General features: G+C 41.7%; 189 protein-coding genes, 3 tRNA genes and 2 pseudogenes. 81 read left to right on the forward strand and 113 right to left on the reverse strand.

All coding sequences use genetic code 11. The annotated features are described in order from the left end of the window. Positions 1-22 precede the first annotated feature (22 nt). Complete coding sequence (gene trmFO / locus AACX33_RS07080) at positions 23-1,336, reverse strand: FADH(2)-oxidizing methylenetetrahydrofolate--tRNA-(uracil(54)-C(5))-methyltransferase TrmFO (RefSeq protein ID WP_193997815.1); 1,314 nt, start codon at positions 1,334-1,336, stop codon at positions 23-25. Between the two features lie 127 nt (positions 1,337-1,463). On the opposite strand from trmFO, the gene AACX33_RS07085 reads away from it, so the two are divergent. Beyond that, positions 1,464-1,655 (forward strand): hypothetical protein, encoded by a 192-nt coding sequence (locus tag AACX33_RS07085; RefSeq protein WP_193997814.1) that lies wholly within the window; start codon positions 1,464-1,466, stop codon positions 1,653-1,655. Positions 1,656-1,692: 37 nt separating this feature from the next. Here the strand turns inward: AACX33_RS07085 and AACX33_RS07090 are convergent, their stop codons facing one another. Both AACX33_RS07090 and AACX33_RS07095 read right to left on the reverse strand, forming a co-directional pair. After that, positions 1,693-2,676, reverse strand: coding sequence for a HAMP domain-containing protein (locus tag AACX33_RS07090; RefSeq protein ID WP_227788671.1), 984 nt, complete (start codon positions 2,674-2,676; stop codon positions 1,693-1,695). Positions 2,677-2,923: 247 nt separating this feature from the next. After that, complete coding sequence (locus tag AACX33_RS07095; protein WP_193997812.1) at positions 2,924-4,573, reverse strand: GMC oxidoreductase; 1,650 nt, start codon at positions 4,571-4,573, stop codon at positions 2,924-2,926. Between the two features lie 1,072 nt (positions 4,574-5,645). Here AACX33_RS07095 and AACX33_RS07100 point away from each other — a divergent pair. Then, complete coding sequence (locus AACX33_RS07100) at positions 5,646-6,761, forward strand: glycosyltransferase family 47 protein (protein WP_228048712.1); 1,116 nt, start codon at positions 5,646-5,648, stop codon at positions 6,759-6,761. Positions 6,762-6,904: 143 nt separating this feature from the next. On the opposite strand, the gene AACX33_RS07105 is transcribed toward AACX33_RS07100, so the two are convergent. Both AACX33_RS07105 and AACX33_RS07110 read right to left on the reverse strand, forming a co-directional pair. Beyond that, on the reverse strand, positions 6,905-7,573 hold the full coding sequence (locus AACX33_RS07105) for a response regulator transcription factor (RefSeq protein ID WP_193997810.1): 669 nt from the start codon (positions 7,571-7,573) through the stop codon (positions 6,905-6,907). Next, positions 7,551-9,179, reverse strand: a complete 1,629-nt coding sequence (locus AACX33_RS07110; protein WP_193997809.1) for a sensor histidine kinase — start codon at positions 9,177-9,179, stop codon at positions 7,551-7,553. Before AACX33_RS07110 ends, AACX33_RS07105 begins: the two co-directional genes overlap by 23 nt. A gap of 800 nt (positions 9,180-9,979) precedes the next feature. Here AACX33_RS07110 and AACX33_RS07115 point away from each other — a divergent pair. From AACX33_RS07115 to AACX33_RS07145, 7 genes are all read left to right on the forward strand, one after another. Beyond that, on the forward strand, positions 9,980-11,266 hold the full coding sequence (locus tag AACX33_RS07115; RefSeq protein ID WP_193997808.1) for a glycosyltransferase family protein: 1,287 nt from the start codon (positions 9,980-9,982) through the stop codon (positions 11,264-11,266). A gap of 73 nt (positions 11,267-11,339) precedes the next feature. Continuing rightward, the gene (locus AACX33_RS07120; RefSeq protein ID WP_416209810.1) at positions 11,340-12,593 is read left to right on the forward strand and encodes a glycosyltransferase; all 1,254 of its coding nucleotides are present in this window, start codon (positions 11,340-11,342) and stop codon (positions 12,591-12,593) included. 3 nt (positions 12,594-12,596) lie between these two features. Continuing rightward, the gene (locus tag AACX33_RS07125) at positions 12,597-13,754 is read left to right on the forward strand and encodes a glycosyltransferase (protein WP_193997806.1); all 1,158 of its coding nucleotides are present in this window, start codon (positions 12,597-12,599) and stop codon (positions 13,752-13,754) included. After that, on the forward strand, positions 13,755-15,578 hold the full coding sequence (locus AACX33_RS07130) for an ABC transporter ATP-binding protein (RefSeq protein WP_193997805.1): 1,824 nt from the start codon (positions 13,755-13,757) through the stop codon (positions 15,576-15,578). It begins immediately after the preceding gene. 17 nt (positions 15,579-15,595) lie between these two features. Beyond that, positions 15,596-16,576 (forward strand): phosphotransferase family protein, encoded by a 981-nt coding sequence (locus AACX33_RS07135; protein ID WP_227788661.1) that lies wholly within the window; start codon positions 15,596-15,598, stop codon positions 16,574-16,576. Positions 16,577-16,678: 102 nt separating this feature from the next. Next, positions 16,679-18,199 (forward strand): iron uptake porin, encoded by a 1,521-nt coding sequence (locus AACX33_RS07140; protein WP_193997804.1) that lies wholly within the window; start codon positions 16,679-16,681, stop codon positions 18,197-18,199. Positions 18,200-18,384: 185 nt separating this feature from the next. After that, on the forward strand, positions 18,385-18,597 hold the full coding sequence (locus AACX33_RS07145) for a hypothetical protein (RefSeq protein ID WP_193997803.1): 213 nt from the start codon (positions 18,385-18,387) through the stop codon (positions 18,595-18,597). A 149-nt stretch (positions 18,598-18,746) separates the two neighbouring features. On the opposite strand, the gene AACX33_RS07150 is transcribed toward AACX33_RS07145, so the two are convergent. The 3 genes from AACX33_RS07150 to AACX33_RS07160 all read right to left on the reverse strand — a co-directional run bounded on the left by AACX33_RS07150 (position 18,747) and on the right by AACX33_RS07160 (position 22,673). Further along, positions 18,747-20,450 (reverse strand): tetratricopeptide repeat protein, encoded by a 1,704-nt coding sequence (locus AACX33_RS07150; protein WP_193997802.1) that lies wholly within the window; start codon positions 20,448-20,450, stop codon positions 18,747-18,749. 130 nt (positions 20,451-20,580) lie between these two features. Beyond that, positions 20,581-21,993, reverse strand: a complete 1,413-nt coding sequence (locus AACX33_RS07155; RefSeq protein ID WP_193997801.1) for an LCP family glycopolymer transferase — start codon at positions 21,991-21,993, stop codon at positions 20,581-20,583. A gap of 287 nt (positions 21,994-22,280) precedes the next feature. Continuing rightward, positions 22,281-22,673, reverse strand: coding sequence for a hypothetical protein (locus AACX33_RS07160; RefSeq protein WP_193997800.1), 393 nt, complete (start codon positions 22,671-22,673; stop codon positions 22,281-22,283). A 108-nt stretch (positions 22,674-22,781) separates the two neighbouring features. On the opposite strand from AACX33_RS07160, the gene AACX33_RS07165 reads away from it, so the two are divergent. Next, positions 22,782-23,942 (forward strand): AI-2E family transporter, encoded by a 1,161-nt coding sequence (locus AACX33_RS07165; RefSeq protein WP_193997799.1) that lies wholly within the window; start codon positions 22,782-22,784, stop codon positions 23,940-23,942. Positions 23,943-23,988: 46 nt separating this feature from the next. Here AACX33_RS07165 and AACX33_RS07170 read toward each other — a convergent pair whose 3' ends face one another. From AACX33_RS07170 to AACX33_RS07185, 4 genes are all read right to left on the reverse strand, one after another. Further along, positions 23,989-25,317: a serpin family protein gene (locus AACX33_RS07170; RefSeq protein WP_193997798.1), complete on the reverse strand. Its 1,329-nt coding sequence runs from the start codon at positions 25,315-25,317 to the stop codon at positions 23,989-23,991. A gap of 433 nt (positions 25,318-25,750) precedes the next feature. Continuing rightward, on the reverse strand, positions 25,751-26,743 hold the full coding sequence (locus AACX33_RS07175; protein WP_193997797.1) for a glycosyltransferase: 993 nt from the start codon (positions 26,741-26,743) through the stop codon (positions 25,751-25,753). Positions 26,744-27,022: 279 nt separating this feature from the next. Continuing rightward, on the reverse strand, positions 27,023-27,676 hold the full coding sequence (locus AACX33_RS07180) for a DUF6391 domain-containing protein (RefSeq protein WP_193997796.1): 654 nt from the start codon (positions 27,674-27,676) through the stop codon (positions 27,023-27,025). A gap of 183 nt (positions 27,677-27,859) precedes the next feature. Continuing rightward, positions 27,860-28,123 (reverse strand): helix-turn-helix domain-containing protein, encoded by a 264-nt coding sequence (locus AACX33_RS07185; RefSeq protein WP_193997795.1) that lies wholly within the window; start codon positions 28,121-28,123, stop codon positions 27,860-27,862. Between the two features lie 356 nt (positions 28,124-28,479). On the opposite strand from AACX33_RS07185, the gene AACX33_RS07190 reads away from it, so the two are divergent. Then, complete coding sequence (locus tag AACX33_RS07190) at positions 28,480-29,457, forward strand: carbohydrate kinase family protein (RefSeq protein WP_193997794.1); 978 nt, start codon at positions 28,480-28,482, stop codon at positions 29,455-29,457. Here the strand turns inward: AACX33_RS07190 and AACX33_RS07195 are convergent. Genes AACX33_RS07195 through sfsA form a run of 4 tightly spaced genes read right to left on the reverse strand, consistent with a single transcriptional unit; the run spans position 29,454 to position 32,416 of the window. After that, on the reverse strand, positions 29,454-30,218 hold the full coding sequence (locus AACX33_RS07195; RefSeq protein ID WP_193997793.1) for an HIRAN domain-containing protein: 765 nt from the start codon (positions 30,216-30,218) through the stop codon (positions 29,454-29,456). The genes AACX33_RS07190 and AACX33_RS07195 overlap by 4 nt on opposite strands. 2 nt (positions 30,219-30,220) lie before the next feature. Then, positions 30,221-31,114 (reverse strand): HipA-like protein, encoded by an 894-nt coding sequence (locus AACX33_RS07200; RefSeq protein WP_193997792.1) that lies wholly within the window; start codon positions 31,112-31,114, stop codon positions 30,221-30,223. A gap of 16 nt (positions 31,115-31,130) precedes the next feature. Further along, complete coding sequence (locus AACX33_RS07205) at positions 31,131-31,640, reverse strand: gluconokinase (protein WP_193997791.1); 510 nt, start codon at positions 31,638-31,640, stop codon at positions 31,131-31,133. 50 nt (positions 31,641-31,690) lie between these two features. Then, entirely contained in the window at positions 31,691-32,416 is a 726-nt protein-coding gene (gene sfsA, locus AACX33_RS07210) for a DNA/RNA nuclease SfsA (RefSeq protein ID WP_193998033.1), read from the reverse strand. 220 nt (positions 32,417-32,636) lie between these two features. Between sfsA and AACX33_RS07215 the strand changes: the two genes are divergently transcribed. Continuing rightward, on the forward strand, positions 32,637-33,308 hold the full coding sequence (locus AACX33_RS07215) for a 2OG-Fe dioxygenase family protein (RefSeq protein WP_193997790.1): 672 nt from the start codon (positions 32,637-32,639) through the stop codon (positions 33,306-33,308). 100 nt (positions 33,309-33,408) lie between these two features. Here the strand turns inward: AACX33_RS07215 and AACX33_RS07220 are convergent, their stop codons facing one another. Continuing rightward, on the reverse strand, positions 33,409-34,557 hold the full coding sequence (locus AACX33_RS07220; protein WP_193997789.1) for a DUF711 family protein: 1,149 nt from the start codon (positions 34,555-34,557) through the stop codon (positions 33,409-33,411). A gap of 187 nt (positions 34,558-34,744) precedes the next feature. Here AACX33_RS07220 and AACX33_RS07225 point away from each other — a divergent pair, with 187 nt between their 5' ends. Beyond that, on the forward strand, positions 34,745-36,010 hold the full coding sequence (locus tag AACX33_RS07225) for a tetratricopeptide repeat protein (protein ID WP_193997788.1): 1,266 nt from the start codon (positions 34,745-34,747) through the stop codon (positions 36,008-36,010). Between the two features lie 14 nt (positions 36,011-36,024). On the opposite strand, the pseudogene AACX33_RS07230 reads toward AACX33_RS07225, so the two are convergent. Next, positions 36,025-36,261: pseudogene (locus AACX33_RS07230) on the reverse strand (hypothetical protein); the annotation flags it as partial. Positions 36,262-36,511: 250 nt separating this feature from the next. Between AACX33_RS07230 and AACX33_RS07235 the strand changes: the two are divergent. From AACX33_RS07235 to AACX33_RS07250, 4 genes are all read left to right on the forward strand, one after another. Beyond that, positions 36,512-37,618 (forward strand): hypothetical protein, encoded by a 1,107-nt coding sequence (locus tag AACX33_RS07235; RefSeq protein WP_193997787.1) that lies wholly within the window; start codon positions 36,512-36,514, stop codon positions 37,616-37,618. Beyond that, a complete protein-coding gene (locus AACX33_RS07240; RefSeq protein ID WP_193997786.1) occupies positions 37,615-40,461 on the forward strand; it encodes an FG-GAP-like repeat-containing protein in 2,847 nt (948 codons plus the stop codon). Before AACX33_RS07235 ends, AACX33_RS07240 begins: the two co-directional genes overlap by 4 nt. Positions 40,462-40,555: 94 nt before the next feature. Further along, positions 40,556-41,587: an aromatic ring-hydroxylating oxygenase subunit alpha gene (locus AACX33_RS07245; protein ID WP_193997785.1), complete on the forward strand. Its 1,032-nt coding sequence runs from the start codon at positions 40,556-40,558 to the stop codon at positions 41,585-41,587. A gap of 51 nt (positions 41,588-41,638) precedes the next feature. Next, entirely contained in the window at positions 41,639-42,265 is a 627-nt protein-coding gene (locus AACX33_RS07250) for a hypothetical protein (RefSeq protein WP_193997784.1), read from the forward strand. Positions 42,266-42,342: 77 nt separating this feature from the next. On the opposite strand, the gene AACX33_RS07255 is transcribed toward AACX33_RS07250, so the two are convergent. Beyond that, positions 42,343-43,704: an NAD(P)/FAD-dependent oxidoreductase gene (locus tag AACX33_RS07255; RefSeq protein WP_193997783.1), complete on the reverse strand. Its 1,362-nt coding sequence runs from the start codon at positions 43,702-43,704 to the stop codon at positions 42,343-42,345. Positions 43,705-43,994: 290 nt separating this feature from the next. Here AACX33_RS07255 and AACX33_RS07260 point away from each other — a divergent pair, with 290 nt between their 5' ends. From AACX33_RS07260 to AACX33_RS07270, 3 genes are all read left to right on the forward strand, one after another. Continuing rightward, the gene (locus AACX33_RS07260) at positions 43,995-44,972 is read left to right on the forward strand and encodes a fatty acid desaturase family protein (RefSeq protein ID WP_193997782.1); all 978 of its coding nucleotides are present in this window, start codon (positions 43,995-43,997) and stop codon (positions 44,970-44,972) included. A gap of 161 nt (positions 44,973-45,133) precedes the next feature. Beyond that, positions 45,134-46,696 carry a GH3 auxin-responsive promoter family protein gene (locus AACX33_RS07265; protein ID WP_193997781.1) on the forward strand — a complete coding sequence of 521 codons (1,563 nt, stop codon included), beginning with the start codon at positions 45,134-45,136 and terminating at the stop codon, positions 46,694-46,696. Between the two features lie 26 nt (positions 46,697-46,722). After that, positions 46,723-47,454: a hypothetical protein gene (locus tag AACX33_RS07270; RefSeq protein WP_193997780.1), complete on the forward strand. Its 732-nt coding sequence runs from the start codon at positions 46,723-46,725 to the stop codon at positions 47,452-47,454. Positions 47,455-47,500: 46 nt separating this feature from the next. On the opposite strand, the gene mutS is transcribed toward AACX33_RS07270, so the two are convergent. From mutS to AACX33_RS07305, 7 genes are all read right to left on the reverse strand, one after another. Continuing rightward, on the reverse strand, positions 47,501-50,074 hold the full coding sequence (gene mutS / locus AACX33_RS07275) for a DNA mismatch repair protein MutS (protein WP_193998032.1): 2,574 nt from the start codon (positions 50,072-50,074) through the stop codon (positions 47,501-47,503). A 74-nt stretch (positions 50,075-50,148) separates the two neighbouring features. After that, positions 50,149-50,844, reverse strand: a complete 696-nt coding sequence (locus tag AACX33_RS07280) for a DUF4276 family protein (protein ID WP_193997779.1) — start codon at positions 50,842-50,844, stop codon at positions 50,149-50,151. Next, complete coding sequence (locus AACX33_RS07285; protein ID WP_193997778.1) at positions 50,844-52,040, reverse strand: AAA family ATPase; 1,197 nt, start codon at positions 52,038-52,040, stop codon at positions 50,844-50,846. Before AACX33_RS07285 ends, AACX33_RS07280 begins: the two co-directional genes overlap by 1 nt. 159 nt (positions 52,041-52,199) lie before the next feature. Further along, positions 52,200-52,724, reverse strand: a complete 525-nt coding sequence (locus AACX33_RS07290) for a hypothetical protein (RefSeq protein ID WP_193997777.1) — start codon at positions 52,722-52,724, stop codon at positions 52,200-52,202. Positions 52,725-52,732: 8 nt separating this feature from the next. Then, the gene (locus AACX33_RS07295; protein ID WP_193997776.1) at positions 52,733-53,974 is read right to left on the reverse strand and encodes an AAA family ATPase; all 1,242 of its coding nucleotides are present in this window, start codon (positions 53,972-53,974) and stop codon (positions 52,733-52,735) included. A gap of 108 nt (positions 53,975-54,082) precedes the next feature. After that, on the reverse strand, positions 54,083-55,687 hold the full coding sequence (locus AACX33_RS07300; protein WP_193998031.1) for an alkaline phosphatase D family protein: 1,605 nt from the start codon (positions 55,685-55,687) through the stop codon (positions 54,083-54,085). A gap of 272 nt (positions 55,688-55,959) precedes the next feature. Next, positions 55,960-56,949 carry a DUF1517 domain-containing protein gene (locus AACX33_RS07305; RefSeq protein WP_193997775.1) on the reverse strand — a complete coding sequence of 330 codons (990 nt, stop codon included), beginning with the start codon at positions 56,947-56,949 and terminating at the stop codon, positions 55,960-55,962. Between the two features lie 1,442 nt (positions 56,950-58,391). Between AACX33_RS07305 and AACX33_RS07310 the strand changes: the two genes are divergently transcribed. After that, the gene (locus tag AACX33_RS07310) at positions 58,392-59,624 is read left to right on the forward strand and encodes a glycosyltransferase family 4 protein (protein WP_193997774.1); all 1,233 of its coding nucleotides are present in this window, start codon (positions 58,392-58,394) and stop codon (positions 59,622-59,624) included. On the opposite strand, the gene thiS is transcribed toward AACX33_RS07310, so the two are convergent. The 3 genes from thiS to AACX33_RS07325 form a co-directional block, all read right to left on the reverse strand. Beyond that, positions 59,621-59,833 carry a sulfur carrier protein ThiS gene (thiS, locus tag AACX33_RS07315; protein ID WP_193997773.1) on the reverse strand — a complete coding sequence of 71 codons (213 nt, stop codon included), beginning with the start codon at positions 59,831-59,833 and terminating at the stop codon, positions 59,621-59,623. The genes AACX33_RS07310 and thiS overlap by 4 nt on opposite strands. Positions 59,834-59,853: 20 nt before the next feature. Next, positions 59,854-60,960 carry a thiamine phosphate synthase gene (locus AACX33_RS07320; RefSeq protein ID WP_193997772.1) on the reverse strand — a complete coding sequence of 369 codons (1,107 nt, stop codon included), beginning with the start codon at positions 60,958-60,960 and terminating at the stop codon, positions 59,854-59,856. Positions 60,961-61,330: 370 nt separating this feature from the next. Further along, the gene (locus AACX33_RS07325) at positions 61,331-62,056 is read right to left on the reverse strand and encodes a hypothetical protein (RefSeq protein ID WP_193997771.1); all 726 of its coding nucleotides are present in this window, start codon (positions 62,054-62,056) and stop codon (positions 61,331-61,333) included. Between the two features lie 155 nt (positions 62,057-62,211). Between AACX33_RS07325 and AACX33_RS07330 the strand changes: the two genes are divergently transcribed. Then, positions 62,212-63,750 (forward strand): DUF1565 domain-containing protein, encoded by a 1,539-nt coding sequence (locus AACX33_RS07330; protein ID WP_193997770.1) that lies wholly within the window; start codon positions 62,212-62,214, stop codon positions 63,748-63,750. 263 nt (positions 63,751-64,013) lie between these two features. On the opposite strand, the gene AACX33_RS07335 is transcribed toward AACX33_RS07330, so the two are convergent. The 3 genes from AACX33_RS07335 to AACX33_RS07345 all read right to left on the reverse strand — a co-directional run bounded on the left by AACX33_RS07335 (position 64,014) and on the right by AACX33_RS07345 (position 68,458). Further along, positions 64,014-65,111 (reverse strand): fatty acid desaturase family protein, encoded by a 1,098-nt coding sequence (locus AACX33_RS07335; protein WP_193997769.1) that lies wholly within the window; start codon positions 65,109-65,111, stop codon positions 64,014-64,016. 429 nt (positions 65,112-65,540) lie between these two features. Next, a complete protein-coding gene (locus tag AACX33_RS07340; protein ID WP_193997768.1) occupies positions 65,541-66,236 on the reverse strand; it encodes a hypothetical protein in 696 nt (231 codons plus the stop codon). 143 nt (positions 66,237-66,379) lie between these two features. Further along, a complete protein-coding gene (locus tag AACX33_RS07345) occupies positions 66,380-68,458 on the reverse strand; it encodes a DUF1565 domain-containing protein (RefSeq protein ID WP_193997767.1) in 2,079 nt (692 codons plus the stop codon). Between the two features lie 157 nt (positions 68,459-68,615). On the opposite strand from AACX33_RS07345, the gene AACX33_RS07350 reads away from it, so the two are divergent. Beyond that, positions 68,616-69,890, forward strand: coding sequence for an RNA-guided endonuclease InsQ/TnpB family protein (locus AACX33_RS07350; protein WP_227788663.1), 1,275 nt, complete (start codon positions 68,616-68,618; stop codon positions 69,888-69,890). A gap of 384 nt (positions 69,891-70,274) precedes the next feature. Here AACX33_RS07350 and gatB read toward each other — a convergent pair whose 3' ends face one another. After that, complete coding sequence (gene gatB, locus AACX33_RS07355; protein ID WP_193997765.1) at positions 70,275-71,750, reverse strand: Asp-tRNA(Asn)/Glu-tRNA(Gln) amidotransferase subunit GatB; 1,476 nt, start codon at positions 71,748-71,750, stop codon at positions 70,275-70,277. A gap of 630 nt (positions 71,751-72,380) precedes the next feature. Between gatB and lpdA the strand changes: the two genes are divergently transcribed. From lpdA to AACX33_RS07370, 3 genes are all read left to right on the forward strand, one after another. Next, the gene (gene lpdA / locus AACX33_RS07360) at positions 72,381-73,808 is read left to right on the forward strand and encodes a dihydrolipoyl dehydrogenase (protein ID WP_193997764.1); all 1,428 of its coding nucleotides are present in this window, start codon (positions 72,381-72,383) and stop codon (positions 73,806-73,808) included. A 64-nt stretch (positions 73,809-73,872) separates the two neighbouring features. After that, positions 73,873-74,781, forward strand: coding sequence for an indole-3-glycerol phosphate synthase TrpC (gene trpC / locus AACX33_RS07365; RefSeq protein WP_193997763.1), 909 nt, complete (start codon positions 73,873-73,875; stop codon positions 74,779-74,781). Between the two features lie 341 nt (positions 74,782-75,122). Continuing rightward, entirely contained in the window at positions 75,123-76,277 is a 1,155-nt protein-coding gene (locus AACX33_RS07370; protein WP_193997762.1) for a pyridoxal-phosphate-dependent aminotransferase family protein, read from the forward strand. Positions 76,278-76,840: 563 nt separating this feature from the next. Here AACX33_RS07370 and AACX33_RS07375 read toward each other — a convergent pair. Both AACX33_RS07375 and AACX33_RS07380 read right to left on the reverse strand, forming a co-directional pair. Then, positions 76,841-77,068 (reverse strand): DUF2949 domain-containing protein, encoded by a 228-nt coding sequence (locus AACX33_RS07375; RefSeq protein WP_193997761.1) that lies wholly within the window; start codon positions 77,066-77,068, stop codon positions 76,841-76,843. A 487-nt stretch (positions 77,069-77,555) separates the two neighbouring features. Next, positions 77,556-78,077 (reverse strand): DUF192 domain-containing protein, encoded by a 522-nt coding sequence (locus AACX33_RS07380; protein ID WP_193997760.1) that lies wholly within the window; start codon positions 78,075-78,077, stop codon positions 77,556-77,558. A gap of 459 nt (positions 78,078-78,536) precedes the next feature. Between AACX33_RS07380 and AACX33_RS07385 the strand changes: the two genes are divergently transcribed. Further along, positions 78,537-79,082, forward strand: a complete 546-nt coding sequence (locus AACX33_RS07385) for a CAP domain-containing protein (protein WP_193997759.1) — start codon at positions 78,537-78,539, stop codon at positions 79,080-79,082. A gap of 4 nt (positions 79,083-79,086) precedes the next feature. Continuing rightward, positions 79,087-79,929, forward strand: coding sequence for an alpha/beta fold hydrolase (locus tag AACX33_RS07390; RefSeq protein ID WP_193997758.1), 843 nt, complete (start codon positions 79,087-79,089; stop codon positions 79,927-79,929). A gap of 61 nt (positions 79,930-79,990) precedes the next feature. Here AACX33_RS07390 and AACX33_RS07395 read toward each other — a convergent pair whose 3' ends face one another. The 4 genes from AACX33_RS07395 to AACX33_RS07410 form a co-directional block, all read right to left on the reverse strand. Continuing rightward, the gene (locus AACX33_RS07395; RefSeq protein WP_193997757.1) at positions 79,991-81,034 is read right to left on the reverse strand and encodes a DUF1350 family protein; all 1,044 of its coding nucleotides are present in this window, start codon (positions 81,032-81,034) and stop codon (positions 79,991-79,993) included. Between the two features lie 277 nt (positions 81,035-81,311). Next, the gene (locus AACX33_RS07400; RefSeq protein ID WP_193997756.1) at positions 81,312-81,998 is read right to left on the reverse strand and encodes a hypothetical protein; all 687 of its coding nucleotides are present in this window, start codon (positions 81,996-81,998) and stop codon (positions 81,312-81,314) included. Between the two features lie 267 nt (positions 81,999-82,265). Further along, positions 82,266-85,763, reverse strand: a complete 3,498-nt coding sequence (locus tag AACX33_RS07405) for an AAA-like domain-containing protein (protein WP_193997755.1) — start codon at positions 85,761-85,763, stop codon at positions 82,266-82,268. 31 nt (positions 85,764-85,794) lie between these two features. After that, positions 85,795-87,183, reverse strand: coding sequence for an AAA-like domain-containing protein (locus AACX33_RS07410; RefSeq protein ID WP_228048708.1), 1,389 nt, complete (start codon positions 87,181-87,183; stop codon positions 85,795-85,797). Between the two features lie 465 nt (positions 87,184-87,648). Between AACX33_RS07410 and AACX33_RS07415 the strand changes: the two genes are divergently transcribed. Both AACX33_RS07415 and AACX33_RS07420 read left to right on the forward strand, forming a co-directional pair. Further along, on the forward strand, positions 87,649-90,783 hold the full coding sequence (locus AACX33_RS07415; RefSeq protein WP_193997754.1) for a GAF domain-containing hybrid sensor histidine kinase/response regulator: 3,135 nt from the start codon (positions 87,649-87,651) through the stop codon (positions 90,781-90,783). A 19-nt stretch (positions 90,784-90,802) separates the two neighbouring features. Next, complete coding sequence (locus AACX33_RS07420; protein WP_193997753.1) at positions 90,803-92,083, forward strand: hybrid sensor histidine kinase/response regulator; 1,281 nt, start codon at positions 90,803-90,805, stop codon at positions 92,081-92,083. 13 nt (positions 92,084-92,096) lie between these two features. Here the strand turns inward: AACX33_RS07420 and AACX33_RS07425 are convergent, their stop codons facing one another. From AACX33_RS07425 to AACX33_RS07490, 14 genes are all read right to left on the reverse strand, one after another. Beyond that, positions 92,097-93,518 (reverse strand): ATP-binding protein, encoded by a 1,422-nt coding sequence (locus tag AACX33_RS07425; protein WP_193997752.1) that lies wholly within the window; start codon positions 93,516-93,518, stop codon positions 92,097-92,099. Continuing rightward, the gene (locus AACX33_RS07430; RefSeq protein ID WP_193997751.1) at positions 93,515-94,234 is read right to left on the reverse strand and encodes a DUF4079 domain-containing protein; all 720 of its coding nucleotides are present in this window, start codon (positions 94,232-94,234) and stop codon (positions 93,515-93,517) included. Before AACX33_RS07430 ends, AACX33_RS07425 begins: the two co-directional genes overlap by 4 nt. Positions 94,235-94,393: 159 nt before the next feature. Further along, positions 94,394-94,843 carry a DM13 domain-containing protein gene (locus AACX33_RS07435; RefSeq protein WP_193997750.1) on the reverse strand — a complete coding sequence of 150 codons (450 nt, stop codon included), beginning with the start codon at positions 94,841-94,843 and terminating at the stop codon, positions 94,394-94,396. A 366-nt stretch (positions 94,844-95,209) separates the two neighbouring features. Further along, the gene (locus AACX33_RS07440; protein WP_193997749.1) at positions 95,210-96,829 is read right to left on the reverse strand and encodes a glycosyltransferase family 39 protein; all 1,620 of its coding nucleotides are present in this window, start codon (positions 96,827-96,829) and stop codon (positions 95,210-95,212) included. A 170-nt stretch (positions 96,830-96,999) separates the two neighbouring features. Further along, complete coding sequence (locus tag AACX33_RS07445; protein WP_193997748.1) at positions 97,000-97,920, reverse strand: NAD(+) kinase; 921 nt, start codon at positions 97,918-97,920, stop codon at positions 97,000-97,002. Positions 97,921-97,927: 7 nt separating this feature from the next. Further along, positions 97,928-98,233, reverse strand: a complete 306-nt coding sequence (nuoK, locus tag AACX33_RS07450; RefSeq protein ID WP_006199065.1) for an NADH-quinone oxidoreductase subunit NuoK — start codon at positions 98,231-98,233, stop codon at positions 97,928-97,930. A 103-nt stretch (positions 98,234-98,336) separates the two neighbouring features. After that, positions 98,337-98,951: an NADH-quinone oxidoreductase subunit J gene (locus AACX33_RS07455; RefSeq protein WP_193997747.1), complete on the reverse strand. Its 615-nt coding sequence runs from the start codon at positions 98,949-98,951 to the stop codon at positions 98,337-98,339. A gap of 156 nt (positions 98,952-99,107) precedes the next feature. Then, on the reverse strand, positions 99,108-99,701 hold the full coding sequence (gene ndhI / locus AACX33_RS07460; RefSeq protein WP_193998029.1) for an NAD(P)H-quinone oxidoreductase subunit I: 594 nt from the start codon (positions 99,699-99,701) through the stop codon (positions 99,108-99,110). Positions 99,702-99,780: 79 nt separating this feature from the next. After that, a complete protein-coding gene (gene nuoH, locus AACX33_RS07465) occupies positions 99,781-100,899 on the reverse strand; it encodes an NADH-quinone oxidoreductase subunit NuoH (RefSeq protein WP_193997746.1) in 1,119 nt (372 codons plus the stop codon). A 566-nt stretch (positions 100,900-101,465) separates the two neighbouring features. Next, on the reverse strand, positions 101,466-102,602 hold the full coding sequence (locus tag AACX33_RS07470) for a citrate synthase (protein WP_193998028.1): 1,137 nt from the start codon (positions 102,600-102,602) through the stop codon (positions 101,466-101,468). 136 nt (positions 102,603-102,738) lie between these two features. Beyond that, on the reverse strand, positions 102,739-103,236 hold the full coding sequence (gene sixA / locus AACX33_RS07475; protein ID WP_193997745.1) for a phosphohistidine phosphatase SixA: 498 nt from the start codon (positions 103,234-103,236) through the stop codon (positions 102,739-102,741). Positions 103,237-103,314: 78 nt separating this feature from the next. Then, positions 103,315-103,575: a hypothetical protein gene (locus AACX33_RS07480; RefSeq protein ID WP_227788665.1), complete on the reverse strand. Its 261-nt coding sequence runs from the start codon at positions 103,573-103,575 to the stop codon at positions 103,315-103,317. A 189-nt stretch (positions 103,576-103,764) separates the two neighbouring features. Continuing rightward, complete coding sequence (locus AACX33_RS07485; protein ID WP_193997744.1) at positions 103,765-105,051, reverse strand: DHH family phosphoesterase; 1,287 nt, start codon at positions 105,049-105,051, stop codon at positions 103,765-103,767. Positions 105,052-105,612: 561 nt separating this feature from the next. Beyond that, on the reverse strand, positions 105,613-106,110 hold the full coding sequence (locus tag AACX33_RS07490) for an HNH endonuclease (RefSeq protein WP_193997743.1): 498 nt from the start codon (positions 106,108-106,110) through the stop codon (positions 105,613-105,615). A gap of 480 nt (positions 106,111-106,590) precedes the next feature. On the opposite strand from AACX33_RS07490, the gene alr reads away from it, so the two are divergent. Further along, on the forward strand, positions 106,591-107,778 hold the full coding sequence (gene alr / locus AACX33_RS07495; RefSeq protein WP_193997742.1) for an alanine racemase: 1,188 nt from the start codon (positions 106,591-106,593) through the stop codon (positions 107,776-107,778). Positions 107,779-107,857: 79 nt separating this feature from the next. Continuing rightward, positions 107,858-107,939, forward strand: a tRNA-Leu gene (locus AACX33_RS07500). 264 nt (positions 107,940-108,203) lie between these two features. On the opposite strand, the gene AACX33_RS07505 is transcribed toward AACX33_RS07500, so the two are convergent. Genes AACX33_RS07505 through AACX33_RS07515 form a run of 3 tightly spaced genes read right to left on the reverse strand, consistent with a single transcriptional unit; the run spans position 108,204 to position 110,104 of the window. Then, entirely contained in the window at positions 108,204-108,833 is a 630-nt protein-coding gene (locus AACX33_RS07505; RefSeq protein ID WP_193997741.1) for a PIN domain-containing protein, read from the reverse strand. 2 nt (positions 108,834-108,835) lie between these two features. Then, positions 108,836-109,180, reverse strand: a complete 345-nt coding sequence (locus AACX33_RS07510; protein ID WP_193997740.1) for an STAS-like domain-containing protein — start codon at positions 109,178-109,180, stop codon at positions 108,836-108,838. A gap of 30 nt (positions 109,181-109,210) precedes the next feature. Beyond that, complete coding sequence (locus AACX33_RS07515) at positions 109,211-110,104, reverse strand: hypothetical protein (RefSeq protein ID WP_227788666.1); 894 nt, start codon at positions 110,102-110,104, stop codon at positions 109,211-109,213. Positions 110,105-110,795: 691 nt separating this feature from the next. On the opposite strand from AACX33_RS07515, the gene AACX33_RS07520 reads away from it, so the two are divergent. The 5 genes from AACX33_RS07520 (at position 110,796) to AACX33_RS07540 (ending at position 118,329) form a co-directional block, all read left to right on the forward strand. After that, positions 110,796-111,863, forward strand: a complete 1,068-nt coding sequence (locus tag AACX33_RS07520) for a response regulator (protein WP_193997739.1) — start codon at positions 110,796-110,798, stop codon at positions 111,861-111,863. A gap of 68 nt (positions 111,864-111,931) precedes the next feature. Further along, the gene (locus tag AACX33_RS07525; RefSeq protein ID WP_193997738.1) at positions 111,932-112,309 is read left to right on the forward strand and encodes a response regulator transcription factor; all 378 of its coding nucleotides are present in this window, start codon (positions 111,932-111,934) and stop codon (positions 112,307-112,309) included. 4 nt (positions 112,310-112,313) lie between these two features. Continuing rightward, entirely contained in the window at positions 112,314-112,811 is a 498-nt protein-coding gene (locus tag AACX33_RS07530) for a chemotaxis protein CheW (RefSeq protein ID WP_193997737.1), read from the forward strand. A 59-nt stretch (positions 112,812-112,870) separates the two neighbouring features. Next, on the forward strand, positions 112,871-115,123 hold the full coding sequence (locus tag AACX33_RS07535) for a methyl-accepting chemotaxis protein (RefSeq protein WP_193997736.1): 2,253 nt from the start codon (positions 112,871-112,873) through the stop codon (positions 115,121-115,123). Positions 115,124-115,425: 302 nt separating this feature from the next. Then, the gene (locus AACX33_RS07540) at positions 115,426-118,329 is read left to right on the forward strand and encodes a hybrid sensor histidine kinase/response regulator (protein ID WP_193997735.1); all 2,904 of its coding nucleotides are present in this window, start codon (positions 115,426-115,428) and stop codon (positions 118,327-118,329) included. 197 nt (positions 118,330-118,526) lie between these two features. Here the strand turns inward: AACX33_RS07540 and AACX33_RS07545 are convergent, their stop codons facing one another. The 3 genes from AACX33_RS07545 to AACX33_RS07555 form a co-directional block, all read right to left on the reverse strand. Then, positions 118,527-118,898 carry a hypothetical protein gene (locus AACX33_RS07545; protein ID WP_193997734.1) on the reverse strand — a complete coding sequence of 124 codons (372 nt, stop codon included), beginning with the start codon at positions 118,896-118,898 and terminating at the stop codon, positions 118,527-118,529. Between the two features lie 3 nt (positions 118,899-118,901). Next, on the reverse strand, positions 118,902-119,033 hold the full coding sequence (locus tag AACX33_RS07550; protein WP_265338608.1) for a hypothetical protein: 132 nt from the start codon (positions 119,031-119,033) through the stop codon (positions 118,902-118,904). A gap of 132 nt (positions 119,034-119,165) precedes the next feature. Beyond that, positions 119,166-119,450, reverse strand: a complete 285-nt coding sequence (locus AACX33_RS07555; protein WP_193997733.1) for a DUF427 domain-containing protein — start codon at positions 119,448-119,450, stop codon at positions 119,166-119,168. 138 nt (positions 119,451-119,588) lie between these two features. On the opposite strand from AACX33_RS07555, the gene AACX33_RS07560 reads away from it, so the two are divergent. Then, positions 119,589-120,017, forward strand: coding sequence for a COG3650 family protein (locus AACX33_RS07560; protein WP_193997732.1), 429 nt, complete (start codon positions 119,589-119,591; stop codon positions 120,015-120,017). A 344-nt stretch (positions 120,018-120,361) separates the two neighbouring features. On the opposite strand, the gene AACX33_RS07565 is transcribed toward AACX33_RS07560, so the two are convergent. The 3 genes from AACX33_RS07565 to AACX33_RS07575 all read right to left on the reverse strand — a co-directional run bounded on the left by AACX33_RS07565 (position 120,362) and on the right by AACX33_RS07575 (position 122,741). Continuing rightward, the gene (locus AACX33_RS07565) at positions 120,362-121,087 is read right to left on the reverse strand and encodes a metallophosphatase (protein ID WP_193997731.1); all 726 of its coding nucleotides are present in this window, start codon (positions 121,085-121,087) and stop codon (positions 120,362-120,364) included. A gap of 68 nt (positions 121,088-121,155) precedes the next feature. Continuing rightward, positions 121,156-121,968: a metallophosphoesterase family protein gene (locus AACX33_RS07570; RefSeq protein ID WP_193997730.1), complete on the reverse strand. Its 813-nt coding sequence runs from the start codon at positions 121,966-121,968 to the stop codon at positions 121,156-121,158. Beyond that, a complete protein-coding gene (locus tag AACX33_RS07575) occupies positions 121,965-122,741 on the reverse strand; it encodes a CobW C-terminal domain-containing protein (RefSeq protein ID WP_193998025.1) in 777 nt (258 codons plus the stop codon). The genes AACX33_RS07570 and AACX33_RS07575 overlap by 4 nt, the downstream gene beginning before the upstream one ends. A 189-nt stretch (positions 122,742-122,930) precedes the next feature. Here AACX33_RS07575 and AACX33_RS07580 point away from each other — a divergent pair, with 189 nt between their 5' ends. The 3 genes from AACX33_RS07580 to AACX33_RS07590 all read left to right on the forward strand — a co-directional run bounded on the left by AACX33_RS07580 (position 122,931) and on the right by AACX33_RS07590 (position 125,077). Further along, positions 122,931-123,470, forward strand: a complete 540-nt coding sequence (locus AACX33_RS07580; RefSeq protein WP_193997729.1) for a Uma2 family endonuclease — start codon at positions 122,931-122,933, stop codon at positions 123,468-123,470. A gap of 62 nt (positions 123,471-123,532) precedes the next feature. Then, positions 123,533-124,369 carry a 4-hydroxy-tetrahydrodipicolinate reductase gene (dapB, locus tag AACX33_RS07585; protein WP_193998024.1) on the forward strand — a complete coding sequence of 279 codons (837 nt, stop codon included), beginning with the start codon at positions 123,533-123,535 and terminating at the stop codon, positions 124,367-124,369. An 18-nt stretch (positions 124,370-124,387) separates the two neighbouring features. After that, positions 124,388-125,077, forward strand: coding sequence for a phosphate ABC transporter permease (locus AACX33_RS07590; RefSeq protein ID WP_193997728.1), 690 nt, complete (start codon positions 124,388-124,390; stop codon positions 125,075-125,077). Positions 125,078-125,189: 112 nt separating this feature from the next. On the opposite strand, the gene AACX33_RS07595 is transcribed toward AACX33_RS07590, so the two are convergent. The 5 genes from AACX33_RS07595 to AACX33_RS07615 form a co-directional block, all read right to left on the reverse strand. Next, on the reverse strand, positions 125,190-125,816 hold the full coding sequence (locus AACX33_RS07595; protein ID WP_193997727.1) for a precorrin-8X methylmutase: 627 nt from the start codon (positions 125,814-125,816) through the stop codon (positions 125,190-125,192). 92 nt (positions 125,817-125,908) lie between these two features. Continuing rightward, positions 125,909-126,718, reverse strand: coding sequence for a TPM domain-containing protein (locus tag AACX33_RS07600; protein ID WP_193997726.1), 810 nt, complete (start codon positions 126,716-126,718; stop codon positions 125,909-125,911). 257 nt (positions 126,719-126,975) lie between these two features. Continuing rightward, complete coding sequence (locus AACX33_RS07605) at positions 126,976-127,437, reverse strand: hypothetical protein (protein ID WP_193997725.1); 462 nt, start codon at positions 127,435-127,437, stop codon at positions 126,976-126,978. Positions 127,438-127,457: 20 nt separating this feature from the next. Then, positions 127,458-127,799, reverse strand: a complete 342-nt coding sequence (locus AACX33_RS07610; RefSeq protein ID WP_193997724.1) for a YtxH domain-containing protein — start codon at positions 127,797-127,799, stop codon at positions 127,458-127,460. Positions 127,800-127,913: 114 nt separating this feature from the next. Next, positions 127,914-128,249: a hypothetical protein gene (locus AACX33_RS07615; RefSeq protein WP_193997723.1), complete on the reverse strand. Its 336-nt coding sequence runs from the start codon at positions 128,247-128,249 to the stop codon at positions 127,914-127,916. Between the two features lie 259 nt (positions 128,250-128,508). Here AACX33_RS07615 and dpdE point away from each other — a divergent pair, with 259 nt between their 5' ends. Both dpdE and AACX33_RS07625 read left to right on the forward strand, forming a co-directional pair. After that, positions 128,509-131,811 (forward strand): protein DpdE, encoded by a 3,303-nt coding sequence (dpdE, locus tag AACX33_RS07620; protein WP_193997722.1) that lies wholly within the window; start codon positions 128,509-128,511, stop codon positions 131,809-131,811. Positions 131,812-132,390: 579 nt separating this feature from the next. Beyond that, positions 132,391-132,606, forward strand: coding sequence for a hypothetical protein (locus tag AACX33_RS07625; protein ID WP_193997721.1), 216 nt, complete (start codon positions 132,391-132,393; stop codon positions 132,604-132,606). Between the two features lie 61 nt (positions 132,607-132,667). On the opposite strand, the gene ribD is transcribed toward AACX33_RS07625, so the two are convergent. The 4 genes from ribD to AACX33_RS07645 form a co-directional block, all read right to left on the reverse strand. Beyond that, positions 132,668-133,945: a bifunctional diaminohydroxyphosphoribosylaminopyrimidine deaminase/5-amino-6-(5-phosphoribosylamino)uracil reductase RibD gene (ribD, locus tag AACX33_RS07630; RefSeq protein ID WP_193997720.1), complete on the reverse strand. Its 1,278-nt coding sequence runs from the start codon at positions 133,943-133,945 to the stop codon at positions 132,668-132,670. 170 nt (positions 133,946-134,115) lie between these two features. Next, on the reverse strand, positions 134,116-134,754 hold the full coding sequence (gene mreD / locus AACX33_RS07635) for a rod shape-determining protein MreD (RefSeq protein WP_193997719.1): 639 nt from the start codon (positions 134,752-134,754) through the stop codon (positions 134,116-134,118). Positions 134,755-134,822: 68 nt separating this feature from the next. After that, positions 134,823-135,587 carry a rod shape-determining protein MreC gene (mreC, locus tag AACX33_RS07640; protein ID WP_193997718.1) on the reverse strand — a complete coding sequence of 255 codons (765 nt, stop codon included), beginning with the start codon at positions 135,585-135,587 and terminating at the stop codon, positions 134,823-134,825. Between the two features lie 95 nt (positions 135,588-135,682). Continuing rightward, positions 135,683-136,690 carry a rod shape-determining protein gene (locus tag AACX33_RS07645; RefSeq protein ID WP_193997717.1) on the reverse strand — a complete coding sequence of 336 codons (1,008 nt, stop codon included), beginning with the start codon at positions 136,688-136,690 and terminating at the stop codon, positions 135,683-135,685. Positions 136,691-137,059: 369 nt separating this feature from the next. On the opposite strand from AACX33_RS07645, the gene AACX33_RS07650 reads away from it, so the two are divergent. Next, complete coding sequence (locus tag AACX33_RS07650; protein WP_193997716.1) at positions 137,060-137,422, forward strand: single-stranded DNA-binding protein; 363 nt, start codon at positions 137,060-137,062, stop codon at positions 137,420-137,422. A gap of 52 nt (positions 137,423-137,474) precedes the next feature. Here AACX33_RS07650 and AACX33_RS07655 read toward each other — a convergent pair whose 3' ends face one another. Further along, complete coding sequence (locus AACX33_RS07655; RefSeq protein ID WP_193997715.1) at positions 137,475-138,221, reverse strand: SIMPL domain-containing protein; 747 nt, start codon at positions 138,219-138,221, stop codon at positions 137,475-137,477. A 229-nt stretch (positions 138,222-138,450) separates the two neighbouring features. Between AACX33_RS07655 and AACX33_RS07660 the strand changes: the two genes are divergently transcribed. From AACX33_RS07660 to AACX33_RS07670, 3 genes are all read left to right on the forward strand, one after another. Beyond that, entirely contained in the window at positions 138,451-138,864 is a 414-nt protein-coding gene (locus AACX33_RS07660) for an EVE domain-containing protein (protein ID WP_193997714.1), read from the forward strand. Between the two features lie 96 nt (positions 138,865-138,960). Further along, complete coding sequence (locus tag AACX33_RS07665) at positions 138,961-140,451, forward strand: cation:proton antiporter (protein WP_193997713.1); 1,491 nt, start codon at positions 138,961-138,963, stop codon at positions 140,449-140,451. An 814-nt stretch (positions 140,452-141,265) separates the two neighbouring features. Beyond that, entirely contained in the window at positions 141,266-143,152 is a 1,887-nt protein-coding gene (locus tag AACX33_RS07670) for an N-acetylmuramoyl-L-alanine amidase (protein WP_193997712.1), read from the forward strand. A gap of 120 nt (positions 143,153-143,272) precedes the next feature. Here the strand turns inward: AACX33_RS07670 and AACX33_RS26470 are convergent, their stop codons facing one another. Beyond that, a complete protein-coding gene (locus tag AACX33_RS26470) occupies positions 143,273-143,488 on the reverse strand; it encodes a zinc ribbon domain-containing protein (protein WP_193998023.1) in 216 nt (71 codons plus the stop codon). A 78-nt stretch (positions 143,489-143,566) separates the two neighbouring features. Between AACX33_RS26470 and murI the strand changes: the two genes are divergently transcribed. After that, positions 143,567-144,430 (forward strand): glutamate racemase, encoded by an 864-nt coding sequence (gene murI, locus AACX33_RS07675; RefSeq protein WP_193997711.1) that lies wholly within the window; start codon positions 143,567-143,569, stop codon positions 144,428-144,430. Between the two features lie 36 nt (positions 144,431-144,466). Here murI and AACX33_RS07680 read toward each other — a convergent pair whose 3' ends face one another. Further along, positions 144,467-144,643 carry a hypothetical protein gene (locus AACX33_RS07680; RefSeq protein WP_193997710.1) on the reverse strand — a complete coding sequence of 59 codons (177 nt, stop codon included), beginning with the start codon at positions 144,641-144,643 and terminating at the stop codon, positions 144,467-144,469. A gap of 1,103 nt (positions 144,644-145,746) precedes the next feature. Here AACX33_RS07680 and sds point away from each other — a divergent pair. Then, positions 145,747-146,718, forward strand: a complete 972-nt coding sequence (gene sds, locus AACX33_RS07685; protein ID WP_193997709.1) for a solanesyl diphosphate synthase — start codon at positions 145,747-145,749, stop codon at positions 146,716-146,718. Positions 146,719-146,804: 86 nt separating this feature from the next. On the opposite strand, the gene AACX33_RS07690 is transcribed toward sds, so the two are convergent. Beyond that, positions 146,805-147,278 (reverse strand): hypothetical protein, encoded by a 474-nt coding sequence (locus AACX33_RS07690; RefSeq protein WP_193997708.1) that lies wholly within the window; start codon positions 147,276-147,278, stop codon positions 146,805-146,807. 207 nt (positions 147,279-147,485) lie between these two features. On the opposite strand from AACX33_RS07690, the gene hetZ reads away from it, so the two are divergent. The 3 genes and pseudogenes from hetZ to AACX33_RS07705 all read left to right on the forward strand — a co-directional run bounded on the left by hetZ (position 147,486) and on the right by AACX33_RS07705 (position 152,412). Continuing rightward, entirely contained in the window at positions 147,486-148,706 is a 1,221-nt protein-coding gene (gene hetZ, locus AACX33_RS07695; RefSeq protein WP_193997707.1) for a heterocyst differentiation protein HetZ, read from the forward strand. After that, a pseudogene (locus AACX33_RS07700) lies at positions 148,699-149,679 on the forward strand (PatU). Before hetZ ends, AACX33_RS07700 begins: the two are co-directional and overlap by 8 nt. 420 nt (positions 149,680-150,099) lie before the next feature. Beyond that, positions 150,100-152,412, forward strand: coding sequence for a transglutaminase TgpA family protein (locus AACX33_RS07705; RefSeq protein ID WP_193997706.1), 2,313 nt, complete (start codon positions 150,100-150,102; stop codon positions 152,410-152,412). A gap of 64 nt (positions 152,413-152,476) precedes the next feature. Here AACX33_RS07705 and rnc read toward each other — a convergent pair whose 3' ends face one another. Continuing rightward, a complete protein-coding gene (gene rnc / locus AACX33_RS07710) occupies positions 152,477-153,157 on the reverse strand; it encodes a ribonuclease III (protein WP_193997705.1) in 681 nt (226 codons plus the stop codon). Between the two features lie 746 nt (positions 153,158-153,903). On the opposite strand from rnc, the gene remA reads away from it, so the two are divergent. Next, a complete protein-coding gene (gene remA / locus AACX33_RS07715; RefSeq protein ID WP_193997704.1) occupies positions 153,904-154,170 on the forward strand; it encodes an extracellular matrix/biofilm regulator RemA in 267 nt (88 codons plus the stop codon). Between the two features lie 176 nt (positions 154,171-154,346). Next, the gene (gene gmk / locus AACX33_RS07720) at positions 154,347-154,946 is read left to right on the forward strand and encodes a guanylate kinase (protein WP_193997703.1); all 600 of its coding nucleotides are present in this window, start codon (positions 154,347-154,349) and stop codon (positions 154,944-154,946) included. Positions 154,947-155,125: 179 nt separating this feature from the next. On the opposite strand, the gene AACX33_RS07725 is transcribed toward gmk, so the two are convergent. The 3 genes from AACX33_RS07725 to AACX33_RS07735 all read right to left on the reverse strand — a co-directional run bounded on the left by AACX33_RS07725 (position 155,126) and on the right by AACX33_RS07735 (position 156,586). Next, positions 155,126-155,647: a photosystem I reaction center protein subunit XI gene (locus AACX33_RS07725; RefSeq protein WP_193997702.1), complete on the reverse strand. Its 522-nt coding sequence runs from the start codon at positions 155,645-155,647 to the stop codon at positions 155,126-155,128. Between the two features lie 254 nt (positions 155,648-155,901). Continuing rightward, complete coding sequence (gene psaJ / locus AACX33_RS07730; protein WP_089092352.1) at positions 155,902-156,051, reverse strand: photosystem I reaction center subunit IX; 150 nt, start codon at positions 156,049-156,051, stop codon at positions 155,902-155,904. A 40-nt stretch (positions 156,052-156,091) separates the two neighbouring features. After that, positions 156,092-156,586 carry a Photosystem I reaction center subunit III gene (locus AACX33_RS07735; protein WP_193997701.1) on the reverse strand — a complete coding sequence of 165 codons (495 nt, stop codon included), beginning with the start codon at positions 156,584-156,586 and terminating at the stop codon, positions 156,092-156,094. Between the two features lie 177 nt (positions 156,587-156,763). Between AACX33_RS07735 and tsaD the strand changes: the two genes are divergently transcribed. Further along, the gene (gene tsaD, locus AACX33_RS07740; RefSeq protein WP_193997700.1) at positions 156,764-157,801 is read left to right on the forward strand and encodes a tRNA (adenosine(37)-N6)-threonylcarbamoyltransferase complex transferase subunit TsaD; all 1,038 of its coding nucleotides are present in this window, start codon (positions 156,764-156,766) and stop codon (positions 157,799-157,801) included. 112 nt (positions 157,802-157,913) lie between these two features. Here tsaD and AACX33_RS07745 read toward each other — a convergent pair whose 3' ends face one another. Together AACX33_RS07745 and AACX33_RS07750 are read right to left on the reverse strand one after the other, a co-directional pair. Beyond that, positions 157,914-158,822: an alpha/beta fold hydrolase gene (locus tag AACX33_RS07745; RefSeq protein WP_193997699.1), complete on the reverse strand. Its 909-nt coding sequence runs from the start codon at positions 158,820-158,822 to the stop codon at positions 157,914-157,916. A gap of 76 nt (positions 158,823-158,898) precedes the next feature. Beyond that, a complete protein-coding gene (locus tag AACX33_RS07750; protein WP_193998022.1) occupies positions 158,899-159,618 on the reverse strand; it encodes a hypothetical protein in 720 nt (239 codons plus the stop codon). Positions 159,619-160,068: 450 nt separating this feature from the next. On the opposite strand from AACX33_RS07750, the gene AACX33_RS07755 reads away from it, so the two are divergent. After that, positions 160,069-160,620 carry a GNAT family N-acetyltransferase gene (locus tag AACX33_RS07755; protein WP_193997698.1) on the forward strand — a complete coding sequence of 184 codons (552 nt, stop codon included), beginning with the start codon at positions 160,069-160,071 and terminating at the stop codon, positions 160,618-160,620. A gap of 346 nt (positions 160,621-160,966) precedes the next feature. Continuing rightward, a tRNA-Pro gene (locus AACX33_RS07760) sits at positions 160,967-161,040 on the forward strand. A gap of 717 nt (positions 161,041-161,757) precedes the next feature. Here AACX33_RS07760 and AACX33_RS07765 read toward each other — a convergent pair. After that, positions 161,758-161,886 (reverse strand): hypothetical protein, encoded by a 129-nt coding sequence (locus AACX33_RS07765; protein WP_265338609.1) that lies wholly within the window; start codon positions 161,884-161,886, stop codon positions 161,758-161,760. Positions 161,887-162,007: 121 nt separating this feature from the next. Between AACX33_RS07765 and AACX33_RS07770 the strand changes: the two genes are divergently transcribed. The 4 genes from AACX33_RS07770 (at position 162,008) to AACX33_RS07785 (ending at position 165,400) form a co-directional block, all read left to right on the forward strand. Further along, positions 162,008-162,805 carry a Tic22 family protein gene (locus AACX33_RS07770; protein WP_193998021.1) on the forward strand — a complete coding sequence of 266 codons (798 nt, stop codon included), beginning with the start codon at positions 162,008-162,010 and terminating at the stop codon, positions 162,803-162,805. 3 nt (positions 162,806-162,808) lie between these two features. Further along, positions 162,809-163,723 carry a peptide chain release factor N(5)-glutamine methyltransferase gene (gene prmC / locus AACX33_RS07775; RefSeq protein ID WP_193997697.1) on the forward strand — a complete coding sequence of 305 codons (915 nt, stop codon included), beginning with the start codon at positions 162,809-162,811 and terminating at the stop codon, positions 163,721-163,723. Between the two features lie 9 nt (positions 163,724-163,732). Further along, positions 163,733-164,323 (forward strand): L-threonylcarbamoyladenylate synthase, encoded by a 591-nt coding sequence (locus tag AACX33_RS07780; RefSeq protein ID WP_193997696.1) that lies wholly within the window; start codon positions 163,733-163,735, stop codon positions 164,321-164,323. A gap of 147 nt (positions 164,324-164,470) precedes the next feature. Then, positions 164,471-165,400, forward strand: a complete 930-nt coding sequence (locus AACX33_RS07785; protein WP_193997695.1) for a sensor histidine kinase — start codon at positions 164,471-164,473, stop codon at positions 165,398-165,400. Here the strand turns inward: AACX33_RS07785 and AACX33_RS07790 are convergent. The 8 genes from AACX33_RS07790 to AACX33_RS07825 form a co-directional block, all read right to left on the reverse strand. Further along, complete coding sequence (locus tag AACX33_RS07790; protein WP_193997694.1) at positions 165,363-165,836, reverse strand: GNAT family N-acetyltransferase; 474 nt, start codon at positions 165,834-165,836, stop codon at positions 165,363-165,365. The two genes, AACX33_RS07785 and AACX33_RS07790, sit on opposite strands and share 38 nt — an antisense overlap. 102 nt (positions 165,837-165,938) lie before the next feature. Next, positions 165,939-166,352, reverse strand: a complete 414-nt coding sequence (locus tag AACX33_RS07795) for a hypothetical protein (RefSeq protein ID WP_193997693.1) — start codon at positions 166,350-166,352, stop codon at positions 165,939-165,941. 110 nt (positions 166,353-166,462) lie between these two features. After that, the gene (gene secF / locus AACX33_RS07800; protein WP_193997692.1) at positions 166,463-167,440 is read right to left on the reverse strand and encodes a protein translocase subunit SecF; all 978 of its coding nucleotides are present in this window, start codon (positions 167,438-167,440) and stop codon (positions 166,463-166,465) included. Next, positions 167,437-168,855: a protein translocase subunit SecD gene (gene secD / locus AACX33_RS07805; protein WP_193998020.1), complete on the reverse strand. Its 1,419-nt coding sequence runs from the start codon at positions 168,853-168,855 to the stop codon at positions 167,437-167,439. Before secD ends, secF begins: the two co-directional genes overlap by 4 nt. 178 nt (positions 168,856-169,033) lie before the next feature. Then, positions 169,034-170,017 carry an alpha-ketoacid dehydrogenase subunit beta gene (locus AACX33_RS07810; RefSeq protein ID WP_089092366.1) on the reverse strand — a complete coding sequence of 328 codons (984 nt, stop codon included), beginning with the start codon at positions 170,015-170,017 and terminating at the stop codon, positions 169,034-169,036. Positions 170,018-170,467: 450 nt separating this feature from the next. Then, positions 170,468-171,601: a CO2 hydration protein gene (locus tag AACX33_RS07815; RefSeq protein WP_193997691.1), complete on the reverse strand. Its 1,134-nt coding sequence runs from the start codon at positions 171,599-171,601 to the stop codon at positions 170,468-170,470. A 200-nt stretch (positions 171,602-171,801) separates the two neighbouring features. Then, positions 171,802-173,301: an NADH-quinone oxidoreductase subunit M gene (locus AACX33_RS07820; RefSeq protein ID WP_193997690.1), complete on the reverse strand. Its 1,500-nt coding sequence runs from the start codon at positions 173,299-173,301 to the stop codon at positions 171,802-171,804. A 44-nt stretch (positions 173,302-173,345) separates the two neighbouring features. After that, on the reverse strand, positions 173,346-175,202 hold the full coding sequence (locus tag AACX33_RS07825; RefSeq protein ID WP_193997689.1) for an NAD(P)H-quinone oxidoreductase subunit F: 1,857 nt from the start codon (positions 175,200-175,202) through the stop codon (positions 173,346-173,348). A 662-nt stretch (positions 175,203-175,864) separates the two neighbouring features. Here AACX33_RS07825 and AACX33_RS07830 point away from each other — a divergent pair. The 7 genes from AACX33_RS07830 (at position 175,865) to AACX33_RS07860 (ending at position 181,594) form a co-directional block, all read left to right on the forward strand. Beyond that, a complete protein-coding gene (locus tag AACX33_RS07830; RefSeq protein WP_006194885.1) occupies positions 175,865-176,173 on the forward strand; it encodes a carbon dioxide-concentrating mechanism protein CcmK in 309 nt (102 codons plus the stop codon). 93 nt (positions 176,174-176,266) lie between these two features. After that, entirely contained in the window at positions 176,267-176,611 is a 345-nt protein-coding gene (locus AACX33_RS07835; protein WP_006194886.1) for a carbon dioxide-concentrating mechanism protein CcmK, read from the forward strand. Between the two features lie 6 nt (positions 176,612-176,617). Continuing rightward, positions 176,618-176,920 (forward strand): EutN/CcmL family microcompartment protein, encoded by a 303-nt coding sequence (locus tag AACX33_RS07840; protein WP_089092369.1) that lies wholly within the window; start codon positions 176,618-176,620, stop codon positions 176,918-176,920. Positions 176,921-177,020: 100 nt separating this feature from the next. Continuing rightward, complete coding sequence (locus AACX33_RS07845; protein WP_193997688.1) at positions 177,021-178,691, forward strand: ribulose bisphosphate carboxylase small subunit; 1,671 nt, start codon at positions 177,021-177,023, stop codon at positions 178,689-178,691. 74 nt (positions 178,692-178,765) lie between these two features. After that, the gene (locus AACX33_RS07850) at positions 178,766-179,518 is read left to right on the forward strand and encodes a transferase (protein ID WP_193997687.1); all 753 of its coding nucleotides are present in this window, start codon (positions 178,766-178,768) and stop codon (positions 179,516-179,518) included. Between the two features lie 47 nt (positions 179,519-179,565). Beyond that, a complete protein-coding gene (locus tag AACX33_RS07855; protein WP_193997686.1) occupies positions 179,566-180,366 on the forward strand; it encodes a BMC domain-containing protein in 801 nt (266 codons plus the stop codon). Between the two features lie 274 nt (positions 180,367-180,640). Next, entirely contained in the window at positions 180,641-181,594 is a 954-nt protein-coding gene (locus AACX33_RS07860; RefSeq protein WP_193997685.1) for a LysR family transcriptional regulator, read from the forward strand. Between the two features lie 159 nt (positions 181,595-181,753). Here the strand turns inward: AACX33_RS07860 and AACX33_RS07865 are convergent, their stop codons facing one another. Continuing rightward, positions 181,754-182,977, reverse strand: a complete 1,224-nt coding sequence (locus AACX33_RS07865) for a nucleotidyltransferase domain-containing protein (protein ID WP_193997684.1) — start codon at positions 182,975-182,977, stop codon at positions 181,754-181,756. Between the two features lie 12 nt (positions 182,978-182,989). Beyond that, entirely contained in the window at positions 182,990-184,786 is a 1,797-nt protein-coding gene (locus AACX33_RS07870) for an ABC transporter ATP-binding protein (protein WP_193997683.1), read from the reverse strand. Positions 184,787-185,120: 334 nt separating this feature from the next. On the opposite strand from AACX33_RS07870, the gene AACX33_RS07875 reads away from it, so the two are divergent. The 5 genes from AACX33_RS07875 to AACX33_RS07895 all read left to right on the forward strand — a co-directional run bounded on the left by AACX33_RS07875 (position 185,121) and on the right by AACX33_RS07895 (position 191,368). Beyond that, complete coding sequence (locus AACX33_RS07875) at positions 185,121-186,962, forward strand: asparagine synthetase B family protein (RefSeq protein WP_193997682.1); 1,842 nt, start codon at positions 185,121-185,123, stop codon at positions 186,960-186,962. Positions 186,963-186,990: 28 nt separating this feature from the next. Continuing rightward, positions 186,991-187,161, forward strand: coding sequence for a hypothetical protein (locus AACX33_RS07880; protein WP_193997681.1), 171 nt, complete (start codon positions 186,991-186,993; stop codon positions 187,159-187,161). Between the two features lie 500 nt (positions 187,162-187,661). After that, positions 187,662-188,651 (forward strand): serine/threonine protein kinase, encoded by a 990-nt coding sequence (locus AACX33_RS07885; protein ID WP_227788667.1) that lies wholly within the window; start codon positions 187,662-187,664, stop codon positions 188,649-188,651. Continuing rightward, the gene (locus tag AACX33_RS07890) at positions 188,636-189,883 is read left to right on the forward strand and encodes a hypothetical protein (protein ID WP_193997680.1); all 1,248 of its coding nucleotides are present in this window, start codon (positions 188,636-188,638) and stop codon (positions 189,881-189,883) included. The genes AACX33_RS07885 and AACX33_RS07890 overlap by 16 nt, the downstream gene beginning before the upstream one ends. 228 nt (positions 189,884-190,111) lie before the next feature. Further along, on the forward strand, positions 190,112-191,368 hold the full coding sequence (locus tag AACX33_RS07895; RefSeq protein WP_193997679.1) for a cytochrome P450: 1,257 nt from the start codon (positions 190,112-190,114) through the stop codon (positions 191,366-191,368). Here the strand turns inward: AACX33_RS07895 and AACX33_RS07900 are convergent. The 6 genes from AACX33_RS07900 to AACX33_RS07925 all read right to left on the reverse strand — a co-directional run bounded on the left by AACX33_RS07900 (position 191,348) and on the right by AACX33_RS07925 (position 195,062). Next, positions 191,348-191,575, reverse strand: a complete 228-nt coding sequence (locus AACX33_RS07900; protein WP_193997678.1) for a Nif11-like leader peptide family natural product precursor — start codon at positions 191,573-191,575, stop codon at positions 191,348-191,350. The genes AACX33_RS07895 and AACX33_RS07900 overlap by 21 nt on opposite strands. Continuing rightward, complete coding sequence (locus tag AACX33_RS07905; protein ID WP_193997677.1) at positions 191,575-192,084, reverse strand: lasso peptide biosynthesis B2 protein; 510 nt, start codon at positions 192,082-192,084, stop codon at positions 191,575-191,577. Before AACX33_RS07905 ends, AACX33_RS07900 begins: the two co-directional genes overlap by 1 nt. Beyond that, a complete protein-coding gene (locus tag AACX33_RS07910; protein WP_193997676.1) occupies positions 192,056-192,343 on the reverse strand; it encodes a PqqD family protein in 288 nt (95 codons plus the stop codon). Before AACX33_RS07910 ends, AACX33_RS07905 begins: the two co-directional genes overlap by 29 nt. A gap of 47 nt (positions 192,344-192,390) precedes the next feature. After that, positions 192,391-193,815: a sodium/glutamate symporter gene (locus AACX33_RS07915; RefSeq protein ID WP_193997675.1), complete on the reverse strand. Its 1,425-nt coding sequence runs from the start codon at positions 193,813-193,815 to the stop codon at positions 192,391-192,393. A gap of 271 nt (positions 193,816-194,086) precedes the next feature. Then, positions 194,087-194,159, reverse strand: a tRNA-Phe gene (locus AACX33_RS07920). A gap of 78 nt (positions 194,160-194,237) precedes the next feature. Then, positions 194,238-195,062 (reverse strand): metal ABC transporter permease, encoded by an 825-nt coding sequence (locus AACX33_RS07925; protein WP_193997674.1) that lies wholly within the window; start codon positions 195,060-195,062, stop codon positions 194,238-194,240. Positions 195,063-195,311: 249 nt separating this feature from the next. On the opposite strand from AACX33_RS07925, the gene AACX33_RS07930 reads away from it, so the two are divergent. After that, on the forward strand, positions 195,312-195,578 hold the full coding sequence (locus tag AACX33_RS07930; protein WP_227788673.1) for an ArsR/SmtB family transcription factor: 267 nt from the start codon (positions 195,312-195,314) through the stop codon (positions 195,576-195,578). A gap of 219 nt (positions 195,579-195,797) precedes the next feature. Here the strand turns inward: AACX33_RS07930 and AACX33_RS07935 are convergent, their stop codons facing one another. Both AACX33_RS07935 and AACX33_RS07940 read right to left on the reverse strand, forming a co-directional pair. Beyond that, positions 195,798-196,568, reverse strand: a complete 771-nt coding sequence (locus tag AACX33_RS07935; RefSeq protein WP_193997672.1) for a metal ABC transporter ATP-binding protein — start codon at positions 196,566-196,568, stop codon at positions 195,798-195,800. Positions 196,569-196,650: 82 nt separating this feature from the next. After that, entirely contained in the window at positions 196,651-197,664 is a 1,014-nt protein-coding gene (locus tag AACX33_RS07940; protein ID WP_227788669.1) for a metal ABC transporter substrate-binding protein, read from the reverse strand. 326 nt (positions 197,665-197,990) lie between these two features. Here AACX33_RS07940 and AACX33_RS07945 point away from each other — a divergent pair, with 326 nt between their 5' ends. Further along, complete coding sequence (locus AACX33_RS07945; RefSeq protein ID WP_193997671.1) at positions 197,991-199,577, forward strand: iron uptake porin; 1,587 nt, start codon at positions 197,991-197,993, stop codon at positions 199,575-199,577. A gap of 296 nt (positions 199,578-199,873) precedes the next feature. Here the strand turns inward: AACX33_RS07945 and AACX33_RS07950 are convergent, their stop codons facing one another. From AACX33_RS07950 to AACX33_RS07995, 10 genes are all read right to left on the reverse strand, one after another. Next, a complete protein-coding gene (locus AACX33_RS07950; RefSeq protein WP_193998017.1) occupies positions 199,874-200,767 on the reverse strand; it encodes an RNA-guided endonuclease InsQ/TnpB family protein in 894 nt (297 codons plus the stop codon). A 74-nt stretch (positions 200,768-200,841) separates the two neighbouring features. Then, positions 200,842-202,569: an NFACT RNA binding domain-containing protein gene (locus tag AACX33_RS07955; RefSeq protein WP_193997670.1), complete on the reverse strand. Its 1,728-nt coding sequence runs from the start codon at positions 202,567-202,569 to the stop codon at positions 200,842-200,844. Between the two features lie 147 nt (positions 202,570-202,716). Beyond that, positions 202,717-203,988, reverse strand: coding sequence for a glycosyltransferase family 4 protein (locus AACX33_RS07960; protein WP_193997669.1), 1,272 nt, complete (start codon positions 203,986-203,988; stop codon positions 202,717-202,719). Between the two features lie 1,259 nt (positions 203,989-205,247). Then, a complete protein-coding gene (locus tag AACX33_RS07965) occupies positions 205,248-205,748 on the reverse strand; it encodes an RNA recognition motif domain-containing protein (RefSeq protein ID WP_193997668.1) in 501 nt (166 codons plus the stop codon). A 626-nt stretch (positions 205,749-206,374) separates the two neighbouring features. Next, positions 206,375-208,654, reverse strand: coding sequence for a M48 family metallopeptidase (locus AACX33_RS07970; protein WP_193997667.1), 2,280 nt, complete (start codon positions 208,652-208,654; stop codon positions 206,375-206,377). 114 nt (positions 208,655-208,768) lie between these two features. Next, positions 208,769-210,397: a peptide chain release factor 3 gene (gene prfC / locus AACX33_RS07975; protein WP_193997666.1), complete on the reverse strand. Its 1,629-nt coding sequence runs from the start codon at positions 210,395-210,397 to the stop codon at positions 208,769-208,771. A gap of 329 nt (positions 210,398-210,726) precedes the next feature. After that, complete coding sequence (locus tag AACX33_RS07980; protein ID WP_193997665.1) at positions 210,727-211,650, reverse strand: methylenetetrahydrofolate reductase; 924 nt, start codon at positions 211,648-211,650, stop codon at positions 210,727-210,729. Between the two features lie 59 nt (positions 211,651-211,709). Continuing rightward, complete coding sequence (gene trpS, locus AACX33_RS07985) at positions 211,710-212,720, reverse strand: tryptophan--tRNA ligase (RefSeq protein WP_193997664.1); 1,011 nt, start codon at positions 212,718-212,720, stop codon at positions 211,710-211,712. Positions 212,721-212,780: 60 nt separating this feature from the next. Then, a complete protein-coding gene (locus tag AACX33_RS07990) occupies positions 212,781-213,209 on the reverse strand; it encodes a helix-turn-helix domain-containing protein (protein ID WP_193997663.1) in 429 nt (142 codons plus the stop codon). Next, positions 213,184-213,492, reverse strand: coding sequence for a type II toxin-antitoxin system HigB family toxin (locus tag AACX33_RS07995; protein WP_193997662.1), 309 nt, complete (start codon positions 213,490-213,492; stop codon positions 213,184-213,186). The genes AACX33_RS07990 and AACX33_RS07995 overlap by 26 nt, the downstream gene beginning before the upstream one ends. Positions 213,493-213,583: 91 nt before the next feature. Here AACX33_RS07995 and AACX33_RS08000 point away from each other — a divergent pair, with 91 nt between their 5' ends. Further along, the gene (locus AACX33_RS08000) at positions 213,584-214,327 is read left to right on the forward strand and encodes a DUF429 domain-containing protein (RefSeq protein ID WP_193997661.1); all 744 of its coding nucleotides are present in this window, start codon (positions 213,584-213,586) and stop codon (positions 214,325-214,327) included. A gap of 55 nt (positions 214,328-214,382) precedes the next feature. Here AACX33_RS08000 and glgP read toward each other — a convergent pair whose 3' ends face one another. After that, a complete protein-coding gene (gene glgP / locus AACX33_RS08005; RefSeq protein WP_193997660.1) occupies positions 214,383-216,947 on the reverse strand; it encodes an alpha-glucan family phosphorylase in 2,565 nt (854 codons plus the stop codon). 1,912 nt (positions 216,948-218,859) lie between these two features. Here glgP and AACX33_RS08010 point away from each other — a divergent pair. From AACX33_RS08010 to AACX33_RS08025, 4 genes are all read left to right on the forward strand, one after another. Continuing rightward, positions 218,860-218,988, forward strand: a complete 129-nt coding sequence (locus tag AACX33_RS08010) for a hypothetical protein (RefSeq protein ID WP_265338611.1) — start codon at positions 218,860-218,862, stop codon at positions 218,986-218,988. A 639-nt stretch (positions 218,989-219,627) separates the two neighbouring features. Then, positions 219,628-220,317: an acyltransferase gene (locus AACX33_RS08015; protein WP_193997659.1), complete on the forward strand. Its 690-nt coding sequence runs from the start codon at positions 219,628-219,630 to the stop codon at positions 220,315-220,317. 300 nt (positions 220,318-220,617) lie between these two features. Then, on the forward strand, positions 220,618-220,734 hold the full coding sequence (locus AACX33_RS08020; protein ID WP_193997658.1) for a photosystem II reaction center protein I: 117 nt from the start codon (positions 220,618-220,620) through the stop codon (positions 220,732-220,734). A 163-nt stretch (positions 220,735-220,897) separates the two neighbouring features. Then, a complete protein-coding gene (locus AACX33_RS08025) occupies positions 220,898-223,387 on the forward strand; it encodes a DUF3769 domain-containing protein (protein ID WP_193997657.1) in 2,490 nt (829 codons plus the stop codon). Here AACX33_RS08025 and AACX33_RS08030 read toward each other — a convergent pair. Next, positions 223,350-224,870, reverse strand: a complete 1,521-nt coding sequence (locus tag AACX33_RS08030) for a hybrid sensor histidine kinase/response regulator (protein ID WP_193997656.1) — start codon at positions 224,868-224,870, stop codon at positions 223,350-223,352. The genes AACX33_RS08025 and AACX33_RS08030 overlap by 38 nt on opposite strands. 7 nt (positions 224,871-224,877) lie before the next feature. Continuing rightward, a complete protein-coding gene (locus tag AACX33_RS08035) occupies positions 224,878-226,818 on the reverse strand; it encodes a PAS domain S-box protein (RefSeq protein WP_193997655.1) in 1,941 nt (646 codons plus the stop codon). A 1,168-nt stretch (positions 226,819-227,986) separates the two neighbouring features. Between AACX33_RS08035 and AACX33_RS08040 the strand changes: the two genes are divergently transcribed. After that, the gene (locus AACX33_RS08040; protein WP_227788670.1) at positions 227,987-230,485 is read left to right on the forward strand and encodes an LAGLIDADG family homing endonuclease; all 2,499 of its coding nucleotides are present in this window, start codon (positions 227,987-227,989) and stop codon (positions 230,483-230,485) included. The last annotated feature ends 201 nt before the right edge of the window (positions 230,486-230,686 follow it).

Here is a 230,686-nt window from a genome sequence, read left to right on the forward strand (position 1 = left end):
ACTCCCCACTCCCCACTCCCACTTAAAACTGATTTTTCCAACTGGCTAAATCAGCCAAAGAGCGATCGCGATAACGTCCATAACGCTCTGGCTTACTTTTAATTTTTACCCCTAAATCCGGCATAATGCCAAAATTCGGCGGCATTGGTTGAAAATGCTTCGGAGAAGCCGAACTAATAAAGTCCAATAACGCCCCCATCATCGTAGTGGGTGGTGCTATCAATGGTTCCTTACCCAAAGCTATGCGCGCTGCATTGGTTCCCGCTAACCAACCATCTGCGGCGGCGGCGCTGTAACCTTCAGTACCAATCAATTGTCCAGCCGCTAACAAAGTGGGACGCTGCTTAAATTGCAAAGTCGAGTGCATTAATTGGGGCGCATTAATAAAAGTGTTGCGGTGCATGACTCCCAAACGCACAAATTCCGCATTTTCTAAACCCGGAATCAGCCGGAAAACTCGCTTTTGTTCACCCCAGCGCAGATTAGTTTGGAATCCTACCATGTTCCAAAGTTGACCGGCTTTATCTTCTTGGCGTAGCTGTACCACGGCATAGGAACGTTCTCCGGTGCGAGTATCAGACAATCCTACTGGCTTCAGGGGGCCGTAACGCATCGTGTCTTCTCCCCGGTGCGCTTGTTCTTCAATGGGTAAACAAGCCTCAAAAAATTTCGCTGTTTCCCGTTCAAAGTCCTTGATTTCAGTTTGTTCAGCTTGCCGAAGTTCTGACCAAAAGTGCAAATATTGCTCTTTATTCATCGGACAGTTCAGGTAAGCGGCTTCACCTTTGTCATAGCGTGATGCCATAAAAGCAACATCATGGTTAATCGATTCTCCCACAACAATGGGACTAGCCGCATCAAAAAAGCTGAGGTATTCCATCCCCGTTACGCGATGCAAATCTGCGGCTAAATCTGGACTGGTTAACGGCCCCGTTGCTAAAACTACGATTCCTTCCGGAATAGCTGGGACTTCACCCCGGCGAAATTCAATTAAAGGATGATTACATAAGGTTTGTGTCAAGTCTTGGCCAAATTGTCCTCTGTCTACAGCTAGCGCCCCACCAGCTGGAACGGCGTGTTCATCGGCTTTGGAAATTACAATGGAATTGAGTTGACGTAGCTCTTCGTGTAATAATCCTGTAGCGCGATCGCTAGCCATAGCCCCAAAGGAATTACTACAGACTAATTCCGCCAGATGTTCGGTATGATGGGCAGGGCTAAAGCGTTTTGGGCGCATTTCATGGAGAATCACCGGCACTCCAGCCTGGGCTATTTGCCAAGCTGCTTCTGTCCCAGCTAGTCCACCTCCAATTACTTGTATCGGTTGTTTATCCATATTTATCGCTCAATTACCCAATTTAAATTTGCTGGAAGTGCATATCATTCATCTTAAATGATCAGGTTCGTGGGATATTTGTGTAAACTTTTATAATACTTAGGAAAATGACTGAAAGGAAATACTGATGAATCGCTCAAAAATTGTTGCAGTTATTACAGGTGCGATTTCGATTCTTTTAGCGATCGCCTACCTAATTTTAGTGCAATTGCTAGACTACCGGGATATGAAACCAGCCCCCATTAGTCAATTGACATCACAGCAAGTTGTAGTCGCCACATACACTCAAAATGGCTTTTTCCCACTCCCCACTCCCTAGCTACAGAAGTAATGGTTGAGCCACGCCAGCTATCAACTCAGTTTTTTTCACCATTTTGCTCAGTTTCTATGAGTTGAGCTTGAGTCCGACGCAATTCATTTAATGCCAACTCCAAGCTCAGATTTTTCTCCTTTAACTCCCGCGTTCGTTCACGCACTTTTTCTTCTAGTACCTGACTGTAGACTTCTAGCTGTTCGTTAGCATTATTTTGAGCTTTGATCAGTTGCTGAACTTCCTGGATGAGACGATTCAGGGAAGCCGCCAAAATCCCCACTTCATCATTAGTTGTGACTGGTGCTTGCAAATCAAAATTAGATTGCTCTGTTACCTGTTGGGCAATATGGGTAACTGCTTGAATGGGACGAGCTATAGTACCACTAGTGTAAATTGCTAGTAATGTGGCGATCGCAATTGATAGTGACAGGCTACCGACAATAATGTACAGGCGTAATTTTTCAGCCCTTTGCAATTCCCAATTGGCTTGCTGATACTCCTCAGATATGACTTCCACAATATTCGTGATGTCATCGAGAAAAGCATCAATCATAAACACTGATGAACCATGCATGAAATTGAACAGTTCGGTTTGTACTGTCTTAATCTCCCTTGGTGATAATTTACTGGGATTGTTATCGCGAAACAAAGCCTCTGTACGCTGTAAATAAATATCAAAGTCTTTGTAGTTCTGCAACAAGCGATGAACTGCTTCTTGTTCAATTACAGAATCATAGATGATACTGTTCTCAGTGCTGTAACTAGCTTTGAACTCAAACCAAACTTGTCTAGCTTCTTCAACATACTTCAGTAACAAAGTATATTGTTCTCGCCATCTCCTTGGTTGCTCCATGTATAAAATCAGCTTGTGTTGGTTTGTCCGCACACGAAACACAATGGTTTTGAGTTGATACATCTGATATAACTCTTCAATGGCGGCTTCTTCGCGCTTTTGCGCTTGTTGCTGATAATAATCGGCAATCAGGAACCCAATACTCGTTCCCAATACAGCGATACTCAAAAGCACTCCATATCCCAGGCCAATCTTTTGAGCAACCTTCAAATGGCTGAACCAATATCGAAAATTGCTGGTGTTTGAACTGGAGTTACTTGATTCCAAGGATCTATTTGACCGACCAAAAGCCAGTTCATCGAAGTTGTCATGCTGTTTCATAGTCAACCACGACTAAGATGAACTGGAAAGCGTTCCGGTAGGGGGGACTAGAACAGGAAAAGGCGGCGTGCAAAGATCAAGAAGCTCAACTTTGTGTCAGCTATGCCATGACTGTTTTCAGATGGTCAGCTAACCTAATAGCTAAAGCCACAATGGTGAGTGTAGGATTAGCATAGCCCCCTGTGGGAAATACGGAGCTACTGGCGATAAATAGGTTAGAAATGCCGTGGACTTGGCAATTACGGTCTACAACACCCTGCTGGGGATGATCATGCATCCGTGTTGTTCCCATGTGATGATGTAGACCAGGATGGATTAATTCTGGGAGATTATTACCATCTCGTTCTATTTGTAACTCACCGATGCCAGCGCGAGCAATTTCTTGTTGTAAAATTTCTTGGCTTCTCTTGATCTGTTCAATATCAATCTCATTCCAACGCCAGTGTAACTTGACTCGCTGACGACCCAGGCGATCGCGATCGGCAGTTAGTGTTATACGATTGTCTGGATCGGGTACTTGTTCAGCTAGCTGGAGTAGTCTAAACTCAGCAAATCGTTTTTCCTTGTCTGGAATATACGACCAACCACCCCAAGCCAGACTAGGAATAAAAGGTTGCTGGTTGACAATTGTTCCGTAAGCAGCAGGCAAAAGATAATCAAGACCGAGAACAATATTTTTTAAATGTTTAAGAATATCTTGACGGACTTGTGGATTATGTATTGATAACAGCAATGTTTTCAGAGAATTGACTGCTTTTAACTGATATAGTTTGGGGATAGGAAATAGTAATGTACTTATATTTAGTAATTGTTCACGCTGCATAACTTCTTCTGCTAAAGTTAACTTGCCCATGACAGGAATGTCATTCACTCGCCGCAAATCGTATAAAGCTGTTTTCTGAAAAATTTCTGGATTATTAGGAATCAATTTACCACCATTAACTAGAGAATGATCCATAAAGAATCTCCCTACTAGATCATTTTGATTACCTAAACCAGTTGTTTGAATTTTATTTGATAGCAATAGTAAACGTGCCGTTTCTATACCACCTGTAGCTAGAATGACAACTTTAGCACTAACCCAAAATTCTTTACCTGACAAACAGGCGACTCGTAAGCGAGTTACGTTTTTAGCTGTGTCATCTGTTTCTATTTCTACTAAGTTAGCGTTGAGATAGGTAGTAATGTTACTAGCTTGGTTAATTGCTTCACGGGACTCATGGGTAAATACAGCACGAGGACCAAACTGAAACATATTAGTCGTTACATTTCCAGAAAATGGTAGCTGAGGAGTGTCAGCATCTGACCAAGCGTCAGCATCATAAGCAAAATCTCCAAGTTGGCAAAGTGCTTGAGCGCGTTTATAGAAAGGATCGAGGTGAGATTTATCGAAAGGCCAACCACTATAAGGTAGCCAATCTCGCTTTTCAAAATCTACTTTGTCTAATGGTACGTACCTCACACCAATGACATTATTACCTAGTCGAATTTTCCAAAAGTTTGCTGTACCACCAAACTGAAAACAACGCTGACTTTCTAATGTATCAAAATGATTATCAACACTTTCTCCTTGAGAAAGTGACTGAGTATTCTGATCAAAATCTAGTCCACCACTTTCTAATAAAACAACCCTAAAGTCTGTCCCAGCTAATTCACGAGCCAAAGTAATACCGGCTGGACCAGCCCCAACAATACAAACTTCAGTTTCAAGAGTTTCATCTTGAGGAATTGTCCGTGCGTCAATCAACATTATATAATTACCTATATCCAAACTAATTGTTTTTGAGAAAGATCATTTTAAGGATACTTTCATTGTTTCCTGATCTCAATCAGCTTGAATATGGCATAACTCAAAAAAAAATGCCATAATATATTTAAATAATTTTAATTTAGCATTGCTTGGAAAATGTCTTTTAAAAGACCAAGTATTTATTTACAGCACTTTGTAAGTAAACGAAGTACACATTTTAATCCTACACATCTTGTGGAATGGTAATCCTGCCCGCCCTTACCTAGCTGACTCAGATGAAATATGCTGTATATTATTGATACTCTAATCAATATTGTATCATCAATTACTAAATTCATTTTCCTCAGATATGATAAGCGACAAGATGGAAATAGACAGGAATTGTAAAAGTATTAATACAAAGATAATCAGCTAAATATTAATTAATTTTATACTTATCTAACTAACTTTATATTCCGTATATAAATATTTATACTATCTTCAAATAATACATTAGAAAAATATACATAACCTTAATGAAATTCATCAAAAAATATGCTTGAATTGTCTATATAAAAATCAGTGATCGCTCATTGTTTCTTGATGTGCATCTTCCTCTTTCTCATCCCAATTCTACGTGAGGCTAAGTTATATTAATCCTCATTCTTTAGCCTGTGGCTATACAAATAAGCTTAGAGACTTTAGAAAATTAGGGACATCCTCATGAAGAAAAGGTATAAAAATTAAATCACACATCCCACAATTATTCTATTTGGCATGATTGAATTTAGGTATAAATCGCCAAATAGTCACAGGTAGACGTTCATCGGGATTATCTCATTTTTTGACAAAGCCCTAGAAAACTTCACCCCCCTTAGTAGAGGCAGCAGGAATCCTGTTTCCAGGCAAGAGGGGTCGATTTAGAATACATTTGCAAAACTGAGATCCTCCCCGTTCAATCATTACGTCTCTACAAAATTGGGTGGTAGATTTTAATTATTTCCAATCAAAGGAATTGATGATTGATCAATGTCTGATATTTATATGTTGTGAACAAACATTACCTATCTCCTTACAAATGCACCAAACTGAAATGTCTGTAATCAATACGCTTGCCAATCAGTACTATATCTACATGAAACGAGAACAAAAACCAATACCTTGGAATATATATGACAGTAATCCCCCGATCAACTTTGGCTCGGCTACATATTTTAGTCAGGTATTACAGACTATCGAGAATAGTTTCCAGGTTAGCGGTTTAATATTTTATGTAACTTGGGATCAAATAGATGAACTACCATCTTATGGGACAAATGTTGTCGTGTTAGTAATCGGTGATGAATGGTATCGCATACCCAAATATGCTCACAAAGTCAGGGCAGTATTTAAGTGCATAGGCACACGACCAATACTCGGATGTAATCCATTTCGTAAACCTTCTTTGTTAAATTTGCTGACGCTAATTCAATTTTTGCGAGTCTTGCTAGTCTGTTCTCCAGGTCTGATTAATTATAGTTTTAACAAGTTAAAAAGCTGGTTATCAGGCAAAGAGACAATTGGCAGAATCTTTGAAATTCCTTTGGGTTACAACAACTCAAAAGATTTGCCCATCAAGAATATCAAAGATCGTCTCTATGAAACTTATTTTTCTGGTAGCGTCATACATATACCTTATCCTGTATGGTCTTTGAAACACTGGTTAGGAACTCCCAAAGCCTTGGCTCGAAAACTAATGATATCGAGTTTAAAGAAGTTCCAGAAAAAAAATCCTGGTTTGAAAGTTGAGTTATCAATTACTGGTGGCTTCCGTAATAGAACTAGTGAAGATGAGCGTAGTTATTGTGAAATCATGATGGATACTAAAATATGTTTGGTTCCCAGAGGTACGTCCTTTGAAACTACTCGTTTGTTTGAAGCTATGAAATATGGTTGTATTTTGGTGACAGAAGCTTTGCCTTCAAGGTGGTATTTAGATGGAGCGCCTGTGATTCAAATCAAGGATTGGCAGGATGTAGAGAAGATATTAGAAAATCTGCTAGACAATCAGCAACTCATGGAAGAACTGCACCAGAAATCATTGAATTGGTGGAAGCATAAATGTTCAGAAGCGATTGTGGGAAATTACATGATTGAAAAATTGACCGGGGATATCCCACTGTGGAAGAAACACGCAGCAGATTTGTCTATGTCTTTGACTCCACCCTAATTGAGAAATATTTCATCGATTTTATCCATTTTCTGTGCAACGCGATAGCTAAGAAACTATGGCTGCGCTCAGGATAAAAAGCTTGAGAATTTTGGCTACCCTACGCGAACACAGTGAACAAGGAGTGTCATGGATGCTCCTCACTAGGTTCGCAACCGATAACCCATACCTCTAACTGTCTCAATGACTTTGCTGCCTAGTTTCTTGCGAAGATAACCGACATACACATCCACAATATTAGAACCTGGGTTGTAGTCATAACCCCAAACGTAATCTAATAATTGTTCGCGACTGATGACTTGTCCTGGATGGCGGCAAAACATTTCTGCCATCGCAAATTCACGGGCTGGTAATTCGATCAGGCGATCGCCTATTTTCACTTGTCGAGTCCGCAAATCAAGCACCACATGACCAGCTTTGAGGCTAAATTCTTCGGCATCTCTGACAGGTCTGGGACTTCGCAACCGTAACCGTACCCGCGCTAGGAGTTCTTCAAATCGGAAAGGTTTGGTAACATAATCATCTGCACCTCCTTCGAGTCCAGCCACTTTGTGATGAATGTCACTGCGGGCAGAGAGGATAATCACAGGTATGTCTTCCCCTTGTCCCCGTAGTTCTTCCAGAACTTGAAATCCATCTTTTCCCGGCAATCTCAAATCCAGAATTAGCAAGTCAAATGTGCTACTTTGTACTACATCTAAGACGTACTGCCCATCTGTGACAATTGTGGTTGTGAACCCTTGCGATCGCAATCCCTTTTGAATGAATGAAGCAATTCGGGGTTCATCTTCAACGATGAGAATATTGGGCATAGGCACTCACTTTTTGCGGCGGATCGAGTGGTAACGTGATGGTAAACATCGAACCTTTTCCTAATTGACTACGAAGTAATACTTCCCCATCGTGAGATTCGGCGATCGCGCGCACAATGGATAGCCCTAGTCCCGCACCTTCCGAACGACGGCGACTGTTGGAAGTTCGAGCAAAGCGTTCAAAAATCCGTTTTTGATCCACTAGGGGAATACCTTCGCCTGTATCACGTATCCAGAAGCGCACCTTGCCTTTAGCGATCGCAGAACCTATGGAAATAGTATCACTCTCCCCAGTGTGCTGAGTCGCATTCTGCGCCAAATTAATCACAGCTTCCGTAATTCTTTGACGATCAACGACAATCTGACCTTTAGCTATAGAATCTAATTGCCAGTCCCTCTCTGCCAGTGCTTGGGCTTTAATAAACAATTCCTCAGTTAACTCTGCCACATTTACTGTTGTGATCTGTAAAAAATCGGCACGTTCTGCCTTGGCCAGCAAAATTAAATCATCAACCAAACGGCTCATCCGGTCTAGTTCGCTGATCACCAATGCTAAAGTTTCCTGTTGTTCTTGGGGATCATCTCCGATCAATTCTAAATGTCCGCGAATGATGGTAATCGGTGTTCTCAGTTCGTGTCCAGCATCATTGACAAATTCACGCTGACTGGCAAAAGCTGCTTCCAGCCTGTCCATCATTTCGTTGAATGTCTTGGCCAATTCTCCCAATTCCCCCCGATCTCGCGTAGGTAAGCGCTGAGTTAAATCTGACTCACTGATAGCATGAGCTGTAGTGATAATTATCCCCAGCGGAGCCAGTATGCGCCCCGCCGTTAACCAGGTCAGAATTAAAGACACGATAAACACTAAGCTGGAAGCTTGCACAAACACAGAGACTGCTTCTAAAGCTTCTTCCCGTTCCCCAGCTGTATTGTGGGCTACTACAAAAATTCCCCGTGCTTGTCCATTTATCGTGACCGGTTCCACCATGTAAAGAATCTTACTAAATTTAGGGGCAAAAAATTCTTTTTCTCCTCGTTCCGCTTGGGTTTGTTTTGCCCACTGTCTCATTAGTAATGAGTTTCTGGCTAAAATCTTGGGGCGAGGGCTAGGACTAGATTTATAAAATTCACCATCGATAAACGTGATGAAGTAGGATTCATCTTCGGGTAGTCGATACAGTAAATAAGCTCGAAATAGCTTCTTTAAGTCTTCTGTGGAGACTAGCTCAGTCATTTGTTCTGGTGCAGAGTGTAACTGATTCAATTGCTGTGACTCGGTTACCATCTTTTCCAGGTTATCATCAGTCAATCCATCTTCTGGAACAAAGCTTTTGCCGTCCATCAATGCCTGGAAAGCCATCATATCTGTTTCCATATCCTGACGAACCCGCTGATCAATGTGCTGATATATCTGGTAATGAAATGCCGGAATCGCCACCAGAAATGTACTGCCTAAAATTAGTAAGTACCAGAGCAAAATCCGGGTGCGGGCTTCTCCCAATACTTGCTGCCATATTGTCAACAACTGAGATATTTTGTAGAACGATAAGCGATCGGCAAAGCCGCGCCGGAGGCGATCGCCAAAACGGTTTATTGACCTGCTCATTTTTATGCCTTTTCATTTAAAGCTATTTAAATTGGTATCTTGTTGATCAACAAGTAATGTTGATTAAATTTACAGTTAATCCATTCAGGTTAACTTCGTTGAGCAAAACTTGGCAGTAATTGTATAACTATTTAGGAAATATACATAATTTTTGGCTGAACACAATTGGGCGATAAGTAGCTCAACATAATTAAACATAAAACATTGAGCATATAGATCCCCGACTTCTTAGAGAAGTCGGGGATCTGGGGATTACGTTTTTGTAGTTTGAGCTACTTATCACCTTTTTCAGCAAATTTGAAATCTCGGTTGAAATTCTCCAATTCATTGAGTAATCAAACATGAGAAACTTCTCATGAAATTTTCATGAAACTTGCATCAAAACTTGATATGTTATAGGATAGTGTTTAACTTTTCTTAAAAATTTGATAACCTATTCTTAATGTAAGTTTTCTAGAAAAAGTCTAAAAAAGGAGGAAATATCAAATTGAAGGTAAAATGTCAGTAAATATTGCCCAAGCGATGCATGATTAATCGGTAAAATTGGATGTGATTTAATTCGATTTCAGAAGTGTGATTTTCCATAATTGATCAGGCTAATTTCCATAAATATAAAGTTATTTTTTTAAATAGTGTTATTTGAATTTGGGAAATTTTTAATCCAGCCTGACTAGCAAATTATCCACCTACAGGCTGAAGTATAACACTGGTGAACTGAGTCTGCATAGGCAGGCTAATTATTTGGATATTGCCATCAAAATGCTATAAATTACCGGATTAAACTTTTGTCAGGAGTGCAAATGAACAACTTTTTTCCCAATTCTGGAGAGATCACAGGAGTGTCGGCTAACGTCGCGCCTTCAAATGTGAATAATTTATCTAGTAATCCTCGTAAGTGGCGGATTGCTTTATATTCCCACGACACAATGGGGCTAGGACACAAACGCCGTAATTTGTTGATTGCTCAAACTTTAGGATGTTCACCTTTAGAAATTGATGTTTTAATGATTAGTGGCATCCCAGATGCCAGCAATGTCCCAACACCTCCAGGTGTAGATTGTTTGATTTTACCTGCTTTGCACAAAAACATTCATGGGCAGTATCAAGCAAGAAGATTGGATCTGTCATTGCAGGAAATTATTACACTGCGATCGCAAGTTATTTTAACCACAATTAAAACTTTTAAACCTGATATTTTTATTGTAGATAATGTCCCAAGAGGAGCAGTCAGAGAGCTAGATCCCACCCTAGATTACTTGCGTACCCAAGTAAAAACACGCTGCATTCTAGGTTTACGGGATGTCTTAGATGAACCCGCTTCTGTTCGTCGAGATTGGAAGCGAGGAGGTAATGAAGAGGCAATTCAAACCTACTATGATGCAGTTTGGGTGTATGGTGATCCCGCTATCTATGACCTAGCACAAGAGTATCGCTTTCATCCGAAAACTCTGGACAAAATCCGTTACACGGGCTATCTTGACCAGCGTAGCCGCCTCAAATTCATTGATATCGAAAGCGTTCAAGCATTTAAATCGCTGAATTTACCATCGGAAAGATTAGCATTGTGCTTGGTAGGTGGTGGACAAGATGGAGCGCTGTTAGCAGCAGCATTTGCTCATGCTGAACTACCACCAGAGATGAACGGGATCATTTTGACAGGGCCGTTTATGCCCAGAAAAGTCAGACAACAACTTCAGAACTATGCTGCTAAACGGGATAATTTGCGGGTGTTGGAATATTTAGCCGAGCCGACACTGTTACTCAATCGCGCCGAAAGGGTGATTTCTATGGGCGGTTACAACACAACTTGTGAATTATTGTCATTTCAAAAGCGATCGCTAATCATACCTCGAACAAAACCCCGGCGAGAGCAATTGATTCGTGCCGAACGCTTACAGGAACTTGGTTTAACTGATATGTTACATCCACGTAATTTAACATCCCAAGCATTGACAGACTGGTTAATGCAAGCAGGCGAGCCACCACAAGTTCGTAATTGTGTTGATTTGAATGGACTCAGCAGTATTGTCCAATTCGTCGATGAAATCCTCATGTCTGCTCATCATTCATCAGAACAAGCTTCTTGAATAAAGATAGATGAGTTAAGAAATACTAAAATAGCACCTTCTTAAATTACGAATTACGAATTACGAATTACGAATTATGACAAGTGTTGGTTATGTTCTCAAACGTTATCCTCGATATTCTGAAACCTTTGTTGTCAACGAAATTTTGGCGCATGAAGCAGCTGGCTTAGACATTGAAATTTTCGCATTAAGACCACCCTGTGACACTCATTTTCAAAATATTATTTCTCAGGTACGCGCGCCTGTAACCTACATTCGCAAGCCAATTCAAGGACGGGTGAGCGCATCACTCAATAGTCTGGCTCCTACAGCCGCTAGCTATTTTTGGGCAGAATTACAAGAAGCTAGTCAAGTTATCCCCCATTTTTGGTCAAAATTGTCAATGGCTGAAGGTGAGCCAGCCGGCACTGTCTACCAAGCTGCATGGTTAGCACGGGAAGCGCAACTCAAAAACATAACTCATTTACACGCTCACTTTGGCACTGTGGCTACCAGTGTAGCTCGCCTAGCATCTCACTTTACAGGTATTCCCTACACTTTCACTGCTCATGCTAAAGATATTTTTCATGAAAGTGTGGAATTTGCCGATATGGAACGCAAGCTAGAGGATGCGGCGACTGTCGTTACTGTTAGTGACTATAATCTCAACTATTTACAAAAGAACTATGGTGTCGCGGCAAAGCAAGTTAAGCGGATTTACAATGGCTTAGATTTGCGACAATTACAATATTCTTCTCCCGCTAATCGTCCTCCTTTAATTATTTCAGTCGGTCGGTTAATTGAGAAGAAAGGATTATCGATTTTGATTGATGCTTGTGCGATTTTGAAGCTGAGAAATGTGGCGTTTCAATGTCAAATTGTGGGTACAGGAACATCAGAAGCTGCACTCAAGCAGCAAATTCAAGATTTAGGATTGCAATCTCTGGTGGAAATTGTGGGGCCGCGTCCTCAAAATGAGGTGTTTGAATTGATGCAGCAAGGGGCTGTGTTTGCAGCGCCTTATGTGATTGGTAAAGATGGTAATCGGGATGGTTTACCTACTGTTTTACTGGAAGCAATGGCTTTGGGAACTCCCTGTGTGAGTACCGATGTGACGGGGATTCCGGAGTTGGTACGTGATGGGGAGACTGGCTTAATTGTGCCACAACATGATGCTGTGGAATTAGCTAATGCACTTGAAAAATTCCTGATTAATTCGGCTTTGCGGGTTGAGTTGTCAATTCGGGCTAGGGAGTTAATTGAAGCTGAGTTTGATATTTCTCTTAATGCGGCTATTTTACGGGGTTTATTTCTCACGCAGAGGCGCAGAGGCGCAGAGGAGGTTTGAGAGGTGCGAGTTGCTTATGTTTGTGCTGATGCGGGAATTCCTGTTTTTGGGCAAAAGGGATGCTCTATTCATGTTCAGGAGGTGATACGAGCTTTCCAAGGCGCAGGTTGTGGAGTGGATTTGTTTGCTACTCGCGTTGGGGGTGAATTACCGGCAGATTTAACTAATGTTGCGGTTCATCAGCTTCCACCTATTCCGAAACAAGAAAGGGCTGTCAGGGAGCAGGTGGCTTTGGGGATGAATCCTGATTTGGGTTTGGCTTTGGAGAAAGCTGGCTGTTTTGATTTGATTTATGAGCGTTATTCTCTTTGGAGTTATGGCGCAATGGAATTTGCTCAACTTAGGGGGATTCCGGGATTGTTAGAGGTAAATTCACCTCTGATTACTGAACAGGCAACTCATCGCGGTTTGATTGATTATCAAGGTGCTGAAACTGTTGCTCATCGGGTTTTTAACGCTGCTACGGCGCTGATTGCTGTTTCGGAGGAGGTGAAAACTTATCTCATGGATTATGTGGATGAGTCTAAGGTTTATGTGATTCCTAATGGGGTAAATCCTCAGCGTTTTTCTGCTGTTGATTCTTCTACTCAATCAGAAATTTTTACTGTGGGATTTGTCGGTACTTTGAAACCGTGGCACGGATTGCCAATTCTCACGGAGGCTTTTTCTCTTTTGTCTCAACGTGTTCCCAATGCGAAACTTTTGATTGTGGGTGATGGACCGGAACGAGAAAATTTGTCAGCAGAATTAACTGCAAAAGGATTAGACACTCATACCCAATTTACAGGGGCGGTGAGTCCTGAGCAAATTCCTCCATTGTTGGCAAAAATGGATGTTGCTGTTGCACCCTACTCGGCGCAGTCTGATTTTTACTTCTCTCCGTTGAAAGTCTATGAATATATGGCGGCTGGTTTGCCTGTGGTTGTCAGCCGGATTGGGCAATTGGTTGATTTAATTGATCCAGGCGTGAATGGTATTCTCTGTCCTCCTGGTGATGCGATCGCTTTGACAAATGCCTTAGAAACATTATGGCGATCGCCTACTCTTCGTTATAGTTTAGGACAAGCTGCCCGAAACACAGTCATCGCAAATCATACTTGGGATGCGATCGCTCAACAAATTCTCCATATAGCTGGACTCTCTGTGGAGGTGAGACAATAAATGTCAAAACCTTCTGGTTTATGGTCAGTTCTAGCTTATTTTTGGCCTTACATTCGCCCACAATCTGGACTAATTTTGATTTCTGCGATCGCTCTAATTGCAGATGTCGCCCTCCGGGTACTGGAACCCTGGCCGCTCAAGTTTGTCTTTGATTATGTTCTAATTCGGGACAATCCACCCACTAATATTCCCATAATTTCTGAACTGGAGCCAGTCACATTACTGACATTTTCAGCAGTTGCCGTTCTCATCCTTACCGGATTACGCGCCTTTGCCGCTTATTGGAGTACTGTCGGACTAGCAACAGTCGGTAGCCGAGTCATGGGTGAAGTGCGAAATCATTTGTATCGTCATCTCCAAGATTTATCTTTGGGTTATCACACCAAGGCTCGTAGCGGCGATTTAATTGTGCGTGTCAGTAGCGATGCTAGCCGTCTCCAAGAAATTATGATCACGGCAGCATTACCGCTAGTAGTCAGCATTCTTACCCTATTTGGCATGATTGGGGTGATGTTTTGGATGAATCCCAGCCTGACCCTACTGGCACTATTCACACTACCGTTATTTTGGTTAGTTACGCATCGACTCAGCCAGCGAATTCGAGAGTCTTCATTAAAGCAACGCAAACAAGAAGGGGCGGTAGCGGCGACTGCGGCTGAATCCATTGCGGCGATTAAACTGGTTAAAGCCCTCTCGCTACAGGATGCCTTTGCGCGAGTGTTTGCTCAACAAAATCAGCGCAGTCTCAAAGAAAGCGTCAAAACCCAACGGCTGGCGGCGCACTTAGAACGTACCGTTGATGCGGTGATTGCCCTGGGAACCGCAATTGTTTTATGGTATGGCTCCTGGCTGGCGCTGCGCGATGCTTTAACACCTGGGGATGTGCTGGTATTCATCACCTATCTAAAGAACGCCTTTAAGCCAGTTCATAACTTCGCTAAGTACACTGCAAGACTCGCTAAAGCTGCTGCTTCTGGTGAGCGAATTTTAGATATCTTACAAGAGGAACCTGATGTCCGTGATGCGCCTGATGCAATTCCCGCCCCGATTTTTCGAGGTGCGGTGTGTTTTGATCACGTTGACTTTGCTTATGATTCAGGACAAGTTTTACTGCAAGATATTAATTTAAATATTCAACCGGGACAGCAAGTCGCGATTGTAGGGACTTCCGGTGGTGGTAAATCGACATTAGTCAGTCTATTATTGCGACTTTATGACCCAACATCAGGACAAGTAATGATTGATGGGCGGGACATCCGAGAGTACACATTAGAATCATTACGTCCGCAAATTAGTGTAGTTTTGCAAGATAGTCTGTTATTTGCCGCTTCTATTCGAGAAAATATCGCCTACGGGATTGCTGGGGTGTCTGATGCGGAAATTGAAGAGGCGGCGCGTTTAGCGAATGCTCATGATTTTATCGCAGGTTTACCGCAAGGATACGACACGCTTGTAGGGGAAAGAGGCGCAACCCTTTCTGGTGGACAACGCCAACGAATTGCGATCGCACGTGCGGCGATTCGTCAAGCTCCTATCTTGATTTTAGATGAACCAACTACGGGTTTAGATAAGGGTAATGAGAAGGCTGTGATTGATGCGCTGCAAAGGTTATCGGCAAATCGCACGACTTTTTTAATTACTCATGACCTTTATTTTGCAACTCGTGCAGATATTATTCTTTATCTGGAAAATGGGCGGGTGGTGGAACAAGGTTCTCATTTGCAATTGATGCAACAAAATGGGCGTTATGCGGCTTTGTATCAGGTGCAGAGTGCTATGGGAATTGAGGGTGGAGAGAGGAAACGCAAAGGAACGCTGAGGTAAGCGCAAAGGTACGCAAAGTGTTAATCAATTTAGTTGATAGTAAGATGCCTTTTTTGTCGGCTGCAATTGATCGGTTGCAGGTTGAAGAATGTTTTAGTCGGTGTTTGGTTAAGGCTCAAAATATGCACCTGCAAAAAATTGAAGTTATTCGTCACAAACCTGGGCGGCGTTGTTTGATTGAATATGAATTTATTCATGATTCTGGGGAAATCATGACGCTGATTGGTAAGGTGAGAGCTAAGGGAACCGATTATCATAGTTATGAGTTACAAAAATCTTTGTGGGATGCAGGATTTGCTGATGATAGTGATGATGGGATTTCTGTCCCTGAACCTGTAGGGATAATTCCAGAATGGCAGATGTGGTTACAGCGCAAGGTTGAAGGTGATATCGCTACTCGATTCCTCACGCAAAATAATAATAATATTTTAATAGCAAAAAGAATTGCTGAAGTTGCTCATAAACTTCATCAAACTAATATTCCTCCGCGCCGTTCTCATACTATGTCAGACGAACTGCGAATTTTACATGAACGCCTTCCATTAGTCATACAACAATATCCCGAATGGCAAGCACGGTTAGAAAAAATCTTAGAAAAATGTGATCATTTAGGACAAAATACACCAGAAGCAAAACCCTGTGGTATTCATCGTGATTTCTATCCAGATCAAGTGATTATTCATAATTCTCGGTTATATCTCATCGACCTAGATTTATATTGTGAAGGTAATCCGGCGCTGGATATTGGTAACTACATCGGTCATATAAAAGAATACAGCCTTCGCACCTTTGGTAATTCAGAAGCATTGCACGAATGTGAAAAAACCCTAACTCAAACATTTCTGCAACTGACAAAAGATAAATCCCCTCTTGCTATTGAAACTTACACCACCCTCACCTTAGTTAGACATATTCAGATCAGCACTCAATTTCCAGAACGCCGTCCTTTTACCCCAGCATTATTAAACCTATGCGAACAGCGCCTCCATATTATTTAAACTCCAACTCTCTGCGACTCTGCGCCTCTGCGTGCAAAAAAAATCCAGATTATTTCCTCAACAACAGTAATTATTTAATTTTCTGACTTTCAGGAGAGAGCATTGAGAGTTTTAACTTATTTATTAAAAATTGGGTTCATTAGTTCATTAGCTTTGCACAGCATAACTCTAGCTAATGCCACACCCGCAATATCAGATAATCAGATAACATCTGTATCTCAATTATCAGAAATTAGGCTTGATAGTTGGGAAGTTCAAACACTAAATTCATTAATTGAACAATATAACTGTATTAATAATTTTACTCACTATACCAATCAAACTCTAAATCGCTACCAATTTGCAACCGAATTAAATACTTGCATTACACAGATAAATGAGCTAATTTCAAATACTAATTCTGAGATTGTTAATCGAGAAAATTTAACAACACTCCAACGATTAAAAACGGAATTTTCGGCAGAATTAGCAACTCTAGAAAACCGAGTAGATTTATTAGAAAATCAAGTTGCTACATTGAAAGCACAACAATTCTCACCCCAAGTTGAACTTGAAGGAGAGATTATTTTTGCTGTGAGTGGATTTGCGGGTGGGAAAAAAGCCAACAGTAGCGATAAGCCAATAAATGAGAATTTGGCATTTAGCGATCGCGTTCGTCTCTCCTTAGAAACTAGTTTTACGGGAAAAGACGAAATGAAACTCCGCCTACAAGCGCGCAACACACCAGAATTGGCAGAATTTACTGGAACTCAAATGGCAAATTTGGGATTTGATGGTGATGATGACAATGAGGTGGAATTAGATGAACTAGAGTATAAATTTCCCCTCAGTCAGCAAACCCGCATGACTTTGTACGCTTTGGGAGGAGGATTAGGTGACTTTGTTCCGAGTGTCAATCCTCTTTTTAGCGGTAGTGGAGACGGATCAATTTCTACATTTGGCAGGGAAAACCCCATTCGCCGCCAAGGTGGTGGTGCTGGTATTGGTATTTCTCATAATTTGAGTGACAGTCTGAATTTGTCATTAGGATATGTCACCAGCGATGCAGCTAATCCAGACAAGGGGATTTTTGCTAATCCTTACGGTGCGATCGCTCAACTTACCCTCGAACCCACTAAAACCACAGCAATCAGCTTTACCTATCTCCACTCTTACAATAATCTGAATACGGGAACTGGTAGTGAATTAACTGGCAATCCGTTTAATGATCAGGCCGATGCGATCGCGGCTAATTCCTTTGGTGCGGAAGCTGCTTGGCAAATTAACCCAAATATCAGCCTCGGCGGTCGAGTTGGTTTGATTCATGCGAAAGCAGAAAATTTACCAGCAAACCCAAATGCCGTAATCTCCACATGGTCTGTACTGCTAGCTCTCACAGATATTGGCAGAGAAGGTAGCTTTGCTGGGTTTGTGGTGGGTCAACCGCCTAAAGTTACTTATCATAGTTATGGTGATCCCTTTGAAGATCAGGATACATCTTTACATCTAGAAGCCTTTTATAACTTTCAACTCACAGATAATCTGGCAATAACTCCGGGATTATTTGTAATTACGAATCCGGAACATAATAATAGTAATGACAAAATTTATGTTGGCACGGTTCGGACTACGTTTACCTTCTAAGAATACGGTTCCAGCCATACATACAGCAGCGCCTAGATGCAGAACCCATGTGTCGATTAGGATTACCGAGTGTTATTCCTCATAGTTTTCACGGTAACGTTAAAAGTGAAAAGCCTATATAATAAGCTCTTTAACTTTTGACTTCCGCCTTGCGGTACTAATACCATCTGTGAGGGAATTTAGACATGAAACAAAATATGCCTTTGATACTCCTTGGCTTTCTACTGTTTGTGGCAGCAGGAGATCAGGTGTTACCTGGTGCTTTAGGAAAAGCCAGTACCCAGACTCGGACAGCTATGAACAACTTTGTGACGAATTTGTTTGGCTCCTGGCAACCGAAGACAAAACCCTATGAGCGGACAGAGCAGCAATTACGGAAATTAGAAGAAGGCAAATAGCGATTTGGCTTTGTCGGTGTTAGCGTAGCTCACGGAAGGGATAACTTGACAATGTGACAGATTTCTGTTGCAGTTGCGTTTTTTTACAAGATCATTATCCACAGATGTAGAGGCGTAGCGGCTACCCCCAGGGTACACAGATGAAAACTTTAGAAGTTTAAAATATCTAATGATTCGGCGATTTCTAAATCTGAAACTCTTTCGCGGGCATCTTTAAGTGCTTCTAGTTTACCTTCTCGACGATAAATATCTGCTGCTTTGCGAAAATCATTAATTGCTAGCTGTTTATCCCCTAGCTCCGAATAAACGTTACCACGGTTATAATAGGCATGAGCATAATTAGAATTAATCTGAATAGTTTGGGTGTAATCCTCAATTGCTTCCTCGTAATCTCCTAGATCATAACGAGCATTACCACGGTTATAATAGGCATCGACATAATTAGGATTAATTTTGATTGCTTGAGTATAATCTGCGATCGCACCTTGATAATCTTCTAAATCAGCACGAGCATTACCACGATTTTTGTAAGCAAGAGCATCCTGGGGGTTAACCTTGATTGCCTGAGAGAATCCCTGGTGATATTCTATAAAATAACGGGCAATTCCCTGGTTTTTATAAGCATCGGCATAATCAGGATTAATTTTGATTGCCTGAGTGTAATCTTCTATTGCTCCCTGGTTATCTCCAATGTGAGAACGCGCTTCAGCCCGATTTTTATACGCAACAGCAATATGAGGATTAATTCTGATAGCTTGAGTATAATCTTCTATTGCTTCTTGATAATTTCCTAGTTGATAACGAGCTAAACCTCTTTTATTATATGCTTTTCCATCATTAAAATTCAACTGTATTGCTTGGGAAAAATTATCACTTGCTGCTTCATAATCTCCTAATTGATAGTAACTTAAACCTCGTTTGTAAAAAATATCAGCATCAGCTTTCAGTTGCAAAGCTTGGTTATAATGATTAATTGCCGCCTCATATTTACCTTTTGCAAAACATTCATCACCCAGTTTTAGATTAAATATATTTAAATCTTGCTGGCTATTTTGTACATAATTAACTTGCTGATTTTTCACGTTATCTGGAAAACCTCTCTCCAAACCTTCCTCCTGCAAGGAGATAGGCTTTTGTAGGGAAGGGGGTTGGGGGATTAGGTTCCCCATTGCTTTTTCAGCAGAGCGTGAAAACTCAGGATTTACCTGATGACTTGGAGATGAATTAGAGGAAAAATCTTGATAATTATTATTCTTTTGTAACTGTTCTAGATAGCACCATAAACCACCTCCATATAATAATTGATTTATGCCGAATGAAATTTTGCCAGTTCTTAACTTAATCATTTGCGTAGGCAAAAAACCAGCTAAAAATAGGTGATATTCAGGTTGGGCTTCGTTGACTTCTTCTTGAATTAAAACGCAAACTACAACTGCATTTTTGGCAACTTCTTGAGAACTAACTGACCATCTGACTTTATCGATACTGCCATGACGAGACTTGACTTCAACACCAATTGTTGAGTTAGAATTTAAGGTAAAATCAATATTTCCATCACCGCCAAATCGGGTTTCATAATCGACTTCTGTAATAAAATCGGCTAAACGTTCTTTGACAACTTCTTCACCCAGTTTGCCTTTGAGGTTGTTAATAAAAACGTCACGCACTGGCGAAGTCCGCTTATATTTTTCCGCCATCAGCCAGCAAAATTCTCGTAATGTCTTGAGTCTTTCTCCAGAAATGACAGTTAATTCACTATATTGACCTTCTCTTTCACAATGAAGTAAAAAACCGGATGTTAACCTTTGAATAAAATCAGACTGTAGCGATCGCAGTAGTGTAATCCAGTCCATCTATAATTCTGCGAATCTGGTGATGAAATTATTTTAGGAAAATTTCCAGTTAAAGTAAACCTTTCACGAAAAAGTGCTGAGTGTTCAGCACTTTTGATGTCTGGAAAATCTCTCAGATCAGGGATAAATTTTAATAAGTCGCTTCAAAGAGACGTTTTTGTTGTAACCAATCCCTACCGAGTTGGATGGTAACATCAGAATCAATAATGCCAGTGCTTTCCACTCGCACTTCCCCAAATCCCAAAGCATTGCGAATTAACTCTGCATTCTCGCCGTCTCCTTGCTGGGCAATGATATTAGACACTTGTAGAGGTTCACTCCACGGTGGAGATATCTGGATTTTGCGATATCCGAATTCTTCTAAACTCCTAATTAGAGGTATGAGTTCAGAGCGATCGCTACCTGTACTATCTTGAATGAATACTCGCAGAGAGCGGACATTAACGTCTCTCAGTTGACTAGTTAATTCCACACCAAAGTGTTGAGACATCATTCGAGAAATACCAGTTTCGTTTGGTATCCAATAGCTAGCAATATATTCATCTGGTTGGCTAAAGCGACCTGGTAACATGAACATATGCATATTGGCGCGGTTTGTGCGGACACCAAAACCTGCTAGCGCTAATAATTCTTCAATTGTTAAGTTAGTATCAATATTTTCTTTAACTACGTTGAGAACTTGGGGTAATTGAGCTACTGTTGCCGGGTTGAGGGTCTGATCCATCAACGCCCGGATCAGCATTTGTTGCCGTTGTACCCGACCAATATCTCCGAGTTCATCATGGCGAAAGCGTAATAGTTGCAAAGCCTGATCGCCGTTGAGATGCTGTTGGCCTGCTTTTAAATTGATATATAGGTGTTGGGAGTCATCTTGATATTTCAAATCTTTGGGAACGTGTACTGTCACTCCACCCAAGGCATCAATCAGTTTTCCCACACCCAGAACATTAATACGGATATAGCGATCAATTGCCACATCACCCAGAAGATGACTCACGCTTTTGGCAGTTAAAGCCGGCCCCCCATCAACATTAGCAGCATTCAGTTTTTTGACTCCATACCCAATTACTTCTGTACGAGTGTCTCTGGGAATTGAGAGCATAGCTATTCTTTTTGTGGCTGGATCAAATTTGATCAAGATCATCACATCAGCCAGCCCATCAAAAGAGTTTACCTGGGCTTGATAGCCCAGATTCTGCAATTCTGTGGGAGTATTGAGAATATCCGATGGCAGTACGCTCATCCCCATCACTAAGAGATTAACCGGGCGAGTTAATTCTGAGAATCGTAACCCAGTCCCAGAAATGCGATCGCCATCAAAAACCGCCTCTTCTTGGGGACTTAACTGTGCTTGCTGCAATGGAGTACTGGTCAAAGAAACCGCTAACAGCGCCCCTGCTGTTGCTGACACCATTGCAATCCCACTCATACCCAGCCAGAACAACAGCCAACGTCGAGACTTAGGGTTGTGAGAATTTTTCTTTTTCGATTTCAGGGCTTTCGCTAACTGATTTTGTTTCGCCGAAGTTCTTTGACTGGTCACAGACTTCCTCACACTTACTGATCAAACTCGGTAAATTTTCTGACTAATTAATATGCAACCAAATTAACTCATAGAAGTTAACCTTTAATTAACCGTGCTAACTTCTTGCTGTTATGTTAACCACAACACTTATAGCAGGATTTCTCTTTGTTTGTGGCAAATCCGGAGATAATTAATTGAAGTATGACAACAATAAGTTAGTTTGACCAGACCTGATTCGAGATCATCGGCAATTTCGGAAAAAAATCCGTAATAATACGACTAATTCATCGGGATAATTGCCAAAATTAAGACAAATATTTGCCCAACACTCGTTCAGCAAAACGACTTAACCCTGATAAACGGTGAGATTTCCCCTGAATGAGTCGAATAATTAGCCAGACACTGACCAAAAAGTAACCAGATGTCAGAAAGCTATTGAGGATTAACATCCGCAATGTAAAAAATTCTGAAGTCGCGGCCCCAGTGGCTAACAAGAAGTACCCCAACAGCCAAGTAAATGCCAAAGTAATAGACAGACGACTCACAACCAGTTGTTCCCGACTTCCCCGGCCGCGATAGAGAGTCCACAAGGATGGAAAAAAGCCAAGGACTGGAATTAAATACCAAAATAACTGTCTTTTAGAAATGGCTGTGTCTTGAGTGTACTGGGAATTGTCAATTGGTTCAAGATTTTCCATGAGGGTAAGTCTCATCCTAAACTAGAGAGATGAAATGCGATGATGTAGTTAGAGATAATAAGCTATAGAGAAAGATTTAATTAAGTTCTATCCCGCAATCGGCTAAAGATGCAGACACGCAAGCTACTCAACTGGTGGCAGACATTTACACCCCTAGCACGCATTGGGGCGATCGCGTTATGCGCCCCCATTTTAGTTCTCAATGGTTGGGCGATTTCGGCAATTTTCCATTATTTTCACTCCCTAATAGTGATTTTAGTTGGAGCCTCAGTTTTAGCATTTCTGCTCAACTATCCCGTAAGCTGGATGGAGCGTCAAGGTGCTAGGCGAGAACAAGTGGCCATTTTAGTCTTTTTGATCGCCTTATCGGTGCTGTTAGCGCTGGGTGTTACCCTGTTTCCCCTCGCCCTTAGCCAAGCCCAGCAATTGGTGGCGCGATTACCAGAGTTAATCGACTCTGGCCGTTCTCAATTAATGATGTTAAATCAGAAAGCAGAAACCCTGAATTTACCAATTAACCTTGATGCTCTTGTAGTCCAAATCAACGATCGCGTCAAGAGTCAACTACAAGCGATCGCCGGACAAGTGTTAAATCTCGCAGTGGTGACATTCACAAGCTTGCTAGATTTCCTCTTAACAATGGTTTTGACATTCTACCTTTTGCAGCATGGCGGTGAACTCTGGCAGAGTTTAGTGGAATGGCTACCTACCAAATTTCGCCAACCTTTCTCTAAAACAGTCCGCCTGAGTTTTCAAAACTTTTTCATCACTCAACTGATTTTATCTACCTGTATGGCATCAGCCTTAATTCCCACGTTTTTGTGGCTGAAAGTGCCATTTGGGCTATTATTTGGCTTAACTATTGGCATCATGGCTCTAGTTCCCTTTGGTGGTTCAGTGGGTATCGCCCTGACTACCTCCCTTGTAGCGCTGCAAGATTTCTCAATGGGAGTCAAAGTTTTAATCGCCGCTGTGATCGTGCAGCAAATTTTAGAAAACTTAATTGCACCCCGAATTTTAGGTAGCTTTACTGGTTTAAACCCAGTTTGGATACTCATTTCCGTTCTTACAGGGGCAAGAGTTGGTGGACTTTTAGGAGTAATTGTGGCAGTACCCACGGCTGTAATTATCAAGACGGCTTTAACAGCCTTGCGTCCTCAAGGGTTCAACGGTGAAGCTGAAGAGAAACCCGCACCCGTGGTTACAGAAAAATCATCAACAGCTGAACACAATAATCCTCTAAGTGTTTCGGAACCGACATTGCCCTAGACCCCAAGGGTAAGTCAAAAGTCAAAAGTCAAAAAATTTACTCTTACTACTGTGGGTCTGTAATTGAACCCATAAACAAAATGCTGCCTGTTTGATTATCTCGAATCGCAGAGAAAAAGGGACGGTCAACAATCATGCGGAAAGGTTCTGGTTTTTGTCTAAAAGATGTTGGTACCATTCCTACTGATGTCGCAGCGGCGGCTTCTGTACCTTGTTCGTTGACCTCAACAAATGTTTTATGTTTGACTTCACTAATTTTCAAATTAGTACCCATACCAGAAAAATTAGCTTGATTGCTAAAAGCTTCCTCCATCCCTAAAGCTTTGAGTGCATCATTGAGTGTGACATCATAGTCTGTTTTAAAGCGGGGTAAGCGAATAAATCCATCCCGATTTCTCAACTGAGACATCCATTTTTCCCAGTTATCAAAATTCAAGTTTTGATAAAAGGTTTGCAGGTTAGAATCCTCTTTAGGCAAGAAGATATAAAAGCTGACTTTGCCATCTTCGCCATAAGGTAAACTCACTGCCTGAAACTGGTCGTTTTCATAGTATCTATATTCGCCAGTTTGCGACATCATCATTTGTTGCTTCTGTTGTCCAGAGATTGAGTTAAAAGGATGTTTGGCAGTTTGTGATTTATCAAACTGATTGCTCCATTCTCCTTTAAAATATATGGCGTTAATCAGAAACAACACCTGATCAGGTGGAATTTCTTCAACTATTTGGTTGATTTTTCCACGAGTACTGTCTTTGACCCACTTATTGATAGTATTGGCAGATGCCGCATCTTTAAAGTCTAAATTCGTAACCTTGGCTTTGTAGAATTCCTGGGTGCTTTGGAGAAAATTTGGCTGCAAAGTGGCTTCTTTATTTGCCCATAGGGAGTTAGCAATAGTCAGTTGCACTTGCGGATCAGGATTTTCTAGCAACTCTTTTAATGTGGCGTAAGCAGAGTTAATTTCTGGTAGACTCATCCCCTGTAATTCTAGGGTCTTCGCCATTGCTTGTTGAGTAGAACCACTGGCTCCATTATATGCCATAGCCAGGGCGATCGCGACACTTGAAGGAGAAACAAAAATGTTATCTTTACTACTGTTATTTTTCCAAATTTCTGAAAACAGTTTGAAGCCAAATTTATTATTAGCATTCACGAGTTTTGCATCAGAAATTAATGTTTTTTTTGGCAATCGAGTCTCTGAATAAGGTAGATCAGATTGTGTCAGGGAATTTGCACTACCACTAACCTGGGAACACCCTAACACACTGAACAGAACAACACTAGCTGCTGCCAAAACGTAGCGTCTTCCTAGACTGACACCATAACGTCTTTGTAGGAAGTTTTTTTCCACACCACTTAATTTCTGCCGATTCATTCTGCTACCTCGTTTGCCCAACGTTTTTAGCTGTCTATCAAAATGGACGCTAAATTATGTTTCGATTGTTTACTATTGCATTTAGAATAGGCAAAACTTTAGATGGTTACAGTTTTAGTAACAGCCAGTTGGTGGGAAGAATTAAATATAACTTATGTAAGCTGATTATCCAGACGGCAATTCAGATGTAGGTTGAGACAAACTGACGCTTCAGAATGATCTTATTTAGGATAAATGTATACTAGACTACTTCAGCACCAAATAATCGTTTTTATTTGATTTTTGATGATAAATAAATCTAATGATTGCCCTTTGCGTAAGCAAGGATAACTTTTATGAATAACTGCATTCCACTATACATTTTACATAAAATCAAATATGTAGTAAAATCTGAGATAACCCAAATAATTAGGGACACTCACAGCAAAAATTCCTAAAAGTATTTCTGCCTGATTTTTTTGTATATGTTCTGAATGCGTAGTTTGGCCACACGAGTTGGGGACAAATCCTGAATATTGCCGGAAAAGTTGATTTTGTGATCAAAAAATTCGTTGATTTCATCCAAAATAACTTGCAATCTCTGGAGAATATTTTCAGTTCGATACTCGGCAAAAAACTCTTCGGGCATATCGATACTTTGTGCAGATTTTAGCGACTTGATTACACGTTGCACATCATATTCTTTTGAGTATCCGGCGATTTTATAGCAATTAAACCCAGGATCTAAATAATCTGAAAGTCCACCGTTGACACTGGAAAACACCTGACAGCCACAAGCAAGAGCTTCCATTGGCTGTAGTCCAAAGCCTTCACTCACAGGTTGTTGCGCCCAATATTCGGCAGAGTCATACAGGTAAATTTTTGCCTGATTAAATAGCCCAGGTAAATCTTCTACATAAGAATCAACTAATTTTACTTGACACTGTTGCTGCAAAGCCGGAATCAATTCTTGGATTAAATACTCAGAAGATTTTCGGGCTTGAACTAAAACATCAATATCTCGCTTTAGATGTAAATTTTTAAATTCGTTACTAATTTGATTGGGCAAATAATATATCAGAGAATTAGGCGATTTCTGCCCCCAATATCCCATTGTGTTGCGGCTAACTGTGATGATGGGAATACTCGCAGGGAGGCGAAATTTGTAACCTGCGCTGTGGGCATGGTAAATAACATTGTACTGCTTAAGCTTGGCTGCTAGTGGGGCGATATCAAATCCCCAGCTAATCACAAAAATTGCCGCATCTAAATTTTTTTCTGCCAGCAAATCATCAATAAATAGTTGGTCTGTTTCTCTTTGGCGATAAGTGACGACATCAGCATCACAGATTTGCTGCGCTAGTTTAACTGTTTTTAATTCTGCCCACAGTCCACCGCAGGCGAATTTGCCATGAGTACCTGGAACTAAGAAGTAAAGCTTTCTCATATATAGCTGGGGAGTGGGGGAAGAAGCAGGGGAGCAGGGAGCAGGGAGCAGGGGGGAAAATTGTGACTTCCCAATGTGACTAATGACAAATGACGACCCTATCCAGTTAACTTTATTTACGCCGACCTAATTATCCGTTTATGTTTTAACCTTCTTGGGGGTTGCTATACATTGGATTTTTCTCATGTCTATACGCTGAGAAATGGGCTGATATTTAAATTCCAGCAGTATACCGACACATTCAAGGTAGCTGAGGCTATGCAATGACTAGAAAAGTGGTCACTCTTGCCAACTGACTTTGACGAAATGTCCCTGTCGTCCCCAAAGGTCGCGAGTCAGAGTAATATTTTCAATTGCTAGGTTAAAGGGAATGGCTGTGGTTAGGTAGCGCTGGGCTATGGAACCTAAATCAGGTGCGAGTTCTGCTGCTGTGGTAGCGGCTATTCCTAAGCCGATTAATTGCTCAATTGGTCGGAATGGTAGTAACAGATTGACACCGAGAGCTAGTCCGGCTGTTAACAGCATGGCAACTGATACATTTGTGCCACAGCGAGGATGCACGGCTAAATCCCATTCACCATTGATGAGACGATTTAAGCCTAGTGTCACCGCCCGCCGCAAATCACTGATGTTCACTTCACCATAAAGGTAGAATCCTTGTTCTGTAGACAAGCCGCCTAATAATTCGTTATCTACCTGCACTTTTGTGGGTCTGCCTTTGGGTGCATAGGCGCTGTTGGCTTCACTCAAAATCCAAACAGTGGCGTGTTCTAGGGCGTGAACCTGCCGCAGTAGCATCATTTCTCTCAACCCTGGGATGAATGATAGCTGTCTGAGTAACTCAGCATCTTGTGTTGGTTGCGGTGCGGTAAAATCAAAGCTAAAAAAATCAAAGGTAGACGAGCTACCTTGAACAGAAGCTGAAGTATTCATAAAAACACTGCTCTCCTCGCTGATGGAGCAATATAGACTTCATAAATGTAACGCTTGAGGCGGGAAATTGTTGCTAATTTTTGTTGATGATTGCTTGATTTCGATGCCGGTCAGAATTTACGCTAAAGATTCACCTGAAAATAAAGGCGTGAGTCGAAAAATTAGTACACACCCAGAAATTGTTTAATCTTTCCGGATGGGTAAAACACAGCAATTCACTTCATCTAAGCAGATTTTCCCCCACTGCAAAGCCCAACGGACGAGAGCCACTCGGTTGTCGGTTTGGGTTTTGGTGAGAATATTGCTGATATGGTTATCAACTGTACGTTTGCTAATCTCCAGTTTGACTGCAATATCTTGGTTAGTTAAGCCAGCGGCCACTAAGTCGATGATTTGCAATTCTCTGTCTGACAGACTAACAGGGGTCCCAGACGCGCCACCAGCCATAACTTTTTCTATCCTCCCTTGGTATATGTACTTAATCCTCTTTTAATTCTAGAAGATTCTTTTGTTGGGAGGAGTTTTAAGTTATGGCAGTCTGGAATTGACTAGATTTTCTTTAGATTTTCCTGTGTTCGTCATACGTAGTTAAAATTAGTTTTTTTTGAAGATTTTTTTTCCAATAAAACCGTAATAATGCATAATTAAAACCGGAAGAATAGGAGGATATATTGGGGATGATAGTAGCAAAAAGTGGTATTTTGTTGAGTTTAGGACTGGCGATAGATGAGTTAAGAGTGTTGTAGCTTTTATACTGGAATTAGTAACTCAAAATCGAAAATCTCAGATTCTGGATTCATGAAATGAGCAATCCCCGTGTTTTGTGCCTTGGTGAAATTTTGTTTGATTGTTTAGCTGACCAATTGGGGCTAACGCTAGAAGAGGTGAAGTCTTGGACTCCTTACCCAGGTGGCGCGCCAGCTAATGTGGCCTGTGCTTTGGTGAAATTAGGAACTCCCGCAGGTTTTATTGGGGCTGTTGGTGAAGATCAGCCAGGGAATGAATTAGTTAAGCTATTAGAAGAAATTGGTGTGGATACCACAGGGGTGCAACGCCATTCTACAGCACCAACGAGGCAAGTTTATGTGGTGCGGGATATGTCAGGCGATCGCAATTTTGCCGGATTTGGTGAGTATGACACTGCTGAATTTGCTGATACCCGCTTACAAGCTGAAAAATTGCCAGAGTCACTGTTTCAAGAGGCTGACTTTTTGGTATTGGGGACTCTGGAATTAGCCTATCCTGAAAGTGAGCAGGCAATTCATCGCACCTTAGAATTAGCAGAAAAATACGACCTGAAGATTATTCTGGATGTGAACTGGCGACCTGTATTTTGGCAAGATGCGGATATGGCGCGCCAAAAAATCCAAGGGATATTGAAGCGAGTTGATTTTCTCAAACTTTCTAAAGAAGAGGCGGAATGGCTATTTGATACCACAGACCCAGGAGCTATTACTTACCGTATGGCTTCTATTGATGGGGTGCTGGTGACAGATGGTGAACATGGTTGCGCCTATTGTTTGGGTGAAAATGAGGGGAATTTACCTTCTTATCCGATTGATGTTGTGGATACAACTGGTGCTGGGGATAGTTTTTTGGCAGGATTTACCCACCAACTAAGTCAACATGGTATTCAAGGTTTGCAGGATGCCGAAACAGCTAAACGGATTGTTGCTTATGCTAATGCTGTGGGGGCGCTGACTACTATTAAACCAGGTGCGATCGCTTCTCAACCGACTGCGGCTGAAGTTGATGCTTTTCTGGCCTCTCATCAAGTTTAGGGAGTACTACACCCAGTGGGGATATCAGCGACAATTTGCTGATACTCCTGGCTGGAAAAGGGATGAAAATCTTCATGCCATTCTGCGGTCATACTACACAACAAACGTAGCTGGAGTGGGGTAGGTGCTGGGTTGACACGTTCAACTTGTACTTTCACAAGTTCTGGATTTTTGTTTTTGAGTTGAAAAACATCATCCACAATGTACCGAGGACAATAACCGACAATATGATGATCCTCAGTACATAAGAGTAAAGCCTTTTGATCGTAGGGATTTTGAAATTCGTGAGCTAAGTATAAAAGTTCCCACGGTTGTAGTTGATTAATCCGTTCAGTTGCACAAGTCGGAAGATGTCTGAGTCCATGTGCAAAAAAATGGATATGGTATAAGTTATTTGCATCTGGCTGTGGATCAGGGAAAACTTCAAAGTTATCTGTGGCCTTGCGTCCACCACTCCGCGAAAGGATAGAAATGGGGTCATCTTCACCTTCAGGAATGTTGAGCCATTCAATATAATTTTTATAGTCTGGGCGAGAATGTCGCTTTAATCGATTGCAGAACAAAGGGAACAGTTCCATCGATGTATATACCTTGTTCAAGTCTGGGAAAGAAAGTAATCCGGGAAACCCATATTGAGCTTGAGCTGCTAATGCACCTTGTGTATAAACAAATTGATACTGTTTACCGTCAAAGTTTAAACGCCCAATGGGAAACCAAGCGCGAGTATTGGGATCTTGCCAAGCTAAAAATAATCTTTTCATATTCAGGTGTCCAGCAGTTTTAGCAATCTATTTTGATTAAATTTCAATATTGTTTGGGCAAATTCAATTGCTGTTGGTGATATGCGATGAGATGGTATGCGTTCAAATAGCTTTAACGTATCATTGCTGGACAACCTTGCTAGTTTCTCTAACCATACCCTGGCAGCTTCTGGATAAAGTTGTTGGACTTCACGAAAAGCATCAAAAGTTTTCAGAGGTTTTTCTCCTCCAGAACTAGGATAAATCAAGGAACGACACTTTTCGGCATAACCTGTGACAGATTTATTGTTCAGCTTCAAGCGTCTTTTTTCATCGGACATTTCTCTACCAATGCTAGAAGCGTGGTCATAAGTTGGGGCTAAATGAATCTTCTCGGCAAAAATTATGTATGCCCAGTTTTCGTGATGTCTATCAGTATTGCCTATCCAAGCATCTAAAAGTAAATATCCCACAAAAACTTCTATTGCCAGGCTAATTCCTGCTGGTAGTATGCAGTCAAGGGGTAAATTGACCGAGCCACTTTCTAAAGCGTTAGATATATTTTTAATGGTGTGTTTAGTCAGGTCTTTAGAATCTTGTGGATAATCGGATACTATTGGAGCCAGAATTTCATTCCCCAGAGTTAGGATTCCACGTTCAGGTAAAAAACAAGGCGTAATAATGCCATTTTCATCATTAAATGTGGCTAATTCATAAACAGCATGGGGTAAGTCCAACAGATTACACAACTCAGATGCTATCTTTTCCGACCAGTCCTCACCTGTGTTTTGTCTGGTTTTTTTGTACAGGTAAGGTCGATTTTGATAGCGAAACCAAAACTTCTCTTTTGTTCCTAAATCCTCATCAGCTTCAGGTGCATCTGGCGGAATCTTCATGATGGGAAACTGTTCTGTCATGCTTGAAATCGCCTACCTAAAGCCCTAGAACCGTTTTCAGGTTCTGCACAATTAATTGCGGTGGCTCAGAAACATCTACAAAAATGGCATCATCCGGCTCCTCAAGGGCATCTAATTGGCTGTTGAGGAGTTTTTCTGACATAAAATGGTTTTGCCGTCCGATGAGTCGCTGTTGGAGCAAATCTAAATTGCCGTGGAGGTAAATTAGCTGGATGCGTTCGCCTCCGGCGGGGCTTTGCCCATCGCTATCTAATACTAAATATTGGCGATAATCAGCTTTGAGGGCGGAACAGGCTAAGACTATATTGGCATTTTCTTTTAACCATAGTGCGATCGCTGTTTGCAAGTCTTTTAGCCAAGGTTTTCTATCGGCATCATTGAGGGGAATACCTAGCCGCATTTTTTCGATATTATCTAGGGAGTGAAAGTCATCAGCGTCTTTAAATTCCCAGTTTAAGGCATCGGCTAATAGTTGACCGATGGTGGTTTTTCCGGAACCGGAGACACCCATGATGATTATGATCATTGTTTTTAACGCAGAGGGGCGCGGAGATAAGCGCAGAGGTACGCGGAGAGTTAGATTTTGAGTTTTGCTAAACCTAAGTAGCGTATGCCTTCTGGTGAGATGTCAAAACGGCAGGGTAAGACTTCTAAGCCTAGTGCGATCGCACTTCGTAATAGTTTACCATATACTGGGTCTGTAATATCACCAGGGGCAAACTCAGTACAATCACCCCGGTTGATGAAGTACAACATCACTGCACGGGTTTGGGGTAGGAGTGCGGTTAATTCCCGTAAATGCTTTTGTCCTCTGGTGGTTTCGGTGTCTGGAAATATTGCTAAAGTTCCTTGCGCCCAAGTAGTATTTTTTACTTCTAAATAAATTGGGCGTTCTGCGTCGCTACCTGTCAGGAAAAAATCAACCCGACTTTTTTTATCTTGTCCATAAACTACTTCACTTTTAATTTGGCTATAGTCTCCCAATTCAGGGAAGAGGTATTTTGCTAATGCTAGTTTTATGATGCGATTGGGTAACATGGTATTCACTCCTACCCAAGTTGGCTGGTTATCTTCTACCTGAATCAATTCTAAGGTGTAAGCCAATTTGCGCTGGGGGTTATCACTTTTAGAAAGTTGTACCGCACTACCAAGAGTAGAAACTCCAGTCATCGGCCCTGTGTTGGGACAATGTGCTATGACTATTTCGCCAGAATCAAGTTGAACATCAGCAAAAAAACGCTTGTAGCGCTTCAGTAATATTCCCGAATATAGAGGTGGATACTTGTAAAGCCAGTCAATCATCATCAAACCTATATGCTGTTAGTGAATATACATTGATTTTTTACTCATTCGCCCTTATCTATAAATATCTTTCCCAAGGTGAATGAATTACATATCATAATCTGTCAATTTCTGTAGTCAATTTGACGACAATTTAATAAAAAGTCGCATACACTCAGTAATATAAGCCTCTCATCAAGGAACATGGGGGAGGATTGAAATGTGTAAGCAGGTAAATCCTATGCAACAAGTGTGGGAATCAACAGAATTAGAATATGCTTTTTTGTTTATTCTCAGAAAAGTAAATTCCATAAATCCCGAAAATTTCAAACCATTTTTTAATCATCTCCCAGATGATCCTTATATCAAAGGTAATTATCGTTCCCGACGATTATCTCGGTTCATCGCTACTGAGGATAAATTAATTAAATTACCTCATGGCTACCTCTTCCAAGGGAAAGACTACAATCCATTATTGGGAGATATTAAAAGAGAGTTTGCAGAATTAGAAGATGAACTTGTAGAACTGAATAGTTTTAAAAATCTGGTTTTAGCATTTAGTGATTCCTGTAAACTTCACCCCGAAGCAGAAATAGGAGTTCATCAAATTAGAACCATTTGTTCCCCTAATAACTTAGGAAATCCAGCCCCCGAAGGTATCCATCAAGATGGAACAGACTTTATTGGAATCTTCGCTGTGAATAGAGAAAATATTCAAGGTGGAGAAACCCACTTATATACAGCAAAAAAACAGAAACCAGTATTTAGCAAAATCTTAAATCCCGGAGAACTATTATTAGTCAACGACCATGAATTTTTCCACTTTACCACACCCATCAAACCACAGATAGAAGGACAAGGAACCAGAGATGTTTTTGTCTTAACCTCTCCCAGCTTATTGATAGATTATTAATCCCATTCTCTCTCTTTCCTTCTTCTTTCTTCCTTTGTGTATTTCTCCCAAAGGGAGAGGCTAGCGCCAAGGTGTACTTGGCGGTTCGTTTCTCCGAAATTCAATCCACAGCAAAAACGTGACAATCCACAAGATAAGGGGAACTGAAACTAGTCATTTCCCCAGCTTGTTTATTTGGAATCGGAAATAATCTAGCCGATAAAGGCTTATTCAACTTAATAGCTAAAGTAGACAAATCTATTAATATAGCAGCAATCTTGTCAACTGTGATATCACCAGGAATTGGAACCGTATCCAGCCCACAACCACAAACAGCCGAATATAATAATAAATGAGTAAGATCATAAGTTTGCTCATTAGCCCTAGTAGCTAGACCAACATCTTCGCATACTGGAAGCATCAAACCAGAGTAACCGCAGATTTTTACAGAAACACTTTTTAAAACACGAGTTAGCATTCCCGAAATTGCTAAAGTTCCTGGATGTCCAAACTTACCAGACATGATTTTTTCATAAGCAAAAGCAATACTATTTTCTTGATCTAAAGATGGTGCAAGAGACGTATCAATGCCGTTATATTTTACCCCAAATTTTAGAGCTATTCCTTCAGCAATTTTAGCAACTTTAATTAATTCTATTTCTAAAATTGATTGTAGTTCCTTCTCTGCTGATTGCAAATTACCAGCTTGGGAAAATGCCTGCATGACTAATTCACCCAATTCTAAACCAATCCCAAAAGAAGTATCACCGACATGATATGCTGTAGGAAAAAATGGGATTCCTGGCTGGCAGTTTGCCCATACACAATAGCGAAAGTTACCATAGCCATTTTCGCTTTCTTCGGAAATGCGTTTAATAGTTTTAGCAGATTCCCAAGCATTTGGAAAGTTGATACCTGTTCCTCGGTTACCAATTTGGCTGGAACAGTAAATAATGGCTGTAGATTTAATAATATCGGGAATTAAGGCTATGGTTTCCGGTTGGTTAGCATAGCCAATATTGAAAAAGTTGATATCTAGACTTTGACAGATTTTTTCTAAATTTTGAATTTCGTGAAGAATGTCAATTTTTGATAAGTTTAATAAATATTCTTCCCATGAGTTGGTGGTAATTCTGGTGGTTTGCACTTCATAACCTTGTTCTTCAAAGATTTCTTTTGCTTGTTGGTTAAATTCATGGGCTTGTTTGATTTTATCGGTGCTTTGGGGAGATGTAAGTGTGATTCCTGTGGTGATGGTTCTAATTTTCATTGCATTGATGTATGGATAACCTTTTAAACTCTTCTTCTGCGCCTCTGCGTGAGTTAAATTTATATCTTAATTGAACCGCCAAGTACGCCAAGACGCAGAGAGAAGAAATAAATTGAGATTGGGGAATTAGCTAAATTTACAATGAATATTTAACATATAAGTGGATGTCTATCTGGTTGATTTAACTATGAGTGACGAATTTTACAATCAAGGACTGAAAAAAGCTAAGGAAAAAGACTACGCTGGCGCTATTGAGGAATTTAGCCATTCTTTACAATGGACACCTTATTTTGCTGATGCTTTTTTACAACGGGGTTTGGCTTATTATCACTCAGGGGCTATTCATCAAGCTGTTTCAGATTATACCGAAGCAATGAAATTGAATCCTGGAAGTATGGAGGCGTATTATTGTCGGGGTTTGGCTAGGGTAGAACTGAAAAATTTACCGGGGGCTTTGAATGATGTGGACAATGCGATTCGCCTCAATTACCATTATGCGCCTGCTTATGATCTGCGGGGGATGATCCGGCGGAAACAGGGTTTTATTTCCGATGCGATCGCAAACTTTAAAAAAGCCGCAGAATTATATTTAGCACAGAAAGACGCAGCTAATTGTCGTCTGTGTATGGAAAAAATTACACAGTTACAACCACAACCAAAGCCAGTTGTACAATCAAGTAGTTCTACTAATGCGCCGATCTTATCGACCAACGCATATTTTACCCAGCTATTAGAAAAAGCCGAAACAGGAAATACCCGTGAGGCGATCGCTGATCTAAACTGGATATTACAAGCTGATCCGCAAGATGCCCAAGCTTATTGCTGCCGTGGGGTGATACGCTGCAAAATGGGACAATATCAAGATGCGATCGCCGATTTTAATCAAGCATTATCTCTTAATTTTGCAGATGTGACTGTTTATCGCAATCGCGGTAAAGCCCGTTCACTTTTGGGAGATCATCAAGGTGCGATCGCTGATTTTAATCAAGCCATCAACATTCAACCCCAGGATGCCTTAGTATATACCGCCAGAGGTAACGCCTACAGAACATCTGGCAATTATTTAGAAGCAATTCAAGATTACAGCCAAGCATTGCAAATTAATCCTGATCATGCCCCAGCTTACTACAATCGTGGCATTGCCTATACTTGTTTAGAAGAAATGCAAAATGCTGTTACAGACTTTCAGCAAGCGGCGAGTATTTTTTGTGAAAAAGAAGATTGGGTAAATTACCATCAAGTATTAAATAACCTGAAAAATATCCAAACACCCTCTGAGTCAAAACAGCAAAACTATAGTTTGCTGCGTCAGCGACTTTTACGCATGGTGGGAGGATATTGGGAAATCGCCCAACGATTAATTGATCAAAAACAAGAATACAATCCGGGGATGTCAGATGATTGGTATTTGCAAAAAGTTATCGATGATTTAGAACGCGATCGCGGGAGGTAGAATTAGTATAATTGTCAGTTTTCAGTATTCGCCTGTGCAGCAATTCGGACAACTTCTACATCAACATTGAGTTGTTGAGCAATTTGTTCTATACTCATCCCTGTTTTTAGTAACAGTGGCACTGCTGCTTTCAATACTTTTTCTCTACCCTCAGCTTTTGCTTATTGATAAACTCTTGTTTCCTCTAAACTCAATCCTAACATGGCTTCCACTTCCTCTCTATTCAAAGACGACAACTTATAAACCGCAATTATTTTATCAGTAAAGTAATACCATTGCTTGTAAAAACTGTGTTGAATTTTCTACTTTTCTTCTTTCTTTCTTTGTGTACTTCTCCCAAAGGGAGAGGCTAGCGCCAATGTGTACTTTGCGGTTCTTTCCTCATACAAATACACCCTTGTATAAACGGAATTTTTTTAAACGAACCACAGAGACACAGAGATCACAGAGGAAGAGAATAAAGAGAAATGTTCACATCTTATCTAGGATGGCTATATCTAAATGAGTCAATTTGAATTTGCCCTCGCTACCCCAGAAGATGATCCTGCACTCCGTCAAAGAATGGCGATGGATAGAATGGAAGGCAATATTTCTGTTAGCTTTCGCCGAGAACCAAATTATTTTTCTGGTTGTCAAATTCAGGGCGAAAGTGTACAAGTTATTAAATGTACTGATAGTCGAACTGGTGAGATTATTGGTTTAGGTAGTCGGCTGATTAATCGCGCATTTATTAATGGTAAATTAGACAAGCTGGGATATTTAGCAGACTTACGTGTAAACCCAGATTATCGCCGAGGAACTCTGTTAGCAAGGGGATACAAATATTTTCAAAAGTTACATGAAATAAATCCCGTTTCTTTATACTTTTCGCTCATTTTAGAAGAAAATGTCCAAGCGATCAAAAATCTTACAGGTGGGCGGGCTGGCTTACCGCAATATCATGATATGGGGCGAATTTACTCCCCAGCCATACATCTAGATTTACCAAAGCCGGAAATTAAGCTGACGGGGGTAAGTTTTCAACGGGGAAAACCAGAGATGCTACCAGATATTTTAGCATTTGTGCAGAAATGGCGATCGCAAAAACAATTTGCACCATACTATGATCTTGCCGATTTTCACAGTAACAGACTGCGGGGACTCAAAGCCGAAGATTTTTATCTGGCAATACGCAATCACGAGTTAGTGGGAACTATCGCCGCTTGGGAACAGCACACCTTCCGCCAAACTCATATAGAAGGCTACAGTCCCCAATTTGCCAGGATGCGGTTTTTTTACAATCTGCTTTCCCAAGTCACACCACTTAAAGCCTTACCGTCTCCGGGTGCGATGGTACCTTACTTTTATTTAGCATTTGTGGCGATCGCAGACAATAGCCCAGAGATATTTCGCGCCTTACTGCGGCAATTATATCGCGATCGCTATCAAGGTCCCTGGCATTACTTTATTGCCGGATTACACGCAGATGATCTGCTAACATCAATTCTTAAAGAATACCGAAGAATTGACGCAGGGGGCAGACTATTTGCTATTCATTATCCAGATGGTGCAGCATCGTTTCATCAACTTGATGGACGAGTCCCTTGTGTAGAAATAGGTGCAGTATGAATATAACTACAATTAAACTAGAAAATTTCCCATTTCATTGGCAATGGGAGCGTAAACCTAGTTTATCTGACCCAAGACTAGCAATTTTAGGCATATTAATTTCTTATATTATTTTAGGAATCACAGTTTTAGGATTTAACCGTTCTCCCGCGCAAATCTTATTAATTATTAGTGCGGCTTGTATATTCGATATGATCCTGCACTGGCTATTTAAACAACGCCAGTTACTATTTCCTTTAAGTGCTGCCATTACAGGTTGTTCATTAAGTATTTTAACTAATTTTGCCCATGCTTCTTGGTTACCATTAGTACCTGTTTTCTTTGCCATTTCTTCAAAATATCTGTTCACAGCTAAAGGAAGACATATTTACAACCCAGCATTATTTGGCATCACTGCGAGTTTATTACTAGGAAATGGCTTAATTAGTGCCGCACCCGCTTATCAATGGGGTGGTTCTATAGCTATAGTTATCTTTATTATTACAGCCGCCTTACTACTATTTGCCTTAAGGATTAACCGCACAGCTTTAATCATTTCATTTTTGTTTTTCTACACCTTACAATTGTGTGTTCGTGGCTATTTGACACAGCATTTAGTCCCGCCTGAAACCATTGTCATGGGGGCGTTATCTTCCCCGGCGTTTTATTTATTCACATTCTTTATGATTACCGACCCAGCGACATCACCCAAGACCAGAAAAGGTCAAATTTGGATGTCGTTGATTATCGTTCTCCTGGATTTATATCTCCATAAATTTGAGAGTTTGTCAACATTCTTTATTGCAGGGTTTATTTACTTTAGTGGGCGGTTAATTTGGTTTAAAATTCAGGAAATTAAAGATTTAAGAACCTTAAATATTAATCAAATATTTCATCCTATCTATCGTTGGACTTTAATCACCCTCATCGGTTCCAGCGGATTTTGGGGTTATCAGCAATTAGTTGCAGCCAAAGATATTATTCAAACAGATTTTACCTTTGAAGAAATTGCCGCCGATGCAGCCGGGATTTCTACCCACAAAAGTGAGATTTTAGAACAAATAGATCCCAGATTACAACATATTGGGAAATGGTTATTATCGGTAGGCGATGCCGTAGCCGTAGCCGATGTAGACCAAGATGGATTACAGGATATATTTTTAACTTATCCTCTTAAAGATAACAGCGATCGCGCCGCTTTATACCTCAATCAAGGTAACTTTAAATTTACCCGCTTACCCATTCCCGCCTTAGATGAATTAGTCAATCATCAAACCACAGAGGGCTTACCCTCCGGCGCTTTATGGTGGGATTATGATAACGATAGCGATGCCGATTTATTCTTATCAGTCGGCTATGGAAAATCACGATTATTACAAAACCGCCTGCGAGAAGAATGTCCATCTCAAAAACAGCATTGTCTACCCAAATTTGTTGATGTTTCCGCAGAATTAGGCATTGATGACTATACAATTAGTCTGACTGCCAATGCTGTAGATATAAATCGAGATGGCAAATTAGATTTAATGGTTGGTAATGCCATGAATCCATTATTACCAGGTTATGAAAAACCTACTTACTTGAATATATTCCAGTTACCCCAACCAGAGTATGACAATGACCGCCGGATGATGAATGTCATGCATCGCACTTGGCATGATGCAGATAATGGAGGAGAGAATTTATTTTATCTCAACACAGGGAATAAATTAGAAAAACAAGATGTCAAAGCCTTAGGACTCGATGGAAATCGCTGGACATTAGATATAGGAACAGGAGATTTAAACGGCGACGGCTGGACAGATTTATATTTAGCTAACGACTTTGGCCCCGACCAATTATATATTAATCAACAAGGTGAAAAATTCGACCTAATCCGGGGGAAATTGGTAGGTAAAATCAGTCATGACACCTATAAAGGGATGAATGCTTCCTTGGGAGATGTCGATAATAATGGACAATTAGATATTTACGTTTCCAACGTCCATGAAAAACTGCAAGCCGAAGGTAGTTTATTGTGGATGAATAGCGGAAATGTCGATCAAATTGGCGAAAAAGCATTTACCGATGCAGCCATGAAACACAACATCCTCAACGAAAATCGGTTTGGTTGGGGTGGGGCGATGGGTGATTTAGATAGAGATAGCAAATTAGATATACTCCAAGCCAACGGCATGGTAGATAATAGTTATGACCGCCCACTTTCCGAAACCAGAAATCAAAGATTAAAAGGTAAAATTACCACGCCGCACTATTTCCAAAATGTCGCATCAGAAAGGAAATGTGCTGATTTTTGGTATTGGAATTCGCAAATAGCCTTAACAGGTCCAGATATTCACGGCTATGCAGACAGATGGGCTGATTTACGCGACAGATGTATTTTTCCCTATGAACAGAATCGAGTATATCTCAATCAAGGGAAACGTTTTCTTGATGTCGCTTCCCAAGTGGGTTGGAAAGAATTAGGAAATTCTAGAGGTATTGCATTAACAGATTTAGATAATGATGGTGATTTAGATGCTTTAGTTACACATCAATTTCACCCAGTATCAATTTATCGTAATGATTCAGCAGCAAAATTATGGTTAGGGTTAGATTTAGCTGGTAATGGTAAAACTTGTAATCGTGATGCTGTGGGTACACAAGTAATTATTAATTCAAAAAGTGGTAAACAATTACGCGAAGTGCAAGCATCAAATGGATTTTCTGCCCAAGGTGATAAACGTTTATTATTTGGTTTAGGTAACTCTCAAGAAGAGACAATTCCAGTAGAAATACATTGGTGTGGAGACGAAAATATTCAACATCAACAATTACAGCTTAATCAATATCATCATCTTATACAACCAAATAAACCAGCCTAAATAATTTAGTATTTCTTTATTTATCGGGAGTTAAAAATTTCATCTCTCAAACTCTTACCCTTTGCGTCTTTGCGCCTTTGCGTGACACAAAATTATGTTTATCGGTCATCGTTATTGGTACATAGTCTGTCGTTCCCTGGAACTGAAGCAGAAACCACTCAGCGCTACAATTGCATCTATCCCCGTTGTTATATTCCGCACTGCATCGGGTAAAGTCGCAGCCCTCGAAGATAGATGCGCCCACCGACACGCCCCTCTTTCTGCGGGAAAAGTATGTCAAGAATCTATAGAATGTCCTTATCATGGCTGGCAATATAATACTGATGGCATAGTCAACAAAGTTCCAGCTTTACCGCCAGACTGTAAAATTGCCAGTAACTTAAGTATCAAAAAATATCATTGCTTAGAACAAGATGGCTATGTCTGGGTATGTTTAGCTGATACACCCGCTACCCCACACCCTGTAAAATTCCCCTATTTAGATGCACCAGGGTGGACAAGCTTTCGCATGAAAACGCGGTTTTTAGCACCTGTTGATGCTTGTTTAGAAAACTTTCTCGACTGTCCTCATGCAACTTTTGTGCATCGCTTTTGGTTTCGGACTCCCAAAGCTAAACCTGTAAAAGCCATTGTCCAAAGTTTAGCAGATGGTGCTGTGGCTGAATATTTAGAGGAACCGCGCGAAAGCGCCGTGGTTTGGTGGCTTTTAAGTCAAAAACGCACCCAAATGCAACATACCGACCGTTTCATCGCGCCTGCGACCAGTCGAGTTGATTACATCTTCTCCGATGAACGTCATTATATTATCACTTCCTCTTGTACACCGATAGGCGATCGCCTAACCGAAGTTCACACCGTTATTAGCTTTCGAGTCCAACCCATAGGATGGTTAATCAAACTCTTTTTCGCACCCCTATCACACTTCATCATTCAACAAGACGTAAAAATGATGGCATTGCAGCAAGCAAACATCAACCGCTTCCCCACAACCAACTACAAATTCACCCAAGCCGACTTACTTTTACCCTACATCCTCAAATGGCGACAAAGTGACAAATGTAACGAAAACAGCGACTCACCCCCACCACCCGCCGGCATAGAACATCATATAGATATGATGCTTTGACACTCTTCCTCTGTGTTCTCTGCGTCCTCTGTGGTTCAAAAATCAAAAAATATGCTCAAACCACTCTACTATTTAATCATCATTGCCCTGACAACCAGCGGGACAATTTTTTATAACTTCCAAAACTCTCACCACGGCTTAGGTGGTTCCATCGCCTTACCCAAAATTTTTTGGCTTGGTTATGCCTTGTGGTTTTGGTATTTTTTACCCCTTTTAATTGCTATAGATAGCCGAATATCCCATAAATGGCGGCGATTATACTGGATTGTGTGGTGCAATATGGCACTAAGAGCAGTAGTAGAATTAGGGATGATGTACTTTGGTCATAACTGGCATCCATATTATGGCATTGCCCATGATTTATTCAGCGCAGTTTTGATTTTGGGATTAATATTCACAGCCACAACCCAAACAGATATTGATCAAGCTGTTTCCTGGAACTTCCGCATTATGGGAGTCATGTTTCTCATAGAAGCATACTTTGCATATTATATGTTAACTAATGTGCATTCGGACACAGGAGCAGTATACTTTGTCCCAGGGAAACCAGAATATCAAGGCATCATGCTGATAACTTGGTTGGTAATCCTAGCATTAACTGTGCAGCAAATCATTTTGGCGAGAAAATGGCTTTATCTCCCCCCAGAAATTGACAACCCGCCAGTAACTTCACACTAAATTATGGGAGTCAATATTGAGACAAATGGCGGGTCTGTGGATAGAGTTTAATGCTGTGGGACTACAAAGCCAAAATCCTAAAGCTTGATTGGCTGCTTCTTTTCTGGAGTCTGGTAAGCACTGCTATTTTCAACACTTTGGGCTTCGACAAAAGCTTCTCGACCTGTAATCAATCTAGAACGACGATTACGAGTGATATAATTCCACGCCCACTGAATTACTACTACTACTTTAGTGTCAAACTCGATTAAAAAGTAGATGTGAATTACTAGCCAAAATACCCAAGCAATGAAACCTTTGAGTTTGATTAAGCCTAAATCTACAACAGCTAAATTCTGCCCAATCATCGCCAAACTACCCACGTCATTGTAATGAAATTGTGGCAAAGTCTGACCTTTAACCCGTTTTTGAATGAGTTTAGCTACATACTCTCCTTGTTGTTTGGCTACAGGTGCAACACCAGGTAAGGGTTGACCATTTTGATGGGAGAAGTTGGCTAAATCTCCCACTACGAAAATGTTTTTATAACCCTTGATAGTCAAGTCCGGTTCTACCATCACACGTCCGGCGTGATCGCATTCTACATCTGTAGTGTGTTGTAAAACATGACCCATTGTGGAAGCTTTTACACCGGCTGCCCACAATATAGTTTTTGAGGCAATTTCTTTGACTTCACCGCCTTCCTTGAAAGTAACGATGTTATTTTCAATATTTGTGACTCTGGCTTTAGTATGGACCTCCACACCCAACGATTCCAAAGCTTCTGCTGCTGCTTGCGATAAATCTGGCGAAATGTATGGGAGAATGCGATCGCGCCCTTGCAATATTAAAATTCTCGTTTCTGAGGTGCTGATATTGCGGAAATCTTCGTGGAGCGTTTTGTATGCCAACTCTGCGATCGCACCTGCTAATTCTACACCAGTCGGACCAGCCCCCACAATCACAAAAGTCAACAAAGCCCGGCGTTTTTCGGGATCATTTTCTTTTTCTGCGGCTTCAAATGCCGAAAATATGCGACGACGTATTTCTATCGCATCTTCAACAGTTTTCAACCCAGGCGCAAAGTCTTTCCATTCATCCTTACCAAAATAGGAATGATTAGCACCTGTGGCGACAATTAATGTATCGTAAGGTATTACTTTATCATCCAAAATAACTTGTTGCGCTTTGGGATCAATATTATTTACTTCTCCCAACAACACTTGTGTATTCTTGCTTTTTCTGAGTACAGATCGCAATGGAGAGGAAATATCCGCAGGTGATAGCGTCCCTGTGGCTACTTGATATAAAAGCGGCTGAAATAGGTGAAAGTTACGTTTATCGATCAGAGTAATATTTACATTCGCTTTCGCAAGAGTCTTTGCTGTATACAGTCCACCAAAGCCACCACCAATGATTACAACCTGATGTGGTGCATTCTTCTCAAGTGAAACTTCCATAATAAATATTTCCTGTGTTAAGACAATTGTAACTATTCTTAACAAGAAGGTAACAAAATTTTGAGAAATGTTGCGGTTTATTTAGAACATTTTAAAAAATCAAGAAAGTAGTCAAAGTTAGTCATGAGTAATTATTCCGAGGGAACAGAAGAAGCAGGGGGAAGAAATTGGACTGTACCACCCCAGTGACAACTTACCGAAGCTGCACAAATTCATACTTCCCCTGATAAACTGGTTCGTGATTATAACGTTAACAGTGCAGCAAATCATCTTGGCGAGAAAATGGCTTTATGAATATCAACTCCCCGCAGAAATTGACAACCCTGGAAGCCCGAAAGGCTGTATCTCAGGGAATTGAGTCAGAAATTCGCGCTTTACAAAAAAGTGTCCCGTGGCATCATTTTCTCTATTTAATATTTCCCTTAACCGCAGTAGTTGGTGTATCAGTGGAAGTAAAGGCTTATACTCAAGGTCTAAGCTGGAATTTAGCAACTGTAGAATACGGCTTTGGGGTAATACTTGTCGCCTTAGCCATGAATGCCATGTTTTTACTCATACATGAAGGCGTACACGATATCTTATTTCCCCAAAAATGGCTGAATGATTTAGCAGCTACCGTCATGGGAATTGCCGGCTTTATATCCTTTAGTGCTTATCGTTCAATGCACTTGCGTCATCACGAACATTTGGGGGATGAAAATGACCCAGATGACTATCACAATTACACCAATAATCCCAAATTAATTTGGTTACTGCACTACAACAGATTATTGTGGGCAACTATATTATATTTAATTTTTGTCCCTTCCTTAGCTTGGCGTTATGGCAACACTCAAGAACGCATTAAAGTTTTTACTGAATACTTATTTTTAATCGTCACCTATATAATTATCTGGCAATTTGTCCCATTACAACTTTTTTTCATTACCTGGGTAGTCCCATTCATCCTGACTAACTTCACGATTAATATTCGGGGTTTAACCCAGCATGGTATTACCGATGCAACAGACCCCTTTTTAGCCAGTCGCAGCATCGAAGCACACCCCATTGTGCAGTTTTTGCTAGTTCATGAAAACTTTCATCTCGAACACCATTTATTTCCCAGTATTCCCAGCTACAACTTACCCAAACTGCATAAACTCATACTTCCCCGAATTCATAGACGTGTAACCGGCAAATCCTATTCATCTTTTCTCTGGAAGTTTGTCCGCGCTAGTTTGCGCCAAGACGAAACTCCCATTGGTTTAGAAATAACACCCACCAAATAAATTTGTCATGTCAAGCCCTAATTAGCATCTCCTAGAAAAGACTAAAGTAGATAAAAAATTAGGACTTGCTGATACATTTCTTTAACTCTTCTACTCTGCGCCTCTGCGCCTCTGCGTGACACTAATTTATATTTTCCCTAAGCAAAGCCAAAAATTTAAATATGTCTAATTATTGGCAAAAAATCCAAACCCAAGTAACACCCTCCCTAGAAGAATTTTCCCAAAAATTAAAAAACCCACTATACACCCAGACAAACAAATTAAAAGAAATCATCTATAACAATCGCCATACTATATTTGGCGAAAAATATGAATTTACCAGCATCACTAGCTATGAAGAATATGCTGCACGTATTCCTATTCATGAATATGCAGATTTAGCCCCTTATATTCAACAAATAGCCGACGGAAGAATCCAAGTCCTGTGCCATGAAGGAATAGTAGCTTTTGAAATGACTGGCGGAAGTACTCAAGGCGCGAAATTAATCCCATACACCGCCACAGGTTTAGCCGCATTTCAACAAGCCATATTACCTTGGATAGCCGATTTATTACAGCAAAAACCAGAGATTAAATTAGGGCGCACATATTGGGCGATTAGTCCAGTAACTCGTCAGTCAAATCACACTCCCAGTGGCATTCCTATTGGCATGGTAAGTGATGCTGCTTATTTTGGTCAAAAATTAGAAGATTGTATTCTTCATCTTTTAGCTGTACCGCCAGAAGTGTCTATGGTTGCTGATATTAAAGAGTGGCGATATCTCACAGCATTATATTTACTAGCTGCGGAAGATATAAGTTTTATTTCGGTATGGAGTCCCACATTTTTACTGCAAATCATCGAAGAAATTCAATTAAAATACGAGGATTTAATTGCTGATATTGCCACGGGTAAAAGTACATCTAAGATATTTTCACCAGAACGAGCCGAATTTTTAAAACAAGCTGTTTTTAATGATATAATTAACTTCCAAAAAGTCTGGCAAAAATTATCAGTAATTAGCTGTTGGACTGATGCAGCCGCGAAAGCCTTTATTAGCCAGTTGCAAGATTTATTTCCTCATGTTTTGATTCAAGGTAAGGGACTTTTAGCCACAGAAGGAGTTGTCACCATACCTTTGGTGGGTTGTAATACACCAGTCCTAGCTATCGATAGTGGATTTTATGAGTTTCTGGATGACAATGAACAACCGAGATTATGTCATCAGTTAGTTTTAGGAGAAATCTATCGAGTTGTCATCACCACTGCTTCGGGATTATATCGCTATGATTTAGGCGATAAAGTTTTGGTCAAGGGTTGGTTTCAAGCTACACCTTTATTAGAATTTGTGGGACGTGGAGGAATAGTTAGCGATTTGTGCGGAGAGAAGTTAACAGAAGACTTTGTACTATCGTGTTTAGGAAAACAACGTGGTTTTGCGATGCTTGTACCGCATATAAAACCTCATCCACATTACGTATTATTTCTAGATGGAGACGAATATGATGCCAATAGTACTATAACTCAAGGACTACAATTAGATTTGGCTTTAGCCGCAAATCCTCAATACGAATATGCACGTAAATTACGACAGTTAGGACAATTAGAAACTGTGCGAGTTAAAAATCCACTCGCTACCTATATTAATTATGCTTTATCACGAGGGCAACGTCTAGGAGATATTAAACCACCTGCTTTAAATTTAAAGAGTGATTGGGAATTAATTTTTTCCATCCTCCCGTAATTTTTATTTTCAGATAATTTAATTTTATGAAAACTCAATTAGTGCCTATAAATAAATTATTGCCTGGCGAAATTGATGCTATGTTTAATTTACTGAATCAGCATTTTCCAGGAATTGAATATGATGTGTTTTATCAAGATTTAAAGAATAAAAATTGGGTGCTTTACCTATATGAAGAAGACACTAATATAATTAAAGGTTTTTCAACTATATTGTTGTATAATACTGAGTTTGCAGGTGATCATATTAGTGTGATCTATTCTGGCGATACCATTGTAGATCCTAGTGTGTGGTCGAGTTCAACATTATCACGCAGTTGGATTGCGGCAATTAATCAACTGAGTTCTATATATGCACATGGTAAACTCTACTGGTTATTAATTTCCGGTGGTTATCGCACTTATCGATTTTTACCGATTTTTTGGCAAACATTTTATCCGCGTTATGATGCTCAAATTCCTGAGAATGTCTCTAGTTTAATGGATTTTTTAGCATGGGAACGATTTGGCGATCGCTATTTTCAAGAAACTGGCATTGTCCGCTTATCTCATCCGCAAATATTATCTGAAAAACTCAAGGAAATTCCCAAGGAGCGATTAAATGACCCACATATTAAATTTTTCCAGGAAAGGAACCCCGGACATATAAAAGGTGATGAATTGCTATGTTTGACTGAGGTTTGTGAAGCAAATTTAACCGCAGCAGGTCGGCGGATGTGGTTTGCAAATAGGAGTCCTATCTCCGTTCTATCTGAGTGAAAATAGTGATTAGTATCACGCAGAGGCGCAGAGACGCAGAGAGGAATTAATCCATATTTTGCAGTCCCATTGCAATTTTACTATGTTTCTCAATTTGTCCCATGACTTGTTTGGCGCGTTGAATTACTACATCTGGTAAACCCGCTAACCGTCCGGCTTCAATACCATAGGATTTATCCGCACCCCCCGGTTGAACTTGGTGTAGAAAAATAATTCTGTCGGGTAATTCTTTGACTGTCACCTGATAATTTGCGACATTCGGGAGAATGCTAGCCAGTTCATTTAACTCATGATAATGAGTAGCAAAAATCGTCCGCGCCCGAATATCCACAGCTATATATTCTGCTACCGCCCAAGCAATAGAAAGACCATCAAAAGTTGCTGTTCCTCGACCAATTTCATCTAACAATACTAGAGATTTAGCAGTAGCATGATTGAGAATATTCGCGGTTTCATTCATCTCCACCATAAAGGTAGATTGACCTGTAGCCAAATCATCCACAGCACCGACACGAGTGAAAATGCGATCGCACACTCCCAACCTCGCCAACCGCGCCGGCACAAAACTACCAATTTGCGCCATCAATTGAATCAACCCCACCTGACGCAAATAACAACTTTTACCACTCGCATTCGGCCCAGTCAAAATTACTAAATCCGGTTTCTTCTCCTCTGCGCCTTCTTCCCTTCCCAACTGTGTAGAATTCGGCACAAAAAACCCAGCAGGTAAAGACTGTTCCACCACCGGGTGACGACCATCCACAATCATAATTTCCCGTCCCTCAACCATATCCGGACGACAATAACCTTGCTGTACAGCCAACTCAGCCAAACCACATAATACATCCGCCGCCGCTACAGCACGAGAAATATTGCGGATAATTTCCGCCTGTTCTCCTACCTCTTCCCGCAACTCCACAAAAATCTCATATTCCAACTCATTTAAATCATCCCGCGCTGTGAGTATCCGCGCTTCCCGTTCTTTCAACTCTGGGGTGATGTAACGTTCCTCATTAGTTAAAGTTTGCTTACGGATGTAATTCTCAGGTACTTGGTCAGATTTAGAACGAGAAATACTAATGTAATAACCAAAGGTTTTATTAAATCCTACCTTTAAATTGGGGATGCCAGTTTTTGCCCGTTCATCAACTTCTAAATTCGCAATCCATTGTTGGTCTGATTCTACTGTGGCTTTTCGCTCATCCAACATGGGATTCATTCCAGCACGAATTAAACCACCTTCTTTAATGTGTATGGGTGGCGACTCGACAAGATGGGCGTGTAACTTTTGGGCTAGTTCTGATAATTCTACCGGGACTTTTTGCAAAGCTTTTAAGAAAGGCGATCGCGCATCAGTCACCAAGTGGGATAATTGCGGTAAGCGTGAGAGGGAATCAGCCAAAGCGACTAAATCTTTAGCGTTCGCAGTCCCAGAACCAGCCCTTCCCGTTAGTCGTTCCAAATCGTAAATTTGCCGTAATAATTGCCGCAAATCTTGACGCAGAGGTGTATTTTCCATCAACTCTTGGATGGTATTTTGCCGCGCCCCAATGCCTTTAGTATCAATTAGGGGTTGCAATAACCAGCGCCGCAACGCCCGTCCACCCATCGCTGTGCTACTTCTATCTAATGCCCACAGCAGGGAACCGTGAAATGTGCCATCCCGGACTGTTTGCGTAATTTCCAGGTTACGGCGAGTTTGATTATCAACAATTAAATAATCAGTAATAGTATATGTGCGTAACTGTTGCAGGACAACCGGGTTGACTCTTTGCATATCTTCCACATATTCCAGCAGACCACCAGCCGCCCGCACAGCTAAAGGAAGATGATCACAACCGAGTCCTTCAAGCGATCGCACTTTGAATTTTTCGAGTAATTTGGATCTAGCTTCGCCTTGGGAAAAGGGAAGTTGCGATCGCAAGCTATAACAAAATGATGGTGGTAAACATGGGGGAAGATGGGGCGAACTTTCACCCGGACGCAGCAAGCTACCCAAATCAGGGGCGTTTGTGGGAACCACAACTTCGGAAGGTTGCAACCGCATTAACTCCTGTGTCAGGTGTTCTAAATCACTTCCTTGAGTGGTGAGAAATTCCCCTGTCGAGATGTCTGCATAAGCTAAACCCCAATGATTTACCGCAATTACCACAGCCGCAAGGTAATTATTACGACTTGATTTTAACATTCCCTCTTCCAGCAAAGTCCCTGGTGTGAGGATACGGGTTACTTCGCGCTTCACCAAACCGACAGCTTCCGATGCGTCTTCTACTTGGTCGCAAATGACCACGGCGTAGCCTTTTTCCACCAATTGGGTTGTGTAGCGTTCCCAAGCGTGGTGAGGTACACCAGTCATCGCCACGCGACCAACTTCGCCACCGTGTTTACTGGTAAGTACAAGTTCCAATTCTCTGGAGACAGTTACAGCATCTTGGAAAAAAGTTTCAAAAAAATCTCCGACCCGATACAGTAGCAAAGCGTGGGGATGTTTATCTTTGACTTCCACATAATGCTGATACATCTTACTCAGCTTACTGCGGTCTACCAATTGCGTATCGACGTGAGGCGCAGCAGGGATGTTGGGTTCCGTTGGTTGAGTTTCAGGTTGAGAAGCAGTCATAGATGCTAGGGGTGATGCACGGAGATTCCACAATACCTGATGATAACGTGATGTGGGGGTGAGTAGGCGATCGCTCAAACTTTTGTTATCTTATCGCTTAAAGTCATGAACAGGCGATCGCAGTATGGCGATGCTTGACGAACCTTAGCCACATCCAGCAATTCCAAAAGCTTTGGAGCATGGTTTGTTTTATGATATTTTTTCTTTTCTGTACGGCGAGTAGCTGCCGCAAGCCATATTTTCAGAGTATCTTTAGAAACTTGTTCTATGCTAGGATATACCACCATTCCTTGAGAGATACCATCTTCCCTAAATCCCTCACCATAAAATGTTCTTAAAGCATCAATATCAGCAATAAACCATGCTTCCATTGTTTGTACCATCAGGTGGCACTGCTCATCCTCAAAATTCAGTGCATCTAAAATCCAAGGCTGATCGTCTTTTCTATTTCTCAAATGTTCCCAAGGTTTCACACTAGTACAAACTGGAGATTCAGCATCAATTAATAAAACATTAAAAGCTTCTGGTTGAGACTCTAAAGCTATTTTAAAATTTTCATAAGCATCACGCCGTGATCCGCACATAACTACCTTGATATTTTCACCGGCAATATCATATAGTTCTTGAAAAAATTTTATACAACCTGGGCGTAGTCCAGTGGTGGTTTCTTTTCCACTCCTGATACCACTACGAAAGCCAGGGCGTTGTCTAGGTAGTAATTCAACATCATCTTCATCTCCTACACCCTCAATGTAAATATAAATCTTCATTACCAACGATTTCCACCAATTTGTCCCATCCGCCAGAGGTCACCAAGGGTATACTTTGCTAACCAATTTTTTAATCTATCAGGTTCCTGACGGTGCAGATGGCTACCTTTTTCATCTCGTTCACAAACTATTACTGATTCGGGATATTCACTCAAAGCAGAAACTAAAGCATCAGAATGAGTTGTCACTATTAATTGTGTTCTCTGTGATGCTTCAATTAGCATTTCTGCAATAGTCGGTAAAATATCTGGATGTAACCCAATCTCCGGTTCTTCAATACAAATAAGTGGAGGTGGAGTTGGGTCAAGTAGTAAAGCCATTAAGAATAAATAACGGAGTGTACCATCAGATAACCGATTTGCAGGAATTGGTTGAATAAAACCCTCTTCACGAATAAATATCTGCACTGTACCGCCATATATTCTTACACTCAATTCTTCGGCTGCTTCATAAAACTTTTTCAAGTTCTCAATTATTTTTCTATTACCTATTTGATGTTGTAAGTTGTTTAAAAATAGTCCTAAATTACTTCCATTTTCTAATAAAGGATGTTCTGGTAAATCAGTTTTTTGAGCATTTCTAGGTTCTGAGTATCGCCCCATCTGCCAATGACGATATAAACCTATATTAGAAAATGCCGTGCTGAGATAAGAAAGTTCTGGATACAAATCTGGATCTTTTCGCTGAGATAATACTGACTGATCAGGAATTAAATCTTCTCGTTTAAGAGAGCGTTGAAATCGTTTATCCTCATCTATAGTGTTAACATTGAAAACCGGACGACCACCTTGATAACGATAGTAAAAATAGACATCACTTTCACCTGAATATCGTTCTTCATTCTCCACAGCTTCATCGATTAATTCTAGTCTTTGACCAACTTCTGTCAAGCTAACTTTATAATGTAGATTTTGGGTTCTTTGAGGATAATCTAAGGTAGCTTCAATTGTAGCTACTGGGTTTTCCTGTCCACCCTTCCATAGAAACTCACTTACGCCTCCACCTTGACGAAATGGGGCGGGTAAATCTATAGGTGTAGCCCGTAAAATTCCCAAAGCTTCAATTAAATTTGATTTACCAGAAGTGTTAGCGCCAATTAAGACATTTAGCGGTTGTAATTCAATTTCTTCACCTTCACTTCCATAAGAAAGAAAATTTTCTAATCGTATTTTCTGAATAAATCTCTTACCTTCCAATTGATTCTCCTATTTGCTTAATTATCTAAATTTTATGAATTATATTGCTTTTACCTTATTAAACCCTCTTCCCTTGGCGTTCTTTGCGTCTTGGCGGTTCGTTTCTTCTAAACCAAATTCCCATAAATAAATTAAACTTGCACATTTGAGACGCTATTGTTATGCTTTTCTGCGACTGCTGCGGCGTGTCAGTGGTGGTGTAGTTGGTTCATAAGCCTTCAAACCTTGATCACCCGTGAAAATTTCTACCATAAATGTGTTACTGGCTTTAGCATAATACTCGGCTACAGTCTTAATTGTGGCATCTCCGATAGAAATCTTTCCTTTTGCTAGATCAGGCCAATCATTAGCTAACTTTTTCAATTGTTCTGAACTCCACAGTTCATCCACTTGAGTTGTAAAAACTTCCCAAGGTATAACTCCATCTGCTACTTCCACTAAAATATCAGCAAAAGCTTTAGCAACTTCAAATCGTCTAGAATTAGCTTGTGCAATATGATTACCAGTTTCTATAATTGTCGCTAATGGCAGTATAAACTTTGTACCTTGTTCCTTTTCTAATTGAAAACGGGCTTCAACCCTGCTTTTATCCCATTTTTCATTATCAGTACCGCAAGTTTCTTTACCAGGAACAGCTAAATAAACGCAGAGTATTGATGTATCAATAATTAGAACCTTTTGCATATGTTGTTTTACTTATTCTCAGAAAGGCTCTTTTCAATTGCTCCTTTGGTTGCTAGTTTACCCAAAGTACCTGATGCTAGTAACAAAGGAAGATTATCAATATCTTCTAAAATAGTAAGTTTACTTTCTCCTGTTTCTGAGTCTCGATGTGCGACAACGACAAACGGGACTATTTCAGGGCCTAAAGCATCCAGTAAAGCTGGGTTATGGGTAGTAATTAGAATATCAATATTTCTTTTGCTGCCAATCTCTCGCAGGATTTTCACAAGTAATTTAGCACGGGAGGGATGCAAACCATTATCTATTTCTTCAATTACCAGTTGACTACCTTCCGGTCGCGTGAGTAGTGCTGTCAGAATTGCTAAAAAACGTAAAGTTCCATCTGACATACTTCTAGCATCAATTTCTGTAATCTCTCCAGGTTTCCATTCTTCCTGACAATAGAGCATAGCATCTGTGCCAAATCTACCTACTTTTTCCGCCCATACTTTTTTAATATCGCCTTCTGGTAAATGTTTGATGTAATCAGACAGTGCTGATTCAACTTCTTTTTTTTGCTGTTCAGATAAAGCTGCTAGTACACCAGCTATATTTGATACATCGCTTTCTAGCGTATCAGAAAGTCGTGAATAATCACGCATTTGAGAAGGTATAGGATTTAGAATCAAACTTTTTTGTAAACTTGAAATCACAAGAATATTTAGTTTCTTTTTTAAAGGTAAATAGTGATTTTGCAATATTTCTAAAAAATCTTCTCCTTGCAGTAGTTTTTTTTCATTAAATGGATTAAATTGCCTTAACTCGTCACTCTCAGCACTAGAGTCAACGAATCTTAAACCACTTTTGCTAGTAAAATTATAATTTTTGACAGTCAATACTTTTTTTTCATTCAAAGTTTCAAATTCAATATATTCCTTTATCACTCTCACTTCAGGTAGTGTTTGTATTTGAATAACATATAAATAATCCGTATTTTCATCCTCACCCTGCATTAGCACCTTTAATGTAAACTGAGATTCTGGTTTACGTGCAGCCCACTCTACACCACCGCGAATAGAAGCAAGTGTTTTATCTCCTGCTAAAGCAGATTCAATATTTTCTCCTTGCGCTATCCTTTGCAAAAATTCCAAAGCTTCAACTACATTAGATTTCCCACTGGCGTTAGTACCAATCAGAACAGTCAAAGGGTCAAGTGGAAGCTCCGCATAACGGAAACTTTTCCAATTCTCCAGGATGAGTTGTTTCAACATAATCAACTCCAATACTCTAAAATTTTAGTAACTATCTCAGCCAAAAAACAACAAAGCCAGTAGACAGAATAACTCCATCTTACTGGCTAAATTGAGCTAAAGGTTGATTTAATTTTCTGGTGGCAAATCTACGCTGTAAATAATTTCTCCAGCTATGTTACGCAGTGAAACTGTCATCACCTTGGTATCAGCATCAATTTTCACTCCTCCAAAGAATTGTAAACCTTCACTGGGGGGTCGATTTGGTTTCATACCTGGAGGATTACTTTGAAATATTAATTGTGGGCCAAAGGTATTGTCTAATTGTCCTGGGCCAAATGTCCCAGAGTTGAGAGGCCCGGCGACAAACTCCCAGAAAGGCTTAAAGTCGGTGAATTGTGCCTTGCTGGGGTCGTAATAGTGGGCTGCTGCATAATGTACATCAGCAGTTACCCAAACAACGTTTTTAATATCCCTGTGTTTGATAAATCGCAGTAACTCAGTTAACTCTAATTCCCTTCCCAAAGCTGGGCCGTTGTCTGCGTTAGCCCAGGCTTCAAAATTGCCGCCGTCTCGAACTATTAGTCCCAAAGGCATATCACTAGCAATTACTTTCCATGTGGCTTTTGATTTCAGCAATTGCACTTTCATCCATTGCAATTGTGATTTCCCCAGCATATCTGTTTCTGCACTTTGTACTGGCTGAAGATTCTCGGTGTTTTGTCCCCGATAAGTGCGTTCATCCAGCATGAAAATGTCTAGTAACGGGCCATGTTGGAAGGAACGATAAATTTTTGATCTATCGGCACCAAATCTGGTTTTATAGCTAATGGGCATATATTCCAAAAATGCTTGTCTTGCCCTTTGTGCTAACAAGTTAACATCCTTGACTGTATAGCGGTCATCATTGAGAAGAAATTCACCAGGATACCAGTTGTTTGTGGTTTCGTGGTCGTCCCACTGCGCCAACATCGGAACTTCAGCGTTAAAACGCTTGACATTTTCATCCAGCAAATTGTATTGAAAATTGCCACGAAATTCTTGAAGCGTTTCTGCTACCTTTGATTTTTCTTCTGTAATGATGTTTTTCCAAACTTTGCCATCATCTAGCAACACTTCTGATTGAAGCGGCCCATCAGCATAAATGGTATCGCCAGAATGAATGAAAAAGTCGGGATTAAGTTGACGCATTGTTTCGTAAATTTTCATCCCACCAAAGTCAGGATTAATTCCCCATCCTTGACCGGCTGTATCTCCACCCCAAACAAAGAAAATATCTCGTCCAGTTGTGGGGGGAGTGCGGAAAGTACCGCTTACTGGTTCGCTGTAGACGTTTCTAGAGTCTAAATCTTGGAAAGTTACCCGATAAAATATTTGTTGGTCTGAAGGTAAATTCCGGAGAACAAATCGGGCTGTGAAATCCTCTTCTTCTGAAGTAACTGGACCGAAAACACGCCCCACCCGGTTAAAAGATTCACTGGTGGAATATTCAATTAACATTTTCGCAGGGCGATCGCTGCGACTCCAGATTATAATACTATCATCGGTGATATCTCCAGAGGCAATACCATAAGGTATCCCAGGACGCATTCTGTCAGAGGTAATAATTCCAGGTGCTTGTCCGAAAACTGGTGATTTTGATATCAGATTTGTGGTAATGATTCCACCGGCTGTCACAGCAGAATTTAGCAAAAACTGGCGACGGTTAAACTTCAATGGGTTATTGGATTTTATACTCATTACTAGCAACCTCAAGCAAAGTCATACAAAATAGGTAATTACCACATTCTGTCATGCCAATGAGTAAAGCTTGAGTTATCTAAAGGTTATTAAAAGTAATTTTATTTGATCTCCAAACCTGCAAAAACCTCACCTTTTCTGTGGAAATCTGTTTCCTTAGTCAAGAGAGGAAAAGATTTATCCATAGGGTAAAACAAGGGTGAGGTTTTGATTTTTGATATATCTCTACAAACAGGGCTTGGGGTACAAAATACCCCATAAAACCTTTACATCAATTTCAAATCGGTGTACTCCGCCAAGATATCATCAGATGTCAGGGTATCGCCTTCAGCTTGGGGAGTCCAAAGCACTTCAATCGCTAAAAGTTGATCACCGGGAATACCACCAATTCGCCGCAAGGCTTGACGCAAGTCATCAGCACTGTTGATTTGTGGGATTTCAAATTTGCCTAATGTGGCTGCTAATAAGGTGACAATCAGGTATTCTCCAGGACCTTCACTTATTAGTTGGGTGGGGTTGTCGATTTGGTCAGCACCAGGTAAAGCTTCTTTATTCTTCAAAGCTGATTTCAACTGGTTGTTGACATTAGACAGAGTTTCTTCACTAAACTTGCTGCGTTCTGCTAATGACAGACGGTTAAACTGACCTTCAGCCGCATTTAATTTAACTTGCTGTGTACCACCACCTCCATATACCCAGTATTCTGGATGACGGAGTAAAGCTAAACTCGCTTCTTGCAAAACTTCGGCTCTTCCTTCTGGGGAATTAGTATCAGCAGATTCGGCGATTTTGTTGAGTTCATCTTGCAAACCACGGGCTTGTGCTAATAAACCAACTTGCAAACGAGTTACAGATACAGCCGGATTGCTGCTATAGCCTACGTCTTCGCTTTCACCATTGCTGACACGGCGGAAGGTTTGCATCAGGAAGTTGGCGATCGCTAAAAAGATTAAAATGCTAAAGATACCGCCAAATCCGCCGCCGATACCCCAAAAGGGAATCAAGAACGGAAAGCCGAAGCCACCACCACCAGGATAGTATCCACCACCACCAGGCGCATAAGTCCGCGGTGTGTATGTCCGGCTAGAAGGCGCTCTAAAGCCTCCACCACCACCGAAGCTTCCTCCACCGATGCGACCACCACTGCGGGCGGCTAATGCTCCATCAGCATGGCTCAGTGCTAAAGTTAACACTAGGCTGAAGACAAAGAAAATTTTGAACAGGGGTTTGATGGTTTGTTGTAGTTTGTTACGCATAACACAGATATTTGAAAATGTATAACTTATGATTACTTTCCAGGCTGGTAGAAATCTTGTGCTTCCTGGAATCATGCCAAATCGGAACTAGTGAGTTTTTGATTGACAGTAGCTCTTTTTAATATTCATCTTTTTTGGCTACATCTCTAATTTACCGCGTCTTATCTTGGTTAGACAGTAAGCGGAGGGGGGATTTCTCTAGTAGATAACCGTACATCAACCATACCCACTATTTACCGCCAGTGCTGCAAACAGTTCTCTTCCCATATATAGATATGAGTTTGCGAGTTAAGTAATAGTTTTTTTCATATGTTGTCTTTTTAGTGACCAATAGTTCCTGAATGCTACAATCCTTTTGATTTATCTGTGGAATGAATTTAGAGAAATTGCATGGAAGGACTCTACAAGGTTGGTGTCAGATGCATATTTAAATTCGGTCGATATCTATTGAAGAATTTTATACATAATCTCTAATAGCAACTTGATGCACATCTTTACATAATCACATTTTAACGATGCAATTTAGTCATTTTAATCATGTGTCAGATTGTGAGTAATCTAGCTCATGTGAGAGCAAGTTGATGAGAAATAGCAAAATACTTGAATTTGAAATGAAAGTCTAGAGAAGTGATTCATATATGCCACCCAAGACTCATATTGTTTTTGGCATTTTGGCATCACATCCCCAATTGTTTAGGATAGTCTATTAATATAAACAAAATTTAGTAATTTTTGTAGCAGTTAATTACTCATCTGTTTGGCTATAATTGCCAACTTTTAATTATTTATCGGTTCGTCATGGGTTGATTAAAACTATCAAATTTGGGAAATTTATCAACCACTAATATAATCAGCCAACACTTCACACAAATAATAAACAATTCCCCATACTTAATGTTCTAGAATATTGCTGAGATATTTGTAATCCATTGGCTCAAACAAAAATGGAAAATTGTGTTTTTTACAGCTATATTTTACCGAGCTTTTGTATTAATTGCCGATGGTAAAAAAATCTGCTAAGGAATGTGTAAATCTCTGGTTTTACCCCATATTTGTTAGCTATAATGACAAAATCAGGAGAAATTTAATACAAAGCTAACCCATTGTTAGCAATAATTGTCGCTCGACATATAGTGGATACAGCATCCATTTTAAGTGTGATTTGAGGAGCCAACAAGTTACCAAAAGATGTGGGAAATACGGAAAATGTCCATGTCAACTTTCGAGCTTTATTTCCCTTGTAGCAGATATCTTCACGCCACAAAGCATCTGGTTTCGTATTGAGATAACTTCTTTGTTTGAGTTACAACCGATTCAATACAGATGAAAAATTGGCATCGGCAAAAAACATGGGATATCAAAGTCAAGTAATAGTAAATACTGCACCTGGATTCCAGTATTAAGACTTGCATATTATTTGAATTCAACTTATCAAAATTAGCATGGAAAATATCTCACAACTGCCAACAAAAATCAGAGATCAAACAGCATCCCCTGACATTCTGGTAATATCCCATCTGTTTCTGCCAAAAAAGGCTGTTATTGGGGAATATCTCTATAATCGCTGTCTTCAAGATCCGGAACGGGTAGTGGTTCTGGCGGCTGGTTGTGCTGGCGCTCAAGTATTTGATCAGGCTCAACAGTTTCCTGTATATCGCTGGCCCAATTCTCGATACTGGTTGGGTGGTTTTCTGGGGAGTTTCTTACAGTCGGCGCTGGATTTGGTTTGCTCTTTCTTCCTAGCTATTAAATTGTATTTTCGTTATCACTACCGTTATATTGAGTGGGGTCACGGCTACGAGTTTCCGGCGTTGTTGCTATTGAGCTATATTCTACCCATCCGCTTTTTTATTCATCTGCATGGTAGTGATATTCTGGCGACTGTACACAATCCTATCTTGCGATCGCTCTTTAAATTGACCCTGACACGGGCTGAAGGAATTATTTGCAACAGTTACGTCACTCAAGATTATCTCCGCAAGTCTTTTCGCTTACAAACCCCTACCCATGTGATTCAACCCATAGTCAGACCAGAAAAATTCGGGGTAGAAAAAAATCAAGGTAATCTGGATAATTTACGTCAACGCGTGCGGGAAGCCTACAATATTCCGGAAACAGCAATTGTGATTCTTTCCGTAGGAAGGCTAGTCAAGCAGAAAAGCTTCGAGCGTGTGATTGAGAATTTACCACTACTGCTGACTATTGGAGTCGATGTTCACTATATACTTTGCGGCCAAGGGCCATGTGAATCGGCATTAAAAACTTTAGCGCAGCGCTTGCGGGTAGACAAGCGGGTACACTTGACTGGATATGTACCTGACGGCGAATTAGCTGGCTATTATGCAGCCTGTGATATGTTTGCTATGTTAACTTTGTTAGATACCCAAGCCTGTATCCAAGGTTTTGGCATTGTCTATTTAGAAGCAAGTTACTTTGGTAAGCCTGTGATTGCTTCTCGTTTAGGCTCGGTGATTGATATAGTTCGTCATGAAGAAAATGGTCTTTTGGTGAATCCCAAATCTGGATATGACGTTTTTCAAGCTTTCAAACGATTGTGTCATGACCAGCCTTTACGTGAAAAACTCGGTCGCAAAGGGAAAGAATTAGCCAGACGCAAAACCCTTCATCGTTCGTTGTATCTCTCTGAACCTATCCCGAATGGTTTGTTGAATTAACCACCCCCGACAATGGTAACTATTTCTAAGCGATCGCCTGGCTGTATTTCTGTTTGTGACCAAAATTGACGGTGTAAAATCTCACCGTTATACTCCACCGCTATTAAACGGGGATTAAAACCCAATTGTGCGAGTAAATCTGGTAAAGGGGTTTGGGACAAGCAACTACGACTTTCCCCATTTACCTGGAGGCTAATCTGATTAGACATTTTCAAGTGCTAAGTTAAAGTTATGCTTTGATGCGATGCAGCTGGGAAACCAAATATTGTGTCACCAATGTCGGCTGTTCCGCTTCGATAATAGCTCGTACCATCGCTACACGTTCGGCTCCCGCCTCCATCACATCGTTGATATTATTCGCATCGATACCGCCAATCGCAAACCAAGGAATTGAGCTATTTTGGGCGGCGTAGCGGACATATTCTAAGCCGGCGGCTGGCTTATCTGCTTTCGTGGGAGTTTCATAAACTGGGCCGACACCAATATAGTCTGCACCTTCAGCAATTGCTTTTTGCATTTCTTCCGCATTTGTCGTCGAACGCCCGATCAAACGCTGGTGTCCGAGTAATTGTCTGGCCATTGCAATGGGCATATCTTGTTGTCCCAAATGTACCCCATCTGCGTCCACCGCCAAAGCTAAATCCACGCGGTCATTAACGATAAACAAAGCGCCGTAGGAATGGCATAGTTGCCGTAATTTTGTCGCCTGTTCCACACGCACAGTATCATCAGAGGTTTTATCACGGTACTGCACCAGAGTTAATCCCCCTTTGAGCGCTGCTTCCACGGTTTTCAACAAAGTTTCTGAGGGAGAAGTCACCAAATATAAATGCGATCGCCACAGTAATTGATGGCGCTGGTAGCCCATTAAACTCGTTTCTAGAGTATAAACACGATAGCGCATCTGCTTAAAAGCTTTCCCCATATTGGGATGGTAAAGCTTACCGTATTCTTCCAGCACCCGCATCGCTTCTTGGACGCGACAAAAATTTGCTTGTAATAGCGCTTTAATACTAGAGCGTTGTTCTTCCTGGGGATGAGTCAATTCTGTACCCGGATCACCCGGTGTATCTCGCGCCGCCCGCAGTTCAGCAGTATGCCAGTGAGCCAACTCTTGACGTAGGTACTTGCATTCTCCCAGCAATTGAGCATTATTTAACCCAAAGCGACACCATTCTTCGATAATTCGCAAGCCTTCGCGGGCGCGGTCTAGATTGGCATCTAAAATCCGGTAAACAACTTGCTGTATTTGCGCTTTTTGGCTGTGTGGCTCGACCATGACAACAACCCGATTAGGACTTTCGTTAAATGACGTAATCTCAACACTTTTAGACATTTTGATTAAAAATTTCTAGTACGGCGATCTGAAAAATAAGTAGAGTTTGACTATACATTTATACATAAATAGCTGATTACATAGCTGAAAAAGATTTAGGGACGACTTTATAATATATCTTAAACTGGACAAAAACCATATACAGCGTTGTGCAATTAGGTCGTTACTGATAGCTTGCTTGACGTAGCCATAGAAGTTAGGAACCATCAACCCATTTTTTTTGTCATGATTTTGCAGTTGGAGTTTTTAATTTTTAGCAGGAATGTTGAGTAATAATTTTTTAATATATCTATAGTTTTCGTGTTGAAGAAGCTTTTTTAAATCAGAAGCACTTCAGCGGAAATGACAGTGGTATTACTGCCATTTACGATTAAATAGCTAATAGGATAATTGCATAGCTGAGTGTCCCCAAAGCAAATGAACAAAAGCAGCTGTCTCGCTCTTCTGGTAGTTCCTCCTTCAGTACGTTGAGTACAATACCTCCGGCTAAAAAGGCAAAGAGAAGCGCAACAACTACCTGGTTAATTTCCGTAACCATGCCAATTAACCAACCAACAATTATTGCTATTGCTAACAACCAGCGTCCAATTTTGTCATATCTTTTTTTATGATTTTCGCGCAAACCATTATCGTTGACTACAAAATGCAGCGCCATCGCAAAAGAAAATAATAATAAACTTTTGAGACCTGATTCTTCTCGGTGTACTAGCAAGTAACCAATTAACAGGTTATAAATAGCAAAAGCAGCAATGTGAATCCAAAAAACATCTGCATAAGTTACATCTGCATTTCTGGTTTTTTGACTGCGTTGACGCGACGTTTTCGCGAATCGCTCCAAACCATAAAAAACTGTTATACCTAAAAGTGCCACAAAATAGACATGATCCTCTAAAAAATGCCATCCCTTACTGACACGGCTTAGGAGTGTTATTTGTGCTTGACTCAGTTCTGGCAAAATGTGGATAAACACATAAGCAACCGATACCCCACTGCTAAACGAGAACCAACGACTATGTGATGTATTTTTGAGGAATCTGAGTTTGCCTGAAAATAAATGTATGGTGGCTAAGGCGATCGCCAAAAACCCAGTGTTCATGCTTTTATCCAGTATTACTTATTACATTCTGCAAGTTGCGATTTTTAAAATTGGCAGTTCCTAAAATCAGAAAGCCGAAACAATTATCGACATCATAGTGTCTCAAGGTATAAAACTTTATTATTAGGACTTTTCTAAAATTGATTTATCCCATTATGTATTCTAAATATCCTCAAGCAGAGAGCCGGCAATTAAAGCTAAATCCCCAGGCTGACAGATCAAATTCTTCCCTGGAAGTATTGCCTTTAGTTTTTTCCATCTTGTATTTCACCCTGGGTTTAGGAGTCACAGGTATAACTTTACTGAGTCTTAGCCCCGGTAGGGTGTTGGCTCAAATGCCATCTTTGGAAAGCACTGTCTCTGAAGTGAAACTATTATTTGTCAACCCCAATGTGGGAAATAACACCGTGGGGAATGGTACTGAAAGCGCTCCTTTAAAGACCATTACTCAAGCTTTGCAATTAGCCTCTGCTAATACAATGATTATGCTCTCCCCAGGGACTTATAGTGCTGACACTGGAGAGGTTTTTCCCCTGAAGCTCAAATCGGGTGTTGCTATTCAAGGGGATACTAACAACAAAGGACAGGGAATTACAATTCAAGGCGGTGGTGGATTCCTCAGTAGCAGCTTTGGCGGTCAAAATGTCACCATCATCGGCGCAGACAATGCCGAGTTAAGAGGGGTAACGGTCACAAATCCCAATCCCCGTGGTTATGGTTTGTGGATTGAATCGAGCAATCCCGTAATCGCCAACAATACATTTACTGGTAGTACTCAAGATGGGATTTCCCTAACTGGTAACAGTGCGCCGATTATTAGGCAGAATTATTTTCATCGTAATGGGGCGAATGGTATGACCATTGGCGGTAATTCCCAGCCGGAAGTGCGGGAAAATGTCTTTGAACAAACAGGATTTGGGATCAATATTACTCAAAATGCTGCTCCTATGTTGTCCCTGAATCAAATTCAAAACAACCGCTCTGGGATTATAGTCCAAGCCAATGCTCGGCCAATTTTACGGAATAATGTCATTCAAGGTAATAGAGAAGATGGATTAGTGGCGATCGCTCAAGCCATACCAAATTTGGGTACCATTGCTGAACCCGGTGGTAACGAATTTCGTAATAATACTCGTCATGACATTAATGCTAGTGCGACTAAGGAGATCATCCCGGCTGCTGGTAACAACCTGTCCCAAAATCGCATTGCTGGTAAGGTAGATTTCAACGCTCAAACAGCACCCACAGCGAACATTCCTCAGCCTCGCACTGTGGCAAATCGTCCCATCCCAGTCAGTGGAGAAATTACCTTTTCTGCTCCCAGTCAGCCAAACCAGACGAATCAATCACAGATAAATTATGTGAATATTGATCCCAATATTGTGGAATTTGCTGCTCCCCAGTCACCTCCCTTTGGAGAATCAGCTCTTTCACCAGTTACCAATAGCAATACTCCTGCAACTCAGACAACTGCATACAATAGAACTGGTGTACGTTACCGCGTGGTAGTGAATGTCGCCACCGATCGGGAACAAGACCTAGTGCGAAACTTAGCACCGGATGCATTTCCGACTATGCGTCAAGGTCGTAGAGTCATGCAAGTCGGAGTTTTTAGCGATCGCCATAATGCCGATGAAATCCTCAAAGTCCTGAATAGTCACGGTTTAAAAACTACACTTGAGCCGTTAAATTGATTTTTCTGAGTGGATTAATCAAATACACTAACCCCTCTCCTTGCCTTCCCATAGCGTCTCTCTCTTTGGGAGAATTACGGTTTACACACATCTTTATCCAGAAAGGGTTTTCCGCCCTAAAAACAGAATTTAACTGTAAATCCAGTTCCCCTCCTCGCTTGCGGGGAGGGGTTAGGGGTGGGGTGTTATGACAGAAAAAAGCAATTTCCCGACTTGTGTCTACACGGTAGAAAGGGAGAAGGAGGGGGAGAATTTGAGAAAAGTTAAACCTTCACTTTTTGATTAAGGGGACAAGGCATAGAGGTTTTTCCTGCCCAATCTGTCAAAGTATTCTCATCTTTGTAATGCCGATGACTTTGCATCAACAAGCGCCAGGCTTCTTGGGCATCTAATAAATTAAATTTATCGGCATATTCAGTTTCTAACAACTCTCGAACCATGACATAATAATCAGAGTTCATGCCTGGAAAAATGTGATGTTCTGTATGGTGCGAAAAATTCAAATGTAACAGGTCAAAAATCTTTTTTACCCGTAAAGATGTAGAATTTACCAGTGGATCATTAACATCGGTCATTGGACAAAGCAGATGATTCGTATAAATATAGAACATCAAGCCTGCATTACCAATTGCAATGGGTAAAAAGTAGCCTAAAATGAGTTTTAGGGGGTCAAATTGTAGATAGGCTAAAATAGCTAGATGCAGTATTGACATGAGCAATATTTCCCCGGCGATCGCTCGACGATCTTTGGCACTAACTGTAAATGCCGCCGGCACATAATCCACAGAGTTACTATTAAAAAATAGTACCGAAGTCAGATTGCGAAAATTATGTACTCCCCAGGCCGAAGTCATTCCCACAATGAACCAAAGGGGATTGACTTCTAAAGAAGGCACAAATAAATTATGAATCCATTTACCCCAGGTTTTAGACTGTGTTTCTAAATAATTGCGATCCGGATCACCCAAGTCATTAGTGTGATTATGATGCACCCGGTTATGAACCGACTTCCATAACGTTGGCGGCATCCACAACATTGTTAGCCCCAGAAAGCTGAAAAAATAGGCTAATTGTGAATTTCTAATCACGCTACCGTGCATCAAATCGTGGGAGCTAAATAATAAGGCAACCACACTGTTGCCCATAATAATTGTTAGAGGTAAATATAACCATAAAAGATGGACTGGCCAATTATCTAATTGTGCCGCTATCATCCAGCCAAGGATCAAAATTGCTAGATTAATTACAAGGATAATTAACTTACTGGCATCGGGTGTAAATGCTGACGGCGGAAGTAGAGAACGTAATGCTTTCGCATAGGTTACCTGGTTCATTAATCTCTGATCAGTATTCAAATTCATGGATGATTGTCACACAATAACTTTAACCAAAACTTGACCAAAACTAGCAATTTTTCTGCAAGTTTCAGCCCAGATGCTTATTTACAGTAACATAGTCTGTATCCATGACAATCTCGCTAGTGTTTTTACTTTTAAACACAATTAATATATTGAGCATCTATAGGACTTCTATTTGATTTTTGAACAATCTCGGTATAACACAAAAAGGTTTTTACCCACTCCTCCGGTTACTGCTACTCCACGCAAGCTACGGAAATAAAACCGGATTACTATAAGTCTTAGTAAGAGGGCGATGATTTTAGTTTTAAATATGGCAAAATCGAAATTTAAAAATGGTTAAACCCCTGTATTAGCATCAACCAAATCTATATTGGTTAATACATAATAAGTTATTTTCAGAGTATCTAGTTCTTCCTGGGGATAGACGCGTTATCGCTTTTCGTCGGACATTGCTTTCAGTTTTGATGTGAAGGAATCAGATTGATCGCTGGTGGCTGGAGTAAATTGTCCAATGGGTGGGTGATTGGCAGATGGTGGTAGTAGTTTTGTCGCCTGGTGATGTTTTGAGGATGAGGAATTTCTCGCAAAATTGCCTTGTGAGTTCAGCCTGGACTGAGTACCAGAGGCAGCAGGGCTGAGAGTGGAAGATGCTAATATGTTTTGTCCTGGCTTCTCCTGATCTTCTGCATTCATCGCTGTGAGGGTTGCAGTTTGAGTTTGCCTATACTCATTACCCACCATCGCAGGTAAGGACTTGGCTGTCACCGGTTGATGAATAGATGCTTCAACTGCAACTTTTTGGTTGATCGGAGGTAGAACTGGTACAGTCAGTTGAGTTAAGCTTTCCGGAAATTTGCTACAAATCAGGCGTTCAAATTCCATATTGAAATGATAAATCACCTGACCCCGCCTCTGCCAAAATGCTAAGATTTGCTGCACTGAAATTCCTTTATAGCGACCTTGATATAGCGCCTCCACTACTGCCAAATGCAGCCAGTTGACTGGGTATTGGCTTTGCCAAAGGTGAATGAGTTCACTGGCCGTATAGCCACTGAGGTCAAAACTATAGTGAGTTAATAGAGCGTTTGCCAATTCGGCAGAGGTTTGTGAGACTGTTGTTAACATGGGACTATTGGCTTCAGGCGAGGGGTATAAATTGTCTCCCCATCGTTTATAGCCTATCGTGTTTTTAGCTATAGGATTTGTTACCAAGAATTTCCAGCCTGATAAACAGTGTCTTTCATTTTACTTGGTCAGCTGCTGACTGTCTAAACAATATAGGTTGAATTAATAGTTGAGGTTCGCTGAAGCGCAACTAATGCCTGATAAACCATTGCGGCTACTTCGGCCCGTGTGGCATTCCGCGTCGGGAAAAGTTGTTTGCGGTTTGGGTAATTGACCACAATTTTTTGCTGTGTCGCAGTCACAACTGCTGGACGAGCATAATCGGGAATTGTCTGACTATCAGTATAAGTGAGTAAAGCATTGAGATCACCTGCTGGTAGGGCAAGTCCATTCACTAGGGAGACAATTACCTGTACCCTTTGCACATTTTCCGCCGGGCGGAAGGTGCGATCGCCAAATCCACTGACAAAGCCACCTCTACTAGCAATTTGTAAGGCTTCATAAGCCCAAAAGTCTGAGGATACGTCTGTAAATTCCAGTGCGGGGCGTTTGGGTGGGGGATTAAAGGCCACGGCTACTAAAGCCGCATATTCGGCGCGATTCATCAGTTTATTTGGCTGGTAGCTACCATCTGCAAAACCACGAGTTAAATTCATGCTAGCTAACCCCCGAATAAATGGTTCGGCCCAATGTCCGCTAATGTCGGTAAATCCGGGGAGATTCACATCGGGGCTGACAATATAGGGGGAGGCGATCGCCTTTTCCTGACTGCTGGCTACCAAGGCTTGATAAATTAATGTTGCTACTTCACCACGAGTTATATCGCGCAGAGGTTCTAGTTGGTCTCTTTGGGGATAGTTAAGCACTAGTAATGCTTGGGTGGCTACTGCGACAGCATTAGTGGCATAAGTCGGAATTTGAGCGCGATCGCGGTACACGTTTAACACCTGGGGATTGCCGCCTGTGAGTTTTAAGCCATTCACTATAGATACTATGGCCTGTACTTTTGTCAAGTTTTGTTCGGCTCGAAACGTGCCATCGGGAAAACCACTAATAAAACCCATTTCCGCAGTTTGGAAAATGGCTGAGGCTGCCCAAAATCTGGGGTTGATATCTGTAAATTTACTAGCAGTATTTATTCTGGGTAACTGAAAAGTTTTGGCAATGATCGCCGCATACTGAGCGCGATTTATCGGGTCATCTGGGGCAAAAGTGCCATTGGGAAAGCCGCTAATCGCTCCCGTGTTCACCAATGCTTCCACAAACTCTGCTGTCCAATGTCCAGCTAAATCAGTAAAAATACTGCTGCTACCTGAGATGCGTTGGGGATGATCTGTGAGGACAGCGATAAAATCTACCCTGCCTTTAACTTGGGTAGGATTCAACTGATTACCGGCACAAACGAGGGGCTGTGATGTGGAGTTATCTAAATCGAAGAGGGCATTCTGCTCAAAAATATTGCCAGCCGCGTCTTGATTATTACCTAAATCAGGGATAGCGTCACCATTGACTAACATCCCGCCTTGGGTATTTTTGGTAATCCGATTATGACGCAGCACCGGTCTAGCATTGCGAGAAAGAGCGATCGCGGCATTGTTATCTGATATTGTATTATCTGCAATCAAGGGGGCAGCAAAATCACTGATAGCGATGCCCAAAGAGTTTTTTTGAAATACATTCCGCAACACTTCTCCCTTGCTGTGACGCGCCATCATCAAGCCACTGGCGGCATTTTGCCGAAACACATTATCCACAATGGCGGGTTTAGCCGTACCACTGACAAATATCCCTTCTCGACCGCAGTTAATTAAAGTATTATTAGCCACTGTGGTTGCTGCCGATTCAATCCAGATTCCTGTACCTTTCGGCATGGGGTTAGTGACGGTCACACCTAAGAAACTGGCATTACCTTGCAACAGTAATGTCATACTTTGGATACCAAAGGTGGAAGTTTGATACTCGCCACTCCCCGAAATCACAATCCCAGCACCTTTGTTCGCTTCGTTCCCGACGACTGTCACCCCCGCAGAAATAACGATGGGAAACACTTCACCATTAGCTGCGCTATAAGTCCCAGATGTCAACTGAATAATTACGGATGTTTTGCTGACTTTTAAGGCACGGGTGAGACTTTTAAACGGACTCGACCGAGAACCAGCATTGGTATCATTGCCTTGGAGAGGATTGACATAGAGTGTGGCAACGAGGGTAGAATTCACCATTGATTATTCAGATGCAATTGTTTAAGTTACGACAGTCAAGTCATGAATAATAACTTATCAAATAATTGGGTTGAAAACCCCGTGCTTGCAGCACGGCTTGAATTTACTAGAGAAAATAGTGCTAGTAAATATGTGGTAGAATAGTGAAATGCTAACCATGAATTACCGCTATCGAATCTACCCGACTATCACCCAAGAACAGACACTTCTTGAGTGGATGGATATATGTCGCGTTGCCTACAACTATGGGTTGCGAGAAATTAAGGACTGGTGCAATAGTCGTAAGTGCATGGTTGACAGATGTTCGATTAGTCATGAATATATCATAGCTGCGGACGTTCCTTTCCCTAGCGAAGTGCGCCAACTTAATGCTTTACCAAAAGCTAAAAAAGTATTTCCCCGATTAGGCGAAGTACCAAGTCAGGTTTTGCAGCAAACACTCAAACAATTGCACCGAGCATGGGAGGGATTTCAGAAAGTTGGGCATGGGTTTCCAAGGTTTAAAAAGTTTGGGCAGTTCAAGTCTTTGCTGTTCCCTCAGTTTCAACAAAACCCAGTGCAAGGAGTACATATTGCACTACCTAAACTGGGATTGATTCGAGTCAACTTGCATCGCCCAATCAAGAGTGGATTTGTGGTTAAGCAAGTTCGGATAATTAACAAAGCCAATGTTTGGTACGCTTCTATCAACATCCAATGTGATGTTAATGTTCCTAGTCCAATGCCGCATGGTCATCCCATTGGGGTAGATGTAGGACTGGAAAAGTTTTTAGCAACCAGTGATGGTGTTCTCGTAAAATCGCCCAAATTCCTGAAAGTGATGCAAAGCCAGCTGAAATTGCTGCAACGCAGGCTGTCTCGGAAAAAGAAGCGTTCTAAAAATTACGAGAAACAACGCATCAAGGTTGCTAGACTTCACCACAGGATTGATAACACCCGCAAAGATTACCATTTCAAACAAGCTCATGCTCTTTGTGATGCTGGTGATATGGTCTTCATGGAAGACTTGGATTACCGGACTTTGGCAAAAGGAATGCTTGGGTTACAGATGCTTGACGCTGGGTTTGGACAATTCCGAACCATCACCAAGTACGTGTGTTGGAAACGTGGTAAATTCTTCGCTGAAGTTAGCGCTAGGGGAACTTCTATCGAGTGTCCTGAATGTGGTGCAGAAGTTAGAAAAGACTTGAGCGTTAGAGTGCATCATTGTCCTAGTTGCAATTACACGACTGATAGAGATGTTGCTAGTGGTCAAGTAATTAGAAACAGAGGAATCAAATTGATTAGTACCGATGGGCAGTCGGGAATCCAAAACGCCTACGCAGACGGTTTGCCGGGGATTGAAGAAATTCAGTCTAGGTCAAAGTCGAAAACCCGTAAGACTCGCCTTGAGCGCCGTCCAAAGGAAGCAACTAGGAAAACTAAGAAGTGATTCTTAGAAGCGCCGTACCTAAAGGTCGGAGTCATGTCACACCAATTGTCTATCAACTTGCACTTAACTGGATCAGTTTCTTTTTCAGCTAAAAAAACAAATTCTCCAACTCTGGTATGCTGATGGGTTGGGGTTTTCAATCCCATGTGTTTCTCAGATGATCATGTGCAACTTTCTGAGATAATTCGTGGTAGCTGAAAATTTTCTAGTCTCCCTTTTCTTTGGTAAGGGTTAAAAAAATAAGGAGAGCTACTCATGTGGCTCTCCAGATCATTAGGGTTCTACTAGACACAGAATAGCTCTTTAGGTGTGAGGGGTGTAACCTATCTTTCGGCGTTTTCTGTGAAGATATGATGAAGAATTACTTAAAAAAGCGATAAACACCTAAGCATTTAGTTTTTTCTCGACTAATTCATTCGTGATCTGAGGATCGGCTCGTTTGTCGGTTTTTTTCAAGACCTGTCCCACAAAGAAGCCTTTCAGCTTTGTATTGCCGTTGCGATACTTTTCTAGTTCTTTGGGGTTAGCCGCGATCGCTTCATCAATGATCGGTTCTAGTACAGTAGGATCAGTGATTAATTCCTGACCAGCAAAGGCTTTCTCCGGGGAAACACCAGCTAGTAAATCTGGCAGCTTTTGTTTAGCTTGGGCATTGCTAATTTTACCAGATTCAATCAGCGTAATTACCTCAGCTAAATTGCCAGGAGTCAGGGCAATTTCCGTAATACTGAGTTTTTGCTTGTTGAGGTAGGCGGCGATATCTTGAGTAATCCAGTTAGCAGCAGCTTTGGCGTTTGCTCCAGAGGCGATCGCCGTTTCAAAATAATCAGCCACGGTGCGGTCTTCTGTCAACACTCTGGTATCATAAACCGAAAGCCCCAAATCACTTTCATAATGATGGCGTTTTTGAGTGGGTAGTTCTGGAAGTTCGCTTCCCCATTGCTCTAATTGCGCCTTGGACACCTCAATGGGTGTTAAATCTGGTTCTGGGAAGTAGCGGTAATCACTGGAACCTTCCTTAATCCGCATACTACTTGTGCGTTGAGCGCCTTCTTCCCACAGGCGAGTTTCTTGGATAATGGTTTCACCCGCTTCAATCGCCGCAATTTGCCGTTCAATTTCGTAATCAATCGCCCGTTGAATGGCGTTGAACGAGTTCATATTTTTAATTTCTACCTTCACGCCAAATTTTTCTCGCCCCACTGGACGCACGGAAATATTGACATCACAGCGTAGAGAACCTTCTTGCATATTGCCATCACTGACACCGAGATAACGCACAATGCGGCGGATTTCTTGAGCGTATTCAGCAGCTTCTTCACCAGAACGCAAGTCAGGCTCCGAGACGATTTCCACCAATGGCACACCTGCGCGATTGTAGTCTACCAGAGAATAAGTAGAACCTGAAAGGCGATCGCTTCCCGCGTGTACCAGTTTCCCTGCATCCTCCTCCATGTGCAGACGAGTCACACCAATACGTTTACGAATCGGGTTCCCCTCAGCATCTACCATTTCGATTTCTAACCAACCATGTTCGGCTATGGGGAGGTCATATTGAGAAATTTGGTAATTTTTGGGCAGGTCAGGATAAAAATACTGTTTACGGTCAAATTTGCTATATTTAGCGATTTGGCAATTCAAAGCCAAACCTGTTTTTACAGCGTATTCCAGGACTTTTTCGTTCAATACAGGTAAAACCCCAGGTAAACCCATACACACAGGGTCGATGTTAGTATTGGGGTCAGCACCGAAAGCTGTAGAGCTATTAGAAAAAATCTTGGTATTGGTACTCAGTTGACAATGAGTTTCCAGACCAATAATCGCTTCATACTCAGTTTTTACAGTTGTAGCAGCAGTCATACAAACACTCGGTAAGTGGGAAAATCAGAGGCTTGGCTCCCTGAGAGGAAAACGACACGTAAAGCAAAAAGGCATAGCTTCGCTTACCGCGGAGCTTCTCCGTAGGAAAAACGGTTTTAACCGCCGTAATCTTTACCGCCTTGGGATTGCTCAACTCGGTGTACTTTTGTGTTGTACTTTCGATGGGACAATTACCATCTCAAACTTTGCAATCCTGTACGCATAAAGGTTTTGCTCAATAGAGCCTCCCATTTCTGGGGTAATGTTAGCTTCGACCTGTTATTAGAGCTTGTTGGGCTGGCAACACTGTTCCAGTGACCTTAGAACTGTTTAATCACAAGCGACAGAGCAGGGAACTAGCTACGCATTCCAGGGTGTCGTGACTCAAATAACGGCTACCCTCAGACTGAACTTAGGGTGGTCTGGTCAGTATGGCTTGTGCAATTGCTCTTACAAGCCCAATGTCTATAGACCTGGGTGACTGACTCTATTATTATAAAATTTACATCTTCGCCTGTTAACTTAGAGCATAATATGTAATTTTGATCTAGCAACGCCCAAACTTTCTGGAGTTGCGTAAATTGCTGGTCAAGTTGAGAATAAATAGGCGAAGCACACGGGGAAACTAACGTGAGTTATGGATTTGATTACGATTTAGTCATTATTGGCGCAGGTGTCGGCGGACATGGTGCAGCCCTACACGCTGTTAGCTGTGGACTGAAAACAGCAATTATTGAAGCGGCGGACATGGGAGGAACCTGTGTCAATCGTGGCTGCATCCCTTCTAAAGCGCTGCTGGCTGCATCGGGACGTGTGCGGGAGTTACGTAATGCCCATCACCTGAAATCTCTGGGGATTCAAGTTGATCATGTCACATTTGACCGCCAAGCGATCGCCGATCATGCTGGCAATCTGGTAGCGAAAATTCAAGGTGATTTAACCAACAGCCTCAAACGTCTAGGCGTGGATATTATCAGGGGTTGGGGAAAAATTGCGGGAACCCAAAAGGTGACAATCACCGGGGATGGTGGGGAAAAAACTATCTCAGCTAAAGATATCATTCTTTCTCCTGGTTCAGTCCCCTTTGTCCCTCCAGGAATTGAAGTAGACGGCAAAACCGTTTTTACCAGTGACCAAGGTGTAAAATTAGAATCTCTGCCAGAATGGGTAGCGATTATCGGTAGTGGTTACATCGGCTTAGAATTTTCGGATGTTTACTCGGCGTTGGGCTGTGAAATCACCATGATTGAAGCCCTAGACCAATTAATGCCAGGATTTGACCGCGATATTGCCAAACTAGCCGAACGGGTGTTAATTACTCCTCGCGATATCGAAACCAAAGTCGGAATATACGCGAAAAAAATTACTCCCGGTTCTCCGGTGGTAATTGAATTGGCAGATTTTAAAACCAAAGAAGATATTGATGTGATCGAAGTGGATGCTTGCTTAGTAGCTACAGGACGCATCCCCGCCACTAAAAATTTGGGTTTAGAAACTTTAGGGATAGAACTAGACAGACGTAACTATATCCCCGTAGACGATCGCATGGCTGTGCTTTCAGGCGGGGAAGTAGTACCTCATGTGTGGGCAATTGGTGACGCTAACGGCAAAATGATGTTGGCACACGCCGCTTCGGCTCAAGGCATCATCGCCGTAGAAAATATTGTGGGGCGAAGCCGTGTGGTAGACTATCGCAGCATCCCCGCCGCCGCATTTACTCACCCAGAAGTCAGCTATGTTGGTTTAACAGAAGTAGCCGCGAAGGAATTGGCGCAAGCTGAAGGCTTTGAAATCGCCACCACTAAAAGTTACTTCAAAGGTAACTCTAAAGCCTTAGCAGAAAACGAATCAGACGGTATGGCTAAGATAGTGTATCGCAAAGATACTGGTGAAGTTTTAGGTGTTCATATCTTCGGAATGCACGCCGCCGACTTGATTCACGAAGCATCAGCTGCGATCGCTAATCGTCAATCTGTCCACGACCTCGCCCATTTAGTACACGCCCATCCGACACTTTCCGAAGTGCTAGATGAAGCCTATAAACGAGCCGTGGTTTAGCCTGTTGTCGAGACGCGATCAATCGCGTCTCATTCTCAAAAAGGAAGCACTCAGCACTTAAATTATGCAAATTCGCCGCCGTTCCACGAACACAACAATTAATGTTTCTTTTTTGCGTTATCAGTCTACCTTGCCAGATATGGAACCAAACAACATTTTGGAAGAAATTGTCTGGCACAAGGAAATTGAGATTGACAAAATGCGGGAAAGGCGACCTTTGGCACAATTGCAAAAGCAAGCACTCTCAGCACCGCCAACTCGTGATTTTATTGCCGCCCTCAGACAAGGGAAAACTCAGCCGGCGTTGATTGCGGAAGTTAAAAAAGCTTCTCCTAGTAAAGGTGTTTTCCGAGAGGATTTTGACCCCGTAGCGATCGCCTCTGCCTATGAACAAGGTGGTGCTAGTTGTCTTTCGGTTTTGACAGATACCAAATTTTTTCAAGGTAGTTTTGAGAACTTAGCTAAAGTCCGTGATACAGTGGATTTACCCCTGCTATGTAAGGATTTTATTATCTATCCTTACCAAATGTACTTAGCTCGGATTCACGGCGCAGATGCGGTTTTGCTCATTGCAGCTATTCTCAGTGATCAAGATTTACAATACTTCCTCAAAATTGCCAATGCGATGAAGATGAAGGCTTTGATTGAAGTTCACAGTTTGGCAGAACTTGACCGAGTATTAGCTTTAAAGGGTGAGTTTATCGTTGGCATCAATAATCGTAATTTAGAAGATTTTTCTGTTGACCTGCAAACTACCTGTGAATTATTAGCCGCACGCGGTAGTCAATTACGGGAGCAAAATCTCCTCGTTGTCAGTGAGTCAGGGATACATACTCCTGAAGATTTGCATATAGTCCAACAAGCCGGAGCAGCAGCTGTATTAATTGGAGAATCTTTAGTTAAACAACCTGATCCAAGTTTAGCGATCGCTAATCTGTTTGCAGAATTTTCATCTCCAGAGACATCAATATAATCAAGGAATAAAAATTTGATATTGATTGTATCTGTACCCCAATTTGTGAGATTCTAGATAAGCTCCACTAAAGCACTTAGACAAACTGGGTAGAAAATTTCATGTCTGTTTTCCGCTAGCTAACCTCAAGAATTTTAGGTTATTTTAAATATACACAAGTAATTGCAAAAGTCAAGCTGACCAGAATTTAGCTTTAATGGTACTTTTCCTATAGATTTCCTATAGATTTGCAGAATCTAGCAGAGTACTTTGTATGTATATGCCGGTAAATCTAAAATTCGTCACCTGAATTTAACTATCCGCCGACAGTTGTAACTTTTATTTAATTTTAGGACAAACACATGGACAATAAGCTGATGCTGATGATTCCTGGCCCCACACCAGTGCCAGAGGCTGCCTTGCTGGCATTAGCCAAGCACCCCATTGGACACCGTACTAGTCAGTTTAGCAACATCATGGCTGAGGTGACAGAAAACCTCAAATGGTTACACCAAACTCAAAATGATGTCCTGATGCTGAATGTCAGCGGCACGGGTGCTGTGGAAGCGGGGATTATTAATTTTCTCTCTCCAGGCGATCGCATTTTAGTTGGTTCCAATGGTAAGTTTGGAGAACGCTGGGTAGAAATCGGCGAAGCATACGGTTTGAACGTCGAAGCGATTACCGCCGAATGGGGTAAACCTTTAGACACAGCGCTGTTTGCCGAAAAACTCCAAAGTGATACCCAAAAGCAAATCAAAGCTGTAATTATTACCCACAGCGAAACCTCAACGGGTGTATTGAATGACTTAGAAGCTATCAACCGCCTCGTCAAAGAACATGGTGAAGCTTTAATCATTGTGGATGCAGTCACTAGCTTGGGTGCATTCAATTTGCCCATAGATGCTTGGGGCTTGGATGTCGTCGCCTCTGGTTCTCAGAAAGGTTACATGATTCCTCCCGGACTAGGATTTGTGTCTGTTAGTCCCAAGGCTTGGGAAGCTTACAAAACTGCGAAATTACCCAAGTATTATCTAGATTTAGGTAAATATCGCAAATCCACAGCCAAAAATACTACTCCTTTTACTCCACCCGTCAACTTGATTGTGGCTTTACACACCACGTTAGGAATGATGAAAGCTGAAGGCTTGGAGTCAATCTTTACGCGACATCAACGACTGAAAAATGCCACCCGTGCGGCTGTTAAAGGTTTGAATTTACCTTTATTTGGGTCAGATGATTACGCTAGTCCGGCAATTACCGCTGTAGCCACACCAGGAATGGAAGCGGATAAAATTCGGTCGTTGATGAACAAGCGTTTTGATATAGCCTTAGCCGGCGGTCAAGACCATCTGAAAAACCAGATTTTCCGGATTGGTCACTTGGGTTTTGTGAGCGATCGCGATATTCTGAGCTGTATTGCCGCTTTAGAAGTGACACTAACTGAACTCGGACACGAAAACTTTACTCCGGGTGGTGGTGTAGCCGCAGCCGCTAAAGTATTTACTCAGTCCTGATTAAAAAATTCTCCCCTCTCCTGAGCAAGGCTACGGTGTACACACAAGTGATCGAATCGCCCCCTAACCCCCAATTATGGGGGAACAAGAATTTTCACTCGTCCCCCAAACTTGGGGGATTTAGGGGGCAAAACAGGCTCAAACGCAGACAGACAAGACTTGTGTATACACCGTAGCCTGAGCAAGGAGAAAGGCTGGGGGCGAGGTTCAAATATTTGATTAAATTATAAAGAGCGAGTTAAACATTTAACTCGCTCTTTGAATCTGTATGGAAATAAGTAAAAATGGTAACAGTCAATTCTCTGGTCTATCAGCCTCGGTACAAGGCAGAACGGACATGACATACCTCAATTCTCCTGTATGAAACTCATACTTATACTAATTAGAACAACGATTGCAACCAAAAACTTATCAAGTCAAACTTCTTTTGAAAGACACTGCACAGCGTAAATAGCACAACCATTTGAAATCAATGAAAAGCCTATATAATCAGATTTTTGACTTTTAACTTTTGACTTCCGCATAGCGGTGGTAGCCTGTTTTTCAGACTTAGACAATCTGAATTACGCCGTTTCCATCCAGTCGTAAATTTGTTCTAACTGTTCTAAAGTAATTAACCCATACTGCCAAAGAATCATTGGTAATGGACCTGGATCTTGTTCCCGATGTCGCAGTGCGACTGCCAGGGATGCCGCAGAAATTGACAAATCTTCCTGGAGAAAATGAATCAGTCGCGAATATGTTGATGGTGGCATTTGTAATTCACCTCCTTTAATTGAATGTATGGTCATATAACGATTTACCATTTGTCAGTAGCCCGCAGCTAATATTTCATTGGTAACTGGTGATTACCGGATAAACACGGGAAAAATTTGGTTTAAACTGATCAAACAGACCGATTTCACAGATAAGACGAGAAGATTTCCACTTTCGAGCCTCACTTATCCGCTCAATTTTTCCGATGCCAACGACTCAGGTCTAATTTGGTTTGATCTTTTTTACTATGATGCTTGATTGAATCAGAGATTTAGTAACAAAGATTCCATAGCTAATACTGCCCTATGAGAGTCCGTTTACACTTACGCCAAAAGGAGTATTTTTGGCATCCAAAGCGTGGAAATGTGATTGTACCTTGAAACTGGAAATTTTACTATGATTGAAAACATATAAATAGTAGCCTCTCTATTTGCTTTTTTATACCTACTTGATAGTTTTTTGACACCATCAGATCAATTCCGGATTTGCCTCAGTTTTTCAGAGAAAGCTGGGCAGTATTTATTACCGTAGATTTCCCATATCTAAAAACTCAATTTTGACTTGATCACCATTCCGTAAATTTAATTCCGCAGCTCGTCCAGACCGCAGTTCAATCACCGTATCAATGGGTACATTAGGCCCATAGGTTGGACAAGGTTCACTCGTGCAGGGAGGCGCAGAATCTTGAATATACTGAATTACCCCATTTTGCAAAAACACCATATCCAGAGGAACTGGGACATTTTTCATCCAAAAGTTGACCCGTTGTGCAGCCGGGAACTGAAATAACATTCCCCGATCATCTGGTAAAGCTGGGCGATACATTAAACCCGTCGCTTGCTGTTCAGGTGTTTCTGCCACTTCCAATTGAATTCTAGTACCATTTGGCACAATTGCCTCCGCAGAAATTGGGAGTGTTTGACCAGCGAATGCTTTGGTTTCGCTGCTGGGGGTGGGTGTGGTAGATTTTGCTGTTGTTTCCATAGCACAGCCCATTAGTAAAACACTCAGCAGCATCGGGACTAAACTTAGCCAACGCATCATACAATTTTTGATTTTGTAATTTAGATTTCGATTTTACAGAACTTCAGTCAAAAAGCACATGGAATTTAGTTGTTTTTTGTGTGACGGGGTTAACTGGGGATTGATAATTTTACTGTGATGGATAAGATTAATACTTCTATTTGGTAGCTGTTAGCGGATAGCAGTTGATCAGCTAATATACTTATCCAGGCGGGCAAAATGCTTAAAGCAACGAGAATTTGGTTTCCTTGCAATGTGTAAATTAAATGTTGTACATTTGATCGGATAACAGTGATTTCAGGGGAATTTCCGAAAAATACACTGTCATTTTTTCAAAAACCGGTGTTCTCTACGGTTGAGCTAAATATATTGAATTTTCGCTCTCAATTTATGAGGTTATTTATGAAACTTTAGAAATTATGCCCTGGACTTTTTCAAACAGGTATAGAAAATCTAACACATAAAAATATTCTCTCTCCGATGGAAAAACAAGTTTTAGCAGAAATGAACAAAGTCCGGATCAATCCTGGGGCATACCTTCCGCTTCTGGAACATTGGAAACGGCAATTTCAAGGCACACAAGTGAGGATAGCCGATAATGTTTATTTGCAGACACAAGAAGGGGTGAAAGCGGTGGATGAGGCGATCGCATTTCTCCAGTCCGCTGATCCTGTGGCAGAATTAAATATATCTGTGGGAATGTCTTTAGGTGCGAGAGATCACGTCAAAGACCAAGGTGAAACAGGCACCACAGGTCATAATGGTAGTGATGGCAGTAACCCATTTACGCGGATTAACCGCTATGGGACATGGCAAGTTACCGCAGGTGAAAACATCAGCTATGGTTCCAGCACAGCCGAAGAGATTATCATGCAGTTAATTATTGATGATGGCGTACCGTCACGCGGTCATCGCCACAATATTTTTAACCCGGCGTTTAAATTTGCTGGCGTAGCCTTTGGGATTCACAGCAAATACAAGCAGATGTGCGTCATCACCTACGCTGGCGGATATATTGAAAACTAAAATCATGTCTTCTATTTCTTCAACAGCTGCAAAACTCAACGTCTACATCAAAGGTGAAGGATTCCCCATTCTCGGCTTACATGGTCATCCTGGTTCTGGTCGGAATCTTTCTATCTTTACCAATCACTTATCACAGCGTTACCAAACTTTTGCTCCAGATTTACGCGGATACGGCAAAAGTCGCTACAATCACGATTTTGAGATGTTAGACCATTTAACCGACTTAGAAGCGCTGCTAGACCGCTTTTACATCGAAAAATGTCTGATATTAGGATGGTCACTGGGTGGGATTTTAGCAATGGAAATGGCCTTGCGACTACCACAACGGGTGACTGGTCTGATTTTGGTAGCCACAGCAGCTAGACCGCGTGGCAATCATCCCCCCATTACTTGGCAGGATAATCTCTATACTGGCATTGCCGGGATTTTAAATTATCTGCAACCGAGTTGGCAATGGAACATCGATACTTTCGGCAAGCGATCGCTCTTTCGTTATTTGATTCAACAACATACGCCCACAGCCTACAATTATCTTGCCCAGCAAGCAGCACAGGCCTATTTACAAACCTCATCTCAGGCAACTCGCGCCCTGTATAGAGCTTTGAAGTCCGGTTACAATCGACTCACCGATTTACAGGAAATTCACTGTCCTAGTCTGGTACTGGCTGGAGAACAAGACCGTCATATTACGGCTGAGTCGAGTTTAGAAACGGCGCGACACCTAAAAAATAACCAATACCATTCTTATCCCAATACCGCACATATGTTTCCTTGGGAAATTCCCCAACAGGTATTAAGTGACATTGATATTTGGCTACAAGCACATCCCCAAGTTACAAGTATTTAAGTAACTTCCAAAATAACGCCATAAACCTCTCTTTTCCTGGAATAAAAACTCATTATTTATTCTATTTTTTTATTGATAAATCTTTCAGTAATCCAATCACATGAGATTCAAATCCGGCGGTACGTTTCTGACTTGGTTCAATCACCGGAATTGATAATGTATCAGGAAAATTAATCACGAAATTGCCTATCTGTATACCTAGAGGGCGTAAATGTCCACCGGGTAATTCTTGCCACAAATCTTGCGGTGGTTTTCCCAAAGTATTTATAAACCAATCACAAGTACCACGAGCAATATTATCTGATTTAAAGCGCAGTATAGCCAGTAAATTAAATAAATTGCTATCCTTAATTAAGGCATAGGTTTCTTCTGGTGTTGGTTTGACATCAAAACCCAGTTTAGTAATTAAATTAGCTAAAATTTTAGGTTTAATAGCACTATCAATTCCTGTATTCACAGGAGCTAATAATACAGATACTTGTCCTTTAATAAAGATACTTGCAATTGTGACTTCTGCGTCCTTTGAGTCTAGTTTCTGAGAACCAATATTTTGCTTGAGGTAGTATTTAATAAGTTCAATAGTTTTGGCGCGTTTTTGCTGAAGGTCATTAATTAATATCTCTAAATCTGTAACTATACTTTTTATTTTACGCTCATTGTTTTGACTATTTGATGTTTCTGAAACCAATTGACGAATAAATTTTTCTAGTTCTTCTGAGTCAGTAGGTAGAGCAGTAAATCCTTCTAAGAGAGAAATATATTTACAGCCGATACTATGTCCCATCCACGAGAAGTTAGTATCATTTAGATAAACTTGAGAGTCATAACCTAAAAGGTTAGAAATTCTGACCACTTCGGGCATAATTTCATATTGTTCTCTAATCAGAAAACCAGCTTCTTCATAATGGTTAAAAGTGAAATTAAAGGGAAGAATGATGATTGTATATTTCTGCTCATATAAACTTTTCAATAAATGTTGATAAAACACCATTGGGATAAATGTCCCGAAGAAAGCCCCACCAATAAATTGAATGACTCCTTTGGCTTCGGGATGTAGCGCTACCCAACTGTGAGAAACTGGTTGAAATTTCATTTTTGGTTTCATAATTTTTCTGATTTGGTAATAAAGTTACAAAATTTTGTTGTTATTCTGGCTGAGAATAACAATTTGATAATTGATATAAGGTAAGAACTTGCTGCTGGATGCCTAAGCCAGGAAATTAGCATCTGGCTTTAGACATCTAGTTATCTGACATTTTGGTGAAAATGCTATTCGCACGCGAACTGCTGTTGAGAAGTCGAGTATCTATCTACCAAACATTTCTCAGAGGCTAAGGACAAATAACGACCCTAGCCAGTTAACTTTATTTACGCCGACCTACTTACTTTAGCTGGTCGAGGCGCTCAAACATTAAGTCCAGTAACTCTTGTCTATCATTTGTTGACGTAGAGTTATCGCCTAGTGGAATGGAGATAATTTCTTCAGGAAAGAATAGAGGTTTTAAACTCAGGAAACTACCACCACTAGCAGTAGGAACACTGTAAGCGATTTGATCAAAATCAGGAACTTTATCATTGAGATTGTTGGGTAGGAAAGTTCCTCTTTGCTCAGGAGTAATTAGCAACTCATAAGTTGGGCCTTTCAAAGCTAATCTAGAGATGTTCACATATCCACGAATCTCTAAATCTTTTACTCCTTTTAAAAGGTCTAAATTATTCAGATCAGGTAGTAAGGTAACTAATACCGTATCGTGAGCCGGAATTTTTAGATCGAAAGTAAATCTTTTCGGCTCATTTGGTACTGGTTTCAAATCAGCAAATTCATTCTTACCAAAAGTATCGACGATGATCACTGTATCCTTGAGATTTAACTCTGGTGTTGTTGCTGTAAATTCCAGTCTCAAGGCGGCAGTAGCATTAGTCGTGTTAGCAATGGTTAAAAAGTAACCTTGAACTACTCTACGAGCAACTTTTTTGAGGTTTTGTGCAATATCTGGGGGTAAATTTTCAAAGCCATCTGTAGGAGCAATTTGCTTCACAAGTAATTCAAATGTTGAAACTAGCGGCATACTTAATTTCTCCGTGGAATATAGTTTATGTCTCGAATTTTGTCATCACTACCATTACTGAAAAATGGCAGATATCCAAAATTAAATGTTAGTTGCAAGCTGAAAGATGATTTTTTTAGCTGCTAATTAGTCCACAAAGTTATGTTTGTTCTTTACGCAAGACTTGTGGTTTTCGTAATATTTCTTTACAAAATTTACCTTGATAGGCTGTGCGCGTCCGAGTATGATGATCGCCAAAATGTCCGCGTCACCAGAAAATAGTCCTATTTAGTTGTGGCAAAGGTCGCGGTCGCTTTTTTCAATATCTTTATTTGTGCGTAAATAATCCTCTACCCAGTCACAGCCGGATTTTACCAGGTCTAAATTGAGAATTTGCTCTAAATCCCAGAGAATTACGACTTGATCATCACTACCAGAGGCTAGGGTTTTGCTGTCGGGGCTAAAGGCTACAGTACTTACACTAGAAGTATGTCCATTCAGGGTGGTGAGCAATGTCCCATCTATTTTCCAGACCTTGATGGTATTGTCGAAACTGGCAGCCGCGACAATTTCTCCATCTGGACTGAATGCTACTCTGGTAAAGCCAATGCTATCTCCGGAAAAAACTCGCGCTAAAGTTCCATCCCGTCGCCATAGCCTGAGATTACCATCGCCGCCAGTGGAGGCAATATATCGACTATCGGGACTGATGGCAAGACCAAGGACTTCACTATGATGTCCTTCTAGTGTGTGTAATGGTTTCTCTAATAGGCGTTCGCTATTTTTAATCGTCCAAATTTTGATAGTGCCATCAGCACTCGCAGAAGCTAAAAACTCTCCATCTGGACTATAAGCAATATCCCAAATGCGATCGCTGTGTGCGGTAATGGTTTGATAAAGTTGAAACTGATTATTAGCTTGACGTTGCCAAAATCTCAGCTTACCGTCAAATCCTACAGTTGCCAAAAATTTACTATCTGGACTATAGGTAATACCCAAAAGGCCGAAACCTTCTCCGGCAATAATTGTGCGCTGATTATCCTCAAGCTGCCACAGTCTAATCACACCGAGAGAACCGACAATTGCTAAAGTTTGACTATCAGGGCTAAAGGTGAGACTAAGCATCTGGGAATCTTCTTCAACAATGGTTTTTGCGAGAGAACCGTCTTGATTCCAGAGTTTCACTTGTTTACCGGCCACAGAGGCTAAATATTTGCCATCAGGGCTGAACGCCACCCGCCATACCCTTCCCTTATGGCTATTGAGGAGCTTAACTAATGGTGGATGAACCCGCCAAAGTCTGATGGTGTTGTCATGTCCAGCCGAAGCGATAATTTGTCCATCTGGACTAAAGCCGATTCCTTCCACATTGGAAGTATGCCCCTGCAATGTTCTAATTAAAGTACCATCCATCCGCCATAATTTGACGGTTTTATCAGCACTAGCGGAGGCTATGATTTGTTCATCCTGGCTGATGGTTATATCTAGAATCTCCGATGTGTGTCCCCACAAACTTTGCCGCAGGACACCATTTTGATTCCACAGTCGCACTAGATAATCTGCACCACCTGATACTAAAGTTTTACCATCCTGACTCCAAGCCAGACTCCAGATAGTGGCTGATCCGGCGGTGAATTTTTTGATTAGTGTTCCATCCAGTTGCCAGAGGTAATTTTGTCCTCCCACTGTGCTAGAGGCGATAGTTTTGCCGTCGGGATTGAAGGCTATTCCCCACACACCACGGTCATGCTGAAGAGTTTTAATTAGAGTACCATCTAATTCCCAGAGTTTAATGGTGCGATCGCCACTAGCAGAGGCAATAATTTTTCCATCCGGGCTGAAAACAACTTTTGACAACGCAGACTGATGTCCGGTGAAGACTTGCAGTAATTTACCTTCTATCGTCCACAGACGCACAGAGCCATCAATCCCCGCTACGGCAATTAAACGACTATCGGGGCTGAAGCGGACACTGTTTAATGTTGTGGAGTGTGTGAGGGTTCTCACCAGTGTGCCATCTCTGTGCCACAGTTTAACTGTACGGTCAACGCTAGATGAGGCAATCCACTCACCGTCTGGACTAAAATCAACGCTTAAAACAATTCCTTGATGTCCTAACAGGCGATTCACTTCATCCGCTCCATAGACAGCTTTTTGTAGTGCCATGTGAGTTTGTGAATCTAAGGAGGTTTTATCGGCTAAATGGGCGAAATTGAGGTTTTTAAATTTCTGACGTGCTTTAATCGCTTGTACTAAGGCATCTAATCGCTGATGAGAGTTGAAACTACCATTGGCAGCAGATGCGATCGCTTTGACTTCACTGACGGCTGTTTGCTGATATTGATTATAGGTCACAAGTCCCAGAGTGATCGCTACCAACATCATCACGCTGACAATTCCTAACATCAGCCGTTGGCGCTTGAGATGTTGCTGTTGTTCTAGATAACGCTGTAGTTCTAGGTTTAACCTCGTCTGCACTTCTCGCAATCGTTCGGCTTTCAGTGTTTTTTTCACTTCCTGCCGTTCTAGTTCCTGACTAGCTGCGAGAAAGCGATAATCTAAGTCATTTAAGCTTTTACCTTGTGTCCATAGCAGTATTTTCTGTAACGCCTGTCCCCGCAGTAACCAGGATTGATCTATATATCCCGATGCCATCCAACCATTGATGGCTTGAGAATAGGGACGGATATTTGCCAGTTGTTTAGCAACCCAATCTAAGTCGAAAATCTGCTGATAAATGGGATTTTTAACTTGGAGAATGCCGCCTTGTTTTTCTACCAATCCGGTTAATATCAGTTCTGTTTGTTCTGGGCTATTGTCAGCGGGAATGCCATCGTTATCCAGGGTAAAGCGCAAGAGAATTTGTTGATATAGTCCGAGCAATCGTCCTCTGCGTTCCTCACTATACAGTAGGCGATCGCGAATTGTTTTTAAATGTTCTGGTTCATCTTGGCTTTCCCAATTTTGCAGAATGTAAGTCTGCACCAAATGATCAACCAAGTCTGCCTTGTTCTGCACTACCAACCGACATAACTTTTGGGTTAAAAATGGCTGTCCCCCAGTCCAGAATAAAATCTGTTGCAGAGTAGCTGGAGAATCAGAGACAAAACCATTTAATCCAGTTAACAATGGCGTTGCTTCAGTGCCACGAAAACCCTGTAACTCAATGGCTTGTCCAATATTAAACGGAGTCCGGGTAGTGTCAGCAATCAAATCTCCTGGAGTCGCCACACCAAACAATGCAAAGCTGAGACGGAAATACTCTGGTTGTTCGGCGCGGCGGTTATAATAAGCTCGAATTAAAGCAAAGAAATCATCAGTAGCAAACTTGAGACTGAGAACACTATCAATTTCATCAATAAATATGACAATCGGTGCGGAGATTTGCCGCAGCAGCACAGTATCAAAAAAATCACTCAATCGATTAATCAAAGATAGATGAGAGCGATCGCGCCACCAATTCCCCAAATCGAGATTTAACCCAAAATTCTTCACCAACAGCCCAATTATCGAAGCATACCACTGTTCTGGCGTGACTTCTCGCGTCCCAATCGCCGTAATATCAATCACACCACATCGCACACCCTCAGCTTGGAGACGGTGAGTCGTTTGTACCCGCAAGCTAGATTTACCCATTTGCCGAGCATTAAACACGTAACAAAACTCACCCCGCAACAATCCCTGAAACAGCACCTCATCTGCCCCTCTTCGCACATAAGATGCAGCATTAGCAGGCAAACTCCCCCCAACTTGATAGGAAACATCAGGACTAGGATAAACAACCATAAACTAAAATTAACTCCGCGCCCCTTTGCCTTTAATCCTTCAAAACCTGAGCAAAGTACTTTTGATATAACTCACAGCTGCAAACAGCCAATTGATTTTGAAACCGAATTAATCCCATTCCTTGCAGCTTAAATGATTGACTCGGATGCAACTCTATGCCTTGAGTAGACTTAACTACTAGCTGCATGACTTCCTCAAGTTCTGGATCTTGTTCTAAGTATGCTAACTGTTGCCGTAAGTGACTATTAAATATACTGTCAGGTAAAGTCGCTGTTGCCAACAATTGCTCTAGGGTTTTCTCTGATTGACTCAGGTGAAATAAACTTAACTGAGTTAAGTAAGGTTTTCCCCCCACTAATTTAACTAACTCAGTAGTATAACCTGCTGGAGGTTCTAGCCCATAGCGGATAGCTAATTCTTGCACTTGCTCTGGTGTAAATGCTGGTAACTCGATTAATAATCCCACATTGAAAGGAGATTGATGCAAGTTGAGCGGCAATAAAATCTCTGTGGAATATGCAATTACTAGCCTGAGTCTCTGCCATAATTCACTACTACCCGTGCTGTGCCTAGCTTGTTCGTACCAAGCTCGCAGCATTCCAAAGAAATCAGCAGCAATGTCTGGGTAGTTAAATAATACATTGACTTCATCTAGAACTAATAGTAAAGGAGTCTGGGCAGCAGGTAGCAAATAAGTTTCAAAATATTCATTACAACTATAGTTATTGCCAAATAAGGGATTCCATAATTCTTCTAGGCGGTGAGGTAAATCTAGACTGCGACTCACCATCATACATAGCCACTGGAGAAACTGACTTAAACTGCTAAATACTTCTCTATCTGCTAGTTGCAAACTGATAACTGCTGTACGAAACTCATATTCTGTCGCCTGACTTAACCCTTGGGTAATTAAAGATGTTTTACCAAACTGTCGGGGGGCGCGAATCCGAATTAAAGCTCCTGGTTGAAAAATTTCCCCCATGAACTGTTTTTCTGCCGGGGGACGATAGATATAAAATGGTGAATTTGGGGCAAGTTGTCCCTTGAGAGGAGTTTGCTGTAAGCTTGTTGCTACTGCTGTTCTTGTATTAGTGTCTAATTCTTGTCTAATATAATCGTCATTTTGTAACGACAATCCAAAGGCTTCAAAGTATGAGGCGAGAGTGGGTTGATCTACAGTGCTTTGTCGCCGACGGACTTTGGTTAAAGTTTTGCTGCTAATTCCGGTGCGATCGCTCAACTGCTCTAAAGTATATGGATGACCTCCATTGTCCCGCACTGCCGATAAGTATTCTGCGGCCTGTAATCTTTGCCAACCTTGAGAACTGATGACAACGCCTCTTCTACGTTTTTGGACTGAGAATTCTGCGGATTTATCATTATGCCAAACCACAAGCGGTACACTGAGAGTCTTATCCAATTAAATATGATTTAATAGCTCAATTTTACAAATTTTTCGTCTTTTAACATAAGTTTCTATTTTGGTTGGTTAAGTTGCTGATTTAAAATTCTATCGGTGCTAGCAAGTTCTCATGTTTAGTGTAAAAATTATAATCAATCCAAAATCAGTACTTAGGCAATTATAAATTCAACTATATGTTAAGCAATGTAAATTTATCAATTTCGTACTCACAGAGTCTAGTCCTTGTGTGTAAAGTCCTGCGAGCATAGCTTTGCTAACGGCGCAGCGTTAACTAGCTGGAATTATTGACATTAACCTATTGAAACCTAATGACAAACGATAATCTTGATCAGTTTCGCTGTTAAGCAAAGATTACAAAATAAATTAGGAGAATTTTGCGATCATAGCCTATTTTACGGCAAATACTGCCATATTTATCGAAAATAAACAGTCTAATTAATTGTGAATCTTAAAATTTAAAGTATGCAAGTATTATCGGAATTATTTGATAATTTTTTATCTTCTCGGAATTATATACCGCATGGACATTGCTATCTTTGGCAAAAGCCTCTGGTGGCGTTACATCTGATTAGTGATGCACTGATAGCGATCGCCTATTTCTCGATTCCCGTCATGCTGATCTACTTTGTCCGTAAGCGCGGAGATATGCCCTTCTCCAACGTATTTGTTTTATTTGGGGGATTTATTATCCTCTGTGGCACAGGACACCTGCTGGATATTTGGACGTTGTGGCATCCAGATTACTGGGTATCAGGCATTGTCCGAGCCATCACGGCTTTCGTGTCTTGTTATACCGCATTACAACTGAAGGAACTTTTACCGCAATTTCTGGCATTGCGATCGCCAGAACAGCTAGAAGCCATCAACCAAGAACTAGAAAAGCAAATCGCCAAACGAAAACGCACAGAAGAAACCCTGGAAATGATTGTTGCTGGTACGGCTTCTGTGACTGGCAATGATTTCTTTCCCGCCTTGGTGCAGAATCTCGCCACAGCATTGGGTGTCAGTTATGCCTTCGTGTTTAAAACCATTGACAATTCTTTACAAAAAGTCCAGAGTATTAATTTTTGGCACAAAGATCGTCTGGGAGAGAACTTTGAATATGAACTAATTAACACTCCCTGCCAAAATGTAGTTCAAAAAAATATGTTCTGTGCTTATCCCAATGGATTGCAAGACATTTTCCTCAATAACCCATTGCTAGAGCAGTTAGGCGCAGTCAGTTATATCGGGGTTCCCTTATTGAATATTGATCACAAAGTCATCGGTAACCTGTGTATTGTCGATGTCAAACCCCTAGAAATTAGCGATCGCATCAAAACACTTTTACAAGTTTTTGCGGCCAGGGCTTCCGCCGAACTGCAACGCAAATGGGCAGAAGAAGACAAAAACCGCGCTTACGAGGAACTAGAATTCCGAGTGGAAAAGCGCACAGTTGAACTTGTGCAAGTTAATCACACCCTAGAACTGGAAATTCAAGAACGAATTACCACAGAAACAGCAATGAGGGTAATGGCAGAGCGAGAAAAAGCCACCAGCCATATCATCCAGCAAATGCGTCAAAGTTTGAATCTGGAATCGATTTTCCAGGCTACCACTGCCGAATTACGCCAAGCTGTAAATTGCGATCGCGTCTTGATTTATCGCTTTCAACCCGATTGGAGTGGCGAATTAGTCGCCGAATCAGTTTCTCAACCTTGGTATTCTGTGCTTTCCGCACAAGGCAGAAATCCTAAACTCACCGAGATTTCTGTAGATCAAAACAACTGTGTAATTACTCAACTGACTGATTCAGGAATCTTAATCCGCGATACCTATTTGCAAGACAACGCCGGCGGTATATATCACCAAGAAAATAGCTATTGTTGTGTTAATGACATTTACAAAGCCGGATTTGATACCTGTTATCTCGAACTTTTAGAACAATTACAGGCACGGGCTTATATTATTGCTCCCATTTTTTGTGGTACTCAACTTTGGGGCTTGTTGGCAGTTTACCAAAACGGCAGCCCCCGACAATGGCAAAACTCAGAAATTCAGATTGTTACCCAAATTAGCAGTCAACTTGGGGTAGCAGTGCAACAGGCAGAATTATTTGCCCAAACCCAGAAACAAGCAGAGGAACTCAAACTAGCTAAAGAAGCCGCTGATGCCGCTAGTCTAGCCAAAAGTGAGTTTCTGGCAAATATGAGCCATGAACTGCGGACTCCACTCAACGCCATTTTGGGTTTTACCCAGTTGATGCAGCGAGATCACACCTTGTCCTCTGAACATCAAAGATATACAGAAATCGTTAACCAAAGTGGTGAACATCTGCTGGGGTTAATTAATGATGTCCTGGAGATGTCCAAGATTGAAGCAGGACGGATGACTTTATCGGCAGTAGAATTTAACCTACATAACTTACTGCATAGTTTGGCAGCCATGCTGCAACCGAAAGCCGAATCTAAAGGCATAAAACTAATTTTTGATTGTGATCCAACTGTACCTGAGTACATCAAAACTGATGAGAACAAACTGCGTCAGATCCTGATCAATTTGTTGGGTAATGCCATCAAGTTTACGGAAAAAGGACAGGTAACTCTGCGAGCTAAGTGTGATCAATTAGCTGGGGAAGTAGAAGAAACTACTAACTCAGTATCCCCCATGCCATATCAATTATTTTTTGAAATAGAAGATTCTGGTACTGGGATAGGCCCAGAGGAAATAGGGAATTTATTTCAAGCTTTTCAGCAAACACGCTCTGGACGGCTATCGCAGGAAGGAACAGGTTTAGGATTGCGAATTAGTCAAAAATTTGTGCAATTAATGGGAGGTGAAATTACTGTTGAAAGTGAATTAGGTCAAGGCAGTTGTTTCAGGTTTCATATCCAGGCTGATTTGCCGGAAGCCATTGCTATTGCCCAATTATCTTCTCCCATTCTGGATGCAGTCACGATTGCCCCAGGACAAACAACTTATCGCATTTTGATTGCTGAAGATAATCATCCTAATCGTTTACTATTGAGTAATATCTTGAACCGTTTAGGTTTCGCCGTACAGCAAGCAGAAAACGGAGAACAGGCGATCGCACTTTGGCAAGAATGGCAACCTCACCTGATTTTTATGGATATGCGGATGCCAATTCTAGATGGTTATCAAGCAGCTAGGCAGATTCGGAATTTAGCACAAGCATTAAACAATAAAAATGGGCAAATTTACCCCGCGACAAAAATCATCGCCCTCACAGCCAGCGCTTTTACAGAACAGAAACAAGAAAGTTTAGATGCAGGTTGTGATGATTTTGTCAGCAAACCATTTCGTTGGGAAGAAATTTTAGAAGTCCTTAATAAACATCTACAGGTAGAATACGTATATGAAAAAACTGCGGTAAGTTTGATTTCTCCATCAGCCGATTTTGTTCTTGATTCTGCGGCATTAGCTATGATGCCAGTCAGTTGGATTTCTCAATTACACATGGCTGCTGCCCAAGGTAACGATAGCAGTAGTCTCCATCTCCTGACTCAAATTCCTTCGGAACACACAGCCTTAATTAAAACTTTAACTCAATTAATTGAAACCTATCAGTTTGATAAAATAATCGCCCTCACTCAATAAATTAATTTTCGATTAAATCATGGATATGTATGCAGAAGATCAAGTATTTGTCGCTGACATCTTGATTGTTGACGATAAATTAGAAAATATTCGGTTTTTATCTGATTTTTTATCTAAACACAATTATCAAGTCCGCAAAGCTATTAATGGACAGGCAGCATTAACATCTGTGAAGTCACTGCCACCTGACTTAATAATTTTAGACATTAATATGCCAGGCATGGGAGGATATGAAGTTTGTCAACGCCTGAAGAATGATCCAGAAACTTCGATAATTCCTGTGATTTTTTTGAGTGCCGGTAATGAAGTTAAGGATAAAATTTTAGCCTTTGAAGCCGGAGGAATTGACTACATTACTAAACCATTTAATTTAGAAGAGATATTGGTGAGAGTGCAAACTCAGTTAAAGGTGCAACAATTACAAAAAAACTTACGCGATCGCAATCAGGAGATCCAAACTATGCTCCTAGAATTACAAAAAACTGAAGCTGCACTTATTCAAAAAGAAAAGCTCGTTAATGCCTCTCAAATTACCGCCGGAATTTCTCATGAAATTAACAACCCACTCAGTTTTATTGTGGGTAACCTCAAACCTGCATCTGAATATAGTGAAAACCTGATTACCCTGGTGGCACTTTATCAAAAAGCATTTCCAGATGCCACTCCCGAAATTAAAAATTTTATTGAATATATTGAATTAGATTTTTTAGTTACAGATTTCAGAAGAGTTATTAACTCTCTTCATACGGGAGCCGAACGGATTCGTTCTGTGATCAATGCTATGCATATTTTTTCCCGTCTTGATGAATCAGGCATCAAACCCATAAATATTCAAGAAAGCATGGAAAGTGTCCTGATTATACTACGTCATCAACTTGTTTTAGATGACGGAGCCGTCAAGATTTCAGTTGTGAAAAATTATCAAGATACGCCAAAACTGATTGGACAAGGAAATCTTTTAAATCAAGCTCTGCTCAATATTTTCCAAAATGCTATTCAGGCGCTAGAATCAAAAATCAGTTCAGTTATTGACAGTTCATTTCACCCGACAATCTGGATCAATCTATCCACAACAGAACAACAGCAAATCAGAATTAGTATTAAAGACAATGGAATCGGAATTTCACCAGAGAATGTATCTCATTTATTTGAGCCGTTTTTTACGACAAAATCACCAGGAAAAGGAGTGGGATTAGGTTTATTTACCAGCTATCAAATCATCACGGAATTTCACAAAGGGACTTTAACTCACCATGCTTGTCCTGAAGGCGGTTCAGAATTTATTATTGAAATTCCTTAAACTATCCTCACAGTTAGTCGCAGGGTAAATTAATTGTAAACATACTTCCTTCTCCCAAGCGCGATCGCACTGTGACATTACCACCCATCCCTTCTACAAGTGTTTTGACAATTGATAACCCCAAGCCACATCCCCCAGTGGAAAGTGTCCGAGCTTCATCTATGCGATAAAAGCGTTCAAATATTCGTGTTTGCTGCTGTAATGGTATGCCATAACCTTGGTCGCAAACTTGAATAATTACCTCTGCTTTTTGCCGATCCAACTTCACAATTACAGGTGTGTCAGCTTCAGAATATTTAACAGCATTATCAATTAAATTCAATAATACTTGTTTAAGACGATTGTAGTCTGCTTTGACCTCTATATGCTCAATTATAGCATCAATTTGAATTTGGCGATCGCTATATTTCTCTGCCATCCCCACAACCTCTATTACTAAATCATTGAGTACGCATGGTTCCCGAATAAACTGTAAATAACCACTATCCGCTCTGGCTAAATCCAGCAAATCTTCTAACAAGCGGATGGTGTATTCTGCTTCCGTCGCCGCAGTTTCTAAAGCTTCTATTTGGGTTGGAGTTAAATTATTCTGCCGCCGTAATACACTTTGTAAGTAACCTTGTACAATTGTTAACGGTGTCCTTAATTCATGGGAAACATTACTCACAAATTGTTTTTCTTGTTCCCAAGATTGGGAGAGGCGAGATAACATCATATTGCAGGTTTGGGCTAACTCTTTAACTTCGCTAGGTGCATTATCTAAATAAAGTTGCGCTTGTCCTACATCTTCAATAGAAATAAGTTCTGTCATCCGACTTAACTGGCGCAGAGGTTGCAGAGAACGCTGAATATATAAGGCGATCGCCCCAGAAATTGCTGCAATCACAAAAACACTACCAATTCCCAAACTCCGCACAATTACCAAAAACATTGTATGTTCGTAGGTAACATCCCGGACTACAAATAAATTCCCTAATGTTTTACCCTCTACTGGTAACGCAGCACCGCACACAATAAAATAGTATTGCTTAACTTGATTTATTTGGGGTTGAAATGATTTCTCTTGTAATAACATTAACTCATTTGCTGCCCCATCAGATAACTGATTCCAATTTTGAGATTTTGCCAAAACTTTATTCTCAGGACTTTTGATCCACAAAAATGTATTAGTACTTGTCAAGTTATCAATTGCCTTTTGCAAACCCACCTCTGAGGGCAACATTTCACTATAAAGTTGCACATCTTTTGGTAAGCGTTTAGCAATTCTGGCAATATTATGTTTATGACTATTTACTAAAATTTCCTTCATTTTCCAACTCGTCCAAGCCGCTAACATCCCTAATCCCAAAGCTGAAAGTACAGCAATGCCAACGGTGAGACGGACTTGTAACGAATGAAGATCAATTCTGGAAAAAACTTGGCTAATTTGCTTCACTGTGGTGTTTCTTCATTTGGTGTCGGACAGATTTGATTAGCAAGATCACACTGATAAATATAGGGTTCTTGCCAACTTAGAGGAATTTCCAATAAATCTCGCGTTCCTGTCATCCCTTGTCCAATAAATAGTAATAAAGCAACGCAGTTTAATATAATGTGAACCAGCCGCCACCGATTAGACCTATCTTGATAAATATCTTGCACAATGGCGATAGAAAATATCATCAGCAATGAGGCAGCAATGCCAATATAGTAATGTGACCAATACCACTCATTTGTCCGGCGAAATACTCCATCCTGGCAACCAAGAATCACTAAACCTGCACCAGTTAAACTCGCAAAAATTCCCCGCCATAGCCTTTGCTTTGCCCGATAAAGTAATCCTAAAGAGGCAATAGTTAAAATGAACATTAGCACAATAAATACGACTGAGAACAGTGACTGATTCCATAATTGATTTTTAATCATATTTTTGCCGATTGGGTGGGCTAATCCTATTAAAGATAACCCCACAACTGCACTTGTTAACCAGTCTCCAAATTCCTGATGTTCTTTACCAACTACAGGCGGAATTTTGCTCTTATTTCCCGCCAAATTTTGTAAACGACGCTGGCGGGTTTGCCAAGCAAAGTTAACTACAATTCCAATTAACGGAAAAACAAAAATAATCGCCATCGCTGGATGTATCAGACGCAAAAAATCTGCTGTTTGCATAAGACAAATTTCTAAATTATGGGTAATTTAACCAGAAAAATCAAAAATACAGCGATTTTGATTGCAACAATACACAGATTTATCTGTGCTTTCTTACTTCTATGGCTACGCCACGCAATTGCAAAATGCTGTATTTGTTTTACCTTTTACTTTTGACCTTTATAAAACAGCATAGCCAAAAGTAGCATTAAATTGGCGACACCATATCGCCACAGATTTGAAGTCTGCCAAATTCACATTATCAGGTAAAGCGTAACGTTGAGTACCATTGATCTTTTGCAGCGCCGCAATACTCACATAGTCTTTTTCTTGAATCCCAGACACTGGTGGTACTGACGAACGATGCAAAATCACAAATAAGTCGGGGCCATGATCAGTTTTGAAACTTTGATCAAACTCCAGGTAGCGTTTACCCGCTTCAGTGATTACACTGACTTTTCCCTGAGTGGGATGTTCCGCCGCCTGAAAATTTCCAGACTTAGCAACTGAACTAGCTACGGTTGTTGCAGTTGACGTTGGAGTATCTGCTTCATTGGAAGTTACCTCTGTGGCACAGCCTACGGTAATCATGGCAACTATACCCACAATTATTAAATGCTTGAACTTCATCGCTTTCATATCCTCAAATTTATGTCTAAGGATAATTTAAGGCTACATCTGATGATCAGAATTAATTTAAGCTGAGAATTTGCTGAAAATTTATGTTAGTGATTCTTAGCTGGTTTTAAATAAATCAACAAGTAATTAGGGACTTCCAAGGAATAAAATCCCCAATTTGTAGGGTGGGTTAGGACGATAGTCCGTAACCCACCATTATCCTTAAGTTTATGGTGGGTTACGCGCCCGCTTTCCCCGACTACAATTTTTGGGTAATTAATGTTTTGGTGTTCCCTTATGCGACAAAATATTATGGCGCTCCTAAAACGTACAGCAGTTATTAGGGTAATCTCAATATTCCCATGATATTTTTTCACACTAAATGGGAGGATTAACTAACTTCCACAGCAAGTAATAATTGTTGCTATAAACCAGATTAGTTGTAGATTTATATCTCGTTTCTAGTTCTCCCCGCCAAATATCTGAAGGATTGAGTAAAAAAATATCAGTAAAACCAGTAGGGATGTCAGGAATATCTTGACCCTGTACTAATTGAAATCGGACTTTTGGCTGTACAATATAGCTCAGAGAAAAGACATTTCCATAATTAATTCCCTGAGAATCACTAATTACAAGTGGGCTTTCAGCCTGATTAATAATATTAGCAATTTGGGGATTTCCATAGCTAATTCCCTTATTCCACCAGGTTTCAGCTTCGTAACTTACTCTAGAAGACACCAACCCACAAACAACTATCAATACCAAAATCATTTGCCAGATTCTGCGGCGCAATACAATTCCATTATATATTTGCGTAGCTAGCAGATAAGCCACAGCAATTTGAACTCCTAAATATCCAGGTATTAAATATAAGTTTGAATTAAAGAATATGCCTCCAAAAAATAAGTTAGGCAGCATTTTAGGTATGACTGGTACTATCATCAATATCAGCAGAAAAAACCATGTTTTGTAATTAGTTGTTCGACAGAGAAAATAAATTGCATATCCCACTAGAGTTAAGAAAATTAATGCAATTGAATAGCCCAGGGGATTTTCTAAACTAAAGTTTAAATCAAAAAAAATCCGGCTTACCTGCATTAACCACACTGAAATTAAAGGCATCAGGGATGTCTCGTTTTTAATCACATCTGCTGAGATCAGAAACTCAAAGAAATTGGCTACCACGATCATCATCCAAGGCATGAAGGCTAAAAATCCCAGAGATGAAGCTATCAAATAAGCTCTAACTGTTTCAGTTAGTTGAAATCGGGTAGTTGTAATCACATAAATCCCATGAGCAACAGCGATAAAGATACTCCACAAACTTGTATATAAACTAAGTATCAAAGTTACTACATAAATTCCCCAGGTAGCAAAACGGTCGGGAATTTGCTGTCCTTGTGCTAATTCATGATGCTCTTTTGATTCCAGCCGCATAGCTCGCAACAGTGCTGCGCTGCATAGTATGATCGTGACTAACCATAGAATATCTGCTCGTGCTTCTTGAGCGTAAAGCACATGAATAGGGGAGATTGCCATCAAAGCGATCGCTAACCAAGGTACTGATAATGGTACATTAAATAATTCTCGGCATAGCCAGTAAATACACGGGAAAACTAACAGGCTGATCAAGCCAGATAAACTTCTAATTACGGTGATTGAATTCCCAAATATTTGCACCCATAATCTAGCGATTAAATAATAAAGCGGTGGATATTGCGGGTCTTCTGTAGCCAGAGACATAATTGTGTCACTGAAGCCTTTTTCTAAATTAGGACGTTGAAACTTAGCAAAACTTTCTTGACTAATGACCCGACCGTTGAATATTTGCTGCTTGACATCATCTACTGTGTAGCCAGAAATTCGCAATGATGTATAAGTTTCATCATGGGAATAAACTTTACCTTCAAGATTAACAAAGCGAAATAATATCCCCATTGCCAATAAGAAGATAATAGAAAACCGCAACCAACTCGGAACAAGAATGAGGTTCCGCATAATTAGGTTTCTGATAAAGTGCTTTAAAATCTCCTAATCAAATTAATGTATCGGCTCAAAACTGAAACTTCCCCACAGCCACAACTGCTGAAAAACCCCCGAAAATATCCGGGGGCTGGTATATTTCACAGACAACTTGCAGCAAAAGCGCTCGGTAGACACCTGATAAATCAATTACGGTGATTATTACTGTAGCGAACCCTTGTACCTGCCCAAAGCAGCTTCTCACGCAGTGTCTGATAATATGAATTGTTCTCTCGCAAAATAATAAACTTCGCCCGACAATCAGCCATCCGCACATCAACGCGATGTCCTGGCCAAATCGACGTAGATAAAACCCCATCCATCCACAGCTTTGTACTCAAATCATAGTCTCCCAAAGGCCAGATGCTGACCACAGAACCAGGAGGTAAAACTAGAGGGCGACTAGAAAGACTCATGGGACAAATGGGAGTGATGGTAACCGCCTCCATACCATCGTGGATAATGGGGCCATTAGCAGAAACGGTGTAACCAGTAGAACCAGTGGGAGTGGAAATAATCAAACCATCCCCCACATATTGATCGATTACTTCACTATCAATTTCCATTTCCAGAATTGAAGTGATCATGCGGTCAGCAGAAGCGGGTTTCACACAAAATTCGTTCAAAGCAAGGTATAGCTCAGTCACAGGTTCCAAATTCGTGCGATGACCCTCATACACTGCCGCTTGTAGCATCATCCGCCTCTGGATGGCATAGCGATCCTCAAATAGCCGATCCCAAATTTTCTCTGTATCTTCAAACTCATCTACAGACTCGGTTAAAAAGCCCAGATGACCGCCAATATTTACACCCAGAATGGGTATACCAGCAGGGGCTAAATGTCTGGCACTTGTTAAAACAGTACCATCACCACCGAGTACCAAAGCCAAATCAATGGGTTGAGTTGCAGAAGCCAAAAACACCGGATAAGGGTTATCTTTTGGACCACTAGGCCCCATTAACACCTGACAATGGCGGTTTTCTAGTTGTTTAGCACAGAGTTCTGCCCAGCGTTTACTCTGGGAATCTCGTGCTTTATAAGCAATGATTACCTGCTTGAGTTGCACGCAAAATTTACCACTTCAGGAGATTAAACTGCTCCATATCGACGGTATCGCGGTTGCGATAAATGGCCAGCACAATGGCTAAACCCACCGCCGCTTCAGCAGCTGCCACGGTAATCACAAACACGGTGAATACCTGACCCTTAATTAAAGTTGAATCGAGAAAGTTGGAAAATGCCATTAAATTCAGATTAACAGCATTCAGCAGTAACTCAATTGACATCAACACCCGCACGGCGTTACGACTGGTAATTAAACCATAGATGCCAATGCAAAACAAAGCTGCGGCTAGTAATAAAAAGTACTGGAGTTGCATGGATTCTCGTATCCCTTCTGTTAGCTTGCGTGGCATAGCCATCAAAAATCTGGCTTTTTAATTGCGATCGCTTGCGTAGCGCAGCCACATAATATCGCAAATTTTACTCTTTGGTTTCGCTGCCCGCCGATACCAAGTCTCTGGGGCGTTCTGGCAAAGTCAAAACACTTTGTTGCAACTCTGATACTGTCGGTTGTTCAGGCAAATACTCGCGACGTGCCAAAATAATCGCTCCCACCATCGCTATCAGCAACAATATTGAAGCCAGTTCAAAAGGCAGTAAAAAGTCAGTGAAGAAATGCTCACCAATCACAACTATAGAACTTTCCGGAGCTACAAGAGCAGGTGTTGAGTATGCCCAAGGAGTCCCCAATACCATCACACTCAACAGGCCAAATAATCCCAGACTGACTACTGCTGTGAGGACTTTCCGCAGCCCAGCACTGGGAAATGGCGCAAAATCTTCCCGCTTGTTCACCAACATAATGGCAAACAGAATTAGCACGTTAACCGCCCCAACATAAACCAGCACCTGTGCAGCTGCTACAAAGTCACCATTCAGCAACAGGTAAATTCCCGCCATGCTGATAAACACGCCCCCCAGCATAAAGGCAGAATAGACAACGTTAGAGAACAGCACTACTCCTAAAGCTGCCCCAATCATCATCGCGCCTAGTATGCATAAGGAAACAAACTGTACTCCTTCGGCTAGATTCACTTTTTCCGATCCTTTTTGATTTCCAATAAATCGTAACTGGTAATCGGTAATCACGATTACCCACTAGCACCGCCAGGCGGAAGTCAAAAGTCAAAAGTCAAAAGTTTATATCATCGGCTTTTGATTGATTTGAAGTCCAAATTCCGCTTTGCGGCGCTAGGCATTTGTTTTTTCTGTTTGTTCTAGCAGGTCTTCTGGATGAGAACCAGCACGAGGCGCATCAGCAGGTAGTCCGTGAGGTTCCATCACACCCTTGGGCAAGTAAGCTAGTTCACGCAGTGGTGTAACCATTGGGTCATTTGTGACTTTGTAAGGCAGACGACCTAGAGCTACGTTGTCAAAGTTTAATTCATGGCGATCGTAAGTGGATAGTTCATACTCTTCTGTCATTGATAGACAGTTCGTTGGGCAGTATTCCACACAGTTGCCGCAGAAGATACAAACTCCAAAGTCAATACTGTAGTGTTTGAGCTTTTTCTTTTTGTTAGCTTTCTCAAATTCCCAATCCACTACAGGCAGATTGATCGGACAAACCCGAACACAGACTTCACAGGCAATACATTTATCAAACTCAAAGTGAATCCTGCCGCGAAACCGTTCACCAGGAATCAGTTTTTCGTAAGGATACTGTACGGTAACTGGGCGACGCTGCATATGGTCGAAAGTTACAGCTAACCCTTGACCAATGTAACGTCCGGCTTGTACTGCTTCTTTGGCGTAATCACCAACTTGTTTGAGGAACTTGAGCATTTTTAGTGTTTTTCTCTCTCTGTTCAATTCAGGATCTGGGATTTGAGATTTCAGATTCAATCTAAAATCTCAAATTGGTTTATCCACCAAAGGCGAAGGGAAAGGCAAGTTTCAGTGCTGCGGTGACTAGAAGATTAACCAAAGCAAGTGGCAACAAAAACTTCCATCCTAAATCTAGCAATTGGTCAATCCGCACCCGTGGTACTGTCCAACGCAACAAGATGGCGATAAACACTAGCAAATAAGCTTTGATTAGGGTCATGACAATACCCAAAGAAGCCGTTGCTACCTGCAAGACGGGATTGAATTCACTAACTCCCAACCAATTCGCTATGACGTTAACGGGAATGGGAAAATCCCAACCACCCAGGTATAAAACTGCTACCAATAGAGCAGAAAGCACTAGGTTGACATAGGAACTGAGGTAAAATAGCGCGAATTTCATCCCAGAGTATTCGGTCTGATAACCTGCGACGATTTCTTCTTCCGCTTCGGGGAGGTCAAAGGGTAAGCGTTCGCATTCCGCCAGGGCTGCTATCCAAAAAATTAAGAACCCTACTGGTTGCCGCCAAATGTTCCAACCGAGGATACCATAGCCAGATTGCTGGTTAACAATATCAATGGTGCTGAGACTGTTAGACATCATGACGACGGCTAATACACTCAACGATAGGGGAATTTCGTAGCTAATAGACTGAGCCGCAGCCCGTAAGCCACCTATGAGGGAATATTTGTTATTTGATGCGTAACCAGCCATTAACAACCCAATGGGAGCAATGCTAGAAAACGCAATCCACAGGAATATTCCCATGCCCACGTTTGTAATCACAATATTCTGTCCAAAGGGGACAATCAAATAGGACAGAAATACTGGCAGTACGACTAAAATGGGGCCAATGGTAAATAGCCAAGCATCAGCTTTTGCTGGTACGATGTCTTCTTTAAATACCAGCTTCAAACCATCGGCGACTGGAGCTAGTAAGCCAAAAGGTCCAATAAATTCTGGGCCAATGCGCTGCTGTACTGATGCCGAAATCTTCCGTTCTAACCAAACACAGACTAGTACCCCCACTGTTGCTCCAATGAGCATCAGTATCATTGGCAAGGGCATCCAAATGGCTTTAGCTGTCCCTGCCGGTATGCCTAAATCCATGACGGATTGAATAAACGTTCCTTGGAGGTCAATTCCTGAGTTCATGTTTCTGCTCTTTAAGTCAACTGAAGTATGAAGTATGAAGTGTGAAGTTATAAAGTATAAAATTCGGCTCCTTCATCCTTCATCCTTTTATGCTGTGATGAAGACGATTGATAGCTTGCGTGACGTAGCCATAGATTTTTGCCAATTCCCATGCCTAGTATATCGTCTGATGGTTTTCAGCCCTTGAAGCTATACAAGAACTTCTACTTATGGTCAGCATTGGGATTTCTTTTGCTGGGCGAGATGGGGAGATGACTGGGACAAAGCTTCTACTCCGCCCCAGATCAAGCCTCCTAGAAGCGGCGCACTGAGCTTGCCGAAGTGGACGGGGCTTGATACCCATGTTCCGCTTCTCTACGAGACGCACTCGCGTTCGCTCCACAGCAAGGGGGAAGGGCTTTCTCCCCCTGCTCCCTGCCCCCTTCCCCCCTGCTTCTTCGGTCATTAGGGGGCATATTTGCTCCTTGCTTCTGTTCCCAGAACCGCCACCTCCGCCTCACAAAACAAGACAAAGCTCCGCCGACCTGATGGCAACGGTTTAGTCTGACTAATAATCAAGCTACCAGTTAACGTTGGTCGATGGGGAGATAAGTAACCTCATGCTTACCGTTGTAAATCTGGGTAGGTCGAAATATGCGGTTTTCTGCGAGTTGTTCTTTCCAGTGAGCTAGCCAACCTGCAACACGGGCGATCGCAAATATTGGTGTAAATAAGTCTGTAGGAATCCCCATCTTCCTGTACACCAAACCCGAATAAAAGTCAACATTGGGATAAATCCCTTTGCCAGGAAGCTTTTCTGCCACTACCCGTTCCATTTCTAGGGCAATGTCATAGTACTTATCATGCCCAAATTTGGCAAACAATTGCTCTGCTAGGTTTTGCAAGACCGTAGCGCGTGGATCTTTGACTTTATAGACACGGTGTCCAAAGCCCATGATTTTGGCTTTGCGTTGCAGCAGGTTTTCTACATAGGGACGCACGTTTTCTACTGAGCCAATTTCTTCCAACATCTGAATCACTTCTTCGTTGGCTCCACCGTGTAGGGGACCTCCTAGAGTTCCTACGGCACTAGCAACCACAGCGTAAGGGTCAGTTAAGGTTGAAGCCGTTACCCTGGCGCTGAAGGTAGAGGCATTCATTGTATGCTCGACGTGAAGGATCAAGCAGATGTCAAAAATTTTGGCAGCCAAAGGATCTGGTTCTTGCTCGTTGAGCATATAGAGAAAGTTGGCGGCGTAGTCTAAGTCATCGCGAGGCCTTACGGGGTCGTTGCCTTTTCGCATCAATTGGAATGCCGCTACCATTGTGGGAATGGTTGCTAACAAGCGCACCACAGCATCCCGAATATAGACAGGATTGTGTAAATCCCGGAGCGAATAAAATAAGCCTAAAGCCGCAGCTGAGGCTTGCAGAGCATCCATCGGGTGACCGCTTTCTGGAAAGCATTTCATCATATCCCGAATACGATATTTTATCCGCCTGTGGTAACGAACCTCATGCTCAAACGCTGCCAACTCTTCCTTATTTGGCAGTTCACCCCAGATTAAGAGATAAGCAGTTTCCAGAAATGAACTTTTTTCTGCTAGTTCCTCAATCCGGATGCCACGATATTCTAGAATTCCCTTCTGCCCATCAACATGACTAATACTCGATTGGGCGGCGGGAATGCCTTCTAAACCAGGCTTGTATTCGCACACCATCATGGCAACACCATTTGCTTGTTGAAATATCTGATTGTGCAAGGCACACGCTCCGCGAACACGCTAACTTACCAGAAATTATTGTCGCTATAAGAGTAGCCGATGTCACAACACTTTGGTAAAAAATGTTGAAAAGCTCTTATAGCAGGTACTTGGGCGGTGTCAACCAAAACATTTGACTACGACCCAGAGGTGAACCTATTTCTGGTAGTTTTATCCCGATCATACCTGCTTTTTTCAAGACTAAACTGTCTTTGGCCTTACCCCAAAGCAGAATTTCTGCCCAATTGCTGAGACAAGGTTCATGTCCTATCAAGGCAATTTGGGCATTTTGGGGATAATTTCTGGATTCTAACCAGTATTTTAGCCAACTAGAAATATGACCATTAGGTGCAAGATGAAGAGATTCTTCCCATTGGGTACTGAGTCCGGCTGCTACGAGAATTTCTGCTGTTTGGCGGGCGCGTACTAAGGGACTGGTGACAATTACCTCAAACTGCAAACCCAGGTTTTTAATTCTCTGGGCAACTTTTTCGGTTTTTTGTCGTCCTTCTTGAGTAAGCGATCGCTCTTCATCTTTTTTAATGTCTGGTTGCTTCTCTTCAGCGATACCATGACGAATTAAGTATAATTCCATATTTTTAGTGCTGTTATAAATTGATGATATGTTTAAATCTTTAATAAATTAGAATATTCAGTCTCAATGACGGTTGAGTTAGTCATGGGAATTTGAGCATTCATGTTCTCGAATATTACGCACCCAAGCAGTGCTGTCAGTTAAATTTTGGCGATCGCTCCACATCCCAATGAAACTATAATTGATAAAATTATCTTCTGATGACTGCGAAGCAGGTTCAACTACTACATATCTTTGTCGCAAGAAAGCAATAAATTCTATGACTTGGCGCTGTGCTTCAGCAGGAAGGGATAAAAACTCATTCAATAATTCTGGCTGTGGTATTTTTATATTTCTCAAAGTAGAACTGATATGATTTATTTCACAGTAAGAGAGATATTGCTTTTTTGCTTAACTATGTATTTTTTAGTGAAAAATTAAATCCACCAGTAGGGGTTGACTAATGTTAAACCCCTACTGAATAAATATTGTCTTCAGGTTCGCTTTAACGGATGTTACTGAAAATTGCTTGTACTAAAAATCTAACGCCTACTCAGACTGAATGGGGTCATCTTGAGGATTGACCAATTTTAGGAGCTTTTGCTTGATTTGAGAATCATATACTTCCCATTTGATTTTGGCATAGGCAGAATTTTCGTTACTACCAGACAAGAAACCCATCGGAATTTCAAAACCGCCCGCCCCTGTACGTCCACCACCAAAAAATCGCCCTGTGTTATCTTGTCCAAAGGCTTCTTTGATAAACTCATCAGGGTCAAGGGTGAGTTTAGCGGTTCTGAGGGAGCCAATGACTACTTCTAGCTCGTCTTCGTCGTGAACAATACCGAAAACTACTGCGGTGTGGACGTTTTCTTCAGTCACCAGAAAATCAGCTGCTTGGGGAATAGCATCCCGGTCTTCGTAGCGGAGATAACCAACGCCAGCAATGGAAAAGTTATTCTGCACGATGCGGTTTTTTAGCGATCGCTCGATCACATCCATTACCCGCTTAGAACGATTTGCCTGTAAAATGGCGTTCAGCAGTTGAGCATCATAAAATCGGCTCAGATATGCTGCTGCCATGAAATCTTCTTCTTGGGCTTGCATCAGTCGATTGGTATCTGACCGCAACCCATGCATTAAAGCAGTAGCACATTTGACGTGTTGACTGATGCTGCTATCTAAGGCTAGTAAACCCGATTGCAAATACTGGGTGAAAATTGTGGAAGTTGCGCGCACATCAGGACGAACGTCAACAAACTCTGACTTGTGTTCCGCCTGTAAAGTATGATGGTCAATGACTGCAATAATGGGGATTCCAGCTTGCTGCACAGCCGTCATTAATTGACTTGTAGTTCCCTGGTTATCAATTAAGATACAACCTTGATAAGATGATAAGTCTTTAGTTTTCAGGACTTGCGATGTCCAGCGCTGGGCGGGTAATCCCGTCAGCTTTACTAAAGCAATATTTTCTTGATGACTCAGCGTACCAGCATAAATAATTTCGCATTTGATATCATATTGCTGAACAATTAACTGGTACGTCCAAGCACAAGACAGAGCATCAGGATCGGGAAAATCTTGGAGAATTACCAGATGACGCTCATGTCGGTGTGCTAAAAGCGTCTTTTGCAATTCTTCAGATTTCTGAAATGCCACGGAATTTCCCCGTTGACCTAAATATTTACCATTTTTGCCGCTGCCATTGGATGATGGTAAGGATGGTCTGGTGAGTGCAACTTCGACTGCTTCTTGGTCTATGTCAGCATCCTCTGCGCTAGATTCTGTGGTCAATAAAAAACTTTCTGATTGCTTCAAGGAAGAATTCAATTGCATAGGGGACATCTTGATAAGTGCGAGCCTCCATTGATTTGTGAAGAAATGATACAATCAACACGGAACTGTTTTAGAGACACATTCTGATCTTCGCAGAAATATAGGGTTGTTGGCATACTTATCTGGGTCTATTTTCTGTCAATCAAATTAGTGAGCAATCTGCTTAACTTCACAAAACTGCCTCCCGAAAGTGAAGACAAAGATTTCTGGTTTCAAATATGTCTTTTAACTAAAGTTGTTTGGTATTTTTAACGACCATAAGGTTTTATGAGTATATTCCTGATTTTACGGGAATATTTCCCACTGACTCAGTTATTTTACAATATTATGAGCTAGGATAGAAGGCTTGTACATCGGTTGTCTAAATAATTTGCCATCATGTTCGACCAGATGCCGCAAAACATCCGGGATTATCTGTAGGGCAAATTTATGGCAGCCAAAGTTGGGCTGTCACGGTCAAAATAACCTCTGGCTGATGCAGGGCTATTTTAACCAGCACAAAAATTTCACACCTATCACAGGTGATAATTCCTTTGGCTTTTCAGAACTATTCCTTCAGCGTCAAAGACCGATCACATATTTTTGCCACTCGTTATGCAGTCCGCTCTTGAGATGTTTGCTGACCTCAAAATAAAGACTACTATAAGGTTGGCGTGGAGGATGACGCAAAGGCATATGGGCTTCGTAGGGTGTGCGATTCCCTTTTTTGACATTGCAACGGACGCAAGCCGTAACGATGTTTTCCCAGGTATCACCCCCTCGGCGCGATCGCGGGATCACATGGTCCAATGTCAACTCATCACCGGTATAACCGCAGTATTGACAAGAGTGACTGTCACGGTGCAAGATATTTCGGCGAGTGAGAGGAATTTCTTTGTACGGCACGCGCACATAATGACGTAACCGAATCACAGTCGGTAACGGAAAATCTGTGTACAGGAACTTACCGTTATGCTCAATGCGTTCTGCTTTGCCTTTAATTAGCAGAATCGCAGCGCGACGCCAGCTCGTGATATTGAGCGGTTCGTAAGAGGCGTTTAGGACTAAAACCTTCCCCATTGGTTAGCGCTCGAGGTATTAGTTTTACATATATTAACACGAATCTACCCTTCTGGGGAGGTGATAATAATTTATACTTTCGTAATATTTGGGTGAAAGGAAGCAGGAGAATACCATAAAAATCACCATTCTTCTGCTGTTTTATCAGTTTAGCTAAAACGGGAATAAAGGAGTATTTGGGGGGGTTGACCTTTGATAATAAATTTGTTAAGCTAAACTTGATAAGGAAGAACTATCTAGTAACAATCCAAGCCCAGCTATCTCATGCAAAGATATTTGATAGTAATGAGGTAGGGGTTGAGGATTTCTCAACGTGTAACAGCTGTGAAAATGCAGAAATCAAAACTTACCACCATCTTGTATTAACTCCCGGATCAGCGGTAAACTTTCCTGATTAAATTGATATGGCTTTGAGGGTAGCAAACCAGAATAATTAGATAATCTGGAAGCTTTCCAGTGGTTGGATAGGAGTGAAGTGCAATGTTAAGTCGTAACCAAACCCCTAGTTTTGCTGATAATCAGGAGCGTGATACCTACGCTTGGTTTTCGCAAAGAGCTTGGGTGGAAATTGATTTAGGCGCGTTATCGCACAATGTGCAGCAATTAGTAAAGTTTGTATCGCCACGTACCCAGTTAATGGCAGTGGTAAAAGCGGATGCCTATGGACATGGAGCCGTCACAGTTGCTCAAACAGCAGTACAAGCGGGAGCGGGTTGGTTGGGAGTCGCTACAGTTCCAGAGGGCATTCAATTACGGGAAGCGGGGATAAAAGCGCCCATTTTGATTTTAGGTGCAGCCTACACACCAGAGCAAATTCAGGCGATCGCGCACTGGAATCTCCAGCCAACTCTGTGCAGTCCGAAACAAGCGCTGATTTTTTCCGATATTTTAGAAACTATCAATCATGCTTCTCCTCTACCCGTACACATTAAATTAGATACGGGAATGTCTCGGTTGGGTACTGACTGGCAAAAAGCTGTGGAGTTTGTGCAGTTAGTCCAGAATTTACCTCATCTTGAGATAACAAGCATTTATTCCCACTTGGCAACAGCAGATGATCCTGATCCTACCCTCATGCAAGAACAGCATAGACGATTTGAGCAGGCGATCGCTCAAGTCAAAAGCATGGGAATCAATCCACCTTGCTTGCATTTAGCCAACTCAGCCGCCACTCTCACCAATCCTGCTTTACATTACGACATTGTACGGGCGGGTTTAGCTATTTACGGACTCTATCCAGCCACTCATTTACAAAATGCAGTTAACCTCAAGCCTGTTTTGCAACTGAAAGCGCGAGTGACTCACGTCAAAACAATCGCCGCCGGCACTGGGGTGAGTTACGGACAACAATTTATTGCACCCCAAGAAATGCGCCTGGCTGTGGTTGGTATTGGTTATGCTGATGGAGTTCCGCGTAATCTTTCCCAGAAAATACAAGTTTTAATTCGTGGTCAGCGCGTCCCACAAATTGGCACAATTACAATGGATCAATTGATGCTGGATGTCAGCGCTATTCCAGATTTACAAGAAGGGGAAATAGTCACCCTATTAGGCGAACAAGGAAGCGAACAAATCTCAGCTAACGATTGGGCAGAAAAATTAAATACTATTTCTTGGGAAATTCTCTGCGGCTTTAAGCATCGCTTGCCCCGTGTAGCAGTAATGTAGGTGAATTGAGCATGGGGAAAATTATTTTTCCCTTTCCTATTCCCATCGAAAATTTTTCGTGCTACTATTAGAGACTGATGCGGATGTGGCGAAATTGGCAGACGCGCTAGATTTAGGTTCTAGTTCCGAAAGGAGTGAAGGTTCAAGTCCTTTCATCCGCATTTCTAAAATTATCATTAATTTGCAGTCAGCAATGGCTGTTGTAGAGTTAGTAATTATTTGTTATAGGAACAAATTGTTGCTAGATTTTTTCATGCCATCGCTAGCAAATCAAGCTTTTATCTAAGTGTTAAGTGTCCAAGCTGTGAAGCACCTCTTAAGATACCAGCGCTTTGGGGGAATGGCTGCTGTCAAATATCCTCAGTGGATTTGCTGAGATGACACAATGCAAAAAGCTGCATAAGCTGAACAAAATGGACTCAAGCTTACCTGGTTATGAGCTTGTTCATGCTCCTAGCAGCTCTGATTACTTGTGGATTAGCAGTAAACATCTGAATTCCAGGAACAGTTACATAATCGCCATCATCGGTAATAATTTTAGTTAATCGCTCTTGTTTCATCGATTCAAGGATAAATAGGTCATAGCCATCTAGAGGCTGAGTAATGAAACGAGTTATAGCAGCATCTACAGTGGTTTCATCAAGTTTTAAATCAATTTGGGCAGAAATACTCTGAACCTGACTCCACGCAGTTTGTACTTGGGAGACAACCCTGGCTCGTTCCGAGGCATGGTTATGACGATATTCTTTCGCCCTCCTACGGTAGTCAGGTCCTGTAGTCAAGCCATACGCTGACAATTTGTATTCTTCACTTTCGATACGATGAGCTAACTCGGCTAAAGATAACCCTGAGTAGCAGAGTGTAGCCCCTACAGTAAGTGTATCTGCAATATAGTTTGGATAACTATTGATCTGATGTTGTTGTGCTGACAAACTTGCTGGAGGATATGTCAGCCAGTACCAAACATTTGTATCAACTAAAAAAATATCCCCTTTTTGAGGGGAATCAGTCGTGATGTCAATGACATCTGCTTGTACGGTGTAGTTAACTGGCATGATTAACAGGCAGATTGTTCATGAACCATTTCATCTACCGCTTCACGATACTGCTCATCTGAGTAATAACGCTTTGCATTCTCAATCACATTATCGTAGGTCTGTTGACCAACAGGATTGAGATTAGATACAACTAGAAGCTGATTTAGGTCTTCAGCTTTTACATCACGTAATAACTGACCTATGGCAATGTTGAAAAACACAGACAAGAATCTTCTTACACCAGAAAAGTCTAGCTCTACTGGCTTTCCTGCTTGCAGTTGAGGATGAATTAAATCATAGATTTGCTGCCCAGCCTTTTGGCTCATGCAATTTTCGCCAATTAGCTCATAGACTTTATATTTCATGGCTCTAAACCCTTTATTAGAACCTTTGTACTATAATAATACTTCATTTTGTGTAAAGTTATGGTGTTTTATATCGCATTTAATAGTGATATTTATTAAAGTTCCTTCAAAGAAGGTGGGTGCGCTTTCGTAAATTTCTTGATTTTCGTCAATTAAACCGTAAGCATCATGGCTATATACTTCTATTTTACCTTGTTTACTCTTCACAAAATTTTTTAATGAATCAAGTCCAGTACCTCCAGGTATTGCACCACTTCGGGTTGTTGTACCAAATTTAAACGCCCAACATAGAGCGTCTTTAGCCAAAATGTTTCTGTTTTTAAAGAATTGACGCACATTAGCTGGAATGCCAACACCAAAGTCAATGACAGTTAGCTTTAGTATATTCAGGTTAGGATAACGCTGTCCGCAACTGAATACACCAATATCGGATAGCCCATGCTCAAAAGCATTGCTATAAATTTCCATAACAGTACAGATAATTGTGTCTTTAATAGTTTGATTAACTTCTACCCAACCACGTCCCAGCCACTGCTCATCAAGGTAATCTGGAATACCCTCAAGCTGGTCTTCGTAATCTTCCCTGTAGGGAATAGAATTTCCTTTCGAGCCTTGTTGATTATTGCCAAAAGCGCATAGAAACCCATTTTTAGCAAGGTTTATTCTAATGTCGGATTGAAGTGTATTCCAGGCAAAAATAGCTTGACCACCACGAACGTTGATAAGGCGAGCTAAACCACCTAAAAAGGCGACAGCATTTTGGCGAAGAAAGTAACATCCTGAAAAATCAAAGATAACTTTTGGTGTTTCAATTCCTCTGATTTGCTGCCAAAGTCCAAACATACGAATGAAATCGGCTTTGTCATCGTTGAGAGTTGGGACTTTGAGCGTGATTATCTTTGGAGTTTCAGCAATTAAGGACACTGGATGATTCTAAATCTCATAATTTTAGCCACATTTAGAGTACAAATATACTCTAAATGTGGCTAAAATTGCCTGCTACCCTGTTAACAGATGTTTTGCTGCAACTTCCATTAGCTGATGGCTGCTGTCTCTCCCTTGTTTCAACTATCTAAGGTATCGCAGAGTGACATGAGGCGATCGCACTTCTCTACAATAATGAATGCGTTTTTTTGTTCAGCGAGGGGAAATAGTTCTTGGTGGCGTTGTGTGTTCGCCATCAGTTCAGCCGAAGTTGAGTTATGTTTAATGTTAAATTATTTAAATTTTCTTTAATTTTACTAAATCAATCATCGAAGATTCGCCCAGTCCCTTAAATTTAAGTGTAAGTACAGAGAAAAGCTCATCTGAATTTTGTTAATTTAGCAGTGTTATTTCGATCAATATTACTTAAAAGTCAGCGGCTTTATTTAATCTGCATTTTTTCTGGGCTGATTTACCAAATATATCGGCTAATACCAGGATAAGACGGTAAAATTACGTAACCTTACTAATTTGCAAGAGGTCTATTGGAAAAACCCTGTTTGCATTAAGTTTAACCACAAATCCCGTCGGGAAACTTTTGTATTTGATACTACAAAAAGCTATTAATTAAAATTAATTGGGAACTGTAGCACAGCTACTGTATAAATTTAACTGAAGAAGTAAAAGTAAAATGAGTACGACTCCTCTAAGTGGTTACTGCTTACCCCAGAAACTACATCCCTTGTCTCTATTAGCGCAACTAACTAGCCGCCATGCTACTGGTTGCTTACGCGTATTTACTAAAACGGCTTCTTGGTCAATTAATATAGAGGACGGTAAGCTGACTTACGCCTCTTATTCCGATAGACTGTTTGAACGTATTGATTATCAGTTACAGCGATTGAGTCAAAGAGTCCCGACTCTTGACAGCGCCACTCGTGTGCAAATGCGCCTGATGTTTGAACCTAAAAATGAACATCAGTCTATGCTTTATACAGATTATCAAGCAATTTGCTGGTTGGTAAATCGGGAACATATCACCCCCACCCAAGCCGAAACTCTGATATCTGAATTGGCGAAAGAAGTCCTGGAAACATTTCTGGTCTTAACAGAAGGGAATTATGAATTTGCTTTTGAGAGTTCCTGGGAGGAATTACCCAAGTTCTGCCATTTAGACTTGCGGTCATTAGTGGAATACTGTCAAAAACAGTTACGAAATCGGCAAAATATCCAGACACCAGTTAACACGGGTCAGGCTTCTGCTGTTTTAGCTTCTACAAAGTCGCCTCAAACTCAGTCCCAATTCCCTAAAGGTCAAGCATTTTTTCAACCAAACAATTTTGATACTGCTGAAAACAGGACTCAACAAACATCTCCCCCAGTTGTCAAAAAAAGCCTATATACAATTGCCTGTATTGATGATAGTCAAACAGTGTTGAATTCTATTAAACTTTTTTTGGATGGCAGTACATTTTCAGTGGTCACAATCAATGATCCTGTCAAGGCATTAATGCAAATTCTCCGCAGTAAACCAGACCTAATTCTGCTAGATGTGGAAATGCCCAATTTAGACGGCTATGAATTGTGTTCTTTATTAAGACGGCATTCAGCTTTTAAGAATATCCCCATTATTATGGTAACGGGTAAAACCGGATTTATCGATAAAGCTAAAGCAAAAATGGTCAGGTCATCCGGGTATTTAACTAAGCCTTTTACACAACCGGATTTACTCAAAATGGTGTTTAAATACCTTGATTAATTTAGTTACTTCCAGCAGCAGAAATTAGTTTTATTCATAGACAATTTATTTTTTCAAGAGATGGAAGGATGAGTGTGACTTTAGTTGGCAAAATTCTGATTGTCGAAGATTCACCCAGTGAATTGGAATTGATGAGCTATTATCTCCAAGATAGTGGTTATAACGTCATTAAGTCTGCTAGTGCAAAAGAGGCTTTAGAAAAAGTTTTAACAGAACAGCCAGATGCAATTGTTACTGATGTGGTCATGCCAGAAATCAGTGGATTTGAGTTGTGTCGTTCCCTGAAAAAAAATCCGCTAACTCAAAAAGTACCAATAGTTATTTGCAGTTCCAAAAATCAAGAAATTGACAAATTATGGGCAATGAAACAAGGTGCTGATGTCTATCTGACTAAGCCATACACACGCGAAGAGCTATTGCGTGCTATTAAATCAGTGGTGCTTTAATCCCATGAATAATTCTAGAATTATAGTTGACCAAGAACTAAGTCAAAATAATTTGGTCAATAGCTATCTCAAATTCAATTTAAATCAACAGACTACTGCTATTGTATCCATGAATTACACGCAAGAAGCAGTGATTTTACCAGTTGAGTCTGTAACTTCAATGCCAAATATGCCGCCTTGTATATTAGGATTAATGAATTGGCGGAGTCGGATAATTTGGGCAATTGATTTGCCAAGAATGCTGAATTTAGAATTTTTAGAAGGTCGATTAAGGCAGTATAATATTATCGTGATTAAGGTGGAATCACTGCTTTTAGGCTTAGTTGTCCACGAGATTAAAGGTATAACTAAATTTATGTCTGATGATATTGAGTCTCCCGTGGGACAAGTTGCATCTAGTTTAGTGCCTTATTTAAGCGGGTGTGTTGTCCAAGATGAGGAAATTTTGCTGGTTTTAGATGCACATTTTCTGGCGCATTCTCCTATTTTCCACAGTGAGTAGATGCTAATAAAAGTCAGATTGTTAGTATTTTTAATTTACCTATTCCATCAAATTACAGTATGTTTAATCGGACTGACAAGGGTAAAAGTAGTGATTCTCAAAATCAGGCATCTTTGATTTCATCGCCAACAATTACTGATGGTCAGAGAGAACTGTCAGGTAAGTATAATACAAAAATAGCTAAAGATGATTATCGGAATTATGTGGTGCAATATATTCAAAGACTCAGTTTAGGCAGGAAAGCGGCAATTTTAGCGATCGCCATCACGACTTTACCCATATTTGCCATAGGTGCGATCGCCTATAGTTTAGCTCATAAATCGATGACTAAACAAATTAACGCCTCTCATGCAGCGACAGCTACCAAATTAACAGAGCAAATTAACCGCTTGATGTTGGGGCGATATGAAGATATTCAAATCATCTCCCAATCACCGTTTTTTACAAATACCAGAGTTGATAGAAATACCAGAAATTCCGAGAAGCAAGCATTTTTAGATAGCTTTGTCAATACTCACAAAGCTTATGATAGCATCGCCATCTTTGATCCTGCCCAGAACTTGATTGTCCAATCTACTGGCGCACCTCTAAATAATGCGGAAAATGCTGACAATTTTGAGGAGATTCTGCAAAAAGATGCTCCTGTAATTAGTCAGCCCGAAAAATCAGTGATTAATATGGCTGCACCCGTTAAAAATGCCGTGACAGGTGAAACTATCGCTGTGGTTAGCGTCAGGATGCCTGTAGAATCTTTAGCAGGGGTGACTCAGAACTATACAGCTAATGGCAGTCAATATTATTTGCTCGACAATTCTGGAAAAGTTTTTCTGACTACGCAAACAGAATTATTGGGCGCAGAATCATCAGGTTTAGCTAATTTAATCGCAGCCAACCAAGCTAATAATTTCACTACAATTCACACAATTAATCAAAAGCCAGAATTAATCAGTTATGTCCCATCTGGCAAACTGGAGGGCTTACCTGATTTAAACTGGCAATTACTTTTGACGACAGATACAGCAATTGCTTTTGCACCTCAAAGACAATTATTGCAAACCATAGTCATCAGCACCATACTATTAGCATTGATTGCAGGTGCGATCGCACTTTGGTTAGTCCAGCGTAGTATACAACCAATTTTCAATGGGGCTGCGGCTTTATCCCAGCTAGCTCAAGGTGAACTCGATACCCGTTGGGAAACAGCACAGCCAGATGAGTGGTTAGAGAAAATCAGTGCTAATTTTAACTTAGTAGCCGTACAATTACAGGTATTAACTCAACAACAACAATTTAGGCAGAATAGCGAACCAGGTTCAGATAAAACACTGCAAATGCAACTTTTAGAACTACTCAGTCAAGTAGAAGGGGCGGCGAGAGGTGACTTGACAGTACGTGCAGATGTGACGGCTGGGGAAATGGGGACTGTGGCTGACTTTTTTAATTCCATTGTGGAAAGTCTCAGAGATATTGTCACCCAAGTTCAGCAAGCTGCTACGCAAGTAAATGGCGCAATTGGTGCTAACGAAGCCGCAATCAGCCAACTAGCCGAAGACGCAATTACTCAAGCTGCTGAAATTAACCGCACTCTGGATGCTGTAGACGAAATGACTAATTGCATGAAAAGTGTCGCCGAAAATGCCCAAAAAGCGGCAATTATTGCCAATAATGCGTCCCAAACTGCTACGAAAAGTGGACAAGCAATGGATTTGACAGTGCAGAATATTCTGGGTTTACGGGAAACAGTGGATGACACGGCGAAAAAAGTCAAACGCCTGGGGGAATCTTCGCAACAAATTTCTCATGTGGTGTCCTTAATTAATCAAATCGCCACCCAAACTAACTTACTCGCTATCAACGCCGGGATAGAAGCCGCCCGTGCTGGTGAAGAAGGACAAGGTTTTGCTGTCGTGGCGGAAGAAGTGGGAGAATTAGCCCTCCGGAGTGCTTCAGCTACCGAAGAAATTGAGCTAATTGTTGAGAATATTCAACGAGAAACCAGCGAAGTGGTGCAAGCTATGGAAATAGGAACTTCCCAAGTGGAGGTAGGGACTCAGATTGTCGAAGAAGCGAAGCAAAGCCTGAGTCAAATTTTGGATGTATCGCAGCAAATAGATTTTTTGGTACAGTCGATTTCCACTGCAACTGCATCTCAGTTACAAACATCCCAAGCTGTTAGTCAATTGATGCAAGATATCGCTGCTATTTCACAACGTACCAGCGATTCTTCGGAAGTGGTTTCCAAATCTCTGCATCAAACTGGTGAAATTTCCCAGCAGTTACAAGAAACAGTGGAAACCTTCAAAGTCAGTTAAGCACGTTAGCTGAATTTCTTTCTGTCTTTCTGTCTTTCTGTCTTTCTGTCTTTGTGTACTTTGCGTCCTTTGCGGTTCGTTCCTCATATAGTTCGACGCATCTATGGCTACGCCACGCAAGCTATCATACAGAATTTTTATCAGCAAGGAGTAATCAGGGACTTCCAATTAATTATTTGAGACAAGAAAGACAAAAAATACAATAAAAAATTGTGTTGGATATACAAGTTGGATAATTTATTTCTCGTAAATCACTAACTAATGACTAATGACTAATAACTAATAACTAAATAATCAAAACTATGTCAAAGGATAAAGAACTAGAAATCCAGATGCAGTTTCTGGAAGAAGCGAGAGATTACCTGAATACCCTAGAAGCTGTGTTGCTGGAAATTAACACCAGTAACCGCATCGATTTAGAGAGAATTAATGCTGCACTGCGCGCGGCTCATTCTATCAAGGGCGGCGCTGGGATGATGGGATTTCGGACGCTTAGTGATTTAGCGCACCGTTTGGAAGATTCTTTTAAAGTCTTAAAAACTCGCAAAAATGCTCTAGATATTGACACGCATTTACAAAGTTTGCTACTTTCTGGAGTTGACTGGCTGCGGCAGATAGTAGAATCACTATCACAAGGAAATGAGATAGAAGACCAGTGGTTAAGTAGCTTTTGTTATCCAGTATATGACGAATTGCGCGATCGCCTGGGTGAACCTACGCCTGAAGATGCGTTCACCATGTTATCGCCAGAAGACGGACAAGATATTGTCCCCATGCTGTTTGAAACCGAAGTGGAAGGATGTTTGCAGCGTCTAGAGTCGATATTAGCAGATAGCGCTCACCCTAGCCTACAAGAAGAATTAGTGATTATGGCGGCTGAATTGGGCGGTCTGGGGGAAATGCTGCAATTACCAGCCTTTACGAGTCTGTGTCAATCCATAGAAGATCATATAGGCACTGCTAGTAGCGATCGCATTCTCGGAATTGCTCAGTTAGCATTGCAATCATGGCGGCGATCGCAGGCTTTGATCTTAACAAATCAACGAGATAGTTTACCCACAAAGCTGGATCTAGATACACTAGTCGATGATATCCCCGATCAACCACAGTCAACAGTTGATGCGATCGCCGAATTTATTGAAGATGCCGCAGCTACAGATGATTTAACATCTGTGAATATTCCCGAATCAAGTACAGTAGCTTATTCAGAAAATACCACCACAGATGACAATTTTATCGACCACACAGATGAGCAAAATAGTGTCGGTCAAGACCGGGAAAGTGCGGAAAATACTGTGCGAGTTCCGAGTAAACAACTTGAGGAAATTAATGATTTATTTGGGGAACTGACCGTCCAGCGCAATGGCTTCAATTCCCAACTAGAAAAATTACGCAAACTTGTGCGTAGCCTCAATCAGCGAGTGCAAAGACTCGACCGAGAAAACCATGAATTGCGTACAGCATATGCTAAAATTTCCAAGACAGCTAGTGGGCAATTCCGAGAATCAAACAATGTAGAAGATATACCAGAACTTGATGCCTTAGAAATGGAACGCCATCAAAAATTAAACTTGCGATCGCAGGAAGTGATGGAAACCATTATTCAAGTGCAGGAAGTCGCAACAGATATTCAATTAAGCGTTGACGATACAGATCAAATCGCGCGGAAACTTAATAAAACATCCAAACAATTACAAACAAAACTTACTCACATTCGGATGCGGCCATTATCCGATTTAATCGAGCGTTTTCCTAGAGCTTTGCGTGACCTGAATGTAGAGTATGGTAAAAATGTTCATTTGCAAGTTGAAGGTGGCAATACCTTAATTGAACGCAGCATTTTAGAAGCATTAAATGAGCCAATAATGCACTTATTAAGAAATGCCTTTGATCATGGTATCGAAGACCCTAATACTCGCCGCCAGTTAGGAAAACCAGAAGAAGGATTAATTGAAATTACAGCTACCCACCGCAGCAATCGCACAATTATTACTATGCGTGATGATGGTCGGGGAATTTCATTAGAAAAAATTCGCTCCCGTGCCGTAACTATGGGTTTAGATGCTGCTTTAGTCGCTAATGCTAGCGAAGAAGAATTATTATCAATAATTTTTGAACCAGGATTTACCACTTCCGACCAAGTAACAGCCTTATCCGGTCGAGGTGTCGGCATGGATATAGTACGTAATAACCTGAAATCAGTCCGCGGAGATATTACAGTCGACACCGAATTAGGAGTTGGCACTACCTTTACTTTGTCAGTACCATTTACACTTTCCGTAGCGCGAGTTCTGCTAGTAGAAAGCAATAAAATGTTATTGGCATTTCCCACAGAAGTGATTTCCGAAATATTTTTATTGCCAAAAGAGCAAGTATTCTCAATGGCGGATAGCGAAGTCATTAATTGGCAAGACTCTACATTACCACTGATTCGCCTTGGTCGCTATTTCGAGTTTAATTGCCCCCGCTACGATAACCCAGAACTAGAAACTCGCCCAGCCATAGATGCTAGCAGCGTCTTAATAGTTAAAGGCAATAATCAGACAGTAGCCATTCAGGTAGACCGTTGCTGGGGTGAACAAGAATTAGCCATTCGCCAAGTCGAGGGTAATATACCTTTACCCGCAGGTTTTAGTAACTGCACAATTCTCGGTGATGGTCGAGTATTAGCATTAGTTAACACCAACGATTTACTCTATTGGATTGCTACCAATCAGCCTACGCCTAAAAACAATCAATTACCATCAGTCAGATTAAAAACTCCTTTTCTTTTCTTTGATAATCACAAAATATCAGCGACACCTGCTAATCACAAAGGTACAATTTTAATCATCGATGACTCAATAAATGTTCGCCGCTTCTTAGCTTTGACTCTCGAAAAAGGAGGATATGAAGTAGAACAAGCCAAAGATGGTCAAGATGCTTTAGAAAAACTAGAAAGTGGTTTGAAAGTTGCCGCCGTAATTTGTGATATTGAAATGCCTCGCCTTGATGGTTATGGCTTCTTAGGATGGATTAATTCCAGCATGGATATGAAACATATCCCAGTTACTATGCTGACTTCTCGTAGTAGTAATAAACATCGAGAATTAGCCATGCAATTAGGAGCGCAGGCGTATTTTTCTAAACCTTATAACGAGCAACAATTATTAAAAACTCTTGAGGAGATTATTGGTAATGTACCTGATAAAGCAACATCTCATTAAGCTGTAAACTCTTACCTCAACTTGATCTACAGCACATTTCATCTGATCAAAGTACTCAAGGGAGGGCAAAGATTCCCTCCCCCACAAAATTTATATATAATATTAAAATCTGCACTTCATTTACTTGCAAAGTGCTGTATTTTGTCCCATCAAGATAGCATTCGCTGAGTGTGTGTTTTGCATTCAGCGCTACTCTATCAGACATCCTCGAAAAATTCTCTTAACTCTCTAATAGTAATATCCATTAACGCAATTGAAACAATTTGTTTATCATTAATATAAATATTGTCATTTCTGATAGAAATTTCTTCAGGATAATAGGGATAAACTTTTATTGTTATTCCCCACAAAATCATCACCCGAATATCATTTGGAGTGATCACAATTGCGGGAAATATTAGTGCTAAAAGACATACAATGAAAGCTATTAAACTCAGAATCACCATGAGAGAAAATCCTTCTGAGAATCCAGTTGAATAAGCTCTAAAAAGTCCAAAAGTACTTGAGGCTAGCAGGAATAAAGGAAATGTTTTTTTCTGCCTAATTTCTAACTTGGGTTTGGGATTCATCTTTTAAATAAAACCTCCATTCAAACAATTTTTAATTTTTTTATGGTCTTCTGGCTTTTGAGGAGCAAGCAAATAATAATTCTGCTCACGCAACGGAGGCGATCGCGCAAAATTAGCAGAGTTTATTTCTTGCATTCAAAAAACTGAGCAAAATATATAGTACCTCATACCCGTCAGACACCATATATTTTGCTACATTGTCTTTTAAATTAGAACCGTAAAAACCAGCAGTTAAAAGTCGAAATTTTTACAAAGGTCAACTACAAACTAAGCTTCGACTTTCACACCTTTCCAGAAAGCGACATAGCCTTCAATATTTTTAGCCTTCTCTTTGGCACTAGGATAGTACCAGGCTGCATCTTGGTTGGTCTGTCCATCAACTTCGATACTGTAGTAGCTAGCAACACCTTTCCAAGGACAAGTACTATGAGTATTACTTTCTTGGAAGTATTCCTTATTGATAGCGTCGGTTGGGAAATAATGGTTACCTTCGACCACAATTGTGTTATCGCTTTCGGCTAACACAGTACCATTCCAAATTGCTTTCGGCATAACTGACTTTGCAAATAAACGTTACATCTCATATTTTGACACTCCACAGGCTGAAGCCACGGTAATTCTCAGAAATTCTACCTGACGGCTTCCGTAATTGTAGGTAAAGTGTATTAGTTGTTATACATTGTTGATTTCATGAAAACTTTCATCTTTTGCACTCTTTTATTAGGACTGAGTAGTTGCGTACCAGCTAACAGCACCAATAATGACAATAATCCAGTAATTTCCAGCAATCCTACTACCGACAATCTAGAATTTCGGGCTTATGGTACTGAACCATTTTGGAGTGTCGATGTTACCCAAACTGAAATTGTCTATTCTTCATTAGGAACTGACGAAAAGCAAACTTTCCCCTCTGTCAAACCATTGGGGGCTGATGGACGCACCCCAGATACAGTGCGAGTGTATCGACTGGGTGACAAAGCAAACAGTATGTTAATTATCAAAAAAGTCGATAGCTGTAGCGATGGAATGTCAGACAACTTACATCCTTACTCAGCACTTTTCATCCGGGGCGATATGGTTTTGGAAGGTTGCGCCAACAAGTTAGATAAATTTAAATAATTAATACCAATTTTATGTGAAGCTGCACATCATCCTGACATTCCTTGATTAATCCATCTTTATCTGCGTCCATCTGTGTCCATCTGCGTTCAATTATTCTGGATATTTTATTCCATGCAGCTTCATATAGGAATCCGGTTTGATTTATGAAAAAATTAAGTATTGTAGTATTGTAGGGTGCGTTAGGATGAAGTCCGTAACGCACCATTATTAAGGCTTTGGTGCGTTACGCTACCGCTAACACACCCTACGTGTCTGTTCAAAAGTCAAATAGTAGTCCTATATTAATTTAGTATAAGGCTAGTTGTTTATCAGCTAGTAACTATTTCCGGTGTGACATCTGACTAGGACTGAAAACCTTGACTCACACCATAACGAACAGTTTTAAACTCTACATGATTCGTCCCTGGATGATAGAGAGTATAAACTGCTTCCCCTGGCTTTCTGCCAACATTACCCACCCCGATAACCTGACGCGCCGAAATTTCTACAGTTTTGGGAGATGCTGGACTATCTAGGGTTGTGACTCCGGTAGTAATTGACCCTGCTTGTAGCTGATATTGAAAAGCCAAACCAGAACGACCACAAAATAAGTTATTGGCTTGCATTCGTGATAAGCGGTCTAGCATTTGAATCGGGGGTGTGTCTGGGGTAAGTTCCTCGTCAATTCCTACTGTTGTCCCGTGAATTAACAAAGAATCTAGTTCAAAAAAACCAAAGTCGAGTGTCATTAACCATTGTGCCATCGGACGGGAAACGCACTCCCACAGCAATTTAACTGTTTCTCCCCCATATTTCGCCATCAATTCTGTAGGTTCGCCAGTTCCCCCCAGTCCGTGGAGAATAAAACACTGTTCTTCCCACCAACCTTTACAAATCAGTGGTTCTAGTTCTCCACTTCGGGGGTTCAGCACTCGTTTGACTAACTGTTCAGTTTCGCGCCGGGGTCCGACTAAATCGCCCAAAATATATAAAGCCTCCACATTATTCTGACGCTTAATATCCGCCATTACAGCTTCATAAGCCGCCAAATTACCTTCAATTCCGCTTAAAATTGCCCACCTATTCATACAAATTTTAGATTTTAGATTTTAGATTTTAGATTTTAGATTTTGGATTACTAATTCCCTACTCCCCATTACCGAGTACAAACATGGGTGGGGTCATCAGCCCTTTCCGCAAATTCCAAACCCTGGGCTAAACGCCACGCAAATATTTTTGGTAAACCTTTTTCAATGATTGCGGCACAAGTTTTCTCATAGTCGTAAGGTACTTCCCTCAGATTTACTTTTTGGTTGTCTGTGTCGTAAATTACATAAGTGGCATTGGGTCGCCCATGTCGGGGTTCGCCTACAGAACCAACATTCACAATCCTCTTTAGGGAAGCATTAAAGCTCTTTTCTGTTGCTACTTTTTCCTGCCCTTGGACACGAATTTTTAAACTACCTCCGTCTAAATTACGTACATAAGGCACATGGGTATGTCCACAAAAAAGTACATCTGCATCTGTGGAAAGTACTCGCTCTAAGGCAGCAAAGGCATCAAGTTCTGGTAATAAATACTCGTGGTTACTGTGAGGGCTACCATGAACGAAGGCTAAATTTTCCTCTCGTAAACTGTGGGGTAGTTGGGCGAAAAATTCCCGGTGTTCTGGATGTATTTCGTTATTTGTCCACTCATGAGCAATTTTTCCGCGTTTCTCAGCTAATAAGGATGGATAACTACAGTCACACGCATTCAAACCTTCTACAATATCTTCATCCCAACAACCCACACAGGTGGGAATGTCTAGAGAACGAATTTGTGTAACTACTTCATTGGGATGAGGGCCATATCCCACTAAGTCGCCTAGACAAAAGATTTTATCAGCTTTTTGCTGGTCTATATCTAATAAGACGGCATCTAATGCTTCATAATTGCCATGAATACATGACATGACTGCTATTTTCACTGTATAGTCTCCTCTGTTAGGATTTGTTTTACTTGTTCTTGGTATTGTGCGATCGCACTATCTGACAAATAGCAATCTTGTAATGTTTGTCTAATAGCAGACTCATCCAAGTTTTCTCCCCAGGTTTCAATACCACTGAAACGCTGTGGTCTTCCTTCTAAGTGGCGTGGTAAGTCTAATTCCAGAAAGTCTGTTGTCAGTACACCCGCGACAAAATCGGCGTATAATGCCCTACCATCAGCAACATCAAAAATTCCCTTAGCACGGCTGACTGTACCATAAGCACCGTGAGATAGTTCATACCAAAACTCATTTAAACTATCTTCGTCGATCACTTGACCATTAGTAGGCGATCGCCAAATCTGATTTAGGCTGATATTAATCTCAATATCTAGCCCTTTGACAATTTTTTCAGCCCAGGCGTGATATTCCGAATCTTTCAGCTGTGACGGTAAAACTGCAACAGACTGATATGGTACATTTCCGACAATTTGCTCAATTGTTCTCAGTTCTAAGTAAAATCCTAATTCTATATAAATCGTCTCAGCCCCTGCTAGCTGGTTGAGAAATTCTACTTCTTGGCCATCACTAAAAACTTTTACCTCTGGAAACTCCGCACTCAGGCGAATCTGGTCAATGGGGACATTCCCAGTTCCAGGGCTAAAATAAATTACATTTTCCGCAGAAGCTGTATTACGTAGCTGTTGGCAAATCCAAGTAGTTTTGCCACAACCAGCGGGGCCAGCAACAACAGTAATCATCGGTATACTCATAATTAAATGATAATCATTTTCATAGCAGTTGCACATATAATCTGCGTGAGAATTTCAGATCACACCAGTGACCTTATTGACTAACGCAAGTGACAATTGTATATTTATTCACAAAAATTCTCCAAGTTTTATCTTCGCCTGACTTTCACCAGAAATGCCAAGATATATTTAGGTATTTCAGGAGGTCTTATGTCTCTCACTGTCCAAGACTTAGAGAAAATGCAAGCAGCTCATCCTGACTATCGCATGGAATTGGTAGACGGGAACGTAGTTGTTATGAGTCCATCAGGTTACGAATCGGAAGAAGTAGGAACTGAATTTGCAGCGTTGCTGAGGAATTGGGTAAGACCTCGGCAGTTAGGACGTGTAGCTGGTTCCAGCGCCGGCTTTAGACTACCTAACAAAGATTTACGCGCTCCCGATGTATCATTTATCCGAGCAGATAGGCTCAAGCGTTCTACAGAAGATTATGCCGAATTGCTCCCTGATTTAGTAGTTGAGGTGAAATCTAAAACCGATTCCTTAGATAAACTCCGGGAAAAAATTCAAGAATTTATCAGCCTGGGTACTCAAATCGGCATTTTAATTGACCCCAGAACCAGAACTATGGAAGTTTACCGTTCTAGTGAGAAAATAGGATTACAAAATGGTGATGTGCTGACCCTACCCGACTTACTCCCCGGTTGGGAAGTGAACATTGCCGAAATTTGGTCGCCAGTATTCGAGTAATGTTACGCGCACCCGAAACTACGAACTACGAATTACGAATTACGAATTACGAATTACGAATTATGACAAATCAAGCTCTTATCCCAGTTATTGTAAACGGTGCGGCTGGCAAAATGGGTCGCGAAGTGATTAAAGCGATCGCCCAAGCCCCAGATTTAAACTTAGTGGCTGCAATTGACACCAGTCCAGAACATCAAGACCAAGATGCTGGAGAATTGGCAGGTTTAAGCGAACCTTTAGAAGTGCCGATTACCAACCAATTTGAAGCCATGCTGGGTTATGTAGCTGGCGATAGAAACTCTCCTCCAGGGGTGATGGTAGACTTTACCCACCCTGATGGAGTTTATGATAATGTGCGGAGTGCGATCGCCTATGGGATTCGTCCAGTAGTAGGAACCACAGGCTTAAGTCCAGAACAACTCCAAAACTTAGCCGACTTTGCCGAAAAAGCTAGTACAGGTTGTCTAATTATTCCTAACTTTTCCATTGGGATGGTACTGTTACAGCAAGCCGCAGTCACAGCTTCTCAATATTTCGACCATGTAGAAATTATTGAACTCCACCATAACCAAAAAGCCGATGCTCCCAGTGGGACAGCGATTCAAACCGCACAATTACTAGGAGAACTTGGTAAACCTTTTAACACCGCTATTGTAGAAGAAACTGAAAAAATTCCAGGAGCCAGGGGTAGTTTAGCAGAAGAAGGCATTAGAATTCATAGTGTGCGCTTGCCGGGACTCATAGCCCATCAAGAAGTGATATTTGGCGCACCCGGTCAAATTTATACATTAAGACATGATACAAGCGATCGCTCCTGTTATATGCCAGGAGTCCTGCTAGCAATTCGCAAAGTCTCGCTGCTCAAGTCCTTAGTGTATGGATTAGAAAAAATACTTTAACTGGCAAAATCAGCACTTATGTTAGTTCCACTGACTCGGAAAAAATTTGAACAACTCATCCCCCTGATTGGTACTGGCGCGCAGTACCAGTATTACGCGGGTAAATTTTCAAACTTTTTGCAGCGACTGTTAATTTCTGTCATCGCCATAGCGATCATTCTGTTGGCGGAAGTCCTGTTGAGACTAGAATTCGGCCCCGTTACATTTTTAATTGGAGTCATGGGTGCCTTTTTTTGGCTGTGGTATCCCGTGTTTCAGGCAAGTATGAGAAATGTAAAATGCCGCCGTTATAAATACAGTGGCTTTTTCCGGGGTCGAGTTCTAGATTGGTGGATTACAGACAAATTAATGGGAAAACAGGAAACCGTTAACAACAAAGGAGAATTAGTAATTGTTGAAAATAGAGAAAAACGCATCAACTTAGAGGTTGGAGACAATACAGGATTTACCGTAGAGTTACAAGCACCACTACGTAACTCTCACAAAGTGATTGTTCGTGGTCAAATTGCCGAAATGATCGTCATGTCGAACCGTTCTGATTTGAGCAGCATTGAAGAATTCAGTGATGTATACATTCCCAGTCATGACTTGTGGGTGAATGACTATCCTTATCTGCGAAGAGATTTTTTTAATGAAGTTAGTCGCCGTTTGCGTAAAAACCAACAGGAAAGACCACCCCGCCGTCGCCAGAGAATGGAAGAAGCATAATATTGGCCTCTAAAACAATCAGCCTCAGTGTTCCGTTTTCCTCCGTGTTCTCTGTGCCTCTGCGGTAGCCTGCGGCAAGCCGCTAGTGCGTCTACGTTTATTCTTTGAACTATTAATTTTTAACTCTCTCCTGTCCATAGGCTTGCCAAGCCAAATCTACCAATCCATCAACTATGGCAGATGCTACAACTGCATTACCTTTGCGACTGTCAATGATGATGTAAGGAACTTGAGAGTCTTGCAAACTCTCCTTAGCCTTATCCGCATTCACAAAACCCACTGGAGTAGCAATTATCAAAGCCGGCTGAATTTCTTCAGATGCAATTAACTCCACCAAAGCAGTCAGGGCTGTTTGCGCTTGACCCACCACAAAAATCCCCTCTGGGTAACGCTTGGCTAAAGTTTCAATTCCCCAAGCAGCACGAGATTTTTGTTTTTGGGGGCGTGTGACAGTTTCCAGGCTGCAATAGACTGGATTAGCAAAAGTATTTTGAATATCCTGGGCAATACCCACCTGTACCATTGGCACATCTACCACAATTGTCGTGCGTGCCGCCAAAGCTGCTGCACCAGCTTGTAAAGCACGTTCAGAAAAGTGAATCAGAGATTTATATTCAAAGTCAGCCGTAGCGTATATCACCCGCCGGACAATCTCATACTCTGCGGGTGAAAAAACATGATCACCTATTTCACTATCAATGATTGCTAAACTTTGAGCATCGGTTACGTGCCATTCCATTGCGATTCAGCCCTGAGATACCAGCTTTCAGCTTATCAGCTTCAGGAACGCTGAGTGCTGAGTATTTTGATTTTTACTCAGCACATATAAATTCAGGACTCGGCATTAGAAGAAGAACGAGTCAAAAACGGAGACAAGAAGGCAACTAAAGCCCCAATGAAAAAACCAGAGATATTACGAACTAGAGGCAACCAATCGCTGGTGCGCGTCACAACTGGGCCAATACCGAAGGCAATAAACAAAATTCCCCACAAAGGTGAAAAAATTAAAGCCCATTGCCAAGCAAAAACCTGTCCTTCTTTTTGGGGATGAGCGGCAAAACCACAAATTATTCCCCCCACAACTGAGGTAATCAGTGTCAGTATCCATTGTTCCCTCGGTAATCCAGGAACCACTGAGCAACCACCTTGAAGCAAACAGCCTTTAACTGAACTTAAAGCTTGCAAAATGGCTTGGTCTTCGCCTTCGTCTCGGACAAAATATAAATTTCCGAAACGGGTTTGTAATTCTATCCAAAAAGTCCGGGGGAGAAATTCATAAACGGCATCCCCCACACTAAAGCTGAGAATGTTACCGCCACGAGAATCAGCAACTAGCAAAATACTTTTATCATCTAAACCCCAATAATTAATCACTGCGCGACCTGGGGTGCGGTCAAACTGGGTTAAGACTCTCAGTTTCCAGCCAGTTTCACCTTCAAATTGCTCTAAATCAGTGATCAGTTCTGCTTCTTGAATATCTGTGAGAGTTTTAGCTAAATCTATAACTGGAGTTTGAAAGTTGGGTAATAAATCAGGATTATCATAAGCCAGTGCCGGGGGGGAGTGCATTACCCACATTGACCCAGCCAAGAAAAATACAGCAATAGATACCAGAGTGCGTCGCCAAAAACAAGACTGCATGGACGTTGTTATATAAATATAGACAGTAGAAGTGAACAAGTGGTTTTAAAAGAGTATGGGAAAAGTGATACTTCTTTACACTTGTTTACTTTACTCTAATCTAAGGGATTTAAGCAAAGGTTAGTCATGAGTCATTGGTCATTAGTCATTGGTCATTGGGAAGTTACCACCGTCTTCTCCCCCCTGCACCCTGCACCCTGCACCCCTGCCTCTTCTCCCCTCTGCACCCTGCACCCTGCACCCCTGCCTCTTCTCCCCTACTCCCTACTCCCCACTCCCTTCTTAATTTCTCGTTCTCGCAACGTTAGCGGTGGTTTTTCATTAATTGGTAGGCGTTCAACTCGCCGCGCAGGTTTGGGGCGTGTAAAGGACTTCCAAGCAGTTTTCACACCTACAACCAGGCTGCGAGTAGTTATTTGCACATTTTTAGCTTGTTTTCTCGCACTATCTAGACTTTGGTCAACTTGCTTAACGACTTTACCTGCGCTTTGTACACCTTCACTGACATCATCGGTTAAATCTGTGATTTCCATCCCTGTTTTGCGGATGGAAATTAAAGTAGGTGGTAACTCCCGTGAGAGAGTGTCAAACAGCTTTTCTGCACTGCGCGCAGCACGTGCTAACTCCTGCAAAGCCGGTATAGCCGCTACGAAAACAGCCGTCAGACTGGCGGCGACTAAGAATAAAGACAGTCCCAACCAAAACAGGGGATCAATCACGGTTATGCCATCTATGAGCGTTACAATTGCTGGGAAAGAGAATCTGAGTCGTTTTGAGCTTGTTGCTGCTTCAAGTTTTGGCTTTCGCGTTGACTAGCATCTACACCAGCCGCGATCGCTTCTTGTAGTTTCTCTAAGGTATCATCCCAATTTCTCACGGCGCTGGCAGAAAGTCGATCTGCCTGAATTTGTACACTTGTTGATAAATCTTCTGCCAAGTCTGGGATAGCATTGGCGGACTTTTGCAAAATTTTCCGCGTTTCGCGCCCTGTGCGTGGGGCTACGAGCAAACCAGTTAAAGCACCAATAGTAGCTCCCAGCATGAAACCGCCAACAAATACTCCAGAACGATTATTAGACATCTTAATTATTTCTCTCCTTACACCCATTTTAGGTGTGATTTTGCCCCTGACAAGATTCAAATGATTCTATCTATTTAATGTATCGTGACAATATGTCAGCCGAAAATGTTGCTTTTATTTGGCGACTGTCTTTTTTTTTGATGTCAACCCTGTCCAGCCGAAAGAGCGTCCCCAGAATCGCTTTCCTAACAATAACAGGCTGATAATTTGACGTACTTGTTGGATTTGTACCTGTAGGTTTTCGTTTCCTTGGCGCAGACTATAAATCTTTTGCTGGCTCAGATTAATATTTTCAGGCGCTTTATACAGTACCCCATGAGTATGACGTTCATAGGCGTTTAGTTTATCAGCTATGCGCCCTATCCACTGCTTTAGTTTCCACACTCGCCAAGCTATGTAGAATAATATCAGTGAAATGAGAGTGTTAATTACGACAACTGTCGTTACCATTATTTCTCTTTCCCAAGATCAATTTTAGGAAATTATTTTGTATCGCCATGATTTTGTTCTGACTTAATCATAGCGATAGAACCTGATAGTTAATCTGACTTTTACGTTTTCAAACTCCCCCTTGCACCCTGCCCCCTGCCTCTTTTTACTCCCCTGCCTTTTCTTCAAGTTGCCAGAACCGGGTTATCACGCTAGTGTGGAGAGCTGCTATTGCTCTTGGCGTAGTAATTTATCTTAGGATCTTCAGATAACTGGAACTATGATTGAGCTTGGTTCACTGGTGCAGTCCCAGAACAACTATTTGGGAATAGGAAAAGTTACTGACATATCTCAACCTGATGTGATGGTTGAGTATTTCTGCTCAGGAGGGCAACGCCTCCAAAAAACTTTACCTTTAGATTCTCTTTCTCAGGTTAAACTTCAGCCTCAAACTCGATGCTACATTAGCTCTCCCACCCAGGATACCTGGTTAATTGGTCGAATTTGTACCTGGGATGAAGATGCAGAAATGTATCAAATTGATTTACCCGACAAAAAGACGACAATTGCCACGGAACAAGAAATTTATGTCCGTTGTAATATACCCATCACAGACCCGATTGAAACTCTGGCTATGAAGGGTCACGAAACACCCTATTTTCATGACAAAAGATTAACTTTTGTTAAATCTCTAATTAAACAACGCGCTATCAGTCGCGGGATGAGAGGGTTGATTTCGGCGAACATTGAACTTTATCCTCACCAAGTGGAAGTTGTCCGGCGGGTACTAGAAGACCCAATTCAGCGCTATTTATTAGCAGATGAGGTGGGACTCGGAAAAACCATCGAAGCGGGTGCAATTCTCCGTCAGTTCCTCTTGGATGAACCAAAAAAAGGTGCGGTGGTATTGGTTCCGCAATATTTACTCCCACAATGGCGGGCTGAGTTAGAAAATAAATTTTACATCTCCCATTTTGGTAAACGGGTGGTGGTGCTGGCGCTGGAAGATGTCCACAGAATCAACCAGAAAGCGAATATCGGCTGCTTAATTCTAGATGAAGCTCACCATATTGCGGCTATGGCAACTTCTAGGGATGCAGCAGTGCGTCAGCGTTTTGAGTCTTGTAAAAATTTGGCTCATAAAAGCGATCGCTTACTTTTATTATCTGCTACTCCTGTCCTCAACCACGAGCAGGATTTTCTCGCCATGTTGCACCTGCTCGATCCAGTCACCTATAAGTTGCATGATTTGGCAGGTTTTCGCGCCAGAGTGGCAAATTGTCAGGAAATTGGCAGATTTCTCCTCTCTTTTCAAGATGGTGCAAATGACACTGTTCTGAAAACTCATCTCAAGGAACTGCGAAAACTGTTTGCAGAGGATGAGTATTTGATCAATCAGGCGGACAATTTAGAAAAGTCTCTAAAAGCCAAATCCACTGAGAAAGAGCAAATTATCCCAGCCATTCGTAGCCACATTAGTGAAACCTATCGGCTACATCGACGAATGCTGCGTAACCGTCGCGCTGCGGTGGAAGATGTCATCTTTGATCGGGATGTGACACCAAAAGAAGAATATGATTTAGATGAGCGATCGCTTGATCTTCACGAACTCATAGAAAAATGGCGTACTTTCGCCCCGAAAGAACAGCCCTATCAGCAAATTTTCCTCCTGTTATTCCTCGCTTCTGGGACTTGGTTAGGAATATTAGAACAGGTAATTAACGCCCGTCTCACAGGTAAAACCCCATCTCAACTCATCCCAGAGTTCAAAGAAAATGAGCTTCGCATCTTAACTACAACCCCTAAATTTTCAGGGGAAGAAGAAATTTTGCAATCCTGTTTAAAAATTCTGCGTCAACCTGTAGATGAAGGTGAACGCACAGAAAATTTGAATACAGTGCTACTAAATCAGCTAGCCACATACTTCAAAATTTCCGCCAGTGTTCGCAGAAATAAGCCAGAATTAATCACCAGAATACAGCATAGAATTCGCAGACCCATTCCTGGAGATGTTCTGCCGAAAATTGTGGTATTTACAAGTTTTGTCCAATCTGGTAAACAAATTGTAGAGCGTTTATCTCATAGCTTCGGTGCAGAGACAATCGCCAGCCATCAATTAGGCGAACCACGAGAAAAAGTGGCGGAAAACTTAACTAGATTCCAGAATAATCCCGACTGCTTTATTTTAGTATGCGATCGCTCTGGAGAAGAAGGACTTAACCTGCAATTTGCCGACTGCTTCATTCACTTTGACCTGCCTTGGTCACCTAATCAATTAGAGCAAAGAATCGGCAGATTTGACCGCATTGGCAGCAAAATCGGAATTCAATCTTATGCCTTGCTTGGTCCTTTCTTAGAAGACAGCACCCAAAATGCTTGGTATCAAGTTCTCAAAAATGGGTTTGACATCTTTGAAAGATCAATTGCCAGTCTACAATTTTATGTAGATGAGAAACTCAAAGAATTAGAAACAGCTTTGTTTCAATCAGGTGCTGCGGGATTATTAGCTATGATTTCGCCAATTCAGCAACAAATCACCGCCGAAACCTTAAAAATTAGCGAGCAAACTGCACTCGATGAAATCGATATTCTCGACGAAAATACCACCCAGTATTTTCAAGACCTTGATGATTACGATGCAAGTCATGTAGAAATCAAACAAGCAGTTGAAGGCTGGATGTGTGATGCGCTGGGATTTAAATCAGTCAATAATCCCAACTCAGCCGAAATTAAGCGTTATCAACCAACAACGCGCACTTTGGTTTCTCTAGACGAGCTAAAAACTCATTTTGCGAATAATAATACAGACCAATTTGGTACTTACAATCGCCGGATAGCAAACCAAAATTCTGGTACTAAACTCTTTCGCATTGGCGAAGGATTAGTAGAAGCACTTGTCAGCCATATAAATTGGGATGATAGAGGTAAAGCTTTTGCTGTATGGCGCACTGATGAAACTTGGGATGCTACCGAAGGTAAAGAATGGTTTGGTTTCCGATTCAATTTTGTAGTGGAAACACATTTAGAAGCCGTAAAGCAGGTTTTAACAACCCACAAACTAGATAATTCCCAATTCAAAACTTTGAAGCGGCGGGTTGATGCATTATTTCCCCCCATGTTAGAAACTATCTTTGTTGATGGTCGCTCTAATCCCATGAGTTTGGTTGAAGATAAATCGCTCTTAAATATCCTGCAACGACCTTATAAAGATAGAAACAGTGATAGATCCAGAGATTTTAATCTAGCAAAAGAGCGCTTAGGAATTATTGATGCTTTTGTCGATGCTAGGGAGTGGAAAAATTTCTGCCTTCAAGCCCGTAGTAGTTCCGGGGAATTACTCTTAAACCATCCAGACTTTATCGAATTGCACGAACAATATGCTCAAGTTGCTGAACAGAAATTGAACAAAAAAGTAGAGCAATTAAACCTGCGTCTTAAACGGCAAAACGAGGATTCTGCACTCGCTGAAGAATTGCAAATAGAAAGTGCGTTGAGTACAGCCATTTTAGACGGTATTCGTCAGCCACAGATTCGGCTTGATTCTGTGGGTTTCATCGTCGTATCCGGACACAACCCTGTGTAAATCTTCCCCGGATGCTATTCAGACCCAGCAGAAGTAGCAAACACCGAAAAGCTCAGATCCCCGACTTCTTGAAGAAGTCGGGGATCTTTATTATTGAGGATTGCTATATACATTGAGACAAAGCCCAGATAAATCTGTGTTCATCTGTCGTTGATTATTCTTTAATGTAGTACAGTCTCTGGAAAATTGTTATATTTCGCAAATATCTAATAGTTGAGTAAAATGCGACGACTTAAGACATAATTATAAATAATTTTGATTAAAACAACTATCAAACACAATTACCATCAGGACTTACGCAAAAACTCTCTCAAACCCTTATTTCTCTGTGTTCTCTGCGTTTCTGTGGTTCGTTATTCCGTAATTTGTGCGTAAGTCCTAACCATACTAAAAAAAGTTTTTAAGTAACTTTTTATTAACTTATCAATGTAGTGAAGCAATACTTAATCTTCATAAACTTATAAATCCCTCTATTAAGTTTTTAATAATAGTTGTCTCAGGTTGTATATGCAGACGTAATCTGCCGACTAAATTGTGTAATCTAAAAACAGCTAAGCTCATGATTAAATTGAGGTCTTAATGACTCCTAAAATTCTGCGTCAGCTTTGGTCTGTGGTGGAAAATTCTCAAGCTAGGATACTATTGCAGATGGACGATCCTAGCTTGGTACAGTGGCTGGTAAAACAAACTACAAAGCAAGCCTCGTTAGATCCCAACGAAACTGATTACCTCAGTGACTACATTCAGTCTCGGTTAACCCTCATCCGTGATCTTGCTTATGAGCGCCAATGTTAAGAATAATCAACTCGTAATAGCCTACAGTCCATAGTCAAAACTCTTGGCTATGGACTAACAACTATGAGTTTTTTTGGGGCAAATAACCTTCAACTAAGCAATCAGAACCGACAACACGCCAACGAACCCGTTCCAAGTTCAGGGCTTCGGTCATGATCGTCAAACCTAAATCACCTACAGGTGTCGCAGCATGACTACCACCAATGATTTTAGGAGCAATAAAAGCCAGAATTTTTTGTACTGCACCTTGAGCGATCGCACTGGCGGCCAAAGTACCACCACACTCCCATAGCACGCTACAAAAACCGCGATCGTATAAATTGGTCATTACCAATTCTGGTGTCAGGGATGTTAACTCTACCACCTCAACCCCCTGTTGGCGCAAGAAATGTTGGAAATCAGGTGAGCTACCCTCCTCTGTCAACACCAAAGTGGGAGCCTCCGCAGTTTGCCACAGGCGGGCATCTTCAGGCAAGTTGAGCTGACGACTCATCACCACCCGCAGGGGATTATGCGCTCCTAGCTGATGACTGGTTAAGTAAGGATTATCTTTTCGGACTGTATTGCCACCAACAATTATGGCATCGCACCCGGCCCGCAGTTGATGAACTTCATTACGAGCATCTTGGTTTGTCACCCAAGCACTGTGACCAGAGGTAGTAGCAATTTTGCCATCTAGAGTCATGGCATATTTCAAAATCCCCAAAGGTCGTTTATGGAGAATGCGATGGATAAAAGCTTCATTGAGCTGATAACAGGCTTCGGCTTCTACTCCGACAACTACCTCAACACCAGCCGCACGTAAACGAGCAATACCTCCGCCACCGACCAAGGGATTTGGGTCAACGATACCGACAACGACCTTAGCCACACCAGCTGCGATTAACGCTTCTGAACAAGGGGGAGTGCGTCCATGATGATTACAAGGTTCAAGATTAACGTAAACTGTGGCACCACAAGCGCGATTTTCTTGGGTCGAGTCAGCGCCCACACCTGCTGCTTTCAAAGCAAAAACTTCTGCATGAGGCTCACCGGCACAGGGATGAAACCCTTCGCCGACAATCTCTCCATCTTTAACAACAACCGCCCCCACTAGCGGATTAGGTGAAGTGCGACCCAGAGCTAGGCGCGCCAGAGCCAAACACCGTTGCATCATCGCCCGGTCAAAGTCACTGCCGATTCTCTGTTTCTCTGGGAAATCAGATTCAACTGGCGATCGCGCCAGCTCTGTTTCTGGGATGCCCAGAGGGCTTTTGTCAGTTCGCAATATCAGCCCATTTTCCTGAGTATCATTGGTTAGAGATAAATTTAGTTGAGCAACCACTGGGAAATTATCCATAATTTTGGGCGGTACTTTCAATATTTTGCACGCTAGCTGCTGCTGTCGTGATACTTCAACAGTAATATCCAGGAGCTACTGTTTGCTATGTGGTATCTTACTCAACTCTAGCTCGAATCAAAATTGCCAGTGCTTGCCCAAATTCTCGAAAAATTTAGAAACCTGATTCTCTAACTCGGCTCTAACAATTTCATTTTTTGCCACCAAAGATTCAAAGGATAATAAACGACAGGGGCCCAAAGACTACTGAGAATGGCAGAAGCCAGAGCGCCCCGTTGATAATATGCCCAAATATATTCCACTTTGCGTAGGCTTTGCCCGTCGTAGGTATCACCCATCAAACTTAATTGCAACCCAAAGATAGTTTCTGCCACAACTGCCATCACAAAGACAATTAAAGCAATAGAAATAAAATCTTCTTGGATAAAACGCTGCTTTTTCAGCACACTAGTCAAAAACCCAACGCAACCCAGAGTAATCGCATGGGTAGGGTCAGGTGATGTCATAGCATCTTGAAGTAGTCCCAGAACTATACCGGCAAATATTCCTTCCCAGACCGAGCGCTTTACACTCCAAGCCACCACCCAAATTAACAGCCAATTAGGCCCAATTCCCAATAATTCCATTCCCAAAAAGCGGGTTGGTAACATCAGTAAACAAAACAGCACAGACCCAAACGTTACTGACCAATTGAGCAGTTTAAGTATACCGGGATGCCAGGACGCAAGGGGGTGATTAAACAGTGGAAATTTTCGCTGTGGCGCTTTAGGCTTGCTATGCCTGCTACCGCTAAATGAAGGCATCTTCATTATTGTCAGAGATTTTAAATAATCTCACTAAAGTTTTGGTTTGCCAATTCTGGGTTTGTCGGCTATGACTAATCAGCATCTTGCACGAAGGGATATACAGCTACCCAATCCAATGACAGTATTGGCGGTAAAAGCTCAACTTTTGCCACTGATGCTGGAGATTGCTTCAAATCTAGAGACTTAACTCGTCCTACTGGCACACCAGCCGGAAATTTTTGACTATAGGTAGATGTAGAAATTAAATCTCCTACTTGAACATTTGGCATTTTTTCATAAAACTCCAGTACAGCCTCCGCCGAAGCCTCTCCCCGCAAAACACCCTTGGCTGATGTGCGGTTAATTGTTACACCTACTTGACTCTTGAGGTCACTAATTAACAACACACGACTAGTATTAGGAGTGACATTCTCTATCAAACCCACCAAGCCGCCATCCGTTTTGACAATAAAGCCTTCTTCAATGCCAGCATTCGAGCCACGATTCAGGGTAACTTGTTGCCACCAGTGGTCAGCACTACGTCCCACTACCCGCGCTGGAATTGGGCGTAATGAGAGTGGGGCTTTCTCAACGTAGCCTAATAAATTTTTCAGCTTTTTATTTTGATTTTCTAAATCAGCTATCCGCGTTTGCAACTCCAAGAAGCGGGCATCATTAAGACGTTCTTCTGGACTTGTCCCTGTTTGTAACATTTGCAACGGACGGCTGACAAATTGGTACATTTCCAGCACTAAATGACCCTGCGTCTGTCTCAACATCCAGGCACTACTCACTACTACAGTTAGTAACCCGACTTGTAGTAATTTACGTTCCCACCAACGACGTACAGTAACCATCTATACCTTATTTTTCTCAATTCCTAAAATGTTAGATCCTATTGACATGAAACTCAACTGCAACCCAAATACAAGCCCATATCTGTTGTTTATGACTAATTATTGCCATAACGCCCACTCAGAACTCGTTCTAGCTGGTCAAAGTTTTCTAACACCCGACCTGTTCCCAGTACAACACAACAAAGAGGATCAGCCGCAATGTGGGTGACAATCCCGGTTTCATGACTAATTAGAGTATCTATGCCTCTGAGCAAAGCACCACCACCAGCGATCATGATTCCTCTGTCAATAATATCTGAGGCTAATTCTGGAGGAGTCCGTTCCAGTGTCCGCTTCACAGCTTCTATGATTACTCCTAGCGGTTCCAACATACATTGACGAATTTCTCCCCCTCTGAGTGTGACAGTTCTTGGTAAACCAGAAAGCAAGTGTATACCCCGGACTTCCATCATCAGATCATCCTGCTCGTTGCTGGGATAAGCCGAACCAATGCGAATCTTGATATCTTCAGCAGTCCATTCTCCAATCACCAAGTTATGAACTTTTTTCAGATACATAATGATGGACTCGTTTAGTTCATCACCAGCGATGCGTACTGATTCACTGATGACAGTACCCTGGAAACTTAGCACGGCAACTTCTGTTGTCCCGCCACCAATATCAACAATCATATTGCCTGTGGCCTCGGAAACAGGTAGCCCCGCTCCAATAGCTGCTGCCATTGGCTCATCAATTAAATACACTTCTCTGGCTCCAGCTTCGATAGCTGCATTTGACACAGCCTTTCTTTCTACCCCTGTCACACCACTGGGTATGCCAATGACAATTCGCGGGGAAATCAGTGATTTCCCCCCGTTTACGAGTTGGATAAAGTGTTTTAACATCAGCTCGGCAATGTCAGAATCAGAGATCACTCCATCACGCAAGGGACGGAGAGCAATCACATTTCCCGGTGTACGTCCGAGCATTTTTTTGGCTTCTTCCCCCACTGCCAGTGCGATCTTTCTGTTTTGATCAATAGCCACTACAGAAGGTTGTTGGAGTACAATACCTTTACCAGATACATAAACTAGGGTGTTGGCAGTACCGAGATCGATACCCATGTCCCATGATGAGCGAAAGTTCCTAAAAAGCCCCACGCGTTTCTACGCCCCTTTTTTGCGATACTTGTTGGCTAAAAACTGTTACAGTTAATAGTGCTGGATTTTATTATGTTTTTTCCCGTCAGTCCAGCAGGCCAGCTATTTCCTGAGAAACTTTAGTAATCCTTACTAGGTATTAGGTGTCCATGTTGTTGATATTCTCTAATTAGTTATATATATCCGTATACTTTTTTTATTTGTACCAATCATTTATCTCATTTTTATACGCAGGTTTACTGTTAATTTTTTCACATATTTTTAAATAGCTTCACAATTAGCTATGATCGAAATCAAAATATATCAGTAATTTTGTACTAAAAGGTCAGAGCCATGAGCATTAACATTGTCACCCTTGTTGGTCGTGTCGGCGGCGATCCAGATATTAAATATTTTGAGTCTGGTACAGTGAAGTGTAGATTAACATTAGCAGTTAAACGTAAATCCCGTAACAGCGATGAACCTGACTGGTTCACCTTAGAACTCTGGGACAAAACAGCAGAGGTAGCAGGTAATTATGTCCGTAAAGGCAGCTTAATTGGAGTCAAAGGTTCCTTAAAGTTTGACACATGGAGCGATCGCCAAACAGGAGCCAACCGCTCTATGCCAGTCATTAGAGTAGATCAACTAGATTTATTAGGTTCCAAGCGGGATACAGAAGGTGGAATGGCAGATATGCCTTCAGAACATTTTTAATCAATCATTGGTCATTGCTAATGACTAATGACTAATGACTAATAACTAATGACTAATAACTAATTTGCAGTGTCACCGATGCTTCTACTTGCTGTTCACCACCAATTACAGGGGTGGAAGCATCAGCGCTGGCTAACTTACCAACTTCAGCACGCTGCAACATCGGAGGCGGTGGCGCACTTGCACCATTGACTTGAATACTTACCACTTCCTTAGCCTGGAAACCTAATGTACTGAAAACAGCATTAGCTTGTTGTTGAGCATCTTGGGTGGCTTGTCTGAGTGCTTGTTGTTGAGCAGATGCGATCGCCTGATCACTAGCAATAAAACTCACACCATTAATTTGCGTTGCACCGGCTTTCACAGCTTCATCTAAAAGCGTACCCGCTTTATCGGTAGCAATACGAAAACTCACAGTGTTATTAGCAGTATATCCAGTAATTCGTTGCACATTATCGGTGTAACTATAAACTGGATTCAGGCGAATGCCAGTAGTTTGTAATTTTTCCACATTTCGGCTTTTGAGCAAAGCGACCACAGCTGATGAACTGCGAGCCGCTTCTGCTTGTGCTGACTCTGCCGTTTTAGCCTGAATCTCCACAGACAGACTCACTTGTGTCAGGGTAGTAGGAATTGTTTCCACACCGCGACCGCTAACTGTCATAGTTCGCAACAATTTTTCTTTTTCTTGGGCTAACCCAGAAGGGATAAAAGTAATACATACTAACAAAGCTAATGGTAAAATTTTCCAACCGTTACCAGCCCGAAACCAAGAACCGGATAAAGCGGGTCTATACATAAAATTTGCACTCCTCTGAAAAGATTCTACATCTGCTAACAGCACTGCTTTGTACAGAAGCGATTAATCACCTCTGTCATTACACCGCACAGGTTCACACCCCGCTTTGGACTTTGCGCTTCAGCACTTTTTCATATGTTCTTAGTTTGACACTGCCATAGTCTAAAGTAGGGACGGTTACATTTTTGGAAACTATAAAAATTAAATTAAAACTTGGGGAGATTCTTTGATGCCATACTGGCTGCTGAAAACTGAACCAGAAAAATATTCCTACTTTAATCTAGAACAGGATGGTAGTACAGTTTGGGATGGGGTAAACAATGCTCTAGCGCTCAAACATTTACGGAATATGCTTCTTGGCGACTTGGCATTTATCTATCATACAGGCAAAGAACGACAGATTATCGGGATAGCAGAGGTGATCACTCAACCTTATGCTGATCCAACATTCAACGATGCCAAACGGGTAGTTGTGGATGTCAAGGCACTCAGAAGAGTCTCTGCGCCTCTTGCACTAGCCCAAATCAAGCAAAATGAACAATTTACTGACTTTGATTTGCTGCGGCTTCCTAGACTCTCTGTTGTGCCAGTATCGGAATTTTATTGGCAACGCCTGATTTCATTGACTGACCGCACAAAATAATTTAACAGATATCTTGAATATATGTTGCTTTCCATAAAGTAGTAAAAATAGAGAGAAGCATTTTCGCAGCACACATTAGGACTTTTGCACAACATAATGCAGTTTTTAGATGCAATCAACGTATATTTTCCCCTGCTGGCTAGTACAACAGAAACAGCAGACAGTTCAATGGTGATCGGCGCAGTCCTACTGAGTTTAGTGGTAATCTATCTGTCCAGCAAAGTTGGTGGAGAGTTATCCAACCGAGTAGGTTTACCGCCTGTCTTAGGTGAACTCTTAGGAGGTGTGGTTGTGGGCATCTCTGTTTTGCATCTGTTAGTTTTTCCAGAAGGTGGCACAGACAGTTCTAACTCCTTAATCATGACCTTCCTGCAAATCACTGCGGGTTTAACTCCTGAAGCTAGCCCAGCAGTATTTGAGGCACAATCAGAGGTCATTTCCGTATTAGCAGAACTGGGTGTAATCATTCTGCTGTTTGAAATTGGTTTGGAGTCCAACTTAAAAGACTTAATATCAGTGGGGGCCCAAGCCGCTATAGTGGCAGTCGTGGGGGTAGTAGTACCTTTTGCTGCTGGTACTGTGGGATTAATGGTTTTGTTTGGTGTCGGTGCTGTACCAGCCATTTTTGCCGGGGCGGCTTTGACTGCCACTAGTATTGGCATTACTTCCAAGGTGCTGTCAGAATTAGGCAAACTCACTTCCAAAGAAGGGCAGATTATTCTGGGTGCTGCTGTCATGGACGATGTATTAGGAATCATCGTTCTCGCAGTAGTTGCGAGCCTAGCTAAAGATGGCGCAGTAGACGTGAGCAATGTCATCTATCTGATTATCAGCGCCACTGGTTTTCTTGTGGGAGCAGTCGTCTTAGGTAATGTTTTCAATAATACTTTTGTGGCGATCGCTAATCAACTCAAAACACGTGGCGAACTGGTGATACCAGCAATGATCTTCGCTTTTGCGATGGCATACTTTGCCTCTGTCATCCATTTAGAAGCAATTTTGGGAGCTTTTGCCGCCGGTTTGGTCTTAGAGGAAACCGATAAACGCAAAGAATTGCAAAAGCAAATTATACCTATTGCCGATATCCTAGTGCCAATCTTCTTTGTGACTGTTGGGGCCAAAACCGACTTGGGAGTCTTGAACCCAGCCATCCCCAGCAATCGAGAAGGTTTAATTATGGCAACTTTCCTGATCGCAGTGGCCATTATCGGTAAAGTGATTACAGGTTTCAGTGTGTTTGGTCAACCCCAAATCAACCGTTTAGCAATTGGTGTGGGAATGATTCCTCGTGGTGAAGTCGGGTTAGTCTTTGCTGGTGTCGGTGCTGCTAGCGGTGTTCTTTCTAAATCACTGGGGGCAGCAATTATCATGATGGTGATCACTACAACCTTTTTAGCTCCCCCATTGTTACGGTTCGTATTTCCAGAATCAGACAACTTGGTAGCTGACTCAGACAAACTGATTTTAGACGCAGCTACTGGGACACCGTTGATTGTCGAAACACCTTCATCGATAGTGTCTACCGTAAACGATGGTAAGAATCGGGAAGACAGCCCAAATTATGGGGATAATTCATCAAAAAGCTAAGTAATTTGAGGGGCTAGTACCGCAAGGCGGAATTCAAAATTCCAAAGTGAGCCAGAACGGTCTTCTCCCTTGAAGAGAGGCTAACACCAATGAGGTTTCTTCCATGAGCGACTGGCAAACCCCGAAGGAGTCAAAAGTCAAAAAGCCTATTCTATGAGCTTTTCATAGATTTAAAATGGTTATGCTATTTACGCCGTGCTGTACTAGGGGCTAGGGATAAGGGGTTAGGGACGAGGAAAGAGTTTGTTTCATATTCAATCCCCAATCCTCATTGCCCCTTATCCCCAGTTTCAGGAAACATAATCCATAAATCTCCGTCGTTGGAGACTGTCAATTTGAGTTTTTGTCTCACTACTATTAGCATTCAAAATGTTATATTTTGCCAGTCTTACTCTGCTTCTAAATGTTAATTTAGATACTTTAAAGCAATTATCCATAAGTCACCGCAAGTTTGATCAGATCAATTAAAATTAGTTAAATTTCTCTCAAAAAATTGATTTCCAGCCAGCCATTAGAAAAATCAGCCCCAATCAAAAGGCTAAGTCAAGTGTCACTCACCAATATTGACTGAGTGTGGTTAATTTTGGTGATCCTTTTGTTGCATCTGAAATACTTTGTTCTCGTGAATATTATATCCTGATAGGATGGCAAAGTTAGAGGGCATACTAGCAATTTAAGCCATTAATTGTGTCTTTATACCAGCACAAAAGTCACAGAAGTATCAAAGATTAAGATTAGGTTGTAACAGTGTGACGATTAGCCAATATGTTGAGATATTGATGGCTCCCATGAACGCGAATCAGGAGAAAGGATTGTGAAATTACACTGGTTACTACCCAGTACTGTAGGAACTATCGTCTTACTATCGTCGCCGGCTGTAGCAGCAAGACTGGAATCTTGGCGTTTTGATGCCAATCAAAATCGTCTAGAAATCAACACAAACGGCGCTGTTCAACCCAAGGCAGAACTCGTCTTCAACCCGACGCGTCTGGTAATTGATCTACCAGGTACAACCTTTGGGCGACCCCAGTCAACGCAACAGTACAGTGGAGCTTTTCGTGCTGTCCGTGTGGCGCAGTTTGACCCCCAAACAACGCGTTTAGTTGTTGAACTCAGTCCTGGCTATACCCTAGACCCCCAGCAGGTGCAATTTGAAAACGTCAGTGCCAATCGCTGGAGGGTACAATTACCAAGGCCAACAGCAGAGCAAGCAGAATCTTCTGCCACAAATATCTACAATGTGGTAACCGTTGATTCTGATGCTAATACCAAACCGGAGTTCTCTAATCAAGTTGCCAGCGCCACAGTAGGCAAAACTCAAATTCAGAACCTACAGGTAACAGGTGATGGGTTGTTTCTTCGGACTAGTGGCGGCAATCCTCAAGTTAAAATCAATCGGAGCAGCGATCGCAATACCATTTTTATGGATATTGCCGACGCGAGTTTGTCACCCAGTCTGACGCAGCGAAATAATGAAATTAACAGACATGGTGTGAGTCGTGTCGAATTAACTCCCTTAAACAGCCAACCACCTGGTGTCCGCATGACTTTGCGGGTAAACAAAGATACGCCAGACTGGGGGGTAACGAATAGTAGCACTGGCGGTTTGGTGGCTTTACCCTCTCGTGTTGTCAGATTACCGGGAAATAATCATGCCAACAACTCACAGAACAACCAGCCAGCACCTCCAGCCACTGCCAACATCCTACCAGTAGCCAATAATTCGCCAGCAACTATTCAGGCTATAGAATTGGCTAATAATGAGACGCAGTTACTGATTAGATCAGATAAAACAGTCAATGCCACTAGTGGATGGGATAGATCATCCGGTTTGTTCCGAATCACTATTCCCAATGCGAAGTTAGCAGCCAACGTTAGAGGCCCAGATTTTAGTGCCAATAGTCCCATCCTCCGGGTACGCTTGCAACCTCAAAATAATGCAGTAGTTATCTTGGTGCAACCAGCAGCAGGAGTGCAACTTGGGGAACTAAACCAAGTCAGCAACCAGATTTTGGCTCTACAGTTACGAGGTTCTCGTCAGGCTATGGTTTCACCCCCAGTTGCCTTACCACCCCTACCACCACCAACCCAAGGGCAACTACCAAGTCCAAATGCTCCTCCCCCACCCAGACCCCAGCCAGCGCCACGTCCAGCACCGAGAACCAGAACTGTAGTCATGATCGACCCCGGACACGGTGGTAGAGACCCAGGCGCAATTGGTATTAGGGGACTGCGTGAGATAGATGTCGCTTTGCCCATTAGCAAAAGGATAGCCGCGATTTTAGAGCAAAATGGTGTACAAGCCGTACTAACGAGGGATTCAGACTATTTCGTCAGCCTTCCAGGACGAGTTGATTTAGCAAAACGAGCGAACGCTGATTTATTTGTCAGCATCCATGCTAATGCCATCAGTATGAGTCGTCCGGATGTCAATGGTTTGGAAACATATTATTTCCAGAGTGGTCAGAGTCTAGCTCGCTCGATTCATAGCAGCATTCTTCAAAATGTCACTATCCGAGATAGAAAAGTGCGGCAAGCCAGATTTTACGTCCTTCGAGCCAGTTCTATGCCCTCGGTTCTGGTAGAAGTGGGTTTTGTCACAGGCTCTGAGGATGCGGCTCGGCTCAGAACCACAGCTTACCAAAATCAAATGGCGGATGCGATCGCTCGTGGTATCCTTCAGCATCTACAACGAAGATAATTCACCAGATAAATCCTGACAAACCAGACATAAAATAGTTTTGGTGTTTTCTTCGATGCTGCCCACGGTGGGCAATCCGCCGTCAGCTACGATACTCTACAACGAGAGATTAAAAACTCTTCAACCCTCATTTTTCATGTGAACTGCGGCATTTTCATCTCTATCCTCAACATGGCCGCAGTTTTCACATTTATGTATTCTATCGGCTAAAGTAAAATTTTGTTGATGACCACCATTAGAACATGATTCAGAGGTTGGCGTTAGCGTCTTTGTTCGCCCAGCGTCCCGTAGGGAAGGATACCAACGGCTAATTATGACTAAATGTAAATCATACAGTCTACATTAAAAATACTTTTACGAATTTTCTGCTACATTTTGTATTTTATATCCCAAAACTTCAATCAATATCTACCTGTGTATTCATCCTCCATCTTTGACGACAATCTTGACGATTTTTCTGATAAAGAGCCTCAACGCGCCCCCATCGGAGTTTTTGACAGTGGTGTGGGTGGGCTGACAGTACTGCGTCAACTTTATCGGCATCTCCCCAATGAATCAATTATTTACTTTGGAGATACAGCTCGGCTACCCTATGGCATTCGTTCACAAGCAGAAATTCTACAGTATGTGCGCGAAATCCTCCACTGGATGCAACAGCAACGTGTAAAAATGGTGATTATGGCTTGTAATACTAGTTCTGCCCTCGCACTAGAAATAGTCCGTAGGGAGTTTAGTATGCCTATTCTCGGAGTTATCCTACCGGGAGCTAAAGCAGCAGTGATGCAAGGAAAACGTATCGGTGTCATTGCTACCCCAGCCACAGCTAAAAGTAATGCCTATCGCCACGCTATTCTCGAAATTGATCCGAATGTCCAAGTCTGGCAAGTCAGTTGTCCTGAATTCGTGCCACTCATTGAGCAAAATCGCATCCATGACCCTTACACTACTGAAGTAGCACGCTCATATTTAGAGCCGTTAATACAGCAAGAAATTGATACCTTGGTTTACGGCTGTACCCATTATCCCCATCTTGCACCAATACTGCGATCGCTCCTCCCTTCTCCAGTCAAACTAGTTGACCCAGCTGTTCACGTTGTCGCAGCTTGTAATCAAGAATTAGACCTACTCGGCTTAAGCAATACACACCCCCCACAACCAACTCGCTTCGCTGTCAGTGGTTGTCCACAACAGTTTGCCAAATCTGGTGTGCAGTGGCTAGGCCATACGCCCACGGTTGAGAATGTGGATTTCACTGATACCGCAATTTCCCAATTTTAAGATTTTGACTTTTGATTTGTGGGTAGCAGTGCTAGCCTATTGACTATTAACTACCTCAGTCACATGAGGAGTTATTGACACATTTTGCTCGTGTTTTCCTGGGTTAGTCGCAGGTAAATTTTTAGCAGCAGAGCTTTTGCCGATTCTCTTTGCCAGCGCTAATAATAGGTAGACTGTAAACAAATATCCAGCAGCTAAAATAAAAGTCAACATAGGTATCTTCCCGTAAATCATCGTTCTACCAGCACCTTTTTTAATGGAGTATGTAATTTTTTTAAATTAGAAGAAATTCAACCAACCAAGTTAATCCTTGATGGCTGTAGTTTGCTATACTAAATTTCCCCGTAAATTTAGAACTATCTACGGTTAATTAAATAATTATTGAACTGAGTTTTTTGCAGACCACACACCACAGCAGTTAAATTGCTCAACAGCAATCTCAACTGCACTCCTCAGCAGTCTACTTAGTCTGCATTATTTACTGGCATACCTCTATGACCAGAGCAGCCTTAGCATTCAACAGATGCTAAAAGCTTGCAGCGCATAACCTATAAGGATACCGCAAGGCTCCACTTCCGGAGGCTTAATTGCCGTGCAAAGAACAAAGAAATAATTTTCTTAATTCTTGATTCTTAGTTGACAGCTACGACTTATTTTAGAGACTCACTACCCAATGAGTAAAATTACTTAAAAGCAACTTACTTGGGAAAAATGAGTTCTGAAAAATTTAAAATTCCTATATTTTAGCGTAACACAATGATCCTGAGTTTTCAGCCCAGTTTGGGGTGAAATTTGAAAAATTTCTAGCTAGCTAAAAACAGGGGTGGGAGAACTTAGCCATCCATACATTATTAATAACTGTATATTTTTTTACTTTTATTTAGATAGAGTCTTGAAAATTTCGGATTATATGTAACCTATAATGCTGATCACCAAAAATGAATTCCTGAGAAAAACAGCAATATCCTTGTACTAGAGTCTTTACACAAAACACAAGAGGTACTATCACCTCGAAAATATACAAAAAATATTCAGTAAGTTTGATTTCTTGACTTTGGAGGATCTAGCCAACAAATATCCAAAAAAAATATTTGCCTGACGCACAGGATATTTTTCTGAGGAGGAAACATAGCTTTATAGGGTGGCCGTAAGGATTCTATCCCATTTGTAGTTCTCGCCAATCTCAACAGTTTATGCCGAACCGACCGGAAATAAGCGGGTATTCTCTCATCAAAACTTTGCGCTGGCACAGGCTTATCTTAAAATGAGTGTAGGATATGTAAACTTTCGTAACCTAAGCCAGAGTCCGCCCATCCATGACCTCAGCCACCTCCCTGTTTACCCCTGTGGAAGCAGACCTGCGACTATTAGCAGATAACCTCAAGCAGCTAGTTGGAAATCGCCACCCCATCCTATTTATGGCAGCCGAACATCTATTCGGAGCTGGGGGAAAGCGTATTAGACCAGCAATTGTTCTGCTGATATCGCGGGCCACAATGTTAGAAAATGACATAACACTGCGTCACCGCCGCCTAGCAGAAATCACGGAAATGATTCACACGGCAAGCTTAGTGCATGACGATGTGGTAGATGAATCACAAATGCGACGTGGTGTGGAGACTGTTCATAGTCTGTTCGGTAATCGCATTGCTGTCCTAGCAGGAGATTTTCTCTTCGCTCAATCGTCCTGGTATTTAGCCAACTTAAATAATTTGGAGGTGGTGAAACTACTCTCAGAAGTGATTATGGATCTGGCGACTGGGGAAATCCAGCAAGGAATAAATTGTTTTGATCATGGCATCTCTATAGAGACTTACCTCAAAAAGAGCTATTACAAAACAGCCTCCTTAATTGCCAATAGTTCCAAAGCAGCTGGATTACTTAGTGACGTTTCCCTAGAAACTGCCGAACATTTGTACAACTATGGCCGTCATGTCGGTCTGGCATTTCAGATTGTGGATGATATTTTAGATTTCACTAGTACAACAGATACTTTGGGTAAACCAGTCGGATCTGATCTCAAAAGTGGCAATCTCACCGCACCTGTTTTATTTGCGTTAGCCGAAAAACCAGACCTGGAAGCGCTCATTGAACGGAAGTTTGACCAAGAAGGAGATTTAGAGCAAGCACTGGATCTGATTGAAGATAGTCAAGGTATACAGCAAGCGCGAGAATTAGCGGCTTACCATGCCAAGTTAGCAGTTGATCATCTTCAGGTGATTGCACCCTCTGAATCACGCAAGGCACTAATCAATATCGCTGACTACGTACTTAGTCGGCTTTATTAACAAATTTGAGATTTTTAAATTAATTTTTTTAGTTTTTGCAGTGGGGAGCTTAGATGTATCTAATGAATCTCCACTGCAAAATTTATTTATGCAATATCTGGAGGGATCTGTTTACCCTTTTGCTGTCGTTTCATCTGTTGTTGCAAGAGTTTTTGCAATTCTGAGCGTTGGATTTCCCTGGTATGAGTGGTCTGACCCGGCGTTTCCAAAAAAATGAGACTATCTACGGGTTCTAAAGCCACCAATTGGAACAAAATATGGGTAACAGGAACAATTTTAGCGACCATTTGAGGGTCAAGCCCAGCAGGTGAAGTTAGGGAGACATCCTGTATGGTAGGAAAAGCGTAGATGACGCGCTTTTCTAATCCTGGATTTGCACGATTGCTCAATGTAGTTAAAACCCAGCTCTCTTCTGAATTTTGAAGAATATAGTACTGGGAATGGCGTAATTTTTTAGCGATCGCGATCAATACAGGAGCAATTGCTGAAACAAGATGTGGTGTTAAGCCATCGCGGGGTGCATTATTAATCAGCAATTGAATTTGTGATTTTAAATCCATAATGACTTGGAAACGACTCGGTGGGTAATGGCAAAAGCATCTATCAAATTGTGAACTATCCCATCAATGGGAACAATAAGAATAGGCACATCCGAATCACTGGACTAGCCTGCGTTTAGCTTATACGCAAATTTAAACAGCCAGCCAACACCCACTGTCGTCACAGGTTTTACTTAAGTATTTTAGGGTCTTTTGAAAACCGAGACTATGAATTCAACCGCAACCGCAACAATTCCAACCACAACAGTTCCCACCCCAACCGTTCAGGGAGACAATTCTATCGGCGTTGAGGGAACATTTCAACTCCTATACAAAGAGCTTCAGGAATCAACTAAAGCTTCAAAGCAGAATTGCCATGATGTCGCCTCCAGAATTACCACCGAAGTCTACCGGATTTGTCAAGAGAGTAAACGTATTCAAGCTTCCGGTGATATCCAAAGCTCGGCTATTTCCCTAGCCAGACATCGGCTGCAACAGTGTTTCAGATATTATCAGTTGGGTTCAAGTCGGGGTAGGGTTGAGTTACACAGTACTCTGAGTGCAATTATTTATCGCTATATTAATCCTCCTCAAAGGCAGTTAAGCTATCAAGGACGATTGACAATTATTGAAGATTTCCTCCAGGGTTTTTATCTGGAAGCCTTAAATGCTTTCCGGCGGGAAAACCAAATGGGTCCTACTTATCGTCCTCAAACTCTCCTGGAATTGGCAGAGTACATGGCATTTACTGAGCGCTATGGTAAGCGGCGCATTCCCTTACCAGGGCGACAACAGCAGCTAATTATCCTGCGGGCGCAAACTTTTTCGCAACAGCAACCCCAGGAAACCAGCGTAGATATCGAACAAGCCGCAGAAGGTAGTTCCAATGACAATGACGGTTCTTGGGAAGAACCAGCAGTACAGCAATTGCGTTCAGCAATGGCCATGCAACCCGAACCGGAACCAGAAGAAGATACTCTGCGTTCGGTTGTGGTTACAGAATTAATGGATTATCTCGCACAACGGCAACAATCTGATTGTGCTGATTATTTCTCTCTCCGTCTTCAGGATTTATCAACTCAGGAAATTGAGTCAATTTTGGGTTTGACTCCCCGTCAGCGCGACTACTTACAGCAACGCTTTAAATATCATCTGATTCGGTTTGCCTTGTTACACCGTTGGGAATTAGTTCACGAGTGGTTGGAAGCCTCACTGCACACTAATTTGGGTTTAACTCCGCAGCAATGGCAAGATTATACAACGCAATTGGACGACAAGCAGCGCTCGTTACTAGAATTGAAACAAGAAGGACAGCCAGATGAAAAAATTGCCAAAACTTTAGGGTTATCCACAGCGCAACTGCAAAAACGGTGGTTTAAAATTCTGGAACAAGCATGGGAAATTCGTAACTCCCTAGTGTCCGGATCAAGTGCATCTACTCATGAATAGTGACTCAGAATCCTTACAAACCGATTTACTCGATTGGTTGTTGGCAAATAAAGCTAACACCAACGAGCCTCAATTGGTAGAGTGTGAGGTAATTGACGGGGTATACGACCCTCTCAAGGAGGTAGCGGCCTTTACAGGCGGTGAGCCATAATTGGGAGGAATGCCCCAAACCTTTCAATTGGGAGAAATTCCTACTGTGCAAGAACGTTTCCAAGCCGTCCTCAAACGTCGGTTACAAATCGAAGTCGAAAACCAGCCTCCTTTATTTCCTTGGGAGTCTCAAATAGTAGAGTATCCAGAATTTTTGGAACAGCGATCGCTGGCTTTAAGTCCTAACTGGGGATGGATAGCACAGCAGTCCAAGCTGAATCTGCCTATCCCTTTACCAGAGAAAGTTTTCCAAGAGTTATTGGCCAAATGTCAAGGGTTGATCACATCTTCGCTACCTCTAGGGGCAAAACTAGTTCAGGTAGTTGAGAGCTTTTTCCCCAATGAGTCACAGACAATCAATGATTTAGCTGGATTGGTGCTGAGAAGCACTTATCGGTCTGTGAATACTCTGGATACAATGGCTGAAATTCAGGATGATTACTCAGATTTACAACCACGTCAGCAGATGGCATTGTCATTACTAGCTGCTAAACAACTGCTAGATAATTTGACTTTACCAGTGTCTTCAGCCAATCCTGTGGTAGAAAGACAATGGCTCACCAGCGCTGGCACTCTGACTTTGAGGGTTGAATACCAGTCTCAAGATCAGCTGACGCAGTTGAGGGTTAATTGTGAGTTACCCGCTCCAGGTATTTTGAAATTACAAGGAAATGGCAACCAAGCAGTAGCAAAGTCTGCAACTCCGGGAAATTTGAGTGTAGAATTATACTGTAATCAACCAATTCCCGTTTATACTCTGGAAGTTGATTTTCCAGAACTAGACCAACAGCCTTTGCTGTTTGTGATTAGTCCCACGATTTAGTGGAAATGACCACCGTGATCTTTTGAGGTTGATTTACACCGATAGATCAGATGGTGATCATGGTTTGAATCTTATCCTTGAGTAACAATCGGTCATTAGGGTTTCTACTTTATTCACAAGCGGTTATGAGTTTTTCTTTGAAATTTGAAAACCGCAGCGAAAATGACACAATTATCAGATCCTAAAACGGACATAGCTCGCCTTCGGGGAGTTGATGTTTTTTTTAGAAGCACTCGTGTGAAAAATCACAGAGGAGCAAGCAAAATAGTTATACCAATTTGTAATTTCTAATTAAAAAAGTCAGACTCAATCTGGGTGACCAAATGATTGTATCTGTCGATTTTTTTTTCAAATTGGTATGAGTTTACTTCCAAAGATTGTGTCTATGGCATCTACAACATCCCTTTGTTTATATTCTCAATGTTTAAGTTATCTAGGATCAATCAGGTTTGGCTTCTACCTATAGGTCGTTACTGGCGACAAAATGTCGGGGGATCAGCTTCAAGGGAAGTGGAAGATGCAATTTCTTTACGGGTACTAGTGCTAGCGTTGGTAATCGTGGGAGTTGTGGCAACTGATATTGCGGCTGAGACTCAATTCAGTCTGTGGGCTGTGCCGTTAAGTATAGTTGGTACGAGCTGGAGTTACTACCGTCGCCGCAGTGCCAATATTCCAGTTAAGTTCTGCATCGCCATCGGAATGTTAATTACACTAGTTGCCTTTTTTGGGCGGTTGCTGGGAGAACTGAACGATACGCGGGTGGCTTTGGCAGAGTTATTGATTCAACTGCAAATACTCCACAGCTTTGATATGCCCCGGCGCAAAAGCTTGGGCTATTGCATCGTTATAGGTTTGATTTTATTGGGTGTGGCAGCAACACTCAGCCAAACTTTGGCTTTTGCCCCAATGCTGCTATTATTTCTCGCGATCGCATTGCCGACTTTAGTCTTAAACTATCGCTCTCATCTCGGTATTCAGCAATTAAAAATAAAAAATAAAAAGTTTGGTCAGCAAAATTCTGCAATTCTAAATTTTAAATTCTTAACTTTCAATTTCTTGATAATTGTCGGGCTGGGTCTGGCAATTTTTGCAGTTTTACCGCGATTTCCTGGCTATCAACTGCGGAGTTTTCCTGTCAGCACCCCGATCAATGCTCCGGATGATTTTACAGGTCAGACAATTATTAATCCTGGTTATGTCCGTGAAGGTAGGGGCAGTAATCAAGGTAGTGGTCGTGGCGATGGCGAAGACCAAAACGGTCAACTGGATAATAACTTTTATTACGGTTTTAATAGCCAGATGAACCAGAACCTGCGGGGAGAGATGACACCGAAGGTAGTCATGCGGGTGCGATCGCAGATTGAAGGATTTTGGCGAGTGCTGGCGTTTGACCGCTACACGGGGCAAGGATGGGAGATTTCTCGCAATGAGGAAGTTACTACCCACAGGCGAGCGCCTTGGTCTTACCAAATTCGTCTGCCTTTACCAATATTTATAGGTCGCAGTCGAGAAATAGTGCAAACTTACACAGTGGTGTCAGAATTGCCTAACTTGATTCCGGCTATGGCTCATCCCAAAGAAGTCTATTATCCCGCGCCGATTATTGCTGTTGATCAAGAAAATGGTTTGCGATCGCCTGTAGGATTATCAGAAGGAATGACCTACACTGTGGTTTCGCAAGTACCATACCGCGATCGCACTTTATTAGGACAGGCTTCTACTAAATATCCCCCTGGAATTAAAAATTATTATTTACAAACTCCAACGGAAATCACTGAAAAAGTTCGGCAACGGACTGAAGAAATCCTGGCTAATTACAATCAAGAACGCATAGCCAATTCTGCCAAAATCCTAGATTCACCTTATGAAAAGTCTCTCTACCTAGCGCAGTACCTCAAACAAAACTACTCTATTCCCGAAAATCCTTTAGGACTGCCCTTTTTGAACGAAGACGAAGACTTGGTAGAAGCATTTTTGTTCAAAAACAAAGGCGGCTATCCCGACCATTTTTCCACAGTTCTCACTGTGATGCTGCGTTCTATTGGCATCCCGGCCAGATTGGTAGCTGGTTTTAGTGCAGGAGAGTTTAATCCATTTACAGGGATGTACGTTGTCCGTAACACAGACGCTTACGCGATGACAGAAGTCTATTTCCCTAGATATGGCTGGTTTGCTTTTGATCCCATTCCCAATCATCCTTTGATTCCTCCTTCCACTGAGGATATTCAAACTTTTAGTGTGCTGCGGCAGTTTTGGCAATGGGTAGCTAGCTGGTTACCAAGCCCAGTCACAGGGTTTTTAAACACTCTATTTGGGATAATATTTGGCTGGTTAGTTAGAGCGATAGCTTGGTTTTTGGCTTTATTTTTCCAAGGTTGGCTAGGTGTATTAACTGGCTTAATCTTGGCAACATCAACAGCATTTTTGGGTTGGCTGGGTTGGGGACAGTGGCAACAGTGGCTTAAGCGTCGTTGGTTAAAAAAATTACCCCCGATGGAAAATCTGTATCAGCAAATGCTGCAATGGGTAGCTGAAAAAGGCTTGGGTAAACATCCAGCACAGACACCCCTAGAGTATGCCAGGGGATCACATCAGCATCACCCCCCAGCAACGGCTCAGGTAATAGATGAAATTTGCCAAGCTTATGTCGGTTGGCGTTATGGAGATCATTCACCTAACTTGAATCAACTGCAACAAAGATGGCAAGAACTGAAAAAGACAACTAAAAATTGAGTCTTATTTATATCTTGGTGGTGAAAAAATAATTCTCTTAACCACCAAGACACCAAAACAAGAACTAAATTAAACCCTGTTTTTTGAGATTAGATAAGGCATTTTCCGCAGCTTGTTTTTCAGCCTCCTTCTTACCACGAGCTTTTCCGGCTCCGTAAAGCTGATCACCAACAAAAACCTGAGCCAGATATTCTGGAGCATGATCCTCGCCTCCGATGCGTTCGGTGACGTACTTGGGTAGTACAGCTCCACAATTTGCCTGTACCCACTCTTGCAATCGATTTTTTGAATCGACATTAGAACGGATTTCCATAATCGCTTCCGGGACAGAGTTAAATAACTCTTCAAGAATTGGGCGAATTTTTTCAATGTTGCGATCGCGATCTAAATAATACGCTCCCACAACAGATTCAAAGGCGCTACTTAATAAATTAGGACTTTGAAATCCTCCATCGTGAATTGCTCCTCTTCCCAAGCGCATTTTAAAATCTAAACCTACTTCAGTTGCAAATTTAGCCAGTTGCTTTTCGTCCACTAATGCCGATCTGCGGCGAGTCATTTGATCTTCTGCCATATCTGGATAGCGAGTATAAAGATACTCTCCACTGATAAAGGTGAGTAAGGCATCGCCTAAAAACTCCAAGCGCTCATTATGCTTTTCACCAGGATGTTCGTTGACATAAGAACGGTGAGTCAACGCTTGCAGCAAAAGCTTTTCGTTGTGAAAATTTAACAATTCGTGCATTTCTTTTTTGTCTCTTGACTATTTTGGGTATAGAATGGTAGTCTTTAATGCCCTGATTCAGCCGCAAACTGTAGATTTCTAAATCGCTGAAGAAATAGAATTCATTAGCTAGTTCTCTCAGTTTCTGGCTCGAATATTTTGCCAATCCCAAAAAATAGCTACACGCGAAACGATTGAACCACCTTTTTGGTTGTCCATAATTGCCTCAATGAAGTTTGTGAGGCAGTATCAGAAGATCAATCTAGATTTAAACCTGAAATTTCAGACAAATCGGAAAGGTTCATTTCGGAACGATTACCGTATCAAAACCCGCAAGACCTGGAAGTGCGACTCATGACACGAAAACCCTAGCATGACACTTGTTTTGATCTCTGTAGCTGCTTTAATTTACACCATTACACTGTTGTGATACTCTTGTCAAGAGTAATTGGGTAATGTATGGGTCAAAGAAACAATATTTGCTGATTACAGTCTTTAGACTGAGGAAAATTCCCACTACGCTCAGTTTTAATTTAAATTTAACTTCAAATAAATTTACGCAGTTAATTAGATTGTATTTTTACAGTTCCGCATACATCCTGGGGCAGATTTTCATTGTATCCAGCTATTTACCAGCTAAAACAACCATTTGTCATTTAAAAACTCAAGCTTGCTAAACGTAAAGCGTTGTAACTCCCGTTTTTTGGCTATAACATGGAATAATTACCTTACAAGCTTGTAACACCATATTTGGTGTCAGTTTTTTTATGGAAATACAATTAATTAACATTGGTTTTGGTAACATCGTGTCTGCCAACCGAGTAGTTGCCATCGTTAGTCCAGAGTCTGCCCCGATTAAACGGATCATTACCGATGCACGGGATAGAGGTCAATTAGTGGATGCAACTTACGGACGGCGAACAAGGGCTGTAATTATCACTGATTCCAGCCACGTAATTCTTTCCGCCATTCAACCGGAAACGGTAGCGAATCGGTTTGTGATTTCTCGTGATCATCATACTGTAGAGAACTGATTTAATATAGGTCGATAACCCTACCCCTATTTGCACCACATCGGCAGTACCATGTGAATTAGACAAGTTTTCTGTCACCCGTGCTACAAGTTCGTTCGTCAAAAGTTTATCTGATAACGAAAACACAGCTAATGACTCATGAATAATGTCTAATAATTAATTCACAGTTTGAACGGATGATGCAAGTTTTACCTATCCAGAGTGATGCTCCCACCAAAGAAAGCCCCTCTCCAGGCAGGCTAATTGTTTTAACTGGCCCCAGTGGGGTTGGTAAAGGCACTTTAATGCAAGAGCTGTTAAAACGTCATCCGGAACTTTACTATTCTGTATCCGTGACGACTCGTTCTCCTCGTCCAGGAGAAATTAACGGCGAAAATTATTACTTTATTAGCCGCAGTAAGTTTGAACAATTAGTTGCCGAAGGTGAATTCTTGGAGTGGGCAGAATTTGCTGGTAATTATTACGGTACTCCCCGTGAAGCTGTGCTTAACCAAGTCCGCTCTGGCAAATTAGTGGTGCTGGAAATTGAACTAGAAGGGGCAAGACAAATCCGCGCTTCCTTCCCTAGCGCTCTCAGCATTTTTATTTTACCGCCTTCCCTGAATGAATTGGAGAGCCGCATCCGTGGTCGCGCCCAAGATTCTGAAGAAGCGATCGCTCGTCGCCTACGCCGCGCCCAAGAAGAAATCCAAGCCGCAGACGAATTTGATGTTCAAATCGTTAATGACGATTTAGAAAATGCCCTCAAAGCCATAGAAGCAACTTTATTTGGATAGTTGAAACTCTTTGATACTAAGCATTTTTACACCAAAGTAAAAAGGACACAGAAGAAGAGCGCAGCTTTTCCTTTGTGTCCAGGGAATAAAAAAATAGGACATCAGGCATGGGTAATACTGAAACATAACTCACAATCAGCTATTACCAATGCCCAATGCCTAATTATCAAAAAATTAAATTAACCAACTAGACCTTGAATGAGTCCCAAATTGCTAGTCAAGAAATAAGCGACGACTGCACCGCCAATCCCACCAATTAAAAAAGAACTGGCAAAATTATTCCAGCTTTCTTTGGAGTTAAAAGCATCTACTGGTGGGTTGGGGACAGTTACACTGGCAAGTGCTTTCTCAGGATTGCTATTGGCATACAGGGATAGACAGGCAGTGAGAATCACCACCAAGCCAATAGCTGCAAGTAATCCAGCTAAATTAGCATTAGTTGCATTACGTAGAGGACCTAATTTAGCGAAAGGTCCAAATAGTAAGTAACCATGAGCCATGCCAACTTCTAACCCACGTCTAGAAGGATTAAGACCTTGACGATAGGCGGGCAAGTTATTAATGAACCACTTAACTAAGGGAGAGGAGTTAATCGGGGTTTCTAGATTTCCTTGCTGAGGATCACGTCCTGCTGGAGACACAACCTCACGATTTCTGGGATCGCTGGGGGAATTTTTCGCTGAATTTACTGCTTGCGCCATATTTTGTGTTCGCCTCTAAATTAGAATTGTGGCATTTTTATATTATTAATAATAATTGTAGCTAAAGATGTTTTTTGGCTAAGAAGTTTAGAAAAATTAATTTACCTGCTTTTATTAAAGTATGAAACTCGCAAGCTATTTACAGCATTACGAGTTTCATCACCAATGTTTCCTGCTAATTTGAGTGATACTTTCGCCTAATTAGACTCAGTAATCCCATGACACAATATTCAGCATGAAATTCCATTTTCCACTTATGGTAGTGGGTGGAAAAGTAAGTCAGGGAAAAAGCGGTTAAATTCAATTAAAATCCCTGCTGTAATGGTTAGCCAGATAGTAGCTGCCACTGGAGCCGTAGAAAGAAATGTGATCAAATAGGACGATTGATCGCTTTTATCTGCCATGAATTTAGTCTCCAAAACAAATGAATTGAGTTAGGAAAAATTAACGCGGAGAAACAGTGATTTCTGAATCTTTCGCAGTTAATTCGCCTGAAAGGAGTTCTTTGATCGCTGCTAGAGGCCAAGCAAAGCCTGTGGCGATAATCGGTAGTGCCAAACCAAGATCGATTTGGATTTCTTTGGCTTCGGTATCTGATAACTTTTTAATGGCTTGCAGGTAAGCACGGCCTACCCAGCCAATCCAGCCAGCAATATACAAAAATAGAATGCTGGGAATCAAAAAGTCACCAGCCCGATCAAGGCGACCATCAACAATTAAGTGAGGGTAACCTTCGGGACCACACAGTGCCTGTGAATAACGCTCAAACCGCTTTTGCCCTGATTGGGGGTCGGCGGTGGTGTTACGGGCATTTTTTGCTAGCTCTTGAAAGGCGGGAGAGTCTTTACAAGGTACCAGGTTAGCCCCAAGCGCTTGGGCAGGGGGGGCAAAGTTGGACCAAAGACAAATCGCTAAAATCAAAGCAAACAATCGTCTCATAGAGTTGTTTCCTTTTATTACAAAACAAAAAGTTTCTTGTACAAAACGAAGCGGCTTGTACAGTTCTTTATTTGCATAACTAGCTAGTAATCATACTCTTGGGCGGGAACCGAGTAAAGTTGAAGTAAATAAAAGTTAAAGCTTCTCAAACAAATCGTTACTTAACACCACCTGATAATGGCAACTGTTTTAGCAATAGAAACCAGCTGCGATGAAACTGCCGTCGCAATTGTGAACAATCGTGAAGTTTATAGCAGTATCGTCGCTTCCCAAATTGCCGTTCATAGTCAATATGGCGGGGTAGTGCCAGAGGTGGCATCCCGTCAACATCTAGAAACCATCAATGAGGCGATCGCTCAAGCAATGGAGCAAGCCCAACTGAACTGGCAGCAAATTGATGGTATTGCGGCAACCTGCGCCCCTGGACTCGTAGGAGCGCTGTTAGTAGGGTTAACTGCGGCTAAAACTTTAGCCATGTTACACAACAAGCCATTTTTGGGAGTGCATCATCTCGAAGGTCATATTTACGCGACTTATTTGAGTGAATCAACTTTAAATCCCCCATTTCTTAGCTTACTCGTTTCTGGTGGACATACAAGCTTGATTTATGTAAAGGATTGTGGCGTTTACGAAACTCTGGGTGAAACTCGTGATGATGCTGCCGGGGAAGCCTTTGATAAAGTAGCGCGATTGTTGAAACTGGGTTATCCCGGTGGACCGGTGATTGATCAATTAGCACAAACGGGGAATGCCCGCGCCTTTACTTTGCCAGAAGGGAAAGTTTCTTTACCAGGTGGGGGATATCATCGCTATGACAGCAGTTTTAGTGGGTTAAAGACGGCGGTACTGCGTCTAGTGCAGCAATTAGAGAAAGATCAAGAACAAGTGCCAGTGGCTGATTTAGCAGCTAGCTTTCAGGAAACTGTAGCGCGATCGCTGACTAAAAGAGCGATCGCCTGCGCCCTCGATTATGATCTCAACACCATTGCCATTGGTGGAGGGGTAGCAGCTAACAGCAGCCTGAGAAAAATCTTACAGACAACCGCCGCCGAGCATAACCTGCGCGTCCTCTTTCCACCCCTGAAATACTGTACTGATAACGCCGCTATGATTGCCTGCGCCGCCTCTCATCACCTATCACTTGGTCATACATCACCCTTGACTTTAGGCGTTGAGTCTAGGCTGCCACTCAGCCAGGTAATGAAATTGTATTAATTTTCAACTAGGACACAGGCAAAAAAGCTGGATATCGAACAAGTTTCCCCTCTTCGCTTGCGGGGAGGGATGCTGATTATTAATAAATATTAATAAATATTAAAAATAACATCTAACCATTGACTATTGACCGAATGTGACCAGCAACTGCATCTGGCTGTTCTAACATTGCCAAATGACCACAATCAGGAATTTCAATTACATTGTCGCCACTATATTGAAAAAGCCGATGAAAACTAGCTAAATGGCGAACATACTTGGGTTCCATCACCTTGTCATCAGTCCCAGCCAAAAAATAAACTGGCTGCTGCAATTGAGACACTAGCTGAGGTAAACGGTTGATTTCTTCCTCAGTTGTAGAGTCTAGTAATGCTCCTAACGCAGCTTCTGGGTCAGCCATCACAAAATCAATCACTCGCTGACGCGCCCAATGACGATCTAAGGGACGAGCTACACTGGCTCTGGTAAACAACAAATCAATCAAAGGTAGTTGACATAGCCAGCGCGGTCGGACTTGCAAAAATCTTTGACCTGCTGAACGAAACTGCTCAAAAGCTTCTTTGAGATAAATACCACCACCTGCGTTGATACATATAACACCTTTCACACATTCCGGAATTTGAGCAGCTGCCCAAAGTGCGATTGTGCCTCCCAAGGAATGCCCAATCAGCCAAGCACTAGTAATATTCATCTGTTCTAAAAGGGCAGCTAAATCCTGAGCATAAACAGCTGGTGTATAAACAGAATCAAAAGGCAAACTAAACTCATCAATTGAGTGAGAAGTCAAGCTGATATTCGTTTGATCCTGAATAAAATCTGCTTCTGGCTGGGATTTAGACTCACCAAAACCGCGCAAATCATAAGACAGGCATTGCAAATCAACTGACAAGCGGGAAATTACAGGTTCCCAATACCCACGGCTATTTAGCCAACCGTGGATAAATACTAAAGCATGGGGACAGGAAGTAGGAGCCGTTAGCTCGTAAGCGTGTGGAACGCCCAATATTTCAATGGTTGCCATACTTCATATCGTACCCTTAAGAACGGGTACGACTAAATACTCAATGGAGCAAATCAATGAATTTCTGATTGTAGATTTACCTATCCAACAACCTCAACCTCACCCCCTCAGCAATTTTGTGTCCCAAATATTCAGGAATCAGGCTTTCATTCGGCCCCAACAAATAGAGGATGAGCCGCGTGCGTCCGCGCCAAACCAGCAAATTGGCATTGACCACTAATAAGTCTTCCTGCCAAATGGTGTGCATGACTTTGTAAAATAATCCCGGTTGATTGTCAGCTTCAATCACCAGGGCTGGGAGATGAAATACTGGATCAACATAAAACTCTGTCTGTACTTGTTCTAGTCCAGTATCGAGATTAAATTCTACAGCCAGCATTTCTTCTACCTCAAACCGCCCACCTAGAGCCTCACGAATGGCGCGGCAGACATTTTCTGCGGTTTTCTCAGTTAGGGCTTTACTCCCACGAGATACCAGAAGTTTGATAAAAACCAGCATCGGTGGTCGGATTTGACCATATAGACTTAAACCATGAATGGTTAGCCCATAAGCTGCTAGGACACCAAAAATATCACTGAGCAGAAAAGACTGGTTGCGGTAAGCAAAATGCAGGGCGCTTTTGCTACTTTCGGACTTTAATTCAATAACGGCGCGCTTTGTTTGATAAAGACGGTAGGCTAGCCGCAAATTTTGTAGTTGAATCTCACTACTCACAAATTGCTCATAAAACTGGGGAAAGGCTCGGTTAAAGCGCTTTAGAAGTTCCAGTGTCGAAGATTTTAAACCAGAAGCCATCGTTGGGTGTAGGACTCGCTTGCTTTCATCACCAGGGAATTGGGGACTAGGAAACCCCAAAAAATCAATCAAATTCTTGGACTGAGATAATTATGTCTGGTGTGGAGACGCGTAGCGTGCGGCACACAATTTTTTCTTTCTCATATCTTAAAGATAGGGGCTTGCGACTAATTATTACCCAATCTTCCATCCCTAATTCCCAATCCCATACAATTCACCTCATCTTCTGGGCTTTTTGGGAAATTTCTACTAGGCTCCACAACAAAATGCTAAACTTGAAAATGATTGGTGTGAAACACGCCATAAAAAGCAGTTGCCATAAAAAATCCTGGAAACATCTAAAGAAATTTAAGTGATCAGGGTATTTAAGGTTTCAGCTTGCTAAAACGTGAATCAACACTCCTTTGAAAGTGGAAACCAATTTAGTTATACTACCCGAACCACGTTGGCATGGGTTTTTGGAAAACTTGGTTTAATAGCCCTGAGTCTGTAGCGACAAGTAAAACAACCTCTTTTGAAGAACGTACAGGGTCTGTTGCGGGCGAATCTAGCCCTAATAGCTCTAGCGAAGCTTCTGGGAAGGAGACTCGCATCGTTTTTAGTACGGAGCGAGATATTGATCTGTATGAACTAGAGGAACTTTGTGATGCAGTTGGTTGGTCACGTCGTCCTTTAAGAAAAGTCAAAAAAGCCATTGAGCATAGTTTTCTCGTAGCCTCTATGTGGCAAGTACGAGGAAACCAAAGACGGCTGATCGGTTTCGCTCGCGCTACCTCAGATCATGCGTTTAATGCCACTATTTGGGATGTGGTAGTTCACCCGGACTTTCAAGGTAAAGGACTGGGTAAGGCGCTGATGAAATACGTACTCAAAAAACTTAGAAGTGAAGAAATTAGCAATGTGACTCTCTTTGCTGATCCTCATGTTCTAGATTTTTACCGGGGTATGGGTTTCATGTCAGACCCGGAAGGCATTAAAGGTATGTTTTGGTATCCGCACTAATTTTCAGCACAAATACAGCAGATTGGCATAAAAAATCGGCTATTTTGGGTAAAGTATCCATATTGTTGTGTTTTGGGAGCCAGCTGATAGGCAAGGGATTATCTGTTTGATCAAGCCGATTCAGCCGCACAACCAAAGTGTTTGTTGTCAAGCAATTGATTTTGCCTAGACAAAAGATAAAATTGGTTAGCCAATCTATGTTAAACCTGCTATAGTAGTATTGTTGCCGTGGTAAATCAGTTATTTGGGACTTTTCCCAAAAGTTTTACCAGTTAGGCTATGATTTAATTTCCGTTGCTGTTCGGTAAATTTAAAAACCAATCAGCAGTAGTGAGATTAATCTATCCGGGATGTAGCGCAGCTTGGTAGCGCGCCTGCTTTGGGAGCAGGATGTCGCAGGTTCAAATCCTGTCATCCCGATTTAAATTTGTAAGTGGCATTTTTGCACTCCCGCCCTTTACTGTATTTACTACTTTAAATCAGTGGTGAGATATAGCTTGTTTTCCAACTATTACAGCACTTCCTTCTGCTATGAGGTACACATAGCGGGCAAGATGCCCGCACCACAAGAGTTTTATCATTAATATCTGTACCTTATAATACCGGGAACTGCTGTATCCGAAATATTAAGGTCTTGGAAAATCTAGTAGTGGCGTGGCAAGGCTAAAATGTTGCAATAGATTTTTGAGAAAATTGAGATGAATCAATATTTCCAGCTTTTCCCTAATGCACTATTTTAAGCTTGCCACACCAGTAGGGTGCGTTATGGACTAAAGTACTAACGCACCGAGAATTTAGGATCGTGCGTTGCGCTACGGGACAACACACACGACAAAAAAGGGTTTGAAGTAATCTTTTTGATCATTTGTGTGTACACGGTGGTTCCTTGGTAAGGGGAGAAGCAGCCGTCTGTGGTGTTGTTTCTATGGGTCTTCAGATGGAAATGTATTAGATAAATTTTATGCGAAACAGTAATTGACTGAGGAAATATGATTTTGGATAGATGTGAGCCGATATTACAGTAGCGGCCGGTGGAACGATTAATTCTGTAATGTCGTCATCTAGATTTAAGAAAGCCAATAAAATGAAATTAAGCATCTCAACTCTCCGGGGAAGTTTTTGCTGATCAAGAGCAAACTAAACAAGCATTAACACCATTGTGCAGTGAATAACAAGGCGAAATAAAGAAAAACACAAGGCGATCGCACTACCAGATAAATTCTCCAGGGTGGAAAAACAGCGCTTTTGAGAATTGATTGTTAACATTGAATCGCAAAAACAAATTTTTCACATTTTCAAGGTATTGCTATATAACTAAAACTAGTTAGTGTGGTGCTAATCCAACCATTTGTTTGTCTGAATTTAATTATTGATGCGAGGAGCCATGATGAAAGCATTAGTTCGCTGGGGCGCAACATTAGGCCTAGTGGGAAGTACTTTACTAGGATCGGTTTTTGTGGGGAGTTTCCCAGTTCTGGCTTTGTCAGAACAGCAAATAAAAGAAAAGTTAGATTCAGTTCCTGTATATCTAGTTACTAATGAACAAGGTTTACCATTGAGTCGTCCCTTACCAAATGCTGAAAAACCTGGTGGTTCGGTAACAGGTGTTTATATGAGTCGGCAGGAAGCTCAAAGTTTTATTAAGGACTTGCAGGGTGTCCAAGGCAAAGACCCGAAAACGCAACAAATGGTGAAAAGCCTACAAGTAACAGCAGTGCCTCTGGGTGTTATTTATCAGCAATTGCAACAAACTAAAAACCAGTCAGAACGCCTGTTATTTGCCTTTAAACCTGTAGAACAGGAAATCAAGGGGGCAATGGAATTACTGCGTCAAAGTGGTCAACAGGTAAATCAGTTTACTAGTGTGCCTGTGTTTGCTGTGAGATTTTCACCAGATCAGGGTTATGTGCCAATTCAACTGACAGCTGACAATGAACAATTAATTCCTTTGTTTTTAAGTAAGCAAGATGCACAAGGCTTGTTAACCAAAATCAAGGGACAGTTTCCCAAAGCGGATATTCAGGTAATAGATATAGATGGGGTGATTAAAACCTTACAGGATAAAAATGATCCTTGGCTAAACCAAGTTGTTTTAGTCCCATCCCAAGAATCTAGAGAATATATCAAGACTTTGCCTACAGAGAACGCCCCCAAAACTCCACCAGCGAGACCTCAGCAACGTTAAGCAATGGCAGAAAAACAGCTACAGGTAGTTTCCGGTTTACAGCTTTGGCGGTGGCGTAATAGTGCGATTGGCGAAGCGATCGCCTATGATATTTCACCGGCTGAGATAGATTGGTTACTTCTAGAAGTAGCTGGGTTAGACCGTTTGGCACTGCGTTTAGAATCTTTTAAAGAGTGGCCTCAAATTCAGATGGCGTTACCTTTAGAGGATTTAAACCAGTTGTGGCAAAGGCGATTAAATGAACGCTTACCGGTGCAGTACATCGCGGGAGTTACGCCTTGGCGACAATTTAAAATTGCCGTGTCAAGTGCAGTTTTGATTCCCAGACCGGAAACTGAGTATTTAATTGATCTCGCTGTGGCTGCTGCTACTGACAGTGGCGCAGCCCCATTCCTCAATTCAGGACACTGGGCTGATTTGGGTACTGGTAGCGGTGCGATCGCCTTGGGTTTAGCAGATGCTTTACCAAAAGCGACAATTCATGCAGTTGATTACAGCCTAGAAGCTTTAAAAATTGCTCAAGCCAATGCTCGTAATTTGGAACTTGACAACCAAATTAAATTTTACCAAGGTTCTTGGTGGGAGCCGCTAACAGCCCTCAAAGGTCAGTTCAGTGGTATGGTGTCTAACCCACCTTATATTCCCACTAGTACCGTGGCTACTCTGCAACCAGAAGTAGTGAACCATGAACCACATCTAGCACTAGATGGTGGTATTGATGGCTTGGATTGTATTCGCCAGTTAATAGAAATCTCTCCCGGCTATTTGCGCCCTGGTGGTGTGTGGCTGATTGAAATGATGGCTGGACAGGCGGATACTGTGCGGACACTTTTACAAAAACAAGGTAGCTACTGTAATATTCAAATTCATGCTGATTTAGCTGGAATTGAACGCTTTGCAGTAGCTTATATGAAATAACCTTTACACATGACTCAAGTTTCTTTAGGTGATTTGATCGCCGGCGCACGTGATGGTTTATTAGTCAGTTTTCCTACAGATACCGTCCCCGCACTCGCAGCTCTACCAGAAAAAGCACCATTAATTTTTGAGGCCAAACAGCGCAGCCAAGATAAACCTCTGATTTTGATGGGGGCTAGTGCAGAGGATTTATGGCCTTATGTTCAAGGTACTGAAAATGAGTTAAAAATTTGGCAAGAGGTAGCAAATAGACATTGGCCGGGAGCGTTGACATTGGTATTACCAGCCAGCTATAAAGTGCCAAAACAGATGAATCCGACTGATCCGCAGACAATTGGTATCCGAGTTCCTCAGAGTGCGATCGCGCAAAATATTTTGGCACAAACAGGTCCCCTTGCCACCACTAGCGCCAATTTTTCTGGTCAACAACCCTTAGAAAGGTTAGCTGAAATTGCTGAACAGTTCCCAGAAGTTCTGACTCTGGAAGCGACAAAATTTAATGGTGAATTTTCTGGAATTGGTGTGCCTTCTACTGTGAGCAAATGGACGGGAAATAACTGGCAAATCTTGCGCCAGGGTACAGTTAAATTAAGTTTTTAGATTGCTCACCAGATTAGAAAATATCTATAGTTATAATATTATTTTTCTATTATAGATTTTCATCATGAGTCAAACTAATTCACTACTAAATCCGTAAATTTACCTTTCGCCATTGTGGTGAATTAATAACTTAATAATTGCCAAATTATGAATTGGAGCAACTTCATATATTTAGGAGTAGGACTAATACTAGGGTTGGGTGTGCGGGGATTATTTACTCAGTCATTAAAAAGTTCCTCTAGCTTATCTCCAGTCAAATCAGGAGAGCAACCGCAAGTTGCACAACTTCTGCAACAGGTCAAACAAACGCAGCTAGCGTACCAAATGGCGCAAGAAATGAGCCTGTTTAAAGCGGGATTTTTGGCGCGAACTACCCATGAATTGCGATCGCCTCTGAATGGTTTAATTGGCTTGCATCAGTTAATTTTGGAGGATTTGTGTGAAAATCCCGAAGAAGAGCGCGAATTTATTACTCAAGGTCACGAGAGAGCGCTGAAACTGCTACATCTGATTGATGAAATTCTCAACATCGCCAGAACAGAACACGGGACTAATAAATTAGATATTCAACCCCACTGTCTGGCTACAGTTTTGCAGGAAGTGAATAATTTAACTTATATGCTGGCAGCAAATCGTAATTTTCCTTTACGAGTTGTGCTTCCAGATCCAGAAATTTATGTTTTGGCAGATTACCGATGGCTACGCCAAATATTAGTAAATTTAGTAGACACTGCCATTGCTCAAATGCAGTTCGGCAGTATCTGTCTTTCCTGTAGTTTTTTACCGAAAAGTAATCCAAATAATCCGCTTTACATTTGGCTGGATGTGCCTACCCATGCTTTAACTGCAAGTGAGTCCATTGATCTGATGAAATCAGGAATTCAGAGTTCTCAGATTGATGAAGATTACACGACTTTTTCGCCAGGAATGAATCTATTAGTCAACCAGACTTTACTAGAAGTGATGGGAGGAAAGTTGGAAATTGTGCCATATCCAATGACTGAGGAAATAACTGAGGAATTGACTCGGTTGCAAGTGTCTATCCCCCCAGTAATTCCTGAAGCTGGACTTCATTAACAGGAAGGGTTTCAATGTCAGATTGGTTATTTAAGACCATTGTCGTGGTGACATTGCACTGGAAACCAATTTTTTCATAAAACTCCTGCTGATGAGTAGTCATTAAGTATACCCGCTCAACTCCCCTGATGCGGGGATGACTTAAAACGGTTTCGACTAACTTTCGCCCCAAACCCGTACCGCGATACTCTGGGTGAATCACCACATCCCAGATCGTAGCGCGATAGATACCATCAGAAGTTGCTCTGGCAAAACCAATCAGTCGCGCTCCATCCCAAATACTAATCACTGGATCACTATTGGCGATCGCTATACCTAAATCCTCGATACTACGCCCTTTTGCCCAAAAAGCGGCAAGATTAAATAGTTCTTGGAGTTTGTCAAGGTCTATTTCACACTGGCGATGTTCGCTAAATTGAATTTGAGGATAGTTCATCGTGTACACCCCAATTTGGCAGTAATATTTCGTCATATTGTGCTGGAAAGTGTTGAATACGTATATCTATATGCAACGATTTCCAAGTTTAATTGTGATGATTTAATCACAAATCCACTTCCACAGAGGATGAGTTTGGCCCTGCTGTCTGATTCTCAAAACTTGTTTTTCTAAACGTTGTTGTTCCCGTTGCGGTAATCCCAGCAGAATATTTCGGCTTTGCCAAACTAAAGTAGAAACGGTAGTACCGATACAAATAGCTAAACCCAGGGTAGACAGTGGATGATAGAACAGTCCATATCTGACTGCCACCCAGGTAAAATATTGTTGTAACAGAGCAAGTTCTCCCCGGAAATTCCACAAGGAAAAAGGTGCAATTGTGAGCCATAAACAGCCAACAAAAAACCATCTACCGTATACAGTCAGCTGATGTAGCTTTTGTACTTGTTGGGTAAAAGTTGTGTCAATGCTATGGGCATGATTGCCATTTACTGATGGTTCTTCTGGTTGATCCATAACCAATTCCGAATCAATGAAACCCTTGGGGTATGGAAATGAGGCATTACGCACAGGTTTGGTTTATATAACCAAGATTTCCCATCGCCAGGTATTTCTTTCACCTTATTTTAACTATCTTGGGAACTAGCAGATGTATCAATTGCCTCAGCATTGACTAACACCGGAGCTTTACCTGTGCGTTCTCGCCACCAAGCCAGGAGAGTACTGGCGATAAAAAGACTGGAATAAGCCCCCGCCGTAAAGCCAATAATTAGAGCTAAAGCAAAGTTTTTGAGAGTTTCGCCACCAAGGAAATAGATAGCAAATAATGGCAGCATCGTGGTAAAGCTGGTGTTGATCGACCTTCCTAATGTTTGGTTGACCGCATCATCCACAATGTCAGCAATCGGGCGTTCAGGATTGACTTGAATGGTTTCCCGAATGCGATCATAAATTACCACTGTATCATTGACTGAGAAACCGATAATTGTCAGTAGGGACACAATGAACAGACTATCCACTTCTGTGCCTAGCACTAACCCGAAAATGGAAAAACCGCCTAAAGTCACCAAGACATCGTGAAACAGTGCCACAATGGCAAATAAGGCATAGTCCAATTGGAAGCGGAAAGTCAAGTAAATAATAATGCCTGCAAAGGAAACAAGCAGAGCGATAATACCAGACCTAAATAATTCGGCTCCCAGGGTAGGGCCAACAGTGTCAATTTGGTTTTTTTGCGGGTCAAAAGTGCCAATCTTTTCGGTTAAAGCAGTTTGTAATTTGGTGCGCTGATCAACATCTAAGTCCTTACTGCGAATTGATATGCCATTTTCACCAACTATTTGGATGCTGCTATCGCCTAAACCCTGTGCCTGGGCTACTTCCCGGACTGCGTTTATGTCTATTGGTTGGTCGCAGTTACCTAGTTCTGTACAATCACGTTCAAACTGTAACCGCGTACCACCGATGAAATCTAAACCGGGGCGTAGGGGTGCGCGAATTTGGGGGTTTTGCCACGAAATCACCATTGAGATCAGACTAATGAGAATAATGGCACTAGAAATAGTCCACCATAGCGATCGCGATTTGTTAATACTCAGTTTCATTTGGCTACCTCTGCCTTATTTAATGCTGGCAGGTTCGGACAGAAAAGTTCTCGCTTATTTTTGAAAGCCTGATTGGTAACTACTAAAAACATGAGTGTGCGGCTACAAGTAATTGCCGTAAACATACTCACTGCTACACCCAAAGCTAAGGTGAGCGCAAATCCTCGGACTAATCCAGAACCAAACCAAAACAGCGCCGCACAAGCAATCCATGTAGTCACGTTGCTGTCTAAAATACTCGAAAATGCCCGATAAAAACCAGATTCCACAGAACGATACAAAGATTTCCCGGCGCGTAATTCTTCCCGCGTCCGCTCAAAGATTAGCACATTGGCATCAACTGCCATGCCAATACTGAGGATAAAACCAGCGATTCCTGGCAAAGTCAGGGTTACGCCTAATAGGGCAAAACTCGCCCATGTCAGGAGAGAGTAAAAGACTAAGGACACATCCGCAATCAATCCTGGTAGGCGATAGTACACCACCATAAATATTAATACTAAGATGAGACCGCCGATACCAGCATAAATGCTGCTTTGAATACTGTCTCTACCCAAGGAAGCACCTACTGTTCTTCTTTCGGCAATTTCTACTGGTAAGGGTAACGCACCGCCACGTAACTGCACACCCAAGTCGTTGGCTGCTTGTGGGGTAAAATTACCTGTAATTACGGCAGCACCACCAGTAATCCCTGTGGCGGCAAATTCTATGCCCACTATAGGGGCGCTGATCAGTTCATTATCCAAAAATACCCCAATGCTCCGCCCCGTACCTGCGAGGTTTTTAGTGAGATTGGCAAACAGTTCACCACCTTTTTGTTCAAAGCGAATGGCAACATTCCAATTACTAGTATTTTGAGTGGGTTCACCGTAGGCATCTTGGAGGTATTTACCATCCAGTGGTGGATCTGTGCTTTCAAACAATTCGGCGATCGCTTGATTATTTTGTTGTAATTCTTCTTGATTCTTAATAATTAATGCTTCATCGTCGGTGCTGCGTAACTCTTCTTGCTTTGCTTTCAGATCGTTTCTTGACGCTTGAAAAGCAAAAAGTTGAGTTTCTGTCCCCGGCTTTTGTTGTCGAAATTCTAACTGTGCAGTGCCACCTAGCACACGTTCTGCTTGCTCAGGATCATTCACCCCTGGCAATTGTACCAGAATTTTATCTGTACCCACACTTTGAATTACTGGCTCAGAAACCCCAAGACCATTAACTCGACCTTCCAAAACTTTCTGAACGCCTTCCAAATCTCGCTCAGTAATTTCTCTCATTCCCGGTGCTGGTTTCACCTGAATGGTTAACTGTGAGCCGCCCCGTAAGTCTAACCCCAAGGGGACTGGAATTGTTGCTATCACCGTAATAGCGGCGATAAGCATCACAAAAATTAAAGCTAATAGCGATCGCTGTCTTTGCATACCATAACTCGCAACTGACAAAGGCTATAATAGCGTTCTTTCACGAGTTATGAATGGTTCGATGGGGCTATGAAGAAGCAGGGGAGCAGGGAGCAGGGAGCAGGGGGAGTTGGAAATTACTTTAAACGGACGGTTTTAACAACCTTTCCTCTTCCCCACTCGCCACTCCCCGCAATTGTTAAACTCGCATCGCCACCATTTTTTCCACAGCTTCCACGATTTGTTCTGGTTGAACAATTGTTAACCGTTCCAAATTGCCGTTGTAAGGTGTGGGAATATCTTGGGAAGAAAGCCGCAGCACTGGCGCATCCAATTCATCAAATAAGCGGTCATTGATAGAGGCGGTTAATTCTGCACCAATACCCCCAGTTCTCATACACTCTTCCACGATAATGACTCGATGGGTTTTGCGTATGGATGCCCCGATGGTATCAAAATCTAAAGGCTTGAGTGATATTAAATCAATAACTTCTGGATCAAAACCTTGTTTTTCTAAAGTTTTCACGGCTTGCAATACATGATGGCGCATCCGTGAGTAAGTGAGAATTGTGACATCTTTGCCCCGACGCACAACTTCTGCTTTATCTAAAGGTAGGAAATATTCTTCTTCTGGTAAATCTTCTTTTAAGTTGTAAAGCAGAACGTGTTCAAAAAATAACACCGGGTTATCGTCACGAATCGCCGATTTTAGTAATCCCTTGGCGTTGTAGGGTGTAGAACAGGTAACAATTTTTAATCCAGGAACCGCTTGAAAGTAAGCTTCTAGGCGTTGGGAATGTTCTGCACCCAATTGTCTACCCACACCGCCAGGGCCGCGAATCACCATGGGAATTTTAAAGTTACCGCCGGAAGTGTAGCGTAGCATTCCGGCGTTATTGGATATTTGGTTAAAGGCTAGGAGCAAAAAGCCCATATTCATGCCTTCAATTATCGGTCGTAACCCAGTCATGGCTGCGCCTACGGCCATACCAGTAAAACTGTTTTCGGCAATGGGGGTATCGAGAACTCGGAGTTCGCCATACTTTTTGTATAGGTCTTTAGTAACTTTGTAGGAACCGCCGTAATGTCCTACGTCTTCACCAAGAACGAATACAGTCGCATCACGCGCCATTTCTTCATCAATGGCTTCCCGCAGAGCGTTAAAAAATAGTGTTTCTGCCATTTAAACCTTATAGTAAGACTATTGTTTTAGAATCTTATCGTGCCACCGTAGCAAATATCGTTAGCGATCGCACTAGATGAGAGATTGATTTTTGCCAGAAATTACTCTAGACCCGGATAAACGAATTTTCACCAGGATTATCCCGTATTCTTGCGGTTTTCCCAAGCCAGAAACAACCGCAATATTTGTGACTCAAGGTCGATGGCGATCAGGAAGCGGTACAAATTCCTGACATAATTGAGCCATATCAAGGTGAGTGTATCCAATTTTTTGGCTGTTCCAATCTACCAAAGCTCTGGTTTTGGGAATATTTTTAACTAACCTAATTTTATACAGCTACGATATCAAAGCTGAATCAGAGACTCTCAAATTAAAAAACAACCAAAAAATTAAGGAAATAAACCGCTCTCCTCTTCATTTCTCAGTGTTCTCTGTGTCTCTATGGTTAGTTTATTTGTGATTCACATCCCGTAACCGCGAAGTTTCCAACCGATTCATCCATTTTTGTAAATAGACTTGATTAGCAATTTGTTCAGATGCATCATGAGTATCAATTGGATGAGGCATCAGTCCCAAAATCGTTGCCGTAGTCACGCAAAACATGGATTTTTGGAAGCTAATACAAATTTGGACTCGCAAATCATCTTCACCCCGAAGACTGCGACGATAAATTTTGTGTAAATAATCTGGAAGATAATGACGCATATCCTGCATCAGCAAAGTGGGAGGAATACCCGCACCACCGATAGGCAAAGGATCGGCATATAGTGCGCCATATTGAAATTGAGCTTGATCTAGGGGAATTTGATATGCTTGGGCATTGTAGGAAACTGTGCCATGAAAAGGAGTTCCCCGAAAGAATACCGCTTCTACATAAGGGATGGCTGTATCTGCTAGGAAAGTTAAACCCGCAGATTTCGGAATGATGTCATAGACTTGATTTTGAATTTTGACCGCGTAGGTAATAGGTTTGAGAGCATCTGCTACCAATGCCTGTTTAATATGGTCTACAACTTCAGGTATAGTTTTAATTTCGCCTCGGTCGTAGCGGTCTGATAGACTGAGGAACATATCCGCCATTATCCGCCAAAATTGACCTAAACCAGTATAGTAAGCAGAGACGCGCAACATTTCCGTTAAAAAATCAGGAAATAGTTGGCTCATTCCCATCATGATCGGATTATTTTTAAATTTTGCTTGAATAACTGCTTGCGCTCTTTCTTGAAATTCTGGTGTATCTAAATATTGATCTAGCCCACCACCACCATGCCACATCATCGCTTTCATACAGTATTCGGCATATTCAAAATTAATTCTGTCATGCCACCAATGACGCATTAATTTCGGTAAAGAAATCTCTCCATTAAAGTATTTAAAAAACTGGAAAAATACTAAAAATTGGTGTTCAGCAATATAAATAAGATTGTTTGAATAGGCATCTAAAACTACGCCATAGCTTTTGAGGATGCCGACTACTTCCAGAACATTATCTGGAGTATCAGGAAGTAATGCGCCACCATTTAGCAGGATTTCAATATACTCAGCTAAAGGATGATTAGCAGGTTTTTTTTTCATAGTTACCATTATCCAATTGCTAGTTTTCCAAAAATTACAGGTATTAGGGATGAGGAAAAACTCTTCCCCATTCCCCATGCCTCAGTGTAAATTCCAAGTACAGTCAGACGTAAATAGATTTTTTTGACTTTTGACCCCTCTCTGCGAGACACTACGTGAACGACTTCGCTCAGGGTAAATTTTTGATTTTTGACGAACGCCCTGCGGTGCTAATCCCCAGTCCCCTTCTCTAAGGACACCGCAGCTACTACATTGTGGGTATTAACCATTGCGGTGATTGTCGGTTCAGTCCAGCGGACTAACCAAGCGGGTTGAATGCCGAAAATTACAATTAATACTGCTAAGATTACGGCAGGTATGCGATCGCTCCAAAATACGCGAGGTAAGTTGGAAACTTGTGCAGATAATCGCCCAAAGAAGGCACGATCCATCAGAATTAGGAAATAAACCGCAGTTAAGCCTGTACCAATCATAGATATGAGGGTCTGCACGGGAAAAACTGGATAAGTACCTCGAAAAACGATGAATTCGGAAATGAATCCCACCAAACCCGGTACACCAGCGCTGGCCATGACTCCTAAAATCATTAAACTCCCAATTACGGGCAAACCCCGTTCTGGGTTCAGCAGTCCTTTAATCACATCTAAGTCGCGGCTACCAGCTTTTTTGTAAACAACCCCCACTAGCAAAAACAGCAGTGCCGAAATCAAACCGTGGCTAATCATTTGCATGACAGCGCCCAAGGTGCTTAAAGGTGTAGCCGCCGCCGCCGCTAGTAGTACGTAGCCCATATGTCCAATTGAACTGTAGGCTACCATTTTTTTCATATCGGTTTGAGCGATCGCACAGGATGAGCCAAATAGTACACTGACTACAGCCCAAGTCGCCAACCAAGGAGCTAAATAAGTCCAAGCTTCTGGTAACAAGTTCATCCCAAACCGCAGTAAGCCATAGGTTCCTAACTTCAATAACACTCCCGCCAACAATACAGAAATGGGTGTAGAAGCTTCAACGTGGGCATCTGGTAACCAGGTGTGAAAGGGAACCAAGGGAATTTTAATCCCAAAACCGACGAGAATTCCCCCTAGCAGTAATAGCTGCGTTGTCAAAGACAAAGTTGAGGTATTCAAACTTGATAGTGCAAAGCTAGAAGAACCACTCAGCCAAACCATACCCAGGAAACTGGCCAAAATTAAGATGCCGGAAACAGCCGTATAAATCAGAAATTTTGTGGCTGCATAACTGCGTCTTGCACCGCCCCAAATGGCAATTAACAGATATAGAGGTATTAGTTCCAGTTCATAAAACAGGAAAAATAAGAGTAAATCTTGTGCCAAAAATGCTCCTGTAACCCCAGCACTTAACAGCAGGATTAAGGAGTAATAGAATCTCGGACGTTGAAGGGATTCATCGCTGCTGTAAATGGCAATACAAGTTAACAGTCCATTCAAAACCAGCAACGGCAAAGATAAACCATCTATTCCTAGATTATAGGTCAAGCCCAAAGAATCTATCCAGGGGATAAACTCGGCAAACTGTTGATTGACTTGTGCCGGATTGAATTTTATTGCTAGTAAAATTGTCCACAATAAAATGATCACGGCGAAGAGCAAAGCCACTCTGCGAGAAAGTTTCCCACTCATTTGGGCAGGCCAGAAACCGATTAAAGCTGCACCGAATAACGGCAGTAAAATTAATGCACTCAGCATAGGCAGAACTAGGTAAGATGAGACAAGAAGAAAACAAAAATTATTTAAAAGGGTAATTTATCTAGTAGACCTAATGACCAGCTAATAAAAAATCCCAAGACGCTAATCACTACGAGGATGGTCAACATATACCCCTGTGATTGACCAGAAATGCTGTATTTTAAACCTTGTCCGCCGAGAATTGTGGCAAATCCTACCAAGTTTACAAAACCGTCAACGAGATAGCGATCGCTCCACGCAGAAAACTTCGATAGCAGGGCGACTGCATTGACTATGGTTAGCTTATAAATTCTATCAATGTAAAAATCATAACCCAATAAGTCCTGCATGAATCTCCAGACCAGAATTCTGGATCGTGACCATGCTTTATGCAGATACAGTGTAGACCCGATAGCTACGCCGATGAGAGTCGAAGAAAGTAGCAGTAACAAGATGTACCAATCAAGACTTTCCCAATTGGGCAGCAGAAACCATTGCTGTAACATCAGGGGTAACAATAAAGTTACTACAGTTAGTGACACCATTGGCAATGCCATCTGCCAGCCAACTTCCGGGGAACGGCGGGTTTTCTGCTGCGGTTTACCCCAAAATATTAATCTGAAGACTCGCGTTAAGTTCAAGGCTGTTAAGCCGTTGACTAATACTAAAACGGCAATTACCCAAGGGCTAACATGAACTAAGCCGTCAGCCCATGCCAGCATAGACCAGAAGCTGCCTAATGGTAACAGTGTGACCATGCCCGCAGAACCGACAATAAAGGCTGTGGTGGTGGCTGGCATCCGTGACCACAATCCACCCATTTCTGTTAAATCTTGGGTGCTAGTGGTGTAAATGACTGAACCTGAACTCATGAATAGTAGGGCTTTAGCGATCGCATGAGTTAACAGCAACATTAAGGCCACACCACCTTGCTCTAAACCCACCGCCAAAAAGACTAAGCCCATATATGCACTCGTGGAATGAGAGAGCGCGCGCTTAATATCAGTTTGTGCCAGTGCTACTAAGCTTGCACCAATTGCCGTCAAAGTTCCAAGCACAACTAAGGTGTCTAACGCAACTGGGGATAAAGCTAATATTGGCTGAAGTTTATACAAAATATAAGCACCACCACCTACCACCAGGGAATTACGCATCACTGAAGCCGGATTAGGCCCTTCCATTGCTTCATCTAACCACAGGTGTAAGGGAAATTGAGCGCATTTACCCGCCGGCCCCGCAATCAATGCCAAACCCAGTAAACTCGATGTCAGTGGACTTAAATTAGCCGTTTGCGCCCATTCATATAAGTCAGAAAAATTCAAACTCCCGGCGATAGTCGAAAGCACCACTACACCCATTAACAGCAGCAAATCTCCCACCCGCTTAGTTAAAAAGGCATCTCGCGCCGCAGTCACCACTAGCGGTTGAGCATACCAGAAGCCCACTAACAGGTAAGTAGAAAGGGTGAGAACTTCTAAAAGGGTATAGCTCAAAAACAAAGAATCACTAATGGCTAAACCAGACAGCGCCATTTCAAAAAAGCCAACTAGGGCAAAGAAACGTGCTAGCGACCAGTCCTTTTCCATGTAACCCAGGGCATAGACTTGTGCTAACAGACTTAATCCTGTAATTAAAACTGTAGCCCCGATGCTGACCGGTGAAAGTTCCAAAGCAAACGATAAGTTAAAATCCGCAGCTTGAAACCAGTTAATTACCAAAATTTCTGTTTCTTGATCCCAAATGTGCTTAAATACCAACAGACTATGGGCAAAACCCGCAATAGTCGTTAACAAGTTAAAATATGCCGCCGGTCTAGGGCCTGTACGCTTAATGATTCCCATTGCCCAGGGCAAAGTTACAAGTGCGCCAATTAAGCTATAAAATGGCACCCACCAACTTATTGAAAATAGAAACTGATTCATTGAGATTTTCCTTGACGACTCAGCCTTGATTTTTCTTAAAGATCCTGACAACAATCATTTACTAAAAAAAATAGTTAACCCAGATAAATTCTATAGTTTTTTTAAGTATTTCTTGCCTAAATTTTGAATGTCTATTTTTTATTTAGCTTACCTTATTAGGTTATAGTTAAATATAACTTTACATATTTAAAAGCATTTACTCCTATTACATCATTTGTAATTATAAAATTCTATTTCTACTTTCAGCAAATAAATTTATGCGATATATTTAAAAAAGTTATATATCTTTTACGTAATCGTTGTTTCCCTTCTCAAATCGGGCAAACTTAGAGATAGCATAATATACAGCCATCAATAGACCCTTGGCGGAGTTGATTGCCATAGCTATGAATGTCATTTTGTCAATGTAATAAAAAAATAATAAAGCATAAGCGTCTGCTCTAGGAATTGATCAACTTCGATAGAGCAGAACGAGGTATAAATATTTGTTAAGTTTTTTAAAACTATTTTATCATAAACTATTATACTAATTTATATTGCCAGGAAGACCAAGCTTTCCTATGCTTAATATTAGAAGTGTTTTTATGGCTCAATATGCAGCCCTTCCCGTTAAACATTTCACAACACAGTACTGATCGAATTCAAATTTTAGGAGTTCTGCGATGCCAATTGCAGTTGGAATGATTGAGACTAAAGGCTTTCCAGCAGTAGTAGAAGCTGCTGATGCGATGGTGAAAGCCGCCCGTGTTACGTTAGTAGGATATGAAAAAATTGGTAGCGCTAGGGTAACCGTGATTGTGCGGGGAGATGTATCTGAAGTACAAGCTTCGGTTTCTGCCGGCGTTGAAGCGGCCAGGAGAGTTAATGGTGGTGAAGTATTATCAACTCACATCATTGCCCGTCCCCACGAAAACCTAGAATACGTCTTGCCGATTCGGTATACGGAAGCTGTAGAACAGTTCCGAACTTAAAAGCTGATAAAACAAACAAAGTAAAAAACGGGGCTGCTTTCGGGAGCGCCACTTTTTTCAAGGGTTAAAAACTTTAATTCAGGATTAGAACTAATGTCAATCGCAGTAGGAATGGTAGAAACTCTGGGCTTTCCAGCAGTAGTGGAAGCTGCTGATGCGATGGTGAAAGCCGCTCGTGTTACTTTGGTGGGCTATGAAAAAATCGGTAGCGGTCGAGTTACAGTCATCGTTCGAGGTGACGTTTCCGAAGTGCAAGCTTCCGTGGGTGCTGGAGTAGAATCAGTCAAACGAGTTCACGGTGGAGAAGTGTTATCTACCCATATCATTGCTCGTCCCCATGAAAACTTGGAATACGTCCTACCAATTCGCTATACCGAAGACGTAGAACAATTCCGGGAAAATGTAAACGCGATTCGTCCTTTTGGTAGAAGACCGTAATTCGTAATGCAAATTGCCAAAGTTCGTGGCACAGTAGTCGGCACACAGAAAGATCCAAGTCTTCGAGGTGTCAAACTACTGTTGTTGCAATTAGTCGATGAAGAAGGAAATCTCCTGCCAAGCTACGAAGTAGCAGCAGATACCGTAGGTGCAGGAGCAGATGAGTGGGTGCTTGTCACTCGTGGCAGTGCCGCTCGTCAAATTCTCGGTAACGAACAGCGTCCTTTGGATGCAGCAGTAGTGGCGATTATTGATACCATTCACTTGGAAAATCGCCTTATGTACAGCAAAAAAGAGCAGTATCGATAGTCATTAGTCATTAGTCATTAGTCATTGCTCATTAGTCATAAGTTTGAGGCCAATGATGAACAGCGAATGACAAAAAGCTTAATTCAGGAGGAATCTCGCAATGGTAGTCCGCAGCACGGCGGCACCCCCAACCCCGTGGTCGAGGAATTTAGCCGAGCCAAAAATCCATGAAAGCGCATTTGTACATCCGGCTTCCAACATTATTGGAGATGTCCGGATAGGCGCAAATGTAATCGTCGCTCCGGGGACCTCGATTAGAGCGGATGAAGGTACACCTTTTTTTATTGGTGAAAATACTAATATTCAAGATGGTGTAGTAATTCATGGATTGGATCAAGGCCGAGTAATTGGCGATGACCAAAATAAATACTCGGTATGGGTGGGAAAAAATGTTTCTATTACCCACATGGCATTGATTCATGGGCCGGCTTATGTAGGAGATGATGCCTTTATTGGTTTTCGTTCCACTGTATTTAACGCCAGAGTTGGTGCAGGCTGCGTCATCATGATGCACGTTTTAATTAAAGATGTAGAAATTCCTCCAGGTAAGTATGTACCTTCGGGGTCAATCATTACTAGTCAGCATCAAGCTGACCGTTTGCCAAATGCTGAAGTTGAAGATCAGCAGTTCGCTCATCATGTGGTTGGGATAAATCAGTCCTTAAGAACTGGTTATCTGTGTGCTGCGGATAGTAAATGTATTGCACCCATTCGGGATGAGATTGCTAAATCTTATACAAATACTGGTATTACTGTTTTAGAGCTAGAAAGGAGTAGTGAAGTGTCGAGCAATAGCTTGGGTGCAGAAATCGTAGAACAGGTACGTTATCTTTTAAATCAAGGATTTAAAATTGGTACTGAACACGTAGACGAAAGACGTTTCCGGACTGGTTGTTGGCAAAGTTGCCAACCCATTCAACCTGGATCAATGGGTGAAGCGATCGCATCTTTAGAAAGTTGTCTAAGAGATCATAGCGGCGAATATGTCCGGCTATTTGGCATTGATAGTGGTAGACGGCGCGTGTTAGAAACCATTATTCAACGCCCTGATGGTGTAGTGAGTGCGATTAAATCGAGCGCTTATACAGCTACTAGTAATGGTAATGGTAATGGTAATGGTCGTTACAGTAGTAATGGCAATGGTCACGTTGCCAGCAGTGGCGCACTGAGTAGCGAAACCATAGACCAAATTCGTGGTTTGCTCTCAAGCGGTTATAAAATTGGTACAGAACACGTAGATGAGCGGCGTTTCCGGACTGGTTCTTGGACCAGCTGCAAGCCCATCGAATCAACTTCCATAAATGAAGTGATTGCTGCCTTGGAAGAATGTATCGAATTGCACCAGGGCGAATATGTGCGCTTAATCGGAATTGATGCCAACGCTAAACGGCGGGTTTTAGAAAGCATTATCCAAAGACCAAACGGCCAAGTTACCCCATCTGATCCCAAAAAATCCTTTAGTAGAGCAAGTTCTGGCACTGCTACAGCCACCGCCACCGCTACCAGTACCAAATTGAGTTCGGAAGTGGTAGACCAAATCAGGCAAATTTTGGCTGGTGGTCATAAAGTTAGTGCTGAACACGTAGACCAAAGACGCTTCCGTACAGGTTCTTGGTCTAGCTGTGGTCAAATTGACACCAGATCCGACAGAGAAGCGATCGCCGTCTTGGAAGGATACCTCGCTGAATATCCCGAAGAATATGTGCGTTTGATTGGTATCGACACCAAAGCCAAACGCCGAGTCTTAGAGACGATTATCCAACGTCCTTAAATAGAGAGGTTAGTAGGCTTCGCCACTCACCACTCAACACTCATATTTTTCCGGCTTCCGAGGTTAAAATTTCCATGTCTGTGCCGCCACTGCACCTCAGCAACAACTTCGACTCTTACACGAGTGGCGAGGTGACTATTCATCCTAGCGCAGTACTTGCACCTGGAGTGATACTTCAAGCGGCTGTAAACAGCAAGATGATCATCGGCCCAGGGGTTTGTATTGGTATGGGGTCAATTCTCCAAGTTAGCGAAGGAACCCTAGAGGTAGAAGCAGGAGCAAACTTGGGAGCCGGTTTTTTGATGGTTGGCAAAGGCAAAATTGGCGCAAATGCTTGTGTAGGTTCAGCAACCACAGTTTTTAACTGTTCTATTGAGCCGGGAAAAGTCATTCCCCCAGGCTCAATTTTGGGAGACACGAGTCGGCAAATTGAGCAAACACAACAACTGGAATCATCCACTAATAATGGATCTGAGACCAGTCATGAAGAACAGCCAGAAGCAGAAAATAGTTTAGATGCAGATGAAGAGACAGTCATGTCCTCAACTACTATCTCAGCAACGACTTACTGGAAATTCAAACACCAGTCTACTTCCTCTTCTGAGTCTTCGCCTACATCGTCAAGCCAGCCTCCACCTGTAGAAGAAAAAACCAAAGCTACTAATTCCATTCCCCAGAAACCAAAATCTAGTCAGCCTCCCACTGAATCGCCTAATAGTTTCGGGAATCAAATTTATGGACAATTAAGTATAAATAGATTATTAGTTACATTATTTCCCCATAGGCAAAGCTTAAATGACTCCATTTCTGACGATCACTCTGAGTAAGTGTTAATTGTTAGTTGTCGGTTTCGTGAGTAACTTGGAAAATTCACATGGAAACATCTAATCAACACGCTCTTAGCACAATTCGGAAATCCCGCCGTCGAGATAGTCTGAAAAACACTGCTTTAGGTTTAGTCTCTACCAGCAGCTTTCCCGCCATAGTCGGGACAGCAGATATGATGCTGAAATCGGCTGGGGTTCACTTAGTGGGGTATGAAAAAATCGGTAGTGGCCAATGTACAGCTATTATCAGGGGTGGAATTGCCGATGTCCGTCTGGCGGTTGAAGCTGGTGTTCAAACTGCTGAACAATTTGGTCAATTGGTTTCTAGTTTGGTAATTCCTCGGCCTTATCCTAACCTGGAGATAGTCCTGCCTATCAATAGCCGCCTGAGTAAATTGATGGAGGAAGGTAATCAAAGCAGTTTAAGTAACTTAGCCATTGGTTTAGTCGAGACGCGGGGCTTCCCGGCGATGGTGGGTGCTTGTGATGCTATGCTCAAAGCGGCTGATGTTCATTTAGCAGCTTATGAAAAAATTGGTGCGGGTTTGTGTACAGCCATTATTCGTGGCACTGTGGCCAATGTAGCTGTGGCCGTAGAAGCGGGAATGTTTGAGGCAGAACGCATTGGGGAATTGAACGCAGTCATGGTGATTCCTCGACCACTGGATGAAATGGAGAATACTTTGCCTTTAGCCAGTTGCTGGATTGAACACCGTGAACCCTTGAATATACCTGTAGATGTGGAAGAACAGGTGGCTGAAATAGAAGTGCTACAGTTACCTGATTTATCCCAAATCCCAGCAAAGTTTGCCGAAGAAGTGACCGAAGAAATATGGAAGGATGAATGATGAATTACGAAGAATAAATGATCCATTGTCGGCAATTATCATTTAAATTTCGGCATTCAACATTCATCTTTAGTTGGAAGGCATCTGACGCTTTGCTTGTTGTTTTGATAATAACTTGTGATTACCATAAGTAAAACAAGTTTCTTTTAATAACGTTAATAGAGTTTTATCTATACTAAAATTCACAACTTCGTATGAGTGATTCGGCATCATTGGCAAGTGTTCAGTGATACTAGATTTATAGATATAAATCGCTATTAGAGGAGAATCACTCTTGAACCAAGCAACGCTACACCAGTTGAAAGTGTTTGAGGCGGCAGCACGGCACAGTAGCTTTACTCGTGCGGCTGAGGAATTATTTCTGACTCAACCCACTGTCTCCATGCAAATTAAACAACTTACAAAATCGGTAGGGTTGCCATTATTTGAGCAGGTGGGAAAACGTCTATTCTTGACAGAAGCCGGAAGGGAATTATTTGCTACTTGTCGGCAGATTTTTGAAACTATCGCCCAGTTTGAGATGACTGTGGCGGATTTGAAAGGTTTAAAACAAGGGCAATTACGCTTGGCTGTGATTACAACAGCAAAGTATTTTGTCCCTCGTTTATTAGGGCCATTTTGTCAACTTTATCCAGGAATTGAAATTTCTTTACAAGTAACGAACCATGAACGCATCTTGGAACGGATGGTCAATAACATGGATGACTTGTACATTATGAGTCAAGTCCCAGAAAATCTAGATGTCAGCTATGAGCCATTTTTAGACAACCCCTTAGTAATGTTTGCACCGGTTAATCATCCCTTAGCAAAAGAGAAAAATATACCCATAGGAAGATTGACAAATGAACCTTTTATTATGAGGGAACCGGGTTCAGGAACTCGCCGCGCTGTGCAACAACTCTTTGAGGAACATGGTGTGAAGGTAAAAGTTAAACTGGAATTGGGCAGTAACGAGGCAATTAAACAAGCGATCGCAGGTGGTTTAGGAATTTCTGTTTTATCGCGTCATACCTTAATGCCAGACTCTTCTGAGTTCAGCATTTTGGATGTAGAACACTTTCCTATTAAGCGCACTTGGTATATGGTGCATCCACCAGGGAAACAGTTATCTATTGTTGCTCGGACCTATTATGAGTATCTCCTAGAGGCAACAAAGAAGTTTGCTGAGGAAACTGGTTTTTCTGCTTACCCTAAACTTGAGGATATTCCAACTAGCCTTGGCGACTAGAAATCGCGGCTACACAGACCAAACCCAGCGACCTGGGTTGTCAGTATTACCGAATTAAATAGTTCTCGGCATTTCAGCAAGGAATTAACCCCTGTTGGTGGGTTATAACTCATCTCAAACCTGATGAGAAAAAACTACGGGTCTCAACCTAGAAGAGGTTTAGAGGTTTATGTCCTTTAACCCTATTTTATAGGTGAGCAATAATCTGAATAAACGTAATGGATAATATAAAAAATAAAGATATTTTGGCAAAGGAAAGGGCAACATTAATTTATCTTTTTCATTAATATTAAAAGCCACAAAGGCAAGATATTTAATTTGATTTTGATTATTATATAACGACATTCTTAGCAGTTGGATTTTTCCCCAGTTTATGGAAAGATCGCTATCATTTGGAGTCTCGCTGAAAAATTGCTCAGAGATTTCTAAAGTCGTTGATTTTAATGAAGGAAGTACCCTAATTTTTTCAGATACTTCCTTGGGAAGGGATATTTCTAATAAATGATGAGCCATAATCAAAGATACTAGAAAAGTTTTTTCATTGCCCAATTTCTGCATTTCCTCAAAAAAAACTTGCCAATCTTTTTCCGTACAAAGTTTGCAAAGTTCGGCAATATCACAAATCCTTTTGAAAGACTTCCAATTCTCCTTAATTGGTTGTACGCAAGCAACTAACAAGGCATCACTAACAGAAAGATTAGGAACGGTTTTACCAGCCAGAGATAGGCTAGTCAAGTGTTCCCAAAAGGGTTCTGTATCAAGTGTAAACAAAAAATCCCTGGGAGTAATGCCATAATGCAAATCAACACCCACCAAACCATCATCTCGGATTAGTTGAGCTTGGACATAAGCTGCTTCATGTTCGCCAAAATATTTGTGTTGATATCCATGACGAATAAGCAACTCTTTGGCTCTGAGAAAGTCCTGCTTTTCGACTAAAATATCTAAGTCAGATATATTTCTTAATATCAAGCTGCCATAAGCAAACTGACCGAAAACAGGACCTTTGAAAGGAATTGCAGAGATATTCTGAGCAGCAAATAAATCCAGCAGCTTAAGTAGTTCTGTCGTCAAGAACATATTTCGGGAAGCATTAGCTTGGAAACATTGCTGGAGTTGATGCAGAATATTCTTAGGAACAGCTTTTGGACATATCAGCTTCAGACTTTGATAAAGTAGGGGTATTATTTCGTTACGAGCAGCTATACGCAGTAAATAATTCCAATCTAACTCTTGTTCGCTTAATTTTTGAATTTTTTCTGCTGTGACAGCGTTGATACAGGTTCTGGAACAATATAGTAATAGTTGAATTTCGGGTCGATGAAATATTTGAGAATTTGGATTGTTCTTCTGGGGTTGATTTGTTTGTAATAAAGTAGTCATAGTTATCAATAATTATCTATAATGTTTGGCTTGAGTTTCAAATAAACGCGCATAAGTTCCTCTGTGTTGTATTAACTCTTCATGAGAGCCACATTCGCTAATTTTGCCATCTGTAATTACAAAAATTCTATCAGCCATTTTCACAGTAGAAAGCCGATGACTGATTAAGATTGCTATTTTACCCCTAACAACTTGACGAAACTTGTCAAAAATTTCAGCTTCGGCTTTAGGATCTAAAGCACTACTTGGTTCATCTAAAATGATGATAGGCGCATCACGGAGAAACGCTCGTGCTAAAGCTACTTTTTGCCACTGACCAATACTTAATTCTTCTCCTCCTTCAAACCATTTACCCAGCATAGTGTCATAACCTTGGGGTAACTGGGAAATCACTACATCAGCACCAGCATCACGAGCCGCATTTTCAATTTGTTTAGACTCAGGTAAAATATCGAGATTACCTAACCAAATATTTTCTTTGGCTGTGAGGTGATACTGCACATAGTCTTGGAAAATGACACTGATTTTTCGACGTAAGTCTGTGGGTGAAAATTCCCGGATATTGATACCGTCAATGGTGATATTGCCTGCTGTTGGATCGTAAAGTCGGCAGAGTAGTTTAATCAGAGTAGTTTTACCTACTCCATTCTCCCCTACTAAGGCAATAATTTCTCCAGGAGCAATGTTAAAATTTATATCTTCGAGGACAGGTCGTGTACTTTGAGGATAATGGAAGCGGACATGATCAAAATCGATACCTGTTTTGAATTCAGAAGGAATGGGTTTGGGTAATGGTGGTTCGGTGACATTAGGCTTTAAATCTAAAAATTCAAATAAGTTAGTTAAAAATAAACTATTTTCATAAAGTCCGGCTAAACTACTAAGTAACTGACTCAAAGATACTTGTCCTCGTTGAAAGGCTTGGTAATACATTATTAAGCTACCTAATGTAATAGCTCCCAGAAGAGTCTGGTAAGTGATGAAAGCAGATAGGGCAAAAATCACCAGAGTACTACCTATTTGAGCGATAATTTGTTTCAGAGAACGTTGAATTTCTAAATTCAATTTTTCTTGGCGAATTTGCTTTCGTAGTTTTTGAAACCGACGGCGAAATAAATTACCAAGGACTAATAAACGCATTTCCTTGGCATAATGTAAAGAAGTAAGCATAAAGTTAAAGTAACCAGCTTCTCGCTCTTTGCTAGTTAAAACTTTTTGTTGGTTATATGTTTTACCTGCATACTTCATGCGTACTAATAATGTGGGAATAGCCGTAATTAATAAAATAATTCCTATTGCCCAGTGTAAGGAAATTAGTAGGGCGGCCATTGCTACCAATGAAACTGCACTTTGAGCTATCTGTACTAGATGTTGTAGGATCTGTGGTGGAATATGGGATGATTGTTGTTGAGCGCGGTGTAAAGCGTTGTAATATTGAGAATTTTCGTAATATTCTAAATCTGCTGCTATGGACTGAGCATGGATTTGATCATGAATATGGTCTATTACTATCTGAGATTGCGCTGTGTTTGTTAATCCAGAAAGTGACTGAGCGATATTTTGAAATAAAGCTACAACCCCGGATATTAATATCAAAAGTAATAATTGCTTAAAAGTCTGGAGAGGGTTGGGAGTCGCAATATTCTCAGTCAGGGTATCTACTATCAACTTCACCAGGTAAAGAGAAAGTAGGGGTAATATTCCTTGGATGAATAAAAATATGATACTGAAAATTGTCCATAGGGGAGAGCTTTGCCAAACTAATTGGATTGCTCTTCGGAGAGTATGGATAAGTTTTATCAGAGACATTCAAATTTTAAACTGTTACGTGCGATGGTTTTTCTGTTGTTTTTATCGAAAAAATTAGCTGTCTGAGAGGATGTTTGTAAAGTTTAATTTATTATGAGCCTCGGCGACTAGAAGTCGCGGCTATACAGACAAAACCCGCCGGCGCGGGTTAAAACTTTAATTCTTCATTAGTCCAGGTCGGTAAACTTCCCTACGGTCAGCCGCTACGCGTCATACTTATTTAGTAGCAAATTATATTCGCCCAGAAGTTTTATTTTGTAATTAGAAGTTTCTAATTGTGTTAGCAATACAATGTATCATATTGAACTTATCATAAACAAGGCTGTTTGATTTTATGAGCGGTTTTATTGGTATTTTCAACAGTAATGGTCAACCCATCGACCCAGCGCTGTTACAGCAAATGACTGATTTGATGACACCTCAAGCACCCGATGCCCAGGATACCTGGAGTAACGGTTCTATTGGTTTTGGTCACGCTTTGTTGCGGACTACTTGGGAATCAGAAAAGGAACGCCAACCCCACAGTTTGGATGGTAATCTTTGGATTACAGGGGATATTCGCTTAGATAGGCGCAGGGAGTTAATTGAGCGGTTGCGTGCCTCTGGATGTAGTGTAAATAATGACGCACCAGATGTTAATTTAGTTTTATATACCTACCAAGTGTGGGGAGATGCTTGCTTAGAACGACTGAGTGGGGATTTTGCCTTTGCTATTTGGGATAGCCGCCAGCAACGCTTATTCTGCGCCAGGGATCATTTTGGTATTGTGCCTTTTTACTATGCAGAAATGGGCAACAGCCTGATTTTCAGCAATCATATCAACCCCATTCGCTTGCATCCAGAGGTATCAGATAGGCTGAATGAAGCGTCAATAGCCGATTTTCTGCTATTTAGCATGAATCTGGATGTCGCCACTACTACCTTTGCCGATATCCAAAAGTTACCCCCTGCCCACACCCTAATTTGTTCGGAAGGTAGAGTACGCATCCGGCGTTACTGGCAGTTACCGGAAGCGGTGGAACGCCTGAATTATCAGCGCCCGGAGGACTATATTGAGCAGTTTCAGGAATTGTTTGAACGGTCAATTGCCGACCGATTACGAACTAATAGTGCTGGGACTCATTTGAGTGGGGGTATGGACTCCACCAGTATCGCTGCTACTGCCTATAAATTAATGAAAGCAACGGGTTCTCCTGTGGATTTTCGGGCTTATACAATAATTTATAAACAACTGATTACCGACGATGAAGGGGACTATGCTACACAAGTTGCTGAGATGGCGGGTTTTCCCCTTGAGTATTTAGTGGCGGAAGATTACATCCCGCAGGCTCCTCCCCAAGACCCAGAATACCTGTATCCCGAACCCTTACTAATTCCCACCCAAGTGGCTGAAGTGGAAATTACACGGCGGATATCTGGGTATAGTCGGGTATTGTTAGCTGGGTTTGGGGGAGATCCGGCATTTGAACCAGTCCCTAATGAGCAGTATAATTCGGTACATAATCAGGATTTCATGCTAAATCCCTTGGGTTATATCCGCTCTCTGCGCCGTCAGTTGGGGTTGGGTACACGGTTGCGTCAGTTGCTGGGAATCAAGCAGCCAGGACAGAAAAAGAGGGAGTTACCTGACTGGTTTAACCCAGATTTTGCTGAACAAATGCAATTGGAAGCCCGACTGCAAGACAGATTAACTGGTTCACCACAGAGAGACCGCTACGGGATGGCGACTGCTCCCCTATGGTCTAATATATTTGCTTGGTCAGATCCGGGCTTTAGTGGTTTTCCCGTGAAGGTGCGCTTTCCATTTTTCGATTTGCCTTTGGTATTATTCCTGCTGTCTGTGCCGCCGAAACCTTGGTTTGAAAATAAATTCCTGCTCCGGGAAGCTATGCCAGGTATATTGCCCGATTCCGTGCGACAGCGACCCAAAACACCTCTGAGAGGTTTTGCTCATTACAACTGGGTGCAGCAGCAAGGTATCCAGCCCTGGATGGTAGAATTAGTAAACACTTCGGCTCTCACACCCTATGTGAAAGCTGAACGCCTATTGCCAAAACTACAAAATGTTGTAAAACTTACACCTATTAAATATAATCAGGTAATTCCAACTATGCAACTGGCATACTGGCTGCGCCATAAGCCTTGTTTAGAGGTAAATAACCGACCGATTTTATAACTATAAGCTAAAATTGAGGAGCCAAACGATGTCTCAAATATCTACAAACCAATCTAATTCTGCGAATCACAAGCCATACCATACCCCCGAACTGCGAAAATTTGGCAATATTAAGAATCTGACGCTGGCTAGTCCCACTTTCAACATAGATGGTATCGATGGTGGTGGTAGTGCGTTCCCTAATGTATATGCATCGTAATTAAAACGTCTAAGACCCTGTTGGCGAAATCATATCTTCATACCTAAACACTTTATTTTGGTGGAGATTGGGCAGAGTGTAGCGAAACTCAACATTACCATCAAGGTTGATTTTCCCAAATGTTAAATTTAACGAAACATTCGCCAACACCATCTTTTTGATAAACTGCCATTAGAGGTTGTTTGAAAAGGGTCGCTTGACCTCACTTTTGGCACAACTAAGTATCTCGGTAAGGGCTAAAACCTTGATTTATCGTCTTAATTAAGCCCAATCGGAAGGTCAAATTATACCTTCTCGGACTTTTCAAACATCCTCTTAGACATCTGGTGAAAAAGAATTGAGAGACGTTTCATGAAACGTCTCTACAAGGGTTCTGGATAACGCATATTTAAATTCTGTCGATTTCTATTGCACCCAATCGGCTAACAAAACTCAGTAAATATCCATATATTGGGTCAAAATAACTAACCTATTTTGCCTCCTACAAGTAAGTATTTTTGATGAAATTGAGTGAATCTTTTAGATATAAAGTTTATGGCTTAACGCTACAGGTAAATCAACCTCTGACGGGTTTAATCGCTGCAAAGAGTGATGCCCCCGTCGATGTTTGGGTCGATTTGAATGGAGAATCGCAACCGTCGTCAGCAGAAATAGAGACTATTTCATCTGGTCTGAATGTGCTATCTAAAGCCGATGGCACTTATTTCCATCTCTGGTTTCGCGGTGACGGACAACTTGATTTCTATCTTGATGCTGGAGGCAGTCACATCTCGGCAAATTGGACTTGTGCGCTACTAGAAGAAGTGAATGCGCTGTTGTTGGGGCAAGTTTTAGGCTGTGCTTTGCGGTTACGGGGAACACTTTGCCTTCATGCTTGTGTGGTGAAAATTGATCAGCACGCTGTTGCTATTGTGGGTGAATCAGGGGCGGGGAAATCAACGACGGCGGCGGCTCTGGCTAAGGAAGGATACTCTATTCTCTCGGATGATATTGCAGTTCTCAAGGACGACGAGCAACATTGGTTTGTACAGCCGGGATATCCGCGTCTACGGCTTTGGCCTCAAACAATTCATGCCCTATACGGGTCAGAATCTGATTTGGAAAGGATTTTCAGCTTTTCTGAGAAACGTTTTGTAGAGTTAGTTGGCAACAGCAGTGAAACTGTGTGGAAGTTTCACAGTGACCCCCTACCATTGGCAGCTATCTATGTGCTGGGAAAACGTCATCCTGAATTGGCAGCCCCGATGATTGAGACTATTTCTCCAGCAACTGCGGTGATGACTTTGATGACTCACCGTTCGGTCAGCCATTTAAAATTAGGTATGGATAAACAAGCACAGGAATTTGCTGGTCTTAGTCGCGTAGCAATGACTGTACCCATTCGGAAGGTCTCTCGCAGCGATAGTTTGACAGCATTGCCTCAATTGTGTGATGCCATTGTCAATGATGTGGGTAATATCACGTTGTTAGAGCAATGTACTCAACTTTAGTAGAATCCCTTGATGTTTTATTGGGGACGGGGATAAAATCACCGTCTTTAGAACATTTAATTGGTCAAGATGCAGCATTAAGTTTAAAAGCATTGGCGGGTAATTTAGCACCGATTTTTCAAGGTGGTTTTGAATGTCGTCTTAGTGCTAATGCTACCCAGGTAGATTTGCAGCAGTGCATTGTCTGCAATGAACAAGAATTGGATTTGTTGCAAGAGTTCATGGAAGTGGCTATTTCCACCTGTGAGGAAACAGCATATCCGGAATGGTTGCGATTACGGGATTTTTTGGCTGAATGGCGGTCATGTCTGGAGTCAATTCCGGAGATTTGGTTGGAGTTTGATGTTGATAAAAATTATGGAACCCCACCCCCAACCCCTCCCCGCCAGCGAGGAGGGGAGATAACGCAAGGGTTTGGCGACCAAAATCTGGGAAACCTACTGCCAATCTCTCACAGCCAGGGAGGAGGGGAGATTAAGCAAGGTTTCGTAAGTATTCAACCAGATTTGATATCATCATTTGTTCTGCCTCTCCCGGCTATTTTCTTCGGTTTGCCCCAAGAAGTATCGCCATCAGTTGAAACCTATGGAATTGCGGCACAATCTCTCAATTTACTGCTCGGTGATTTAGGATGGTCTGGGTGGGAAGATAATCTCTATCGCTGCTTTGCTGCTTGTCCTGATGGTGCATTTGTCAGTCACATCGGCGTGATGTTATCCCGAAATTCACCGGCTTTGCGAGTCAATGTCAAACGTTTACAACCCCATTTTCTGATTCCCTATTTGCAACAGATTGGTTGGCAGGGGGACACAGTTAAAGTGGCAGAATTGATGGAAGAATTGTTTGCTTTAGTTGACCGGATCACAGTTTGTCTGGATGTAGGTGATCAAATTTACCCACAGATTGGCTTAGAATGTATTTTCCTCAATCAACCTGACTCAGAATCTCGCTGGGCTATTTTCCTTGATTATTTAGTCGAACGAGGATTGTGCGAAGTGCAAAAGCGAGAGGCATTGTTAAACTGGCCTGGTCAAATCAATCCCCTTAATTCTCCAGCACCTTGGCCGCATAATTTGATTGCTGCTTCTGTTTTACAACAGAGGGAACGCTTCACTGTCTTTGAACGCCGCTTGAGCCACATTAAAATTGTTTCTCAATCACAAAGTCCTCTTGTAGCTAAGGCATATCTTTGGTTTCAACATCAATGGTTATCGGGAGCAAGCAAAATATGAATGTAAATTCTGAGGTCAAGTTTGATTTAGATAGTTTTTATTCTGGGGAATCTATTCAGGAATGGAAACAGATTATTGGTGAGGAATTTTGGTGAGGAATTACAGTACCACTTTGGGTATTTTCGCGATTCGGAAGATTTAGAAACGGGTTTAAAGCAAACTATAAGGAATTTTTATCCCTACATTACTCCCGGTGCGCGGGTTTTAGATATTGTAGCAGATTGAGAGATGAATATGCAAAGTCAAAGTGAAAGTATAGCTCCACCTTTACCATTTAATCCGCGATCGCCAGAGTTCCGGGCTAATCGCTATCCCACCTATGATTACCTGCGGACGCACCACCCCATTTACTATCGTTCTGAGGGAAATGATTGGGTGCTGACGCGCTATGCTGATATTTCAGAGGTTCTGAAAAATCCTATCTTTGGTCATGCACAGAAAAGTATCGTTAGCCTAGAGACAGGAACCCCAGCGCCCATAAACAACTTTCTCGGTCTGCGTCAGGAAAGTCAAAGATTAATGAAGTTGTGGTTGGTGCGACAAAATCCACCCACCCACACCAGAATTCGTCCCTTGTTGCGTAGTGCCTTCACTCAATCGCATATTCAAGCATTGCGATCGCACATTCAGACAACTGTTGACGACCTGATTGATCGGGTTCAAGACTTGGGGAAAATGGATATTATTAACGATTTAGCTTATCCGCTCACCCTCGGCTTAAACTGTAAAATATTGGGGATTCCACCACAACAATGGCATCCGCAATTTAAACAGTGGTCTGTGAGCCTATCTTTATCTTTGGATTTGGACGTGACCCCGATTGCTAATGAGCAAGGTTTGCTGGCGATCGCTGGTTTAGCGGAATACTTCAAAAGTTGGATTGCTCAAAGCCGTACTTGTTCGCAGCCGCAAGATAACCTCATTAGCACTCTAATTCAAGCAGAAGCTGAGGGTCAATTGAGTGCAGAAGAACTCTTAGCAAATTGCATCTTAATATTTGCGGCCGGTCACTCCACAACTGAGAATTTAATTGGCAACAGTATACTCACATTACTGAATCATCCCGAACAGTTACATTTACTACAAGCTGACCCATCCTTAATAGAAACAACTATTGCTGAAGTGCTGCGCTATGAAAGTTCAGTTCATAGTATTCCACGTACAACACTATCTGATATCGAACTATCAAATCAGACAATTCGTCAGGGAGAGATAGTTCATTGTATTATCGGGGCTGCCAATCGAGATCCCGCCCATTTCCCCAATCCCAACCAATTTGATATTAGACGCAAACCTAATCCCTATCTTTCGTTTGGTCAAGGAATTCATAGTTGTATCGGGATACACTTAGCTAAATTAGTAACAGAAATTGCCGTAAATATAATAGTGAGCCGTTTACCTGGGTTATCATTAGCAACGGAATCTTTAGAATGGGAGGATTCTTTTATGGGACGTGGTTTGAAATCATTGCCGGTTGTCTTCTAATCTAGAGTTATGGAGTAACCAGCGCATCCCCCAATCGTGTTTGTGTGCTGTTTTCAGTTCTTCAACTGTGAAGGTGAGATTGAATTCAGCGCCAAGTTTGACAAAACTTGCTAAATCAGGGTGGTTGTTGAGAGCTAAAAGTCGGCTTTTTAGCCCTTCATCCATCCGTAGTTGTTGGATAAATTGTAGTGCAGTTTGGACAGACATCAACTCTCTCTACTGGGAAAATTAACTTCAATGGGACGATCAAACATGGCAAAGCGATCGCGCACATTTTGAGTATCATTGAGGACAAAACCTTCATACTCCACCCAAGCATGAGCCTCAAAACTCTCTGCGTCCCTTTTTACCCCAATCCGCAATTCGCTGTTAATTCCTTGGTGACGCAACAAACCCCACAGCACTAGGGACTTTTGCAGACATTTTGCCCAAGGTTGACAATATCTGGCTGCTAACTGCACCATGCTAATTGTCTTGATAATTTTACAGGAGCGATCGCGTAAGCGCTGACTTGTCAGTTCGCTATCTGGAAGCACTATTTTTCCAGGTGGTAACATTCGTACTAAATCAGATTGCGTGCGCTTTAATCCCCCAAATTTTAAGGATAGAGTCACTAGGGGGAAAAACAGAAGTGCTTGCAATAACAGCCAGCGGGAATTTCTATCCAGTCCCCAAAAACTGCGTAATTTACGTACCGCTAACTTCAACCAGTCCATTGGCTAATAATTCTTCAATGAGATTTTCTACATCCTGCTGTAACTGTTTTGACTCTACGCCATACTCAGTTACCAATACATCTATAGCAGACTGGATAGAATCTTTATCTGTCAAGGTTTGCCAAATCCGAGTTCCCACATCATCCAAGCCAAAATACTCCTCAGTTTGCAGGTTAAGTAAAACTGACTCCCCTGCCAAGTCTTGAGCTAATACATTCGGTGCAGGCGATATTTTACAGTCTAATGAAAGTTGGATCATTATCTTTAAATACACGACAGTTATTTGTCTAAAATTATGACACTACTTCAATCGCTTTGCTTACGTAGTTGCTTACAGTTATAGAAACCGAATATCAGCCAAAATGCCAGGATAAATGATGTTAATAGCAAAATTGGTATGGAGCCAAAATTAGCAATTAAAAGCGGTGCGGCGGCGGTAAATAAGCCTCCACCCACAATAGGTTCAAACAGCAATTGTTTATAAGCAAAACTCTCAAACGCACCGGAACGGTTATCTGGGTCTACCATTCGCAACAGCAATAATCCCGTGGAAGTCACACCCATCGATTGTCCCAGATCACCAATACCACGTTCAAACCAGTAAAAAGGTAGGAGATGGGGGCCTAAAAATATAAAGGCACAGACATTCCAAGCAATACCAGCAATGGATAAAATCAGGAAAGGAGCAAGATTATCTCCCAGTACAGAGAGGGAAATACTTGCTAGGGCGGTGACAATTGTAATATCTAACGCCAGTCCACCAATGTTTTCCATCAGGGGACGACTAATTAAATAGGTGCGTCTGGTACGCATAAGTATATACTGCACAATCATTCCCCCAATCAGGGCGATGGGGAATAGCGGTACGTAAGAAATCAGTTCCACTCCACCTCTACCCCAGGTGATTGATTCAATAAAGCGCAAAGCTTCTAAAATTAGCCAGCCGAAAGTGATCGCTAATCCGACAAAACCGAAGTTGAGTGATAATGGATCAATTAGTAAGTCGCGGAATAAATTTTTTCTCGCAATTGTGACACTTGGTTCTTCTTCTGGTAGTTCGTTCTCTGTATTTTCCAGATTATCTAAAGGTTCGCGGCTGACTTTGATACGTCCAGTTCTGCGTCCCCAGTGGATCAAAATTGTCCCGGAAATCACTCCAGAAACCAGCCCTACTGTGGCTAAAGCTAAAGATAAATCAGGCCCGGCGGTAAAACCCAATTCTGTAAAAGTTGCCGCCATCCCGGCTGATGTCCCGTGTCCCCCTTCAAAGGCGACTTCAATTAAACAAGCGACTATGGGCGGTAAACCAAAAACTGGTGTCAATATGGTGATTGCTAGTATTAATCCTACTACGTATTGACCCCAGGCGATCGCTTGACCAAAAGCCACTTGTGGGGCAGCTTTAGTCCAAAATTGCTGCAAAGTAGGAACATATTGACCCAGAAACAGGGTAGCAAAAACAATATTAATAAAGATACCAGGAGACTGCGACCAAACCGCCTGGACATTTTCGGTAAATATGCCTTGAACAAGGGGAGATTTGGGATTTATTGCTTGGACAATTGCACCCAAAGCACTTTTACCCAGAAGTAAGGCAATAATACCAGCAACTATGGAACTGGGTATGTAGAGCGATCGCAATATTCCCAGGCGCTGTCTGATTAACCGCCCCACGAGGATTAATATAGCGATGAGAATATAAGCCCAGAAGACATCTATCAGTTTGAACATGGCAGTTTGTAGCAGTTGCCTCTAGTAGCTTTGGACAATGAGAGGATCAATTTGTATCTAATGATTCTCTATGAGTCTGGGCATCTTGGCAACAGTTGAGTATGTATAGAACCCATTTGGGATCTTGGGAGAAAGGGTAAAATAAAAAAGAAATGCCAATTCAACACCGACTGAACCAAAAATGCAAAAACTCCTACTAGAAAATTAATAAATTCCAGTAGGAGTCATTTGGATACCATGAAAAATCAAGGTTTTTGTCTATTTAATTATATGCCAGGAACCGGACTTGAACCGGTGACACGAGGATTTTCAGTCCTCTGCTCTACCAACTGAGCTATCCCGGCGCTGTGTATTTATTTGACCCACGATTAATAAATGTAGCACAACAATAATTGCTTGGCAATAGGTTGAACAAAAAAAGTTTAAGCTGCTTTGAACTTCAACTTCACCGCCAAGAAAACAGCGACAAAGAACAAAAACTGCACCAGCACAATACTAGGGCCTGATGGCAGGTTAAAAATACCCGAAACCATAATACCAGTCAGGCTTGTGGTCGAACCGACGATGATTGATAAGACCAGAAAGCGGTTGAAATGATGACTCATCAGCTTGGCGGTGGAAGCGGGAATTACCAAAAAGGCATTGACTAGCAAAACACCGACGGCTGTAATCGCTACGGCAACAGCCAGGGAAAGTAAAATGACAAAGCCATAGCGATATAGTTGAACTGGAACACCTTGTACTTGGGCGACATCGGGGTTAATGGTCAATAAAATTTGCTGTTGCAGGGTGGAAAATAAAAATATGCTACTGGCGATCAGCAAAATTAATGTCAAAATTAAATCTGTATTGTCGATCGCCAGAATATCACCGAACAATACTCTCATTAAATTGCCACGATAACCCGGAACGAAGCTAGTCAGGATTACGCCAATACCTAATGCTCCTGATAGCACTATACTCAGAACGCTATCGCTCGCTAAATCGGTTTTGTCGATCAAGTAGAGGACAACTACCCCAAAGACTAAGGTAAAAGGCAACAGCATCCAAGTTGGGTTTAACTGTAGCAATACACCTAAGACTACGCCGATTAATGCTGCATGACCCACAGCATGGCTGAAAAAGGATAGTTGGCGCAATGTAGCAAAAGTACCTAGTAATCCCCCCAGGATTCCCATTAACACAGCGCCGGCGATCGCACGCTGCATGAAGGGAAATTGTAACAAATTTACAAAGTCAAAATTCATGGCGATTCGCTAGCAAGTTGATCTGGCAAACAGAGCATAAATACATAAGTACGATCTATATATTATTTTGAGCCTTATTAGACTGCTCACAGGCAAAATTATCAGAATGTCAATCAAATACAATTGTTATAATTAGATGGGAATTTAAAACTGTATAATCTTGAGTATAATTTAAGATAGATTACTATAGATATTCATATTGTGCAACATTTAGCAGGACAAGTTCTTAGTACTGAAAAAGCTCAACGGATGGCAGAATTTTTTAGCTTTTTAGGAGATCCCAATCGCCTGCGAATCCTTTCTTTTTTGGCTAATAAAGAACTGTGTGTAAGTGATTTGGCCGCATTACTAAAAATGAGTGAATCTGCTGTTTCCCATCAACTGCGAAATTTGCGAGTTATGCGATTGGTTGGCTATCGCAAGCAAGGACGTAATGTGTTCTATCATCTCCACGATAATCATATTTTTCATCTTTATCAGGCTGTTGCTGAACATTTGGATGAACCTGCTGAATAAAAAACTTGGCGTTGCTGATTTCAAATATGAATTAGTCTCACGCAAAGGCGCAAAGGCGCAAAGGTAGGAAGAAAAATCAAGGTGATTTTGGCATTTCATACTTTAGTTCAGCAACGCCAAAAACTTTATTTCTTCTTCATTTTGCATTTTGAATTTTGAATTTTGAATTCAAAAAAGGTCAGTTATCCAAAATTGTGAGCAACGCTATGATTGAAAATGTTAATGGTTATGCTTGTAAGGACTGAATCCCAGGCCATAGGTTGCTAACAGATTTTGCGGTGAAAGGGCAATTTCGGGTTGACCAGTGCAAACAACAGTTTGATTGAGACAAAGAACGCGATCGCAATGACGGCTAACCATGTCAATATCATGGGAAACCTGCAACACTGTCCAACCTTCTTCGCGCTTTAATTCATTTAACAAAGCGTAAAAATCTGTTGTACCTTGGATATCAACGCCAGCAAAAGCTTCATCTAAAACCAAGAGTTGGCGAGGAATGACTAAACAATAAGCCAGCAATACCCGCTTCAGTTGACCACCGCTAAGAGTTCCAATCGCTTGGTGCTTGAGATGATAAGCATCAGTTCGCCGCAAAGCCTCTGCTATGGCTACTGATTTTCTCCTATCTTTTTTCCACAGTTGGGAAAAAAATGAATTCTGCTGTTTACTTTCATTCGCCCATCCCAGTCCGACTAATTCGCTGACAGAAATCGGAAAACTGCGGTCAAAGATGAAATTTTGTGGCATATAACCCAATCGATGACGCAAATTTCCCAACTTGCTAATTGGACGACCAAAGATTTCAATTTTGCCAGCACTATGGGGAAGTAAATCTAAAATCGCTTTCACCAAAGTACTTTTCCCCGCACCATTGGGGCCAACGATAGCTGTATCTGTTCCTGGTAGCAATTCAAAGGCTACATCTCGTACAGCTAAATAACTGCCTTGATATACATTTAATCCTTCGACTTTTAAAATGGGAGATGTCATTAGTCCTGGATTATGGGTAATTATTAATTGCTCATGACATCAAGACAAACGATCATCAGGTATCGCTATCTTGGAGATCCAATTATTTACACCCAGCCTCCAGGGTTTGCAAGTTAGTTTTCATGGCTTGGAAATAATACTGCGGATTTGTATCGCCGGCAGTAGTTTCTATAGAATCCAAGTTACGCACAGTTACATTCAAATCTTGGGCAAGACTGGTTAATAATTTATTATCTACCCCTGGTTCGCTAAATAAAGCTTTAGCGTTATAATTTTTCACAGCTTTGACAGCTTTCTGCACATCTGCTGGGGAAAGTTGGTCTTCAGGAAGTTGCACCACAGCAACTTGTTTGACATTATAGCGTTGAGCTAAATATGGAAAGGCATCATGAAAGGTGATAAAGGTGCAGTTAGGAGTTTTTTGCAAAGTTTGCTGAAATTCTTGATTTAAATTGTTTAATTCTTGAATATAAGCGGCAGTATTGGCTTCATAAGTAGCTTTATTAGCAGGATCAGCAGCACTTAATCCATCTCGAATATTTGTTACCTGCTGTTTTACTAAAACTGGATCTAACCAAACGTGAGGATTTCCTTGATCATGATCATGTCCGTCTTCTGTGACTGTTTCATCAACTAGCGAAATTTTATCCAAGATTTTAATACCTTTACTCGCATCAATTTCAACCAATTTAGGATTTTCGGCATTTTTTACAGTGTTGTCGAGAAATTCCTCTAATCCCAAACCATTTTTTACTAAGATACTGGCTGTAGAAATCGCTTTAACATTATCCGGTGTTGATTGGTAATCATGCACTTCCGTAGTCGGTGGCACAAGAATTGATACATCTGCTGCGTCTCCAGCCACAGCCTTGGTAAACAAATAGGTGGGCAAAAATGTGGCGACAACTTTAATTTTTTCGGTCGCGCCTGGAGTCGCTGCTGCTTCCTGTGCTGGGGGTGTTTGTTCTGAAGTTTCTCCGATATCTGTGTTTGATTGGTTACAGCCAACAGCGACTGACAACGTGAGGAAAGCCATTAAAGGCAGGATACCTCTGGTTTGTTTGCCTGTTCTAGGTCTTAAACGATTCCAAATCACGCTTTTTCCCCTCTACAGTAATAATTGCTTGACTTTTGTCAAATTTTCTCTTGAGAATGAATTCGTTTTATATTATAGAATAAGTCTCATTCTCACACAATATGGTAAAATATATTTTGTATAAAAAAGAACGAAATTAATGTTTGTTTCAGAAGATACTACCTTTTAACATTTCTCCAGAAAGTAAGAAAAATCAGAATTTGACTAGTAATGTTAGGCAAATTCTTAAACTCCTGTTAATATTCTGAATATACTTTTTTAGCGAAGGTATTCGCGAAAACGCCTGGTGTGAGTGCAATCAACCATCAATGAGTGTGAGGAAGAAAATGCGAGAATTCTGGAAATACCTACTGGTTAGTCCATTATTTGGCGGTACTATGCTATTTTTTGGTGCTACCGTCTATGCAGGAGAAATACCCACGACATCGGTAATAAATAATTCTGAAATAAAAACTGAGAACCTCACAGAAGATCAGGTAATGGCGCAAATTACCTCCGTTTCTCAGTTATCGGATGTGCAACCTACTGATTGGGCTTTTCAAGCGTTGCAATCTTTGGTAGAACGTTACGGTTGTATAGCAGGTTATCCCAATAGCACTTATCGGGGTAATCGGGCGTTGACTCGATATGAATTCGCGGCTGGTTTGAATGCTTGTCTAGATCGGGTTAATGAACTCATTGCTACTGCTACTAGCGATGCAGTGACACAACAAGATTTAGGCACGTTACAAAGACTGCAAGAGGAATTTTCCGCAGAATTGGCAACATTACGGGGTCGCGTGGATTCACTAGAAGCACGCACATCGGAATTGGAAGCGAATCAGTTTTCCACTACCACCAAACTGCAAGGGGAAGTCGTCGCAGTTATGAGTGATGTTTTGGGCGGTGACAGAGTTAATAACCAAGAAATCACAGACAATAATACAACTCTGGGAGCGCGCACACGGATTCAATTTGTCACCAGTTTTACGGGGAGAGATACCCTGTTTACGAGAATCCAAGCTAATAATATTTTAGGACCTAACATTGGGACACCAGAGGGGAACTTATTTTTTGCTGGTGCGGATGGTACTACCAATGCGGCGATAGATGCATTGTTTTACAAATTTCCCCTGGGTGAAAAAACACAGGTCATCGCGATCGCCAATGCCGGTGCAGCAGATGACATCACTAGTACAGTTAATCTATTTGACGGTGATGGTAGTAGTGGGGCTTTGTCTACCTTTGGTACGCGCAACCCAATTTATAACCAGATAGGTGGTGCGGGTTTGGGAGTAACCCAACAGTTCGGTGATAGCCTATCACTCAGTTTAGGGTATTTAAGTGGTACAGCTAATAACCCCTCACCTAAGAATGGTTTGTTTGATGGTGCTTACGGTGCATTGGCACAGCTGACACTCAGACCAAGCGATCGCATTGCGCTCGGTTTAACTTATATCAACTCCTACAAACAGCCACTACTTACGGGTAGCAATGCCGCCACATTCCAAAATGTATTACAAAACGATGCAGCCTTCTCCAGCGATTCCTACGGTGTTCAAGCATCCATCGGTATCAGTGAAAAACTGGTCTTAGGAGGTTGGGCAGGATACACCAACAGCCGCGCCTTGACAGGCGATCGCGGAGAAGCTGAAATTTGGAATTATGCCGTTACCCTGGGCTTTCCTGACTTGGGTAAAAGAGGTAATCTAGCTGGGATTATCGCTGGTGTAGAACCTAGAGTCACCAGTTCCAACATCCCCGGTGTGGATAGAGATAGAGATACCTCCTATCACCTTGAGGCTTTCTACCAGTATCAGCTGACTGACAACATTACCATTACCCCTGGTGTCATCTGGTTGACATCCCCGGATCATAACAATGACAACGATGATGTTGTGATTGGTGCGCTCAGAACTAGATTTAGTTTCTAGATATCACAAAATTTCCCCAGGAGACGTAAAAAATCATTTTTTGCGTCTTCTCTTTTTTACAAGAAACAAAAAAGACCAGCATTGCACAGCTGGCCTCGAATATGCGCGTTGTCTTCTCATTAGAGGTGAAAATTAAATTGCGCGTTCCCAAAACCAACGGGCAAATTTTCTTAACAATATTGTAACAGTTCACACAGTTTTTTTATAAAAATAAATAAAAAAAAGATATGCCCGAAGAAAACTAGCCTCTATCTTTGAGAATAAATTTAAACTACCGTGAGTTGACACTCTCCGCCCTATAAGTGCGAAGATTCTTGCTTCACGGGGATTCCAATGAATTTACCCTCTGCAAGCATCTTGACCGTATGCCCTACGGCTGCAAGTCCTCTAACTAGAACTACTTGAGCGGCCGCCACATCCCTATCAGTCGTATAGCCGCAATTTGAACAAACATGAGTACGTTCAGAAAGTTCTTTCTTTCCTGTCTCAATTCCACAGTTGGGACAGATTTGGCTTGTTTTCCGTGCATCTACTTTTTGAAAATAGGCATCACGTTTAAAACAAGTTTGTTCGAGAATGTTAAAGAATTGCCCGAAACCCGCATCCAGGCAATGTTTACCCAACATTCCACGGGACAAACCAACTAAATTTAAATCCTCAACAAACACCATCCCTGCATCATTACAGATTTGGTGAGACAACTTTCTATGCCAGTCTTTACGACAATTAGCAACGTACTCATGCAATGAAGCAACTTTCTTCTGTGCTTTTTTCCAATTATTCGAGCCTAAACGTTTTCTAGAGACGCGTTGTTGCAGCAATTTAAGCTTGCGTTCGGCATCCACAAAAAACCTCGGACGTTTGACTAAAAGCCCGTTAGAAGTGGCAACAAAACTGGTTAGCCCAACATCAATTCCTACTGCTTCCCCGTGTGGCATGGGTGATGGTACAGTTACATCCCATTGAACGGTTAGCATGACATACCACCCAGAAACACGTTTAACTACACGGGCTTGCTTGATTACTCCCCCATCTGGAATTGAGCGTGATTGACGGACTTTGACCGCACCAATAACAGGCAATCTCACGCACCCATTATTTAATGGATTTGTCCCTAATTGCGGGAAAGAAAAAGACCGCATTCGCCCAGATTTTTTGAATCTTGGGAACCCGTGATTTCGCTCCCACATTGAAACAAAGGCTATGCACTGAGCCTGTCGAAGTGGCAAGGCTCTAACCCCAGTTTTTTGGTAGAGCCGAATGACTAATGACCAATGACTAATTGCGGCTGTCCCCAGAGGATACGCTCTTGCTTGTAAATAGCAATACCTGGCTTGGCTCCTTTAGGTTTGTAAACGTGCTTGGGCTGAGTATAAACGACTGGTACTTGTTCACTCTGACGCGCGCGACTGTAGTAGGCGGCGAGATTAGCCACAAATTGTAAATCTGCGGCTTCTGGAACTGTACCAGGTTCTAAACGCAGTAACAGATGACTTCCAGGAATTTCTTGAGCATGGAACCACAAATCATAATCTCCCGCTACACGAAAGCTCAAGTGATCATTTTGGCGATTATTCCGACCGATTAAGACTTCAAAGTTGTTAGGGGTACGGTAACGATGAAAGTTTGTGGCGGCTGTTTCGTTGGCACTGCGGCTGCGGTATCCTGGATCTTCTAAATATTTTTGTCCAATTAACTCGTCGCGGATTTCTTCTAGAGCTTGTAAATCTGCTGCTGTTTGGTAGTTTTCTATCTGAGCGATCGCAGCTTCTACCTGTTCTAAATAGCTAATTTCTGATTTTACATCCAAAAGTAACGGTTCCACAGCAGCACGAGCGCGTTTGAGTTTTTGGTGCTGTTTATAGAGGCGTTGAGCATTTTGGACAGCGTTTTTATCTGGTTGGAGCGCGATCGCAATTGGCTGATCTGTCTCAAAATCAGGTAGGATAATTTCCTTCATCCCTGGTTGCCATTTTTGCAGGTTAGACATCAACAAATCAGCTTTAGCCCGGTATTCATCAGCTTGATCTGATTGCTGCAAGCGTTCCGAAAAGGTTTGCGCTTTATTACGTAATTTTACTAAAACATTATGTAATTTCTGGTTCAATTGATGCCGTAACTGAGCAAACACCTGCTGATTTGATTCGTCAGTGTAATACCTGTTAACTAAGGTTTGGATGTCTTTTTCTGGTGCTACTGCGCCCCAACCCATGACGGTATAACCATTTGCTGTCCAAGCTGGTTGAAATTTACTTAACTCCAAAGCTTGGAGCCATTCTTGCCATCTTGTAAATAGTTTTTCCCAGTCTTCAGCTTTGAGCTGATCTGTGGTAGTTTCTGGGGCTAAATCTGCTGCAATTACCATAGACTCTACAAGTGCCGAACTCAAGCCGCTATAACTTTTTAATAACTGACGCTTGATTGCTCCTGGGACTAAGCTTACCCGTTCTTGCCAGCGCTCTGGGGTTTCACTCAAACTGGGAACAGGGCCAGTTAGTTTTGGTGGGGTTTCATAAGACTGTCCGGTTTGGATGGGACGGACGCTAGACTGATGCTGACCAACTTGATGGGCGGCTGTGATAATCATCTTGCTGGCATCGGTGAGGATGGCGTTGCTATATTTGCCCATCACTTCCACATATATATGGTATAATGCCTCTTCTCCAGGACGACGAGCAAATTGCAAATCCACAACACGCTCCCAAGGTGCGATCGCTTGAATGTCCACCAAAGCCAAACCACCCAATTGGTGTACTAGTTGTTGGCTGAAGGTGAAGGTATCTGGTAATCGTGGTGGTGGTTCGCCAATACAAATACGCGCCCCTTGGGGATGCCAAGAAATTTCTAGCCAGTCCCTTTGTTTGAGGGTGCGTAATGCGATCGCAATAGTATAGCGATCGCGCTGATAAACTTGTTCTAATCGAGATGGCAGCCAGTGAGCGCGGAGTTCGCTACAAGAAGCTGTGAGAGTAGTATAGTCAACTGGTTGCACAAGAGTTAATGTTACGTATTACTGACCAATAGTTCTTTAATAGTACAAGCCCTCTGATTTATCTGTGGACTCAATCCAAAAGACGCTCTCTACGAGACGCTGCGCGAACGCGGACTCGCTAACGCTGCGCTATCCAAAATCCAAAATCTAAAATTGTTTGGCTAATGCTGGTTCTTTCAGCGTTCGCTGCAAAATTTGGGTGTAAAGTTCACCTAGCTGAGTGGCTACGCCATCCCAACTAAACTTATCTTCTACGCGTTTTCTGCCAGCCTTACCTAATTCTTCCCGCCATTCTGAATTTAACAAAATGCGGTCGATAGCAGCTGCAAAGGCGGCGACATCTTGTGGTGGAGCCAACAAACCTGTGACTTCGGGAACCACAGTCAACTGAAGTCCACCAACATCACTTGCTACTACAGGTGTTCCACTGGCCATGGCTTCAATGGCTACGAGTCCAAAGGGTTCATAGTGACTCGGAACGACGCAAACATCAGCCGCAGCGTAATAAGTGGGCAGTATTTCCTGGCTGAGACGACCGGGGAGAATGGTAAATTCATTCATACCCAATTCGTTGATGATATTCTGGATGCGATCGCGCTCAATACCATCACTATTACCTGGAGTACTACCACCACCAATAATTAACTTCAGGTTTTTATCGCCACGGAATTTAGATTCGTTAACAGCACGTACCAGGGTTTCTATTCCTTTACGTGGATCAAAGCGTCCTACATACAATATAAGTTTAATCTCTGGAGTAATTCCCAATTCTAATCTAGCTGCTTGGCGCTCAACCGAACCAAACCGGCGAATATCTGTACCGCAGGGAATGATCTCAATATTACCTTCTGTGGAAACAAGCGATCGCATATGTTCCTGTTCCTGGGGACTTGTGGCGACAATGCATTCTGCTGTCTCCAATACCTCTTTTTCCACTGCTAATCGCTGACTAGCAATCAAGGGAATTGTTTCTATTGTATTATACTTAACTGCGCCTAAAGAATGGTAGGTATGAACCTGCTGAGTACCTTGGATTTTCTTTAATTGCATCCCTATCCAGCTAGAGTGCCAATAGTTTGTATGAACTAACTGATAAGTGATCTGATGATCATTTTGGAATTGGCGGAAATTAGCCAAAAATTCCGGCATATATTCCCACAAATGATCTCGTGGCACAAACTCTACAGGCCCTGCTGCTAGACGAATAGTGCGACAATTTTGCCTCAGTTCAACAATTGAATCTTGCTCTACACTCACTTTGCGGGTAAACATATCCACTTGCCATCCTAGCTGTGCTAGTGCTTCACCCACATGACGCACATAAACATTTTGTCCCCCAGCTTCTTCTTTACCAATTTCAATGGTCGGGTCTCCATGAACAGAAATCAAAGCGATACGTTTCTCTGTGGTAGCGTTCATAGTTTGTGTATTGCTGTTTGTCAGAAGGTATCGAGCGTTTTTCAGTTTGCATCTGGCAAACTGAGCTAAATTATTGAGAAACTTTGAGTAGCCTTTATTTTAATTTAATTATGTCAGACCTTTTTATATATCTACGACCCGAACTATACTTATTTGATCAGTAATTTTATTTAATTTCCTTATACATTAAGTAACTATACTAATATCTAATACCTGTGATAGATGAAGCTCTATTTAATCAGTCATGACTGTGCAGAGATACTCTTCTAGATCAAATGAATTAATCCGTCAAGCGATCGCGATCGCAATTCCCATTCAAGTGAGGTGCAAACAGTAACAATTAAACGCAGATGGCCGCAGATAAACGCGGATAGTTTTGTACTTTATTAGACTAGGAAGTGCTATATAGGGAGAAGCTGCTTGTGGAAAATAAAATATTAGTAGTATTACTTAGGCTTTTATAGTTTCAATAACAAAAGCTACCTACACCCATAAATTTTTCCAACTTACAGTAGAGATAGCAGTGTTTTCATCATCGAGCAATACTTAAATAGTGCTTTCGGTAACTTAATGGCTGCTGCTAAGATTTCCTAGTTAAAGCAGTATCAAATTGCAACCAAGCTAAAATTCCCAGTTGTTACAGTTATTTATTTAATCCACCAGAACTATTTGGATCTTTTTTATCCTTTTTTTTGTCAGCATCTTTTTTGGGTTTTTTCACTTCTTTATTGCTTTTTCTTTCCTTGGACATAATTACTCTCCAATGTGGTGATCAGTACAGTAGCTAGAACGCCAGTAAATTCTTTCCAAGATAAATTTCTTTTACACAAATAATTTGTTTTCAAACTATAGAATGTTCCAGAAGTGGGGAAAGCCTTGACCGGAAAACACTTCAATTACAGTTAAAACCGTGATTATTGTATTAATCGTAGCACAAATTAAGTCAAATAAAATTCAGCAAAAATAAGTAATTGTTAGCTTATTGAGTGCTGGTGATGAAGCCTTACCCTAGCTGTTTCGACTCTTGAAGATATCAGAATAATTAGTTTAGTGAAAGTGCGATCGCGCTTTTTGGCAAAAATTAAGCAAAATTTTAGTTTTGCTCCTAGCAAGCAATTGCATTTTACCCCAAAGTAGCGATCGCACTGACAACAATGGCTGACTAACCATTTCATTGATTAATTAAGAAAACAGAGATTTATGGGGAATTAAAACCTAAAAACCGCAATTTTTCAGTTTTAATTCCTATCCTCACAGACTCAATTAGTAGTTTGTGCAGCTAGCATTTGCTTGAGCTTTTCTAATTCAGAAGCCCAACGTGGATCTGGACGAATAGTATCTGAGTCAGCACTTGTGCTGGTTTCCCGGACACCGCCACCGCCGCCACGTCGCGACTTCTTAGCGCTTTTCTCACGACGAGCGCCTTCTTTTTGGATGCTAGGAGCCGGATGACTAGTAGTAGGACTAGTCACGGGTTTAGGAGGTTGCTCATCACCTTCCTCACCTTTTGTCCGGGGTAATGCTTTCTCTAGCTTTATGGGAGTTTCTTTGAACAATTGACCATTATACTTTTCAATAATTTGATCAGCTTGTTCGTCATTGTTGACTGTGAGAAAACCGAAACCACGGCATTTACCAGTTTTCCGGTCTTTTATCAGTTTTGTAGTCACAGCATCGCCTTCTTCGGCAAAAACTGCTTGTAGATCCTGACGATCTATTTCTTCTTTTGGCAAATTGCCTATATATAGGCGAACGGACATGGACTATACCTCCAGAGTTGAACGAACATGGCAAGGCAAGAAAACAATCACTTGGCTTTGGCTGTTAAATAGATGCTATTGACCAAGACTGCCGTAAACCAAATTTTTTACTCCAAACTGTCAACCTATACAATACAGTTTTTCGTTGGGATCAAGCTTGTTTAATACAAAAGCGCATACAACGCTTAGCTAATACCACCTTAATTCTAAGAATCGTAAATTTATAAGCCTAAGCTTGCTAAAGTAAATATCTTCTTTGATAACCTTGCCCGCAGAATTAAATACCATTCCCTACATTACCACGGTATTATCTACGTAGCTAGTTCAGAGCATACATTTTCAACTATAGCATTAATATATCGTAGCATAAAATACATTTTTTTTGTGAAGAAAGTTTATTAGAAACAAAAACCAGCCATTGGCTGGTGAATTAACTGCTGTATGGGGAGGTGAAAAAGGAGAGAAGATTTGCACAAATTAGCCAATTTTCGATAACTAAGCTATATTGCTGAGTTAATTTAGTCTTGAGGGATTATGTAAATAAATGTAACGCTTATTCAGAAAAATTGCAACTTTTATTTACATTCCCACTAGTCATTTTGACTTTTGACTTCCGCGTAGCGGCACTAGCCTGTGAGAAAGATGTATGCACCCCAAGCCTGTGCGGCAACTGCCACAACAATAGACCAAATGGGATGAGGACTATGAATGGTTTTACCACTTTGACTTTGCACTGTCTGAATATCAATCCAGGGTGTTGCTCCCCGGCGGAACCAGCCTGTAACTATAATTTGCCGCCCAATTAAATCTTGGGGATTAACTGACTGTCCCAAGGGAATATGGTGTAATTTTACTAGCCCTGTACTAGATTGCAAGATTAAGTCTTGTCCTAAGCAATTGCCAGTACCTCGGCGACCCAATAGTTTACCAGTCAGCCGCACAGTAATGCTATCAACAGGAATAGCCGATGGATGAGCTAATAGGTTCGGCAGGCTTTGATCATTCTGCACAGTAGCAGTTTTGATGTCTGGAAAAAACGAATTCATCCGGAACAGTGTACCAATGCTAAAGCCAATGAGTAGGCAACCGGTAACAAAATTCCAATTTTCGTATATCCACTTGAGATTGATCAACCTGAAAGTGAAAGCCGTTTGCCACGTCAGCCAGATGAGACCCGCAAACACAACACCCAGGGGAACGCCCAAAAAAGGTGCGATTTGTAATAAGAAGGAGTGACGCTTCACCTGATTAGATGATTGGGCTTCGGCTACGCTCAGATCAGGACTAGTTAGATGTAGTTCAGGGTCTATATGCCAATGGCGGGCAATTTGACTCAAACGTTGGATGCGATCGCCGATTAAGGGATGGCTATTATTAATTGCTAACCAGCGGCTATAGGGATAAACAGTATCCCACATCAAGATAGATTCAAAGGGCAGTTGACCAGCAAGACTACCCAAAGCAAGGCTCTGCTGATAACCGACTGGGATGAATAAATTTAAACTTGACAAATGCCAACTGGTTTGTTCCGATTTTTGAATATCAACAGCAATGCCGATGGCAATTTTGAGTAAAGCCCTCGTCAAAGCATTGGGATTACCGGTAATTTCCGCCGCCAGGCGATCGCTATAGTAAAGCCGCAACCGCGACAACCATAAACTAATCCCAGTCAACAAACACCAAAGTGCATAAATCACACTAGCCAAAATGGTTATGGGCTTATACCAAATCCCTTCTGATTTCTTATTTCCCCAAGTTGATATTTGCTGATATAGCCGATGAATGGGTAGTGTCAGCAGCAACACCAGAGACATGACCACAAAATCCCCGTGGGCAATATGTCCTAACTGTGTTGCATAGATAGTAGCAATTTCATCATCTGCCAGTTGCTCTAATAGTCCCTGACTGACTACAATCCTGGCATTGCGGGCTAGATTCCCATATGTCAGCGCCATTGGTGCAGCTATGGGCAGAATTCGCAATTTGGGTGACTGCCAGCGACGTTGTTGGCAGTAACGTTGTAGTACCCTAGCTGTTTCGCGACTGTGGCTATGTAATACATCTTTGGACAATTCTCGCTGTCCATAAAAGTCTGCTAAGAGCCAATCTAGCAACCAGGGAGATAGTCCGATTATAATGAATAAAACTATCAATAAAAATGGGGTGGGGTTGCGGTAAAGAAACTGTAATGGCTTCAGATAAGGTAGTTTGACTAAAGCAAAGTTAATAAATCCTGTTAACGAATTCAGAATTTCTCTCAGTACCCAAAACACAGCCACAAATGTGCCGACAGCTAGCAACCTTAAGGGTATTAAGTTGGGTTTACGCAGGGGCTGCCATACCTTGGCGCGTTTTGCTTGTCGCCAATAAATACTCGATGATGGCGTTTGTGTCTGACTGGTGGAGCCGAAAAAACTACCTGTGTTAACAGGTACTTCTGCGATTATTGTGTTGCGATACCCAACTGAAGGGATCATCGGATTCCCCAAGCTCCCTGATTTCACACCAGATGAATTGTCATCGCTGGTAGTTTCTGCTGCTGTATTATGTAGTTTATGTGTTGAGGCAGTAGCGGTTTGAGAATTAAAAGCCACAAATCCAGTTGCCGGATTCGGGGAATTATTACTACTTTTTTTGCGTTTTGTCAAGTGAGTCAGAGCCAGTTCAGCCCATTCTTTCACTTGTGTATTCTGGCTTTCAGTGAGAAGTTGACACAGGGCGGTGGCCTTGCGGATTTGCCCAGTGCGTGCGTAAGCCATGACTAAACCAACCCGTGCCTGTAAGGTAGCGGTAGTATTTTCTTTACTACTAGCCACAGGTGTGAGTTTAGCGATCGCCGTTTGGTAATTTCCTTGTTTGAGGGCAACTAAACCGGCCTCCAAAAACAGTTCGCCATCTGAATGCATAGAAATTTTGGCACTCCAATGTCTACTAACTGATCCACGGTGGTACAAAGAGCGCGAATCTTGAATGCCGTGGACATCAATTGCACCCGGTTAGTCCCATCAAATAAGAGTGAATTATTCCTCCACTGCTTGTTGAGCAGAATACACCGGGGCGATCGCGCTTAATTTCAACTCTGGATGATCTCCCTGTAACTGTTGGCAATTCCATTCATTACGGAAGAGCAAAACTGGCCGTCCCATATTATCTTTGACAGTAGTGGTGTTGAAAATACGTCCCACTTGATTCAAAGCTTCCCAACCACCTTCAACCCATCGGGCGACGCTGTAGGGCAGTAACTCTAATATGGTTTCTACACCATACTCGTTTTGCAAGCGAAACTGCACCACTTCAAATTGCAGCTGACCCACCGCGGCCATAATCGGGTCACGTTTGGCTTCATCAGCTGAATACATAATTTGCACTGCACCTTCTTCGCGCAATTCCGAAATCCCTTTTTGAAATTGCTTAAACTTCGAGGGGTTGGGATTTCTGAGGCTAGCAAACAGTTCTGGCGAAAAATAGGGAATTCCTTCATATTCCAGCTTCTGCCCTGTGTAGATGGTATCACCAATCGCAAAAACACCCGGATTGTTCAAACCGATCACATCGCCAGGATAAGCTACATCAATGGATTCCCTCTCCTGAGCAAAAAGTTTTTGCGGGCGAGACAGGCGGACGACTTTGCCAGTCCGTGCATGATTCACTGTCATATCTTTTTCAAACTTTCCTGTGCAAACCCGGATAAATGCCACGCGGTCGCGGTGTTTCGGGTCCATATTGGCTTGGAGTTTGAAAACAAACCCAGTAAAGTCGGGATAAGTGGGGGGAATCTCACCCACGCTGCTGTTATGCGCGCCAGGCTTGAGGGCATACTTGAGAAAATAATTTAGGAATAACTCTACCCCAAAGTTCGTCATGGCGCTGCCAAAAAACACTGGAGTCATTTTGCCTTGATGTACCAAGTCCAAATCCAGTTCTGGGCCGACTCCTTCTAAAAGTTCTAAATCATTTTTCAGTTGCTGGTAAACGTCATCTTCTAGCAGTTCCGCAATTTTGGCATCACCTAAATCTACAGTCGTTTCGCGGGCTTCCCGGCTACCGTGGGCGCTGCGTTCAAATAAGTGAATTTTTTGCTCGTGGCGGTCAAACACACCTTTAAAGCGATCGCCCATACCAATCGGCCAGTTGACTGCATAGGTTTGTAAACCTAATTCCTGCTCAATTTCATCTAACAGTTCCAGTGCTTCCCTTCCCGGACGGTCGAGCTTATTGACAAATGTAAAGATGGGCAGACCTTTTAACTTACAGACTTCAAATAATTTCCGCGTTTGGGGTTCCAAACCTTTAGCCACGTCAATCAGCATCACCGCATTATCTGCGGCTGCTAGAGTACGATAAGTATCTTCACTAAAATCTTGGTGTCCGGGTGTATCGAGTAAATTAATTTGACAATTTTGGTAGGCAAACTGTAATACCGTCGAGGTAATAGAAATTCCCCGTTGTTGTTCCATAGCCATCCAGTCTGAAGTCGCCTTACGCTGCGCCCTCCGGGCTTTAACAGCCCCAGCTTCGTGAATAGCACCCCCGTATAGCAGTAGTTTTTCTGTGAGCGTAGTTTTACCCGCGTCAGGGTGAGAAATAATCGCAAAATTGCGTCGCAGTTCCACTGCTTGATGTAGTTCCGTCTGAATTTCAGTGGACATAAACTGTATTGTTTTCCTTGCTGCTTAATTTATTTTAATTTTTTATCCTGAAAAAGAATGGGCGATTGTACTACCCGGATGAGTTGGAAAAGCCACAACCGGGTGAAACAGTGCGGAAAAGAACCCCAGCCCCTCTCCTTGATAAGGAGCTACGGTGTACACACAACTCCTGGCTGTCTGCGTTTGAGCCTGTTTTGCCCCCTAAATCCCCCAAGTTTGGGGGACTTTGAAAATTCTTGTTCCCCCATAATTGGGGGTTAGGGGGCGATTCGATCACTTGTGTGTACACGGTAGTTGATAAGGAGAGGGGTGAGTTTGATACAGGTTATTTAATTAGCATTTGTCAGTGCTGTAACTCCCGCTAAATCTAAAATTGGCGCAATTAAATCTTCCCGTTTCACAGCCATCATGTGGATACCTTGACATAATTGTCGCGCAATTTGAACTTGTTCCGCCGCAATTTGCATTCCTTCCTCAAGCGGATCTTTTGCTTTTGCCAACCGATCAATAATGTGTTGGGGAATATTTACACCTGGAACACACCGATTAATAAATTGGGCATTTTTTGCCGATTTCAACAGAAAAATTCCTGCCAAAATTGGTTTTTCATAATTAACGGCTACTGTGTCCATAAATTTTTCTAGCCGTTCAAAATCTGTAATCATCTGGCTTTGGAAAAATTGCGCTCCGGCTTCAATTTTCCGTTCAAATCGCTTTTGTAAACCTGACCAACTGGCAGACTGTGGATCTACAGCCGCACCAGCAAATAAATCAGTCGCCCCATCGGTCAAAGGCTTTTCATGATCATCAACGCCCTGATTCAGCTTCCGGATTAGTTGCAGCAGTCGCACAGATTCTAAATCAAACACGGCTTTAGCATGGGGGTGATCGCCAACTTTCACCGGGTCACCAGTCAAAGCTAAAATGTTGCGGATACCCAAAGCATGAGCGCCCATTAAATCAGCTTGTAAACCAATTCTATTGCGATCGCGGCAAGCCACCTGACAAATCGGCTCAATGCCATTTTGTAACAAAATCACTGAGGCTACCAAAGAAGACATCCGCAATACGGCGCGGCTACCATCGGTAATATTGACAGCATGAACCCTCCCCTTAAGGGTCGCCGCCATTGAAATCATGTGTGTGACATCTACCCCTTTTGGAGGTGCTACCTCGGCGGTAACTAAAAATTCGCCTGCTTGCGCGGCGCGACGAAAGGAATTTAAAACTGTGGGATTTTGGGTATCCTGCATAACATTAATGTTTCGGTTTCCTTAAAGGCTATAACGAATTATGCCTAAAAGCGAAACCCTTAAAGAGGTAGAGTATAGCCCAAAGCAGTTTTTACCTGTGCCAAAGTTTGATTAGCGATCGCCTCAGCTTTCTGCCTCCCATCACGCAAAACCGAGTCTAGATAAGCTTTATCTGCCATTACCGTCTGATATTTTTCTTGTATTGGTTTTAGAGCATTAATTGTCGTTTCTGTCAATAATGGCTTAAATTGACCCCAACCCATATCTTGACATTCTGCTGCGACCTCTTCCTTCTTCTTCCCAGACAGCAGCATATACAGACTTAACAAGTTGTTACACTCTGGACGCTCTGAATCATCGAAAGTCAAACCCCGAACCTGATCAGTTTTACAACGCTTAATCTTATATTGAATCTGCTCTGGTGGGTCTAGTAAATTAATTCGGCTTAAATCCGAAGGATCAGACTTCGACATTTTGCGCGTACCATCCGCCAAACTCATCACCCTAGCCCCTTCCTTACGAATTAAAGGCTCTGGTAACTTGATTACAGGCTGGTCAGGTTTAGCAAATTGATGATTAAATCTGTTAACAATATCTCTTGTCAATTCCAAGTGTTGCTTTTGGTCTTCACCAACTGGCACTTTATCTGCTTGATACAGCAAAATATCAGCAGCCATCAGCACAGGATAGTCCAACAAGCCGACATTCACATTTTCACCCTGCTTAATCGCCTTTTCCTTAAACTGAATCATGTCTTGCAACCAGTTTAAAGGTGTAATGCAATTAAACAACCAAGTAAGTTCACTGTGGGCAGAGACGTGAGATTGCACAAAAATAGTAGAGTGATTTAAATCCAGACCACAAGCGAGATAAAGCGCCACCAGGGTATAGGTATCAGACGCTAACAGTTTGGGGTCGTGTGGTACTGTAATCGCGTGCAAATCAGCCACAAAAAGGTAATTATCGTATTCGCTCTGACCTTCTACCCAGTTGCGAATGGCTCCTAAGTAGTTACCTAGATGGTAATTACCCGTTGGTTGAACTCCAGAAAGAATACGCTGCTTGCCCATAAATTTCAACTTAATTTATCTCAAATCCGCTCTCTGTCAAGTGGCGGTTACAAAACTCATTCAATTTTGACACTTTCTCGGAGATATTTCTAAATAAGTAGGTGAAATCTGGAAAAAAGTTGCCAAATTTTGAATTTCCATTGCCGTTAATTGGCGTTTGCCATTTAAAATATCTAGAACTGTTGACTCACTTTCTAAAAAGTCAACTAAATCTTGAGGTTGTAGATTAGATTCCTCCAGTAACGCTTGAAGAAGTTCAACACCCAGAAGATTCGGGATTAATTCATGGCTTTGTTCATAGTCATAAACCAGAGTACCAAGAACTTTTAAATAGTCTCTATCATCTTGTGTAATATTTCCTTGATCCAAAATACAATTAATTCGAGATTGGGTAGCAATTAACTCATCATCATTAGTAATTGGACGTGGTGGAAATGTGGTGATTAGCTCTATATAGTAGCTACTAGGAGTTTTTAAACCACTCGTCATTTTTCCAATTCTCCTGATCGTATTCAGCGTGGGTGAGTACAGCACGTACAAATAAAAGTTGATACTCGTAATCTATATAGGTTATGAGTCGATAATTATTACCTTTAATATTAAACAGAGTGAAGTTGCCAACTAAATCTGCTGACGAAAAAAGATTTCTGACATCAATAAAAGTTTCCAATTCAGAATCAGATATGCGCTGATACCATAGTATAAGTCCTGATTTGGCTTGCGAATGTTTTTCCCAAAATTCTCTAAGTATTCTTTTGCTAATAACCCGCATTAAATGTATATAAATATAGTATAATTATTTTAAATTGAAAAATCGATATATTAATAATTATTTTAAATCATTTTTTTTACATATAAAAGTAATGAAATTTATCGGCATTGATTTAGGCTGGAAATCGCAACCAAGCGGTTTATGTTGCTTGGAATTCATAGAAGGACAACTGCAAATACTAGATTTAGACCGTCTAGAATTGATTGCAGACATCCTCACCTGGATTGATCACACTGTAGAACCAAACGAACCAGCCATAATTGGTGTAGATGCGCCCACCTTGATCCCCAACGCTATCGGGAGTCGCCTTCCCGATAAACTGACTCACAAATACTTTGGCAAATATCACGCTGGCTGCTATCCAGCTAATCAAAATTTACCCTTTGCAGAACGCACCGTAAACTTCGGTTTAGAACTAGAATCGCGTGGATTTGCCCATGCACCCACAATTGATCCCCAAAAACCTGGCAGATATCAAATAGAAGTCTTTCCCCATCCAGCAACAATTAATTTATTCAACTTAGAACGCATCCTGAAATATAAAAAAGGACGCATCAATGAGCGTCGCTTAGAATTAATTAAATTGCAAAATTATATTCTCGATATTCTCCCCACCCTGACTCCCTCTCTGTGTACTCTGCGCCTCTGTGGTTCGTTTTCCGAAATCCCCAGCACAGGCGCAGCACTCAAAGCATACGAAGACAAACTAGATAGCTTAATTTGTGCGTATGTAGCAGCTCACTGGTGGTATTGGGGTGAACAACGTAACTTAGTGCTAGGCGATCGCACTACCGGCTATATCGTCATCCCTGGAAAAATGGGGAGTGGGGAATAGGATGAAAAAATTGCTTCCCCCTTGCTCCCTGCTCCCTGCTCCCCTGCTTTTTAGCTTATTCCGCCCAAGCAATCAATCTTGGTTCATAGGGACTAGACAAGTGTTGGTGGTGTGGTAAAACACGCAAAGACAAGCCCTGCAAACCAGAGGCCGTATAGGTAATATTAGCCGTGTAAACACTCAAGTTTTGTGAATCTTGTCCTTGGTAATCCATGACTACAGGCACAGCATTGGCAATGTCACCATTGGCATCAATCGTACCTTGGTATAACTCCACCCGGACATCATCGTTACTCAAAGTTGTTAAATCAACCTTAGCTTTGACAGCGACGGTTTGGTTTACCTCAATATCCGTATCTGCTGATACATCAATATCTTTGATTTTAATGTTAAACCACTGTTCGCTGAGTTTTGATTTCCAACTAGCTAATTCCTTCGCTGGGGCGTAATGATCAGCAGTCAGAATATGATAGCGATCGCTTGCTGGAAAATAAGCCCGTTGTGCATATTCTCCCACCATCCGCGCTGTATTAAAGAAAGGACAATTCAAGCGAATTGCATCCTTCATTTTGGCAATCCAACCCCTGGGTAAGCCATCAGCATCCTGATGCTCGTAAAACAGAGGCACAACTTCCTTCTCTAGCAATTCATAGAGAGCGTTGGCTTCTACTTCGTCCTGGTAATTGGGATCATCGTAATTCTCACCATGTCCAATTGACCAACCAGTCCGGACATAATCAGCTTCATCCCACCAGCCATCGAGAACACTTAAATTCGGCAATCCATTCATTGCGGCTTTCATCCCGCTCGTACCGGAAGCTTCCCGTGGACGGCGTGGTGTATTTAACCAGATATCACAACCAGCTACCATTAACCGAGCAATGTGAATATCGTAATTAGGTACAAACACTACTTGTTTTTCCAAGTGTTGTTCATGGATAAAGTGATTGATATCGCGGATCAGTTCTTTTCCTGGGATATCTTTGGGGTGAGCCTTACCAGCGATCACAAATTGCACTTTGCGATCTTTGTTACTCAGCAGAATCCGCTTGATTCTTTCCAAATCACGCATCCAGAGGGTGGCGCGTTTGTAGGTAGCAAAACGTCGCGCAAAGCCAATGGTTAAAACGTTGGGATCGAGGACTTCTTGGGCTTGGTCAATTTCCGAAGCAGAAGCACCGCGATCGCGCAAATGCTTCACCAAGTGTTCACGGACGTATACCACCATGTCTAGGCGACAGCGTTCGTGATTGCGCCACAATTCCTCATCGGGAATCGTATCAATCCGATCCCACAATGGACTATCTGGTGCCGCTGATGACCAGTTTGGCCCTAAATAGCGATCGTACAACTCTTGAGTTGATTTAGCTACACAACTCCGAGCATGAACACCATTGGTAATTGCGGCAATTGGTACTTCTTCCACCGGCACCTTTTTCCACAAACCCTGAAACATCTGGCGTGATACCACACCGTGCAACTGAGCCACACCGTTAGAAAATGTCGCCATCTTCAAAGCCAACACCGCCATACTGAAAGGCGCAGATAAATCACCTGTATTTTCTCGCCCCAGTCCTAAAAATTGCTCTTTAGGCAAGCCAAAGATTTCGGCATAGTACCCCAGGTAGTGTAAAACTTTGTCGGGAGAGAACAAGTCAATTCCCGCAGGTACTGGTGTGTGAGTGGTAAAGATATTGCTAGAAGCTACCACCTGTTTGGCTTGCTCATAACTCAATCCTGCTTCCTGAATCAGGATGCGGATGCGTTCTAAAGCCGAGAAAGCCGCGTGACCTTCATTCATATGGTACGCAGTCACATCATAACCCAGAGCTTTCAACATCTGTACACCACCGATCCCCAGCATAATTTCCTGGTGAATCCGCATATCGATGTCGCCACCATACAGCTGATCTGTGATGTCGTGGTCGTAAGGATTATTCGGTTCAATGTTTGTATCTAGCATATACAGTGGCACCATTCCCACCTGTACGCGCCAAACTCTGGCGTAAACCTTGCGTCCTGGATAATCTACCGCAATCCGTAATTCTGAACCGTCAGGATTACGCTCCAGATGCAACGGCATATTATAGAAATCGTTCATGGGGTAACGTTCTTGCTGCCAGCCATCTGCATTCAGGTATTGAGCAAAGTACCCTTGCTGATACAATAAACCGACACCAACTAGAGGTAAACCCAAGTCGCTAGCAGATTTCAGGTGATCCCCCGCTAAAACACCCAAACCGCCAGAATAGACTGGTAAACAATCTACAAGTCCGAACTCAGCCGAAAAATAGGCGTAACATTCTTTTGGCTTTTGGCTGCGTTGTTTCTGAAACCAAGTCCGCTCGTGTAAGTAGTCTTCTAACTGGCGAGCCGCCCGATCCATTTGTGCTAGGAAGCCTTCATCTTCGACAACTTCCAAAAGCCGCGCTTGACTAATTGTACCCAGCATTAATACGGGGTTGTGGCGGCTAGACTCCCACAAATCGGTGTCTAAACGACGAAATAAATCTTTACTCTCAACGTTCCAATCCCAGTGCAAGTTATATGCTAGTTGTCGCAGAGGTTCGAGTCGCGACGGTAAGCAAGGGGAAACGTTAAATGTGCGAATTGGCTGCATAGGTCGGGAAAACTCCAAGTTATATTTTGGCTATTGTTTACGTCTGTATTACTGTTTCTACCCAATGTTGCCAATTCTTTTTACTGTGTCTGTAAAATGGGTATGACTTTGTTCAGCATTGAGATTTATTCTTGACATCGCTGATAAAGTTTACACTAAGGGCATTTTTAAGTCTATGGATTACCCTCAAGTATCTACTTAGTATATTAAAAATTCATTATTTTATGCCAAGTAAGACTTAAGGCAATTTTTTTGATCACCTTGAGGATTTTGTATTTTTTGCTACAGATTTTCCTCAAGTTGGTAAATTACAAAAGTATTTATCCGCTTCTAGCCTCTCAAATCAAAAGCATGAAGCCAGAAGTGAGTTTGTCAGAGGCGATCGCTCAAAGTAGAAAAATTAAATAAATTAAGTATCAATCGTATCTATATTCATGAGTATTTAGATATATACTGCCTTTTAAGGATTTTTCAAACGTAAATTCTCCAACTAGCATCTCCAACACGACTTCTTTATCCTTGTCTTCCTTGGCTAAAGAAATTGGGTATTTTTTGACTGAGAAGTCGCTGAATAGTTTATCTGCAAACCCACGGAGTCCTCGAAATCATGAGGGTTTTGTGGATTTATCGGCATACTTAGAGCCACTGCTGCTGCAAAAGCCATCTTTGCTGCTATTTGATCCGCAAGTTTGATATTAAATCAAGTCTCCTGGCTATGGGAAGAGAAATCAGCTTTGTCAGTGGGTAAATCTCATTTAAAAGTACCCTTTATCACATCTCGCAGCCAGATGATCAAGGCATTTAAATCTTCTGAGTCATAGCTGTTTTGAAGTAACAATTGTATTTGGTTTTGGGGTGGAATTCTCAAATAGCCCGCAGTTAAAGCTTGTTGGACAATTGTGTTAATTAAAACCATACTTGGAACCAAGTATGTGAGTTTGGTTTTGTTATGTAGAGTAATCATCAAAGCCAGGTATAGCTGGGGAGTGGGTTAAAACCCTTTTGGTGTCTAAGTTTGATGATCAGTTTATGTTTTAACCTCCTTGGCGGTTGCTATATATCTAAACCTGTCCCAAATTTATCTAGCTAAAAGCACTCATTAACCCAGGGAATCTACTCATTGGGTAATTTACAAAAATAGGATTATTAGGTAAAAGCTGAGAATATTTTTTTAGCTATTTTAGGACGAGATTGGCAAAAATAGCGCAGATTTCATTTTAAGTATGACCAATAGTTCCTGAATGCTAAAATCCTTCTGATTTATCTGTGAGTCGAACCAAAATCCAAAATCTAAAATTGTTTGACCGAGACTTGTGGCAAATAACATCCTTAATCTTTCATCTTAATTAGCATAGCATCCTGAAATATATGTCTAGAGCCTGAAATTAAATATTAGTTCTGCTGATTAACCTGATTTTCCAAGCCTTAAAGTCATTGCTTCCATTCATTTAGAGATGTTCGGCACTTGTGCTTATCCCCAGTCCCTATCGTTGCTTGATTGCATAGTCGATTAAAATCCCGACTTAAAATCCAACTTACGACATCAGTTATGTGTCGGGTAAAATAGCTAACTTCAGTTATAATTTATGGACATGACCTCCAAAGTGTGAATTTTTGGAAGTGCGGTGCTAGCTTCTACAATATATATAGTAAATCTTATCACCTGCAACATTTTTATTTAAAATAATGTATTTTTTTGCTTAAGTATAAAAATAGGTCATTGGGGATTATTACGCAAAAATAATGTTCTTTTAATTGTCAATTAACCAGGACTATTAAAATTCAATAAAACTTATTTATTCACAGTGCTTAAATCAAAAAAATGTGTTAATGTTAAAAACAGCTATCACCAAAAATTATTGATGTAATTAGAATTGTGATTTGGTTCGCCTGTAACTCATCGGTGTGCAACATGATTAGCGCAGCATACTCTAGAAATTCGTTGCAAGAAAGTCGTCATCGCAATCGTGGAAGCGCTTATTTGTTTGCACCGATGATTAATTTTAATGTGATGGCTGAAGTTGGTGACACTCCACCTTAATTTTGATTTTTTTTGATAAAAACACTAATAAAATTCAATGCTAATTATATTTTAAATTGGGTAAAAGTTATCTGCAAAATTTGAGATAGCCCAGTAAAAATGTAATTGTGTTGAAAAAAGCTTGTTGAATTTGGTCGTTGACAGAAAGCAGCTTGAAGGCGAAAAACTACATCACAGTAGTATATCTATTCAATTCGCCAGAAAAGTAAACTTGGCATATTTGACAACACCCAATTACCCAATTTAATAATCTGATCTTTGGCGCTGTAACTCACTGAATATTGCCGATAATAATCAGTCTAGTAAATAGCATGATTTTTGCGGTAACTGATTTAGAAAAACTGCCCCAAACTTTGAAATTTCCACTGCAATTGATGCGGAGAAAACCGATTAACTGTTACCGATGTCAATTAATCTGTCTAGATTAAGGTGAGATCATTACTAAATTAGACAAACTCAGAAATTAGTTTTCTATTGGCGTAGGAGACTAAGTAATAATTGGGTAAATATTTTGTTCACCCGAAAATCAAATTCCTGAGTTTAATCATATCAGTATAAGTGCCACTACCAGCAGACAGGATAGATTTTCTCTAAACCTTCAATAGTTTCAATCAAAAACAATATCAGAGATATTTAATCATGAGTAATAACCGATATGCCTCAAAATGGCAGCGATTACAAGAATTATTGATCACTACTTTGTTAGGAGATATTCCCACAATTGCTTTTGGTCCCAAACTGCGAAATTTAGTATATCGTCAGATTTTTGCTCGGATGGGTAGTCCAGTTTATATTCAAAACGGTGTGGAATTTCTGGGAGCTTCTGGTATTGAGATGGGCAATGGGGTCTATATTTTTAAAGGTGTCCGCATCGATGCCAAAGGACACCCAAATAATCAAATTTATTTAGGAAATGGCGTGGCGCTGGAGCGCTACGTTGATATTGGCTGTTTGGATAACACTTGCATATCCATTGATGATGAAACTTTTATCGCTCCTGATGTCTGTATTGCTGGGCCGGGAAACATCACAATTGGTAAACATTGTATGATTGCATCCCATTCGGGAATATATGCTAATAACCACAAATTTGCCGACCCAACAAAACTCATCAAAGAGCAAGGAATAACTCGTAAGGGAATCGTGATTGAAGATGACTGTTGGCTAGGGCATGGAGTCACGGTGTTAGATGGCGTTAATATCGGTAAAGGCAGTGTTATTGGCGCGGGATCAGTTGTGAATAAAGATATTCCTCCCTATTCTGTGGCCGTAGGTGCGCCTGTACGAGTCATCAAAAGCCGAATGAGCAAAGATTTGGTGGCATCATAGCAATTCGTAATTGCCTACACCAGGCGGCGCTGTCACTGTCTCATTGATTGGGAATGGTCTGGGTTGCGGTTTGGCGATCAAAGATGGCAGACTATAGAGAGCCAAAATAGCTCTGTCTGACACTGGAAACTTCCGTCGAGAGTAAACGTCTCCAAAGTAACGAGTGCAAAACAGCTGAGGGGCATTGACCAGATTTATCTTAAAAAGGGACGAGATTTCGGTACTATAAAGTAGTTATCTTTTCTGTATATCAGATACTGAGAGAGAAACTTTTTTCTCACACCCTTTGGAGATATTTGGATGGAGACTTTAAAAATCGCTGTTTATATTGTTGTTGCCTTCTTTGTGGCTATCTTCGTCTTCGGATTTTTGTCGAACGATCCTGCTCGTAACCCCGGACGGCGGGATTCAGAGTAAGATTTGCACAAATGATCCACAACTGCCGGAAGACGGAAAACACCAAACCTCCTTCTCTTGGCAGCTTGCTATATTTAGGCAAAAAGCAAAAGTCGGAAGGGGGAAGGTGTAATTCATCCTTCCGGCTCTCAATTGGCTATTTTTTAGCTTGATTTGCCTAGATATGCTTCATTCAGTTCCGCCACCTGCAACGCTTCCCATTGTTGAGCCAGTACCATCAGCAAATTCTATTCCCTATGCTAGTGATACTCAGTTTCCCTCAGTTTTAACCAATCAGACTGATACACCAGAAGACAAAGAAGAATCCCCGCCACTAGAGGAAATTCCACAAATCTCAAATGTGGGAGATGCTGAATCTGCTTTGCGTTGGTCAAGTTTTATCAACGCTACTAGAGATAACTTATCGAGCAAAACTCTAGCCACACCTAATACACCAGAAACCTTCCCGCCGGAATTTTCTCCCTTCACGGCTTCTCAGAGTGCGGCAATTTTGGGTAAACCCCAGACAGTTGGTTATTCTGAAAAGCTGTTTAATGCGCCCAGCACTACACCCAAGGTGCAAGTTGTAGCGGAAACAGCGACTCCACAAGAGCCAGAAAGTAATATTTCTGTGGAGAAATTTCCCGATCGCATCAATATTTCTGTTGATCAACCGGATGATGAAGCGAGTTCTCAACCAGTAGAAAATATTCTAGAGTTCAAGTCTCGTAACCCTAGTAACGAAACCTCCACTCCCTCAACTATAGAATTCAAGTCACCTACCGAACCTGCTCAACAACCTACAACACCTACGCCGCCAGGAAGACAGAGGACTGTCGAAGTGACCTCTGATCGGCAAGAGTATGATGAAAAACGGCGAATTATCACCGCAGAAGGTAATGTAGTGGTGCGATTTGATGGGGCTGTGGTGGATGCCGATCGCCTGCAAGTCAATTTAGATAACTTGATCGCTGTGGGTTCAGGGAATGTGGCCTTAACACGAGGAGATCAAGTCTTACGGGGAGAACGCTTTAGTTATAATTTCATCCAAGACAACGGAGAAATCGAAAACGGCAGTGGGGAAATCTTCGTACCCTCAGCCCAAACAGATTTGGCTTTTTCACCCAGCGATGTCAGAGCAGGTGAATTTCAGACTCCTCTGAGCGATCGCGTTAGAAGAAATCAGCCCCTTTCTGGGATCAGCAGCCCAGGCGGTCTTGACTTTACATTAGGTGGTGCAGAAGCTAGCAACATTCCCGCGCCAGAAAGCGGGGGTAAAGTCAGGCGACTACGGTTTGAAGCTCAACGCATTGAGTTTTATCCGCGAGGCTGGCAAGCTGAGGATGTGCGGATTACTAATGACCCATTTTCACCACCAGAATTAGAGTTGCGAGCATCTCAAGTGACTGCAACCCAAGAGTCGCCTTTGGTAGAAACCATCACTACACGGGGACAGCGTTTAGTCTTTGACCAAAAAGTCTCCATACCAATTCCCGTAAATAAACAGACCATTGACCGTTTTGAACGGGATGCTTCACCATTTTACGTTTCCCCTGGCTTTGATGGAGGTAGGCGTGGTGGGTTGTTTGTAGAACGGGGCTTCACTCCTGTTGATAATGAGCAGACACGTTGGAGAATCACGCCCCAATTATTTGTGCAGAAAGCTTTAGAAGAAGGCACAGATGATTTAGCTTCATTATTTGGTCTAACTACAAGAATCAATGCCGTTTTAAGCCCACGAGCCACACTTGAAGGTTCTGGAGATTTAACCAGTTTTGATTTAAACAAACTAGACCAGAATTTGCGGGCGAGTTTGCGAATGACCCAAGCATTAGGCGATGTCAATCCTCACATCTTAAATCTAGAATATAGCTATCGCGATCGCCTGTTTAATGACAGCTTGGGCTTTCAAACTGTTCAGAGTAGCATTGGTGGTCTGATTAGCTCTCCGAACATTCCTGTCGGTAACACTGGCGTTAACCTCCGTTATCAGACAGGCGTACAATATATCAATGCCAACACTGACCGCCTAGACTTACTAGAAGCAGACCGCACAAATGATCGAATTTCTCTCGGTCGCTTACAAGCTAGTGCTAGCCTCAGTCGGGGCTTTTTACTATGGCAGGGTAAACCATTACCAGCTACCGCCACTGAGGGCTTAAAATACACACCAAATCCTGTAGTTCCTTATGTACAGACAGTGGCCAGTGTCACAGGTACTAGTAGTTATTACACTAATAACGAAAATCAAAGTACCCTCACTGGTACAGTCGGCTTAATCGGGCAGTTTGGTAATTTCTCTCGTCCCTATTTAGACTATACCGCTTTTAATGTTACTTATTCTCAGGGCTTAAATAGCGGATTATCACCCTTTTTGTTTGACCGCTCAGTTGATAATAGAGTGCTAAATGCTGGAATTTCACAGCAAATTTATGGGCCATTTCGTTTAGGCTTTCAAACCGCAATTAACTTGGACACTGGTAAAGAAACTAGCACAGATTATATTTTAGAATATAGCCGCCGTACCTATGGAATTACTTTGCGTTATAATCCAGTCCTGGAATTAGGCGGTTTCAGCATCCGCATTAGTGACTTTAACTGGTCTGGTGGTACAGATCCATTCTCTGATGGCGAAGTTAGGCCTGTTGTGGGTGGTGTGCGACAGAATAATTAAGCGGCAAAATTATTGTGAATGTGGTTCCGACACCAACTTGACTGGTGAAACTAATTTTACCCTGGTGAGCTTCAACGCACCTTTTCACAATCACTAACCCCAGTCCTGTACCCTGAATTGATTTGACATTAGAGGCTCGATAGAATGAATCAAACAGTCGCTTCTGGTCTACTTCCGGAATGCCAATTCCTCGGTCTTGAATCTGCAATATGGCTACTTTGTCTGTGGAATCACAGGTTAAATCAACTCGAATACTTTCATTTTGAGGAGAATATTTAACTGCGTTAGAAACTAAATTAATAAATATGTAATGTAAGAGTTTTTCATCTATCCAAGCATCTGTGCATTCACTATGACAGGTAAAGATAATTTGATGTCTACCATTGGTAATCAGAGAAAATTCTTCAATAAATTCTCTACATATTTGCTCCAAGTTTACTAGTTGAGGATGGCACTCCAGTTTTCCCACATCTGACTTACCCATAAACAGCACATCTTCCATCAATTGTTTCATGGAGTCCACAGCACCTTTGATTCGTTGGATGTAGGTGCTTTTTTTGGCTGCTGTTAAATTATCTCCTTGGATTTCTATCAATTCGACTGCTGTTTGGATGACAGTCAAGGGATTACGAAAATCATGAGAAACTGTGGAGATAAATAGAGATTTGAGATTGTTGAGTTCGCGTTCTTGATTCAATGCGCGCTCTAGAATTTCTGTTTGACGACGTTCGCTGAGATCCCAAAAAACCACCACTACACCATCTATCTGGTTAGGTCGTCGCATAATCGGTGAAGCACTATCCCCAATGGGAATTTTTTTGCCATTTTTAGTAATCAGAGAAGTGAATTCGCCTAAATAAACAACTTTTTGGTCTCTGAGGACTTTTAGGACTGGATTTTCTAGTGCAGTTTCTGTAATTTCATCGACAATATTAAAAATAGTTGATATATCTTTTCCCTGAGCATCTGCTTGTTTCCAGCCGGTCAGCAACTCAGCGCCTGGATTCATGAATGTCACTTTTGCCTGCTCGTTGGTAGCAATGACAGCATCGCTGATCGAGTTTAAAAGGGTGGCTAATCGGTCTCGATTCTCCCGCAAATCCTGTTCTAGTTGGTGTTTTAATAAACCGATTTCCACAGCTATTCTTAAATCTTTAGAAGTAAATGGTTTAACTACATATCCAAAGGGTTGAGTGAGTTTAGCACGTTGTAAAGTCTGGTCGTCACCATAAGCCGTGAGGAAAATTACAGGTATATCTAACTGCTCGCGAATACTAGCAGCTGCTATAATTCCATCCATATTACCTTTGAGGATAATATCCATTAAAACCAGTTGTGGTTTCGTCTCCAATGCCAAGGCGATCGCCACTTCTCCGGAAGAAGCTTTACCCGTAACCATGTACCCTAACTGATGAAGTTGATTGGCAATGGTTCTGGCTACAATCACTTCATCTTCAACGACTAAAATTCTCACTTGATCCATTAGAAATTTATTGATGCAAAGTTAAATTGGGAAACTCTATTTTGAATCCTGTGCCATGATTACGTTCTACAGTAATGCTGCCTTCTATTTGTTCGGTCACTAAGTCATAAACTAATGAAAGACCTAAAGAATCCGCATTACTCCAATCTAAGTTAGCTGGTAAACCAACGCCATTATCTTGAATGATCATCTCAATATTGTTACCAATACTACGTAAGCTCAGAGTAATTTTACCTGTTTTTTGACCAGGAAAAGCGTGTTTGAGGGAATTGGATAATAATTCATTGATCACCAGCCCACAGGCAATAGCTTGATCAATATTCAAATTAACTGCTTCTATCTGAGTTTCTAGGGAAATCCTACCTGGTTCTAGCTGATAAGAAATTATGATACTAGTTACCAGATTCTCGACATATTCCACAACGTCCAGTTTGCCGATATTGGGCGCAATATATAAGTTTTTGTGAATTAGAGAGATGGAGTCAATGCGATTTTGGCTGTCTTGGAAAACTCGGCTAATTTCCGGATCTTTAATTGTTTGAGACTGGAGTTGTAACAGACTCGATACAATTTGCAGGTTATTTTTAACTCGATGATGAACTTCTTTTAATAAAACTTCTTTTTCTACTAATGCTGCTCTTAAGTTGATTTCGGCTTTTTGTCGTTCAGCTAGTTGATTCTGAGCTTGTTGGAATATACTTGATTGTTGAATGGCGATCGCAATTTGCACTGTTAGTTGATCGAGCAAATCCAATTGATGATCTTCCCAATCGCGGCTACGAGAGCATTGGTGCGCCACCAATAAACCCCACAAACACGAGCCAGTATTGTCTTCATCTATTTTCAATAGAATCGGCACGACTAAATTAGCTTGGACTTCAAACTGTTCTAACAAGTGAAGATGACAATCACTCAATCCCGCTTCGTAAATATTAGCGATCGCCTGCTTGCGTCCCTGATGATACTCTACGCCTCCTCCTGTCTGAAAACACGTATCTTCAATTTTTACGCCTAAAGCCACTGTCCATCCTGCGCCCACTGATTCGGCGACAATTGTACCGCTCATATCTGGGGCGAACTGATAAACTACAACTCGATCAACCCTGAGCAAATCCCGCACTTCTTGAACTGTCGTATTCAGAATCTCTTGCAGATTTAAAGATTGCCGAATTCGTTGAGCCACAGTTCGCATTAATTGTTCTCGTTCAGCCTGAGCCTTGAGAGCTAGTTCAGTTTGCTTACGTTCTGTAATGTCGGAGAATACAGCTAATATTGCCGATTCACCATTAAAACTTAAATACTGAAGTGACGCGATCGCCCAGAAATAACTTTTGTCGGCTCTCTTCAGTAGCAATTCATAATTTTTCACCGATTCATCTTGGGTAAGGGCTGCCAAAATTAGTTTTCTCTGAGCCGGATCATAGTATAAATCTGAAACTGGGCGATTAACTAAATCCTCTGCCGAAAACCCAAATATTTGCCGCAATTCTCGATTAGCATATAAAATCAACCCATCAGATAAGCGGGAAATAATTAATGGCACAGGAATGGCTTGATAAATTTCTCGAAATCTAGCTTCACTTTCCTGAATACTTTTTTCGATTTTTTTCCGCTCTGTGATATCTCTGATATCTACTAAATGAGCATCATTTTCACCATACTTTATTGCGTGTGTAACAGTTTCAACATGAATAATTTTGCCATTTTTTTGACAATGTTTCCATTGACCAGATAATTTGAAGCTAGAATTTTTTTCCGTTAAACATTTTCGTAATAAAACAATATCTTCGGCAGGATGAATATCAGTTATTTGCATCTGCAAAAACTCTTCGCGAGAGTAGCCATATTGAATAACAGCAGCTTCATTTACATCTAAAAACTGCCCAGTTTTGAGGTCATATAGCCATATACTGTGAGGATAATTGGCGAAAATCAAACTAAAATTCATACAGTTTCCAGTATTTCTTCCCGATTTAGGAAATGTTGTCAGTAGGTGGGCGTAAATAAAGTTAACTGACGGGGGTCGTCATTTGTCCTTAGCCCTTCGGCTACGCTCAGGGTAAATCATTGGTAAGGGTTTCATGGGTGTTTACGAGTCGTAATAAAGTTTGGTTTTTCCGAGTCCCACCTATTTAATCAACAAATTGATATTATTTACCCAACTTTGACTGATTAATTTCAGTATTTTTTTCAGGATCACCCAGGGTTAGCTGCAATGAAGGTATCCCAAAACCTTTGTCTTTACTTGTGGAGTAAGTAGGAAATAATCCTGTTTGCATGAGCCTCATCGATACTGAGATTGGGATTACACCGGAAAACTTGAGCGTAAATTGATGAGATGAGATGTTAATTTAAAATATAAATGTTTGAAATTGATGAATTAAGGGATTTCCAGAAAATAAATTGCCCCATTTCATCAGACCATATTTGTTCTTTATCCCCCCTGCTCCCTGCTCCCCTGCCTACCTCAGCAATGGAATATTTTTTTTATTGGAAGTCCCTAAACCGCTGCCCGCAGTCAAACAATTTGAGATTTTAGATTTTGGTTTGACCCCACAGATAAATCTGGGGAACAGTGCTATTCAGGAACTCTTGGTCATTAGTCTTCTTGACATACTTTACCCACAATAGTGGTGGTGTGAATTAGACCAACGTCCACGAATTTTTTGGCTCTGCTACTTGCTACAATTTTAGGAAATTTCGCAACGCAATGACTCGAAAATCCCACTCGGTATGTAGCAAAAAAACTCATAACCAATGACTATGGAATCAAGCTAATTTTTAATTTTCGTTTGTGTACTTAAGTAGCTTTACTACCATATAATATTATATTTGACTATAGTTCTTAAAGTTTTACCATGCCAAAATGGGCATAATCAAACGATTATTCGCTGTTGCCCAGCGGAAAAATGCATTACAGAAGAGGATCTGAATAAGTTGTAATCATAACACAGTATAAAGCTTGCCACCAGAGCCAAAGGACATTATACATGATAAATTTTAGTTGTAATTAGTACGCCAGCAGTAGTAGCGCAAAGTGGAAAATTTCGCAATCTTTAATCCAAAATCTAGTTAGCGTATAGTCATAATCTATTCGCAAGCAACAAGACTTGATTATGGTTCGAGAGTTAGAAAGAAAACGTCAGAGTGCAGAATTTCCCGAAACAGCGCCAGCTGCTAATCCTGTATTTTTTAGAACCTACAGCCGCCGCACAAAGGCAGGGCTGAGGGAAACATGGGATGAGGTATGCGATCGCACGATCCAAGGCATCATTGAGTTAGGGAAGCTCACCCCAGGTGAAATTGCCATCCTAGAAAATATGCAACGTAACCTCAAAGCCTTACCCAGTGGACGCTGGTTATGGGTAGGTGGTACAGAATGGGTCAGCAAACCCAAAAACTTTTCTGGGGCTTACAATTGCACCTCCACCAACCTGCAAGACTGGAGCGCCTTCGGGTTGATGATGGATTTAGCCATGATGGGCTGTGGGACTGGAGCCGTTATAGAACCGCAATATATTAATCAATTACCTCCCATCCGCAATTACTTAAATGTGACGGTAAATGGAGAAATTGGTAGCACATCTCCAGAATTACGTCGTGAATACACTCAAACCGAAATAGAAGGTAACAACGTTATCATCCATGTGGGAGATAGCCGGGAAGGTTGGGTAGAATCCTATAAAAGCTTATTGGAACTTTCCACAGATGAACGATTTACTACAGAAGTGGAAGTAGTCGTTGATTTGAGCGATGTTCGTCAAGCTGGAGAAACTCTCAACGGCTTTGGCGGAGTGGCTAATCCTGTCAAGTTACCAGGACTCTATCAGCGTTGTGTATCCATCCTCAATAAAGCCAGAGGACGACAATTAAATTCAGTGGAATGCTGTTTGTTAATTGATCAAGCTGCTGTCACAATTGTGGCGGGCAATATTCGGCGCTGTCTACCTGAAGATGCTTTGGTGCATACGAACAAAGGACTTGTTCCCATTAGCGATGTCCAAGTAGACGACTTAGTGCAGACACCTCTGGGATTTCGGCGAGTTGTGGATAAATTCGACCAAGGGTTTCAGGATGTCTACGAAATTGAAACCAATGCTACTTACCCCAGGGCAACTTTAAATCATCGGCAAGCAGTGCTGGCAGATGCTAAAGGTAGTGTTACGTGGAAATCTATTGCTAGTTTAGTACCAGGCGATCGCTTGCTGCACAACACCCAAGTTTTACCAGGTACACTCACCCATTTACCCCCGGATTTTACAGCCTCCAGACCTACACAAAGTCGCACAGCTAAGTCATTAATTATTCCTGATCTCACACCTGAAGTAGCTTGGCTGATTGGGTTGACTCATGGTGATGGCTATGTTGCACTCGGTCGAAATCAGCATGACAAGCCCTATGGACGGGTTGAATGGACAATGAACAGTTTGGATTCAGAACTCACCGCTAGAATTCAAACCAAAATAGATACTGCTTTAGCTTTATTTGGATTGACTGCTACTCATGGTGTCATCAATGGTGAAAACACAGCTAAGTCAATATGTTCATCCATTCGCCTAGCTGAATACTTCCATCACTACATCAAGCAACCTCGTATTCCCTTAACCGTGCCTAATTTCATTTTGCAGGGTTCAGTAGATATTAGAGCCGCTTACCTAGCTGGATTAATGGATAGTGATGGTGGAGTTAATAACCGACCCCCTCATTTAGTAACATCGATTTATCAGTCATTTATCAGACAAGTTGGTGCAGTTTTATCCAGCTTGGGTATTGCGGGTAGAGTCACCACTACTCGTCCCCAACAAGCAGGATGGCAACTTAAATACAACTTGACAATTCCCGCCCTCAAAGGACGTTATAACAGTCTGATAGCGCTGCACTCTGTGAAAGGCGAACTACGTCAAGGGTTACGCCACTTGCTACAAGTCGGGAAACCCGCCCAAAGCAGTGGCTTAAAAATGTATGGTTTCACCGTTCCTGGTGCAGTCATGCGGGAGGCTTACAGCTACAGCGAAATGCGAGAAATGGGATTCCAAGGTTCTCGCACTGTTGATGCCAATTATGAGCGCTATATCACCGAAACTGATATCTCATTAGATATTCCAGTCACAGTAAAAGGACTGGGAAGCTACGATCATGTCCACACTTATGACATTGAAGTTGAAGAAGCTCATTGTTTCTACTGCGATGGCTATTTGACGCACAACAGTGCCGGTATGAGGCAGTTCAAGGCAGACGATGAACAAGGCGCAACTGCCAAAGATAACCTCTGGCAACAGGATGAAAATGGCAACTGGCGTATTGATCCTGAGCGTGACGCTTTACGGATGGCTAACCATACCAGAGTGTTTCACCGTAAGCCCACATTAGAAGAATGTGTAGAAGCTGTTCGCAAACAATACTACAGTGGCGAAGGTGCGATTCAATGGGCTGGTGAAGCAGTAGCTCGATCCAACTGTGATTTGCTACCAACACAAGCTTTAAAAGTTGATTTCTTGAAATCTTATGAACAAGGAACAGCAAAAGAGTGGTTACAAGCCCACTATCCTGATTTAGATGCCAAAGAACTAGAACATCGTTTAGCTCGTTACGGTTTAAATCCGTGTGGTAAGTAATTTTGCCTCACGTTAAACACCGGGGAAAATCGGTGAACCCTGCGATGGGAATACCGAGGTAATCAGAGGAATTAAAGTACCTTTGACACCGTACAGACTAGAGAGTGAAACTTTTTAAAACACTAATAAAATTTAGGTTTTGAAAAGAATATAATCTGGGTTTTACCTCCGTTTTCAAGAACGGCTCCACGAGTCCCCGGC

Origin of the sequence: Nodularia sp. LEGE 04288, assembly GCF_963896525.1 — a bacterium.
Lineage (GTDB): Bacteria > Cyanobacteriota > Cyanobacteriia > Cyanobacteriales > Nostocaceae > Nodularia.

Bases quoted from the DNA above. Each gene is read 5' to 3' on its own strand.
- psaJ (WP_089092352.1), bottom strand. From the start codon at position 156,051: ATGGCAGATAAAAGCGATCAATCGTCCTATTTGATCACATTTCTTTCT.
- mreC (WP_193997718.1), bottom strand. From the start codon at position 135,587: ATGGTTACTGTACGTCGTTGGTGGGAACGTAAATTACTACAAGTCGGG.
- AACX33_RS07865 (WP_193997684.1), bottom strand. From the start codon at position 182,977: ATGACTACTTTATTACAAACAAATCAACCCCAGAAGAACAATCCAAAT.
- AACX33_RS07100 (WP_228048712.1), top strand. From the start codon at position 5,646: ATGTCTGTAATCAATACGCTTGCCAATCAGTACTATATCTACATGAAA.
- AACX33_RS08025 (WP_193997657.1), top strand. From the start codon at position 220,898: ATGCTTCATTCAGTTCCGCCACCTGCAACGCTTCCCATTGTTGAGCCA.
- AACX33_RS07655 (WP_193997715.1), bottom strand. From the start codon at position 138,221: ATGTATAGACCCGCTTTATCCGGTTCTTGGTTTCGGGCTGGTAACGGT.
- AACX33_RS07965 (WP_193997668.1), bottom strand. From the start codon at position 205,748: ATGTCCGTTCGCCTATATATAGGCAATTTGCCAAAAGAAGAAATAGAT.
- AACX33_RS07935 (WP_193997672.1), bottom strand. From the start codon at position 196,568: ATGACATCTCCCATTTTAAAAGTCGAAGGATTAAATGTATATCAAGGC.
- AACX33_RS07625 (WP_193997721.1), top strand. From the start codon at position 132,391: ATGACTCCTAAAATTCTGCGTCAGCTTTGGTCTGTGGTGGAAAATTCT.
- AACX33_RS07950 (WP_193998017.1), bottom strand. From the start codon at position 200,767: ATGTGGGAGCGAAATCACGGGTTCCCAAGATTCAAAAAATCTGGGCGA.
- AACX33_RS07325 (WP_193997771.1), bottom strand. From the start codon at position 62,056: ATGAACACTGGGTTTTTGGCGATCGCCTTAGCCACCATACATTTATTT.
- AACX33_RS07290 (WP_193997777.1), bottom strand. From the start codon at position 52,724: ATGCAAAAGGTTCTAATTATTGATACATCAATACTCTGCGTTTATTTA.
- alr (WP_193997742.1), top strand. From the start codon at position 106,591: ATGTTAAGTCGTAACCAAACCCCTAGTTTTGCTGATAATCAGGAGCGT.
- AACX33_RS07855 (WP_193997686.1), top strand. From the start codon at position 179,566: ATGGAAACATCTAATCAACACGCTCTTAGCACAATTCGGAAATCCCGC.
- AACX33_RS07540 (WP_193997735.1), top strand. From the start codon at position 115,426: ATGTCAAAGGATAAAGAACTAGAAATCCAGATGCAGTTTCTGGAAGAA.
- secF (WP_193997692.1), bottom strand. From the start codon at position 167,440: ATGAAACTGAGTATTAACAAATCGCGATCGCTATGGTGGACTATTTCT.
- AACX33_RS07190 (WP_193997794.1), top strand. From the start codon at position 28,480: ATGAGCAATCCCCGTGTTTTGTGCCTTGGTGAAATTTTGTTTGATTGT.
- AACX33_RS07580 (WP_193997729.1), top strand. From the start codon at position 122,931: ATGTCTCTCACTGTCCAAGACTTAGAGAAAATGCAAGCAGCTCATCCT.
- AACX33_RS08040 (WP_227788670.1), top strand. From the start codon at position 227,987: ATGGTTCGAGAGTTAGAAAGAAAACGTCAGAGTGCAGAATTTCCCGAA.
- AACX33_RS07340 (WP_193997768.1), bottom strand. From the start codon at position 66,236: ATGTTAACAACAGTCTCACAAACCTCTGCCGAATTGGCAAACGCTCTA.
- AACX33_RS07265 (WP_193997781.1), top strand. From the start codon at position 45,134: ATGTCTAATTATTGGCAAAAAATCCAAACCCAAGTAACACCCTCCCTA.
- AACX33_RS07880 (WP_193997681.1), top strand. From the start codon at position 186,991: ATGTCTCAAATATCTACAAACCAATCTAATTCTGCGAATCACAAGCCA.
- AACX33_RS07295 (WP_193997776.1), bottom strand. From the start codon at position 53,974: ATGTTGAAACAACTCATCCTGGAGAATTGGAAAAGTTTCCGTTATGCG.
- AACX33_RS07390 (WP_193997758.1), top strand. From the start codon at position 79,087: ATGTCTTCTATTTCTTCAACAGCTGCAAAACTCAACGTCTACATCAAA.
- secD (WP_193998020.1), bottom strand. From the start codon at position 168,855: ATGCAAAGACAGCGATCGCTATTAGCTTTAATTTTTGTGATGCTTATC.
- sixA (WP_193997745.1), bottom strand. From the start codon at position 103,236: ATGGAATTATACTTAATTCGTCATGGTATCGCTGAAGAGAAGCAACCA.
- AACX33_RS07440 (WP_193997749.1), bottom strand. From the start codon at position 96,829: ATGCGGAACCTCATTCTTGTTCCGAGTTGGTTGCGGTTTTCTATTATC.
- AACX33_RS07115 (WP_193997808.1), top strand. From the start codon at position 9,980: ATGAACAACTTTTTTCCCAATTCTGGAGAGATCACAGGAGTGTCGGCT.
- AACX33_RS07400 (WP_193997756.1), bottom strand. From the start codon at position 81,998: ATGCCGCTAGTTTCAACATTTGAATTACTTGTGAAGCAAATTGCTCCT.
- AACX33_RS07220 (WP_193997789.1), bottom strand. From the start codon at position 34,557: ATGAAAATTAGAACCATCACCACAGGAATCACACTTACATCTCCCCAA.
- AACX33_RS07645 (WP_193997717.1), bottom strand. From the start codon at position 136,690: ATGGGTATCGATCTCGGTACTGCCAACACCCTAGTTTATGTATCTGGT.
- AACX33_RS07845 (WP_193997688.1), top strand. From the start codon at position 177,021: ATGGTAGTCCGCAGCACGGCGGCACCCCCAACCCCGTGGTCGAGGAAT.
- AACX33_RS07735 (WP_193997701.1), bottom strand. From the start codon at position 156,586: ATGAGACGATTGTTTGCTTTGATTTTAGCGATTTGTCTTTGGTCCAAC.
- AACX33_RS08015 (WP_193997659.1), top strand. From the start codon at position 219,628: ATGAGTAATAACCGATATGCCTCAAAATGGCAGCGATTACAAGAATTA.
- AACX33_RS07185 (WP_193997795.1), bottom strand. From the start codon at position 28,123: ATGGCTGGTGGCGCGTCTGGGACCCCTGTTAGTCTGTCAGACAGAGAA.
- glgP (WP_193997660.1), bottom strand. From the start codon at position 216,947: ATGCAGCCAATTCGCACATTTAACGTTTCCCCTTGCTTACCGTCGCGA.
- AACX33_RS07305 (WP_193997775.1), bottom strand. From the start codon at position 56,949: ATGCGTAACAAACTACAACAAACCATCAAACCCCTGTTCAAAATTTTC.
- AACX33_RS07085 (WP_193997814.1), top strand. From the start codon at position 1,464: ATGAATCGCTCAAAAATTGTTGCAGTTATTACAGGTGCGATTTCGATT.
- AACX33_RS07790 (WP_193997694.1), bottom strand. From the start codon at position 165,836: ATGAACTATCCTCAAATTCAATTTAGCGAACATCGCCAGTGTGAAATA.
- AACX33_RS07335 (WP_193997769.1), bottom strand. From the start codon at position 65,111: ATGAATTTGAATACTGATCAGAGATTAATGAACCAGGTAACCTATGCG.
- AACX33_RS07900 (WP_193997678.1), bottom strand. From the start codon at position 191,575: ATGTCTGTCCAAACTGCACTACAATTTATCCAACAACTACGGATGGAT.
- AACX33_RS07875 (WP_193997682.1), top strand. From the start codon at position 185,121: ATGAGCGGTTTTATTGGTATTTTCAACAGTAATGGTCAACCCATCGAC.
- AACX33_RS07970 (WP_193997667.1), bottom strand. From the start codon at position 208,654: ATGCATTCAGATGGCGAACTGTTTTTGGAGGCCGGTTTAGTTGCCCTC.
- AACX33_RS07550 (WP_265338608.1), bottom strand. From the start codon at position 119,033: ATGCAAGAAATAAACTCTGCTAATTTTGCGCGATCGCCTCCGTTGCGT.
- AACX33_RS07380 (WP_193997760.1), bottom strand. From the start codon at position 78,077: ATGATGCGTTGGCTAAGTTTAGTCCCGATGCTGCTGAGTGTTTTACTA.
- AACX33_RS07490 (WP_193997743.1), bottom strand. From the start codon at position 106,110: ATGGGGAAGGTTTTAGTCCTAAACGCCTCTTACGAACCGCTCAATATC.
- AACX33_RS07945 (WP_193997671.1), top strand. From the start codon at position 197,991: ATGCGAGAATTCTGGAAATACCTACTGGTTAGTCCATTATTTGGCGGT.
- AACX33_RS07250 (WP_193997784.1), top strand. From the start codon at position 41,639: ATGCTCAAACCACTCTACTATTTAATCATCATTGCCCTGACAACCAGC.
- AACX33_RS07225 (WP_193997788.1), top strand. From the start codon at position 34,745: ATGAGTGACGAATTTTACAATCAAGGACTGAAAAAAGCTAAGGAAAAA.
- AACX33_RS07260 (WP_193997782.1), top strand. From the start codon at position 43,995: ATGAATATCAACTCCCCGCAGAAATTGACAACCCTGGAAGCCCGAAAG.
- AACX33_RS07990 (WP_193997663.1), bottom strand. From the start codon at position 213,209: ATGACGAGTGGTTTAAAAACTCCTAGTAGCTACTATATAGAGCTAATC.
- hetZ (WP_193997707.1), top strand. From the start codon at position 147,486: ATGAATTCAACCGCAACCGCAACAATTCCAACCACAACAGTTCCCACC.
- AACX33_RS07765 (WP_265338609.1), bottom strand. From the start codon at position 161,886: ATGTTAACAATCAATTCTCAAAAGCGCTGTTTTTCCACCCTGGAGAAT.
- AACX33_RS07795 (WP_193997693.1), bottom strand. From the start codon at position 166,352: ATGGATCAACCAGAAGAACCATCAGTAAATGGCAATCATGCCCATAGC.
- nuoK (WP_006199065.1), bottom strand. From the start codon at position 98,233: ATGCAACTCCAGTACTTTTTATTACTAGCCGCAGCTTTGTTTTGCATT.
- AACX33_RS07610 (WP_193997724.1), bottom strand. From the start codon at position 127,799: ATGTCTAATAATCGTTCTGGAGTATTTGTTGGCGGTTTCATGCTGGGA.
- AACX33_RS07885 (WP_227788667.1), top strand. From the start codon at position 187,662: ATGAAATTGAGTGAATCTTTTAGATATAAAGTTTATGGCTTAACGCTA.
- AACX33_RS07170 (WP_193997798.1), bottom strand. From the start codon at position 25,317: ATGAATCGGCAGAAATTAAGTGGTGTGGAAAAAAACTTCCTACAAAGA.
- AACX33_RS07910 (WP_193997676.1), bottom strand. From the start codon at position 192,343: ATGATCCAACTTTCATTAGACTGTAAAATATCGCCTGCACCGAATGTA.
- AACX33_RS07770 (WP_193998021.1), top strand. From the start codon at position 162,008: ATGAAAGCATTAGTTCGCTGGGGCGCAACATTAGGCCTAGTGGGAAGT.
- AACX33_RS07510 (WP_193997740.1), bottom strand. From the start codon at position 109,180: ATGAAATATAAAGTCTATGAGCTAATTGGCGAAAATTGCATGAGCCAA.
- AACX33_RS07320 (WP_193997772.1), bottom strand. From the start codon at position 60,960: ATGTCTAAAAGTGTTGAGATTACGTCATTTAACGAAAGTCCTAATCGG.
- AACX33_RS07780 (WP_193997696.1), top strand. From the start codon at position 163,733: ATGACTCAAGTTTCTTTAGGTGATTTGATCGCCGGCGCACGTGATGGT.
- AACX33_RS07200 (WP_193997792.1), bottom strand. From the start codon at position 31,114: ATGACAGAACAGTTTCCCATCATGAAGATTCCGCCAGATGCACCTGAA.
- AACX33_RS07330 (WP_193997770.1), top strand. From the start codon at position 62,212: ATGTATTCTAAATATCCTCAAGCAGAGAGCCGGCAATTAAAGCTAAAT.
- AACX33_RS07415 (WP_193997754.1), top strand. From the start codon at position 87,649: ATGCAAGTATTATCGGAATTATTTGATAATTTTTTATCTTCTCGGAAT.
- AACX33_RS07215 (WP_193997790.1), top strand. From the start codon at position 32,637: ATGCAACAAGTGTGGGAATCAACAGAATTAGAATATGCTTTTTTGTTT.
- AACX33_RS07435 (WP_193997750.1), bottom strand. From the start codon at position 94,843: ATGAAGTTCAAGCATTTAATAATTGTGGGTATAGTTGCCATGATTACC.
- AACX33_RS07835 (WP_006194886.1), top strand. From the start codon at position 176,267: ATGTCAATCGCAGTAGGAATGGTAGAAACTCTGGGCTTTCCAGCAGTA.
- AACX33_RS07505 (WP_193997741.1), bottom strand. From the start codon at position 108,833: ATGCCAGTTAACTACACCGTACAAGCAGATGTCATTGACATCACGACT.
- AACX33_RS07105 (WP_193997810.1), bottom strand. From the start codon at position 7,573: ATGCCCAATATTCTCATCGTTGAAGATGAACCCCGAATTGCTTCATTC.
- AACX33_RS07870 (WP_193997683.1), bottom strand. From the start codon at position 184,786: ATGTCTCTGATAAAACTTATCCATACTCTCCGAAGAGCAATCCAATTA.
- AACX33_RS08000 (WP_193997661.1), top strand. From the start codon at position 213,584: ATGAAATTTATCGGCATTGATTTAGGCTGGAAATCGCAACCAAGCGGT.
- AACX33_RS07485 (WP_193997744.1), bottom strand. From the start codon at position 105,051: ATGCAATTGAATTCTTCCTTGAAGCAATCAGAAAGTTTTTTATTGACC.
- AACX33_RS08020 (WP_193997658.1), top strand. From the start codon at position 220,618: ATGGAGACTTTAAAAATCGCTGTTTATATTGTTGTTGCCTTCTTTGTG.
- AACX33_RS07560 (WP_193997732.1), top strand. From the start codon at position 119,589: ATGAAAACTTTCATCTTTTGCACTCTTTTATTAGGACTGAGTAGTTGC.
- AACX33_RS08035 (WP_193997655.1), bottom strand. From the start codon at position 226,818: ATGAATTTTAGTTTGATTTTCGCCAATTATCCTCACAGTATATGGCTA.
- AACX33_RS07385 (WP_193997759.1), top strand. From the start codon at position 78,537: ATGGAAAAACAAGTTTTAGCAGAAATGAACAAAGTCCGGATCAATCCT.
- AACX33_RS07830 (WP_006194885.1), top strand. From the start codon at position 175,865: ATGCCAATTGCAGTTGGAATGATTGAGACTAAAGGCTTTCCAGCAGTA.
- AACX33_RS07820 (WP_193997690.1), bottom strand. From the start codon at position 173,301: ATGCTGAGTGCATTAATTTTACTGCCGTTATTCGGTGCAGCTTTAATC.
- trpC (WP_193997763.1), top strand. From the start codon at position 73,873: ATGCAAATTCGCCGCCGTTCCACGAACACAACAATTAATGTTTCTTTT.
- gmk (WP_193997703.1), top strand. From the start codon at position 154,347: ATGATGCAAGTTTTACCTATCCAGAGTGATGCTCCCACCAAAGAAAGC.
- AACX33_RS07565 (WP_193997731.1), bottom strand. From the start codon at position 121,087: ATGAATAGGTGGGCAATTTTAAGCGGAATTGAAGGTAATTTGGCGGCT.
- AACX33_RS07890 (WP_193997680.1), top strand. From the start codon at position 188,636: ATGTACTCAACTTTAGTAGAATCCCTTGATGTTTTATTGGGGACGGGG.
- AACX33_RS08010 (WP_265338611.1), top strand. From the start codon at position 218,860: ATGATTAGCGCAGCATACTCTAGAAATTCGTTGCAAGAAAGTCGTCAT.
- prfC (WP_193997666.1), bottom strand. From the start codon at position 210,397: ATGTCCACTGAAATTCAGACGGAACTACATCAAGCAGTGGAACTGCGA.
- remA (WP_193997704.1), top strand. From the start codon at position 153,904: ATGGAAATACAATTAATTAACATTGGTTTTGGTAACATCGTGTCTGCC.
- AACX33_RS07270 (WP_193997780.1), top strand. From the start codon at position 46,723: ATGAAAACTCAATTAGTGCCTATAAATAAATTATTGCCTGGCGAAATT.
- sfsA (WP_193998033.1), bottom strand. From the start codon at position 32,416: ATGATTGACTGGCTTTACAAGTATCCACCTCTATATTCGGGAATATTA.
- AACX33_RS07725 (WP_193997702.1), bottom strand. From the start codon at position 155,647: ATGGCGCAAGCAGTAAATTCAGCGAAAAATTCCCCCAGCGATCCCAGA.
- AACX33_RS07595 (WP_193997727.1), bottom strand. From the start codon at position 125,816: ATGGAATGGCACGTAACCGATGCTCAAAGTTTAGCAATCATTGATAGT.
- AACX33_RS07555 (WP_193997733.1), bottom strand. From the start codon at position 119,450: ATGCCGAAAGCAATTTGGAATGGTACTGTGTTAGCCGAAAGCGATAAC.
- AACX33_RS07980 (WP_193997665.1), bottom strand. From the start codon at position 211,650: ATGCAGGATACCCAAAATCCCACAGTTTTAAATTCCTTTCGTCGCGCC.
- AACX33_RS07575 (WP_193998025.1), bottom strand. From the start codon at position 122,741: ATGAGTATACCGATGATTACTGTTGTTGCTGGCCCCGCTGGTTGTGGC.
- AACX33_RS07310 (WP_193997774.1), top strand. From the start codon at position 58,392: ATGGAAAATATCTCACAACTGCCAACAAAAATCAGAGATCAAACAGCA.
- AACX33_RS07420 (WP_193997753.1), top strand. From the start codon at position 90,803: ATGGATATGTATGCAGAAGATCAAGTATTTGTCGCTGACATCTTGATT.
- AACX33_RS07895 (WP_193997679.1), top strand. From the start codon at position 190,112: ATGAATATGCAAAGTCAAAGTGAAAGTATAGCTCCACCTTTACCATTT.
- nuoH (WP_193997746.1), bottom strand. From the start codon at position 100,899: ATGAACTCAGGAATTGACCTCCAAGGAACGTTTATTCAATCCGTCATG.
- AACX33_RS07680 (WP_193997710.1), bottom strand. From the start codon at position 144,643: ATGTTGACTTTTATTTTAGCTGCTGGATATTTGTTTACAGTCTACCTA.
- AACX33_RS07785 (WP_193997695.1), top strand. From the start codon at position 164,471: ATGAATTGGAGCAACTTCATATATTTAGGAGTAGGACTAATACTAGGG.
- dpdE (WP_193997722.1), top strand. From the start codon at position 128,509: ATGATTGAGCTTGGTTCACTGGTGCAGTCCCAGAACAACTATTTGGGA.
- AACX33_RS07280 (WP_193997779.1), bottom strand. From the start codon at position 50,844: ATGAAGATTTATATTTACATTGAGGGTGTAGGAGATGAAGATGATGTT.
- dapB (WP_193998024.1), top strand. From the start codon at position 123,533: ATGACAAATCAAGCTCTTATCCCAGTTATTGTAAACGGTGCGGCTGGC.
- AACX33_RS07815 (WP_193997691.1), bottom strand. From the start codon at position 171,601: ATGGTAACTATGAAAAAAAAACCTGCTAATCATCCTTTAGCTGAGTAT.
- AACX33_RS07350 (WP_227788663.1), top strand. From the start codon at position 68,616: ATGAATTACCGCTATCGAATCTACCCGACTATCACCCAAGAACAGACA.
- AACX33_RS07615 (WP_193997723.1), bottom strand. From the start codon at position 128,249: ATGGTAACGACAGTTGTCGTAATTAACACTCTCATTTCACTGATATTA.
- trpS (WP_193997664.1), bottom strand. From the start codon at position 212,720: ATGGGCAAGCAGCGTATTCTTTCTGGAGTTCAACCAACGGGTAATTAC.
- AACX33_RS07195 (WP_193997793.1), bottom strand. From the start codon at position 30,218: ATGAAAAGATTATTTTTAGCTTGGCAAGATCCCAATACTCGCGCTTGG.
- AACX33_RS07345 (WP_193997767.1), bottom strand. From the start codon at position 68,458: ATGGTGAATTCTACCCTCGTTGCCACACTCTATGTCAATCCTCTCCAA.
- AACX33_RS07245 (WP_193997785.1), top strand. From the start codon at position 40,556: ATGTTTATCGGTCATCGTTATTGGTACATAGTCTGTCGTTCCCTGGAA.
- AACX33_RS07535 (WP_193997736.1), top strand. From the start codon at position 112,871: ATGTTTAATCGGACTGACAAGGGTAAAAGTAGTGATTCTCAAAATCAG.
- AACX33_RS07175 (WP_193997797.1), bottom strand. From the start codon at position 26,743: ATGAGAAAGCTTTACTTCTTAGTTCCAGGTACTCATGGCAAATTCGCC.
- AACX33_RS07755 (WP_193997698.1), top strand. From the start codon at position 160,069: ATGGGTTTTTGGAAAACTTGGTTTAATAGCCCTGAGTCTGTAGCGACA.
- AACX33_RS07405 (WP_193997755.1), bottom strand. From the start codon at position 85,763: ATGGTTGTTTATCCTAGTCCTGATGTTTCCTATCAAGTTGGGGGGAGT.
- AACX33_RS07690 (WP_193997708.1), bottom strand. From the start codon at position 147,278: ATGGATTTAAAATCACAAATTCAATTGCTGATTAATAATGCACCCCGC.
- mreD (WP_193997719.1), bottom strand. From the start codon at position 134,754: ATGAAGATGCCTTCATTTAGCGGTAGCAGGCATAGCAAGCCTAAAGCG.
- AACX33_RS07145 (WP_193997803.1), top strand. From the start codon at position 18,385: ATGAAACAAAATATGCCTTTGATACTCCTTGGCTTTCTACTGTTTGTG.
- gatB (WP_193997765.1), bottom strand. From the start codon at position 71,750: ATGACTGCTGCTACAACTGTAAAAACTGAGTATGAAGCGATTATTGGT.
- AACX33_RS07525 (WP_193997738.1), top strand. From the start codon at position 111,932: ATGAGTGTGACTTTAGTTGGCAAAATTCTGATTGTCGAAGATTCACCC.
- AACX33_RS07095 (WP_193997812.1), bottom strand. From the start codon at position 4,573: ATGTTGATTGACGCACGGACAATTCCTCAAGATGAAACTCTTGAAACT.
- tsaD (WP_193997700.1), top strand. From the start codon at position 156,764: ATGGCAACTGTTTTAGCAATAGAAACCAGCTGCGATGAAACTGCCGTC.
- AACX33_RS07590 (WP_193997728.1), top strand. From the start codon at position 124,388: ATGTTAGTTCCACTGACTCGGAAAAAATTTGAACAACTCATCCCCCTG.
- AACX33_RS07660 (WP_193997714.1), top strand. From the start codon at position 138,451: ATGCCATACTGGCTGCTGAAAACTGAACCAGAAAAATATTCCTACTTT.
- thiS (WP_193997773.1), bottom strand. From the start codon at position 59,833: ATGTCTAATCAGATTAGCCTCCAGGTAAATGGGGAAAGTCGTAGTTGC.
- mutS (WP_193998032.1), bottom strand. From the start codon at position 50,074: ATGACTGCTTCTCAACCTGAAACTCAACCAACGGAACCCAACATCCCT.
- AACX33_RS07180 (WP_193997796.1), bottom strand. From the start codon at position 27,676: ATGAATACTTCAGCTTCTGTTCAAGGTAGCTCGTCTACCTTTGATTTT.
- AACX33_RS07160 (WP_193997800.1), bottom strand. From the start codon at position 22,673: ATGGAAAATCTTGAACCAATTGACAATTCCCAGTACACTCAAGACACA.
- AACX33_RS07470 (WP_193998028.1), bottom strand. From the start codon at position 102,602: ATGATGGTGTGCGAATACAAGCCTGGTTTAGAAGGCATTCCCGCCGCC.
- AACX33_RS07665 (WP_193997713.1), top strand. From the start codon at position 138,961: ATGCAGTTTTTAGATGCAATCAACGTATATTTTCCCCTGCTGGCTAGT.
- AACX33_RS07130 (WP_193997805.1), top strand. From the start codon at position 13,755: ATGTCAAAACCTTCTGGTTTATGGTCAGTTCTAGCTTATTTTTGGCCT.
- AACX33_RS07930 (WP_227788673.1), top strand. From the start codon at position 195,312: ATGGCAGAATTTTTTAGCTTTTTAGGAGATCCCAATCGCCTGCGAATC.
- AACX33_RS07825 (WP_193997689.1), bottom strand. From the start codon at position 175,202: ATGAATCAGTTTCTATTTTCAATAAGTTGGTGGGTGCCATTTTATAGC.
- AACX33_RS07545 (WP_193997734.1), bottom strand. From the start codon at position 118,898: ATGAATCCCAAACCCAAGTTAGAAATTAGGCAGAAAAAAACATTTCCT.
- AACX33_RS07430 (WP_193997751.1), bottom strand. From the start codon at position 94,234: ATGCAAACAGCAGATTTTTTGCGTCTGATACATCCAGCGATGGCGATT.
- AACX33_RS07925 (WP_193997674.1), bottom strand. From the start codon at position 195,062: ATGAATTTTGACTTTGTAAATTTGTTACAATTTCCCTTCATGCAGCGT.
- AACX33_RS07255 (WP_193997783.1), bottom strand. From the start codon at position 43,704: ATGGAAGTTTCACTTGAGAAGAATGCACCACATCAGGTTGTAATCATT.
- AACX33_RS08030 (WP_193997656.1), bottom strand. From the start codon at position 224,870: ATGGATCAAGTGAGAATTTTAGTCGTTGAAGATGAAGTGATTGTAGCC.
- AACX33_RS07205 (WP_193997791.1), bottom strand. From the start codon at position 31,640: ATGATCATAATCATCATGGGTGTCTCCGGTTCCGGAAAAACCACCATC.
- AACX33_RS07850 (WP_193997687.1), top strand. From the start codon at position 178,766: ATGTCTGTGCCGCCACTGCACCTCAGCAACAACTTCGACTCTTACACG.
- AACX33_RS07370 (WP_193997762.1), top strand. From the start codon at position 75,123: ATGGACAATAAGCTGATGCTGATGATTCCTGGCCCCACACCAGTGCCA.
- AACX33_RS07165 (WP_193997799.1), top strand. From the start codon at position 22,782: ATGCAGACACGCAAGCTACTCAACTGGTGGCAGACATTTACACCCCTA.
- AACX33_RS07530 (WP_193997737.1), top strand. From the start codon at position 112,314: ATGAATAATTCTAGAATTATAGTTGACCAAGAACTAAGTCAAAATAAT.
- AACX33_RS07110 (WP_193997809.1), bottom strand. From the start codon at position 9,179: ATGAGCAGGTCAATAAACCGTTTTGGCGATCGCCTCCGGCGCGGCTTT.
- sds (WP_193997709.1), top strand. From the start codon at position 145,747: ATGACCTCAGCCACCTCCCTGTTTACCCCTGTGGAAGCAGACCTGCGA.
- prmC (WP_193997697.1), top strand. From the start codon at position 162,809: ATGGCAGAAAAACAGCTACAGGTAGTTTCCGGTTTACAGCTTTGGCGG.
- AACX33_RS07240 (WP_193997786.1), top strand. From the start codon at position 37,615: ATGAATATAACTACAATTAAACTAGAAAATTTCCCATTTCATTGGCAA.
- AACX33_RS07915 (WP_193997675.1), bottom strand. From the start codon at position 193,815: ATGTTCAAACTGATAGATGTCTTCTGGGCTTATATTCTCATCGCTATA.
- trmFO (WP_193997815.1), bottom strand. From the start codon at position 1,336: ATGGATAAACAACCGATACAAGTAATTGGAGGTGGACTAGCTGGGACA.
- AACX33_RS07600 (WP_193997726.1), bottom strand. From the start codon at position 126,718: ATGCAGTCTTGTTTTTGGCGACGCACTCTGGTATCTATTGCTGTATTT.
- AACX33_RS07705 (WP_193997706.1), top strand. From the start codon at position 150,100: ATGTTTAAGTTATCTAGGATCAATCAGGTTTGGCTTCTACCTATAGGT.
- ribD (WP_193997720.1), bottom strand. From the start codon at position 133,945: ATGGATAATTTCCCAGTGGTTGCTCAACTAAATTTATCTCTAACCAAT.
- AACX33_RS07235 (WP_193997787.1), top strand. From the start codon at position 36,512: ATGAGTCAATTTGAATTTGCCCTCGCTACCCCAGAAGATGATCCTGCA.
- AACX33_RS07150 (WP_193997802.1), bottom strand. From the start codon at position 20,450: ATGGACTGGATTACACTACTGCGATCGCTACAGTCTGATTTTATTCAA.
- AACX33_RS07395 (WP_193997757.1), bottom strand. From the start codon at position 81,034: ATGAAACCAAAAATGAAATTTCAACCAGTTTCTCACAGTTGGGTAGCG.
- AACX33_RS07750 (WP_193998022.1), bottom strand. From the start codon at position 159,618: ATGGCTTCTGGTTTAAAATCTTCGACACTGGAACTTCTAAAGCGCTTT.
- rnc (WP_193997705.1), bottom strand. From the start codon at position 153,157: ATGCACGAATTGTTAAATTTTCACAACGAAAAGCTTTTGCTGCAAGCG.
- AACX33_RS07905 (WP_193997677.1), bottom strand. From the start codon at position 192,084: ATGGACTGGTTGAAGTTAGCGGTACGTAAATTACGCAGTTTTTGGGGA.
- AACX33_RS07960 (WP_193997669.1), bottom strand. From the start codon at position 203,988: ATGAACGCTACCACAGAGAAACGTATCGCTTTGATTTCTGTTCATGGA.
- AACX33_RS07745 (WP_193997699.1), bottom strand. From the start codon at position 158,822: ATGGCAACCATTGAAATATTGGGCGTTCCACACGCTTACGAGCTAACG.
- AACX33_RS07650 (WP_193997716.1), top strand. From the start codon at position 137,060: ATGAGCATTAACATTGTCACCCTTGTTGGTCGTGTCGGCGGCGATCCA.
- ndhI (WP_193998029.1), bottom strand. From the start codon at position 99,701: ATGCTCAAGTTCCTCAAACAAGTTGGTGATTACGCCAAAGAAGCAGTA.
- AACX33_RS07995 (WP_193997662.1), bottom strand. From the start codon at position 213,492: ATGCGGGTTATTAGCAAAAGAATACTTAGAGAATTTTGGGAAAAACAT.
- AACX33_RS07375 (WP_193997761.1), bottom strand. From the start codon at position 77,068: ATGACCATACATTCAATTAAAGGAGGTGAATTACAAATGCCACCATCA.
- AACX33_RS07810 (WP_089092366.1), bottom strand. From the start codon at position 170,017: ATGGCAGAAACACTATTTTTTAACGCTCTGCGGGAAGCCATTGATGAA.
- AACX33_RS07520 (WP_193997739.1), top strand. From the start codon at position 110,796: ATGAGTACGACTCCTCTAAGTGGTTACTGCTTACCCCAGAAACTACAT.
- AACX33_RS07840 (WP_089092369.1), top strand. From the start codon at position 176,618: ATGCAAATTGCCAAAGTTCGTGGCACAGTAGTCGGCACACAGAAAGAT.